A 225357-nucleotide genomic window follows, 5' to 3' on the forward strand; every position below is an offset into this window, starting at 1 on the left:
CCGGCCAGAAGCGGGACGAGTCCGGGGTGAGGACCTCGTCCGCGAGGACCAGCGTCTCCCCCGCGAAGCCGAACTCGAACTTGGTGTCCGCCAGGATGACGCCCCGCTCCCGCGCGATGTCACGGGCCCGGCCGTACACGTCGAGCGTCGTCCGGCGCAGCAGCGCCGCCTTCTCGGCGCCGACCTGGCGGGCGACCTCCTCGTACGAGACGTTCTCGTCGTGGTCGCCGACCGCCGCCTTGGTCGCCGGGGTGAAGATCGGGGCGGGCAGCTCGGAGCCGTCCGACAGGCCCTCGGGCAGCGCCAGACCGCAGACCGTGCGGGACTGCTCGTACTCGACGAGGCCGGAACCGGTCAGGTAGCCGCGGGCGACGCACTCGACCGGGACCATCTCCAGCGACGTGCAGATCAGCGTGCGGCCCTCCCAGTCGGCGGGGGCGCCGGCCGGGAGCTCGGTGGAGAGGACGTGGTTCGGGACCAGGTCGGCGAGCAGGTCGAACCACCACAGGGAGAGCTTGGTGAGGACCCGGCCCTTGTCGGGGATCTCGGTGGGCAGCACCCAGTCGTACGCGGACATGCGGTCGCTCGCCACCATCACGAGCCGGCCCGCCTCGTCGCGGTACAGGTCGCGGACCTTGCCCGTGTGGAGATGGGTGAGGCCCGGGACCTGTACGGGCTCGGGCTTTTCTACGAATCCGGACACGGTTCCTCCGCGTAGGTTGATCCAGGAGCGTGTCCGATTCTCTCGCACCTCCGGCCGGAGCCGGGCGCCGGGCCCTGTGACGTGGCCCTCCGGGGCCCGGGGCGGGTGCCGGGCGGGCTCCGGACGGGGCTGCGGGCGGGCCGCCGGCCGGGGCTTGGGGCAGGGCTGCGGCCGGGGCTTGGGCGCCGTCAGGGGCTTGGGCGCCGTCAGTCGCGCTTGCAGATGCGGTCGAGGAGATTCGCCGTGGCGCGCTGGACACGGGCGTCCACATGGCCCGGCCGGTCCAGCGCCGGGGACCAGGCGAAGGTGCCGGCGGCGAACACCCAGGCGCCCGACGGGGCCCGGTACAGGCTCGTCTCCTGGTGCCGCAGCGCCCCCTCGCTGTCCCGGTACGGCGAGTGGGCCAGCAAGATGCGGCCCTGGTGCTCGGGCAGCGGGGTGCGCGGGAAGTAGCGGTCCGCCTCGCCCGCGACCAGGCCCGGGATCTCGTCGCCCTCGCCCGCGCCGGTGGCCTCCCACAGCCAGTGGTCCGCGTTCCGCACCACGAGCGGGTGCGGTTCGGGGACCCGGCCCGCGTACTGGATGCCGAGGAGCTGCTGCTCCGGCCGGTCCACCTCGCGCCACAGCGCCGGGCGGCCGGGCCCGCGCCGCTTGCGGCAGGTGAGCAGCCGGTCCGGGGCGCCGGACGGCGAGGGGCCCAACTCCACCTGCCAGTACATGGTGTTGGCGGAGAGGAAGACGAGCGAGGTGCCCTGGTCGCGGGCGAGCTCGGCGGTCCGCCGCATGGGCACCGACCAGTACTCGTCGTGGCCCGGGAAGACCAGGCCCCGGTAGCGGCTCGGGTCCACCCGGCCCGCGTGCAGGTCGCGGGTCTCCGCGTACGCCAGGTCGTAGCCGTAGCGCTCGGCCCAGCGGATGAAGTCGTAGGCGTGGCCCACGTGCAGCGGCAGGCCCGCGCCCGCGTACGGGCGGTCGAAGGAGACGGTCACCGCCGCCTCCTCCTCGCCGAGCAGCCGGCCCTCCTCGTCCCAGGCGTGGTAGAGGCTGGCGCCCGTCCGGCCGTCCTCCGGATAGAGGTTGTACGCCTGCCAGGTCACGTCCGGCAGCACGAGCAGCAGGTCCGCCGGGTGGCTGTCCCTGATCGTGAACGGGATGTGCGAGCGGTAGCCGCCGACCGTCGTCAGCACGGCCACGTAGGCGCCGATCGACCAGTACGTGGGGACCTGGAGCCGCCAGGACTGCCACCAGTGGTGGCAGGAGACCGTCCGGTCCGCCGTCAGCGGGGCGGGCTGGACGATCCCGGACACCCGGGGGCTCGTCTTGATCTTGGCGGCGCCGTCACCGCCGTAGTGACCGATCCGGTAGATGTCGACCGAGAACTGCTGCGGCGGGTCCACGGTGATGTGGAAATCGATCGCCTCGCCGGGCGCGACCGCGCCGCTGGAGACGAAGCCCTTGATCTGCCCGTGCACGTCGTCCGCGGTCCGGGGCCCGCCGAGCCCGCCCCGGGCCAGGGTCTCGTCGGCGTACCAGGGCACGATGTGACCGGTGTCGTCGAAATAGTTGTCGGAACCGCGCAGCCAGGGCAGCGGGCCCTGGCCGAAAGGATCCGAGACGGCATGGGCGAGCGCGCCCGATTCCCACCGCCTGATCTGCTCCGCCCCCATGCTGCGCCCCTCCCTCGACTCCCCCGGCCGGCTGGTCAGTGCCGCTGGATTCTGCCTCTGTCAGTGCCGGTCTCCAGCACATCACATAACGCACGCACTCCGTCACCGTTCGTCGTGAATTGACGAGAGTGGAAGCCGGGACTCCGGTGTGGTTCCACGGGCAAAGGGGCCGGTGGGGGCGGGTGAGCGGGCAGGGGCGAGGGGCGCTGGGAGGGGGTGGGGAGCGCCGCTTGGCAGGGGTGGGGAGCGGCGCTGGGCAGGGGTGGGTGAGCCGCCGCGGGTGGGGGTGGTGAGCGGGGGTGGGCAGGGGTGCGTGAGCCGCCGCGGGCAGGGGTGTGTGAGGCGGTCGTGGGGGCCCGTGTCAGAGGAGCCGGACGGGCTTCTCCGGGCGTACGCCGGTCCTGGCGAGCCACGCGCGGAGCGGCTCCGGGTCGCCGTCCTCGACGAGGGCGAGGACCGCGCCGTTGAGATCCGTGCTGCGCTTCCCGGCCACCAGCAGCGCGGGCCCGTCGAGCCAGTCGAGCCCGGGGGCCGCCTCCGTCGTGTCCACCGCCGCGCAGCAGACCATGGCCGCCACGTGGTCGGCGAGCAGGTCCCGCCCGGTGCGGGGCGGCTGGAGCGGGAACAGCGGCAGCGCGCCGTCGGGCCCCTCGGTCTCGGGCACGACGGGCCGCAGCCCCTCCTCCCGCGCCGCCTGGGCGGTGAGCGCGGCGGCGAGCACGTCGGCGGCGGGATTCGCGACCGTGTCCGGGACGTCGGCGTCCGGGGCGTCGACGGTCGGGACCTCGGCGTCCGGGAGCTCCACGGTCGGGAGGGCCTCGGCGTCCGGGAGTTCGGCGCCCGCCGTGTCGGCGTCCTCCGTGTCGGCGTCCGGAAGCTCCTCGTACGGGGCCGGGGCCGGGCGGGGGCGGGACGGGGTCGTGAGGTGGGCCATCACGCGGGACAGGGTCGGGCCGTCCGGGGCGTCGGCCGCCTCGGGGTCGGCGGGCGCGGGGCGGTGCGGCGCGGCGCCGTCGCCGAGGCGGTCGAGGACCTGGTGGAGGCGGGCCGCGTCGGCGCGCCACTTGCGGTCGACGACCTCCTCCGGATACTCGCTCCACTCCACCGGTGCCCAGTCCGGGCCGGGCTCGGCCGGGCCGCCGTGGAAGAGGCGGGCGGCGAGCAGCGAGGTGGCCGCGTCCACGGTGCCCGGCTGGTCCAGGAGGTCGCAGGCGGGGCGCTCGCCGAGCCGGGAGGCGAAGCCCTCGGCCAGCCGGTCGCGGCGGGAGAGCTCGGTGAGGGCGGAGACCACACCCGCGTCCAGGCGCGCGGGCCAGCGGCCCATCCGCCAGGCGGGCAGCGCGACGCGGGTCAGCAGCCGGTCCCAGCCCGCGTACGCCAGGCCGACCTGCTCCTGGGCGACGATCCGTACCCCGTAGTCCACGGCCTGCGCGCGCTCCGAGCCGGCCGCGGCGACCCCGCGCTCCATCTCGGCGGCGTGGGTGCGGCAGCCGATCAGCATGATCCTGGCGATCCGGCCGACACCGCGCGCGCCCAGCCGGCGGACCGGGTCGAGCCCGGGGCGCCGGGGCACGGCGACCGCCGCGTCCAGCCCGCGTACGAAACGGCGGGCGGCGGCTATGTCGGGGTGGGCGGCCGGTCCCGTACCGGCGACGACGGGGGCGAGGACCGCGCGGAGCTCGGCGACGCGCATCCACCAGAGGAAGGGCGAGCCGATGACGAGGACGGGCGACTCGCCCGCGCGGTGCCGTCCGTGCGCCCGGTGGGAGCGGTCCTCCAGCCAGCTGTCGCAGTCCGGGGTCAGGGCTATCGCGGAGGGCGCGGGAACCCCGAGGCGGTCGGCGAGCTCGCGGACCATCCGGTAGAGGTCGGGGGCGGAGGTCTCGGCGAGCTCCACCGTCGGCGTCAGGGCCGGGCGGGCCCGGGCGACGACGAGGGCGACGGCCGCCGCGACGAGGAGCACGACGACGGCGAGGACGCTGACCACCCAGCGGGCGGTGTCCCAGCCGGGGCCCGTGAAGTGGCCCGTGGCGCCGCCCGCGTGGAGGACGACGGCGACGGCCGCGGGAAGGACCGCGACCCCCAGTGCCCTGCCGCGGACGCGGAGCACGGCCAGGGCGCGGACCCGCGCGGCGCGCGCGCCGAGCTCGTCGCCCAGCTCCGAACCGGATTCGGACACGCCGTCCATCACCCCCTCCTGCCCTCGTCGGGACTACCCGTGGCGGTGTTGCTCACTCCCCCACTGTGGCACCCGTCACTGACATCGCAATGCCGGTGGGCCAAGTGCCGGAACACCGCCGGAACGCCTTCGCCGCACCCTAGTTGGGGCGTCGGCGGGCGTCATCCAGACGGGCGAACCGTCACTCGATGGAATGGCTTTGGCTAAAGGTGATGGCGTCGGTACGGCCGTGCTGTTCCGCGCTGTCTTCGCGCGGGGAACGGCACGGCCGTGCCGGATTCCCTCCGGTGCGGCCCGGTTCGGCCGCGTTCCGGTCCGGTCCGCTCAGGCGCCGGCGGCCTTGAGCGCGATGTCCGTACGGTGCTGGGAACCGTCAAGGCGGATGCGGCCGACTGCCGCGTACGCCCGCTCGCGGGCCTGCGCCAGGTCCGTACCGGTGGCGGTCACCGAGAGGACGCGTCCGCCGGCGCTGACGACGGCCTCGCCGTCCCGCCGGGTGCCCGCGTGCAGCACGTACGCCTCGGGGGCGTCCGTCGCCGCGACCTCGGCCAGGCCCTCGATCGGGTCGCCGGTGCGCGGAGTGTCGGGGTAGTTGTGCGAGGCGACGACCACGGTCACGGCGGCGTCGTCGCGCCAGGTCAGCGGCGGCTGGTCGTCCAGGGTGCCGTTGGCGGCGTTCAGCAGGACACCGGCGAGCGGGGTGCGGAGGCGGGCCAGGACGACCTGCGTCTCCGGGTCGCCGAAGCGCGCGTTGAACTCGATCACCCGCACACCGCGGCCGGTGATCGCCAGGCCCGCGTACAGCAGCCCGGAGAAGGGGGTGCCGCGGCGGCGCAGCTCGTCGACGGTCGGCTGGAGGACGGTCGCCAGGACCTCGTCGACCAGCTGCGGGTCGGCCCAGGGCAGCGGCGAGTAGGCGCCCATGCCGCCGGTGTTCGGGCCCTCGTCGCCGTCGAGCGCGCGCTTGAAGTCCTGCGCGGGCTGGAGCGGGAGGACGGTGGTGCCGTCGGTGATGGCGAAGAGGGAGACCTCGGGGCCGTCCAGGAACTCCTCGATGACGACCCGGTCGCAGGCCAGCGCGTGCGCGCGGGCCGTGGCCAGGTCGTCGGTGACCACGACGCCCTTGCCGGCGGCGAGGCCGTCGTCCTTGACGACGTACGGAGCGCCGAAGGCGTCCAGCGCCTCGTCGATCTCCTCGGGGGTGGTGCACACGTAGCTGCGGGCGGTCGGCACGCCGGCGCCGGCCATGACGTCCTTGGCGAACGCCTTGGAGCCCTCCAGCTCCGCGGCCTCCCGGGACGGGCCGAAGGCGGGGATGCCGGCGGCGCGCACGGCGTCGGCGACACCCGCGACGAGCGGGGCCTCCGGGCCGACGACGACCAGTTCGGCGCCGAGCTCGGTGGCCAGGCGGGCGACGGCGTCGCCGTCGAGCTGGTCGACGGCGTGCAGCTCGGCGACCTCGGCGATTCCGGCGTTGCCGGGCGCGCAGTGCAGAGCGGTGACGTCGGGATCGAGGGAGAGGGAGCGGCACAGGGCGTGTTCGCGGGCGCCGCCGCCGATGACGAGGACCTTCACGCCTGCCAGGGTAGCCCGCGGCGCGCGATGGCCTTTGTGCGGGCCACCGAGCGAGACGCCGCTACTCGTTGGTGTATTCCTCCAGGACGGTGGCGCCGAGCTCGCGCACGATCAGGTCGTGGCCGGAGAGCGCGGAGTCGACGAGGTCCGGGTCGTCCTCCTCCGGCACGTCGTCCTCGGGCGCGACGGGCGGCGGGGCCTGCGGGGCGGGCGCCTGCTGCCGCGGGGCCTGGGCGGGGGCGGGAGCCGCCGCGGGGGCGGGAGCCGGGGCCGGGGCCGGGGAGTACTGGACGGGCGGCGCGGCCTGGACGGGAGCGGGCGCGGGCGCCGCGGGGGCGCCGCCGAAGCCGCCGGACGGTGCCCCGCCGGAGAAGCCGCCGCCGCCGGTGGGCGGCTGGGCGCCGCCGCCGGAGGGGTCGATGATCGCCTCGATGCGCCAGTTCACGTTGAACTGCTCGGCGAGGGCGGCCTTCAGGACGTCTTCGCTGCCGCTGCTCGCGAAGTTGTCGCGGGCGCCCGCGTTGAGGAAGCCGAGCTGGAGGGTGGTGCCGTCGAAGCCCGCGACCTGGGCGTTCTGCGAGAGCAGGATCCAGGTGAAGCGGCGGCGGTTCTTGACCGCCTCCAGGATCTGCGGCCACATGTTCCGCACCTGGCCCGCGCCCGCGGCCATGCCGCCGCCGGAGGCGGGCTGGGCCTGGGCCGGGGTCTGCGCCGGGGGCTGGGCCTGCGGCGGGGCGGGGGCCTGCGCGGGCGCGGCGGCACCGGGCCAGGCGCCGGGCGCGCCGCTGCCGGGCCTGGCGGCCCCGGGCCAGGCCCCGGGCTGCGGCGCGGGCGCGGCGGGGGCGGCCGGCTGCTGGAAAGCGGCCGGGGCGGGCTCGGCCGCCGGGACCGGCGCGGCGGGCGGCGCGGCCTGTACGGGAGCGGGGGCGGGGGCGGCCTGCACGGGCGCGGGGGCGGGGGCTGCCTGCACGGGCGCGGGCGCGGCGGGCATGGCGGGGCCCGGCGGCAGGTGCGCCTCGGCCTTCGGCGCGTACCCCATCTGCGGGGCGGGCGAGCTGGTGGTGAAGACGGGCGCGGCGGCGGCGGCGCCGCGCTCCAGCCGGTCGAGCCGGGCCTGCAGGGAGCGCTCGTCGTCGAAGGCGGCGGGCAGCAGCACGCGCGCGCAGATGAGCTCCAGCTGGAGCCGGGGCGAGGTGGCGCCGCGCATCTCGGTGAGACCAGCGTTGACCAGGTCGGCGGCGCGGCTGAGCTCGGCGGAGCCGAAGACGGACGCCTGGGCCTGCATCCGCTCGATGACGTCGACGGGGGCGTCGACGAGGCCCTTCTCCGCGGCGTCCGGGACGGCCGCGAGGATCACCAGGTCGCGCAGGCGCTCCAGGAGGTCGGCGACGAAGCGGCGCGGGTCGTTGCCGCCCTCGATGACCCGGTCGACGACCTCGAAGGCGGCGGCGCCGTCGGCGGCCGCGAACGCCTCCACGACGGAGTCGAGCAGCGAGCCGTCCGTGTAGCCGAGCAGGGACGTCGCCATCGCGTACGTCACACCCGCCTCGGTCGCGCCGGCGAGGAGCTGGTCCATCACCGACATCGAGTCACGCACCGAACCGGCGCCGGCCCGCACGACCAGCGGCAGCACGCCGTCCTCGACGGGGATGCCCTCGCGCCCGCAGACGTCGCCCAGGTACTCGCGCAGGGTGCCGGGCGGCACGAGCCGGAAGGGGTAGTGGTGGGTGCGCGACCGGATGGTGCCGATGACCTTCTCGGGCTCGGTGGTCGCGAAGATGAACTTGAGGTGCTCCGGCGGCTCCTCGACCACCTTCAACAGGGCGTTGAAGCCCGCCGAGGTGACCATGTGCGCCTCGTCGATGATGTAGATCTTGTACCGGCTGGAGGCGGGCCCGAAGAACGCCTTCTCCCGCAGGTCACGGGCGTCGTCCACGCCACCGTGGGAGGCCGCGTCGATCTCGATGACGTCGATCGAGCCCGGCCCGTTGCGCGCGAGGTCGCGGCAGGACTGGCACTCCCCGCACGGGGTGGGGGTGGGGCCCTGCTCGCAGTTCAGACAGCGGGCCAGGATCCGCGCGCTGGTCGTCTTGCCGCATCCGCGGGGGCCGCTGAACAGGTACGCGTGATTGACCCGGTTGTTCCGCAGCGCCTGCTGCAGCGGGTCGGTGACATGCTCCTGCCCGATGACCTCGGCGAAGGACTCGGGGCGGTAGCGGCGGTACAGCGCGAGAGACGACACGTATACGAGGTTATAGGCGCCCACCGACAACCCGGGCATGACGACGGCCTGGGAACGCAAGCGCCCCCCACGCACCCGCCAGAGCCGACCTACCCTTGCTGCCTTCCGGCCCTGGGGGAGTTCAGTCAGATAGCGCCACGTGAGGGGCTCCGCCCAGAGTACCCGATCCGGGCCCCTCCCCCGACCCCTCCCCCACCACCCCGTCGACCTGCCCTCTTCCCTCCCTCTTCGCCGACCCCCCGCCTCGCATCGTGTGCACGAGCACCCCCTCCGGTCATGTAATGTTCTTCCCGGAGGATTCGCCTAGTGGCCTAGGGCGCACGCTTGGAAAGCGTGTTGGGGGCAACCCCTCACGAGTTCGAATCTCGTATCCTCCGCCAGCACCCGACAGGGTGTCCGAAGGTCCCGACCGCTCAGCGGCCGGGACCTTCGTCGTTGTGGCGCCATGCCGCGCCGCGCCACAGGCGCCGGGCAGTGGGCCAGGGTCTTCGTTCCGAGGTGCAGCATGACGTTCTTCCGGTGCCGGGTGTGCCGGCGGGTGCTCAGTGCGGGGGTCGTCGAGCGGGTGCTGCCCGAGGCCGACTCCGATGACGGGTGGCATCGGCCCGAGGCCGCTCCCTCCGGTGCCGACGGGCACACGGACGCGCCCGTCGTGCGGATGCCCCCGGGCACCTTCGCCGTCGATCCGGAGCCGTCCGGGCCGCCGTACGTCCTCGACGAGGGGTCCGGGCTCCTCGTCGAGTCCGGGCCGCGCGGCACGCTCGTGCTCCACCCGGACGACGGGCTCGGCATGGACCCGCACCCCGACCCCGCCCTGCGCCGCGGCTACTGCTGCGGGATGGACGGCGAGTGGGGGCCCAACCTGGTGTGCGGCTGCGGCGCGGTCGTCGCCACCCGCTACTCCGACTGCTACCAGGTCCAGGAGCTGCGGCTGCTGCCCGACGCCGTCGAGCGCGCGCCCGCGCGGGCGGTCAGCTCACCCTCGTACTGATGGTCACCGTGTTGTTCGCCGGGCGCGGGTCCGGGGTGGTGCTCGTGACCTCCGCCGAGTTCCTGATCTCCGCCGGGTAGGTCAGCAGCGCCCGCACCGCGATCGCGACCGTCACGTCGCCGCCCCTGGGCAGCGTCCCGAAGGAACACGTCACCGTGTCCGTCGTCCCCGGCGCCGGGTCGTCGCAGACCCCCGCCGACGGCGTGGCGCTCAGGAACCGGCCGCTCGCCGGCAGCCGGTCCGTCAGCACCACGTCCGCCGCCGCCGTCGGACCGTTGTTGTGCACCCGGACCGTGTACGTCAGGGTCCCCCCGTCCGCCACCGGCTCCGGGCTCGCCGACAGCGCCGCGCTCAGGTCGGCGCTCGGCCGGTGCACCGCCACCGTGTGCGCCGCGCCCGCCGCGATCGACGTCACGCCCTCCAGCAGCCGCGCGCACGGCGCCTTCTGGCCCGGCGCGCACACCCGTACCGGCGTCAGCGCGTCCCCGCCCGACGTACCGTCCCCGAGCTGCCCCGCCGCCCCCGAGCCCCAGGCCCGGACCGTGCCGTCCGCGCGCAGCGCCACGCTGTGGTGGCCGGTGACGCCCGCCGCGACCGCCGTCACCCCGCTCAGGTACGTCTCGCAGCCGCCCGGCCCGCAGACCTGGACCGGCACCTTCCGCGACGTGGTCGTCCCGTCGCCGAGCTGCCCCGCCCCGTTGCCGCCCCAGGCCACCGCCGAACCGTCCGTACGGGCCGCCAGGGCGTGGAAGGCGCCCGCCGCCACCGACCCGACCCCCGTCAGGAACGCCGTGCACGGCGCCGTCTGCCCCACCGCGCACACCTGGACCGGGCTGGTCGCCCGCACCCCCGTACCGTCGCCGAGCGCGTCGCCCGATCCCCAGCTGTGGACGGTGCCGTCGCCGTGCACCGCCAAGCCGAAGGACTCCCCCGCCGCCGCGCCCACCACGTCCGACAGGCCGAGCACCTGCACCGGCGTCGTCCGGGTCGTCCGGGTGCCGTCCCCGAGCTGCCCGCCGCCGTTGGAACCCCAGCCGGCCAGCGTGCCGTCCGAACGCGTCGCCAGCGTGTGCCGGTGGCCGGGCGCGAGGCTCGTGACGTTGCTGAGGAAGGAGGCGCAGGGGCTTGTCGTGTACAGGGCGCAGACCCGTACCGGCGTCGTCCGGTCCGTGTCCGTACCGTCGCCCAGCCGGCCGCCCGCGTTGCTCCCCCACGTCACGACCGTCCCGTCGGCGAGCAGCGCCGAGCTGAACAGGTCGCCCGCCGCGACGGACACCGCGCCCGTCAGATACGCCCCGCACGGCGCGCCCTCGCCGCCTGCACCGCCTGCACCGCCTGCACCGACCGCGCAGACCCGGACCGGCGCGGACCGGTCCGTCCTCGTGCCGTCGCCGAGCTGCCCGGAGGCGTTCTTCCCCCACGCGACGACCGAGCCGTCCGCCAGCAGCGCCACGCTGTGCCCGTCACCGGCCGCGACCTTCACCGCCGTGTCGAGCGGCGCGGTGCACGGAGCCGGGCCGCACACCCGCCCCGGCACGGCGCTCTGCGCGACCGTCGTGCCGTCGCCCAGCTCGCCGGAGGCGTTGGAGCCCCAGGTGACTACGGTGCCGGGGGTGCCGGGGCGGATGTCTCTGTTGTCGCCGGTGCCTGTGCCGGTGCCGATGCCGGTGCCGGTGCTTGTGTCGCCGTCGGCTTGGGCGAGGGGCGCGGTCAGGGTGGGGATGAGGAGGGCGGTGGCCAAGGCCAGGGCCCTGGCCACCGATCTGAGCGGGGCGGCGGGCATACGCGCTCCTTTAAGGGGGTGCCTTGGCGACATCCTCACCATGGGGCGCTTTCCGGGCGCCCGTGCGGGAGCGACACTTCTCCTTCACCCGATCAGAGCGGTCCCCCCTGCCTGCCGGCCCCGGCTCAGTCGAAGTCGTCGCCCGCGAGGAGCAGGGCCAGTTCCTGGAGGATCTGTTCCGTGCCGGGCTCGACGTCCGCCGCCTCGTGGGCGTCGGCCAGGGCGTCGAAGGCCAGGATGAAGCCGTTCACCAGTGCGCTCAGCGGTTCCGAGAGCTGGCTGAGGACGGCGAGCCCCGCCTCCTCGGCGGTCGCGCCCTCCGGTACGGAGAACTCACTGGGGATGACCTCTCCGAGCAGGTCCGAGACCAGGCTCTCGTCCACTCCCCCGCGGAGCGCCGTCAGGGCGCCGATGGCCTTGAGTTTGATCTCGTTCTCCCTCACGTGCCGAGCCTAGGAGCCGTGGGGCGCGGCGAAACGGCGCGACACGGTTGTCAGTGGTGCCCTGGATGATGAGAGGGCAGAGGGCAGAGGGCAGTCGGCATCGGGAAACGGGGGATCGCTCGTCATGGCCGAGGTACTTCTCTTCCATCACGCCCGGGGACTCACGCCCGGCGTGCTCGGCTTCGCCGAGGAGCTGCGCCGCGCGGGGCACGTCGTGCACGTGCCGGACCTCTACGAGGGGCGGACGTTCGACAGCCTGGAGGCCGGTGCCGGGTACGCGGAGGAGGTCGGGTTCGGGACGATCGTCGAGCGGGGCGTCCGGGCGGCGGACCCGCTGCCCGAGCGGCTCGTCTACGCCGGCTTCTCCCTCGGTGTCCTCCCGGCCCAGAAGCTGGCGCAGACCCGCGCGGGGGCGGCGGGGGCCCTGCTGTTCGAGGCGTGCGTGCCGGTGGAGGAGTTCGGCGACGGCTGGCCTGCGGGGGTGCCGGTCCAGGTGCACGGGATGGACGCCGACCCGTTCTTCGCGGGCGAGGGGGACGTGGAGGCGGCTCGTGCGTTGGTGGCGGGGGTTGGGGGTTGGGGCGGGAGTGGGGGTGGTGAGCTGTTCCTCTACCCCGGGGACCGGCATCTCTTCGCGGATCCTGGGCTCGCGGGGTACGACGAGGGGGCGGCGGGGTTGCTGATGGGGCGGGTGCGGGATTTTTTGAACGGACTCTGAGGGGGCGGTTGTTGACGGTCCGTCCGGCGTCGATTCACCGGATAGTAGGAAGGAAACGATCCACCATTTCACTACCGTGAGCAACAGACTCAATACTCAGAGACACCTGATTCCTTTGGTGTTCAGAGTGGAGGCGTTGTGCGGAAGTGGGTGTCGGTGGCGGTGGCCGCCGGGCTGTTCGTGGGCGGGATGGGGGCCGCGGTGGCGGACTCGTGGCGTGACCTCAACCTGGAGACCACGGGCGCGAAGTTCGACGGCCAGTACGGGTGGGAACCCAAGGACAAGAACCACGGCGCGTTCCGCTTCCGGGGGATGCTGCGCGACGACAAGGCCGGTGACGGCCACAACGTCTACATCCAGGCCAAGGTGCAGGGCTACGGCTGGAGCCGGTTCAACGGCGTGCAGCGCAAGGACGTGTACGTGGACCAGCAGGTCTTCGACGGCGCGGCCCGGTACGCGACCGATGCCGAGATCCGGGTCTGCCGCGACCGCGGTTCCCTGCGTCCCGACAACTGCTCTCCCACGCGGTCGTTCATTCGATGAGCGTCGTTCTCCGCGCCGAGGGCGTGGATCTCTTCTACGGGTCCCACCAGGCCGTCAGCAGCGCTGACTTCACGCTGCGGCGCGGAGAAGTCGCCGCCGTCATGGGCAGCAGCGGATCCGGCAAGTCCTCGCTGCTCTACTGCCTGGCCGGTGTGCTCGCCCCCGCCCGTGGGCGGGTCGTCTTCGACGGGGTCGATCTCGCGGGCCTCGACGACGACGAGCTGAGCACCCTGCGCCGCGAACGGTTCGGGTTCGTCTTCCAGTACGGCGAGCTCCTGCCCGAGCTGACCGTCGAGGAGAACGCGGCACTCCCGCTGCGCCTCGCCGGTCAGCGCAAGGCGCCCGCCCACGCGGCGGCGGGCGAGGTGCTGGGGCGGCTCGGCATGACCGAGCTGCTCCAGCGCCGGACCTCCCAGCTGTCCGGCGGCCAGAGCCAGCGCGTCGCCGTCGCGCGGGCCCTGGTGCACCGGCCGGCCGTGGTCTTCGCCGACGAGCCGACCGGGGCGCTCGACAGCGCCAACGCCGCGGCCGTACTCGATGAGTTCCTGCGGCTCGCCCGTGGCCAGGACACGGCGGTCGTCATCGTCACGCACGACCAGAGCGTGGCCGCTCAGGCCGACGTCCGGTACACGATGTCCGACGGAGTCCTGAAGTGAACGGCTTCCTGTTCGGGCTGAGGCTGCTGTGGCGCGGCGGGCGCCGGGGGCGGGCGCGTTTCCTGCTGATGACGGGCGGATGCGCGCTGGGGGTGGCCTGTCTGGCCGCCGTTCTCACCATTCCGGCGATCATCGGCGCGCACGATGCCCGCTCCGGCGCCCGGAACCCCCGGCACGTCGTGCCCGAGGCGCGGCCGCAGCCCGCCTCCAACGTCTCCTACGCGGAACGGGAGGACGCGTACGGGGCGGAGCCGCTGTACCGGATGTTCGTGGCCCGCACCGGGCCCGGCCGGACGCCGCTGCCACCGGGCCTGAGCCGCCTCCCCGCGCCGGGCGAGGCGTTCGTCTCGCCCCGGCTCCGGGAGGTCCTGGACAGCCACCCCGGTGTCTCCGGCCTGGTCCCGGGCAGAGTGGCCGGCGTCATCGGACCCGCCGGGCTGGCGGGACCCGACGACCTCTACGCGTACATCGGCCGCACGAAGGAGCAGCTCCCGCCGGACGCCTCCCGGCTCGCGTCCTTCGGCTCCTCGTTCTCCCCCCACCCCGTCGTGGACGAGTCGACGCTCGACATCCTGCGCTTCACCCTGGCCTGCATCGTCCTGCTCCCCCTCGCCGTCTTCCTCTCCGTCTGCGCCCGGCTCTCCGCCGAGTCGCGGGCCCGCAGGCTGGCCGCGCTGCGACTGGTCGGCCTGAGCGTGAAGGGCACCCTGCGGGTCAACGCGGGGGAGACGGTGGCCGCCGCGTTCCTCGGAGCGGCCGTCGGCGTCGTCGGCTATCTCGGCTTCAACGAGGTCATGGCGCGGATCGGCCTGCCCGGCCTGCACTGGTATCCGGCCGACGGGCGCCCGGACGCCACAACGCTCACCGTCTGCCTCGTGCTTTGCCCGGCGCTCGCCTGGTTCGTCGGCAGACGCTCCGCCCGGGAGGCGGCGCTGACGCCGCTGAACGTCCGCAGGACCGCGCAGCGGAAACCGCCGAAGAAATACGGGACGCTGCTGCTGGTGCCGGGGCTCGGTGTCATCGGGGGCTACTGCGTCCTCAGCGTCCTCGGCCGGGACCCGTCCGGGGGCAGCGCCAGCGCCGTGCTCGTGCCAGGGGCCGTGCTCCTCACCGGCGCGGGGCTGGTGTTCGGGCTGGCGCCCGTCACCGCGTGGCTGGCCCGCGGCCTGGCCGGACGCGTGCGGTCGCTGCCGCTCACCCTCGCGATGCGCAGGGCCGAGGTCGAGCCGGGCAGCGCGCTCCGCGTCGTCACCGGGCTCGTCCTCCTCGTGTACGCGACCTCGCTGACCCAGGGCGTGCTCGTCGAGCTGGACCAGGTGAGCCGCCGTACCGCACCCGTCCAGGAGTACCGGATCGACACCGACGGGCTCGACGCGCGCCAACACGACGCGCTGGTAAGGGTGGAGGGCGTGCGGGCGAGCGTCGTGGAGTCCCGCTCGTGGACGCCGGACACGGGGGAGTACGCGCCCGCCGTCGAGGCGGTGGTGGGGACCTGCGCCCAGGTCGCCGCGTTCATCAAGTGGTCCGGGGGGTGCGTCGACGGCAGGGTGCTCCGCGTCCACCCGACCGACGTGCCCGCGGACTTCGACGCCCCGGCCGGGTTGCGGGCCCCGTTCGACCTGAAGGACGGCCGACGGGTCACCTTGACCGTGCCGCGGGAGCGGTTCTCTGTGGACGTGTACCAGCCCTCCGTGATCAGCTCGGGAACGCTCCTGATCCCGCCGTCCGCGCTCCCGGCCCGAGAGCTGGCCTCCGACACCACCTCGCTCTACCTCGTCACCGCCTCCGACCCCGCCACCGTCCGGGCCACCCTCGACGCCATCGGGGCCATCGCGCCGACCGCCGCCGTCGAGCCCGTCGGGATCGTCGTCGGCTCGCTGCACCAGCTGACCGTCATCCGCAGCCTCCTCGCCGCCGGCATGGTGCTCGGGCTGGTCGTCGGGGTCGCCGCGTTCGTCGTGTCGGTCGCCGACCGGGCGATGGAGCGCCGCGGGCAGGTCGCCGCGCTCGCCCTGCTGGGTGCGCGGGGCGGGACGCTGCGGCTGGCGCAGTGCGCGCAGGTCGTGCTGCCGCTCGGGGTCGGGCTCGGGGCGGCCGTCGTGACCGGGTGGCTGGCCGAGTCCAGCTATCTGATCACCGGCGGCGGGGCCGTGCACTGGGACTGGGCCGGGCTGCCGTTGCTGGTCCTCGCCGCGCTGGGGGTGCTCGTCGTCGGCGGGCTCGCCTCGATGCCGGTCGTGCGGCGGCACGTCGATCCGGAGCACATCCGGCGGGACTGACGGCCGACTCTTTCCGGGGGCCGGGCTCCCGGAAAGAGTCGGTGGGAAATCCGGTCCCGTCCCGCCGATGAGTTTTCCCGTCCGCCCCGGTCTTTCTCGTCGTACAGCGGTTCGCGTCAGGCGGGTCGCCCCCTGGAGAGAAGAGGTCGTCCCATGTCCGCCAGCCCCGCCGTCAAGGGTCCCGCCAGCTACTTCCCCACCATCGAGAAGAAGTACGGGCGTCCCGTCTCCGAGTGGTTCGGCGTCATCGAAGGGGCGCCCTTCGCCAAGCACATGGAGCTCGTACGCTGGCTCAAGGACGAGCACGGGCTCGGGCACGGGCACGCCAACGCCCTCGTCGCGTACGTCCTCGCCCGGGGCGAGTAGGACCGTGTGGGTCGCCATCCGACTCGACGTCCCCGGACCGTACCGCCGTCACCGACGGCCTGCCCTGAGAGAGCCGTATGAGTCGTGTGAGTCCTCCCGAGTGGCGCGAGCGTCTTCTCGTACGCGAGGACTCCGTGCGGCTCTCCTGCCGTGACTGGGGCCGGCCCGCGGCGTCGCCCTCCGGGCGGCCGGTTCTCCTGTTGCACGGGCTCGCCGGGCAGTCCGGCGAATGGGACGCGCTCGCCCGGCTCCTGCGGGCCGACGGGCATCACGTCGTCGCCCTCGACCAGCGCGGCCACGGCGCCAGCGAACGGCGGCCCGCCGACACCTCCCGCGCCGCGTACGTCGCCGACGTCCTCGCCGTACTCGACGATCCCGGCCTCGGCCTCGGGCCCGGTCCCGTCCTCATCGGGCAGTCCTACGGCGGGCACGCCGCCCTCCTCACCGCCGCCGCCCACCCCTCCCGGCTCGCCGCGGCCGTCCTCGTCGAGGCCGGGCCCCTCGGGACCGAGCCGGGCGTCGTCGACGAGATCGGGGGCTGGCTCCGGGCCTGGCCCGTGCCCTTCCCCTCCCGCGCCGCCGCCGCCTCCCATCTCGGCGGCGGTCCCGTGGGCGAGGGCTGGGCCGGCGGTCTCGAAGAGCGGGACGGCGGCTGGTGGCCCCGGTTCGACCCCGAGGTCATGGTCGCCTCGCTCGCCGAGAACGCCGGGCGCGACTGGTGGCCGGAGTGGGAGGCCGTCCGCGTCCCCCTCCTCGCCGTCCTCGGGCAGCACGGGATCATCCCGCCCGCCGACTACGAAGCGATGGCGGCCCGGCTGCCCGGGCCCGGGCTCCGCGGCGTCTCCCTCCCCGGCACCGGCCACGACCTGCACCTGGAGCGGCCCGAGGTGCTCCACCGCCTCGTCGCCGGGTTCCTCGCCGAGCTCGGGTGACGAGGCCCCCCGGCCCGGCTGCCCCGTCCCCGCTGCCCCCGCGCCTCACCCGGGCCATCCTGGTGACATGAGCAGAGGCGACAACGCGCGGCCCGGCAGGCTCGTCGGGGGCGGTGAGCGCCGGGCGCGGCTCGGGTTGCGGCATCGGCTGGCCCGGGACGCGCGGGCGGCGGCGGCCGAGGAGGTCGCGGACGCGCTGGTGGCGCTGCACGCGACGGACCCGGCGACGGTCTTCCTGGCGGCGGGCGCCCGGCTCGCGGACGGCCGGGACCCGGTGGCCGAGGTGGAGCGGGCGCTGTACGAGGAGCGGACGCTGACCCGGATGCACGGGATGCGGCACACCGTCTTCGTGGTGCCGTCCCCGCTCGCCGCCGCCGTCCACTCCTCCACCTCCGAGGCGGCGGCGGTCCGCGAACGGGCCGCTCTGGTCAAGCAGTTGGCGGCGGGCAGCGACTTCGACGCGGCCTGGCTGGCCGGGACCGAGCGGCTGGTGCTGGCGGAGCTGGCGCGGCGGGGCGAGGCGACGGGTGCCGAACTCGGTGACGCCGTACCGAGGTTGAGGGCCTCGTACGTGTACGGCGTCGGCACCGCGCAGGAGGGGCCGCAGCCGGTGTCCTCGCGGGTGCTGCGGGTCCTGGGCATGGAGGGCCGGATCGTGCGGGGCCGCCCGCAGGGGTCCTGGACGTCGAGCCGCTTCCGCTGGGCGCCCGCCCCGCCGCACGCCGAGGTCCCGGCCGCCGAGGCCCGTGCCGCGCTGGTGCGGCGCTGGCTGGCCGCGTACGGGCCGGCGACGGAGGCGGACCTGAAGTGGTGGACGGGGTGGAAGGTCACCGACGTGCGCCACGCGCTCGCCGCCGTCGGCGCGGAGCCGGTCGCCCTCGACGACGGGACCGTCGGGCACCTGCCGCCCGACGACCTCGATCCCGTACCGGAGGGTGCCGCCGGTCCCTGGGCGGCGCTGCTGCCCGCGCTCGACCCGACGCCGATGGGCTGGCAGTCCCGCGACTGGTACCTGGACCCGGCGCACCGGCCCGCCCTCTTCGACCGCAGCGGCAACATCGGGCCGACCGTCTGGTGGGACGGCCGGATCGTCGGCGGCTGGGCGCAGCGCCCGGACGGGACCGTGGCGCACCGGCTGCTCGCCGACGTGGGCGCCGAGGCGGTCCGCGCGATCGGGGCGGAGGCGGCGCGGCTCGCGGAGTGGGTGGGCGAGGTCCGGATCACGCCCCGGTTCCGCACCCCGCTGGAGCGGGAGCTTGCGGAGGGCGGCGCGCCGGGCTGAGCGGGCGGGGCGCCGAGGCGCCGTACAGGTGAGCTCCGGCGCGGTGTCGAGAATCCCCGCCCGGCTCCGACGTCTCCTGTGGAAGGGCCCGTCAGGGGCCGCTCGAAGACCTCAGTACGAGGAGGACGCCATGAAGTACCTGGTGATGGTGCAGGGCGCGCAGGCCGACTACGACGCCATGAAGGGGAAGCCGTCCGCGCACAGCCCGGCGTGGAGCGAGCGGGACCTGTCGGCGATGTTCGCGTACATGACCGCCGTCAGCGACGACCTGGCCGAGTCCGGCGAGCTCGTGGACGCGCAGGGGCTGGTCGAGCCGGCCAGGACCCGGTTCGTGACCGCGGACGCCGAGGGGCGGCCGGTCGTCACCGACGGCCCGTACGGGGAGACGAAGGAGGTGCTCGCCGGGTACTGGGTGCTGGACTGCGCGAGCCTGGAGCGGGTGACGGAGATCGCGGCCCGGGTGACGCGGTGTCCCGCGCCGGCCGGGGCGCCGGTCTTCCCGGTGGTGATCCGGCAGATCGACGAGGGCGGCGCCGAGGTCCGCGGCGAGGCCGGTGGCGGGGGTACGGCTTGACGCCGGTGCCGGACGCCGGCGGCCGGGCGGTCGAGGACCTGCTGCGCCTGCACGCGCCGCAGGTCCTCGGCGCGCTCGTGCGCCGGTACGGGCACTTCGCCGCCGCCGAGGACGCCGTGCAGGAGGCGCTGCTCGCCGCCGCCCGGCAGTGGCCCGCGGAGGGGGTGCCGGGCAATCCGCGCGGCTGGCTGATCCGGGTGGCGGCCCGGCGCCTCACGGACGCGCTGCGGGCGGAGGAGGCGCGGGCGCGGCGGGAGGCGGCGGCCCGGCGGCTGGAGCCGCGCGAGCCGCGCGCGGCGCCCGCCGCCGACGACACCCTCACCCTCCTCTTCCTGTGCTGCGACCCGGCGCTCGCCCCGCCCGCCCAGATCGCGCTGACCCTGCGGGCGGTCGGCGGGCTGACCACGGCGGAGATCGCCCGCGCCCACCTCGTACCGGAGGCGACGATCGCCCAGCGGATCAGCCGGGCGAAGGCGCGGCTGCGGGCGAACGGCGCCGACCGGCCCTTCCGGCCGCCCGCCCCGCTCGACCGGGACGCGCGCCTGGCCTCGGTGCTCCAGGTGCTGTACCTGATCTTCAACGAGGGCTACACCGCCACCTCGGGCCCCGCCCTGCACCGCGCCGACCTGGCCCGGGAGGCGATCCGGCTGACCCGGGCGGTCCGCGCGCTGCTGCCCCGGGAGGGCGCGGTGACGGGGCTGCTGGCGCTGATGCTGCTCACCGAGGCGCGTGGTGCGGCGCGCACCGGCCCGGACGGCGAGCTGGTGCCGCTGGACGAGCAGGACCGCGGGCGCTGGGACCGGGCGGCGATCGCGGAGGGCACCGCCCTGGTCGCGGAGGCGCTGGCCGAGGGCCCGCCCGGGCCGTACCAGCTCCAGGCCGCGATCGCCGCCCTCCATGACGAGGCGGACCGCCCGGAGGCCACCGACTGGCCGCAGATCCTGGCCCTCTACGAGGTCCTGGTGACCAGGACACGGGATCCGATGGCGGAGCTCGGCCGGGTGGTCGCCCTCGCGATGGCCGAGGGCCCGGAGGCGGGGCTGGCCGCCCTGGCCGCCCTGGAACAGCGCCTGGAGCCGCGCCTGGCCGGGTCCCACCGGCTCCCCGCCGTCCGCGCCCACCTCCTCGAACGCACCGGCGCCCGCCGGGCCGCCGCCGACTCCTACCGCGCGGCGGCCGGGCGGACCCTCAGCCTGCCGGAGCGCCGCTATCTGCTGGCCCGCGCGGACCGTCTCGACCCGTGAGCGCCCGAGGCAATAAATCGGCGGATGCCATCCTTGGTCTTCGACAGGGCCCCGAGGCGGGGAGAAACGTACCCCCTGGGATCTCCCCCGAGATGTCCCCCCGGGGGATCCATGGAGGAGTGGTTGTGGAACTCGATCTCGCGGGCGCCGAGCTCAAGGCCGTGCTGAACCGGCTGCGCCGGGCCCAGGGGCAGATCTCCGGGGTGATCCGGATGATCGAGGAGGGACGCGACTGCGAGGAGGTCGTGACCCAGCTCGCCGCCGCCTCCCGGGCGCTGGACCGGGCCGGGTTCGCGATCATCGCGACCGGGCTCCAGCAGTGCCTGACCGACATCGACGACGGGCGCAAGACGGACGAGGACCGGGACCAGATGCGCGCCCGCCTGGAGAAGCTCTTCCTCTCCCTGGCCTGAGCCGCCGGCCGGGGCCCCGGCCCCCGCCCCCGTCGCCGCGCGGCTACGCGTCCGCGAGGCCCTTCAGGCGCTTGGCGATCTTCGCGAGGCGCTCGCCCTGGTGGCGGGCCGCCGCCAGGACGTTCTCCTCCGGGGCGCCGTTGCTGCCCGCGTGCGAGGTGCCGTAGGGGTTGCCGCCCGCCGCGTACACGGACGGGTCCGTGAAGCCGGGGGAGACGATGACCGAGCCCCAGTGGTGGAAGGTGTTGTAGAGCGCGAGCAGCGTCGACTCGTTGCCGCCGTGGGTGTTGTACGCGCTGGTGAAGGCGGTCGCCGGCTTGTCGGCCAGGATGCCCTGCTGCCAGAGGCCGCCCGCCGTGTCGATGTACTGCTTGAGCTGGGCCGCGACGTTGCCGAAGCGGGTCGGCGAGCCGAGCGCGTACGCGTCCGCCCACTCCAGGTCCGCCAGCGTCGCCACCTCCACGTCGGCGGTCGCCTCGACGTGGGCGCGCCAGGCCGGGTTCGCGTCGATGGCCGTGTCGGGGGCCAGTTCGGGGACCCGGCGCAGCCGGACCTCGGCGCCCGCCTTCTCCGCGCCCTCGGCGACCGCCTGGGCGAGCTGGTGCACGTTTCCGGTGGACGAGTAGTAGATGACGGCGACCTTGGCGGACATGGCGGGCTCCCTCGGATCGAGACAGGCGGGTGAGGCGTAGGCGGTGAGCGGTGAGCAGTAAGTGGTGAGCGGTGAGCGGCGGATCAGCCGTAAGCGGATCGCTTTCCGCTTCGATGCCCCGAGGCTAAGCGGACAGCTATCCGATTCGCAAGAGGGGCGTTATGCTCATGGCCTGGAACGGACCGAGGGGGAAACGCGCCACCAGGGAGGCAGCCGCAGATGAGCACGAGGAATCCGCAGGCCGGAGACGAGTCGGCGCCGCTGCTCACCCTGCTGCCGATCGCGGGGGGCCCGCCGCCCGAGCGCGCCGACGCCGCCCGCAACCGGCGCAAGATCCTCGACGCCGCCGCCCGGATCGTCGCCGAGCAGGGCCCCGAGGCCGTCACCATGAACCAGGTCGCGCACGCCAGCTGTATCGGCGTCGGGACCGTCTACCGCCGCTTCGGCGACGTCGCCCAACTGCTCCTGGCGCTGCTCGACGACCGCGAGCGGCAGTTCCAGGAGGCGTATCTGAGCGGCCCGCCCCCGCTCGGTCCCGGCGCCCCCGCCGGCGAGCGGCTCGACGCCTTCCTCGACGCGCTCGTCGACCGCTCCGTCGAGCAGCGCGAGATCCTGTTCGCCGCGCAGACCGCCGGGCCCGTGGCCCGCTACGGCAACGGCGCCTACCTCGCGATGCACCTGCACCTGACCCTGCTGCTCGGCGAGGCCCGCCCAGGCGCCGACGGCCCGCTCCTCGCGCACCTGCTCCTCGCGCCCTTCTCGCCGAGCCTGGTCCACCACCTGTCGGTGGACCGGGGTGTCCCGGCCGCCGAGCTCAAGGCCGGGATGCGGGAGTTGATCCGGCTGCGCGGCGACGAAGGACGCTGAGCCCGGGTCCGCCGCCCGGACGGCGGTGGACCGGCGGGCCGCCCGGCGCGCACGATCATCGCCATGACCACGCATCCCATGGCCACGCGTCCCATGACCCCGTACGCCAAGACCACGTATCTGCTCCTGCACGGCTATGAGAACCACCGCCCGCCCGGCCACTGGCACCACTGGCTCGCGGGCGCCCTGCGCGAGCGCGGCCACGAGGTGCGCTACCCGCAGCTCCCCGAGCCCGACGCGCCCGTGCTCGGGGACTGGCTGGACACCCTGGAGGAGCACGGACGGCGGCCCGCCGAGGGCGAGTTCGTGGTCGTCGCGCACAGCCTGGGCGTGCTGCTGTGGCTGCGCGCCGCGGCGGCCGGGCGGGTGCCGGACGCGGACCGGGTGCTGCTCGTCGCGCCGCCCTCCCCCGCCGTCACCGCCTCCGTCCCCGAGATCGCCGGCTTCGCGGACGGGCTCGACCTCGCCTCCGTACCGCTGAAGGCGCCCGCCCGGCTGGTCTGGGCCGCCGCCGACCCGTACTGCCCCGAGGGCGCCGCCCACCACTACGCGGGCCCGCTCGGGCTCGACACGGACGAGGTGCCGGGCGGCGCCCACCTCACCCCCGACTCGGGGTACGGGGCCTGGCCCTCGGTCCTGGAGTGGTGCGAGAACCCTGCCACGCGGGTGGGCGCCAACCGATAACCCCTGTCCGCGCGGTGGGGCCCGGCCCTATCGTCGGGCGGATGCGCCCCCACCACGACACCGCCCCGCACACCGAGGGCCTGCTCGACGTCGGCGACGGCAACCACGTCTACTGGTCCGTCGCCGGCAACCCCGAGGGCAAGCCCGCGCTCGTCGTGCACGGCGGGCCGGGCTCCGGGTCCTCGCCCGGGGCCCGCCGGGTCTTCGACCCCGAGCGCTACCGGATCGTCCAGTTCGACCAGCGCGGCTGCGGGCGCTCCACCCCGCACGCGAGCGACCCGGCCGCCGACCTGTCCGTGAACACCACCGCCCACCTGGTCGCCGACATGGAACGGCTCCGGAGCCACCTCGGCGTCGACCGCTGGCTGCTCCACGGCGGCTCCTGGGGCTCCACCCTGATCCTGGCGTACGCGCTGGCCCACCCCGAGCGGGTCACCGAGATCGTCCTCGCCGCCGTCACCACCACCCGCCGCTCCGAGACCGCCTGGCTCTACGGGGGCGTCGGCCGCTTCTTCCCCGAGGCCCACGAGCGCTTCCTGGCGGGCGCCGGGCCGGGCGGGGCCGGGGACCCGGTCCGGGCGTACGCGGCGCTGATGGACGACCCGGACCCCACTGTGCGGGAGCGGGCGGCGGCCGACTGGTGCGCCTGGGAGGACGCCGTCCTGTCGATGGAGGGCCAGGGCACCCCGTACACCGACCGGGTCGACCGGACCCGGCTCGCCTTCGTACGGATCTGCGCGCACTACTTCGCGCACGGCGCCTTCCTGGAGGAGGGCGTCCTGATCCGGGAGGCGCACCGGCTGGCCGGCATCCCCGGCGTCCTGGTGCACGGCCGGCTCGACATGGCCGGGCCGCTCACCACCGCCTGGGAGCTGGCCCGCGCCTGGCCGGACGCGGAACTGCGGGTGGTGGAGGGGGCCGGGCACCTGGGCGGCGCCGAGACCCGCGCGCACGTGGTCGCCGCCCTCGAACGCTTCGCAAAGGGGTGAACCACCGCGCGGGCGGGGCGGGCGGGCGCGATGATCCGGACATGAGCCCCGAGATCCACCTCGCCCAGCAGCCCGAGGCCGACGAGCTGCTCGGCCGCTCCCCGCTCGCCGCGCTGGTCGGGATGCTGCTCGACCAGCAGGTGCCGATGGAGTGGGCGTTCTCGGGCCCGTACACGATCGCGACCCGGATGGGCCGCGACGACCTGGACGCGCACGAGATCGCCGCCCAGGACCCGGAGGCGTTCGCCGCGCTGCTCTCCACGAAGCCCGCCGTGCACCGCTACCCGGGCTCGATGGCCCAGCGGATCCAGCAGCTGTGCCGCTTCCTCGTCGACACGTACGGGGGCGACGCCGAGGCCGTCTGGCGGGACGCGGCGACCGGGGCGGAGCTGCTCGCGCGGCTGGAGGCGCTGCCGGGCTTCGGCGAGCAGAAGGCCCGGATCTTCCTGGCGCTGCTCGGCAAGCGGTACGGGGTGCGGCCCAAGGGCTGGCGGGAGGCGGCGGGCCCGTACGGCGAGGCGCACTGCTACCGCTCGGCCGCCGACATCACGGGGCCGGAGTCGCTGGCGAAGGTGCGGGCCCACAAGCAGGAGATGAAGGCCGCCGCCAAGGCCGCCAAGGCGGCCGGAACGGCCCCGGCCCGGGGGACCGCCCAGGCGTCCGAGTCGGCCACCGGCGCTCCGCCTGCCGGGACGGTGCCGTCCGGTAAACGGACGCGGGCCGCCGCGAAACCCCGCGAAACGGACGGGAATTGATAACTCCGCATGTCAATCCTGTTCAACCTGACATGAATTGCGCCAGATCTGTTCACAGAATCCACCACACAAAGCTAACTTCCCTTCCACCTCGTACGAATCGGGAAGGACTTCTGTGAACGCAACCCAGCGCAGAGCCGCCGCCGTTCTGGCCGCCGCCGCACTCGCCACCCCGCTGGTGATCGCCGCCCCCGCAACCGCAACCCCCGACCCCGGGGCCTCGGCCGCCCGCGACGCCGCCAAGCTGGCGAAGAAGCTGGTCCGCGAGACGTCCGCGAAGGACGCCTACAAGCACCTCCAGAAGTTCCAGGCGATAGCCGACTCGGCCGGCGGCCACCGCGCGGCCGGCAGCCTCGGCCACGACGCCTCCGCCGCGTACGTGTACACGCAGCTCAAGAAGGCCGGCTACGCCGTCACCTACCAGAAGTTCGACTTCCAGTACACGGAGACCCTCGCCGAGAAGGCCAAGGTCCTCTCCCCCACCGCCCGTGACCTCGACATCAAGGCGATGACCTACACCAAGTCGACCCCGGTCGGCGGCGTGCAGGCCGAGCTCGCCGCCGTCCCGGTCGACGCGGACGGCACCACCGGCTGCGAGCCGGGCGACTTCGCCGCCGGCGCCTTCACCGGCAAGATCGCGCTCATCAAGCGCGGCGGCTGCACCTTCGCCGTCAAGCAGCAGAACGCGGGCGCGGCCGGCGCCGTCGGCGCGATCATCTACAACAACACCGAAGGCGCCCTCTCCGGCACCCTCGGCGGTCCCGGCCTCCCGGGCACCCCGGTCGGTGGCCTCTCCCAGGCCGAGGGCGAGGCGCTCGCCGCCGACCTCGCCAAGGGCCCGGTCAAGCTCTCCTTCGAGATCCGCCAGCTCCAGGAGAAGCGTTCCACCAACAACGTCATCGCGGAGACCGTCGGCGGCAACGCCGCCAACACCGTGGTGCTCGGCTCGCACCTCGACTCCGTCACCGCCGGCCCCGGCATCAACGACAACGGCTCCGGCTCCGCCGGTCTCCTCCAGACCGCCCTGGAGCTCGCCAAGTCGAAGGACAAGGTCCGCAACAAGGTCCGCTTCGCCTGGTGGTCCGCCGAGGAGAACGGCCTGCTCGGCTCCGAGCACTACGTCGCGAACCTGAGCGAGCTCGGCAAGAAGGAGATCAAGCTCTACCTGAACTTCGACATGATCGCCTCGCCGAACTACGGGCTCTTCGTCTACGACGGCGACGACTCCGACGCGACGGGCGCGGGCGCCGGCCCCGAGGGCTCCGCCCAGCTGGAGCGCGACATCAACGACTTCCTCGACGGGCGCGGCATCCCGCACGAGGGCACCGACTTCACCGGGCGCTCCGACTACGGCCCGTTCGTCGACGCGGGCATCGCCTCCGGCGGCACCTTCACCGGCGCCGAGGGTGTCAAGACCGCCGGTCAGGCCGCGAAGTTCGGCGGTCAGGCGGGGGTGGCCTACGACGTGAACTACCACGCCAAGGGCGACAACCTGTCGAACATCAACATGACGGCCTTCGACATCAACATCGACGTCATCGCCAACGCCGTGGGCACCTACGCCCACGACATCAGCTCGCTGAAGCGCCCCGTCGTCTCCGTCCCGACCACCGGCGACGCCGGCAGCGGCGGCGGTCTGCACGCCGACCACGACGAGGTCACCTCGTAAGCCTCACCGCTTGCGGCGCGCGGTCCCGAACAGCGACCGGGAGATCTCCCGGCCCAGCTGGGTCCCGATCGACCGCGCGAGGGACTTGAACATCCCACTGCCGACGACCTGTTCGGTGAGCGAGGGCTCCTCCTTCTGCCGGGGAGCCCTCGCCGTCTCCTTCGCGGCGGCCTTCTCCTCGGCCGCCCGCAGCGCCGCCTCCTCCGCCGCCCGCTGCTCGGCCGTCAGCTTCTCGTACGCCGACTCGCGGTCCACCGGCTCCGCGTACCGCCCGTACAGCGGCGAGGACCTCACCGCCGCGTCCAGGTCCGCCGCCGGGACCGGTCCCATCAGCGACCGCGGCGCCCGCAGCCGGGTCGCCGCCACCGGGGTCGGGGCGCCCTTCTCGCTCAGCACCGTGATCACCGCCTCGCCCGTGCCGAGCCCGGTCAGCACCTCCTCCAGGTCGTACGGCGAGTTCGGGAAGGTCCGCACGGTCGCCTTCAGCGCCTTGGCGTCGTCCGGGGTGAACGCCCGCAGCGCGTGCTGGACCCGGTTGCCGAGCTGCGCCAGCACGTCCGCCGGGACGTCCTTCGGGGTCTGCGTCACGAAGAACACCCCGACGCCCTTGGACCGGATCAGCCGCACCGTCTGCGTGATCGACTCCAGGAACGCCTTCGAGGCCCCGTTGAACAGCAGGTGCGCCTCGTCGAAGAAGAAGACCAGCTTCGGCTTCTCGACGTCGCCGACCTCCGGCAGGTCCCCGTACAGATCCGCGAGCAGCCACATCAGGAAGGTCGAGAACAGCTGCGGCTTGTCCTGCACGGCCGCCAGCTCCAGTACGGAGACGATCCCGCGCCCGTCCGGCGCCGTGCGCAGGAACTCGCTCGTGTCGAACTCCGGCTCCCCGAAGAAGCCGCCCGCGCCCTGCTGCTCGAAGGCCGTGATCGCCCGCAGGATCACCCCGGCGGTCACCGTCGAGAGCCCGCCGATCCCCTTCAGCTCCGCCTTGCCCGGGTCGGAGACGAGGAAGGCCACCACCGCCCGCAGGTCCTTCAGGTCGTAGAGCTCCAGGCCCTTCGCGTCGGCGTAGTGGAAGATCAGGCCGAGCGACTGCTCCTGCGTCTGGTTCAGCTGGAGCACCTTCGACAGCAGCACCGGGCCGAAGCTGGTCACGGTCGCGCGCACCGGGATGCCGGGGCCGGTGCCGCCGAGCCCGTAGAACTCGCAGGGGAAACCGGCCGGCGTCCACTCCTGCCCCACCTGCGCCGCCCGCTCCCGGACCTTCTCGCCGTCCGCGCCCGGCGCCGAGATCCCCGAGACGTCGCCCTTGATGTCGGCGAGGAAGACCGGCACCCCGTTCGCCGAGAGCTGCTCCGCGATCAGCTGGAGCGTCTTCGTCTTGCCGGTGCCGGTCGCGCCCGCGACCAGCCCGTGCCGGTTGAGCACGGTCAGCGGGATGCGGATCGGCGCGTCCGGGTGACAGGCGCCGTCCCAGAGCAGGGCCCCCAGATCGAGTGCCGCGCCGTCGAAGGCGTACCCGGCGGCGATCGGCGCCCAGGGCTGCTCGCTCACGCTCATGACGGACCCCTGTCCCGATTGCATGCTGTTTCACCCGGTTTCGCCCCAGCATCGCACCGCGCCCGCGTGGCTGCGCTGGTAGCCGCTCGCCCGGTAGGCTTTCCGTGTGATCTTCAAGCGCATCGGTAACGGAAAGCCGTATCCCGACCACGGCCGGGAAAGCACCCGGCAGTGGGCGGACGTCGCCCCGCGCCCGGTCCGCCTCGATCAGCTGGTGACGACCAAGGGCCAGCTGGACCTGGAGACCCTGCTCGCCGAGGACTCGACCTTCTACGGCGACCTCTTCGCGCACGTCGTGAAGTGGCGGGGCGACCTCTACCTGGAGGACGGACTGCACCGCGCGGTCCGCGCCGCGCTCCAGCAGCGCCAGGTGCTGCACGCCCGCGTGCTGGAGATGGACTGACCCTCCGGGCCGCCCCCGGTCCCTCCCGGCTGATCCTTTCGGGGCCTCTTCGCCCCCATCCGGACGCGATCACATGATCATCCAGTAGGCATCCCCCGGAGCCCGCATTACGCTGCGCTCATGAGCATGCTCACTCCCCCTGGAATGGGCGGGAAGTACCGCATCACGGGCGATGTCTACCCACGGATGCGCCGCCCCCACCGCCGGCGCAGGATCGTCCTCGGAGCCGCGGCCGGAGCGCTCGTGCTCGGCGCGGCGGGATGGGGGACGCTCCAGCTGATCGACGTCTTCACCGGCGGCGACGGCAGGACCACCACCGCCGCCGGGAAGCAGGCCGACTGCAAGCCCGCACCCCAGGTCACCGTGCCGCCCCCGGCCGCCGCCCTGCCCAAGCCCGGCCAGATCACGGTCAACGTCTACAACGCGACCCCGCGCGCGGGGCTCGCCAAGACGACCGCGGACGAGCTGAAGAAGCGCGGCTTCGCCATCGGCAAGGTGGGCAACGCCCCCGCCGCGTACGACAAGAAGGTCCCCGGCGCCGGAATGCTGCTCGGCGCGCCCGGGGCGGCCAAGGGCGGCTTCTCCGTGCTCGGCACCCAGCTCAAGGGCGCCACGACAAAGGTCGACGCCCGCACCACGGCGGACATCGACCTCATCATCGGCACTGCTTTCAAGACCCTGGACCCGAAGGCGGCGGCGGACGCCGCCCTCGTGGCCCTCGCCAAGCCCAAGCCCGCCGCCGCGCGCTGCTAGCGCGGGCGGGACGGGACGGGACGGACCCGGCGGCGGGACCGCCAGGCTCTAGCCTGCGGTCCCGTACATCCGGTCGCCCGCGTCGCCCAGACCCGGCACGATGTAGCCGTGCTCGTTGAGCCGCTCGTCGACCGAGGCCGTCACCACGGTCACCGGCGTGCCCGCCAGCTCGCGCTCCATGACGGCGACGCCCTCCGGCGCGGCCAGCAGCACGACCGCGGTCACGTCGTCCGCGCCGCGCTTGATCAGCTCCTGGATCGCCGCCACCAGCGTGCCGCCGGTCGCGAGCATCGGGTCCAGGACGTACACCTGGCGGCCGGACAGGTCCTCCGGCATCCGCGTGGCGTACGTGGACGCCTCCAGCGTCTCCTCGTTCCGGATCATGCCGAGGAAGCCCACCTCGGCCGTCGGCAGCAGCCGCACCATGCCGTCGAGCATCCCGAGGCCGGCCCGCAGGATCGGCACCACCAGCGGACGCGGGTACGAGAGCTTCACACCGGTCGTCGGCGTGACGGGGGTCTCGATGTCGACCTGCTCGGTCCGCACGTCCCTGGTCGCCTCGTAGGCGAGCAGGGTGACCAGCTCGTCGGCGAGCCGGCGGAAGGTCGGGGAGTCCGTGCGCTTGTCGCGCAGCGTGGTGAGCTTGTGGGCGACCAGCGGGTGATCGACGACGTGGAGACGCATGCCTCCACAGTAGCCGGGACTGGCGTCGAACCACGCCGCCGAGGGAAGGTGGGGACACAGGTACCGGACCTAAGTCCTGGGTGGTGACCCATGCCCGACCTGGAAGGAAAGCCCGGCGGACCGGCTCCCGACGAGGAGGCCCGACCGGAGACCGACGCGGAGCGCCGCAGACGCCGCGCGCAGTTCCTGCGCGAGCTGCACGAGGCCAAGGCGCTGCGCGACCGCGTCCAGCCCCGGCGCGCCCGCGCCGCGCGGATGCGTCAGGCCATGCGTATGCGCACATTCCGCTGGTGACGCGTGCGCCCCTCTTTGCGCCGGGGTCGCACGCCCGCCCGATCGATGTGTCGTTCAGACTGATGCACGACGCAAGAGCCGAAGACCTCTCCTGCGGCGTCCGTTTCTGCCACGATGCCGATTGGGCGGGGCATTCAGGGCGCGCCGCCGGATCGTCACACCTCTGATCAGTGGGAGAGTCAGGTGTACTTCGCCGCACTGCTCGCGCGCACCGAAGACGGGTGGGAAGCGAGCGATACAGAGCTCGACAGTGTGGAGACCCTGTCGGACATCGCCGATCTGGCCCGGGAGGCCGCGGCGGACGACAGCGAGACCGTGATCGTGTTCATCGAGCAGGAGGACGCGTGGTTCGGCGTCGTCCGCGTCGACGGCGAGGACGACCCGCGGGTCTTCGTCTCGAACGCGGCCGCGGCGGCCCGGTCCTCCTACGGGGAGATCCTCACCTCGGAGATCCTCGGCGACGACCCGCGCGACGCTGACACCGATGTGGACGCGCTGGACCTGGACGGCACGGAGGACGGCGAACCCCTCGTCGCCTCGGCCGCCGAGGACGGCGAGGACGACGGGGACGCCGCCGTGCCCGCGGCCCCCGTCGGCGACCGGCAGATCCTGGCCGACCTGGGGCTCTCCGAGCGGGAGCTGCTCGCCCTCGACGGGGACGCCCTGTCCACGATCGCGGACGTCCTCGGCGCCGGGGAAGTCCTGGAGGCCGTGCGCTAGTGCCCCTGGCGACGACGGAAGGCCCCGGCGCGGGCGCCGATCCCGTACGGGACCCCTGGCGGGACCCGATGCGGCTGGCCCTCGCCGAGGCGGACAGGGCCGCGCTGGCCGGTGACGTACCGGTCGGCGCGGTCGTGCTCTCCCCGGACGGCACGGTCCTGGCGCTCGGTCACAACGAGCGCGAGGCGACCGGCGACCCGACGGCCCACGCGGAGGTCCTCGCGCTGCGGCGGGCGGCCCGGGAGACCGGCGAGTGGCGGCTGACCGGCTGCACGCTCGTGGTGACCCTGGAGCCGTGCGTGATGTGCGCGGGCGCACTCGTCCAGTCGCGGGTCGAACGGGTGGTCTTCGGCGCCTTCGACGAGAAGGCGGGCGCGACGGGCTCGCTGTGGGACCTGGTGCGGGACCGGCGGCTCAACCACCGCCCCGAGGTGATCCACGGGGTGCTGGAGGAGGAGTGCTCCCGGCAGCTCACCGCGTTCTTCCGCGACCGCTGAGCCCTCGCCGAGCGCCCCGCCGAGCCCCCGCCGTCCCCCTGCCGACCCCCGAGTGGCACCCCTTCCCACCTGCGCGGACTTATGGATTTCAGTCCAGGGCTCCTTTGGGCTAAGCTCTCTCTCGGTAGCGTGTCCGAGCGGCCGAAGGAGCTCGCCTCGAAAGCGAGTGTGGGGAAACTCACCGAGGGTTCAAATCCCTCCGCTACCGCCAGGAAACCTCCCCGGACTTCGGTCCGGGGAGGTTTTTGCTTGCCCGCCCGGCCCGCCGCCGCATCCGGCTTGATGTCATGCACCTGACAATCACATACGAGCTGATGAGGGATTAGGACGGGGGGAGCGGCATCGGGGGGACAAGCCGCTCCCCCCGATGAGAACCGGTCCTGCAAGTCCTGCGCCGCAGTCAGGGGGGAAGCTCGCGGCGCGGACCCCGCAGTGAGGGCCGGTTCCTCCGCCCTTCGGATTCCTGCCAGATCCGCCGGGCTTGAGACCAATACTGCTCCTCCGCCACCCTTCCGGACGGCGGCAAAAGGCCCCGATCGCAGGGCCCTTGGTCCATAAAGGACCCGTGAGGAGGGCCTGGGCTAGACTCGGCGACCGCGCGGGCGGCGGAGGCCAGGGAAGCCAGGGGAGGGCGGAGCGAATGGCGCAGGCGAAGAAGATCGCACTGTACGTGGTCATGGCCTTCGTGCTGTACACGATCATCACGTCCCCGGCCCGGGCGGCGGACCTCGTCCAGGTAGGGTTCGAGGGCATATCGAGCGCAGCGCAGGGCATCGGCCAGTTCATGACCGAGCTCGTCAACTAGTCCCGGGAGTGCCGTCGTGATCCGCCATCTGGTCCTCTTCAAGCTCAACGACGGCGTGCGACGGGACGAGCCGCGCGTGGTGGCCGGTGTCGAGGCGTTCCGCGCGCTCGGCTCGCAGATCCCGGAGCTGCGCTTCTGGGAGTGCGAGTGGAACATCTCCGACCGCCCGATCGCGTACGACTTCGCGATCAACTCGGCGGTCGAGGACGCGGACGCGCTCAAGGTCTACCTGGAGCACCCCGCGCACCAGGCCGGCGTGGCCCAGTGGCGCGAGTTCGCGACCTGGGTGATCGCCGACTACCCCTTCGAGGGCTGAGCCGCACCACCGCTCCGACCCCTTCTCCTACGGGCCCCCCGCCGAGCTTCGGCGGGGGGCCCGAGGTTTTACCCGCCCAACTTGCCCTCAACACGTGGTTATACGGTGCTTGCACACAGTGGACATGTCTTGTGATGCTATGACCGCTTTTGACGGATTGAGTCGATCGAAGTTGACATGAAGGGGTGGCGTGAACGTGCCGGCCAGTACAGCGCCTCAAGTCCCGCCCCAGAACGAGGCCGGGGCAGCCCCGGAGCCCCCGCGCCCCCGCCCCCAGAGCACCCGGGGCGCCGACACCCGCGCCCTGACCCAGGTGCTGTTCGGGCAGCTCAAGAACCTGGAACCGGGCAGCACCGAGCACCACCGGGTGCGCGGCGCCCTCATCGAGGCCAACCTGCCGCTGGTGCGCTACGCCGCCGCCCGCTTCCGCTCCCGCAACGAGCCGATGGAGGACGTCGTCCAGGTCGGCACCATCGGCCTGATCAACGCGATCGACCGCTTCGACCCCGACCGGGGCGTGCAGTTCCCGACCTTCGCGATGCCGACCGTCGTCGGCGAGATCAAGCGCTACTTCCGCGACAACGTGCGCACGGTCCACGTCCCCCGCCGCCTCCACGAGCTGTGGGTGCAGGTCAACGGGGCCACGGAGGACCTCACCACGGCCCACGGGCGCTCCCCCACCACCGCCGAGATCGCCGAGCGGCTGAAGATCGGCGAGGACGAGGTGCTGGCCTGCATCGAGGCCGGCCGCTCGTACCACGCGACCTCCCTGGAGGCCGCCCAGGAGGGCGACGGGCTCCCCGGGCTGCTCGACCGGCTCGGCTACGAGGACCCGGCGCTGGCCGGGGTGGAACACCGCGACCTCGTACGGCACCTGCTCGTCCAGCTCCCCGAGCGCGAGCAGCGGATCCTGATGCTGCGCTACTACAGCAACCTGACCCAGTCCCAGATCAGCCAGGAGCTCGGGGTCTCGCAGATGCACGTGTCAAGGCTCCTCGCCCGGAGCTTCGCCCGGTTGAGATCCGCAAACAGGATCGAAGCGTAGCTGGGACGGGTAGACCGTTTCAGAGCAGTTTTTCAGCGGCCCAAATGCCGCACACCCCTTGTTTCCTGCGGATATTCACCCTGTACTTGTCGACAAGTCACTACAGCGTGTTGCCGACATGTGACATTCTGCAGAAACCGAGTTTGCCGCGGCCCCGCCTCCGGTATTCAGGTGGAGGCTGCGTTCCTCAGATGGTCGTGGCCGACACGACCGTCCGCGACCTCAAGGGGGTGGCATGTCCGCAGAACAGGGCAGCTCGAAGGTGCTCACGCTCACGCCCATGCCCGCGTCCGTGCCGACGCCCGCCGCCGCTCCGACGGCCGGCCCGGTGTCCACCGCCACGGCGACGGCCGTGCCCGTCCAGACGACGGCGCAGGCCGCCGCGGACGCGGCGCCCGCCGGGACCGACGAGCCCCTCCTCCCCCCGCCGGCCGTGACGCCGGGGGCGCTCGACACCCGCACCCTCTCGCGCTCCCTCTTCCTGCGCCTGCGCGCCTTGGACGACGAGGGCGTCGCCGCGGACAGCCCGGAGCGGACCTACGTCCGCGACACCCTCATCGAGCTCAACCTCCCCCTCGTGCGCTACGCGGCGGCCCGCTTCCGCTCGCGCAACGAGCCGATGGAGGACATCGTCCAGGTCGGCACCATCGGCCTGATCAAGGCGATCGACCGCTTCGACTGCGAACGCGGCGTGGAGTTCCCGACCTTCGCGATGCCGACCGTCGTCGGCGAGATCAAGCGCTTCTTCCGCGACACCTCCTGGTCCGTCCGCGTCCCGCGCCGTCTCCAGGAACTCCGCCTCGCCCTCACCAAGGCCAGCGACGAGCTCGCGCAGAAGCTCGACCGCTCCCCCACCGTGCCCGAACTGGCCGCAGTGCTCGGGGTGTCGGAGGAGGACGTCGTCGACGGCCTCGCCGTGGGCAACGCGTACACCGCCTCCTCGCTCGACTCCCCGTCGCCCGAGGACGACGGCGGCGAGGGCTCCCTGGCGGACCGCCTCGGCTACGAGGACACCGCCCTGGAAGGTGTCGAGTACCGCGAGTCGCTGAAGCCGCTGCTCGCCAAACTCCCGCCCCGCGAGCGGCAGATCATCATGCTCCGCTTCTTCGCGAACATGACCCAGTCGCAGATCGGCGAGGAGGTCGGCATCTCCCAGATGCACGTCTCCCGGCTGCTCACCCGCACCCTGGCCCAGCTCCGCGAGGGCCTGATCGCCGACTGACGCTTCATTTCTGACGGCTCGTCAGCCACACTGCTGTCCATGGTCAGCGCGTGGCGAAGGAAGCGGCCGGGACTCGTGGTGCTCGCGCTCTGCCTCGGCGGAGCGCTCACCGCCTGCGGATCGGGCACGGACGACGAGGGGTACGCGGCGGTCGGCGCCGGCTCCTCCCCCAAGGGCGCGGTCCCGCCCAGCGGCACGGTCACCCTGGTCCCCCTGGACCCCGGCTCCCCGTCCGGCACGTCCGGAACCTCCCCCGGAACCTCCGCCGCCGCGCCGGGCACGACGACGGCGCCGCCGCCGCGGACCCGCACTCCGGGCGGATCGGGCACAGGCACAAGCGGCACGAGCGGCACGGGTGGCACCAACGGCACCGGCGGCACGACGGGCACACCGTCCACGACCGCCCCCGCGGCCACGCCGAAGCCCACACCCCCCGTGAACCCCCCGGGCACCACACCTCCACCCAGTACGACTCCCCCCGGTACGACTCCCCCGCCCGCCCCCGCCGCGCTCACCCTCTCCGCGCCCACGCTCGCGGACACGGACCGCCGCTGGTGCGAGAGCGTGACCGTCACCATCCGCAACACCGGTGGCACGGCGACCCGTTCGGGCACGGTGGCGTTCGCGACGCACATCATCGGCGCGCTCGGCGTGGACTGGGCCACGGTCCGCTCCAGCCAGCCGCTGCCCGCGCCGATCGGCCCCGGAGCGGCCCGTACCCAGACCTACACGGTGTGCGTGGAGTCCTGGCGGGTGCCGCTGGGGATGCGGGTCGACACGAGGAGCGTCACGGCCTCATGGCGGTGAGCAGCGCCCCGGCGAACTCCTCCGGGTGCTCCACACACCCGAGGTGCCCGCCGGGGAAGGCGGCCGTGGCCGCGCCCGTCAGCTCCGCGATCCGGCGCGCGGGCCCGACCAGCGCCTCCTGACCGTCCGACACCCGCCCGACGCCCAGGACCAGCTTCCCGGCGGCGGCGCGCAGCCCGTCGAGGTCGGGGGCCGAGGAGGAGAAGGGGCACAGGACGTGCTCCAGGAAGACGGGCATGTTGGCGGCCATGCGGGAGGCCATGGGGCGTACGGAGGCGGGCAGTTCGCGGTGCCCGCCCGCGCCCTCGGGCCGCCGCCCGTCGGGTGTCTCGGCGAACCGGGCCATGGCCGCGCCGAGCCCGCGCGTACGGTGCAGGGCGCGCACCTCGGCGAAGTGGGCGCGGTACGGGCCGGGGTCGGCGAGCAGTTCCACCAGGGGCGGCTCGTGGGCGACGACGCGGCGCAGCCGGCCCGGGTGGGCGGCGAGCAGGGCGAGGGCGACGATCGCGCCGGAGCTGCTGCCGAAGACGTACGCGGTGTCGCCCTCCGGAACGACCGCGTCGAGGACGGCGCGGGCGTCCTCGGCCCACTCCTCGACCCGCTGGTCGGCGGGCGGCCCGTCGAGCGGGCTGCGGGAGAGGCCGCGCTGGTCGTAGGAGACGACGGTGTGCCCGGCGGCGGCCAGCGGGTCCGCCATCCCCTCGTAGAGCCCGGCGTCACCGGCCCCGCCGGGTATGAGGAGCAGGACGGGGCCGCTGCCGCGGGTCTCGTAGCGGAGGGTGGCGCCGGGGACGCGCAGGACGTGGGCGGCGGGGTTCATGACCAGTTCTCCAGGAGGCGGTGGAGGGCGTCGAGGGAGCGCGCCCAGGAGTCGTCGACGGGCCGGGCGGCGTGGAAGCCGCCGCTCAGCTCGATGTGGATGTAGCCGTGGAAGGCGGCGCGCAGCAGGCGCCCGGCGTCGGTGAGTTCGGGTTCGGCGAGCCCGTAGCCGCGGAGCATCCCCTGGGTGAGCTCGACGCTGCGCAGCACGACGGCGGGGTCGGTGATCTCCTCGGGCTCGATGCGCTGCTGGGTGGCGGCGTAGCGGCCGGGGTGGGCGAGGGCGTAGCCGCGGTACGCGTCGGCGAAGGCGACGAGGGCGTCCTTGCCGGAGCGCCCGGCGACGGCGGCGCCGATGGCCTCGTTCATCTCGGCGGAGGCGTGGAGGGCGAGGCGGACGCGGAGTTCGCGGAGGTTCCTGATGTGCGAGTAGAGGCTCGCGTCCTTGACGCCGAAGCGGCGGGCGAGGGCGGAGACGGTGACCTTGTCGAGGCCGTCCGAGTCGGCGAGCTCGGCCGCGGCCTGGACGAGACGGTCGACGGTGACGCCGGCGCGGACCATGCGCGGGCTCCTTCCTAGGGGATCTAGGCTAGAACCTAGCACCCCTAGGTTGGGCGGAGCCGGGGATTTCTCAGGCGCCGGTGTTCCCGCTGGAGCAGTTCCGCTGGTAGTTGCCCGGCGCCTCGCCGAGGAACGGCATGTCCACCAGCCCTTCCAGGCAGTCGCCGACGGTGGCGTGGCCGCTGCCGCCGCCGAAGTCACGGTGGTCGTCGTCGGCGTGGGCGGGCGCCGCGAGGGAGGCGGCGGCGAGGGCGAGGAGGAGGGCCGTGACGGCCCGCTTCTTGATGTTCACGGCCGGGCCAACGACCCACGCGACCGGCCCGTCACTCGGAATGACCCACCTGGAGGTGCCGCCGCAGCAGGACGTTCGCGTCGCTCTCGGCACTCCGGTCGTACCGGGCCCGCGCCTCCGACCGGCAGCGCGCGAGGTCGCCGCACTCGTCGCAGTCCGGGACGGGTACGGGCGGGCGGCTCAGCCCGTACGCGCCGCTCCCCCGCGCGTTGGCGGCGCGCACCCCGGCGCTCAGCCGCTCCTCCGGCGTCGCCGGCCGCACCCGCTCCGGATCCGCCTCCCACTCGCGCCCGCCCCCGAGGGGCCGCAGCATGGCGTACGGCCCGGCCTGCCCCCGGTACTCCCCGACCTTCCGCGCCGCCGGGTCGTACAGGTACGCGCCGCACTCCTCGTGCCCTGCCATCACACGCTCCTCACGCCTCACACTCACCCGATCGGGCGACTACTCTCCGTGCGTCAAGCGTTGCTCAATGGGAGAGGCGGCCACAACGCCTGCGGCGTGCCAAGGAGCGCTGTCACGAGGGGGTTCACTGTGACGAGAAAGCAGCTCGCGGGGCCGGAGCCCGCCGCCACGACGGCGGAGGTCTTCGGCGAACTCCTGCGCCACTACCGGGAGTCAGCGGGCCTGACCCAGGCGGCCCTGGCGGCCCTGGTCCACTGCGACCGCTCCCAGGTGGCGAGGGTGGAGGCGGCGAAGCGGGTCCCGACGGACGCGTTCGCGAGGGCGTGCGACGAGGTGCTGGGTACGGGCGGGGTGTTGCTTCGCCTGTGGGGCCGGATCGACTGGTACCCAGAGGTTCAGCATCCGGACTGGTTCGAGCGGCGGGCCGAGATGGACGCGGAGGCAGTAGCGCTGCGGGAGTACCAGGTGCAGGTGGTCCCAGGTCTGCTCCAGGCTCCGGACTACGCCTATGCCCTGCTCTCCCAGATCGCCGAACCGGACGAGGCCGAGCGAAGGGTCCGGGCTCGCCTGAGCCGCCAGCAACGCTTCCTGGCAGCGGGCGGCCCTCTGTACATCGCCGTCCTCGACGAGAGTTGCGTACGGAATGTGGTGGGTGACGCCGCCGTGATGCGTGACCAGTGCGCACACCTGCTGGAAGTGGGCCGCAGACCGAACATCGTGATTCAGGTAGCCCCGGCCAACCGGTCCGAGCTAGTCCCCCCGAGCACTTCGATGTCGCTGATCCGGTTGCCGAAAGGCAAGGAGTGGATCTACTCGGAGTCGCTGGGACAGGGCCATTTCATCGATGATCCAGCCGTCTTCGCCCGGCATAGCCAGACCTATGATGTGCTCCGGGCGGACACTCTGTCAGCGACGGAATCCGCCGCTCTGATCAGTGAGGCGATGGAAGGGTACGAGCACCATGCAGAGGCACGAACTCGACGCGTCGACCTGGATCAAGAGCAGCTACAGCGGGAACGACGGCGGCAACTGCCTCGAAGTCGCCCCCGGATTCCCCGGCCTCGTCCCCGTGCGTGACAGCAAGGCCCCCGAGGGCCCTGCTGTCGTCTTCGGGCGGGGTGTGTGGGACTCGTTCGTGCGGAGTCTCTGACGGGTCACGCCGCCAGGGCCAGGACGGCCACCGCCGGGGCCATGTAGACGAGCGGGAAGGCCACGTGCCCGTACGCCTTGGCGCGGAGGACCGTGATCACCGCGCCCAGGAAGTAGAGGACCAGGCCGATCGCGGCGGCGATCCCTATCCAGGGGATCGCGTAGCCGACGAGCAGGCCCACCGCGCCGGCGGCCTTGGCGGCGCCCAGCCAGTTCCACCAGGCGCGGGGGACGCCGTACTCGGCGAGCGGCTCGACGGTGAACTTCGCCCTGAGGAAGATCGAGGCGCCCGAGAACCCGGCCATGAAGGCGGCGACGGCGGTGACGACGATGGCGGTGGTGGACATCGGGTGCTCCTCGGAGGGGCTGAGGCGGGCGCTTCTCGCTCGCTCTGTCCCTCTGACACCGCCGCCGACGTAGGTGTGACGAGCGCGCCGAACTTTTTTCGACCCGCTGGGCACTCTTCGGTGGGGGAGCGATACAAACTCGCGGATCGCGGGCCGAATTGGGGCGGGACGAGGCTCGTGTGACGAGGGAGGCGGTCGGCTCGGCTCGGCGTCACGAAACGTCGTCGAGGCGGCCGGAACGTCGTCCATGCCGTCTCGGGCCGGTCGGCTTCCACAGCCCCTCGCGGACCAGGCGACGCTGGCGGGCGGCCTCCGCCTTCGCCGTCACGTAGTACGTCAGGCCGAGGAAGGCCCCGAAGGTCAGGCCGACTTGGACGTCCACGCCCTGCGTCCCCGGGGCCGCGGCGACCAGCGCCAGGAACGCCAGCCCGATCCCCGCCGCCGGGACCAAGGGGTGCCGGGCGACGAAACGCTGGACGCTCGTGGGCGGCCGATTGCCGCCCAGGAACCGGTCGAGGGCCCAGAAACCCCGGACCAGGGATCGGCTTGTCTTCGACATGGCCCGAGCCTAGTCAGCGACCCTCGTTCCCCCATGCCTCCCCCCACCGCCGGAGAGCGACCAGCGGGGCGGGAAGCCCGGCCACCCACCGTCCGGCACCCGCCGAGCCCGCCCCGCCGCCCCATTCCACTCCCGCGCATCGGAACGTGCCGGGCGGACGCCCGCCTGACCCGGCCACGAACCCAGCCCCACCCCACCGGCCCGCGCGCCGCCCGCCCACGCCCGCCGATGCCCGGCCCCCCGCGTGGCCGCGCCCCCGGCCGCCCTCCGAGTGGAACAGGGCCCCCGGAGGTGCCGGGTCAAGGGTGGCCGGAGGCCATCGCGCAGCGACGCGACCGGAGGGAGCGCCCTTGAGGCGGCGCCGGAGGGGGCCCACACTCGGAAAGAGGGCGGCCGCACCAGGGGCCCGCCTGGGCGGTCACTCCTGGGGCCTGTCCTTACCGGGCCCGGGCCTCGGCCCGTCCCTCCTCGGACCGTCGCCCCTGGGGCCCGTCCTTCCTCGGCCCGTCACCCCTGGAGCCCGTCCCTCCCCGGCCTCGGCCCGTACGTGTTGAGGAAGACAACCGGCCCCGCGCCCTCGAAGCGGCCCGACTCCTCCAGGGACAGCAGCGCCGCCAGCGCCTTCGCCGTGTAGACCGGCTCCAGTTCCAGCCCCGTGCCCGAACTAGCGGGGCCCGTGGTGCCCGTACCCGCCCCCGCCCCCGCCCAGCGCAGCGCCCGCGCTCCCGGCTCGGTCGGGTGGCCGTAGCCCGCGCCCAGCCACCCGTACTCCGTCACGATGTCCCGTGGCCCGAGCCGTACCGCCGGCAGCGCCGCCCCGCGCCCCCGCAGCAGGCGCTCCGCCCGCCCCGCCAGCGCCGTGAGCCGGGGCGCGTCCAGCCGCAGCGTGTCGTTCACGACGACCGCCAGCACCCGGGTGCGCAGCCCGGCCAGCCGCAGTCCCAGGGCGAGTCCGGCGGCCGTGCCGCCCGAGCCGACCGCCGTCACGATCCAGCCGGGTTCGGGCAGCGTCCCGTCCGCCACCTGCCCGGCCAGCTCCAGCGCGCACTCGACGTACCCGAGCGTCCCCAGCGGCGACGAGCCGCCCGCCGGAAGCACGTACGGCGGGCGGCGGCCCCGGGTGTGCCGGGCCAGCAGCCACGGCAGCGCGAGCAGCAGGCGGTTCTTGGTGCCCGGGAAGTGCAGGGTGGCGCCGGAGGCGCGGAGCCGGTCGAGCTGGGCCTCCACGTGCGCGTCGCGGGGCTGGTCGACGAGCGCCAGGGCCACGTCGACGCCCTGCTCGCGGGCGTAGAGCGCGGCGGCCAGGCCCCAGTTGGTGCCCAGGCCGCCGACGCTGAGGAGGGTGCGCGGGCCGCTGCCCCGCCGAGCCTCCGGCAGCAGCCATTCCAGTTTGCGGACCTTGTTGCCGCCCCAGCCGCCGTTCCCGTAACCGCTCTCGTCCTTCACCCAGAGCGGGACGCGCGGCCCGGGGCCGGTGCCGGGGCCGGTCAGCCGGCGTACGGGGGTCGGGCCGGTGCCCAGCGGCAGGTACGGCAGGGTGCCGGCGAGCGCGGGCCAGTGCCGGTGGAGCAGGGGGCTGCGATCCATGCGGGTCACCGTAGGGGCGCGCGCGGCCCTACGGGAGGGGGCGGGAACGGATCCGGAGGAGCGGACCGAAAACGAACCCAGAGCAGCCCCCGGAGCGGATAAAGAGGGCACATAAAGAAGGCGGTCGCGGCGGAAGTCCCCTCAGGGCTCCCGTCGCGACCGCCCTCTTCCGGGTCGGGTCGTGCGCGCGGTCCGGTCAGCCCAGGGCCAGCCAGGCGACGCCCGCCAGGACGGCGATCGCCACGATGACGCCGACGATCACGCCGACGCGCGGGCCGGAGGAGTGGGTGGTCGCGGACTGGTACTGCTGCTGCTGTCCGCCCTGCTGGGGGGTGGTGGTGCCCTCGTCGACGAAGGCGCGGAACATCTGGGTGCTGCCGGCGGGGTCGTAGGAGCCCTCGGGGCCCTGGCCGCCCTGGCCGTACGGTGCTTGGGGGTTGTGTGCCATGGCTCGGACCCTAGCGAAAGGGGGCTTCCCGGCCCAAGCCCCGCCCTCCTCCAAGGCCGCTCCCGGGCTTCTCCGGGACCGCTCCCGGACCGATCCCGGACCGACCCCACGCCGCTCCGGGGGCCGACCCGAGACCGCCCCCGGACCGACCCCACACCGCCCCCGGACCACTCCCACCCCAGGAACCCCACCCCAGCCCCGCCCCAGCCCCCGCTTTGCCGATTCTTTAGCGCGCTTTGACCGATTTAGTTTGCCTGGAGCAACCATCGATCTCTATGGTTGCCCTAAGCAACAAGATGTCAGGGGAGCTCGATGGAGACGACGCTCAGCCGGTACGAGGAGCTCGCCAGGGCGGTGAGCGCCATCGGTGCCGTCAAGCGCGGCGTGGCCCGGGTACTGCCCGCCCACTGCCAGGGCGGCGCGGCAGCCGTGCTCGCCCTCGTCAAGCACCACGGCGACATGCGGATGAGCCGGCTGGCCGAACTCATGGCCGTCGACATGTCCGTGTGCAGCCGGCACGTGGCACACACCGTGGAACACGGCTGGATCGAGCGCCTGCCCGACCCGGACGACAAGCGCTCCAGGATCCTGCACCTCACCCCCGAGGGCTACGCGATGCTCGGCGAGCTCGACCGCCGGGTCGCCGACGCCTTCGCCCGACACCTCGCCGACTGGTCCGACGACGACGTCGTACTGCTCACCACGATGCTCGGCCGGCTGCGCGACTCCTTCGGGGACTGCCGGGCCCAGCACGCCTGACCGGCACCCGCACCACCCGCACCACCCGCCGCCCCACCGGCACCGCCGCACACCGACTTCTCGCGTACGGGCGCCACCCGCCGCACCGCCGTGCGCGCGGCGCGGCCCCGCGCACCCCGCGTGACCCGCGCACCCCTCGTACACCCACGTACTCGAAAAGGAACCTCATGGCTACCACCGCACCTGCCACGGGTGTACGGGAAGGCCGGACCGACACCTCCGGTGCCCCGATGACGCACCGGCAGATCATGGAGGCGCTCTCCGGGCTGCTGCTCGGCATGTTCGTCGCCATCCTGTCCTCGACGATCGTCTCGAACGCCCTCCCCCAGATCATCACCGACCTCGGCGGCGGCCAGTCCGCCTACACCTGGGTCGTCACCGCCGCGCTCCTGTCGATGACGGCGACCACCCCGCTCTGGGGCAAGCTGGCCGACCTCTTCTCCAAGAAGCTGCTGGTCCAGATAGCCCTGATCATCTACGTCACGGGCTCGGTCGTCGCCGGACTCTCGCAGAACACCGGGATGCTGATCGCCTGCCGCGTGGTCCAGGGCATCGGCGTCGGCGGTCTGACCGCCCTCTCCCAGATCATCCTCGCCGCCATGATCGCCCCGCGTGAGCGCGGCCGGTACAGCGGCTACCTCGGCGCGACCTTCGCCGTCGCCACCGTCGGCGGCCCGCTGCTCGGCGGCGTCATCACCGACACCGACTGGCTCGGCTGGCGCTGGTGCTTCTACGTCGGCGTGCCCTTCGCGCTCATCGCGCTGCTCGTGCTGCAGAAGACCCTGAAGCTCCCCGTGGTCAAGCGCGAGGTCAAGGTCGACTGGGCGGGCGCCTTCTTCATCAGCGCCGCCGTCTCGCTGCTGCTGATCTGGGTCACCTTCGCGGGCGACAAGTACGACTGGATGTCCTGGCAGTCCGCCGCCATGGTCGGCGGCTCGGTCCTGCTCGGCGCGGTGTTCCTGTTCGTCGAGTCCCGCGCATCCGAGCCGATCATCCCGCTGCGCCTCTTCCGCAACCGCACGATCACGCTCGCTTCGCTGGCCTCGCTCTTCGTCGGTGTCGCGATGTTCGCCGGCACGGTCTTCTTCAGCCAGTACTTCCAGCTGGCCCGCAACGAGTCGCCGACGATGTCCGGCGTCCTCACCATCCCGATGATCGGCGGCCTGTTCGTCTCGTCGACCGTCTCCGGCATGGTCATCACCAAGACCGGCCGTTGGAAGGCGTGGCTGGTCAGCGGCGGCGCCCTCGCGGCCGGCGGCCTCGGTCTGCTCGGCACCATCCGGTACGACACGGAGTACTGGCACATCGCGATCTTCATGGCGGTCCTCGGCCTCGGCCTCGGCATGATGATGCAGAACCTGGTCCTCTGCACGCAGAACCAGGTCGCCCCCTCCGACCTCGGCGCCGCCTCCTCCGTCGTCACCTTCTTCCGCTCCCTGGGCGGTGCGATCGGTGTCTCGGCGCTCGGCGCGGTCATGGCCCACCGGGTCACCGACTACGTCAAGGACGGTCTCGCCGAGCTCGGCCCGAAGGCCGCGGCGGCCATGGGCCAGGGCGGCGGCGGCATCCCCGACATGGACAAGCTGCCCGCCCCGATCCGTACGGTCATGGAGAGCGCGTACGGCCACGGCGTCGGCGACGTCTTCCTCTACTCGGCGCCCTTCGCCTTCCTGGCGTTCATCGTGACGCTGTTCATCAAGGAGGTCGCGCTGAAGAGCAACACCGTGAAGGCGGAGACCGCCACGGCGGACAGCACGACCGACAGCACCACGGCGACCGCCACGGCGGACGCCAAGTAAAAAGCTCCCGGGCGCGCTTCGAGCGGAGGCGCGACCGGGTCCGGTACGGAGCGGCGGGCAGGGGACGGCCCGCCGCTCCGTCATATCCGGCTACGGCGCACCGGCGGCCTGGTCCTAGCCCTAAGTCCTAGCCCTCGCCGTCACCCCAGTCCTAGCCATCGCCCTCGGCCTCGCCCCGGGCGACCATCACCTCGATGCCCGCGATCAGCACGTCCAGCGCGTAGTCGAAGTCCCGGTCCCACAGCGACTCCGGCGAGCGGCTGACCCGCTCCTCGATGGTGGGCCGCATGAGCTCCAGGTCTTCGGCGAACCTCGGGTCCGCCACGAAGGCGTCCACCGCCTCCTGGTAGTACTCCTGCTGCGACATGCCGGTCTCGACGGCCCGCCGCTCGAAGTGGCCCTCGACCGTGCCGAATCCGTACACGAACTGGAAGACCGCCGAGGTCGCCCCCGGCTGGCCCTGCGCGGGCAGCCCGGTCGAGCGGATCACCTGGTAGATGCCCTTGGCGACGGCCACGGCCTGCGGGCCGACGTTGAGGTACGTGCCCGAGATGGACGAGACCCACGGGTGGGCCACCAGCATCCGGCGGTAGTCGTGCGCCATCAGCCGCAGCCGGTCCTGCCAGCTCGTGGCCTCCTCGACGGCGTCCAGGTCGATGCCCCCGTGGGCGGCGTCGAGCGCGAACTCGATGATGTCGTCCTTGGTGTCCACGTACCAGTACAGGGACATCGCGGTGACGTTGAGCTCGGTCGCCAGCCTGCGCATCGACAGCTTGGCGAGGCCCTCCTCGTCGAGCATCCGGATCGCGGTGGTCACGATCCGCTCCCGGTCGAGCCCCGCCGGGCCGCCGCCGCTGCGGGCGGCCCGGTTCTCCAGCCAGACGCTGGAACGCGCCGGGTTCTTGGCCCTGTCAGCCGCCTTGACCATCGCGTCCTCCGTCCGATCAGCCTTCCGCGCCCATGCTATGCAGCGACTTCCAGCTTCTCGGACCCCTGCTCGCCCCGCCGGCCCCGCTCCGCCCGTTCGGCCCGCCGGAGCAGGGCCGCGGCGACCAGGCCGCCGGCGAAGACGGCGATCGCGCCGACGAGCTGGCTGGTCTGGAGCCCGGAGGCGAAGGCGGCGGAGATCTGCCGCCGCTCGGCCTCGCCGCCCGCCGCGGCCAGGGCGGCGGGGAGCGAGGTCGCGGTGACGGCGACCAGCGCGGCGAAGCGGGCGTTGAGCACGGCGCCGAGGACGGCGACACCCAGCCCGTTGCCGAACTCGGCGAGCGTGCCGTTGATCCCGGCGCCCACACCCGCCTTCTCCGGCGGGATCGCGCTCATCAGCGCGTTGGCCATCGCCGGGGAGGAGCCGGCGATGCCGGCGCCCATCAGGACCAGGCCGAGGAGCATCCCCCAGTAGCTGCCGTCGGTGCCGCCGCCGAGCAGGGAGATCGAGGTGAGGCCGGCGGCGACCAGGGTCATGCCGAGGGTGACGGTGAGCGGGGTGCCCAGCTTCATGACGATCTTCGGGCCTATGCCGGTCAGGTTGAGGCCGACGATCGTCAGGGCGAGCGGCGCCATCCGCAGGCCCGCTTCGAGGGGCTCGTAGCCGAGGACGAACTGCAGGTGCTGGGTGAGCAGGAAGAGCGAGCCGCCCATGCCGAAGACGACCAGGATCGAGCCGCCGACGGCGCCGACGAACTTCTGGTTGCGGAAGAAGTGCATGTCCAGCATCGGATACGGGGTGTGCAGCTCCCACAGCGCGAACGCGCCGAGGCCGAGCAGGCCGACGGCCGCCGGGACCAGCACCTGGCCGGAGGTCCAGCCGTGCTCGGGGCCGCTGATGATCGCGTACACGACGGCGGTCATGCCGATGGTGGAGAGCAGCGCGCCGAGCAGGTCGGGGCGGTCGCCCTGCGGGTTCTTCGACTCGGGGACCAGCTTGAGGACGGCGACGAGGGCGAGGACGGCGACCGGGATGTTGATCAGGAAGATCATTCCCCACCAGAAGTGGTTCAGGATCACCCCGCCGATCAGCGGCCCGCCGGCGAAGCCGAGCGAGGCGACGGTCGACCAGAGCGCGATGGCCTTGACCCGCTCCGAGTCGTCGAAGATCTGCATGACGACGGCGAGCGTCGTGGTCATCAGGAGCGCGCCGCCGACGCCCATGCCCGCGCGGGCGGCGATCAGCTGCGCGGTGGAGTCGGCGAGGCCCGCCGCGAGCGAGCCGAGGCCGAAGAGCACGAGGCCGGCCGCGAGCAGCTTCTTGCGGCCGTAGCGGTCGGCGGCGTTGCCCGCGGAGAGCAGCAGGCCGGACTGGACCAGCGAATAGGCGTTGATCATCCACTGGATGTCGCTCGTGGTGGCGTGCAGTTCGGAGGTCAGCGAGGGGATGGCGACGCTGAGGACGGTGTTGTCGAGCAGCACGGTGAGCTGGGCGAGGCAGATGACGCCGAGGATCAGCCAGCGCTGTGGGTGGCCGCCCCCGGTGGCCCCGGTGGCCCCGGTGGTGGCCTTGGCGTTCGGCGCCGTCATGGCAGCACTCCTATACGGTGTACAAGACTAGGTCTCGTACACCGTATAGGAACCCTCTTACGCTGTATAGGGATTATTTCTTCGGGGCCGTCAGGTCGTAGAAGGTCGCGCCGTCCACGGTCGTCTTCTCGAAGGTGGACTCGACCCACGAGGTGATCCCACCGCTGCCGCCGCCGCCCGGCCCGCCGCCCATGCCGCCGCCGGAGGAGATGAAGTAGTGGATCCTCCCCTCGGCCACGTACCGCTTGAACTGCGCGAGCGTCGGCGACGGGTCGCTGCCGTTGAAGCCGCCGATCGCCATCACCGGCTTCTCCGTGGCGAGCTGGTAGCTGGCCGCGTTCTGCGCGCCGACGGCGGCGGCGACCCAGGTGTACGCGTCGGCGTCGGCGAGCAGCGCCTTCTTGGCCCCGGCGCCGACGTTCGCCCCGTTGAGGAGCCCGCCGGCGCCGCCGGGACGGACGTTCTCACCCGGGACGCCGGGCGCCTGGCCGCCGCCGGGAGCCTGACCGCCGCCACCCGGAGCCTGACCGCCACCGCCGCCCCCCGGACCCCCGCCCGGGAACTGCCCGCCCCCCGGACCCCCACCCGGGAACCGCCCCATGCCCTGACCGCCCGGGAACTGCCCGCCCGGCCCCTCCCCGCCGCCGCCGAACAGCATCCGCCCGCCGCCGCCCCGGCCGCCGCGCATCCCGCCCGGCCCGGCCATGCCCGCCGGACCCGCCGTCACGATCGAGCCCTGGTGCCCCTCCGCCAGCGTCGCCATCGTGTACGCGAACGGCCCCGCGAGCCCGGCCGCCAGGCCCAGCCCCGCCGCCGCCAGGCCGATCCGGCGGTCCACCCGCGTCAGCCGCACCGCCACCAGCAGCCCGAGCGCCGCCGCGCAGCCCGCGACCAGCACCGCCCAGCGCAGCCACGGCAGCCAGTCCGGGGTGCGCCCCAGCAGCACCCACGCCCACACCGCCGACACCGCGACCGAGGCGGCGAGCCCCGCCGAGGCGAGGAACCGGGTCCGCTCCTCCCACAGCACCGCCGCGCCCATGCCGACCACGGCGGCGAGATACGGGGCCATCGCCACCGTGTAGTACTCGTGGAAGATGCCCGCCATGAAGCTGAAGACGCCCATCGTCATCAGCAGCGAACCGCCCCACACCAGGAACGCCGCCCGCGCCGTGTCCGTGCGCGGCGCCCGCCAGGTCACCACGAGCCCGGCGACCAGCAGCAGCAGCGCCGCCGGCAGCAGCCACGAGATCTGGCCGCCGACCTGGTCGTTGAACATGCGCCCGAGGCCCGTCTCGCCCCAGCCGCCGCCACCGCCGCCGCGCCCGCCCATCCGTCCGGGCAGCTCCAGACTGGCCGGGAGCTCCATGCCGCCCATGCCGCCCGCCCCACCGCGCGCGCCGCCGCCGACGCTGCCGACCTCGTCGCCGTTGAGCCGGCCCAGGCCGTTGTAGCCGAAGGTCAGCTCCAGGAAGCTGTTGTTCTGCGAGCCGCCCACGTACGGGCGCGAGGACGCCGGCCACAGCTCGACCAGGGCCACCCACCAGCCCGCCGACACCAGCATCGCCAGCCCGCCGAGGCCCAGCCGCCCGAACCGGCGCCCGATCCCGCCCGGCGCGCACACCACGTACACCAGCGCCAGCACCGGCAGGATCAGGAACGCCTGAAGGGTCTTGGCGAGGAACGCGAAGCCCAGCGCCACCCCCGCCCACACCAGCCAGCGCGCCGCGCCCTTGTCGAGCTCCAGCGCGCGCAGCACGCAGTACACGGCGACGGTCATCAGGAGCGCGAGCAGCGCGTCCGGGTTGTTGAAGCGGAACATCAGCGCGGCGACCGGGGTCAGCGCGAGGACCGCGCCCGCGAGCAGCCCCGCGCCCGCCGTGAAGCGCCGCCGGACAGCCGCGTACAGCACGCCGACCGTGGCCACGCCCATCAGCACCTCGGGCAGCAGGATCTGCCAGGAGCCGAGGCCGAAGAGGCGCACGGACAGGGCCATCGGCCACAGCGCGGCCGGGGGCTTGTCGACGGTGATCGCGTTGGCCGCGTCGAGCGAGCCGAAGAAGAACGCCTTCCAGCTCTCGCCGCCCGCCTGCACGGCCGCCGAGTAGAAGGAGTTGGCGTAGCCGCTCGACGTCAGGTTCCACAGGTAGAGGGCCGTGGTGACGAGCAGCAGGCCGAGGAACGCGGGCCGCACCCAGGGGGCGTCCTCGGGACGGCCGCGCCACAGGCGCCGGGTGAGCGGACGCGGATTCGGGAAGTTCATCAAGAGGTCCTTGAGGTCCTGGGGGCCTGGGTGCGCTCCGGGAAGACCCAGAGCCGGAAGAGGAGGAAGCGCACGACGGTCGCGGCGAGGTTGGCGACGATCAGCACGGCGAGTTCGGTCGAGTGCGCCGGGTCGCCCGTCGCCGCGCCGAGCGCGGCCAGCGAGCCGCTGGTCAGGGCGAGGCCGATGGCGAAGACGACGAGCCCCTGCGCCTGGTGGCGGGCGGCCCGGTCCCGGCCCCGTACGCCGAAGGTGAGCCGCCGGTTGGCGGCCGTGTTGGCGACGGCGGAGACGAGCAGGGCGCCGGCGTTGGCGAGCTGCGGGCCGACACCCAGCCGGAAGAGCGAGTAGAGCGCCAGGTAGAAGAGCGTGGACAGCGCCCCGACCACGCAGAAGCCGACGAGCTGGCGGGCCAGACCGCCCGGCACGCCGGACAGTTCGCGGTCGCGCGGGTCGTCGCCGAAGGGCCGGGCCAGCCGGTCCAGCGGCAGCGAGCCGGTCGCGAGCGCCCGCCCCACCCGCCACACGCCCCGCAGGTCCTCGGCGGCGGTCCGCACGAGGTGGACGGTCGAGTCGGGGTCGTCGACCCAGTCGACCGGCACCTCGTGGATCCGCAGCCCGGCCCGCTCGGCCAGCACCAGCATCTCCGTGTCGAAGAACCAGCCGGTGTCCTCCACCATCGGCAGCAGCCGCTCGGCGACCTCGCGCCGGATCGCCTTGAAGCCGCACTGGGCGTCGGAGAAGCGGGCGGCGAGCGAGCCGCGCAGGATCAGGTTGTACGCGCGGGAGACGAACTCCCGCTTCGGCCCGCGCACCACCCGCGAGGAGCGGGCGAGCCGCGAGCCGATCGCCAGGTCGGAGTGGCCGGAGATGAGCGGGGCGACCAGCGGCAGCAGCGCGTTCAGGTCGGTGGACAGGTCCACGTCCATGTACGCGAGGACCGGCGCCTCGGACGCCGACCAGACGGTCCGCAGCGCGCGCCCGCGCCCCTTCTCCTCCAGCCGTACGGAACGGACGCCGGGCAGCCGCTCGGCCAGCGAACGCGCCACGTCCGGGGTGGAGTCGGTGGAGGCGTTGTCGGCGACGGTGATGCGGAAGTCGTACGGGAAGGTGCGGGAGAGGTGCTCGTGGAGCCGCAGGACGCAGGGCTCCAGGTCCTTCTCCTCGTCGAACACGGGGATCACCACGTCGAGGACGGGCCGGCCGGCCGCGCCGACGGGGAGGTGCTCCCGGGCGGGAAGGGTTTCGGCGGTCGGTGACATCTGCATGTCCCCGACCCTCGCCAGGGCCGCTGTCACGACGGTGTGCCGAAGCTGTGGCGGGGCTGTGAGTCGGGGAGCGTCCCCCCGGCTCGTGGCCCGGGGGAGCATCCCCCCGGCTCGTGGCCCGCCTCCCCCTCAGAGCTGCTTCGGCAGCCGCACCGCGAACACCGTCCGCCCCGGGGCGCTTTCGACGCCCACCGTGCCGCCGTGGGCGAGGACGACCGCCCGGACGATGGCGAGGCCGAGCCCGGTGCTGCCCGCGTGCCGGGAGCGGGAGGCGTCGCCGCGCGCGAAGCGCTCGAAGACGGACGGCACCAGCTCCGGCGCGATGCCCGGCCCGTCGTCCTCGACCTCGACGTCGACGTGCGCGGGGCCCACCCGCAGCCGCGCCGTGACGGTGGTGCCGGGCGGGGTGTGCGTACGGGCGTTGCCGAGGAGGTTGACCAGCACCTGCTGGAGCCGGGCGCCGTCGGCGGGGATCTTCACCGGCGCGTCCCCGTCGGGGAGTTCGAGCCGCCAGTGGTGTCCGGGCCCGGCCGCGCGGGCGTCGGAGACGGCGTCCACGACGAGCAGCGCGAGATCGGTGCTCTCGTACGAGAGCGGGCGTCCGGCGTCCAGCCGCGCGAGCAGCAGCAGGTCCTCCACCAGGCCCGTCATCCGGGTCGCCTCGGACTCGATGCGCCCGAGCGCGTGCCGGGTGTCGGGCCCGCACTCCTCGCGCCCGCGCCGGGTCAGCTCCGCGTAGCCCCGGATCGAGGCCAGCGGGGTGCGCAGCTCGTGGCTGGCGTCGGCGACGAACTGCCGGACCCGCGTCTCGCTGCGCTGGCGCGCGTCGAGCGCCGAGTGCACGTGGTCGAGCATCCGGTTGATCGCCGCGCCGACCTGCCCGACCTCGGTCCGCGGGTCGGCCTGCGCCTCCGGCACCCGGTGGTCCAGGGCCACCTCGCCGCTGTGCAGCGGCAGCCGGGAGACCTGGGCCGCGGTCGCGGCGACCCGGCGCAGGGGCCGCAGGGCGACCCGGACGAGCACGGTCCCGGCGAGCGAGGCGGCGACGAGCCCGGCGCCGGCCACGCTCAGCTCGACGACGATCAGCGTGGACAGGGCGTCCTGGACCTCGGCGAGCGGGATGCCGACGACGTAGTCGCCGTTCTTCCCGGAGGCGTACCGCGCCCGGTAGTCGCCGAGCCCGCCGGGCAGGGAGACCGTGTGCGGGGCGCCGTCGCGGGGGACGGCGGCGAGCGCGGCGGACTGCTCCGCGGTCAGCGCCGCCAGGTCGTACCGCTGCCCGTACACCCCCTCCTCGGGCGGTACGGACACGTCGCCGGTGGTCAGTTCGCCGTTCACCACCCGTGCGCCGACCGTCCCGAGGGGCGCGCCGGGACCGATGATGAACGGCGCCTGGAAGCCGCCGCCCGGTGTCGGCCCGGGATCGGTGTGGGAGGGCCCGGCGGCTCGTTTGGCGACCTCCGACAGGCGGGTGTCGGCCTGGTCGAAGAGGTAGGACCGGAAGGCGATCGTCGTCACCGAGCCGATGACCGCGCAGACGACGGCGATCAGCGCGACGGCGGACAGCACCAGCCGGGTCCGCAGCGACCAGGGCGCCCGGGAGCCCCGTGACCCCCGGGACCCCCGGCGCGGGCGGCGGATGCGCACGGCGGACTACTCCCCGGGCTTGATCAGATAGCCGGCCCCCCGCCGGGTGTGGATCATCGGGCTGCGCCCCGCGTCCAGCTTGCGCCGCAGGTAGGAGATGTAGAGCTCGACGACGTTGGCCTGCCCGCCGAAGTCGTACGACCACACGCGGTCCAGGATCTGCGCCTTGCTGAGCACCCGGCGCGGGTTGCGCATGAGGTAGCGCAGCAGCTCGAACTCGGTCGCGGTGAGGTGGACGGACTCGCCGCCCCGGGTGACCTCGTGGCTGTCCTCGTCGAGGGTGAGGTCGCCGACGGTGAGCAGCGACTCGGCGCGCGCCTGCGCGGCCCCGGAGCGCCGGATCAGGCCGCGCAGGCGGGCGACGACCTCCTCCAGGCTGAACGGCTTGGTGACGTAGTCGTCGCCGCCCGCGGTGAGCCCGGCGATCCGGTCCTCGACCGCGTCCTTCGCGGTGAGGAAGAGCACCGGCACCTCGGGCAGCTCGCGGCGCAGCCGCCCGAGGACGGAGAGCCCGTCCATGTCGGGCAGCATCATGTCGAGCACGACGACGTCGGGCCGGAAGTCCCGCGCGATCCGCAGCGCGCCGGCCCCGTCACCGGCGCTGTGCACCTGCCAGCCCTCGTAGCGCAGGGCCATCGAGAGCAGCTCGGCGAGCGATGCCTCGTCGTCGACGACGAGGACGCGGACGGCGGTGCCGTCGGCCCGGAGGAGGTCGGTTCGCGAGCGAGGAGTGGTCGCAGTCATGGGGACACGCTGTCCGCCGCTGCTGAAACCGTCCTTTCGCTTCCCTGTGAATCTCCTGAGAATGCCCGGCGACGGCGTCCGGGGACCTACGGGGGCCTCCGAGGGCAGCGCCCGGCGACGAGCCCTGGGACCTACGGGGCGAGGCCCCCCGGCAGCCCGAAGAGCCGGGCGCCGTTGCCGTGGCAGACGGCCCGCAGCCAGTCGTCGCCGAGCCCGAGCCGTTCGAGGGCGTGGAGCTGGTGGACGTACGGGTAGGGGATGTTCGGGAAGTCGGTACCGAGCAGGATCCGGTCGCCGAGGCCGGCGAGCCGCTTGAGCTCGCCCGGGGGGAAGGGCGCGAGGCGCTCGCTGAAGTCGGTGAAGGCCATGGTGGTGTCGAGGTGGACGCCCTCGTACCGCTCGGCGAGGCCGAGGAAGTCGGCGTACTCGGGCATCCCCATGTGGGCGACGACGAGCCGCAGCCGCGGGTACCGGGCGAGCAGCCGCCCGATCGGACCGGGCCCGGTGAACGCGCCGGGCGCGGGCCCGGAGCCGCAGTGGACGACGACGGGCGTCCCGGCGTCCTCGACGATTCCCCACACTTCGTCGAGCAGCGGGTCGTTCGGGTCGTATCCGCCCACCTGGACGTGCGCCTTGAGGACCCGGGCCCCGCCCTCCAGGGCGGCCCGTACGTAGCCGGGGGCGCCGGGCTCGGGGAAGAGGGTGGCGGTGTGCAGGCAGTCGGGGGTGCGGCGGGCGAAGTCGGCGGCCCAGTCGTTGAGCCAGGAGGCCATGCCGGGCTTGTGCGGGTAGAGCATCGAGGTGAAGGCGAGCACCCCGAAGCCGCGCAGCAGCGCGATCCGGCGGTCCTCCTCCTCGCGGTAGGTGATGGGCCAGGCGACGCCGGTGAGGGGCCCGGCGGAGTCGAAGTAGGCCCACACCTTGTCGAGGACGTTGCGGGGCATGAAGTGGGTGTGGACGTCGACGAGCCCCGGCAGCCCGAGCCGCCCGGCCCACCCCCGCACCTCCCGAGCCTCGCCCGCGTCAGCCGCATCCCCCATCTCAGCCGCGCTCGCGGTCAAAGCCGTACGCCCTCTCCACCTTGCCGATGTGCACGCGGTAGCTGTCGTACCACTCCTCGCGCCCGCGCCGCTTGGCCTCCAGGTGCTCCGGATGGTGCTGCCAGGCGGCGAGCCCGTCCAGGTCGCGGAAGTAGGCGACGGTGATGCCGATGCCGCCGGGGGTGCGGGCGGACTCGTAGCCGAGGAAGCCGGGCATGTCCTGGACCAGGGCGTGCAGGGCGGTGGCGGTCTCGGGATAGCCCTCGGGGGAGTCGGGGCGGATCGCGGTGAAGACAGCGGTGTAGTAGGGCGGTTCGAGGCCGCCCACGAGTTCCTGGGTCATGTGATCACCCTGGTCCGGGGGTGTCGCGGCTGTCCACGGCCGGACCCCAAAGGGATCCAAGACTTTACGGTCGCCCCGCCGGCCCCGCTCAGAACAGCTGCTCCTGCCCGTCGCCGAACACGAGCGGCACCGAGACGCGCGCGCCGGCCGGGGCGCTCTCGATCCCCCGGCCGGTCAGCAGCCGGGTGTCGAGGGCGAGGTGCCGCCCGTCCGCGTCGAGGAGGTGCAGATCGGGCCCGGCGGCGGCGAGCAGCCGCCCGGCGACGACCCCGCCGGGGACGAGTTCGGCGACGCCCGCGTCGAGCGGCGGCAGCCCGTCGAGCCGGAAGACGTCCGCGTGGTCGTGGACCTCGGGGGCGAGCGGCTCCAGCGTGTCGGCCCAGGCGCCGACGCCGACGGCCCGCCCGTGCAGCTCCTCGACCGCGCGCGCCCGCTCGGGGGCGGGCGGCAGGGCGGTCCGGACGGCCCGCTTGCGCGCGTACGGGATGCGGTCGGGCACGGCGAGCGCGTGCCGCAGCACCTCCTCGGTCCGGCGCGCGGCCATCAGCGGCCCCCGCCCGAGCCAGCTGAAGGCGACCGCGCCCTGTTCGAGCAGCCGCGCGTCCCCGCGCTCCTCGCGGGTGATGCCGACCTTGACCATGCCGGGCCCGAACCAGGCGAGGTAGACGCGGTACGTGCGGGGGTCGTCGAGCAGGGTGTCGGCGGCGACGGAGTGCGCCCGGTCGAGCCGCGCGCACTCGGCGCACCGCCCGCCGGTGCTCCGCCCGCCGACCGGGGCACCGACCGGACACGCGTTGCCCCGGGCCCCGGAACACCGGCGCTCCCCCACGGCCCGGAACCCGATGGCCCGCCCGTACCCGAGCGCGCTGACCCGCCCCCCGTCCCACCGCAGCCCGGGCACCCCGCCCCGCCAGGTGACCCCGGCACTCCGCCACACCATGCCCCCAGTCTGCCGGGCCCCACTGACAGCGCGGGAACCCCACGTACTCAAGGCATCAGATAAAGCAACCCCCCATCACCCCCATCACCACCGTCACCCCCGCTCCCCCCACCCCCTCCCGCGTGCCGCATGCACCCCCGCTCGACGAGCATCCGCACGCAGTCGCGGACCCGGTCGGAGGGGAGCCCGGTGAGCCGGGCGAGCTCCTCCAGCCGGTAGCGGACCCCGCCGCGGACGAGCTCGGGGGCGAGGCAGGCGGCGACGGCGTGGAGGTCGTCGCCGAGGACGACGTTCCGCTCGCGCCAGGAGGCGAGGAGGTCCTGCGGGGTGAGGGCGGGGCCGGCCCGCTGGACGGGCACGGCGAGCACGTCGCCGGCCTCGGCGAGCCGGGTGAGGTGCCGGTCGTCGAGCTCCTCGGCCTCCAGCCGGACGACCTCGTCGCGCACGGCCGACGGCACGACGTACGCATCGGGCACGGGAGAGGGTTCGAGCCCGTAACCGCCGTGCCGCTGCACTGCACAGACGACCTCGGCGATCCAGGCGGTGAAGGGGGCGGCCCGGCCCCCGGTGGAGGCGGCGACGAGCTGGACGAGCCCTTCGAGGCTGACCATCCGTTCGCCGAGGGTGGCCTGCATGGCCTTGCCGACGTGGTTGCGGAGGGCCTTGCGCACATCCCCGTGCCCGAGCGCCCCGGCCACGTCCCCGGCGGGGAACCAGTGCGTCCCGTCCGCCAGGGTGAGCCGGCGCAGCCGGACCCCGGTGGCGGCAAAAACGAAGTCGTCGATGTCAATGGCGTTGACGTGGGCGTTCATCGGACATCACCTCCACCTGCAAGCTAGGCCGAGGGCATATTCAACTGACATGGAAATCAGCCCGGTTCACCCAAAGGTGTGGGAATCACCGGATTCCTCCCCCACCGGACCCCGCCCGCCCCCACCCCGCACAACGCAACGCAAGAGGCCCGGACTCTCGTCCGGGCCTCTTGTCTCTGTGCACTCGGCAGGATTCGAACCTGCAACCTTCTGATCCGTAGTCAGATGCTCTATCCGTTAAGCTACGAGTGCTTGTTTTGTTTTCCGTCTTCGCTCCCTGGCCTTTCGGGCCTCGTTCGCGGCGACAGGAAGAACATTACATGACTGCCGCCGTCATGTGAAATCCATATGCCTCACCCCTTGTGACCTGCGAAAACGTCCGAGCCCTCGGGGGTGGCGGGCGAGGGGGACGTGGGGGCGCAGGGGGGTTCGCGGGGGTGAAAGAGACCGGGGTCACATGCGGGCCGGCGGGGTGGGAATGCGAGAAGCCCCGGCCTGTGGGGCCGGGGCTTCTCTGGGGCGGAGGCGGAGGGATTTGAACCCTCGATGGGCTTTAAGACCCAAACCGCATTAGCAGTGCGGCGCCATAGACCGGACTAGGCGACGCCTCCTCGCATCTCCCGCGCGTACGCGAGTGGTGCGTGCAGATGATGACACAGACGAGCACCGCGCCACCAATCGCTTGTCACCGTACTAGGCCCCGGGGGCCCAGGGCAAAGCGCTCGCGCCCTCGTGCCCCCCGCCCGGCGCATCCCGGTTGCGCAACGGAGCGGAGTGCCGAGCGTTAGAGGAGGGGACCCGCTCCGCCTTCCGCCCCGTCCTGGAGACCGCATGCTGCGCCGCCTCGCCCTCATGACCCTCGCCCCGCTCGCCTTCGCCGGCACCGCCTCGGCCACCGGGATCGGGCCGCTCCCCCCGCTGCCGCTCCTCTCCTCGCCCGACGTCCTCACCGTCGTCGTCGAGAAGTCCGGCCACGCCGAGGCCGACGGGACCTTCCGGCTGGAGTGCGGCGGCACCCCCGGCGGGAGCCACCCCGCCGCCGAGAACGCCTGCAAGCGGCTCGAACAGTTCGCCGTCGCCGGCAGCGACCCCTTCGCGCCCGTCCCCGCCGGCCAGTCCTGCACCCAGCAGTACGGCGGCCCCGCCACCGCCCACGTCACCGGCGACTGGCAGGGCCGCAGGATCGACGCCCGCTTCTCCCGCGCCAACGGGTGCGAGATCTCCCGCTGGGAGAACCTCCGGCCCGTCCTCCCCCGGGTCTGAACAGCCCTGGGAGCGCCCCCGGGACGTCCGTCGCGACGTCCGCCGGGGGCCGTCCCGGGGACCGGAGGAGCCGCCTCCCTTAGACTCCCTCCGTGACAGGCCGCGACCCGAGGGGCAAGATGGGCCCGGCCGACAGGCGATAGGCACAGGCAACAGGCACGTGCAGTGGGTCAGGGAGGAACCGTCGTCGTGAGCAGCAGGCCATCCCGAGGCGCTGCTCGCCTCGCAGCCATACTCGACGCCCTCCCGGACGGCCTCGTGCTCGTCAACTGCAACGGCACGGTCGTCAACGCCAACACGATCGCGCTCGGCATGTTCGAGACCCCCGGCACCGCCCTCGTCGGGCGCGGGCTGCTCGACCTGCTCCCCGAGTTCGACTCGCGCCTCATCCCCGGCTCCATGCGCCTGCCCGAGGCCGCCGACGAGCGGGGCCGCACCAAGCCCACCCGGATGGTCGCCCGCCGCACCGACGGCGGCGAGTTCCCCGTCGAGGTCACCAGCGCCAGCCTGGAGGACGGCCGCGAGGCGTACGACTCGTACAGCGGCTACACCGGCGACGAGCTGCTCATGCTCGTCGTGCGCGACCTCACCGGGACCCTCGACACCGAGGCGGAGCTGGCCCGTTCGCAGCGCCAGACCGAGATGATCCTGCGGGCCGCGGCCGAGGGTGTCGTGGGCACCGACACCGACGGGCGGGTCGTCCTCGTCAACCCGGCCGCCGCGCAGATCCTCGGCTTCCGCGCCACCGACCTCGGCGGCAAGGAGCTGCACACCCTCGTGCTGCACTCCCGCCCCGACGGCGAACCCTTCCCGTACGCCGACTCGCCGCTCGCCGACACCCTCAAGTCCGGCCGCAAGCACCGCGTCCGGGGCCAGGTGCTGTGGGCGAAGAACGGCGACAAGGTGCCCGTCGACCTGACCACCGCGCCGGTACGGGACGGGGACCAGCTCGTCGGCGCCGTCATGACCTTCACCGACCGCAGGCCGTACGAGCAGCTCGTCGAGAAGTACGAGGGCGAGGCCGCCGACCGCGCCGAGCGGCACCTCGCCGAGCTGGAGCGGCAGCGCGAGCGGCACACCGCGCTCGCCGCCCGGCACGCGCAGCTCACCGCCGTCCTCGCCGACTCCCTGCGCGGGCCGCTGGAGGAGCTGCGCGCCGAGCTCGGCGCCCTCGCCGCCGACGACGCCGGGCAGTTGTGGCCCGAGGCCAACCAGGTGCTGCACCATCTGGCCGCCGGCTACACCCGGATGACCACCCTCGTCGACAACGTCCTCGGCTACCAGCGGCTCGACGAGGGCGCCGAGCCGCTCGCCAAGGAGCCCGTGCCGCTCGACGGGGTCGTCACCTCGGGCATCGACCACGCCGTCGAGCTGATCGGGCCGGGGCGCGCCCAGTTCGCCGTGCACGCGCCGCCGATCGAGGCGGAGGTCGACGCGGGACGGCTCGTCACCGCGCTCGCGCACCTGGTCGCCGACGTGGCCGGGGTCGACGCGACCGGCAAGAACAAGGCCGCGCAGACGAGCGGCTACGCCGACTCCACGATCGTCGTCGCCGCCGCCCAGCGCGGTGACGTCGTCCGTATCGAGGTCCGCGGCCCGTACGCGGGCGGCGACCCGGTCCACCAGCCGGTGGTGCGCGGGATCGTCGAGGCCCACGGCGGCGTCGTCCAGACCCACGAGGTGCCGGGGACGACCGGCGGCGCGTACGTCGTCGAGCTTCCCCTCGGGTCGGGGCGCGGTGCCATCGCCGCCGACGCCAACGCCAATGCCGACGCGGACTCCGACGCGGGCCCCGACGCCGACTCCGGGCGGCGAGGGCGTGAGCTGCCCGCCCTGCCCGCGCTTCCCGCGCCGGTCGCCGAGGAGGTCCCCGGACCCGACGGCACCCACGGCAGCGGGCGGCGGCGGGCCCGCCGGGCGTCCACCGACGCGTTCCTGGAGAGCCCGCTGGCGCCCGAGGACGGCCCCGCGCCCGAGCCGACCGGCCGCCGCCGCGGGCGTACGGGCGACACGCCCGCCGCCGGCACCCCCGCGGGCGCGCCGGGCGAGCTGATCCCCGCTCAGAACGCCGGGCCCGCCGAGTCCGGCGGCACCGGGCGGCGCCGCGGCCGGCCCGCCGAGGGCGCCGTCGTGACCGCCGCCGAGGGCGCGCAGGCCCGTCCCGCGCTCGGCGCGGCCGTGCCGCCGCAGGGCGTCCCGGCCGACGCCCCGGCGCCCCAGCAGCACAGCGCCCTGGCGCTGCCCGCCGTCGCCTCCGACGAGGAGGCCCGGCCGACCGGGCGCAGGCGGCGGGCGCTCGCCGCCGCGCAGGAGCGCGCCGCCGCGCAGGAGGCCGGGCCGCGCACGCCGTTCGCGCTGCCGCCCGCCCCCGCCGACACGGACCGCGCCGCCGACGGGCTCCTGGAGGCCGCGCCCGTACCCGCCCTGGAGCAGGCGCGGGAGCCGGAGCCCGGCGAGCGCCACGAGGCCGTACGGGCGCTGCCCGGCGACGAGCACACCCCGCCGCAGGCGCACCCGCTGCCCGGGCGGCGGCGCGGGCCGCAGGAGACCACCAGCGGGACCGGTACGGGCTCCGTGCCGCTGCCGCCGGAGATCCCGGCGGGCCGGGACTCGACGCACGGGCGCGCCTTCAGCGTCCGCACGCTCGGGCAGGGCGTGCCCTTCGCCCAGCCGCCGGTGCGGGAGGAGCAGGAGCGGGACGCGTCTCCGGCACCCGTCCCGGTGCCGTCCGGGATGCCCGTCCCCGCGTCCGGCCCCGCCCCCGCCCCCGCCCCCGTACCGTCCGTGGTCCCCGCGCAGGCGCAGGCGCCCGTCCCGGCGGGTGCCGCGGCCTCCGGGCGGCGGCGGAAGCTGGGGAACCCGGGCGAGGAGAGCCGTCCCGGCGCGGCCGAGCAGGCCGCCCGGCCGCACCCGCTGCCTCCGGGCGCGCCCGCCGTCCCGCCCGTACCGGCGCCGGTCCCGGCCGCGAAGCTCGCCCCGATCCCGGCGCCCGCCGCCGCTCCCGAGGGGCGCGCGTACGCCATAGGGGCGCCCGCCGAGGGTTCGGCCGAGGGGCCGGAGCCGCTGGACGGGCCCGGCGGCGCGGTCGAGGTGTCGAACCAGCCGCAGCCCCGGCCCGTCGACGACGAACTGCCCCCGGAGCCGCTGGACAACCCGCGCCGGCTGCTGGTCTGGCCCGCGCCCGACGTCTCCACCCAGCAGGCGCTGAGCGACCGGGGCTACCGGCCGGTGATCGTGCACTCCCGCGAGGAGGTGGACGCGCAGATCGCCGCCTTCCCGGCCGCGCTCTTCGTGGACCCGCTGACCGGGCCGATCACCCGGACGGCGCTCCAGTCGCTGCGCCAGGCGGCGGTCGCCGCCGAGGTGCCCGTCCTGCTGGCGGCGGGGCTGGGGCAGGCGACCCGGGAGGCGGCGTACGGCGCCGATCCGGCGGTCCTGCTCAAGGCGCTGGCGCCGCGGGACAGCGAGCAGCACCCGTCCCGCGTGCTCCTCATCGAGGAGCAGGACGACATCGCGCGGGCGCTGGCGGCGACGCTGGAGCGGCGCGGGATGCAGGTGGCGCGGGCGGCGACCGACACCGAGGCGGTCACGCTGGCGACCCAGATGCGCCCGAACCTGGTGGTGATGGACCTGATGCAGGTGCGTCGCCGCCGGGCCGGGATCATCGACTGGCTGCGGGCGAACGGGCAGTTGAACCGGACTCCGCTGGTCGTCTACACCTCGGCCGGTCTCGAAGGGGCCGAGCTGTCGACGCTCTCCTCGGGCGAGACGGTGCTGTTCCTCGCGGAGCGGTCGACCAGCGACGAGGTGCAGGCCCGGATCGTGGACCTGCTCGCGAAGATCGGCACCAACTAGGGCCTGTCTGACAATTCGCGTCGGATCAGGCCGGGTCGTCCGGTGCGTGCGATCGGCGTGCGGCCGGGGCGCCCTCGTAGCGGGGCTACTTGGGCGTTTCGGCCGTGCGGCGAGCGCGCGGGCCGGGCGGGCCGGACCCGACGGGAATTGTCAGACAGGCCCCAGGCGCGGTGCGCGCCCGGTCGGTGCCGACCGGGCGCGACCGGGGCGGTCAGAGCTGGGTGACGTCCAGCTCGCCGTCCGCGTACTGCTTGCGGATCACCTTCTTGTCGAACTTCCCGACGCTCGTCTTCGGGACGCCGGGCACGATCGCCCAGCGCTCGGGGAGCTGCCACTTCGCGATGCCGGCCTCGTCGGCGAGGAAGGCGCGCAGCTCCTCGTAGTCCGCGCTCTCGCCCTCCTTGAGGACGACGGTCGCCAGGGGCCGCTCGCCCCACTTCTCGTCCGGGACGGCGACGACGGCGGCCTCGGCGACGGCCGGGTGGGCCATCAGGGCGTTCTCCAGCTCGACGGAGGAGATCCACTCGCCGCCGGACTTGATGACGTCCTTGGCGCGGTCGGTGAGGGTGAGGAAGCCGTCGGCGCTGATGACGCCGACGTCGCCGGTCTTGAGCCAGCCGTCGGCGCTGAACTTGTCCTCGGGGCGCAGCTCCTCGCCCCCGGCGCCGCCGTAGTAGGAGCCCGCGATCCAGTTGCCGCGGACCTCCAGCTCGCCCGCGGAGGCGCCGTCCCAGGGCAGGACCTCGCCGGCGGGGCCGATCAGGCGGGCCTCGACGCCGGTGGGGAAGCGGCCCTGGGTGACGCGGTACGGCCACTCCTCCTCGGGGGTGAGGCCGGCCGGCGGGTGGGCCATGGTGCCGAGCGGGGAGGTCTCGGTCATGCCCCAGGCGTGGCAGAGCCGGACGCCGAGGCGGTCGTACGCCTCCATGAGGGCGGGCGGACAGGCGGAGCCGCCGATGGTGACCTGGGCCATCGAGGTCAGGTCGCGGGGGCGGGCGGTGACCTCGGCGAGCAGGCCCTGCCAGATGGTGGGGACGGCGGCGGCGTGGGTCGGCTTCTCGGACTCGATCATGTCGGCGAGCGGGGCCGGCTGGAGGAAACGATCCGGCATGAGCATGTTGATGCCGGTCATGAAGGTGGCGTGCGGCAGCCCCCAGGCCAGCACGTGGAACTGCGGCACCACGACCAGGGTGGTGTCCTTGTCGGTGAGGCCCATCGACTCGGCCATGTTGACCTGCATGGAGTGCAGGTAGATCGAGCGGTGGGAGTAGACGACGCCCTTGGGGTCGCCGGTGGTGCCGGAGGTGTAGCACATGGCCGCCGCCGCCCGCTCGTCCAGCTCGGGCCAGGCGTACGTGGTGGGGCGGCCGGCGATCAGCTCCTCGTACGCGTGCACGCGGGGCGCCGCGCCGTCGAGGAGGGAGAGGTCGCCGGGGCCGGCGACGACGACGTGCTCGACGGTCGGCAGGTGGGGCAGGAGCGGCGCGAGGAGCGGGAGGAGGGAGCCATTGACGAGGACCACGCGGTCGGCGGCGTGGTTGACGATCCAGGCCAGCTGCTCGGGGGGCAGGCGCAGGTTGAGGGTGTGGATGACGGCCCCCATGGCGGGGATCGCGAAGTACGCCTCGACGTGCTCGGCGTTGTTCCACATCAGGGTCGCCACGCGCTCGTCGCCGGTGACGCCGAGTTCGTCGCGCAGGGCGTTGGCCAGCTGCGCGGCCCGCGCGCCGGCCTCGGCGAAGGTCCGGCGCTGCGGCTCGGCCCCCGTCCACGTGGTGATGGTGGACTTCCCGTGAATGGTCATCCCGTGGTTCAGGATGCGGGTCACGGTCAGCGGTACGTCCTGCATGGTGCTGAGCACGGGCGTCCTCCCGAGGGCGCTACGCGGCAGTAAGGATGTGCCGATTCTGCGCACGTACCACGTGGTATGTCACTACCCGGGAGCCAGTCGGCCCGACGAATTCGCCAGCGATCACTGGCGTGACCGAGGGTGACCACCGCCGTCGGCGGCGATCGGCGGCGGACGTCAGCGTACGGGCGACAGCTCCGGGTCCTCGCGGAGCTTGCCGAGCGCCCGCGAGACCGCGCTCTTGACCGTGCCGACGGAGACCCCGAGCACCTCGGCGGTCTGCGCCTCGCTCAGGTCCTCGTAGTACCGCAGGACGACCATCGCCCGCTGCCGGTCGGGGAGCTTCATCACCGCGCGCCACATGGCGTCGTGCAGCACCTGCCGCTCGGCCGGGTCCGGTTCCGGCAGCCCGGCGGGCTCCGGCAGCTCGTCGCAGGCGAACTCGTCGACCTTGCGCTTGCGCCACTGGGACGTACGGGTGTTCAGCAGCGCGCGGCGGACGTAGCCGTCCAGGGCGCGGTGGTCCTCTATCCGCTCCCAGGCGACGTAGGTCTTGGCGAGCGCCGTCTGGAGCAGGTCCTCGGCGTCGCACGGATTGGCCGTCAGCGAGCGCGCGGTGCGCAGCAGGACGGGCCCGCGGGCCCGCACGTAGGAGGTGAACGACGGGTACGTCGCGGAGGTCGGGCGCGCCGCGAGCGACGGGTGGGTCGCGTACTGCGAGGCGCCGGCACAGACGGGGCCAGAAGGTGGCGGAGTCATGGCTCCACGCTATGAGCGCCCCACCGCCCCCGGGATCGGCCCCAGGTCCCGAACCGCACTCCCCCTCAGGTTGTAGGGGTAGGGCCCGCCGGACCTCCTTCAGGTGGAGCACCCGTACGACCGGCTCAGGGTCGGCCCGGGGACGCCCGGGGGCGGGGACCCGCGCCGTCAGGGGCCGTCAGGGGCCGTCAGGGGCGCACCCGGGCCACCGGGGCGTCCACCGCGCTCCGGTCGATCAGCAGCCGCCGGCCCCCGTACGACTCCGCGACGTTCCCCGCGTACTGGTGGATCCGGCCGCGCGGCTGCCACGCCGCCGGGGCCAGCACCGGCTCCGCGTCCAGCGAGGGCGCGCCCCGCCAGCGCGCGAACCACACCGCCGAGGGCAGGTCCCGCGTGCCCGCCCGCCGCTCCCGCTCCAGGTGCCGCACACCCGTCTCGGCGCTGCTGTAGAAGCCGGGCAGGTAGCCGAGCCGCCGCACCTCCCGGCTCCATCCCCGGACGAACCGCACGGTCGTGGCGGCGCAGCGGGCGTCGCCGAGCCGGTACGCCTCCATGTCCAGGTAGAGCGGGGTGGCCGGCTCGAAGCCGAGGGCCCGCGCCGCCCGGACCGCGTCGCGCGCCTCCTCGGTGCCCTGGGTCCAGGGGGTGCGGCCGATCGCGTAGCGGCGCTTGGCCTCCGCGAGCACGCAGGGCGCCTGCGAGCCGACGAACAGCGGGAGCAGCCGCCAGCCCAGCGCGTGCACGGAGGCCACCCAGCCGGCGCTGAGCTGCCGCTGCTCCGGGCAGCCGCGCCCGCGGCCCCCGAAGTAGACCCCGACGGCCCCGTAGGGGGAGTCGCGCCAGGCCCGCATGACGTCGACGGACGGGGCCTCACAGGTGTCGAAGGCGCGGCCGGTGAAGTAGCGGGGGGAGGGGGCGGCGGCGGGGGCGGCGGCCGGGGCTCCCGGGGCGGGGGCCGTCGCGTGGGCGGGGGCGGCGAGGAGGGCGGTGGCGAGGGCCGCGAGGACCGCGAGGACCGACACGACGCACGCGCCCCGGGGGCGGGGGCTACGGGTCCGGGGCGGGTGCCCGGGTGGAGGCACCGCCTCCGGGGCTGACGGGGCCTCCGGGGCCTTCGGGACCGGTGGGGCTGACGGGGCGTTCGCTGCGGCGTCCATGGCGTCCATGGCGCGAGTGAAGGCCGCCGCGCCCCGCGCGGCCACCGCTGGGGCCCCGGCCTCAGCCGTCCGTGCCCAGGATCAACCCGGACGTGGGAACCCCGGTGCCCGCCGTCACCAGGGTCCGGGCCGCGCCGGGCACCTGGTTCACGGAGGTCCCGCGGAGCTGCCGGACGGCCTCGGCGATGCCGTTCATGCCGTGCAGGTACGCCTCGCCGAGCTGCCCGCCGTGGGTGTTCAGCGGCAGCGCGTCCGCCGCGACGAAGTCCGCCGCCTCGCCCGGCCCGCAGAAGCCGAACTCCTCCAGCTGCATCAGCACGAAGGGGGTGAAGTGGTCGTAGAGGATGCCCACGTCGATGTCGTCGGGCGCCAGCCCCGAGCTCCGCCACAGCTGCCGGGCGACCACGCCCATCTCCGGCAGCCCGGTCAGGCCGTCCCGGTAGAAGCTGGTCATGGCCTCCTGGTTGCGTCCGGCGCCCTGGGCCGCGGCCAGCACCACGGCGGGCGGGCGGGCGAGGTCGCGGGCGCGCTCGGCCGTGGTGACGACGAGGGCCTGGCCGCCGTCGGTCTCCTGGCAGCAGTCGAGCAGCCGCAGCGGCTCGGCGATCCAGCGGGAGGCCGCGTGGTCCTCCAGGGTGATCGGCTTGCCGTAGAAGTAGGCGGCGGGGTTGCGGGCCGCGTGCCGCCGGTCGGTGACGGCGACGTGGCCGAAGACCTCGGGCGTCAGCCCGTACGCGTACAGATAGCGCTGGGCGGCCATCGCCACCCAGGAGGCGGGGGTGAGCAGCCCGTAGGGGAGCTGCCAGCCGAGGGCCGCGCCCTCGGCGGAGGGCTCCCGCCGCTGCACCCCGGAGCCGAAGCGGCGGCCGGAGCGCTCGTTGAAGGCGCGGTAGCAGACGACGACCTCGGCGACGCCGGTGGCGACGGCGAGGGCGGCCTGCTGGACGGTGGCGCAGGCGGCGCCGCCGCCGTAGTGGACGCGGGAGAAGAAGGACAGTTCGCCGATGCCGGCCGCCTGGGCGACGGTGATCTCGGGGTTGGTGTCCATGGTGAAGGTGACCATGCCGTCGACGTCGGCGGGGGCGAGCCCGGCGTCGTCGAGGGCCGCGTGCACGGCCTCGACGGCGAGGGTGAGTTCGCTGCGGCCCGAGTCCTTGGAGAACTCGGTGGCCCCGATCCCGGCGATGGCGGCCCGGCCGCCGAGGGAGTCGCGGTGGCGGACGCTCATCGGTCCCGCTCCTCTCCGCGCGCCTCAGACCGGGCGCCGGGCAGCCGTACGGTCACGGTGCCGGTGACGTGGTGGCCGAGGCGGTTGGCGCCCACGACCCGGACGACGGCGGTGTCCCCGGCGACCTCGGTGACCGTGCCGGTGAGGGTCATGGTGTCCCCGGGGTAGTTGGGCGCGCCGAGCCGGATGGCGACCTTGCGGAGCTCGGCGCCGGGGCCGAGGCGGTCGGTGATGTAGCGGCCGACCAGGCCGTTGGTGGTCAGGATGTTCATGAAGATGTCCGGGGAGCCCTTCGCGCGGGCGAGTTCGGCGTCGTGGTGCACGTCCTGGTAGTCGCGAGAGGCGACGGCCCCGGCGACGATCAGGGTGCGGGTGACGGGGACGACGAGCGGGGCGAGCTCGTCGCCGGGGCGTACGGGCGCGCTCACGCGTCGGCTCCCTTCGCGAGCAGGTCGCCGAGTTCGGCGAGGAGTTCGGTGCCGCAGCCGAGGTACGCGTCGAGCTGGCGGCCCCAGAGGAAGTGCCGGTGCACGGGGTGGTCGAGGTCGGCGCCGAGCCCGCCGTGCAGGTGCTGGCCCGCGTGCACGACCCGCTTGCCCGCCTCGGCGGCCCACCAGGCGGCGGTGAGGGCGTGCTCGGCGGCGGGCAGCCCCTCGTCGTGGCGCCAGGCTGCCTCGTAGGCGGTGACCCGGATGGACTCGGTGTCCATGTAGGCGTCGGCGGCGCGGAGCTGGACCGCCTGGTGGGTGGAGAGCGGGCGGCCGAACTGCTCGCGCTCCGAGGTGTGGGCGACCGCGCGGGCCAGCGAACCGGCGCAGACACCGGCCTGGAGCCCGGCGAAGGCGATCCGGGCGGCGGCGAGGACGTCGGCGTACGGGCCGGGGGCGGCGGGGGTCCCCGTCGGCGCGCCGAGGCGTTCGGCGGGGGCGCCGTCGAGGCGGAGGCGGCCCGCGGACCAGGGGGCGGTGAGCTCGACGGCTTCGGCGGGGTGCCCGGCGTCCGCCGTCCGCACCAGCCACAGCGTCCGGTCCGCGTCCGGTACGAGGACGTGGGTGGCGTCCCGCAGCCAGGGGACCCGGTCCAGGGTGCCGGTCAGCCGCCCCTCGCCGTCCGCCCGTACGGCCCCGGCCCCGGCGGGCGCGGGGAACGCCCCGGTCACCACCGTCGTACCGGCGCGCAGGCCGGGCAGCAGCCGGGCGCGCTGTGCGTCGGTGCCGTGCCGGGAGACGGCATGCAGTCCATAGACGCAGCTCGCGGTGAAGGGGACCTGGGCGGTCGTGCGGCCCTGCTCCTCGGCGAGCAGGACCAGGCCGAGCAGTCCGGTCTCCTCGACGGCCTCGGGGAGGCCGGCGGCGCACAGGGCCTTCCACAGCTCGGCGTCCGTGCCGGTGCCCGCGGCGGCGAGCCGGTCGGGGGTGGCGAGGTCGCCGAAGATCCGCGCGGCGAGGTCCCGCGCGGCCTGCTGCTCCTCGGTGGGTGTGAAGTCCATGTCAGTCCTCGCCTCCCGCGCGGAAGACGGGGAGTTCGAGCTCCTCGTCCACCGCCAGGAACTCCAGCCGGACCGGCATCCCGATCCGCACCTTGTCGTAGGGGACCCCGACGACGTTGCTGATCATCCGTACGCCCTCGGCGAGTTCGACGAGCCCGACCGCGTACGGGGGGTCGAAGGCCGGGAAGGGCGGGTGGTGCATGACGACGTACGAGTAGACGGTGCCCTCGCCGCTCGCCTCGACGGTGTCCCACTCCCGGGAGCCGCAGGTGTTGCAGCCGGGCAGCCAGGGGAAGCGGAGGGTCGCGCAGGCGGCGCAGCGCTGGATGAGCAGCCGGTGCTCGGCGACACCCGCCCAGAAGCCGGCGTTGTCGCGGTTGACGACGGGGCGGGGGCGGCGGGGCCGCTCGGCGGGCTGCTGGGGCTGCTGGGGCTGCTGGGGCTTCTCGGGGCGGGCGGCGGGGGTGTACTTCAGGATGCGGAAGCGATGGGTGCCGGCGAGTTCGCCGCCGGCTTTGACATCCATCCGGGTCGTGACGAAGTGGCCGGTGCCGAGCTTGGTGGTCTTGCGGGGCGAGACGGACTCGATGACGGCGTCGAAGGTGATCGCGTCGCCGGGGCGCAGCGGGCGCAGGTACTCCTGCTCGCAGTCGGTGGCGACGACGGAGGTGTAGCCGGCCTCGTCGAGGAGCCCGGAGAGCTCGTCGTAGGCGCCGGAACGGTCCGTGTGGCCGGAGAGCCCGCCCATCGTCCAGGCTTGGAGCATGGTGGGCGGGGCGACCGCGTCGGGCCCCCGGTAGGCGGGGTCCGTGTCGCCCATGGCCTCGCACCAGTGCCGGATCATGGGCGCGTTGACGGGGTCCTTGCCGGAGCCTCCGACGGCGGCGGGGAGCCCTTCGTACGCCTGGAGCCGGAGGAAGAAGGGGTCGCGGAGGGGGTCGGGCCGCGACTCGCGCCCGGGGGCGCCCGCTCCGGAGGGCCGGTCGCCGTCGCTCATCGCCGCCCCCTCGTCTTCATGCCGAGCCGCATGGTGGCGACGATCTCGCGCTGCACCTCGCTCACGCCTCCCCCGAAGGTGTTGATCTGGGCGGCCCGGTTCATCCGCTCCAGTTCGCCGCCGTCGAACGCGCCGGGCGAGCCGGCCCGGACGAGGGCGGCGCCGCCGGTGATCTCCTGGCACATCCGGTAGACCTCGACGGCCGACTCGGTGCCGGCGAACTTCACGCCGCTGGCGTCCCCGGGGGCCAGCCGGCCCGCTCCGACCTCGCCGACGAGCCGCCAGTTGAGGAGCCGGGTCGCGGCGAGCCGGGCGTGGGCCTCGGCGGCGCGGATGCGGACCCAGGGCGCGTCGAGGCGGCGGGCGCCGGTGACGGGGTCGGGGGTGCGGGCGTGGTCGAGGGCCGCCGCGAAGAAGTCCTCGGCCTGCATCCCGATGGCGGCGAGGGCGACCCGCTCGTGGTTGAGCTGGTTGGTGATGAGGCCCCAGCCGCCGTGCTCGGGGCCGACGAGGTGGCCGGCCGGGACGCGGATGGAGTCGTAGTAGGTGGCGGTGGTGGTGAGGCCGCCGACGGTCTCGATGGGGGTCCAGGAGAAGCCGGGGGCGTCGGTGGGGACGAGGACGATGGAGATGCCCCGGTGCCGGGGGGTGGCGGGGTCGGGGTCGGTGCGGCAGGCGAGCCAGATCCAGTCGGCGTTCTGGGCGTTGGAGGTGAAGACCTTCTGCCCGTCGATCAGCCAGGAGTCGCCGTCGCGGACGGCCCGGGTGCGGAGCGAGGCGAGGTCGGTGCCGGCCTCGGGCTCGCTGTAGCCGATGGCGAAGACGGTCTCGCCGCGCAGGATGCGGGGGAGGAAGTACGCCTTCTGCTCGTCGGTGCCGTACTTCATGAGGGTCGGACCGACGGTGTTGAGGGTGACCATGGAGACGGGGGCGCCGGCGCGGTACGCCTCGTCGAAGAAGACGAACTGCTCGTCGGCGCCGCGGCCCTGGCCGCCGTACTCCTCGGGCCAGCCGAGTCCCAGCATGCCGTCGTCGCCGATGCGGCGGAGCAGCCGCCGCTGGGCGGCGGAGTCGGCGGGGGGCGGGGGGCCGTCGGGCATCACGTCGCGGAAGTACGCGCGGAGCTCGGCGCGCAGCCGCAGTTGCCGTTCGGTCGGGGCGAGGTGCACGGCGACGCCTCTCGTCGGGACAGGACTGTCACGTAAGATTTCTGACTGTCCGTCAGATTCGGTCGCCCTGTCAAGGCACCGAGGCCCGGGAACGCCGGACGGCCCGCACGCCGGTGCCGAAGCACCGCCGTACGGGCCGCCGTTGAAGCCGTCGTTCACCCCGAGGCCGTTCCCCCCGTCGGGCCGGCTACCACCACGGATGGAAGTTGACCACCGTGTTCACGTTGGACTGGTCGATGTGGGTGAAGGCCGAGCCGTTCACACTCGCGGTGTTGTTCTGGTTGGAGGCACCGGAACCGGTCGCCACCTGCTGCGTTGTGGTCGAGTTGCCGTGGTTGTTGCCGCCCACGCCACTGCCGATGATGGTGGCGACGCTGGTGTTCGATCCGTTGTCCGCGAATCCTCCGTTGTCGGCCTGGGCCACGCCGGTGAAGAGGGCGGCGGCCAGGGGCAGGGCGGCGACAGCGGCGATGACGCGGGCGGTACGGATGCTTGCCATGTCTGTTCCTCCGGGAACTGAAGCTCTCTGAATGCTGCGAAGAATGGTGCGAACTGCTGCTCATACCAAGGCGGTTGGCCGTCCGCCTCGGTCGTTTCCTGCTCGACGTCGCGAGATCAGAGTTGCCCACCGAATCCCCGTCGAACCACCCCCTAGCGCCTGATTCCCTCTCAAGCGTGAGGACAAGCCGATAAACCCCCGCGCCCCCACCAAAGCCCCAGCCCACCCCGAGAACGCCCCTACCCCCCGAGAACACCCCACCTCCCCCAAGGGAGGAAGCGTTTCAGCACCTTTCCGGCCAAACCGTTCTTCGGCCCGAAAGAGCTGCCGGACGAGCCGCCCCTGCGCGCCGGAGCACGTCCTGCACGACGGCGAGCGCCTGACCGAGCACGTCTACGGACAGCCGCGCACTCCGACGGAGACGGCACGACCGGCCGAGGCGGCGGGCCTCACGGGGACGGTCGCTCCCCGGGGCGGCCCTTACACGCGCAAGGGGCGCTTCTCCAGGAGAAGCGCCCCTTGGGGACGGCGCGTACGCCGATCCGCCGCGGTGGGTGTGGGATTTGAACCCACGGTGACTCGCGCCACGACGGTTTTCAAGAGAGTGCTGCGGGAAGCGTCTCTGTTGTGCCTGACCTGCTCGTTCCCCGCCCTCGGGACCCTTCATCGCCGACGGCGGTCCACACCTGGTCCACTGACTGGCCCCGGCGGTGGACCTGCGGCTCAGCGACAGGCGGCCAGGTTCACCGCAGTCTCTTTGACGAGGTCGCGAACGAGAAGAAGCGCATCGTCGCACATAGAGCGGACCTCGTCCTGCGTACGAACCTTCCTGCGAGGTGCGGCATCCGCCTTGGTGACGTTGTCCATATCCAGTCGATGCGCCACATCATTCCTCGCCGTAAAGAAGACATCCAGCGAGGTGAAGCGCCCCTTTGGGATCTGTTGGTTCGTGATCCCGAGCGGGGATGCGGCACGAGTCCGAAGATCACTGCTGCCCTGGAAGCTGGCCTTCGTCTTGCTCTTTACATAGAGGCTGAGCAGTTCCGGGCGCGGATCCTGTGACTTCAGTGCTGCGAGGAAGCAGTCTTCCACCTTCGGCGCTCTCGCCTGCTCCTCGACGAACGTCTCGTACTTGTCCCGCGGCGTACCCAGTCGAGTGATCAACACAGGGACCGCGTGCTCAATGAGGGCCTGCACTGAGGCGTCGACACCAGCCGAGGTGAACACGATGGCGGCACGCAGCAGATCCTGCGCATCAGAGTGGAGGCGCCCCCTAGTCTCCGCATTGTTCTGACGCGACCGCTCACGTCGGACTAGGTGCAGTGTGTCGAACAAGCCCGAAACACTGCTATGCGTGCTGCGCAGCCTCCACCAAGCAGGGACGACCTCGGGACATTTGTAGGGACGGTTTCCCAGCGGCCTGAGCTTCAGCTTCGTTATGTTCCCCGGCTTCTCTGGCGCCTGCGCCAACGCCCTCTCGGCGTCCTCGATACTGATGACCGCTTGCGGCTCCATTGCCACCCCCTGACGGATCCGTCTTGGCGAGCAATATCATCTCGCACGCCTTGGGCCCTGCGACCAGTTGTTCCTGACTGACAATCGAGGCTCCCCTCAACGACTGAGATTCTCGTCAGCATGACGTGAATCCTGGCTGAACCTAGCCTTAGTTGGCCCTAGTTAGCCCCTGCTCTGCGATGCTGGAGGCCGATCGAGAGGGGCTGCATCGATGCAGTGGAAGATCCACGGGGAACGTCCGATCTACGAGAACAAGTGGGTGAACCTGTGGCTCACCGACGTGGAGACGCCGGACGGGCACCGCTGGGAACACCACGTCGTCAAGCTCCGCCACCTGGCCGTCGCCGCCGTCATCAACGACCGCCAAGAGGTCCTGATGATGTGGCGCCACCGCTTCATCACGGACGCATGGGCCTGGGAACTGCCCATGGGCCTGGTCGAAGCCGACGAGACCCCCGGCGAGGCTGCCGCCCGTGAAGTCCTCGAAGAGACCGGCTGGCGTCCGGGCCCGATGAAGCCGCTGATCTACGCCGAACCGGCGAACGGCATCACCGACTCCCAGCACCACCTGTTCCGCGCCGATGGCGCCACGTACGACGGTCCGCCGACCGAGAAGAACGAATCGGACCGGATCGAGTGGATCCCGCTGGCGAACATCCGGGGCATGATCGACCGCCGCGAGATCGTCAGCAGCGGCGCGCTCGTCGGCCTGCTCTACGTGCTGATGGACGAAGGCATCCGCTGACCCGGCGGGGGAAGCACCGCTCGCAGCCGGGCCTCGAAGGCAACCGCGGCCGGCACCTCGCGATAGGGCGCCAGCTGCTCGTAGAACTCGCGAAGGTGCCCGGTCACCCGCTCGGAGGAGACTGCTGCGGCGGGCACCAGCGCTTCGATCGCCGTGTGGCACGCCTGGTCGAGCTTGCCCCGCTGGAGCTGCGTACGGGCCAGCCAGAACGCGTGGAACGCCCGGCCTCGCTGGTTCGACGGGTCTTCCCGTGTCAGTGCGTCCGCGATGAGCGGTTCGGCGATCGCCACTTCCCCGAGACGGCCGTGGGCGATGCCTGTGTCCACGATGAGCTTCGGCTCGTCGAAGTAGCTCACCCATGCCGGATCCGGATCGTAGGGCTGGATCCGTTCGAACTGCCCGTGGGCCTCGGCGATCGCGGCGTGCGTGGACTTCCGGTCCCCCAAGGTGGCGTGGGCGAACGCTTCCCGCATCGCGAGCATGGCCCGCACCCTTGCTGTCGTGCCAGTCTCGGTGCGGGCCTGGTCCTGCGCTGCGGATACCAGGGCCAAAGCGTCGGCGGGCTTGTCCTGGTAGGTCGCTTGCAGGCTCATGCAGGCCAGCACGTTGGCCATGAACGGGCGGTCGTCGATCTCCTTGGCCAGTTGCAGGGCTTCCGAGAAGTACGCACGGGCCTGCTGGTACTGGCGGGCGTCAAAGTACGTCCATCCGGTCAGACGCGCCAGCTCCGCCGCGATGCCGTACAGGCCGTTCTGTATCGGCGTCGGCCGGCGGTCCTTCAACAGCCCCTCGACATAGCGGAGCTGGCCCACGACTGCCGGACGAAGGGTCTCGCCGCCGTGCTCGTCGTCGCGACGCCAGTAGTCCTCGATCGAGGAACGCAAAGCTCGGAGCGTGGATGGGCTCGGATTGGTTCCGGCGGCCAGGGCCAGGATGCTGTCCACCTCTACGCCGGGTAACCCGGTGAGAAGCTTCGGCCCAGCCGACACGTCGACGGCCTCGGGTTGATCCCGCTGCGCGACGACGAGGGCGGCCGGTGTCTCCCACGCGCGTCGGGCCAGACCGAGCATGTGGCCGGGGACCCGTAGCCCGTCCGCGATCCGCTCGATCACGTCCATGTGCAGGAGCTGCCTCCGGCCTGCGATCACCTCGCCCACTCGACTCGGTGTCAGCTCGCACTGCCGGGCGATCATGGACGGGTAGATGCCTGCCCTGACCTTGACCAGCCGAAAGATCCTCGTGAAGTCGCGTACCCGGCAGGCGTCGATCATCTCGGGATCGGTGAGCAGGCTGGGCGGGAGTTCCTTCGTGCGTCCTGACTCGGGCATCGGTCACGCTCCGGAGGAGGCTACGGATCGCTTCAAGGTCTCAACCGAACGTGATGTTACCCAAGTTGGGTAATCCGCTGGGCCTTTCTGGCCCTGCGCTCTGATCGCGATCCTTCTGCACATGGCGAAGCGACCGAGGACGACCGCCTTGAGTGATTCGGCGGGTACTCCTGACACAGAGCGAAAGGCCCTCGGGGATCTCCCTGACCTGGGCATCGAACCCCGCGTCCTGATGAGCATGCGGGTATCGCGGGACTCGGGCCGGACGTGGTCGCCGAGCACGCAGGTCTCGGAGGGGGATCCGTTCGACATCCTCTCCGACCCCGGCCGCTATCCCCCGTGCGCGTGCCCCCGCTGCGGCGGTCCGTCTTCCTCGGCCCGCGCCCTTCGGCCGGCGGCCATCACGCGAGGGGCGGCGTAGTGGCCGTTCTTTGGGTGCCTCTATTACGCGGCCACCCGTCCCGGCGAAGCCGTGGGGCTCCGCGAGTCGGACTTCACTCTGCCCGAGGAAGGCTGGGGCCAAGTCGTCCTGTCATCCAGCTCCCCGCGCGTGGGCTCCGGCTGGACCGACTCGGGGGAGTCCTTCGACTCCCGCGGCCTGAAGAAGCGTGCCCGAAAGGCCACCCGCGAGGTACCGATCCCGCCCGTCCTGGTCCGTCTGATCCGCGACCACATCGCGGAGTTCGGCACGGCAGAGGACGGCCGACTCTTCCGCGCGGCCCGTGGCGGCGGCCTCCTGAGCAAGGAATATGGCACCTCCTGGAAGGCTGCTCGACGGGCCGTCCTCACCCCGCGAGAGGCCAAGACCCCGTTGGCCGAAGTCCCATACGGCCTTCGCGCTGCGTGCGTTTCCCTCTGGCTGGAGTCTGGAGTCTCGCCTGCTGAGGTCGCGCGCCGCGCCGGCCACAGCATCGCGGTGCTGTTCCGCTTCTATGCCAAGGCCATCCACCGCATGCAGGCGCACGCAAACCAACAAATCGAACGAGCATTGAACGCCGGTACGGGGTGTAAAGGGGTCACCTCAGCGTCCACAACGTAGACAGAGCGACGCCGAGTACCTGCAGCTCAGGGGACGGAACGATCTACGCAGCTGACAAACGTCCACAGTTCTCGTAGGATTCAGCCATGCCCGACTACCCCGTTCAGCGCCCAGGACTCTTCGCCCCCTCCGACGTACCCGAAGCGGCGGGGGAACAGGTCGTCCCGAGCAGGATCAAGACCACATCGCCGTTCCATCAGCCTCGTGACCTCACCGAGGAGCAACGCGAAAAATTCAGAAAGATGTCGAGAGATTCTCGCGAGGCAAGGCGATCGGCACTAGCTGGAGAAGGACCAGCTCCGCTTCACGAGATTAACATTCCGAATCTTCGCCCACTTGACCTCATGCCACAGCGTGACGGTGGCGGCAAAACAGCTCTTTCACTCTTCAGCGGTGGGGGCGGCTTGGACCTTGGGGTAGAGCGCGCCGGCTTCACTCACACCGCATCGTTTGAGCTGATGCCGGAGGCTGGGGACACTCTTCGCAAGGCTCGCGATCAGTGGGCTGTATTCAGCGGTAGCGAGGGCGATGTTCGCGAAGTCGACTTCAAGCAATGGCGCGGACAAGTAGACCTTCTTCACGGAGGTCCTCCTTGCCAACCGTTCTCCAATGCCGGACGCCAGCAGGGCCACTTGGACGAACGGGACATGTGGCCTCAGTTCGTGCGCGCCGTGAAGGAAATTAAGCCGGCCGCGTTCGTAGGAGAGAACGTTCCAGCTCTCGCTAGCCCGAAGTTCACCCAGTACGTCGACGAGCAAATCATGGCCCCTTTGGCCGGAAGTTACCACGTACAGAGGGTAATCCTCCAAGCCAGCGACTTTGGCGTTCCCCAGGTACGGCGCCGCGTTTTCTTCGTCGGCTTCCGAAACAAGAAAATTGCTAGCCGCTGGAGTCCGCCAGAGCCTACGCATCAGTGGGGTGATGAATCCATCACGGGCGGAGCCCCCTGCATGGGCCTTCGTGAAGCCCTGGGCCTTCCAGATATCGGAATCGACGACCTGTCACCAACAATCAGAAGCAGTCTGACCGGTCCGCGACACACAACTTCCATCCTGAACAGCGTGGCGGCACAGCGCAGGTTCGAAAGCCTCCAGATTTGGCCCAACGGCGTTGCAGCGGACCGCGCTTCAGCCCGAGCCTTCGTAGCCAAGAACGGGCATTTCCGCCTATCAGTACCCGACGTCGCCCTAATTCAAGGATTTCCGGAAGATTGGCCTTTTGTGGGCGCTACATACATGGCCCTAGGCCAGATCGGAAATGCGGTCCCGCCGCCCCTAGCCTACGCTGTTGCATCCTCCGTCATGGACGCCTTGCCCAGATAATCGGCCACCAATTTGCGCAAGTGGATAGCCGGCTCTTCCTTAATCATAGGAAGTTTTTCAATATAAGTCATCGGGATGTGCGGGTTATTCAGCGTTGCCCCCCTCGACATGACATACAGGCATCGCTCCCGCATTATTTCCACCATGCGATCCAGGGAGTACCGGATATCTTTTCCAGAGGTGAGGTCGGCCTGCTCTTCGTATTTCGCAGCCGTCCACTGATTCTTCATCACCCATCTGGCCTCCTGCTTCGTGTAGTACTCCTTTTCACCCAGCAGGTCGATGACTGAAGATTCGGAGATCCCTTTCATCGCATGCTGGGCAAGCGACACGTCAGGGCGAACATACTCTTCCTTGCTTGAAATCCAAGCAACCATGGCATCCGGAGAGGCGTAGTAACTGTGCTGCAACTTCTCTCCGCGAGCGTCATAGACACCAAAAAGCCAATGGATATTCTTCCATTTTGCAAAATGCCCTGGCCCCAAGTCCCGCACCGTTGAAACGCCTTTTCGCGTAGCAGATTTAAGCTCGAAATCAACGGTCTGGCCAGCGATAGTGAGAGAGGCGTCGATGTCTGCCCGCTTCCTTCCTTCCGGCACCTCCAGATTGAAACGATCGACCATCTGAATCTCGCGCTTGTCATCCTGCACACTCATGATCGGCATCATGGCATGGGAACGCCGGTGCGGGGGAGGGTTATGGACACTCCCCTACCACGGCACACGTTGCTGTTGCGTCGTGACCTGCGGTCTCCGACCCTGCTGCGGCGGGAATCTGGTCCACGCCTGGTCCACACAGCATGATCCAAAGCGGTACACGGGCGGGTCAGTGTGAGACAGGCCCCCACGACGAAGGGGTGCCCCTGGTCGGGACACCCCTTCTGGTCAGCAAGCTCGCTGAGCTGGCGGTGGGTGTGGGATTTGAACCCACGGTGACATCGCTGCCACGACGGTTTTCAAGACCGTTCCCTTAGGCCGCTCGGGCAACCCACCTTCGCCGCCGCTCACCAGGAGCGGAGCGGCTACAGCCTACCGGCTCGGCCGGGGGTGGCGGGGAGGGAAGCCCGAGGGGTGGGACGGGGTGGGTCAGCTGTCGCCCGTGCGTTCGCCGAGGGTGACCGTGGCCGTGGCGGTCTTGCCGCCGCGCTCGTAGGTGATCTTCACCGTGTCGCCCGGCTTGTGCGTCCAGATCTCGCTGATCAGGGTCGGGCCGCTGTCGATCGGGTGGTCGTCCAGGGCCGTGATCACGTCGCCCGGCTTCAGGCCCGCCTTGGCCGCCGGGCCGTTCGGCGTCACCGACGCGGTGCCGCCGGCGCCCTGCTCCGCGATGGTCGCGCCCTCGCCCTTGTCCTGCATGTTCACCGTCGCGCCGATCACCGGGTAGACCGGCTTGCCCGTCTTGATCAGCTGCTCGGCGACATTCTTGGCCTGGTTCACCGGGATGGCGAAGCCCAGGCCGATCGAGCCCGCCTGCGACTGGCCGTAGCCGCTGCCGGCCGACTGGATCGCCGAGTTGATGCCGATCACCGCGCCGCTCGCGTCGAGCAGCGGGCCGCCCGAGTTGCCCGGGTTGATCGACGCGTCCGTCTGCAGCGCGCTCATGTACGAGTTCTTGCCGCCCGAACCGTCGCCCGAGGCCACCGGGCGGTTCTTGGCGCTGATGATGCCCGTGGTCACCGTGTTCGACAGGCCGAAGGGCGCGCCGATCGCGATCGTCGAGTCGCCGACCGCCACCCGGTCCGAGTCGCCCAGCGGCAGCGGCGTCAGGTTCGACGGCGCGTTCTTCAGCTTGATCACGGCCACGTCGTAGCCCTGGGCCCGGCCCACGACCTCCGCGTCGTACGTCTTGCCGTTCGAGAACGTCACGGACAGCGTGCCGCCGTCCGCCGCCGACGCCACCACGTGGTTGTTCGTGACGATGTGGCCCTGCTTGTCGTAGACGAAGCCCGTGCCCGTGCCGCCCTCGCCCTCCGCGCCGCCCGACTTCGCCTGGATCGTGACCACGCTCGGCAGCGCCTTCGCCGCCACCGCCGCCACCGTGCCCGGGTCGCGCTTGAAGGACGCCGGGGCGTCGCCCGAGGACACCGTGGTCGAGCCGGACGAGCCGTCGTCGCGCGACGCCGCCCAGTAGCCGATGCCGCCGCCCACGCCGCCCGCCACCAGCGCCGCGACCAGCACGGCCGCCACCAGGCCGCCGCCCCCGCGCTTGCGCGGCGCCTCCGGGACCGGCGGCACCGGCGCGCCCCACACCGGGGTCACCGGCGGGGCGGGGGGCCAGCCTCCGTTGTCCGCCGGGACGGGGGCGGGAGCGGGCGCGGGGGTGTGCGCGTACGCCGGGGTGGGCGGCGGGGGAGGGGTCGCGTGCTGCTCCTGCGGCGCGGGGGGCGCGGGGGGCTGGACCGGCTGCTGAGCCTGCTGCGGCGCGGGGGGCGCGGGCTGCTGGACCGGCTGCTGCTGCGCGGGCTGCTGGAGGGTCTGCTGGACCTCCGGCTCGGGCTGCCGCACCGGCTCAGGCGTCGGCTCGGGCTCGGGCGTCCCCTCGGCGGCGGCAGGCGTCGGAGGGGCCGCGGGCGGGGCCGGAGGCGCGGGAGGCGTGGGAGGGGTGGACGGGGCACTCCGGTCCGCCGGAACCGCCGTGCCCTCGTTCTCGGTGCTCACAGCTCTCTCCTCGTTCACTGCACGGGTTGGGTGGGGGAAGCCTGGTCCATGGTGCTGCGCTCAGCTTTTCCCACCGGACGTCAGGCCACTGTAAGCCGGAGCTGTGTGTCCGTACCCCATCCTTTATATAGGGGCATATAAGACACAGCCTTACCATGTCGCGGTGACCCACGCACCGCAGCAACCGAACCGCCTCCCCGTCCAGGTGGTCGCCCACCGCGGGGCCTCCGAGGACGCCCCGGAACACACCCTCGCCGCCTATGTGAAGGCCATCGAGGACGGCGCCGACGCCCTGGAGTGCGACGTGCGGCTGACCGCCGACGGGCACCTCGTCTGTGTCCACGACCGGCGCGTCAACCGCACCTCCAACGGCCGCGGCGCCGTCTCCGCCCTGGAGCTCGCCGACCTCGCCGCCCTCGACTTCGGCACCTGGAAGGGGCGCGAGGAGGCCGGCGAGAGCCCCGACCGGGCCGACCCCGGGGCCACCTCCGTCCTCACCCTGGAGCGGCTCCTGGAGCTCGTCGCCGACGCCGGGCGGCGGGTCGAGCTCGCCATCGAGACCAAGCACCCCACCCGCTGGGCCGGGCAGGTCGAGGAGAAGCTGCTCCAGCTCCTCGGCCGCTTCGGGCTCGCCGCCCCCGCCGCGCCCGAGGACTCCCCGGTCCGCGTCATGAGCTTCTCGCCCCGCTCCCTGCACCGGATCGCCGCCGCGGCGCCGACCCTGCCGACCGTCTCGCTCTCCCAGTTCGTCACCCCGCGGCTGCGCGACGGGCGGCTGCCCGCGGGCGCCCGGATCGCCGGGCCCTCGATGCGGATCGTCCGGCACCACCCCGCCGTGATCCTGCGGCTCCAGAAGGCCGGCCACCAGGTGCACGTCTGGACGGTCGACGAGCCCGAGGACGTCGAGCTGTGCGTGCGGCTCGGCGTCGACGCGATCATCACCAACCGCCCGAAGCGCGTGCTGGCCCAGCTGGACCGTCTTTAAGCCCCCTTAGTCACGTGTGCCCCCTCTTTCACAGGGGTACGAGGTGTGCCCCGGCGCGTTCGGGACGTACGCGATCGTCACGAGTGCCTCACCCGACCCTTACTGGCCGGTTTCCGGTCCAGGCCATTGGGGCATTCACACCGTGGCGTGGGGCAAAGGAGGTCTCGGGGGTGGCGTTGGTGGTGGCACAGGAGGTGCCCACGTCGTCGAGCATGGCCGTACCCCATGGCCCTGCGGGCGTGGGTGAGGCGCGACACCGGATGCGGGAGCAGTTGTACCGCAGCGGAATGTCCGAAACGGTCGTCGACGACGCGGTACTGATCCTTTCCGAACTGCTGAGCAACGCGTGTCGCCACGGCAGGCCGCTCGGTCACGCGGACGTGGGCGACGGCGACGTGCGGGCGGCCTGGAGCATCGACAGAGCGGGCGGCCTGCGGGTCGAGGTGACGGACGGAGGCGGTCCGACCCGCCCCGTGCCCGCCACGCCCTCGGTCACCGCGCGCGGCGGCCGCGGGCTGAACATCATCAGCGCGCTGGCGCAGGACTGGGGCGTACGGGACAGCGCGACCGGCGAGGTCACGGTCTGGGTGCTCGTCACCGAGGGCCATCGCCGCGAGGACTTCGCGGCACGGGTCGGCGGCGGCTCCGGGCTCGACTTCCTGGACGCGTACGACGAGTTGGAGTGAGCCCGCCCGCACGGCCACGAGCCCCGCGGCGCGGAGCCGCCCCGGGGCCGCGGCCGGTGGCCCGGGCCCTGTCGTCGGTGCCCCGCACGGCGGCTTCCCGCCATGCGGGAGCCCGGGCGGCTAGGCTCGCGCCCTAGACAGCACCGCCGCGATCGGGAGATAGCCACACCATGGCCAAGAAGCGCCCCCAGACGAAGCCCGGCAAGTCCGGCCAGGCACAGGTCACCAGCGGGGAGATCCCGGTCGTCGGCGCGCGCGAGCCGTGCCCCTGCGGCTCGGGCCGCCGCTACAAGGCGTGCCACGGGCGCGCCGCCTCGCACGCCGTGACCGAGCTGGTCCAGCGCCCCTTCGAGGGGCTGCCCGGCGAGTGCGACTGGGTCGCGCTGCGCGAGCTCGTGCCCGCCGCCACCGTGCCGCTCACCCTCAAGGACGGGCTGCCCGAGGGCGTCCCGTCGGTGACGCTGGCGACCGTGCTCCCGATGGCCTGGCCGGCGCTGCGCCGCGACGACGGCTCCGTGCTGCTCGCGCTGCAGAACGACTCGTCCTCCGGGGACCTCGCCCGCGACCTCGCCGACACCCTCCAGCGCGCCCTCGTCGCCGAGCCCGGCACGCCGGTCGCCGCGCGGCGCGTGGAGCCGGAGGGCCCGCGGCTGCAGGACCTGCTCGACCCGAGCGGCGATTTCGCGCCGGACGTGCACACCGGTTTCGAATTCTGGATTCCCGAGTCCTCGGACAATTCCAGCCCCGAGGTCAGCGCCTCCCTGGAGCGCGCCAACGCCGCCGCCATCCCCACCGTGAAGCTGACCGGTGTGGACGCCGCCTACTGGTGCGAGACCCCGGACAAGAACCACCTGCGCTGGGTCATGCCGTACCCGGAGGAGAAGCTGCTCGACGCGCTGGCCCGGCTCCAGGCCGCCGGCGTCTCCTCGCTCGGCCCGGACACCCGGCTCGTCGGCTCCTTCCGCGCGCACGGTCTGATGGTCCCCGTCTGGGACCTGCCGACCGGCATGACCGCGGAGGACTGCGAGAAGCCGGCGGCGGAGTTCGCCGAGCGGCTGGCCGGGGCGCTCGCCTCGGACGCCCCGCTCAGCGGCGAGGAGCGGCGGGCGCGCGGCGGCCTCACCAACCGTCAGGTCACGCTCAGCTGATACCCCAGGTGGTATCCGTGACGGGCAGACCGACCAGTCGGTGACTTCCGCCACAACACCTCGTGCGGGGGCCTGAATCCCTGTCCGAATAACCGAGATCGAATTTGCGAACGGCAGATCTCTTGTTACCGTTCTGGAAGCCCGGTCGCTGGTGCATCCCCCGTCGCCAGCGATCGGGCCTTTCCATGCCCGCGGTGCCCGCGCGGACGGTTCAACTTCCGTCCCCTCCGGCCGCGTTGCTCCCCGATCGCAGCAGCAGCGGAGTGTTGTCGCCCTCCCCCGCGCCCGCGAATTCGGTCACCGCCGTATACGCCCCGGGCCCGCCCGCCACCGGCTCCCGCGGGGTCTCGCACATCCCTGGTTCGTCCTGCGCGGCGACCGCGCAGCGCACCTGCACGGTGCGGCCTCCGGGCGCCATCAGGGTGAGTACGGCGTCGAGTTCCTGCCCGGTGGCGTTGCGGTAGTACGTGCGCCCCCGGATGTCCCGGCCCTCCGTCACCACGCAGGTCTGCGCCTCGACCCCGTCGGGGGAGGCCAGTTCGGGTCCGCAGCGGGTGGCGGAGGGGAGGGCTGCGTTCCGCTCCGGGGCCGGGTGCGCGGCCCGTGCCGCCCCCGTGCCCGTACCCAGACCGAGATCCGACAGCAGGCCCCGCGACTTCCCGTCGCCGGAGCCGGAGCCGGGATCCCCAGGTGCTCCGGGTGTGCCCGCCGAGGTCCCCGTCGGGGTCCACGCGGGGCCCGCCGTCGCCGCGATCGGCACCAGGACGGCGATCGCCACCGCGCTCCCGAGCCCGATCGCGCGGAGCCTCGCCGGACTCGTCTGCCCCATGCCGCAGCCACCTGTTCCCTCGGAGCGGCCCTTCGGCCTTCGGGGCGAAGATAGCGGCGGCCGGCGGCCGGGAGACGGGGTCCGCGCGCGTTTCCCCTGGATACGGGGGTGCGTCACACCCGTTCGGGTGAACGGCCGCGCCCGCCCCGCGCTCCGGCGGCGGCCCGCTCAGTACGCGAGTCTGCTGCCGCCGCCCGGGGTGCTCGTGCTCGCCTCGACCAGGGCGTCGACGACCGCCTCCACGTCCGGCAGCCAGGGCCGCGCCGAGCCCTCCAGCGGTGCCCGCTCCCAGCGGACCTGGCCGGAGCCGATCACCGACGGCGGCAGCGGCAGATAGCCGCCCTCGCCGTGGAAGCGCAGCGAGGCGGGCACGCTGTCCTTCGTGTAGAGCAGCTCGCCGAGCCGCTCCAGGCTGTACGGGGCGACCAGGATCGCCCAGCGGGTGGGGGTGGCCACGACCGGGCCGAGCCGCATCCCCAGCGCGTCCAGCGCGGCGAGCGCGCGGGCGCCCGCGACGGCCGGCAGGCTCACCGCGCAGGGTGCCCGGCCGCCGGTCGCGAGCAGCACCGGCGCGTCCGGCCGGGCGCTCCACCACCAGCGGATCATGCGGGCGTCGGTGGTCGCCGCCAGCAGCCCGGGGTCGAAGGGGTGCGCCCCGGGCACCACGCACCGCGGGTCGGGGCAGGCGCAGGCGGCCGAGGCGGGGGCCGCCGGGGCGGCGCGCCGGGCGCGCGCTCCCGCGTCTCCCTTGGCTCCCTTGGCTCCCTTCGCCTTGGGCGCCACCACCGCCCGCAGTCCCGCGCCGGGCAGGACGGGCCAGTCCCATACGGTGGCGCACCGCAGGGCCGCTTCGAGCGGGGCGACGGCCGTCCCGCGCTCCGTGCGCCGCTTGCGCCGGAACCGGAGCCCGCGTCGCCATCCGAGGATCTCGCGCATGAGCGCTCGTTCCTTTCCCTTGAACGCCGAATCCACATCACACATCACACCACGTGCGTGACTCCACGTGTCGAGCTCTTCACTGTGCGTATCACCCTGTGTGCGCCGCGCGGGTCGCCGTGCGGATCACTGTGCGTCTCAGCCTGCGTCTCAGCGTGCGTGTCAGCGTGCTGCCAGCCATGCGTCTCAGCGCGTACGAGCTGTATCCAGGCGCGGCAGTCGCTGCCGGCCGGTCCTGGCGGTGGAGTTTCCCCGCCACTCGGTTGGAGGGTGCGGCCTTCGGTGATGAGGACGCCCGGGTTCCGCGTCCGTCTCCAGGGGCGTGTCCAACTGCCCCTGCCCGTCACCGATTACGTACCCGTCCCGCTCTGAATGACGCGCTTTGAAACGACGCCAGTCGACCGCAAATGGTGCACACCGGGGGCAATTTTCAGCCAACTTCCCCTGATCTTCAACCCTCTCGTCGCCTCGCACGGACACCACAAGTCCCAAGGTGACAATGCTGGACATCGCTCTACAAGTGCGTGTAGATGTGGATCCACGGGTAGCGGCGCACCATGACTTGGCGACCTGGGGGTTTGCGATGCTCTTGCATGAAATGCGCAGGTCTGAAAGCCCCGTGCCATGAGTACGCCGCGTGCGCCGAAAGTGGCCGGAATCGATTCCGCTGCGTCCCTTCCGCCGCACACTGCGGCCGTTCCTCCGCTCGGCCCGGCGGCCCCGCCGCCCGGCCCCGCCGAAGGCCCCCTCCAGGACCGCCTGGCCGGCTGGGTCTCGGACCTCACCCTCCTCCATGAACTCACCGAGTCCCTGATCAGGACCGGTTCGCTCGACGAGGCCCTGCGCGAGCTGCTGCGCGCCGGAGCCGCCCTAGTGGGCGCCCGGCGCGGCATGGCCGTCCTCGAACCCGCCGACGGCCTCGGCCCCACCGCCACCATCGGCCTCGGGCTCGCCCACGCCGAGCTCGGCACCATCGAGACCGTGCCCCGCAGCGCCACCTCGTACGGGCGCATCCTCGACGGACTCGATCCGCTCCCCGAGGGTGTGCTGCCCCGCCCCGTCGCCGTCCCCGACCTGCGCGGCGCGGACGGGCTCGACCCGCGCCACCGCGAGGTCGCCGCCCGCCTCGGCTACGCCGCCAGCTACGCGCTGCCGCTCGCCACCGAGCGGGCGGGCCGGCTCGGCGCCGTCGTCTGGCTCTACGACGAGCCCGCGGAGCCCGTCGAGCGCCAGCGGCACCTCGTCCAGCTCTACGGCAGGTTCGCCACCGAGCACCTCGCCCGGCTCCTGGAGGTCGAGCGGGCCCGCGGCCGGGTGGCCACCATCGCGGAGGAGCTGCTGCCCAGCCGCCTCCCCCGGGTCCCCGGCGTGCGGCTCGCCGCCCGCCACCGCACCGGGCCCCGCGGCGGCGGCGACTGGTACGACGCGCTGCCGCTGCCCGAGGGCGCCCTCGGGCTGGCCGTCGGCTCCGTCACCGGCAGCGGGCCGAGCGCCCTGGCCGCCATGGGCCGGCTGCGCGCCTCGCTGCGCGCGTACGCCGTGATGGAGGGCGAGGACCCGGTCGCCGTCCTCTCCGACCTGGAGCTGCTGCTGCGGCTCACCGAGCCCGCGCGCCTGGCGACCGCGCTCTTCGCCTACTGCGAGCCGGCCGCCCGCCGGATCGTGCTCGCCGGGGCGGGGCACACCCCGCCGCTGGTCCTCGGCGAGCGGCGCACCGAGTACGTCGAGACCTCGCTGTCCGCCCCGCTCGGGATGCTGGCCTGCTGGGAGGCGCCGAGCGTGGAGCTCTCCCCGCAGCCCGGAGAAACGGTGCTGCTGTACACCGACGGGCTGCTCCGGCGCACCGGCGACCCCATGGACCGGGCCTTCGCGCGCCTGCACGCCGCCGCCGCGGGCGTACCCAAGGCGGACCTGGCCGATCCGGGCGCGGTCGCCGACCACGTCCTGCGCGCCATGCTGCCCGAGGGGCTCGAGGGGCTCGACGGGCCGGCCGGGCCGGACGACGGCGAGGACGTCGTCCTGCTGGCCGCGCGCTTCGAGTGAGGGGCGGCGCCGCGCGAGGCCGCCACGGGCGGCGCCGGCCGCCGGGAGTGAGCACCGCCACCTGCCCGACCCGTCGGTAATGGGTCTTCCGGCTCTGGGCCCCCTTCCGCACGACCGTACGATGGGAATGGTTCAGTGTCGTACCAAGAGGAGGCAGACCCGTGGCCGATGAGCTCACTCCGGGCACCCCGGAGACCCCGGAGGAGTCCGAAGAGCAGGCGATCAAGCAGCGGAAGAACGGCCTGTACCCGGGCGTCTCCGACGAGCTCGCCGAGAACATGCGGTCCGGCTGGGCCGACACCGAGCTGCACGACCTGACGCCGATCGCGCAGGCCCCGCACACCGCCGACCGCCGCGCCGCGCTGTCCGCCCGCTTCCCGGGCGAGCGCCTGGTGATCCCGGCCGGCAACCTGAAGACCCGGTCCAACGACACCGAGTACTCCTTCCGCGCCTCGACCGAGTACGCGTACCTCACCGGCGACCAGACCCACGACGGCGTCCTGGTCCTGGAGCCGGCCGGCGACGGCCACGAGGCGACCGTCTACCTGCTGCCCCGCTCCGACCGCGAGAACGGCGAGTTCTGGCTGGACGGCATGGGCGAGCTGTGGGTCGGCCGCCGCCACTCCCTCGCCGAGGCCGAGCGGGTGCTCGGGATCCCGGCGAAGGACGTGCGCGAGCTGGCCGCCGCGCTCAAGGAGGCCACCGGCCCGGTCCGCGCCGTGCGCGGCCACGACGCGGGCATCGAGGCGGCCCTGACCGACAAGGTCACCGCCGAGCGCGACGAGGAGCTGCGCGTCTACCTCTCCGAGGCCCGCCTCGTGAAGGACGCCTTCGAGGTCGCCGAGCTCCAGAAGGCGTGCGACTCCACCGCCCGCGGCTTCGAGGACGTCGTCAAGGTCCTCGACAAGGCGCAGGCCACCAGCGAGCGCTACATCGAGGGCACGTTCTTCCTGCGCGCCCGGGTCGAGGGCAACGACGTCGGCTACGGCTCGATCTGCGCCTCCGGCGCGCACGCCTGCACCCTGCACTGGGTCCGCAACGACGGCCCGGTCCGCTCCGGCGACCTGCTGCTGCTCGACGCGGGGGTGGAGACCACCGAGCTCTACACCGCCGACGTCACCCGCACCCTGCCGGTCGACGGCCGGTACACGGAGATCCAGCGCAAGATCTACGACGCCGTGTACGAGGCACAGGAGGCGGGCATCGCCGCGGTGAAGCCGGGCGCCTCCTACCGCGACTTCCACGACGCCGCCCAGCGCGTGCTGGCCGAGAGGCTGGTCGAGTGGGGCCTCGTCGAGGGCCCGGCCGAGCGCGTCCTGGAGCTGGGCCTCCAGCGCCGCTGGACCCTGCACGGCACCGGCCACATGCTCGGCATGGACGTCCACGACTGCGCCGCCGCGCGCACCGAGGCGTACGTCGACTGCACGCTGGAGCCGGGCATGTGCCTGACGGTCGAGCCGGGGCTCTACTTCCAGGCCGACGACCTGACCGTGCCCGAGGAGTACCGCGGCATCGGCGTCCGGATCGAGGACGACATCCTCGTCACCGAGGACGGCAACCGGAACCTCTCGGCGGCGCTGCCGCGCCGGTCCGACGAGGTCGAGGCGTGGATGGCCGGCCTGAAGGGCTGACCCCGCCCCGTCCCGCACGCGCGCGAGGGCCCCGTCGACTCCGGTCGGCGGGGCCCTCGCGTACGTACATGGGGGGCGGTCCCGGTCAGGTCAGCGCGAGCGGGGCGTCCGGGCGCCACTTGATGATCTTGTCGAAGCTGACCAGCGCCCCGCCCCGGCCGGTCCGCCCGAAGTGGACGTGGTCGGCGAGCTCCTCGATCAGCCGCAGCCCGCGCCCGTGCTCCGCGTCGGGCGCCGCCGGACGGCGGCCGGGGGCCGGGGCGAAGCCGGGGCCCGAGTCCGCGACCTCGATGCGACAGGTCTCGCCGTCGAGATAGGCGGTCACCCGGTACGCCTGCGAGCCCTCGCCCGGATCGACCGCGCCGCCGTGCTCGACGGCGTTGGCGCACGCCTCGGTCAGCGCCACCGACAGCTCGTACGACACGTCCGGATCCACACCCGCGGTCTCCATCGTGCCGAGCAGCAGCCGGCGGGCGAGCGGGACGCTCGCGGCCTCGCGCCGCAGATGCAGGGACCACCAGATGCTCATGCTTCAGCCTCCTGGCTGCGGCTCGACATACTGCGGCACGACATACCGATACCTATTGCCGGACAGGGTGGTCCATAAGCCCCGAGGCGCGTCAGGAGCGCCCGTTCGGCGGATGCACTGACCGCGTGCGCCGGTGTATGTCGCCCCGAAGACGCCCAAGCGTGACCTTCCGGACCTGCCGTATGGGAGGGGAGGGGCTGGTGCGATGATGGGCCCGCCATGTCTGCCCCCGCGTTCGCGCCACGCATGCTGAGGGCCGCGGTGTTCACCGCGGTCTGTGTCGTGCTGTCCGCGCTCGGGCACTCGCTGGCCGCCTGCGCGGGGATCGCGCTGTGGTCGGTGGCCGCCGGTTTCCTCGGCGTCTTCGGCATCACCGTCCTCTTCACCGGGCGCGAGCGCTCGCTGCCCGCCATCGTCGGCGCCCTGACCGCCGGACAGCTCGGCCTGCACGCCCTGTTCGGGATCGGCCAGCGCCGGCTCACCATGGGCGCCGAGACCGACCAGGCCCTCGTCCGGCTGGCCGCCAAGCTGGTCTGCGGCCAGGGCGGCACCGCCCTGAGCCCGGCCGACGCGGCCCGGATCGTCAGCGACGCGGGGCTCGCCCCGGCCGCCGCGGGCGGCGGGCACGGCCACATGGCGGGCATGGCCGGGACCGGGGGCGCGGCGGCAGCCGAGCTGGTGCCCGGCCTGCCCATGCTGCTCGGCCACCTGCTGGCCGCGCTGGCCACCGGCTGGCTGCTGCGCCGCGGCGACCTCGCGCTCACCCGCCTGGTCCGGCTCTCCGCGCAGGGCGCCACCGAGCTCGCCACGCTGAGCCTGGTCCGCGCGCTGCGCGCCGCGCTCTCCCTCGTACGGGCCCTGCTCGCCGGGCTGCCGGCGGCGCCGGCCACCGGGCCGCGCGGACCCGTCCGCACCGCCTTCGACACCTCGCCGCCGCCGGTGGCCGAGGCGCTCCAGCACACCGTGATCAGGCGCGGCCCCCCGGCCGCCCCCTGCGTCCTCGCAGCCTGACGCGGACCGCTCGGAGGGAGCGGATCCGCGGTCGCCCGCGCGCGGGCGGCCCCCGGACGACCCCGCCCGGCCGCAACGGCGGCCAGGCGACGCGCCGTCGGCACGCCGTGCCGCGCCGCGCCGCGCGTCCGGTTCCGACTTCACCTTCGAGCTGGAGTGTCTTCTGCCATGAGCGTTTCCCGTACCCACCTCTCCCGTGCCGTCCTCGCGGGCGGCGCCGCCGTCGCCGGCGTCCTGCTGCTGGCCCCCGCCGCCTCCGCGCACGTCGGCGTGCAGCCGCTGGGCGAGGCCGCCAAGGGCGGCTACGCGACCGTCAACGTGAAGGTGCCGAACGAGCGCGACAACGCCTCCACCGTGAAGGTCGAGCTCAACTTCCCGACCGACCACCCGCTGGCCTCCGTGATGCCGCAGCCGATCCCCGGCTGGAAGGTCGAGGTCACCAAGTCCAAGCTGGCCAAGCCGCTGGAGCTGCACGGCAAGCAGATCAACGAGGCCGTCTCCAAGGTCACCTGGACCGCCGACGGCTCCAAGATCGGCCCCGGCCAGTTCCAGCAGTTCCCGCTCTCCCTCGGCCAGCTGCCCGAGGACACCGACCAGCTCGTCCTCAAGGCGATCCAGACCTACGACAACAATGAGGTCGTGCGCTGGATCGAGGAGCCCAAGGACGGCGCGCCGGAGCCCGAGAGCCCGGCCCCGGTGCTGAAGCTGTCCGCGGCGAGCGACGACCACCACGGTGGCGCCGCCGCCACGTCCGGCGACAAGTCCTCCGACAAGGCCGGTGACAAGGCCGGTCACGACGAGAAGGCCGGCGGCCACGAGGAGGCCGCCGGGTCCACCGACTCCGCGGCCCGCGTCCTCGGCGTGGTCGGCATCCTCGTGGGGCTCGCCGGCATCGCCTTCGGTGTCCTCGCCGGACGCCGCCGCTCGGCCTGACGGCCGTTCCCTCAACCCGGAAGAAACACCATGTCCGACAGCAAGAATGCCGCTCAGCAGACCGGTGCCGACGACACGCGGAACGGCGGCCGTCCCGGCCGCCGCGCCCCGCTGATCGCCGCCGCCGTGGCGATCGTCGCGGCGCTCGGGATCACGGCCGCGGTCGGCCTCGGCGACGGCGACAAGAAGCCCGGCACCACGAGCGGGCCGGTCGCCGAGGTCTCCGGCGGCAGCGACAACGACAAGGCCGCCACCGTCCTGGACCGGCCGTTCACCAAGCCCGACCTCGTCCTCACCGACACCAAGGGCCAGCCGTACGACCTGCGCGAGGCCACCAAGGGCAAGCCGACGCTCATCTACTTCGGCTACACCCACTGCCCCGACGTCTGCCCGCTGACGATGAGCAACATCGCCATCGCCCGCAAGCAGCTCCCCAAGGCGGACCAGGACAAGCTCCAGGTCGTCTTCGTCACCACCGACCCGGACCGGGACACCCCGGCCGAGCTCGGCAAGTGGCTGCCCGCCGCCGGCGACCCGTCCTTCGTCGGCCTCACCGGCGACTTCAAGGCCATCCAGGCGGGCGCCCGCTCCATCGGCATCGGCATCGACCCGGCGAAGAAGGAGGGCGACACCGTGGTCTCCATGCACGGCGCCCAGGTCATCGCCTTCTCGCCGACCACCGACCAGGGGTACGTCCTGTACGGCGAGAGCACCAGCGCCGAGGACTACGCCAAGGACCTGCCGAAGCTCATCAAGGGGGAGAACCCGTGAACCGCCGCACCACCGTCCTGTCCGCCTCCGTCGCGCTGGCCGCCGCGCTCGCGCTGACGGGCTGTTCGGGCGGGTCCTCCGACGCGCCCGAGCTCAAGGTGAGCGGCGCCTACATGCCGCAGCCGGTGATGGACATGGCAGGCGGCTTCCTCACCATCACCAACGGCGGCGACGTCGCCGACAAGCTCACCTCCGTCACCAGCACCCTCTCGGACGACGTCACGATGCACGAGACGAAGAACCAGAAGATGCAGGAGGTGAAGACCTTCGACATCCCGGCGAACGGCGAGCTCAAGCTCGAACGCGGTGGCAACCACCTGATGTTCATGGAGCTGAAGAAGCAGCCGAAGCAGGGCGACAAGGTCAGCATCGAGCTCCACTTCGAGAAGTCCGGCCCCCTCAAGGTCGAGCTTCCCGTCGAGGCGCCGAACCACAACCCGAAGCAGCACTGAGCCAGTCGAGGGAGAACCGGACGATGACCCCCACCGCCCCGCGCCTCGGGCCCGCCGCCATCCGGCTGCTGCTCGTCGTGGCCGCGCTCCTGGGCACGCTGCTCGCCACGGCGAGCCCCGCGTCCGCGCACGCGGCCCTGACGGGCAGCGACCCGCAGGACGGGGCGGTGGTCGCCACCGCCCCCAAGAACGTCGACCTCACCTTCTCCGAGCAGGTCGCCATGGGCGCCGACTCGATCCGGGTCCTCGACCCCGCAGGGAAGCGGGTGGACACCGGCGAGATCCGCGACCTGTGCAGCGGCTCGATCGTGCGCTACGGCGTCGAGCTGCTGCCCGGGCTGCCCGACGGCACCTACACCGTGGCCTGGCAGACCGTCTCCGCCGACAGCCACCCCGTCTCCGGGGCCTTCACCTTCTCGGTCGGGGCCCCCTCCCAGACCTCCGTCGCCCTGCCCGAACAGAGCGCGGGCGGCGGGATCGTCGGCGCGCTCTACGGGATCGCGCGCTACCTCGCGTACGCCGGTTTCGTCGTGCTCGTCGGCGGCGGCGCCTTCGTGCTGGCCTGCTGGCCGCGCGGCGCGGGTGTCCGGCCGGTGCAGAAGCTCGTGGTGCGCGGCTGGCTCACGCTGACCGGCGCCACCCTGGCGATGCTGCTGCTCCGCTCCCCGTACACCGGCTCGGGCAGGCTCGCCGACGTCTTCGACCTGGCCGGGCTCCAGTCCGTGCTGTCCACGAAGACCGGCGCCGCGCTCTCCTCGCGGCTGCTGCTGCTCGGCGCGGCGGCGCTGTTCGTGGCCGTGCTGTTCGGCGCGTACGCCCGGCGCACCGACGAGAAGGAGCACAAGGACCTCACCTTCGGCCTCGCGCTCGGCGGCACCGTCGTCGCGGCGGGCATCGCCGGCACCTGGGCGCTCGCCGAGCACGCCTCGACCGGGCTCCAGCCGGGCATCGCGATGCCGGTGGACATCCTGCACCTGCTCGCGGTGGCCGGCTGGCTCGGCGGGCTCACCGCCCTGCTGGTCGCGCTCTACCGGGACCCCTCGGTCGAGCGGACGGCGGTCGAGCGCTACTCGAAGCTCGCGTTCGGCTCGGTCCTCGTCCTCGTCGCCACCGGGATCTACCAGTCCTGGCGGCAGGTCGGCAGCTGGTCGGGGCTGACGGACACCCGGTACGGGCAGCTCCTGCTGGTGAAGATCGGGCTGGTCGCCGTCCTCGTGGGCATCGCCTGGGTGTCCCGGCGCTGGGTGCGGCGGCTCGCCGACGCGGAGGCGCCGGGGGGCCGGGGGCCGGACGCGGACACGGACACGGAGCCGGACGCGGATGCGGATCTGGAGGAGGAGCCCGAGTCTCACGGCGAGGGCGACGACGCCCCCGACGCCGCTCGCTCCGCGCAGCTCGCCCGGCAGCGGGCCGCCGTGGCCACCGCGCGCCGCAAGCGGGAGCGGGACGCCGACCCCGAGCGGGCCGGGCTGCGCCGCTCGGTGCTGACCGAGGCCGCCGTCGCGGTGGTCCTGCTCGCCGTCACCACCGTGCTGACCTCGACCGAGCCCGCGCGTACGGAGGAGGAGGCGGGCCGGCTCAAGGCCGCGTCCGGCTCCGCCGCCGTGCCCAACCGCCCGATCGACGTCCGGCTGCCCTTCGACACCGGCGGCGTGGACGGCAAGGGCACCGTGCAGCTGACCCTCTCCCCCGGGCGCACCGGGGCCAACGCGCTGCACATCTTCGTGCTGCGGCCCAACGGGCGCCCGCTGGACGTGCCCGAGGTGAAGGTCGCCTTCACCCTCACGGAGAAGCAGATCGGCCCGCTGCCGGTACTGCCGGACCGCATCCAGACCGGGCACTGGACCGCCTCCAGCGTCCAGCTCCCGATGGCCGGCGAGTGGAAGATGCAGGTCACCGTGCGCACCTCCGAGATCGACCAGACCACCATCGACAAGAACGTGAAGATCGGCTGAGCCTCGTGGACGACCCCGTGAACGACGACCACCACCTCGACATCTCGCGGCGGAAGCTGCTCGGCACCGTCGGTGCGGCGGGCGCGACCGGGCTCGTGATCGGCGCCGCCGGCGGGATCGGCCTCGCGGCGGCGGACGGGGGCGGCTCGGGCGCCGCCGACGCGACCGCGCTCGCCTCGGTCGGCGCGACCGAGGCGATGTTTCACGGGAAACATCAAGCGGGGATCACCACTCCGCTTCAGTCCCGGGGCCACCTGGTCGCCTTCGACCTCGCCCCGGGCGCGGGCCGCAAGGAGGCCGCCGCGCTGCTGCGCCGCTGGTCGGCGACGGCGAAGGCGCTGATGGCGGGCGAGCCCTCGGCCGCCGACACCGGGATCGCGCTCGACGCCGGGCCCTCCTCGCTGACCGTGACCTTCGGCTTCGGGCGTGCCTTCTTCGACCGCACCGGGCTCGTCGCGCGCCGCCCGGAGCAGCTCGACCCGCTGCCCGCGTTCTCCTCCGACGCGCTCGACCCGAAGCGTTCGGAGGGCGATCTGTGGGTGCAGATCGGCGCGGACGACGCGCTCGTCGCCTTCCACGCGCTGCGCGCGCTGCAGAAGGACGCCGACGGGGCGGCGCGGGTGCGCTGGCAGATGAACGGCTTCAACCGCTCGGCCGGGGCCACGGCCCGGCCGATGACCGCCCGGAACCTGATGGGCCAGGTGGACGGCACGAACAACCCGAAGCCGGCCGACCCGGACTTCGACCGGCGGATCTTCGTCGAGCGGGGCGGCCCGGGCGGCTCCGGCGCGCAGGAGTGGATGGCGGGCGGCTCGTACGCGGTGGTGCGGCGGATCCGGATGCTGCTGGACGACTGGGAGAAGCTGCCGCTGGAGCGGCAGGAGAAGGTGATCGGCCGGCGCAAGTCCGACGGGGCGCCGCTGACCGGCGGGACCGAGACCACCCCGCTGGACCTGGACAAGCGGGGTCCGGACGGGAAGACGGTCATCCCGGACAACGCCCATGCCCGGATCTCCGCCCCCGAACAGAACGGCGGCGCGGCGATGCTGCGGCGCCCCTTCTCCTTCCACGACGGGATCGCCGCGGACGGCACCCCGGACGCGGGGCTGCTCTTCGTCTGCTGGCAGGCCGATCCGCTGCGGGGTTTCGTGCCGGTGCAGCGGAAGCTGGACCGGGGCGACGCCCTGTCGCCGTTCCTGCGGCACGAGGCGAGCGGCCTGTTCGCGGTGCCGGGCGGGGCGGCGGAGGGCGAGTACGTGGGCCAGCGGCTGCTGGAGTCGTAGGGCCCGTCCAGCGGCGCGCCGCGGGTGACCGGCTGCCATTAGGGTGACCGTATGTCAGCCACCCGGTATACGTATCTCGGTCCCGAAGGCACGTTCACGGAGGCCGCGCTGCGGACCCTGCCCGAGGCAGCGACGCGGGAGCTGGTCCCGATGGTCTCGGTCCCGGCGGCGCTGGACGCCGTGCGCAACGGCGAGGCCGCGGCGGCGCTCGTGCCGATCGAGAACTCGGTCGAGGGCGGGGTGACCGCGACCCTGGACGAGCTGGCTTCGGGCGAGCCGCTGATGATCTACCGCGAGGTGCTGCTGCCGATCGCCTTCGCCCTGCTCGTACGGCCGGGGACGAAGCTGTCGGAGATCAAGACCGTCACGGGGCACCCGGTGGCCCAGCCGCAGGTGCGGAACTGGCTGCGGGCGCATCTGCCGGAGGCCGTGTGGGAGTCGGCCGCGTCCAACGCGGACGGGGCGCGGCTGGTCCAGGAGGGGCGCTTCGACGCGGCCTTCGCGGGCGAGTTCGCGGCGTCGACCTACGGCCTGGAGCCGCTGGTCACCGAGATCCACGACGCGGAGAACGCGGAGACGCGCTTCGTGCTGGTGGGCCGCCCGGCCAGGCCCGCGGCGCCGACCGGCGCGGACAAGACCTCGGTGGTGCTGTGGCTGGGTGAGGACCACCCGGGCGCGCTGCTGGAACTCCTTCAGGAATTCGCGGTGCGCGGGGTCAATCTGATGCTGATCCAGTCGCGTCCCACGGGCGCGGGGATCGGCAACTACTGCTTCGCGGTGGACGCCGAGGGCCATATCTCGGACCGGCGGGTCGGGGAGGCGCTGATGGGGCTGAAGCGGATCTGCCCGAAGGTGCGCTTCCTCGGCTCGTACCCGAGGGCGGGGGTCGCGGTCGAGGACGTGCGCGCGCTGCGGCGCGGGACCTCGGACGCGGAGTTCACGGACGCCTCGGACTGGCTGGCGCGGGCCCAGGACGGCCGCGCGTAGCGGTCCGGGCCGCCGCAGAGCGGGTTTCCCACAAAGTTATCCACAGGCGGCCGTCTCGACCTGGGGACAAGTCGACAAGGCCGTCCACGGGCGCCCACGACATCTCCGCCACGTCGATAAATCGTCGTCACCCCCGCTCCGGGGGCCCACTCTCCAGAGCGAGGTATTCCCACTCGAAAGAGTGGGAAAATGTCGTCGATCATCGTGGTCCACAGATCTTCCACACAGCCTGTGGATAACCCTTCGAGGTGTCGCATTCCTGTGGAGAACTCCGGGCGAACCGCGAATGGGAAAAGCATCGAAAAATAAAGCAATTCGGGCAAAGCGACACGCATGTCCTTATCGAGTGGGGCCGCACGATCGCGCACCGGTAGCCTGGTGGGGTGATTGACCTTCGCCTGCTCCGTGAGGACCCCGACCGTGTTCGCGCCTCCCAGCGCGCCCGTGGAGAGGACGTCGAGCTCGTCGACGCCCTGCTCTCCGCCGATGAGCGGCGCAGGTCGTCCGGCGTCCGCTTCGACGAGCTCCGATCCGAGCAGAAGGCGCTCGGCAAGCTGATCCCCAAGGCCACCCCCGAGGAGCGCGCCGCGCTCCTCCAGAAGGCCGAGCAGCTCAAGACCGACGTCAAGGCCGCCGAGGCCGAGCAGAACGAGGCCGACGAGACGGCCCGCGCGCTCCTCCTGAAGCTCGGCAACATCGTCCACCCCGACGTCCCCGTGGGCGGCGAGGAGGACTTCGTCGTCCTGGAGACGCACGGCACCATCCGCGACTTCGCCGCCGAGGGCTTCGAGCCCAAGGACCACCTGGAGCTCGGCGAGGCGCTCGGCGCCATCGACGTCGAGCGCGGCGCGAAGGTCTCCGGCTCGCGCTTCTACTACCTGACCGGCGTCGGCGCGCTCCTGGAGCTCGCCCTGGTCAACGCGGCGATCGCGCAGGCCACCGAGGCCGGCTTCATCCCGATGCTCACCCCCGCGCTGGTCCGCCCGCGCGCCATGGAGGGCACCGGCTTCCTCGGCCAGGCCGCGGAGAACGTGTACCACCTGGAGAAGGACGACTACTACCTGGTCGGCACCTCCGAGGTCCCGCTCGCCGCGTACCACATGGACGAGATCATCGAGGCCGACAAGCTGCCGCTGCGCTACGCCGGCTTCTCGCCGTGCTTCCGCCGCGAGGCCGGCACCTACGGCAAGGACACCCGCGGCATCTTCCGCGTCCACCAGTTCGACAAGGTCGAGATGTTCTCGTACGTCGCCCCGGAGGACGCCGAGGCCGAGCACCAGCGGCTGCTCGACTGGGAGAAGCAGTGGCTGACCTCCCTGGAGCTGCCCTTCCAGGTGATCGACGTCGCCACCGGCGACCTGGGCTCCTCCGCCTCCCGCAAGTTCGACTGCGAGGCGTGGATCCCGACCCAGGGCAAGTACCGCGAGCTGACCTCCGCCTCCAACTGCGACGGCTTCCAGGCCCGCCGCCTGTCCGTCCGGATGCGCGACGAGCAGGGCGGCAAGAAGACGGTGCAGCCGCTGGCCACCCTGAACGGCACGCTGTGCGCCGTACCGCGCACCATCGTGGCGATCCTGGAGAACCACCAGCTGCCCGACGGTTCGGTGCGCGTGCCCGAGGTGCTGCGCCCGTACCTCGGCGGCCGTGAGGTCCTGGAGCCGATCTCCAAGTGAGCACCTTCCCCTACCGCCTGGTGGCCACGGACCTCGACGGCACGCTGCTGCGCGCCGACGAGTCCGTGTCGGACCGCACGCGCGAGGCGCTCGTCGCCGCCACGGAGGCGGGCGCCGCGCACATCGTCGTGACCGGCCGGGCGGTGCCCTGGACCCGGCACATCCTCGACGACCTCGGCTACGAGGGCATCGCGGTGTGCGGCCAGGGCGCGCAGGTCTACCACGCGGGCGAGCACCGGCTGCTGACCTCGCTGACTCTGGACCGGCAGCTCGCGGGCCTCGCCCTGTCCAAGATCGAGGCCGAGGTGGGCCCGCTGGCGCTCGCCGCGAGCCGCGACGGGCTGGACGGCGAGGTGCTGGTCGGGCCGGGCTACGGCGTCCAGGAGGGCCCGCTGCCCTACCTGCCGTACGAGGACCCGGCGGAGCTGTGGGCGGCGCCGCTGACCAAGCTCTACCTCCAGCACCCGACGCTCGGCGACGACGAGCTGACCCGGATCGCGCGCGAGACGGTCGGCGGGCTCGTCGACGTCGTCATGGCGGGCCCCGGGATCGTGGAGGTCCTGCCGCTCGGCCTGAGCAAGGCGACCGGGCTCTCCCTGGCCGCCCGCCGGCTGGGCGTGAAGGCGGCGGAGACGATCGCCTTCGGCGACATGCCCAACGACATCCCGATGTTCGGCTGGGCCGCGCACGGCGTCGCCATGGGCAACGCCCACGAGGAGCTGCGGGCGGTGGCCGACGAGGTGACCGCCACCAACGAGGAGGACGGCATCGCCGTCGTCCTGGAGCGCCTGCTGAGCGCCTAGACGCCGGTACGGGAAGCGGGGCGGCCCGCGCGGTTCGCCCCCGCGCGCTCGAAGCGGCCGCCCCCTTCCCGTATCCCTAGGGCCTGTCTGACGATTCGCGTCGGATCAGGCCGGGTCGTCCGGTGCGTGCGCTCGGCGTGCGGCCGGGGCGCCCTCGTAGCGGAGCTACTTGGGCGTTTCGGCCGTGCGGCGAGCGTGCGTGCCGGACGGGCCGGACCCGACGGGAATCGTCAGACAGGCCCTAGTGTGGTCCGGGCGCCCCCGCGTGGACCACCGGTTTATCCGGTACGTGCCGGGTCAGCGGCCAGAACGCGAGCCCGATGAGCAGCGAGATCGCGTGCCCCAGGTCGACGTAGGTGCGGTCGGTGACCAGCGGGACGGCGAAGAAGGCCACCGCCCCCGCCAGATAGAACCAGCGCCAGGGCCGGGGCAGCCGGTAGGTCAGGATGCCGACCGAGGCGGCGAGGCCGTAGCTCACCCCGATGTCGACGACGTGCGCCATGCTGCGCGGCACGTCGTGGTCCTGGATCGCCTGGAGGACGACCTTCTGGCTGATCAGGGTCGCGGCGATGTGCGCCGTCGCGACGACGACCAGCCATCTCGCCGTGCCCAGCCAGCGCTCGACGGGCGCGTGGAAGATCTCGAAGAGGACCGCGTAGAGCAGCAGGCTCGCCGGGTTCTCGATCCAGAACGCGCTGCCGATCAGCGCCCGCACCGGGTGGCGGGAGAGCTCGTGCAGATTGCTGCTGTTGCGGTGCAGCAGATAGTGCTCCAGGCCGTCCGGGGACAGCGCGATGAGCAGGCTGGTGGCCGCGATGACGGCCAGCCAGACATGCGTACCGGGTGACGAGCGCACCCACGACCTGATCGGTCGGGACGGCTCGCCACCCGGGGCGTGGTGAGAGGTTTCGCGTGGCACGTGTCGTGCCTATCACCCCGAGCTGGGTGATACCCGTGAGAAACCTGGGAAATCGATCGCCGGAAACCGTCCGTCAGAAATTGATCATGTGGCCGGAGATGCCGTGGATCGCTTCCTTCACGGCCTCGCCCAGCGTCGGGTGGGCGTGCACGTTGCGCGCCACCTCGTGGACCGTGAGGTCCCACTGCTGCGCCAGGGTGAGCTCGGGCAGCAGCTCGGTGACGTCCGGGCCGATCAGGTGGGCGCCGACGATCTCGCCGTACTTCGCGTCGGCGACGATCTTGACGAAGCCGGTCGGGTCGCCGAGGCCGTGCGCCTTGCCGTTCGCCATGAAGGGGAACTTCGAGACCTTGACGTCGTAGCCCTTCTCACGGGCCTGCGCCTCGGTGTAGCCGAAGCTGGCGATCTGCGGCTGGCAGTAGGTCGCGCGCGGGATCATCGCGTAGTCGAGCTCCATCGTCTCGGCGTCCGCGATCGTCTCGGCGGCGATGACGCCCATGGCCTCGGCGGTGTGCGCGAGCATCAGCTTCGCGGTGACGTCGCCGATGGCGTAGATGTGCGGCACGGAGGTGCGGCAGCGGCCGTCGACGTCGACGGCGCCGCGCTCGGTGAGGGCGACCCCGGTGTTCTCCAGGCCGTAGCCGGCGACGTTCGGGGCGAAGCCGATGGCCTGGAGGACCTTGTCGGCCTCCAGCACCTTGCTCGCGCCGTCCTTGCCGGTGACCGTGACGCGGACCTGCGGGCCGGACTCGTCGATGGCCTCGACGCGGGTGGAGGTGAGGACGTCGATGCCCAGCTTGCGGTACTGCTTGGCGAGCTCCTTGGACACCTCCTCGTCCTCCAGCGGGGCCATCCGGTCGAGGAACTCGACGATGGTGACCTTGGTGCCGTAGCTGTTCAGCACGTACGCGAACTCGATGCCGATGGCGCCGGCGCCGGCGATGACGATCGACTGCGGGGCGTCCTCGGCGAGGATCTGCTGCTCGTACGAGACGACGCGGTCGCTCAGGGCCGTGCCGGGCAGCAGACGCGGGCTGGCGCCGGTGGCGAGGATGCAGTGGTCGAAGGTGATCGTCTGCGCGGTGCCGTCGGCCTTGTTCACCTGGAGGGTGTTCGCGTCGAGGAAGGTGCCCCGGCCGTCGAACTCGGTGATGCCGTTCTTCTTCATCAGGAAGTGGACGCCCTTGACCCGGCCGTCCGCCACCACGCGGCTGCGGTTGAACGCCTCGCGGTAGTCGAAGGAGACCGTGCCGTCGACCTTGATGCCGAAGGTCTTGGCCTCGTGGGTGAAGATGTGGGCGAGCTCGGCGTTGCGCAGCAGCGCCTTGGTGGGGATGCAGCCGACGTTCAGGCAGACACCGCCCCAGTACTTCTCCTCGACGACCGCGACCCGCTTGCCCAGCTGGGCGGCGCGGATGGCGGCGACGTAGCCGCCGGGGCCAGCTCCGAGTACGACGACGTCGAAGCGGTCTGACATGACTGACTCCCGAGGGTGGTGAGGGTGTTCGGTCCGCGTACGAGGCCACAGTAGTCCCGCCGCCGGGCGCGGGCCGGGGCCAGCGGAAAGCACAGTTGTAGGATGACTGGGCAACCGGGCCAATGAAGAGCTGTGAGGACGTGGTGACACTGTGATGGCGCTGAGGGCGGCGGGACGGGTCTCGCTGGTGGACTCCGTGGTGGAGCAGCTGCGCACGCAGCTCAGCGAGGGCGAGTGGGCCGTCGGCGACCGCATCCCCACCGAGCACGAGCTCGCCGAACTCCTCGGCGTCGGCCGCAACACCGTCCGCGAGGCCGTCCGCGTCCTGGTCCACGCCGGGCTCCTGGAGTCCCGGCAGGGCAACGGCACCTTCGTCAGGTCCACCGCCGACCCCGCCGCCGTGCTGCGCGGCGTGCGGCACGCGGGCGCCCTGGACATCCTGGAGCTGCGCGTCGCCCTGGAGGCCGAGGCCGCGCGCCTGGCGGCGGTGCGCCGGGACACCCACGACCTGCTGCGGCTGCGGGCGGCCCTGACCGGGCTGCGCGAGGGCGGCGACCGGGACGCCGCCGCCGACGTCGCCTTCCACCGGGCGGTCGTCGAGGCCACCCACAACACGGCCTTCGGCGAGGTCTACCGCTTCTTCTCCGCCCAGGTGCACGAGTCCCTGGTCGAGGCGCTCGGCGACCACGCCATGCCGCCGGTCGACATCGACGCCCACGAGACGCTGGTCGCGGCGATCGAGGCGGCCGACCCGGACGCGGCGGAGGCCCAGGCGCGGGAGCTGCTGCGGGTGCCGATGGAGACCGTCGCCGCGCTGACGGGGGGCGGGCGATGAGCCGGGAGACCTCCGAGGCGCCGGTGACGCACGCCCCGCCGCCGCTCGTCGACGCGGAGGCCGACGTCCGGCCCTCCGCGGCGGGCGCCGCCGCCCGGCGGGCCCTGCTCCGCCACCCGGCGCTGCTCCTGGTCGGCATCGTGCTGGCCTCGGTCAACATGCGGGCCGCGCTGGCCAGCGTCTCGCCGCTGGTCGGCGAGATATCCGAGACGTACGGACTGTCGTCGACCGCGTCCTCGCTGGTGACCTCGGTCCCGGTGCTCTTCCTTGGCGTCGGCGCGCTGGTCGCGCCCTGGCTCGGGCGGCGCTTCGGCACGGAGCGGGTGCTGTGCGCGGCGCTGCTGCTGCTCGCCGCCGGAATCCTGGCGCGGGTGCTGCCCTCGGCGGGCGCGCTGTACGCCGGCGGCGTCCTGGTGGGCACCGCCATCTCGTTCCTGAACGTCCTGATGCCCGGCCTCATCAAGCGCGACTTCCCGGACCGGGCCGCCTCGATGACCTCCGTCTACACCGGCTCGATGATCGCGGGCGCCACCGTCGTGGCGGCCTGCTCGGTGCCGCTGGAGCGGGCCCTCGGCGGCTGGCAGGCGTCGCTCGGCTTCTGGTCGCTGCTCGCGGCGGTGGCGGCGCTGGCCTGGCTGCCGCAGGTGCTGATCGCCCGGGGCCGCACCGGGCACGAGGTGCGGGCCGCGCGCCCCGGCACCGCGCCCGCCCGGTCGGTGTGGCGCTCGCCGCTGGCCTGGCAGGTCACCCTGTTCATGGGGCTGCAGTCGCTGTGGTCGTACGTCCTGATCGCCTGGATGCCGACGATCTTCACGGACCACGGGATGAGCCGCTCGACGGCGGGCGTGGTCTTCGCCTTCAACAACCTGATCCAGGTGGCCGGCGCCTTCGCCGTGCCGCTGCTCGCGGGCCGGATGCGCAGCCAGCGCCCGCTGGTCGTGCTGGTGACGACGATGGTCGCGGCGGGCTACACCGGGCTGATGCTCGCCCCGGTGCAGGGCGCCTGGCTCTGGTCGGGGGTCCTCGGCGTGGGCCAGGGCGGCGCGGTGGGCCTCGCGCTCACCCTGATCGTGCTGCGCTCGGGCGACGCGGTGACGGCGGCGCGGCTGTCCGGCATGGCGCAGACCGTCGGCTATCTGCTGGCCGCGGCGGGCCCGCTGGCGGCGGGCGCCCTGCACCAGGCGACGGGCTCCTGGACCCCGCCGATCCTCGCCGTCCTCGGCGTCTGCGCGGCGGCCCTCACGACGGGCCTGCTGGCCGCCCGCGACCGCACGGTCTGACGCGGGCGGCACCGCCGGCGCCCCGCGCGGGGCCCCGGCGACGGCGGCCTACTCCTCGCCCGCCAGCGTCATGCTTCGCAGCTTGTGCCCGGCGAACCAGGTCGCCGCGACCGTCACCGCGGTCAGCAGCACCACCGCGGTCGGCAGGGCCACCTCGGAGCTGATCAGGCCGTCGCCGGTGACCTTCTCCGCGAGGGCCAGCGCCCACTGCTGGACGCTGAGGGTCTTGGCGCCCGCGATGAGGGAGCCGAACAGGGCCTCCCAGACCAGGGCGTAGACCAGGCCGATGACGACCGCGTGCCGGCTGACCGTGCCCAGCAGCAGGAACAGCGCGCTGTACGCGATCGAGGAGACCAGCGCCGCCACCGTGTAGGCGACGGCGACCTGCTGCCCGTTGCCGTTGAGGATGAAGCCGGCGATCAGCGTGGGCACGGCGGAGAAGACCATCGTCACGGCGATGGCGACGATCAGCTTGGTGAAGACGATGGTGGACCGCTTCACCGGCTTCGACAGCAGATAGACGATCGAGCCGTCGTCGATCTCCGGGCCGATCGCGCCCGTGCCGGCGATCACGCCGATCAGGGGCACCATCGTCGCCAGCGCGAATCCGCCGAGGACGTCGGCCGCGACCTGGTCGTCGGCGCCGTTGAACAGGCGGACCGCCGCGGCGATCAGGAGCAGCAGGGCCGGCAGTCCGAACAGGATCAGGGCCCGTCGGCGGCCGAGGAGGGCCCGGTAGGTGAGCCGGGCGACTGTGGGGTTGTACATCGGTCGGGCTCCTTTCAGGCCGCTACGAGATACGAGAAGACCGATTCCAGGGATTCGTCCGAGGGCGAGACCGTGAGCAGCCGGATGCCCCGCTCCTTGGCCACCCTCGGCAGCAGTTCGGTGAACCGCCCGAAGTCGACGGCCTGGACGCGCAGTCCGCCCTCGGCCGAGTGGTCGACCTCGATGCCGGCCGTCGACGGGTCGGCGATCAGCGCCGCCGCCAGGGCCCGGTCGTCGCTGGAGCGGACGAGATAGCGGTGCGGCCGGTCCGTCATGAGGCGGCGGATGCGCCGGAAGTCGCCGGAGGCGGCGTGCCGGCCGGCCACGATCACCTCGATGTGCGAGGCGAGCTGCTCGACCTCCTCCAGGATGTGCGAGGAGAACAGGACCGTGCGGCCCTCGGCGCCCATGCGCCGCAGCAGGTCCATCAACTGCATCCGCTGGCGCGGGTCCATGCCGTTGAAGGGCTCGTCGAGCAGCAGCACGGACGGCTCGTGGACGAGGGCCGAGGCCATCTTCACGCGCTGTCTCATGCCCTTGCTGTACGTGGAGATCTTGCGGTCCTGCGCGTACTCCATCTCGACGGTGGCGAGGGCGCGCCGGGCCTCCTCGTCGCCGAGGCCCTGGAGCTCGGCGTTGGCGACGACGAACTCGCGGCCGGTGAGGAAGTCGTACATCGCCTCGCGCTCGGGGACGACGCCGATCTTGCGGTAGACCGACTCGTTGCGCCAGATCGCCTCGCCGTCGAGGGTGACGGTGCCGGTGGAGGGGGGCAGGAAGCCGCCCATCATGTTGATCAGGGTGGACTTCCCGGCGCCGTTGGGACCGAGCAGGCCGGTGACCCCGGGGCCGACGGTCATGGTGACGTCGTTGACCGCCACGACGTTGCCGAACCAGCGCGAGGCGTGGTCGATGGTGAGCGTGGTCACAGTCCGACCTTTCGGTAGCGGCGCATCAGCACGCCGTACGAACCGGCGATGAGCGCGAGGACGACCAGCAGGTAGACCACGCCGACCGCCGTGCCGGGCGCCGCTGCCTCCCCGCCGGGGGCGGCGGTGGGCGCGCCGAGGAAGGCGTCCTGCACGCCGCCGATGAGGGTGAGCGGCGAGAAGAGGCCGATCCACTTGACCGCGCCGACGTTGTCGGTGCCGTAGGCGATGCCCTGGAGGGTGCTGACCGCCCCGTAGGAGATCACCAGGGCGGCGATGACGGCGGCGACGCCGAAGCCGCGGCGCGGGGTGAGGGCCGCCATGACGAGGCCGATGCCGCCGAAGAGCAGCGAGAGCAGCGCCACGGAGACGAGGCCCTGGCCGAGCATCTTGGTCTGCTCGACGAAGTCCATCTTGGCGAGCAGCGAGCCGATCCACAGGATCAGCAGCGGGGAGGCGGTCAGCACGAACATCGCGGAGGCCATCGCCCCGTACTTGGCGAGCACGTAGTCCACGCGCTCGATCGGGCGGGCGAAGTAGAGCGGGACGGTGCGGAAGCGCAGGTCCCGGGAGACCGACTGCGGGGCCTGGGAGGCCACGAAGATGGCGATGACCATCTGGAGGAAGATCGCGTACTGGGTGTACTCGATCGCCAGCTTCGAGGACTTGGTGACGACCGCGACGGCGACGATGATCAGCGCGGGCACGCACATCACCGCGAAGAGCAGCATCGGCAGCACCTTGGACTTGGCGCTGCGGCCCAGTCCGTAGGCGCCGCGCAGCGACTGGGAGAACAGCGCCCGGCGGGCGGCGGGGCGGCCCAGGCGCGGTCCGTCGTAGCCGCGGTAGCCGATGTTGTGGATCTGCGTGTTCGCCGTGCTGTCAGTGGCCTGGGAACTCATCGCGTCGGCACCTCCTCCTGCTGCTGCGGCTTGAAGACCTCGGCGATGTGGTGGCGGCGCTGCTCCATGCGGACCAGGCCGAGGCCGAGGCCGGCGACGGTGTCGCGGACCAGGTCGTACGTCTCCTCGCCGGCGGCCTCCAGGAGCAGGATGTGCCCGGCGCCCGGCAGGCCGTCCTCCACGCCGTCCCGCAGGGTCACCCCGGCGGCGGCCAGGGCCGCGCGGAGGGCCTCCGTGCCGTCGGGGTGGGTGTCGGAGTCGGTGACCTCGACCGCGAGGGTCGTGGTCGTGCGGGTGAAGTCGCTGGTGGAGCTGGAGCGGAGCAGCCGGCCGCCGTCGATGACGACGACGTGGTCGCAGGTGCGCTCCAGCTCGCCGAGGAGGTGGGAGGTGACCAGGACCGAGATGCCGAAGTCCGTCCAGACCCGGCGGATCAGGCCGAGCATGTCGTCGCGGCCGACCGGGTCGAGGCCGTTGGTCGGCTCGTCGAGGAGGACCAGCTTCGGGTCGTGGACGAGGGCCTGGGCCAGCTTCACGCGCTGCTTCATGCCCGTCGAGTAGCCGCCCATGGGGCGGTAGCGCTCCTCGTAGAGGCCGACGTGGCGCAGGGTGTCGGCGGTGCGCTCGCGGGCGGCGGTGGCGGGCAGGCCGGACATCCGGGCCATGTGCACGACGAACTCGGTCGCCGAGACGTCCGGCGGCAGGCAGTCGTGCTCCGGCATGTAGCCGACGCGCTCGCGGATCTGGGCGCCGGAGGTGGTGACGTCGAGTCCGAGGACTTCGGCGCGGCCCTCCGTGGCCGGGGACAGACCAAGAAGAATCTTGATCATCGTCGACTTGCCGGCTCCGTTGGCACCCACAAGTCCGGTCACACCGGGCCCGATGTCCAGGGAGAGCCGGTCGAGAGCGGTCACCCGGGGGAACCGCTTGCTGAGGCTTTCGGTCGCGATCACAGTCACACAGACGACGGTAGTGGTGTGCGCCACAGCGGTCGTCAGACCAACGGCTCGATCCCTCTCCGACTCCAGACGTACAAGCCCGTAGGGGAGTCGAGACCAAAGTCGTTCCGCGGCGACTCCGGCAGCGGCTCCGGCGTGGTTCCGGCGTGGTTCCGGCCACGGTTCTCCACAGGCTGCGCCGGACCCCTTGACTCAGCCGCCGAGCATTGTCACATTCATCGATGTCAAGTTACGTACGCGTAGCGTCGCCGGGCGCTCACACGGGACGGGCGGGTGGCATGGCCTCAGCAGGCACGGCAGGGACGCGCGAACTCAGCGCGGAGCTGCGCGGATTCAGAGAGGTGCAGCGCCTCGCGTACGAGTGCGCGGAGGCGGTCGCGGCGCAGCTCAAGCCGGGCGTGACGGAGCGCGACGCGGCCCGGATGCAGCGCGAGTGGCTGTACGAGCGGGGGGTGCGGGACTGGTTCCACCGCCCGTTCGCCTGGTTCGGCGACCGCACGGCCTTCGTGGACTTCAAGGTCCCGCTCCAGTTCTTCCCGACGAACCGGCGGCTGGAGGCCGGGATGCCGTTCATCCTGGACATGGCCCCGGTCCACAAGGGCTTCACGGCGGACATCGGCTACTCCGGCTGCCTGGGCCTCGACCCGCTGCACGACAAGCTCCTCGCGGATCTCAAGGAGCACCGCGAGCTGATCCTGCGCGAGGTGCGCGAGCGCCGGACGCTGCGCGCGATCTACGAGGACGTGGACCGCCTGATGGTCCGCCAGGGCTATGCGAACCGGCACCGGGCCTATCCCTTCGGCGTGATCGCCCACAAGATCGACCGGGTGCGGGAGCGACGCTGGTCGCCGACCGTGTTCGGCTTCGGCACCCAGGCGCTCAAGGGCCTGGCGAGCGACGCCCTGCACGGCCACCGGGACGGCTGGTCGCCGCTCTGGTCGCCGTACCGCTTCTCCGACCACCCGCCCCAGCCGGGCCTCTGGGCGGTCGAGCCGCACCTCGGCTTCCGGGGCACGGGCGCGAAGTTCGAGGAGATCCTGGTCGTCACCGACTCCCGGGACCCGGAGCAGAGCGCGTTCTGGCTGGACGACGACCTGCCGCACGTGCGGCGCTGGAGCGAGGAAGAGGTGGCGGTGTGACGACCGACGGGGCGCGGGAGCGCTGGGTCCGCACGGGCGGGATCGAGCTGTGCGTGGCCGAGCTGGGCGACGAGTCCCGGCCGACCGTGCTGCTGGTGCACGGCTATCCGGACTCCAAGGAGGTCTGGTCGGAGGTCGCGGTCCGGCTCGCCGAGCGCTTCCACGTGGTGCTGTACGACGTCCGGGGCCACGGCCGCTCGACGGCTCCGGCCCCGCTGCGCGGCGGGTTCACGCTGGAGAAGCTGACGGACGACTTCCTGGCCGTCGCCGACGCGGTCAGCCCGGACCGCCCGGTCCATCTGGTCGGGCACGACTGGGGCTCGGTGCAGTCCTGGGAGTTCGCGACCGTCCCGCGCACCGAGGGCCGGATCGCCTCCTTCACCTCGATGTCCGGGCCGTCGCTCGACCACTTCGGGCACTGGATCAAGAGCCGGATGACCCGGCCCACCCCGCGCCGGGTCGGCCAGCTCCTCGGCCAAGGCGCCAAGTCCTGGTACGTGTACATGCTGCACACCCCGGTGCTCCCGGAGCTCGCCTGGCGGGGCCCGCTCGGCAAGCGCTGGCCGCGCCTCCTGGAGCGGCTGGAGCGCGTCCCGGCCGGCGACTACCCGACGGCGTCCCTGCCCGTCGACGCGGCGCACGGCGCCTGGCTCTACCGGGACAACGTGCGGTCGCGGCTCGCCCGGCCGCGCGCCGACGCCTACGCGCACGCGCCGGTGCAGCTGATCACCCCGACCGGCGACGCCTTCCTCTCCGAGCGGCTCTACGACGACCTGGCCGACTGGGTGCCCGACCTCACCCGGCGCACCCTCCCGGCCAAGCACTGGGTGCCGCGCACCCGCCCCGACCAGCTGGCCTCCTGGATCTCCGAGTTCGTCGAGGCGAACGAGGAGCCGGCGACCAGGGCGCCGAAGCCCGCGCTCCGCGCCGGGGTGCGCCCGGAGCACGCGGAGCGCTTCGGCGGGCAGCTCGTCCTGGTGACCGGCGCCGCCAGCGGCATCGGCCGGGCCACCGCCTTCGCCTTCGCGGAGGCCGGCGCCCGGGTCGTGGCGGTGGACCGGGACGCCGAAGGGGCCGCCCGTACGGCCGAGATGGCGCGGCTGATCGGCGCGCCCGCGGCCTGGGGCGAGACCGCCGACGTCTCCGACGAGGCCGCGATGGAGAAGCTGGCCGCGAAGGTCGCGAGCGAATACGGCGTGCTCGACGTGCTGGTGAACAACGCGGGCATCGGGCTGACCGGCTCCTTCTTCGAGACGACGAGCGAGGAGTGGAAGCGGGTCCTCGACGTCAACCTGTGGGGCGTCATCCACGGCTGCCGGCTGTTCGGCGCGCAGATGGCGGAGCGCGGCCAGGGCGGCCACATCGTCAACACGGCCTCGGCGGCGGCCTTCCAGCCCTCCCGCGCGCTGCCCGCGTACAGCACGTCGAAGGCGGCGGTGCTGATGCTCAGCGAGTGCCTGCGGGCCGAGCTCGCGGACCAGGGCATCGGCGTCTCGGCGATCTGCCCCGGCATCGTCAACACCAACATCACGTCCACGGCCCGGTTCGCCGGCGTCACGGACGAGGCCGAGGAGAAGCGGCGGCAGCGGAAGGTCTCCCGGCTCTACGGGCTGCGCAACTACCCGCCGGAGAAGGTCGCGGACGCGGTCCTGGACGCGGTGCTGCGGGACCGGGCCGTGGTCCCGGTGACACCTGAGGCGCGCGGCGCGCACCTGGCCTCGCGGTTCTCCCCGGGCCTGCTGCGGGCGCTGGCCCGCTGGCAGCCGCCGGCGTAGCGGGAGGCGTCGGGGCGAGGCGGTCGTACCATCCCTCGCAGACAGAGGAGAGCGGTCGGTGGGAGTGGTCGTGTCGGAGCATGCGTCGGAGCGGTCGGCTCATCCGGAGTACCGGATCGAGGATCTGGCCCATCACAGCGGGGCCACGGTCCGGACCATCCGCGCCTACCAGGACCGGGGCCTGCTGCCCCGCCCCGAGCGGCGCGGCCGGTCCAACGTGTACGGGGACACGCATCTGGCGCGGCTGCGGCAGATCGCCGACCTGCTGGACCGCGGCTACACCCTGGCCTCCATCAAGGAGCTCCTGGAGGCGTGGGACGCCGGCCGCGGTCTCGGCGGGGTGCTCGGCCTGGTCGCCGAGGTCGACGGCCCCTGGACGGACGAGGAGGCCGACCGGATCTCGCGCGACGAGCTCGACGCGCGCTTCGGCGGCCGGCCCGACGAGGAGGCGGTCCGGGAGGCGATCGAGCTCGGCGTCCTGGAGCGCATCCCGGGCCGCGAGGCCGAGGAGTACCTGGTCCCGAGCCCTCAAGAGCTCGCGGTGGCGGTCGAGTTGTACGCGGCGGGTGTCCCGCTCGCCGCGATCACCGGGCATCTGCGGGAGCTTCGGGGCCAGGTCGAGCACATAGCTTCCCGTTTCCTGGAGTTCACGACGGAGCACGTCTTCGCGCGCTATCTGGAGCACCGCCCTCCGACGGACGCGGACGCGGCGGAGGCGGCCACCCTGGTGCGGCGGCTGCGCCCGCTCGCCCAGCAGACCGTGGACGCCGAACTGGCGCGGGCGATGCGCCTGTTCGCGACCCGTCACCTCCAGCAGCACCTCGTCGCGGACCTCCCGCTGCCGAGGGGCGAGGAGCCGCGCGCGGTGGCGCTCCCGCCGGAGACGATCCAGGCCGTGCAGCGGCTCGTTGGCCCGCCGCACGTGTCCGCTTTCATCGCCGCGGCGACCGAACGAGAGGTACAGAAGCGCACATTGGACACTCTTACCTCAAATGCCGCAAACGACAGTCAAATCACCCAATCCACCTGAGGATAAAGATGTGTTGTCCACAGAATCACCAAGTAGCCTGTGGATAAACCCACTTGGCTGTGGATCAAACCTGGGGCTTCAATGAATTCATGAACGACGAGAAACGCACCGTGAAGGTGTCGAAATATCTCGCGAAGCACCTTCGTCACCAGCCGGAACGCATCGGCCTCGTCCTCGATCCGCACGGCTGGACCGAGATCGGCGCCCTGCTGGCCGCGGCCGCCGCGCACGGCTTCCCGATCACCCGTGCCGAGCTCGACCACGTGGTCGCCGTCAACGACAAGAAGCGCTTCGCCGTCGAGGGCGGCCGCATCCGCGCCAGCCAGGGCCACACCGTCGCGGTGGACCTGGACCTGCCGGCCGCCGAACCGCCCGCGTACCTCTTCCACGGTACGGTCGGCTCCGCGCTGCCCGCCATCCGGACCGAGGGCCTGCGCCCCATGGCCCGCCACCACGTACACCTCTCGCGGGACCGCGAGACGGCCACCCGGGTCGGAGCCCGCCGCGGCCGGCCGGTGGTGCTGAGCGTCGACGCCGGGGCGATGCACCGGGCCGGACACGTCTTCCACGTCAGCGCCAACGGCGTCTGGCTCACCGACGCCGTACCGCCGGAATTCCTGCGCTTCCCGGGCTGAGGCAGGGCCGAAGCATGGCTGACGCGGGGCAGGGCTGGGGCATGATCGTTGTCATGGAACACCCGCAACTGCCCACCACCGAGTCGGCCGTCGCCGCGATCCGCGAGATCGCCCGGGAGTCCGGCCTGGAGATGACGGTCACCGACGACATCGGCGCCGACCAGACCTCCCGGCGCAGCTCCGCCGGCCTCTTCACCGTCCTCGACCCGGACGGCTCGCTCCCCCACGAGGCGTTCGTCGAGCTCGCCGGCTCCCCCTCGGTCACCGTCCGGCTGTACGCCGACGGGGACGCCCGGATCACCGTCGAGGGCATCGGCTTCGACGACGTCCCCCGGGACGCGGTCCCCGCCTTCCTGCGCTCCGTGTACGGCGGTCTCGCCCATGTGAAGGGCCGTTTCTTCCCGCCCGGCTGGCGGCTGGTCGTCCCGCTCCCCGGCGACGAGACCTACAAGGAGCTCATCCACATGAGCGGGCTCACCCCGTGGCTGTCGGGCCGGGTGCGCTGACCCGGCCCCGCCCACGGCCTCTCAGCGCAGCTGGCCGAGCGCCTCGGTGGCGATCTTCTCGAAGACCGACTCGTCGGCCGCGAACACCGAGTCCGCGATCGGCATGTGCACCACCAGCTCGGTGAAGCCCAACGCGAAGTGGGTCCCCGCGAAGTCCACGAAGGCGTCGAAGGAGTCCAGCGGACGGTCCGGGGTGAAGCCCGTGAGCAGCACCTTCTCCATCGGCCCGGCCTCCCGGCCGATCTCCGCGCAGGCCCTGCCCAGCTTCGCGATCTGCCCGCGCAGCGCCTCCACGGACTGCTCCGGGGTGCCGTCCTCGAACAGCTTCGGATCGCCCGTCGTCACCCACGCCTGCCCGTGCCGCGCGGCCAGCTTCAGCCCGCGCGGGCCGGTCGCCGCCACCGCGAACGGCAGCCGCGGACGCTGCACGCAGCCGGGGATGTTCCGCGCCTCCTCCGCCGAGTAGAACGTGCCCCGCGCGGACACCGCGTCCTCGGTGAGCAGCCGGTCCAGCAGCGGTACGAACTCGGCGAAACGGTCCGCCCGCTCCTTCGGCGTCCACGCCTCCTGCCCGAGCGCCGTGGCGTCGAAGCCGTTGCCGCCCGCGCCGATGCCCAGCGTGACCCGGCCGCCCGAGATGTCGTCGAGCGAGATCAGCTCCTTGGCCAGCGTCACCGGGTGCCGGAAGTTCGGCGAGGTGACGAGCGTACCCAGGCGCAGCCGCTCGGTGGCCCCCGCGGCGGCGGTCAGCGTCGGCAGGGCCCCGAACCAGGGGCCGTCCCGGAAGGTCCGCCAGGACAGGTGGTCATAGGTGTACGCGGTGTGGAAGCCGAGCTGCTCAGCGCGCAGCCACTGGTCACGGCCTCCCTCGTGCCAACGACGGGTCGGAAGGATCACGGTACTCAGACGCATGCCACCGACCCTACGGGAAGCCGCGACGCCAGGCCCGGGCCCGGCGGATCCAGCGCGGCAGGCCGGCCCGGCCCCGGCAGCACCGACCTGCGCGGCAGCCGCCCGGAAGAACCGCTCAGCGCGGCAGCCGCCCGGAAGAGCCGCTCAGCGCGGCAGGCCGGCCCGGCCCCGGCAGCACCTCCCGGCGCGGCAACCCGCCCGGCAGGTCCGCTCAGCGCGGCAGCCAGCCCAGCAGGGCCGCCGCCGTGAACACCGCGCCCGACGCCAGCCAGACCGTGCGCCGGGTCAGCGGTCCGCGGCCCTCCGGGGGCTGGGGGTGCGGCACCGGGGCCAGCAGCGCGTCCGCGAAGGCGCGGGCGGTCGCCGGCCGGTCCGCCGGCTCCACCGACATCGCGGCCCGCAGCAGCAGGGCGACGCTCGGCGGGAGCTCCGCCTCGGCCGGGAGCGCCGGCAGCGTCGAGGCGGCGGCGGACGGCTGCTCGGTCATCAGGGCGGTGGCCCGCCCGCCCGCGCCGAACGGCTTCTTCCCGGTCAGCAGCTCGTACGCCACGACGGCCAGCGCGTACACATCGGCGCGCCCGTCGAACCCGGCCGTCTGGAACGCCTGTTCCGGCGCCATGTACGCGGGCGTGCCCGTGGTCACCGTCAGCCCGGACGCGTCGGCCAGCTGCTTCGCGCTGCCCAGGTCCGCCACCAGCACCTCGGCGGCCCCGGCACCGGTGGCGAGCAGCAGGTTGGACGGCTTGACGTCGCGGTGCACCACGCCGGCCTCGTGCAGGACCTGGACCGCGTAGCCCGCCTCGGCGGCCAGCCGCAGCGCCTCCTGCGGATCGCACCGCCCGACCCGGTCCGCCAGGGTGCCGCCGCGTACGTAGTCCATGACGAAGAAGGGCCGGTCCTCCTGCACCCCGACGTCGTGCACGCGGACCACCCGCGGGCTGGCGATCCGGCGCAGCAGCCGCGCCTCCGCCAGGAACCGCTCGCGCACATCGGCGTTGGCCGCCCAGTTGTCGGCCAGCACCTTCACCGCGACCTCGGTGTCGAGCTCCGGATCGTAGGCTTTCCAGACCGTCGCGAAGGAGCCGGCTCCGAGCCGCTCGAGAAGGAGGTAACGGCCGAGGTTGCGCATGTGGCAGCATTCTGCCGGAGTCGGCGGGAGTGGGGAACTCCCGTTCGGCGGAGGGGTGCCGGACGGCACGGAACGGGGGGATCCGGGTGTTCGAGGAAGGCGAGCTGGAACGGCTCGTGGCGGCTGCCCAGGCGGGGGACCCGGGGGCGATGGAGTACCTGCTGGCCAAGTTGCGGCCGCTGGTGCTGCGCCGCTGCTCGCGGTTCCTGCCCCACCACGCCGACGCGGAGGAGGCCGCGCAGGACGCGCTGCTGTCGATCAGCACGCATCTGCGCGAGTACGGCGGCCACGGCTCCTTCCTGGGCTGGGTGACGGTGATCGCCTCGAACGCCGCCCGGGCCACGTACCGTTCGATGTGCCGGCGCTCCGAGGACAGCCACGCCGACCTGCCCGAATCCGTCGACCCCCGCACCACCAGCGTCATCGCCGGCAGCCGGCTCGACCTGATGGAGGCGCTGGGGGCCCTGGAGCGCCAGCACCCCGCCCTGGTGGAGTCCTTCGTGCTCCGCGACCTGGGCGACCTGACCTACGTCCAGGTGGCCGAGCAGCTCGACGCCCCGCTGGGCACGGTCAAGGACCGGATCCACCAGGCCCGCCGCTTCATGCGCGAGCGCCTGGTCGGCGGTCTGTGACCGGCGGTCCGGCGACGGGCGGTCCGGTTTCCGACGGTCCCGTTTCCGGCGGCCCTGTTTCCGGCGGCCCCGCGAAGGGCGGCTCCGCGAAGGGCAGTCCCGCGACCGGCGGCTCCGCGACCGACGGCCCCGCGAAGGGCGGTTCCACGAAGGGCGCCAAGGCCACCGTCCGCCCCCGCTCCGCCGTCGCCGCCCTGGTGGCGGCCGCCGCGCTCGGGCTGGTGACCGGCAGATACGTCCTGCCCGCGCCCCCCGGATCCGACGCGCACCCGGCGGCGCACGCGACCGCCCCGACACCCGCGCCCTCCGGCTCGGCCTCGGGCCCCGGCTCGGTCTCGGGCCCCGGCTCGGTCTCGGCCTCCCCGAGCGGCGTGAAGGGCGCGACCGGCCCGATGACGAAGGCGAACCTGCTGGGACCCGAAGCCTTCGGCCCGCCCGAGGTCACCGGCCGGATCCGCGTCACCGACCGGTTCGGCGACGGGCACTACGCCAACGCGGCGTGCACCGGTGAGAAGACCCTGGAGGAGACCCTGGGCGGGCCCGGCGCCCACTTCCGGGGGCTGACGACCGGCACCCGCACCGGCCCGGAGGACCCCACGCTGGCCATGGACATCGCCGACCAGGTCGCCCGCCAGGTCGCCGCCGAGGCCAAGAGCCCCTCCCTGGCGGAGAACTTCGCCGAGCGTCTGCTGCTGGAGCAGGTGCCCTGCCAGGAGGACGTGCCGGGGCACTGGGTCTACGGGAGGACCATGACCGTGCGGCTCGCCCCGGACGTCACCGCGCGCTGGATGGGCTCCTACCAGGGCTCCCTCAACACCACCGGGAAGGCGCCCGAGGGCAAGGAGCCCTGCGGCGGCATCGCCGTGCTCCGCAGCGGCACCCACTACGGAGTGCTGGAGGTCCACGCCTGCCTGGGGACGGCCGCGATGGACCGGGTCGTCAGGACCGCTCTGTCACAGCTGTGAAACAGCGGCCGGACGCTCCAACTTTCCTCCCGTCGGCGGCATCTCCCCCGGTTGTACGAGGACGCAGCAGGCGTCCCGACCACCAGGGGGACCACATGAACGAGAACCAGACCGCCCAGCGCACCTCCGTCCGCCGCAACCGCGTCGCCGCCGCGGCCTGCTTCGCCGCCGCGCTGCTCACCGCCACCGTCGTCGGCACCCAGTCGGCCACCGCCGACGGCGCCGCCCAGCGCGCCGGGGCCGCCGCCCGCCCGGCCGTGGTCGCCGCGCCCGCGCTCGGCTCCGCCGCCCTCCTCCAGAGCGAGGACCTCGTCCGGCAGGGCCTGAAGCCGGTCGCCGCGACCGTCGAGCTGGCCGGCCGCCAGGGGCTGTCCGCGTGCTCCGGCGAGACGACGATGCGCGACCTGACCAAGGGCAAGGCCGGCGCGTACGCGTCCGTGAACTGGACCCTCGCCAAGGACGCCATGCTGACCGAGTCGGCCGCGAGCGCCGCCACCAAGACCGCGGCCACCGCCTGGGAGAAGCAGCTCGTCGCGCTCGTCCAGGACTGCCAGGACGAGCCCGCGGGCCACTGGTACTACGGCCCGGCGCACACCCTGACCGGCACCGGCGGCACCGCCCGCTGGTACACGTCCTACAACGGCGACGGCGCCGTCAGCGGCGGGGTCGCGGTGCTGCGCAGCGGCACCAAGGTCGCCGTCGTCGAGCTCACCGGCCGGCCCGGCCCGGCCTCCTTCCAGAACACCGCCGCCGCAGCGCTGAAGCGCCTCTCCTCCTGACCCGCTCTCCCGCGCCCACGCCCACGCTCCGCCCGTACCGCCGGGCGGAGCGTGGGCCGTCACACCCCGGCCCCGGTCCGTCACACTCAGATGTGCACCCCCTCGCACGCCCGTGCACTTTCTGCGGAACAATGTATCGGTGACCTCACCCCACCTCGCGCGCCCCGAAGCCCCGGCCACGGCCCCCCGGCTGATCGCCACCGACCTCGACGGCACCCTGCTGCGGGACGACAAATCCGTCTCGGAGCGCACGGTCGCCTCCCTCGCCGCCGCCGAGCGGGCCGGCATCGAGGTCTTCTTCGTCACCGGCCGGCCCGCCCGCTGGATGGACGTCGTCAGCGAGCACGTCCACGGCCACGGCCTCGCGATCTGCGCCAACGGCGCCGCCGTCGTCGACCTGCACGCGGGCGGCACCTTCCTGGAGGTCAGGCCGCTGGAGCGGCCCGTCGCCCTGGACGTCGTCCGGACGCTGCGGGAAGCCGCGCCCGGCACCACCTTCGCCGTCGAGCTCACCACCGGCATCCACTACGAGCCCGACTACCCGCCGTTCTTCCTCGACCCGGGCGCCACCGTGGCCACCGCCGAGAAGCTGCTGTTCGAGGAGGCCCCCGGGGCCGCCGCGCCCGTGCTGAAGCTGCTCGCCCAGCACCCGGAGCTCGACCCCGACGCCTTCCTCGCCACCGCCCGCGAGGCCGCGGGCGAGCTGGCCTCGATCACCCGCTCCAGCCCGACCGCCCTCATCGAGATCAGCGGCCTCGGCGTCTCCAAGGCGTCCACCCTCGCCCGCTGCTGCGCCGAACGGGGCATCACCCCGCAGGAGGTCGTGGCCTTCGGCGACATGCCCAACGACATCGAGATGCTCAGCTGGGCCGGCCGCTCCTACGCGATGGGCAACGCCCACCCGGACGTCGTCGCCGCCGCCTCCGGCCGCACCGCGGACAACAACGAGGACGGCGTGGCCGTGATCATCGAACAGCTCGTCACCGAGGCCACCCGGAGCCGACGGGACCAGTAGGACCGCCCGGACCCGCAGGACCGACAGGACCCGCAGGACCGACAGGACCCGCAGGACCGACAGGACCCGCAGGACCGACAGGACCGGCAGGACCGGCAGGACCGACAGGACCAGCAGGGCTGACCGGCCCGGCCCCGCCCTAGAGCGGCGCCTCCCACACCACCGTGGTGCCGCCGCCCGCCTCCCCGAGGCCCGGGCCGCACCAGCTCGCCCCACCGAGCGACTCGGCCCGCCGGGCGAGGTTGCGCAGCCCGCTGCGCCGCCCGCCCTCGGGAATGCCGACGCCGTCGTCCGCGACGGACAGCCGCACTCCCTGGGTGCCGTCCGGAAGGGTCACGGTGGCGTCCACGACCACCTCGATCCGGGTCGCCCCCGAGTGCCGGAAGGCGTTCGACAGGGCCTCGCGCAGGGCGGCGATGAGGTTCTTGCCGGTGAGCTCGCCGACCGTGGCGTCGATCGCGCCGAGGAAGCGGTGGGCGGGCTTGAAGCCCAGCGGCACGGCCGCCATGTTGATCTCCCGCAGCACCCGGGTGCGCAGCCCCGAGGGCGCCTCCGCCGGGCCCTGCTGGAGCGCGAAGATCGCGGTACGGATCTCCTGGATGGTGACGTCCAGCTCGTCCACCGCCTTGCCGACGCCCTCCTGCACGGCCGGCACGATCGACCTGCGCTGCGCGCTCTCCAGCATCATCCCGGTGGCGAAGAGCCGCTGGATCACCAGGTCGTGCAGGTCGCGGGCGATCCGGTCGCGGTCCTCGTAGACCGCCAGCCGCTCCCGGTCCCGCTGCGCCTCGGCCATCATCAGGGCCAGCGCCGCCTGCGAGGCGAACTGCGAGGCCAGGGTCCGCTCGGTCTCCGTGAACTGCCGGCCGCCCCGGGCCCGCGGGGTGGCGAGCGCGCCGAGCACCCGGCCGCCGCTCTGCAGCGGCAGCATCATCGCGGGCCCGTACTGGGCGGAGAGCTCGTTGAGCATCCGGGGGTCCGTGGAGGCGTCGGCGATGAACACCGCCTCGCCCTCCAGCAGGCTCTCCACCACCGCGCTCTCGGGCGGGATCACCACCCCGAGCGACTTCGAGGGGCGCGGCGAGGAGACCGCGACGATCTCCAGACCGCCGTCCTCGGCGGGCAGCAGCACGATCCCGGCGGCCGAGTCGGCGAGCCGGCGGGCCTGCTCGGCGACCACGCTCAGCGCGTCGTCGGCGTCGCCGCCGGAGAGCAGCGCCGTGGTGACGGCGACCGAGCCGTCGATCCAGCGCTCGCGCTGCCGGGCCGCCTCGTACAGGCGCGCGTTGCCGATGGCGATGCCCGCCTCGGTGGCGAGCACCCGGACCATGTGGACGTCGTAGTCGTTGAACTCGCCGCCGCCGTGCTTCTCCGCGAGGTAGAGGTTGCCGAAGATCTCGCCCTGGACCCGGATCGGGACGCCGAGGAAGGTCTTCATCGGCGGGTGTCCGGGCGGGAAGCCTGCCGCGCGCGGATCGGTCGACAGATCGGCGAGCCGGATCGTCTGCGGGTCCCGGATGAGCGCGCCGAGCAGCCCGGCGTGCCCGTCGGGGCGGTGCCCGATCCGGCGGGCCACGTCGTTCCCGACGCCGAAGGTGACGAAGTCGGAGAGCCCCTCGCCCTCGTCGTCGACGACGCCGATCGCGGCGTAGCGGGCGTCGGCGAGCTCGGCGGCGGTCTCGCAGATCCGGTCGAGCGTGGAGTGCAGTTCGAGGCCGGTGCCGACCGAGCGCATGGCCTCCAGGAGCTGGGGCACGCGGGCGGTCAGCTCCGTGGAGAGGCCGTGCAGGCTGCGCGTGGCCTGGGTCGCGGCTTCGAGCGGGTCCGGGGCGTCGGGCACGGCAGCGGTCATGAGATGAGCCTAGTTAGTCCTATTTGACAAGAAAAGTCGGGGTGGGGCCGGAGCCCGCCATGACGGGGTGCCCGGAGCCCAGCAGCAGATCGGTCTCCCGCTCCTGCTCCAGCATCCGCCGCAGCGGCCCGTCGACCGCCGCCAGCTCCTCGAACGCCCCGCGCTGCACGGTCCGGCCCCGGTCCAGGACCAGGACCTCGTCGACCGCGTCGAGACCGTGCAGGCGGTGGGTGATCAGCACCGTCGTGCGGCCCTCGGTGGCCCGCAGCAGGTCGTCGGTGAGGGCGTCGGCGGTGGCCAGGTCCAGGTGCTCGGCGGGCTCGTCGAGCACCAGGACGGGGAAGTCCGCGAGGAGCGCCCGGGCCAGCGCGAGCCGCTGCCGCTGCCCGCCGGAGAGCCGCGAGCCGTGCTCGCCCACCAGAGTGTCGAGCCCGTCCGGGAGCCCGTCCACCCACTCCAGCAGCCGGGCCCGGCCGAGCGCGGCGCGCAGCTCCGCGTCGGACGCGCCGGTCCTGGCCAGCCGCAGGTTCTCCCGGATGGTGCTGTCGAAGAGGTGGGCGTCCTGCGCGCACAGCCCGACGAAGCGCCGGACCGCGTCGCCGTCCAGCTCCGCCGCCTCGGAGCCGCCGAGCCGGTACGTGCCCGATTCGGCGTCCAGGAAGCGCAGCAGCACCTGGGCGAGCGTGGTCTTGCCGGAGCCGGAGGCGCCGACGACGGCGACCCGCCGCCCGGCCCGCAGGGTGAGCCCGAAACCGTCCAGCGCGGGCCGCCCCTGCCCGGCGTGCCGGGCGGTGAGCCCGGCGAGCTCCAGCGGGAACGGCGTGGCCGGCGGCGCGGCGGGCCGCTCCGGCTCGTGTACGGGCACGGGGGCGTCGAGCACGTCGAGCACCCGCTCGGCGCTGCGGCGCACCCGCTGGCGGTACTGGACGGCCAGCGGCAGCCCGTTGACCGCCTCGAAGGCGGCGAGCGGGGTGAGCACGAGGACCGCGAGCGCGACCCCGTCCAGCCGCCCGTCCCGGACCGCCTGGACACCCACGAGGGCGGCTCCGGCGACGGTGAGGCCGCAGATCAGGGCCGAGAGCCCGGCGCTCAGCGCGGTGGCGGCGGACTGCCGGGAGGCGATGCCGGTGAGCGTCCGGTCGGCCGCCGCGGCCCGCTCCACGCGGTCCTTGAGGGCGCCGGAGACGGTGAGCTCGGCGCAGCCGCGCAGCAGGTCCACGACGGCGGTGGTGAGCGTGCCGCGCGCGGGCGCGAGCCGGGATTCGGCCCGGCGGGCGAGGGCGCCGCCGATCAGCGGGACGCCCACGCCGGCGAGCAGCAGGCCCACGGCGAGCACGGCGCCGCCCTCGGGCAGCAGCCAGGCGGTGAAGCCGACCGACCCGGCGCCGACGACCACGGCGGCGCCCGCGGGCAGCAGCCAGCGCAGCCAGTAGTCCTGGAGGGCGTCGACGTCCTGGACCAGCCGGGCGAGCAGGTCGCCGCGGCGGGTGCGGCGCAGCCCGGCGGGGGCGATCCGCTCCAGCCGCCGGTAGACGGAGACCCGCAGGTCCGCGAGCATCCGCAGCACGGCGTCGTGCGAGACGAGCCGCTCGGCGTAGCGGAAGACGGCCCGGCCGATGCCGAAGGCGCGGGTCGCGGTGACGGCGACCATCAGGTAGAGCACGGGGGGCTGTTCGGAGGCCCGGGAGATGAGCCAGCCGGAGACGGCCATGAGCCCGACGGCGGAGCCCAGCGCCAGGCTGCCGAGCAGCAGCGCGAGCGCCATCCGGCCCTTGAGCTCCCCGGCCATGTCCCGCACCCGGCGCAGCACCGGGCGGGCGGAGGAGCCGGAGCGGTCGGCGGCGGACACCGGCTCCGGGTCCGTGAGCTCTCCGGCGTCCGTACCCGGGCCGGACGGCAGCGGCTCGCCCAGGTCGTCGGTGAGCCGGGCGGCGCCGCCCTTGGCCTCCCCGGTCTCCCCGGCACCCACGGCGCCTTCGCCGCCTTCGGCGCCCTCGACCCGCACCACCCGGTCCGCGACCGCGAGCAGCGCCGGGCGGTGCACGACGAGCAGCACGGTGCGGCCCGCGGTGAGCCGGCGGACGGCGTCCACGACGGCCGCCTCGGTCTCGCCGTCCAGCGCCGCGGTGGGCTCGTCGAGGAGCAGCACCGGCCGGTCGGCCAGGAAGGCGCGGGCGAGCGCGAGCCGCTGGCGCTGTCCGGCGGAGAGTCCGGCGCCGTCCTCGCCCAGCGGGGTCCCGGCGCCCTCGGGCAGCTCGGCGACGAACTCCTCGGCGCCCGCGTCCCGCAGGGCCCGGTGGACCTGTGCGTCGGTGGCCTCCGGCCGGGCCAGCCGGACGTTCTCGGCGATCGTCCCGGCGAAGAGGTAGGGGCGCTGCGGCACCCAGGCGATCCGGGACCGCCACTCCTCCAGGTCCAGCGAGGCCAGTTCGGCCCCGCCGACCCGGACCGAGCCGCCGGGCTCCGGCCGCGCGAAGCCGAGCACCACGTCGAGCAGGGTCGACTTCCCGGCGCCGCTCGGCCCCACCAGGGCCACCGTCTCGCCGGGCTCCACGGTCAGCGTGGCCGCGTCGAGCGAGGGCTCCGCGCGGCCCGGGTGGCGGACCGTCACCCGGTCGAGCTCCAGCCGTACGGAGGCGGGCACCGGGCCCGTACCGGCGTCGGGGACCGGGTTCTCCAGGACCTCGAAGATCTCCTCGGCGGCGGCGAGCCCCTCGGCGGCGGCGTGGTACTGCGCCCCCACCTGGCGCAGCGGCAGATACGCCTCGGGCGCCAGCACCAGGATGACCAGGCCGGTGTAGAGGTCGAAGCCGCCGTGGACCAGGCGCATGCCGATCGTGACGGCGACCAGGGCGACCGAGAGGGTCGCGAGCAGTTCGAGGGCGAAGGAGGAGATGAAGGCGATGCGGAGGGTCCGCATGGTCGCCCGCCGGTAGTCGGCGGTGATCGAGCGGATGTTCTCGGCCTGGGCCTTGGCCCGGCCGAAGACCTTGAGCGTGGGAAGTCCGGCGACGACGTCGAGGAAGTGTCCCGAGAGCCGGGAGAGCAGCTTCCACTGACGGTCCATCCGGGCCTGGGTGTACCAGCCGATCAGGATCATGAAGATCGGGATGAGCGGCAGCGTCCCCACGATGATCGCCGCCGAGACCCAGTCCTCGGTGACGATGCGGGCGAGCACCGCCACCGGGACGACCACCGCGAGCCCCAACTGCGGCAGATAGCGGGCGAAGTAGTCGTCGAGCGCGTCCACGCCCCGCGTGGCGAGCGCGGCCAGCGAACCGGCCTTCTGCCCGCTCAGCCACCCCGGCCCGAGCGCGGCCGCCCGCTGGAGCAGCCGGCCGCGCAGCTCGGACTTGACCGCCGCGCTCGCCCGGTGGGCGGCGAGCTCGGTCAGCCAGGCGACGAGCGCCCGCCCCGCCGCCACCACGGCGAGCAGCAGCAGGGGCGTGGTGAGCCCGGAAACCGACAGGCCCTTCTGGAAGGCCCCCACCACGACCTCGGCGATGAGCATCGCCTGGGCGATGACCAGTCCCGCCCCGGCGAGGCCGAGCGCGACGACCGCCGCGAGGAAGACCCGGGTGGCGCGGGCGTGCCGGAGCAGCCGCGGATCGATCGGTTTCACGTGAAACATGCTCCCCTGAGGAGGCCGGTGCGGGTCCGGCGCGGGAATTGTCGGACAGGCCCTAGTGGGCCTGGGCGATGTTCTGCGTGCCGATCCGCTTCCGGAACACCCAGTAGGTCCAGCCCTGGTAGAGCAGCACCACGGGGGTCGCGATGGCGGCGCACCAGGTCATGATCTTGAGCGTGTACGGGCTCGACGACGCGTTGGTCACCGTGAGGCTCCACGCCGGGTCCAGCGAGGACGGCATCACGTTCGGGAAGAGCGTCAGGAAGAGCATCGCCACCGCGGCGGCGATCGTGATGCCCGAGAGCGCGAACGACCAGCCCTCCCGCCCGATCTTGATCGCCCCGATCGCCCCGACCAGGCACACCGCCGCGATCACCATGGCGAGCAGGCTCCAGCCGTCGCCCTTGTCCACCTGGGTCCAGATGAGGAAGGCCAGCGCGAGCACCGCGGTGACCAGCCCCAGCTTGAGCGCGAGCGCCCGGGCCCTGGTGCGGATGTCGCCGAGCGTCTTGAGCGCGGCGAACACGGCACCGTGGAAGGTGAACAGGCTGAGCGTGACCAGCCCGCCGAGCAGGGCGTACGGGTTGAGCAGGTCCCAGAAGTTGCCGACGTACTCCATCTCGCGGTCGATCTTCACCCCGCGCACGATGTTGCCGAAGGCCACGCCCCACAGGAACGCGGGGATGAGGGAGGTCCAGAAGATGGCCTGCTCCCAGTTGCGCTGCCAGTTCTCCTCGGGCCGCTTCGCCCGGTACTCGAAGGCGACGCCGCGGACGATCAGGCAGAGCAGGATGATCAGCAGCGGCAGGTAGAAGCCGGAGAACAGCGTCGCGTACCACTCGGGGAAGGCGGCGAAGGTCGCGCCGCCGGCCGTGAGCAGCCACACCTCGTTGCCGTCCCAGACCGGCCCGATGGTGTTGATGAGGACCCGCTTCTCGGTGCGGTCCCGCGCCAGGAGCTTGGTCAGGACACCGATCCCGAAGTCGAAGCCTTCCAGGAAGAAGTAGCCGATCCAGAGGACGGCGATGAGTACGAACCAGACGTCGTGGAGTTCCATGCCTCGATCTCCTGAGCCTCAGTACGAGAAGGCCATGGGCCGGTCGGGGTCGCGGTCCCCGCCGATCTTGGTGGGCGGGTTGAGGTCGTCCTCGGTGAGCTCGGGCGGGCCGGCCTTGATGTACTTGGCCAGCAGCTTCACCTCGATCACGGCGAGGATGGCGTACAGGAGGGTGAAGAGGATCATCGAGGTGAGCACCTCGCCCTGGGAGACCCCGGGGGAGACGGCGTCACGGGTGCGCAGCACGCCGTAGACGACCCACGGCTGGCGGCCCATCTCGGTGAAGATCCAGCCCCAGGAGTTGGCGATCAGCGGGAAGCCCAGGGTCCACAGCGCCAGCAGCCAGTACCACTTGGTGAACTTCGGGTTCAGCGCCTTGTTCTTGAAGAGCACGAGATGCGGCACCTCGTCCTCACCGGTCCTCAGGCCGGGGGCGAGCAGGAACTTCCTCCTGGTCAGCCAGAGCCCGAGCAGGCCGATCGCGAACGAGGACATGCCGAAGCCGATCATCCAGCGGAAGCCCCAGTAGGCCACCGGGATGTTGGGCCGGTAGTCGCCGGGCCCGTACTTCTCCTGCTCGGCCTTGTTGACGTCGTTGATGCCGGGGACGTACGAGTTGAAGTCGTCGTTGGCGAGGAAGGACAGTATCCCGGGGATCTCGATGGCCACGGTGTTGTGGCCCTTCTCGACGTCCCCGTAGGCGAAGATCGAGAAGGGTGCCCCCTCCTCGCCGTCCCACAGCGCCTCGGCCGCCGCCATCTTCATCGGCTGCTGCTTGAACATGACCTTGCCGAGGAAGTCGCCGCTGATCGCGGTGAGCAGACCGGCGATGACCACGGTCACCAGGCCGAGCCGCAGCGAGGTCCGCATCACGGCGACGTGGCGCTTGCGGGCCAGGTGGTACGCGGCGATGCCGACCATGAAGGCGCCGCCGGTGAGGAAGGCCGCCGTCAGGGTGTGGAAGACCTGCGTGACGGTGGTGTTCTGGCTGAGCACCGCCCAGAAGTCGGTGAGCTCGGCCCGGCCCCGCTCGGCGTTGATCCGGTAGCCGACCGGGTGCTGCATCCAGGAGTTGGCCGCGAGGATGAAGTACGCGGACAGGATCGTGCCGATCGACACCATCCAGATGCAGGCGAGGTGGATCTTCTTGGGGAGCTTGTCCCAGCCGAAGATCCACAGGCCGATGAAGGTGGACTCGAAGAAGAACGCGATCAGCGCCTCGAAGGCCAGCGGCGCGCCGAAGATGTCGCCGACGAAGCGGGAGTAGTCCGACCAGTTCATGCCGAACTGGAACTCCTGCACGATGCCGGTGACGACACCCATCGCGATGTTGATCAGGAAGAGCTTGCCCCAGAACTTCGTCGCCTTGAGGTACTTCTCGTTCTCGGTGCGCACCCAGGCGGTCTGGAGACCGGCGGTGAGGGCGGCGAGGGAGATCGTCAGCGGGACGAAGAGAAAGTGATAGACGGTGGTGATGCCGAACTGCCAACGCGCCAGAGTCTCTGGCGCCAAAGCTAGGTCCACGTCGTCTTCTCCTTACATCGCCGTGGTCACTACGGCAGTTTGCCCCTTTAATCCCACCAATTCCGGGATGAACAGGGACACGCTTGTGAACGCGTTCACATTCACAAGCATTATGGCTCATACGAAATCCGTACTTTCGACCGGGGTACCCCTACCCGAGGTCACCCCGGAGGGCACCCTTCCCAAGCCATTCAACATATTGTTGAATCCGGCCCATGACCCTTCGGATACGCCTCTCGTGGCCCGCCGGCCACACCACCGCCACCATCGACGAAACCCCCACGAGCAAGGCGCTCGCGGGGGCTCTCCCGATCGTCTCCACCGCCCGGACCTGGGGCGAGGAGGTCTACTTCGACACTCCGGTCTCCGTGCCCGTCGAGTCCGACGCCCGACAGGTGGTCCCGGCCGGCACGGTGGCCTTCTGGACCGAGGGCGACGCGCTCGCCCTCCCCTACGGCCCGACCCCCATCTCGCTGGACGACCAGCCGCGGCTGGCCAGCCCGTGCAACGTCCTGGGCGCGCTGGACGGGGACCCCCGGATCCTGGCCACCGTCCGGGACGGCGACCCGATCCGGGTCGAACTCATCGGCTAGGACCCGGCGCCCCGGGCCGCCGGACGGCGCTACAGCCGCCCGCGGAACCCCTCCGCCGTCTTCAGGAACAGGTCGTTCGCCTCGGTCTCGCCGATCGTGACGCGGACGCCCTCCCCCGCGAACGGACGCACCACCACGCCGTGCCGCTCGCACTCCGCCGCGAAGTCCACGGTCCGCTCGCCGAGCCGCAGCCAGACGAAGTTCGCCTGGGTGTCCGGCACGGTCCAGCCCTGGGCCACGAGCCCCGCGTGGACCCGCTCGCGCTCGGCCACCAGCGAGCCGACCCGCCCGAGCAGCTCGTCCTCCGCCCGCAGCGAGGCCACCGCCGCGTCCTGCGCGAGCTGGCTCACGCCGAACGGCACCGCCGTCTTGCGCAGCGCCGCGGCCACCGGCTCGTGGGCGATGGCGAAGCCGACCCGCAGCCCGGCGAGCCCGTACGCCTTCGAGAAGGTGCGGAGCACCGCCACGTTCGGCCGATCGCGGTAGAGCTCCACGCCGTCCGGGACCTCCACGTCCCGGACGAACTCCTTGTACGCCTCGTCGAGCACCACGAGGACGTCGGAGGGCACCCGGTCCAGGAAGCGCTCCAGCTCGGCGCGGCGGACCGCGGTGCCCGTGGGGTTGTTGGGGTTGCAGACGAAGATCAGCCGGGTCCGCTCGGTGATCGCCTCCGCCATCGCGTCGAGGTCGTGCACGTCCCCGTCGGTCAGCGGCACCCGGACCGAGGTCGCCCCGCTGATCTGCGTGATGATCGGGTACGCCTCAAAGGAGCGCCAGGCGTACATGACCTCGTCGCCGGGGCCCGCCGTCGACTGGATCAGCGACTGGGCGACGCCGACCGAGCCCGTGCCCGTGGCGATGTGCGAGACGGGGACGCCGAAACGGTCCGCCAGCTCGTTCACCAGCCCCGTGCAGGCCATGTCCGGGTAGCGGTTGAAGCTCGCGGCGGCGGCCACCGCGCTCTCCATGACCCCGGGCAGCGGCGGATAGGGGTTCTCGTTCGAGGAGAGCTTGAAGGCGACCGGGCCGTCCGCCGCGGCCGGCTTGCCCGGCTTGTAGGTGGGGATGCCGTCCAGCTCGGCGCGCAGCTTCGGGCTGCCGGTGCTCGTCCCGCTGGTCTCGCTCACAGTGTGGCCTCCTCGACCGTCCGTACCGCCAATACTCCTCACCTTATGAGGATTCGGCTCCGCTGCGAATGGCCTGTGGACAACGGAGCGACAACAGGGGGAGCGCGCCCAGGGGTGGCGCGCGCCGGTGGCGAGCGCCGTGGCGCGCGTCCCCCGTAGAGGTGAGTTGAGACCTCTTCGAGACCTCGCACCCTCGCCAGGCTCACGGGGGCAGAGGCCGATAGGTCACATGGTTTTTGCCCTAACACCCTTTATTTTCCAGGCCGTTAGGACCAAATGATCATGCAGAAACGTGCCTGTCAATGGGTGCATATGCGACCGGCCCAACCCACCCCCCTCGCCCTACTATCGGCTCGCCATGACAGCAGCAGGGAAGCACCAGGTGAGCCGGGCACAGACCCGGGGAAGCCGGCAGGGCCGAGCGGGCATCCGGGACGTGGCCGCCGCCGCCGGGGTCTCCATCACGACTGTCTCCGACGCGCTCAACGGCAAGGGCCGGCTCCCGGACGCCACCCGCCGCCACGTCCGCGAGGTCGCAGACCGGCTGGGCTATCGCCCGTCCGCAGCGGCCCGCACGCTCCGTACCGGCAAGTCGGGACTCATCGGCCTGACCGTGACCACGTACGGGGATGAACCTTTCACCTTCACCGAATTCGCGTACTTCGCGGAGATGGCCAGAGCCGCCACCTCGGCCGCACTCGCCCGGGGCTACGCCCTGGTCATCCTCCCCGCCACCTCCCGTCACGACGTCTGGTCGAACGTCGCCCTCGACGGAACCGTCGTCATCGACCCCTCCGACCACGACCCCGTCGTCACCGAACTCGTCCGCCAAGGGCTCCCCGTCGTCTCCGACGGACGCCCGGCCGGCACCCTGCCGGTCACCGCCTGGGTCGACAACGACCACGAGGCGGCCGTCCTCGACCTGCTCGACCACCTCGCCGCCGCCGGCGCCCGCAGGATCGGCCTGCTCACCGGCACCACCACCGACACGTACACCCGCCTGTCCACCACCGCCTACCTCAACTGGTGCGAGCGGGTCGGCCAGGACCCCGTCTACGAGGCATATCCGGCGCACGATCCGTGCGCGGGCGCCGTCGCGGCCGACCGGCTGCTCGCCCGCCCGGACCGCCCCGACGCCGTGTACGGCCTGTTCGACCCCAACGGCACCGACCTGCTGGCAGCCGCCCGCCGGTACGGCCTGCGGGTGCCGGAGGACCTGCTGCTCGTCTGCTGCAGCGAGTCCACCGTCTACGCCACCACCGAGCCGCCCATCACGACGCTCTCGCTCAAGCCGCGCCGGATCGGCACCGCCGTCGTGCAGCTCCTCATCGACGCCATCGAGGGGATCGACACCGACGGACCGGTCGAGCAGGTGATACCGACGGAGCTGATCGTCCGCACCTCCTCGCAACGGCGCTCGCCGCGGACGACGGTCAGCCCGCCGAGGTCTCCCTCGAAGGACTGACAGCCCCAGGGGCCGCCCGGCGGCCTCATCGGGGTCTCTTCAGAGCCGCTTCGGGACGAAACCCCGGAGCGGCCCGGCCCCATCCCTGGCCTAGACCTTCCCAATTCGGGCGAAACAACCGGTGAACCCGGAGTGGACCCGGATTCACCACCCCTGGTGCGTCACACAGGAGGACGCTCATTCCTATGATGGGCGGACGACACCGCGGACCACCCCGACCAGGCCGGTCCGCGATGTGCAGGGCATCGCGACGGTGGTGGAGGGGTCGATGACACAGGGGGCCGGGCAGGAACCCGTGGTGCGCACGGCGACGTTGCGTGACTTCCGTGTACCTCCGTACGCCCGGGTGCCGGTCCAGGGACACGCACCCGAGCCCCCGTACGAGGCGTACGGCGAGCCGGGCTCGTCCATCGTCGAGGTCGCCACCGGTCACCCCGGCAACGCGTACCCCGACGACGAGCCGCCCGAGGGCTACACGCCCACCGAGCGCGACCTGCCGGTCATCAACCGCGGCGACACGGTCCAGGTGCGCGTCGACCCGGTCCCGCAGCCCGCGGCCGGCGGCGCCGAGGGCCCCGGACCGCTCTTCGTCGTCGGCGACGTCCACGGCTATCTCGACGAGCTCCTCGCGGCGCTGCGCGCCCAGGGCCTCATCGACGAGAACGGCGTCTGGGCCGCGGGCAACGCGCGCCTGTGGTTCCTCGGCGACTTCACCGACCGGGGCCCCGACGGCATCGGGGTCATCGACCTCGTGATGCGCCTCTCCGCCGAGGCCGCCGCCGCCGGCGGCTACTGCAAGGCCCTCATGGGCAACCACGAGCTGCTGCTCATCGGCGCCAAGCGCTTCGGCGACACCCCCGTGAGCTCGGGCGCCGGCACCGCCACCTTCCAGGCCGCCTGGCTGCTCAACGGCGGCCAGAAGCACGACATGGACCGGCTCCAGGACGTCCACCTCCAGTGGATGTCCCGGCTCGACGCCGTGGTGGCGGAGGACGGCCACCTCCTGCTGCACTCGGACACCACCGCGTATCTGGAGTACGGCAGCACGATCGAGGACGTCAACGACACGGTCCACGAGATCCTCAACCGGAACGACGCGGACGAGGTCTGGGACCTCTTCCGGAAGTTCACCAAGCGCTTCGCCTTCCGTGACGAGGCGGCCGGCCCGATGGCCGTCCAGGAGCTGCTCGGCACCTACGGCGGCGGCCGGATCGTGCACGGCCACAGCCCGATCCCGTACCTCCTCGGCCAGGTCGGCACGGAGGACGGCGAGGAGGGCGAACGCCCGCCCGTGGAAGGGCCGCACGTCTACGCGGACGGTCTCGCGATCGCGATGGACGGCGGAGTGACCATGGCCGGAAAACTGCTGGTCGTGCAACTCCCGCTGCCCGCCTGACGCATAACCCTCCGCATCCGGGGAAGTCGATTTCCCGAAACACCCTGTCACCGCGTGCCGTAACCGCAATACCATCGGCTCATCCGTAGCAGGCTCTCCTCCGTTTCCGCCCAACCGGTCGCTTCACCAGGGCCGTTACGGCCCTACGGAGCATCGGGGGATGCACATGAACGTGGCTCCGCACCTGCTGACCGAGGACCGCGCCGAGTTCGAGCGCCTCCTCGACGAGGCACTGCGCACCGCGCACGACCAGCCGGAAACCGCGCCGCGGGAGGACCGGTTCACGAACGCGCAGCTGCGCGAGATGGCGCTGAACGCGACAGCGCTGATCACCGCCGCCGCGGCGGTCGAGTACGACCGTTTCCTCAAGGTCCGCGAGCAGCTCAGAGCGGCCAGAGCAGCCGGCGTCAGCGGTACGGGCGAGGCGCTCAGCGAGGAGGGCGGCGCGGGCTTCGTCGCGATCGTCACCGTCCTCCTGCCGATCCTCGCCGGCACCGCGGGCGTGCTCCTGCTGCTGGTCGGCGCCGTCCTGAAGATGCTCGACCCGCCGCCCGCCTTCGCCGACACCCTGCTGACCGCGGGCCTGATATTCGGCGCCGTCGCCGCGGCCGGACTGCTCTGCGCGGCGGCCGGACTGCTGGTGACCGCCCTGCGCAACGGCGCCACGGAGGTCCCGGCCGAGAGCGAGGACCCCGAACTCGCCCGCGCGCGAGAGGCATGGGGCCGCGCCCTGACGGACCGCGGCATCCTGCCCTTCCTCGACGAGGCCCGCGCGGCGTACACCCCCCGCGAGCCCTCCGGACCCCGCCCGCCGACGGGCCGCATCCCCAAGGTCGGCTACACCGGCCCGGACTTCACCAGCCCCTCCGAAGACACCCCGTCCCCCCGCCCGAGCTTCTCCAGCCCGGACTTCACCAGCCCGGACTTCGGCGGCCCGGAGCACCTCCCGGAGTAGGCCGGAGGCTGAGGGAGGCGGCGACGGAAGCGGAAGCAAATGCGTCGATTTCCGCACTGACCACCTACGATGCACCCGTTCCTCCGGAAGTTACGGATCGTCGTGCGTCGAAAGAAGCCCATGCGCCTGTCCAGCGCCCTCAGGAAGGCCGCCGTGGGCGCGGCCGCGATATCCCTCCTCACCGCGTGCGTGGGAGGCGGGGCGCCGGGCGCCGGGGCGGCGGGCGAGAAGCCGGGCGGGGCGGCGGAGAGCGGCGCCGGGCCCTCCGAACGGCCCGCCGCCTGGACGGACCTGCCGGTGCGGGCCGGCACCCGGGACGCCGTCCACAAGGACACCGACCAGCGCGTGTACCAGGTGCGGATCACCGTCGAGAGCCTGGTCCGCGGCTCGGCGGAGGACATGCGGGGCGCACAGGTGGACGAGGAGCTGAAGGGCACGGTGCCCCACTACGTGGGCTACCAGGTGACCAACACCAGCCGCAAGCAGATCCCCGCCTCGTACATGGTGGGCAGCGGCTTCGCGCTGAACGCCACCGACTGGACGCGCGGGGAGGAGATCCGCATCAGCGGCGGCCGGCCCGGCGGGGGCGACCTGCCCTGCTCGGACACCGCGCCGAAGACGCTCCCGCCCGGCGCCTCGTTCCGCTCCTGCGCGGCCTTCACGCTGCCCGCCGGTGTCGGCGTGCTGTCGGTGACGCACCACACCGACGGCACCTTCGCGACGGGCGGCCCGATCGCGAGCTGGCCCGTCGAGGGCGGGGTGCGGGCCGCGTCCGCCGGGCTCGCGGGGCCGGGCGAGACCCTCCTCGTCCGGTGGCGCGACATCGACCGCGGCGTCCTCGAACTGCCGGCCACCCCGGTCTCCGTACGCCGGGGCGACCCCGCCGACCTCGCGGGCCTGGACCTCGGCCTCGACCCGCACGAGCGGCGCGGCGTCCCGTACTACGTGCTGATCAGGTACACCAACCCCGGCCCGGGGAAGCTCTATCCCTCCCAGGCCGGCGATGTCCGGCTGCTCACCGAGGGCGGCCGGCAGATCGCGGGGAAGACCCCGTTCCTCTTCCGCGGGAAGATCCCCGGCTGTCCCTCCGACTGGGTCGCCCGGCTGGTCCCGGCGGGCGGCGATGTGACGCAGTGCAGCATCCACATGCTGCCGGACGACGGCGACAAGCCGCTCGCCGTCGGCTTCGCGGAGGCGGACCGGACAGGTCTGGTGACCTGGCGGGCCCCCCTCCGCTGAGCCCTGCGGGGCAGCCCGCCTACCGGCCGCCGGTCTCCGCCAGCGGCAGGTAGACGCGGTTGCCGGCCGCCGCGAACTCGGCCGACTTCTCGGCCATGCCCGCCTGGATCTCGTCCGCCTTCAGGTCGCCGCCGTGCTCGCGGCGGATGTCCTGGGAGATCTTCATCGAGCAGAACTTCGGCCCGCACATCGAGCAGAAGTGGGCCGTCTTCGCGGGCTCCGCCGGCAGCGTCTCGTCGTGGAACTCACGGGCCGTGACCGGGTCCATCGCCAGGTTGAACTGGTCCTCCCAGCGGAACTCGAAGCGCGCGTCCGACAGCGCGTCGTCCCACTCCTGCGCGCCCGGGTGGCCCTTGGCCAGGTCCGCCGCGTGGGCCGCGATCTTGTAGGTGATGACGCCGGTCTTCACGTCGTCCTTGTTGGGCAGGCCCAGGTGCTCCTTGGGCGTCACGTAGCAGAGCATCGCGGTGCCCCACCAGGCGATCATCGCGGCGCCGATGCCCGAGGTGATGTGGTCGTACGCCGGGGCGACGTCCGTGGTCAGCGGGCCGAGCGTGTAGAACGGCGCCTCCTCGCAGATCTCCTGCTGGAGGTCGATGTTCTCCTTGATCTTGTGCATCGGGACGTGCCCCGGGCCCTCGATCATGGTCTGGACGTTGTGCCGCTTGGCGATGGTGTTGAGCTCGCCCAGCGTCTTCAGCTCCGCGAACTGCGCCGCGTCGTTGGCGTCCGCGATGGAGCCCGGACGCAGGCCGTCGCCCAGCGAGTAGGTGACGTCGTACGCCGCGAGGATCTCGCAGAGCTCCTCGAAGTTCGTGTAGAGGAAGTTCTCCCGGTGGTGCGCGAGACACCAGGCGGCCATGATCGAGCCGCCGCGCGAGACGATGCCGGTCTTGCGGCGGGCGGTCAGCGGCACGTACGGCAGCAGCACGCCGGCGTGCACCGTCATGTAGTCGACGCCCTGTTCGGCCTGCTCGATGACCGTGTCCTTGTAGATCTCCCAGGTCAGCTCCTCGGCCTTGCCGTCCACCTTCTCCAGGGCCTGGTAGAGCGGCACGGTGCCGATCGGCACGGGGGAGTTGCGCAGCACCCACTCGCGGGTGGTGTGGATGTTGCGGCCGGTGGAGAGGTCCATGACCGTGTCGGCGCCCCACTTGGTCGCCCAGGTCATCTTCTCCACCTCCTCCTCGATGGAGGAGGTGACGGCGGAGTTGCCGATGTTGGCGTTGACCTTCACCAGGAACCGCTTGCCGATGATCATCGGCTCGATCTCCGGGTGGTTGACGTTCGCCGGCAGCACCGCGCGGCCCGCCGCGATCTCCTCGCGGACGACCTCGGGGGAGACGTTCTCGCGGATCGCCACGTACTCCATCTCCGGGGTGACCTCGCCCCGGCGGGCGTACGCGAGCTGCGTCACCGCCTGGCCTGACCGGCCCCGGCGGGGCAGCCGCGGCCGGCCCGGGAAGACGGCGTCGAGGTTCTTGAGCCCGCCGCCGCGCGGCGAGGTGTGCTTGATGCCGTCGTCCTCGGGGCGGACCGGGCGGCCCGCGTACTCCTCGGTGTCGCCGCGCGCGATGATCCAGTTCTCGCGCAGCGGGGCCAGTCCGCGGCGGACGTCGGTCTCGACGGCCGGGTCGGTGTACGGGCCGGACGTGTCGTACAGCGTCACGTCCTTGCCGTTGGTGAGGTGCACCTGGCGGACCGGCACCCGGAGGTCGGGGCGGGAGCCCTCGACGTATCCCTTGTGCCAGCCCGGCGTGCGCTCCTGCGGGCCGTTCTGGTCGGAGGCAGGCGTGCGTGCATCCTGAATGGTCATCAGACCGAATCTCCCTACGCCGGCATTACCCGGTAACAGGTTCGGCGGTCGGCGCAGCCTCTTCCCGTACGTACGTCCAGTACGCGCGTACGGTGATCAGCGCCCTCTCAGCCCGGTGCTCCGAGCTCCCGCGTGTGCAAAGGTGTCACCACGCTAGCGCCCTCCCTGGCGTGCTGAACAGTGGGTCTCCGCGCGTTCTTGCGATGATCGGGCGGTGACTTCCACGCAGCAGAGCCCCGATGCGCACGGCCCGGGCGGGCACGACGGCCACGAAGGGCACGGTGGTGGCCATGGCGGCCACGGCGGCGGCCACGGCTCCGACGGTGGCGGGAACGGCTCCGACGGCCACGGCTCCGGCGGCGGCCACGGGCACGCGCACACCCACAGCCACGGCCCCGCCGCGCCCGTCTCGCGTCATCTGCGCAAGGTCATCGCCGCCGTCCTGATCCCCTTCGGCGCCGCCGTCCTGATCGGCCTCGCCGTGCTCTGGCCCGGCGGCGCCCCGGCGCACGAGCGCACCGGCGTCGGCTTCGACCGGCAGACCGAGCAGGGCAAGGTCGTCTCCGTCGAGCGGGTCGACTGCAAGGACGTGAACGTCGCCCAGGTCCCGCCGACCGGCGACACCTCGACACCGGAGGGGCGCGAGGCGGTCGCCTCCCAGCAGGGCCGGTGCGAGAAGGCGACGGTCGAGGTCACCTCGGGCCCGGAGAAGGGCAGGACCTTCACCGAGGTCGTGCAGCCGGACGCGCCCCGGCAGCTCGACGCGGGGCAGGGCGTGGTCGTCGCGTACGCCCCCGACGCGCCGCGCGACCTGCAGTACTCGGTCACGGACATCAACCGCAAGGTGCCGCTCGCCGTGCTGGCCGCCATCTTCGCGCTGGTGGTCGTGGCCGTCGGCCGGATGCGCGGCGTGATGGCGCTGATCGCGCTCATCGTGAGCTTCCTGGTGCTGACCCTGTTCATCCTCCCGGCGATCCTCCAGGGGTCGAACCCGCTGGTGGTCGCCATCGTGGGAGCGAGCGCGATCATGCTCATCGCGCTCTACATGTGCCACGGGCTCTCGGCCAGGACCTCGGTGGCGGTGCTCGGCACCCTGGTCTCGCTGCTGCTGATCGGGCTGTTCGGCTCGTTCTTCATCGGCTGGGCCTCGCTCAGCGGCAACACCGACGACAACACCGGCCTGATCCACGGGCTTTATCCGGACATCGACATGTCGGGCCTGCTGCTCGCGAGCGTCATCATCGGTTCGCTCGGCGTGCTCGACGACGTGACGGTGACCCAGACCTCCGCGGTCTGGGAGCTGCACGCGGCGGACCCGAGGATGGGCCCGCGGGCGCTGTACCGGGCGGGCATCCGGATCGGCCGCGACCACATCGCGTCGGTCGTGAACACCCTGGTCCTCGCCTACGCCGGCGCCGCGCTGCCGCTGCTGCTGCTGTTCTCGATCGCCCAGAGCAGCGTGGGCACGGTGGCCAACAGCGAGCTGGTCGCGGAGGAGATCGTCCGGACCCTGATCGGCTCGATCGGCCTGGTCCTGTCGGTGCCGGTCACCACCGCCCTCGCGGCGCTGGTGGTCTCCGCCGACCGCCCGGCGGCCCCGGGGCAGCGTCCGGCCCGGGGTGGACGCCGCCGTCGGGCCAAGTGACCCCGCGGGCCGGGGCGGACGGGGGCCGGGCGCGGCCTACCGGCCGTGGTGGGCCCCTTCGGCCGCCTCAGCCGGCGTTCTCCTCCGCGAGGATCCGGCCGAGCGCCGCCTCCAGGTTGTCCTCGAAGTCGCCGAGGTCGCGCTCCTGACCGAGCGGGACCAGCTTGTCCGTACGGTCGAGGAAGGCGACGAGCGGTGGCGCGCTGGCGCGGAACAGGGCCCGGTCGCTGCCGACCTGGAGCCGGATCATCACGTCGGAGAGCCCGTCCGGGTCGGTCGGGGCGATGTGCACGTCCCCGTCCCCACTGGGCCTGTTGATCCCGTCGAGCAGCAGTTCCCGGCCGAACGCCCAGGTCACCGGCGCGTCTCCGGGAAGGTGGAAGGTCATCCGCACCGCATAGGGGTCGCGGGCCTCGTATCGCAGTTCCACCGGGATTCTGAAGGAGAGCTCCTCGGAGACGAGGAAGCTCATCAGGACCTCGGCCTGAACCGTCTCTCGCATCATGTACCCCGCAGTAGACGAAGCAGTTGTGTGAACACGCTGCTGAAAGCTGTGGTCGAAACGGCCAGGAATGATCCCCCATGGCCCTCTTGACGCAATCGTGCTGTACGCGCTAGCAGATCACAAGGAGTGATTTTTCAGATACTGATAGAGAAGACGAGCGAACTGAAGAGCCTTCCGATCTCGTTCTGTAGCTGTGCGATCGCAGGTAGCAACCGTTCTTCCTGGTGAAGCGGCACGGAAATGGCCATCGCGGCGGCTGTCGACCCCGCTGTGAGGGGGATGGCGGCACAGACAGTGCCGAGCGCATATTCCTGACGCTCCACCAGGGGTTCCATACGCCCTATACCGCCCAAACGGTCCAAAAGGGCATGGCGATTACGCACCGTATACGGCGTGATGGCTTCCACCGGGTGGCGGTCGAGGTGGTCTTGACGACTCTTCAGATCGAGTTGACTCAGCAGGCACTGCCCGATGGCGTGCGCGTGGCCGGTCTCCCGGAAGTCGGCCCACTCCTCGACGGCGGGGGCGGCGGGGGTGTCGGCGACCGAGACCAGCTCGATCTCGCCCTCGCGGTAGATCGCGAAGTACACCGGGACGCCGATGGCGTCACGCCAGCGCGCGAGAGAGTCCTCGACCTTGGTGCGACGATTCTGCAGAACTCCGCCGCCGACCAGTCGGCCGGCGGCGTCGCCGAAGACGAACACACCCTTCTCACGGCGCAGATAGCCCTCGTGCGTCAGGGTGCGGAGCAGGTGGTACGCGGTCGGCAGCGGGAGCCCGGCCTCCCGGGCGAGCTGCTTGGCGGGCGCCCCGTCCGCGTGGGAGCCCACGGCCTCCAGAAGTCTCAGCGCCCGCTGTACCGATCCGATCAGGGTAGGAGCAGCGGTCTGCGAAGCCGTGGCCAAAGGTCACCCCCAGGCGAGTGACGGACGCGTCGCATCCGCCCGCGGGGGCCGCCCCCGCGCGCCCACCGCGACCTGGGACCGTCGGGTCTACGCCTGTTGCTCCTGGGGCGGCAGAGGTTTCCACTCTAATGGCAGGCCCCTGGGGCCCGGCCGGTTTCAACCGGTGCGTTCCCCCGGCCGGGCTAACGCCCGGCCCTTGGCCCATACCAACGGGTAACGGCTGCTACCAGTCCTCGCGGGAGCCGGAGGACGAGGTGAACTTCCGTACGACGAAGATCAGGCCACCGACGAGCGCCACGAAGAGCAGCACCTTGAAGAGCAGTCCGACCACGAAGGTCAGGACGCTGGTGATCAGTCCGCCGAAGACAACGAGGGCGAGGACGGGTATGGCGACCCACTTCACCCACCACGGCATCCCCGCGAGAATCTCCTTCACCGCCATTGCGCTTACCTCATCTCCCGAGAGATCCGGTCCCGCGGGATCCGTCCGGATCCCGGGGCTGTCGGCCCTGTACCGCCGACACCCTCGATGCTAGGCGCGCCACCCAAGCGAACGGGGGCCTCACGGCCCCCGCTCTTCCCTGATCCGACCCCTAGGGGGTGCGGGCCGACGACCCCGTGGGACCCCCGGGTCAGCCCTCCGGCGGGGAGAAGACCACCATGACCCGCAGGTCCTCGGTGATGTGGTGGAAGCGGTGCGGCACCCCGGCCGGCACATAGACCACGCTGCCGCGCGCGACCGGGGTCGTCTCCTCCCCGACCGTGATCGCGGCCCGGCCGCTCACCACGAAGTACACCTCGTCCTGCCCGTGCGGCTGCTGCGGGTCGAGCTGCCCCGCGTCCAGCGCGTACAGCCCGACCGACATGTTCCGCTCCCGCAGGAACTGGAGGTACGCGCCGTCGTTGGCGGCGCGCTCCGCCTCCAGCTCGTCCAGTCGGAATGCCTTCATGGTTCCTTCGCCCCTGCCTTGGCTCGATCCTGTCTGCCACGATCTGACACATGAAGAATTTCGTAGTCAAGACGCTCGCGAACGCGGGGGCCCTGGCGGTGGCCCTCTGGGTGGTCCCTGGCATCACCCTGACCGGCACCAGCACCGCCGAGAAGGCGTGGACGCTGATCCTGGTCGCCCTGCTCTTCGGGCTGGTCAACTTCCTGGTGAAGCCGGTCGTGAAGCTGCTCACCCTCCCGCTCTTCATCCTGACGCTCGGTCTGATCACCCTGGTCGTCAACGCCCTGATGCTGCTGCTCACGTCCTGGCTGTCCGACCAGGTCGGCCTCGACTTCGAGGTGAACGGCTTCGGGACCGCGGTCCTCGGCGGCCTGATCATCTCCGTCGTCTCCTGGGCGCTGAACGTCGTCCTCCCCGACGGCGACTGAGGCCCGGCCATGACGTACCGCGTCTGCTTCGTCTGCACCGGCAACATCTGCCGCTCGCCGATGGCCGAGCACGTCTTCCGCGCGCGCGTGGCCGAGGCCGGGCTGGCCGGCGCGGTCGTCGTGGACAGCGCCGGCACCGGCGGCTGGCACGAGGGCGACCCCGCCGACCCGCGCACCGTGTCCGTCCTGGAGGAGCACGGCTACGGCTCCGCGCACGCGGCCCGGCAGTTCCGAGCCTCCTGGTTCCCGGAGCTGGACCTGGTGATCGCACTCGACGAGGGGCACCTGCGCGACCTGCGGCGGCTGGCCCCCACACCCGGGGACGCCGCGAAGATACGCCTGCTGCGCTCCTACGACCCCGCGGCGGGCTCCCGGCTCGACGTGCCGGACCCTTACTACGGGGGCCGGGAAGGCTTCGAGGAGTGCCTGGAGATGGTGGAGGCCGCGAGCGGGGGACTCCTCGCCGCGGTGCGCGACGAGGTGGGAGAGCGAACCGGATGAGCACCACGCACGACGGGCCGGGCGGGCCCGGGACGGCAGACGGGACCGGGGCGGCCGACGGGACTCGGGCGCACGGGGCCCGTGTCGGCGACGGGACGCGGGCCGTACGGGCCGGGCTGCCGGAGCCGGTGAAGTACGAGCCGACGCTGCCCGGACCGGTCTTCGCCGCCCACTTCCACCTGCCGGGCGAGCCCACCGGCCCCTACACGTACGGCCGCGACGAGAACCCCACCTGGACCCTCCTGGAACGCGCCATCGGCGAGCTGGAGGCCCCGGGGGAGACCGGGGTCGAGACCCTGGTCTTCGCCTCCGGGATGGCCGCGATCTCCGCCGTCGTGCTCTCCCAGCTGCGCTCCGGCGACGCCGTCGTCTTCCCCGACGACGCCTACCAGGCGCTCCCCCTGCTGCACGAGCAGCTGCGGGCGTACGGGATCGAGGTCCGCACCGCGCCCACCCGCGGCGACGCCCAGCTCGACGTGCTGCCCGGGGCGAAGCTGCTGTGGCTGGAGACCCCCTCCAACCCCTGGCTCGACGTCTGCGACGTGCGCCGCCTGGTGCGGGCCGCCCACGAGGCGGGGGCCCTGGTCGCGGTCGACAACACCCTGGCCACCCCGCTCGGCCAGCGGCCCCTGGAGCTCGGCGCGGACTTCTCCGTCGCCAGCGACACCAAGGGCATGACCGGGCACGGCGACATCCTGCTCGGCCACGTGAGCTGCCGGGACCCGCTCCGCGCCGCCGAGGTGCGGCGCTGGCGGAAGATCGTCGGGGCCATCCCGGGCCCGATGGAGGCATGGCTCGCCCACCGCTCGCTGGCCACCCTCCAGCTGCGGCTCGACCGGCAGTGCGGCACCGCGCTCGCGCTCGCCGAGGCCCTCACCGCCCACCCCGACGTCACCGGGCTGCGCTATCCGGGGCTCCCCGGCGACCCCTCGCACGAGGTGGCCGCCCGGCAGATGCGGCGCTTCGGCTCCGTGGTCTCCTTCGTGCTGCCGGACCGCGCCTGGGCGGACCGCTTCCTCGACGCCCTGCGGCTCGTGGACGACGCCACCAGCTTCGGCGGCGTCCGGTCCACCGCGGAGCGGCGCGGACGCTGGGGCGGGGACGCCGTGCCCGAGGGCTTCGTCCGCTTCTCGGTGGGCGCGGAGGACCCGGAGGACCTGCTCGACGACGTCCGCCGCGCGCTCGCCAGGGCCGCCAAGGAAGCCTGACGGGGGAGCGCGGCCTCGCAAGGAAGGGCGTTCCGAACCTCCCCCCTCGTGGCTCGGAACGCCCCTCTCCCCCCTCGCCTCCCCCGGCGGCGATCCCGCCTCCCGGAGGTGGAAGACCGCCTGAACCAGGCTAGTTGACTGTGCGTCAGTGTCCAATCACGCTAGCGACAGCCGCCTATCGACTTATTTATAGTTGGACGGTCCCGAGGCGCCCCAGCGGACCGCCTGAGTCGAACGGCCCCCGCGGGCCGGGAGGGGGCGGGGATGGACCTGGCCCTGCTGCGCACGTTCGTCACGGTGCACCGGGCCGGCTCGTTCACCCGCGCCGCCGCCCTCCTCGGACTCTCCCAGCCCGCCGTCACCAGCCAGATCCGCACCCTGGAGCGGCAGCTCGGCCGCCCGCTCTTCCTCCGGCAGGCGCGCGGGGTCACCCCCACCACCATCGGCGACGAGCTCGCCCAGCGCGCCGCCCCGCACCTGGACGCGCTCGTCGAGATCGCCGAGACGGGCCTGGAGGAGCAGAGCGGGCTGCGCACCCTGCACCTGGCCGGGCCGCCCGAGTTCACCTCGGCCCGGGTGCTGCCCGCCCTGACCCCGCTGATCGCCCAGGGCCTCACGCTGCGGGCCTCGTTCCCCGGCGACGCGGAGGAGACGTTCGACGGACTCGCCGCCGGCCACCACGACCTGGCCGTCGCCGCCGCGCGGCCCCGGGGCGGGCTGTTCGCGGCCACCCCGCTCTGCGACGAGGAGCACGTCCTGGTCGCCGCCCCGCGCTGGGCCGCCCGGCTGCCGCCCGGGACGCTGCTGCGCCGGGGCGCGGTCGTCCTGGAGCAGCTCCCCGTGGTCGAGGTGCACGAGTCGCTGCCGTTCGTCTCGCGGTACTGGGCCGCCGTCTTCGAGTCCAAACCGGCCGCCGCCGCGACCGTGATCGCCCCGGACCTGCGGGCCGTCCTGGAGACCACCGCGGCCGGAGCGGGGCTCGCCGTGCTGCCCCGCTATCTGTGCGAGGAGGCCCTGGGCGGCGGGCGGCTCGTGGCGCTCCTGGACCCTCCGGTGCCGCCGCTGCGCACCTACTTCCTGGTCGTCCGCACCGGGACCCTCGCGCTGCCGCAGCTGGCGCGGGCCCACGAGTGGCTGCTGCGGGCCGCTGAGGACTGGTGAGTTTCAGGACACCCGGGACGGGCCATTTTCTTCCCATGACCGAACGACCAGTGGTCAAGCGCACCGCACGCGCCATCCTGCTCGACGGGGACGACCTGATCCTCATCAAACGCACCAAACCGGGCGTGGACCCGTACTGGCTGACACCAGGTGGCGGGGTCGAGGCATCGGACCCGACCGTCGTCCAGGCCCTGCACCGCGAGGTCCACGAGGAGCTCGGCGCCAAGATCACCGATGTGGTGCCCTGTTTCGTGGACACCGTCGAGCACATCGTCGACGGCGGGGTCTCCGGCGTGAAGGTGCAGCACTTCTTCGTCTGCCGGCTGGAGTCCATGGACACCTCGCAGCGGCACGGCCCCGAGATCGAGGAGCCACTGGGCGAGTACGAGATCGTCCGGGTGCCCTTCAGCCGGGTCGGCATCGCCGCGGTGCACCTGGTGCCGCTCTCCCTGCGCCACTACCTGGACGGCAACATCGAGGGCGTCCGCGCGATGCACGCACCGGACCTGGGATAGGGCCTCTCCGACCGGCCCTACCCCTGCGCGACCAGTTCCGTCAGGAAGTCGTGGCGGATCCGGTCGGTGGGGATCCCGGCGCCCCGCAGGGCGTCCACCCCGCTGCGGACCATGCCGAGCGGCCCGGAGAGGAAGGCGTCGTACTCGGACCACGGCCCGTACTGGCGCACGGCGTCCGGGAGCCGCCCCTGCTCCTCGGTGACCGAGCGGACCGCCAGCCACGGGAAGGTCTTCTGGAGCCTCAGCATCGTGTCGATGTCGTAGAGGTCGTGGTCACTGCGGGCGCCGTAGAAGACCTCCACCCGCCGCCGGTCCCCGTGCTCCGCCACGTCCTCGACCAGCGCCTTGATCGGGGCGATCCCGGTGCCTCCGCCCAGACACAGCATCCCGTTGTCGGTGGAGTGGTCGACGGTCATCGAGCCCGCGGGCGGGCCGAGGCGCAGCACGTCGCCGGGGCGGGCCCGGTGCACCAGGGCGTTGGACACCCAGCCCGCGGGCACCGCCTTCACGTGCAGGGTGAGCAGCCCGTCCGGGCGGGGCGCCGAGGCGAAGGAGTAGTGGCGCCATATCCGCGGCCACCACGGGGTCTCCAGGCTGGTGTACTGCCCGGCCAGGAACGGATAGGGCTGGTCGGGCCGCAGCGTGATCACGGCGATGTCCGGGGTCCGCAGGTCGTGCGAGACCACCTCGGCCTGCCACCAGGCCGGCGCGTGCCGCTCGTCCTCCGCCGCCGCGTCGATCATGATCTGCGAGATCGTCGTGTACGTGCGGACCCAGGCGCCCTCGGTCTCCTCGTCCCAGATGTCGGCGTACCGGACCAGCGCGCCGATCAGTGCCTCGCCGACCGCCGGGTAATGGGCGGAGATCGTCCCGTACTTGCGGTGCCCCCGGCCGAGGTTCTGGAGGTACGCGGTGAGGACGGGCACGTCGTCCATGTGCTCGGCCGCCGTGAGCAGCGCCTTGAGCAGCCGGTCGCGCTGGGTGTCCATGGCCGCCGGGAACATCGCCCGCAGATCGGGGTGGCGGGTGAAGAGCAGCGCGTAGAAGTAGGAGGTCACCCGGTCGGCGACCGGCGCGATCTCGGCCATGGTGCGCCGCACCAGCACCGCGTCCGGCGAGGGCGCGCCCTCCGGCTCCCGCTCGGTCACGCTCTCCGCCGTCACCTCCGGGGGACTGGCGGACGCGATCTCGGAGACGTGCTCGGGCACGCTCTCCAGCACACCCCCGAGCGCGGATATTCGGGGTGGTGACGCTTCCGGGGCCGTAGCCAGAGCATCCGTCATGTCCTCGCCTCCCCGCAGCCGACCTTGGTGGTCGCCTTCCGTGTTCGCAGGATGACAGTCCGGCGCGAAGTGCGGGCAGAAAGCGGAATTTCCGGCCCCCCACGCCCCGCCGAGGGCTAGGCTGCGCTCTTTCGGACCAAGGCGTGGGCCTCGCGCAGATCGGCACCGGTGCAGCGGTGCCGGGCCAGCTCCGCGAGGTGGTGGTCCGCGTTCACGGCCACCGTCGGCCGAAGAGATACAGCCTGCGGTCGCCGTCGTGGGTCGTCATGTACGCCGAGGCTAGTACGGGCGCTTACTCCCCCGGTGCGACGCGGGAGCAGGCGTCCGAGCGGCACCGTGTTTCACGTGAAACATCTCCGACGGCCCGCCCGGCGGGCACTCCTCGTCGTCCATGTCTCCGTCTCCGTGGCCTGGCTCGGCCTCAGTCTGGGCCTGCTCACCCTCGGCATCACCGCCTACACGACCGAAGACCCCTCCCTGACCGAAGCCTCCTACCGCGCCATGAAGGTGTTCGCGGACGTGATCCTGGCCCCGGTGGCGCTGGGGACCCTGGGCAGCGGGCTCATGCTCTCGCTCGGGACACCCTGGGGGCTGGCCCGGCACCGCTGGGTCTGGACCAAGTTCTGGATCACCTTGGCCACGGCCACCGCGACGATCTTCGCCCTCCGCCCCGAGATCGCCCATGTGGCGGAGGCCGGTGTGCCCGACATCAGCCTCGTCGCGGCCCCGTCGATCTCCACCGCCGCCTATCTCTTCATGACGGCGGTCTCCGTCCTCAAGCCCTGGGGCCTGACCCGGCGCGAGCGCCGCCGCCGGGAGGCCGCGTCCGCCCGTAAAGCGGTGGACGCGCCCCCGCCGGTTCCGCGAGCCTGACCCTCATGCCCTCTTCACCCCTCCCGCTCGATCAGCTCCCCATCCGGCGCCTCACCTCGGCCGACGTCCTCGCCTGCGCAGACCTCTCCGAAGACCGGGGCTGGACGCGGGAGGAGTACAAGTGGGGGCTGCTGCTCACCGCGGGCATCGGGTACGGCATCGACGACCCGTCCGGGAAGGGGCTGGTCAGCGCCTGCGTGGTCACCTCGTACGGGCCCGGGCTCGCCGCCATCGGCATGGTCCTGGTCGCCGAGCGGTACGCCCGCCGGGGTGTCGGCCGCCGGCTGATGCGCCAGGTCCTCGCCGAGGCGGGCGACACGCCGCTCACCCTCTACGCGACGGCGAACGGAAAGCCGCTCTACGAGGAGCTGGGCTTCGCCGGCGTCGGTCTCTCGGAGATGCTCCTGGGGCGGTTCGCCCCCGCGGGGCCGGCCCCCGACCGGCCCGTCCGTCCCGCGACCGCCGAGGACCTTCCGGCGATCCTGCGCCTCGACCACGAGGTGTTCGGCGTCGACCGCACCGCCATGATCACCCGCCTGCCGGCCTTCGCCGACCATCTGCGCGTCGCCGAGGAGGACGGCGAGATCACCGGCTTCGGCGCGCTCTGGCCCAACATGGACACCCATGTCATCGGCCCCCTGATCGCCCGCGACACCGCCACGGCCCAGGCCCTGGTCGCCTCGCTGGCAGCCGCCTCGGACCGCCCGCTCCGCACCGACGTCGACAGCCGCCACGAGGAGCTGACGACCTGGCTGAAGGCGAACGGCCTGGAGCAGATCGCCACGACGAGCATCATGATCCGCTCCCTGCCCGGGCTGCCGGGCGACTGGCGCCGCCGCTTCGCCCCGCTCACCGTCGCGGCGGGCTGACCCGGCCGGACACCGCGGGTCCGCCCGGCCGGGACCACCCGTCATTTACTTGCACACGCGGATTTTTGCGCTCCATCGATTACCCTGGTAGACGGCCGCTCCGGACCGGGAGCCCGAGGAAGCGAGGAGAGAGCATGACCGCGACGGACCCCGCACTGACGGCCCTCTCCCAGGGCTGGTGCGCCCTCTCCCTGCTGCACGGCAGGATCGAGGCGCACATCGAGAAGGCCCTGGAGACCGGGCACGGCCTGAGCGTGCGCGAGTACTCGCTCCTCGACGTCCTCAGCCGCCAGCACGACGGCCCCGGCGGGCACCTCCAGATGAAGCAGGTCGCCGACGCCGTCGTCCTGAGCCAGAGCGCCACCACCCGGCTCGTCACCCGCCTCGAAGACCGCGGGCTGCTCACCCGGTATCTGTGCGCCACCGACCGGCGCGGCATCTACACCGACGTCACCGAGGCGGGCCAGAAGCTCCTCGCCGAGGCCCGCCCCACCAACGACCGCGCCCTGCGCGAGGCCCTGGACGCGGCGGCCGAGAACCCGGAGCTGACCCCGCTGGTCCGCGTCGTGCAGGGCCTCGGCGTCTCCGCCTGAGGACCGGGCGGAACGGACCGGGCGCGACGGGGCGGGCGGGACGTAGCCTGCCCCCATGAGTGATCTTGAGATGCGCCCCGCGCGCGAGGAGGACCTCCCCGCCATCGTGGCGATGCTGGCCGACGACCCCCTGGGCGCCCAGCGCGAGTCGCCCGACGACCTCGCCCCGTACACCGCCGCCTTCGCCCGGCTCGACCGGGACCCGAACCAGCACGTGGTCGTCGCCGTACGCGCGGGCCGGGTCGTCGGCACCCTCCAGCTCACTGTCATCCCCGGGCTCTCCCGCCGGGGCACCACCCGCTCGATCATCGAGGGCGTCCGCGTCCACACCGAGGAGCGCGGCAGCGGTCTCGGCACCCGGCTCATCGAGTGGGCCGTCGAGACCTCCCGCACCGAGGGCTGCCGGCTGGTGCAGCTGACCTCCGACGTCAGCCGCACCGACGCCCACCGCTTCTACGAGCGGCTCGGCTTCGAGCCCTCGCACCTCGGCTTCAAGCTGAGCCTCTGAAGACGAGCGGGCTGTTTCACGTGAAACAGCCCGCTCGTCTCACAGCCCGCGCCAGCCGGCCTCCTCCACCCCGCCCGGGACGGCGTCGCCCGGCTCGTACGGCTCCCGGGTGAAGACGAAGGAGGCGAGGTCGAGATGGCTCACCGAACCGTCCTCTCGCCGCACCACCCGCAGCGTCTCCCCCGCGTAGTACCCGTCGAGGCCGATCCAGCCGCCCTCCGGGAGCGCGCGGAAGCTCGCCCGCCGCCCCGCGCCGCGCAGCGGCTCCAGGATCACCCCGCGCTCGGGGCCGACCCGCAGCCCGTAGGCGTACGTGCCCCAGTACCAGGAGCCGGTGAGCGCCAGGAGCTCCTGGTCCACCTCGGCCGCGGGAAGGGGGCGCCAGGGCTCCGGGAGGCGCGGTTCGGCCTCGGCCACGATCGTGATGAGTTCGGCCGTCACCAGGCCGACCAGGGGCCCTGAGGTGGCATTGGCGAGCGTCACCGCGGCCAGCCCGTCCTCGACGCTCACCCAGAGGCAGGCCACGAAGCCCGGCAGCGAGCCCGTGTGCCCGATGAACGTCCGCCCGTCCCGGCGCACCACCTGGAGACCGAGCCCGTAGGCCGCCTCCGCCTCACCGGGCGCCGGGGGCGCGGCGGGCACCCGCATCTCCTCCACCGAGGACCGTGCGAGCACGCGCTCGTCGCCCTCGGCGAGGAAGGCGGCGAAACGGCAGAGGTCTCCGACGGTCGACCACAGCTGACCGGCCGGCGCCATGAGCCCGAGGTCCTGCGAGGGCTCGGGGAGCATCACATCGGCCCACGGGTGCACCGCGAAGCCGCCGGCGTGCGGGGCGACCGGCTGGGCCGTCGTACGGCGCAGCCCCAGCGGCTCCAGGATCTCGGCGCGCAGGGCCTCCTCCCAGGACACCCCGCGCAGGGCCTCGACCAGCGAACCCAGCAGGGTGTAGCCGGGGTTGGAGTAGTGGTGCAGACGCCCCGCGGGATGCGGCTGCGGGCGCTCCCCCAGCACGTCGGCGAGCGTGGGCCGCACCGTACCCGGCGTCCGCTCCCACCACGGGGCGGGCGTCTCGGCACCCAGCCCGGCGCTGTGACCGAGGAGCTGAGCGATCGTCACCTCACCGACACCGGTGTCCTGCAGGTGCTTCTCCAGCGGGTCCTCCAGGGCGAGCAGCCCCTCGTCCCGCAGCCGCAACACCAGCACCGCGGTGAAGACCTTGGTGATCGAGCCGATCCTGAACTGCGTCTCGGCGTCCGGGGCATGCCCGTCGACACAACTCCGCGAGCCGAACCAGACGGTCTCCCCCTCCCGGACCACACCGGCGGCAAGGGAGGGCGCACGCCCTTCGGCCTGCGCGACGGCGACACGGTGCAGCAGGGCCCGCTCGGTGCTGGGCAACAAGGCTTCGAAAGATGAGGTCATACGCCGATCATGCCGCGCCCACCCACCGGAGGGAGGACCCCGACGTGCCGGCGCCGACCCTCCGATCAGGTCTGCGCCATGTCCACGAAGCGTGAGTAGTGGCCCTGGAAGGCCACCGTGATCGTCGCCGTCGGGCCGTTACGGTGCTTGCCGACGATGATGTCCGCCTCGCCCGCGCGCGGGGACTCCTTCTCGTAGGCGTCCTCGCGGTGGAGCAGGATGACCATGTCGGCATCCTGCTCGATGGAGCCGGACTCTCGCAGGTCGGAGACCATCGGCTTCTTGTCCGTGCGCTGTTCGGGGCCTCGGTTCAGCTGGGAAAGCGCGATCACCGGGAGCTCCAGCTCCTTGGCGAGCAGCTTCAGGTTTCGCGACATGTCCGAGACCTCCTGCTGGCGGCTCTCGGAGCGCTTGGAGCCGCCGGCCTGCATCAGCTGGAGGTAGTCGATGATGACCAGCTTGATGCCGCTGCGCTGCTTGAGGCGGCGGCACTTGGCGCGGATCTCCATCATCGAGAGGTTCGGCGAGTCGTCGATGAACAGCGGGGCCTGCGAGACGTCCGGCATCCGGCGGGCCAGGCGGGTCCAGTCCTCGTCGGTCATGGTGCCGGAGCGCATGTGGTGCAGCGCGACCCGGGCCTCCGCCGAGAGCAGGCGCATCGCGATCTCGTTGCGGCCCATTTCGAGGGAGAAGATGACGCTGGGCAGGTTGTGCTTGATGGAGGCCGCGCGGGCGAAGTCCAGCGCGAGCGTGGACTTACCCATGGCGGGACGGGCCGCGATGATGATCATCTGGCCGGGGTGCAGGCCGTTGGTGAGCGCGTCCAGGTCGGTGAAGCCGGTGGGTACACCGGTCATCTCGCCGCTGCGGGAGCCGATCGCCTCGATCTCGTCGAGCGCGCCCTCCATGATGTCGCCGAGCGGCAGGTAGTCCTCGGTGGTCCGCTGCTCGGTGACCTGGTAGATCTCGGCCTGGGCGCGGTTGACGATGTCGTCGACGTCGCCGTCGGCCGCGTATCCCATCTGCGTGATCTTGGTGCCGGCCTCCACGAGACGCCGCAGCACGGCCCGCTCGTGGACGATCTCCGCGTAGTAGGAGGCGTTGGCGGCGGTGGGCACCGACTGGACGAGGGTGTGCAGGTAGGAGACGCCGCCGGCCCGGGTGATCTCGCCGCGCTTGGTGAGCTCGGCGCCGACCGTGATGGGGTCGGCGGGCTCGCCCTTCGCGTAGAGGTCGAGGATGGCCGCGTAGACCGTCTCGTGGGCCGGCTTGTAGAAGTCGTGGCCCTTGAGGATCTCGACGACGTCGGCGATGGCGTCCTTGGACAGCAGCATGCCGCCGAGGACGGACTGCTCGGCGTCCAGATCCTGCGGGGGGACCCGCTCGAAGCCGGAGAGGCCGGAGTCCCAGGAGTCCTCGCTGCCGCGCTCGTGCTGGTCTTCCCGGCCGCGCCCCCGGCCCCGGCCCTCGCCGCGGGTCCGGGTGGGCAGCCGGTCACCTGGTCCGCCGTCGGCCCAGGGATCGTCCATGGGCTCGGGACTGCTCACCAAGCCACCTCCTCCCGTCCGCTCCGCGGACCTCGCCGTGCCACTCTTTCTTACGCCACGGCTCGGACAAACAAGAGGCTTTGACTCCGCTTCTGGCGCGTCGTGCGCCGGACCACGGTAGGCCCGCGGGCACCGTCAGCCAATCTGGTTATCCACAGGGCCTGTGGGTGAAGGCCCCGATGCTGTGGAGAACTCCCCGGATCCTGTGCACGGACCGGGGGACAGCCATGTGGACAAACTCATACCACCCCCGATCGAACCACTCTGACCTGCGGTTTTTCGATCCACCGGCTGTGGGGGAGAAAAACTTTTCCGTCCGGACCAAGATCAGAACAAACGGCGCACACCCGAAGGCCCACTCCCTCCATAAGTAAGGGTCTTAACATCATTGCATCTGTTACCTGTGGAAGATTAGATTGACCCCATGCATCAGGCTTCCGCGCCACCCAAGGCCGTTCGACGGCGCCATGACCGCGAGATCGTCTCGCTCGCCGTCCCGGCCTTCGGCGCACTCGTCGCCGAGCCCCTGTTCCTGCTCGCCGACAGCGCGATCGTCGGCCACCTCGGCACCCCCCAGCTCGCCGGCCTCGCCATCGCCTCGGCGCTGCTGTCCACCGCGGTCAGCGTGTTCGTCTTCCTCGCCTACGCCACCACGGCGGCCGTAGCCCGCCGGGTCGGCGCGGGCGACCTCCCCTCCGCGATCCGCCAGGGTGTCGACGGCATCTGGCTCGCCCTGCTCCTGGGCGCTTGTGTCGTCGCGCTCACCCTGCCCACCGCCCCCTGGCTCGTGAGCCTCTTCGGGGCCTCCGACACCGCCACCCCGTACGCGATCACCTATCTGAGGATCTCCATCCTCGGCATCCCGGCCATGCTGATCGTCCTCGCCGCCACCGGCGTCCTCCGCGGCCTCCAGGACACCAGGACCCCGCTCTACGTCGCCATCGCCGGCTTCGCGGCCAACGGCGTCCTCAACGTCGGTCTGGTCTACGGAGCCGGCCTCGGCATCGCCGGATCCGCCTGGGGCACGGTCATCGCCCAGCTCGGCATGGCCGCCGCCTACCTGGTCGTGGTCGTCCGCGGCGCCCGCCGTCACGGGGCCTCCCTCCGTCCCGACACAGCCGGCATCCGGGCCAGCGCCCAGGCGGGCGCCCCGCTCCTGGTCCGTACGCTCTCGCTGCGCGCGGTCCTGATGATCGCCACGGCCGTGGCCGCCCGGCTCGGGGACGCCGATGTCGCGGCCCACCAGATCATCCTGTCTCTGTGGAGCCTGATGGCCTTCGCCCTGGACGCCATCGCCATCGCCGGGCAGGCCATCATCGGGCGCTATCTCGGCGCCGACGACGCCCAGGGCGCCCGCGAGGTCTGCCGCCGGATGGTGCAGTGGGGCGTGGTCTCCGGGATCGTGCTCGGGCTCCTGCTGATCCTCACCCGACCGCTCTTCATCCCGCTCTTCACCAGCGACCCGGCGGTCCAGGACACCCTGCTCCCCGCCCTGCTGGTGGTGGCGCTCTCCCAGCCGATCTCCGGGGTGGTCTTCGTCCTCGACGGCGTGCTCATGGGCGCGGGAGACGGCCCCTACCTCGCCTGGGCCATGCTCCTGACCCTGGCCGTCTTCGCCCCCGTCGCCCTACTGGTCCCGGCCTTCGGAGGCGGGCTGACGGCGCTCTGGGGCGCCATGACGCTGATGATGACGGTCCGCATGGCGACCCTCTGGTTCCGCACCCGCTCCGGCCGCTGGATCGTCACCGGCGCAGCCCGCTGACGGGACGTTTCACGTGAAACCGAATGTTTCACGTGAAACGGCGAAAGGGCCGCACCCCAAGGGGTGCGGCCCTTCCTCACTGCTGAGCGCAGACTGCCGAAGGCAGCGTTACGCGGCGACGACCTCGACGCCGAGCTTCGCGACCACGTCAGCGTGCAGACGCACGGAGACCTGGTGCGCGCCCAGGGTCTTGATCGGCGAGCCGAGCTCGACGCGACGCTTGTCCACGTCCGGGCCACCAGCAGCCTTGATCGCCGAGGCGACGTCGGACTGGGTCACGGAGCCGAACAGGCGGCCGGCGTCGCCGGAGCGAACGGCCAGCTTGACCTTGACACCCTCGAGCTGGGCCTTGACCTCGTTGGCCTGCTCGATGGTCGCGATCTCGTGGATCTTGCGGGCGCGGCGGATCTGCGCCACGTCCTTCTCGCCACCCTTGGTCCAGCGGATCGCGAAACCACGCGGGACCAGGTAGTTGCGAGCGTAGCCGTCCTTGACGTCGACGACGTCGCCAGCGGCACCGAGGCCGGAGACCTCGTGGGTGAGGATGATCTTCATTTTTCGGTCACCCTTCCCTTATCGCGCGGTGGACGTGTAGGGCAGCAGCGCCATCTCACGGCTGTTCTTGACGGCCGTGGCGACGTCACGCTGGTGCTGCGTGCAGTTGCCGGTCACGCGACGGGCACGGATCTTGCCGCGGTCGGAAATGAACTTCCGCAGCATGTTCGTGTCCTTGTAGTCAACGTACGTGACCTTGTCCTTGCAGAATGCGCAGACCTTCTTCTTAGGCTTGCGCACAGGCGGCTTCGCCATGGTGTTTCTCCTGTGTGATCAAGAAGTTTGGGTACGAGCTGCTTCTTGGGGAGTGCCCTAGAAGGGGGGCTCGTCCGAGTAGCCGCCGCCGGCGTTGCCGGAGTTTCCACCCCAGCCACCGCCGCCCTGCTGCTGGCCGCCGGACGGGGCGCTGGAGGCCCAGGGGTCGTCGGAGGGAGCTCCGCCGCCCTGCTGGCCGCCGCCGGAGTTGCCACCCCAGCCGCCGCCACCGCCGTTGCCGCCGCCCTGCTGCTGCCCGCCGCCGTAACCACCCTGGCCACCGCGACCCGTGGTCTTGGTGACCTTGGCCGTGGCGTTCTTGAGGCTGGGGCCGACTTCCTCGACGTCCAGCTCGTAGACCGTGCGCTTGACACCGTCGCGGTCCTCGTAGGACCGCTGCTTCAGGCGGCCCTGAACGACGACACGCATCCCTCGCTGGAGGGACTCGGCGACGTTCTCCGCTGCCTGACGCCAGACCGAGCAGGTCAGGAACAGGCTTTCGCCGTCCTTCCACTCGTTGGTCTGACGGTCGAAGGTGCGGGGAGTGGACGCGATACGGAACTTCGCGACCGCCGCACCGGACGGGGTGAAGCGCAGCTCGGGGTCGTCGACAAGATTGCCGACGACCGTGATGACGGTCTCGCCTGCCATGGGTGAACCTCTCGGCGGGATTGCTTCTGGCTGCTTGCTGCTACTCGAACCCGGAAACCTGTGAGCTGAAAGCTCAGTGGGTCTCGGGGCGGAGGACCTTGGTCCGGAGGACCGACTCGTTCAGGTTCATCTGGCGGTCGAGCTCCTTGACGACCGCAGGCTCGGCCTGCAGGTCGATGACCGAGTAGATGCCCTCGGGCTTCTTCTTGATCTCGTAGGCGAGACGACGACGGCCCCAGGTGTCGACCTTCTCGACCTTTCCGTTGCCCTCACGGACGACGGAGAGGAAGTTCTCGATCAGCGGGGAGACAGCGCGCTCCTCGAGATCGGGGTCGAGGATGACCATCACCTCGTAGTGACGCATGTGGAACCCACCTCCTTTGGACTCAGCGGCCACGGTCGTTCCGTGGCAGGAGGGTCGTGATGCGTAAGCAACGGTATCCGCCGCCACTGACAATCACCCTCGGCGAGCGAGGGTTCCGTCGGGGTCCGGGAGGGACCTGGGCAGACACCGGTGCAGACCGTACAGAGTACCCGCACATCGCCCTGCGGTTGAAATCCGGTGGTGAGGGGACGCAATCTGTACACAACGGATGTCGGCGGCGTCACAGAGCGCCGCCTTCCGGCAGTCACGCCAGGAGGTGCCCCATGGCACAGGCAATGCGACCCGATCCCGGACGTTCCCTCTTCGCCACCGACGGCAAGTCCCACCCGCTCCAGGACACCCTGATGGGGGTGACGATCTTCCTCGGGCTGCTGTCGGTCATCACGGCCCAGTTCCACAGCCTGCACGTGCTGGCGTCCTGGACCGGCCTGATCGGCATCCTGACCGGCGTGTACGGACAGTTCATCTCCGCGACCACCCGGGAGCGCTTCGTCCTGATCGTCGGCCTCGGCGCCTCGGCCGTGGGCTTCTATCTCGGCATGTTCTACGGCGGTCTGGTCTGAAACCCGGGGAGACCAGGGAAACGCGGGAAACGCCGGCGGCACCGGAAACACCTGCCGGTCCGCCGGTCAGGGGACGCACGTCCCCTCTGGGGCGCTCCACGGCCACAGTAGGCTTCGGCGCGAGAGCCGGAGCCCCTGAACCGATGGGGACACACCTGCCGAGGAGCGCCCCGCATGAGCCTGACCCTGAGGACCATCAGCCGTGAGCAGCATCTGGCATTCATCCAGAGCCAGCCCGCGGCGAGCCACTGCCAGGTCCCGGCGTGGGCGGATGTGAAGACCGAGTGGCGCTCGGAGAACCTCGGCTGGTTCGACAAGTCCGGCGAGCTCGTCGGCGTGGGCCTGGTGCTCTACCGCCAGCTCCCGAAGATCAAGCGCTACCTGGCCTATCTGCCCGAGGGCCCGGTCATCAACTGGCACGCCCCAAACCTGGACGACTGGCTGCAGCCGATGCTCGCGCACCTGAAGCAGCAGGGCGCCTTCTCCGTGAAGATGGGCCCGCCGGTCGTCATCCGCCGCTGGGACTCGGCCGCCATCAAGTCCGGCATCCAGGACCCGGACGTCAAGCGCCTGAAGGACGTCGAGGCCACCCACATCGAGCCGCGCGCCTTCGAGGTCGCCGACCGGCTGCGGAAGATGGGCTGGCAGCAGGCCGAGGACGGCGGCGCCGGCTTCGGTGACGTACAGCCCCGCTACGTCTTCCAGGTCCCGCTCGCCAACCGCTCGCTGGACGACGTCCTCAAGGGCTTCAACCAGCTGTGGCGCCGCAACATCAAGAAGGCCGAGAAGGCCGGTGTCGAGGTCGTCCAGGGCGGCTACGAGGACCTCGCCGAGTGGCAGCGGCTCTACGAGATCACGGCCGTCCGCGACCACTTCCGGCCGCGCCCGCTCTCGTACTTCCAGCGCATGTGGACCGTCCTCAACAACGAGGACCCCAACCGGATGCGCCTGTACTTCGCCCGGCACAACGGCGTGAACCTGTCCGCCGCCACCATGCTCGTCGTCGGCGGCCACGTCTGGTACTCGTACGGCGCCTCCGACAACATCGGCCGCGAGGTCCGGCCCTCGAACGCGATGCAGTGGCGGATGCTGCGCGACGCGTACGCGATGGGCGCCACCGTCTACGACCTGCGCGGCATCTCGGACTCGCTGGACGAGACCGACCACCTCTTCGGCCTGATCCAGTTCAAGGTCGGCACCGGCGGCGAGGCCGTGGAGTACGTCGGCGAGTGGGACTTCCCGCTCAACAAGCTCCTGCACAAGGCGCTCGACATCTACATGTCCCGCCGCTGACGTGCCGCGTCGCTGACGCGGCGGCCGAGGCTTGCGTAGTCTCGTACACACGTACACCCCCACCAGAAAGGTCCCGGGCCGGCCATGGCGCTCTCCCTCTACGTCGACACCGCTCGTTGGCGGGCGCACCAGAAGTCGGTCGTCGACCAGTTCCCCGGTCTGATCCCGGTCTGCAAGGGCAACGGCTACGGCTTCGGCCACGAGCGGCTGTCCGACGAGGTCACCCGCTTCGGCGCCGACATGCTCGCGGTGGGCACCACGTACGAGGCCGCCAAGATCAAGGACTGGTTCAGCGGTGACCTGCTGGTCCTCACCCCGTTCCGGCGGGGCGAGGAGCCGGTGCCGCTGCCGGACCGGGTGATCCGCTCGGTGTCCTCCGTGGACGGCGTGCACGCCCTGGTGGGCGCGCGCGTGGTCATCGAGTGCATGAGCTCGATGAAGCGCCACGGCGTCCACGAGGAGGACCTGGGACGGCTGCACGCCGCCATCGAGGACGTACGCCTCGAAGGCTTCGCCCTGCACCTGCCCCTGGACCGCCCCGACGGCACCGACGCCGTCGAGGAGGTCATCACGTGGATGGACCGGCTGCGGAACGCCCGGCTGCCGCTGCACACCATGTTCGTCAGCCACCTGCGCGCCGACGAGCAGGCCCGGCTCCAGCAGCAGTTCCCGCAGACCCGCTTCCGGGCCCGCATCGGCACCCGGCTGTGGCTGGGCGACCACGAGGCCACCGAGTACCGCGGCGCGGTCCTCGACGTCACCCGCGTCGCCAAGGGCGACCGCTTCGGCTACCGCCAGCAGAAGGCCGCCTCCGACGGCTGGCTCGTGGTGGTCGCCGGCGGCACCTCGCACGGCGTGGGCCTGGAAGCCCCCAAGGCGATGCACGGCGTGATGCCGCGCGCCAAGGGCGTGGCCAGGGCCGGTCTCGCGACCGTCAACCGGAACCTCTCGCCCTTCGTCTGGGCCGGGAAGCAGCGCTGGTTCGCCGAGCCGCCGCACATGCAGGTGTCGATCCTGTTCGTGCCCTCCGACGCGCAGGAGCCGAAGGTCGGCGACGAGCTGGTGGCCCATCTGCGGCACACCACGACCCAGTACGACCGGATCGTCGAGCGCTGAGCCCGCGGGCCCTCAAGGGCCCCACAGGGCCCCTCAGCCCCGTACGCGTACGTGAAGAGGCCCCCGGGATCCCCCCGGGGGCCTCTCGCGCGTCCCGCCGTGCTCACTCCCGGGCGGTGCCCCCGGGGTCGGTGCCCCGGTCGGCCCGGGGGCCCTCCATCACCGGGCCCTCCACCGCCGGGGCCGCCGCGTGCCGGGGCGGGTGCGCCGCCCCGCCCCTCACGAAGACGTCCTCGGCGCCGTCCAGGACGCCGCCGGAGGGGTCGTCCGAGCCGTCCGCCCGCACCGGGTCCCGGTGCGGCGCCAGGATGTCCCGTACGACCATCACGCATAGGTACAGCGTGCCGAGCAGGTGCAGGACGATCGCGAACTGGTAGCCGTCGGTCGGCAGGCCCTGCTTGTTCCCGCTGCTCGTGTAGGCCAGGTAGAACCAGATGCCCAGGAAGTACATGACCTCGCACGCCTGCCAGACGAGGAAGTCGCGCCAGCGCGGCCGGGCGAGCGCGGCGAGCGGGATCAGCCACAGCACGTACTGCGGCGAGTAGACCTTGTTGGTGAGCACGAACGCGGCCACGATCAGGAAGGCCAGCTGCGCCAGCCGGGGCCTGCGCGGCGCGGACAGCGCCAGGATCGCGAGCCCGGCGGCGGCCAGCAGCATCAGCAGCAGCGACCAGGTGTTGGCGGTCGTCGGCTGCACCTGGCGGCCCGTGATCTGGCTGAGCAGCAGCCAGAAGGAGCCGAAGTCGACGTTCCGGTCGGCGCTGAAGACGTAGAACTGCTTCCAGCCCTCCGGCGCCAGCAGCATCACCGGCAGGTTCACCGCCAGCCACGCGCCCACCGAGCCGAGCAGCGCCGTCCCGAACGCGCGCCACTTCCCGGCCCGCCAGCAGAGCAGCAGCAGGGGGAGGAGCAGCAGTACCGGGTAGAACTTGGCGGCCGTCGCGAGCCCGAGCAGCACACCGGCGCCGAGCGGCCGGCCGCGCGACCACAGGAGCAGCGCGGCGGCCGTCAGGGCGACGGCCAGCAGGTCCCAGTTGATCGTGGCCGTCAGCGCCAGGGCGGGCGCCAGGGCGACCAGCAGGCCGTCCCAGGGGCGCCTGCGGTGCGTCCGGGCCACGCAGACGGCGAGGACGGCCGTGCAGACCATCAGCAGGCCCGCGTTGACCATCCAGTAGCCCTGCTCCTGTTCCGTCAGGCTGCCGCCGGGCGTGAGCCACGCGGCGACCTGCATGAACAGCCCGGTCAGGACCGGGTACTCCAGGAACGGTATGTCGCCGCCGATCCGGTCGAAGTACGGCACCAGACCGTCCGAGAAGCCGCGCCCGGAGAACAGGTGCGGGATGTCGGAGTAGCAGGCGTGGGTGTACTGGGAGGTCGTGCCCTGGAACCAGGCCCAGTTGTAGCAGGGCAGCTTCTGCACCATGCCGAGCGCGAACATCCCGAGGGCGACCAGCGCCACCACGGCGACCGGGGTGAGCTGTCCGGTGCCCAGCCGGGCCCGGCGGCCGATGGGTCCGCCGATCAGTTCGCTGCCCGCGGCGGCCACCTCGTCGCTGCGCGTGGGGCAGACCACCGCCGGTTCCCGCGGGGGACTCGTCTTCTGGAGGCTCGGCATGGGGGACATCCTGCCGTACGGGCCTGGGAAAACGGTGAGGGCCGCCGCGTCCGGTTCCGTACGTGGTGTACGGACCGGGCGCGGCGGCCCTCGACGTGACCGCCGGCCGCCGGGCCGGGGGCTTTCCCGGGCGGCTAGCCGCCCAGGCCGCCCCAGCTGGTGCCGCCGTTCGGCTTGCCGCCGCCGGGGCCGCCGTTGGACGCGGGGTCGGTGGACCCGGTGTCCGTCGGGGTCGGCGGCGGTGTCGTGGTGGCTCCGCCGCTGGACGCGCCGTTGTTGTCGTTGCCGTTGGACGTGCCGCCGTCGGGCTCACACGGCCAGTCCCACACGGAGCAGGTCTTGCCCGGGTCCGCCGTCTTGGTCGGCTTCGTGGTGGGCGACTGCGTCGTCGTCGCGGTGGCCGACGGGGACTCGGTCGCCGTCTCGGTCGGGGTCGGCGTCGGGCTGACGGCGCCGCCGCCGAAGACCGCCTCGGCCCCCAGGTCCTCGGGCGCCGGGAAGTCGACGGCCTCGGTGCCCGAGAGGATGTCGGTCATGTAGTCGTGCCAGATCTGCGACGGGAACGACGAACCGTGGATCTTCGGCTGGGCGCCGGTGCCGAACATGGACTCGAACTTGCGGTTCTTGATCGTCTCGTCGTCCGCGAAGCGGTACATGTCGATGGCGGTCGAGATCTGCGGGGTGTAGCCGACGAACCAGGCGGAGTTGTTGCCGTCGGTCGTACCGGTCTTGCCGGCCGAGTCGCGCCCTTCGAGCGCGGCCTTCTTGCCGGTGCCCTTCTTGACGACGTCCTTGAGCACGTCGGTGACGTTGCTGGCGACGGCCGTGGTGAACGCCTGCTTCGGCGCGGACTTCCGCTCGTAGACGACCTCGCCCTTCTGCGTCACCTTGGTGACGGAGTACGGGTCGTTCTGCTGCCCGTTGTTCGCGAAGGTCGCGTAGGCGCCGGCCATGCGGATCGCGCTCGGCGAGGAGATGCCGAGCGAGAACGAGGGCACGTCGGCCTTGATCAGCGAGGAGTCCAGGAGACCCGCGTCGACGGCCGACTGGCGGACCTTGTCGATGCCCACGTCCATGCCGAGCTGCACGTACGGCGAGTTCGCGGAGCGCTCCATCGCCTCGCGCAGGGTCATGTTCTTGTAGCTCCGGTCGTCGTCGTTGACCTGGAGCCACTCCTTGCCGTTCTCGTCGTGCCAGATCGTGCCGTCGTAGTTCCGGATCTTCAGCTTGTTCTGGCCGTTGTAGATGCTCTTGTCGGGGTCGACGATCGTGCGCGAGGAGGGACCCTGCACCTTGTTCAGCTTCTTGTCCCGCACACCGTCACGCATCGCCGCGGCCAGCACGAAGGGCTTGAAGGTCGAGCCGACCTGGGCGCCCGTCTGGTCGGCGTTGTTGGTGAAGTGCTTGGTCGCGTCGGTGCCGCCGTAGATCGCCAGGATCGCGCCGGTCTTCGCGTCCACCGAGGCGCCGCCGAACTGGACGTGGGTGTCCGTGTCCGGGCGCTTGTCGGGCTTGATGTGCTCGTCGTAGACCTTCTTGACGGCCTTCTCGAGCGCCTGCACCTTCTTCTTCTCGAAGGTGGTGTGGATCTCGAAGCCGCCGGTGGCGAGCTGCGGGGCGTCGATGCCCTTGTCGTTGTTGTTGAGGAAGTTCGCCTCGGCCGTGCGCACCAGGTAGCCGACCTGGCCACCCAGCTGGGCGCCGGGGGTGCGGGGCTTCAGCGTGGGGAAGGTCTTGTACTTCGCGCGCTCGGTGGCGGTCAGGTGCCCGTCCTTGACCATCTCGTTGAGGATCCACTTCCAGCGCTTCTCGGCTCGCGCGCGGTTGGCCTGGGCGCTGGCCTGCGGGTCGATCTCGGGGTAGCCGGCCGGGTCGTAGTAGGTCGCGCCCTTGAGCAGCGAGGCCAGGAAGGCGCACTGGCTGGGGTCGAGCTCCCGGGCGTTCTTGTTGAAGTACGTGCGGGCGGCGGCCTGGATGCCGTAGGCGCCGCGGCCGTAGTACGAGGTGTTGAGGTAGCCCGCCATGATCTCGGGCTTCTTCAGCTCGTTGCCGACGCGCATGGAGATGAAGAGTTCCTTCACCTTGCGGGTCACGGTCTGCGACTGGTCGTTGAGCCGGTTGTTCTTCACGTACTGCTGGGTGATGGTCGAGCCGCCCTGGGTCTCGCCGCCCTTGGCCATGTTCCACACGGCGCGGCCGATGCCCATCGGGTCGATGCCCGAGTCGGTCCAGAAGGTCTTGTTCTCGGCCGAGACCACCGCGTTCTGCATCGCCTTGGGGATCTGCTCGATGCCGATGATCTGCCGGTTGACCTCGCCGCCGGTCGCCGCCATCACGGTGCCGTCGGACCAGTAGAAGACGTTGTTCTGCGCGACCGCGGACTTGTCCACGTCCGGGATGCCCACCATGAAGTACGCGAGGGTGGCCGCGCCCATCAGGCCGCCGCAGAAGGCCAGGAACAGGCCCGTGGTGAGCCGCCACGAGGGCACCCAGCGCCGCCAGCCGTACTTGTCGTGGCGCGGGTAGTCGATGATCCGCTTCTTGCCGGGCGGACGACCGCCGCCGCGGCCCCGGCCGGGACCGCCGCCCTGTCCGCCGCCACCGCCGCCGCGGCGCCCGCCGCCGGGGCCCTGGGGCCCGCCGGGGCCGCCGGCCTCGGGGGCGCGCCGGCGCCCGCCCCGCTGGGCGGCCCGCCGGGCCTCGGCGCGGCCCCCGTAGGGACGCGCCTCCTCCCCATGGGCGGAAGGCGGTCCGTAGGAGTCCTCAGGGGACCCCGAACCGACGTCACGGCCTTGGGCCGACCTGCGGCCCATCGGCTGCTGGGCCGCGCGCCGGGCCGCAGCGCGACCGCCACTCGGCGGCTGCTGCTGCGGCATTTTGCGACGGTGCTCGCTCATCGAACGACTACTCCTCGGGCAGGCGCGTACGCCTGGAAGCGGCAGTTGAGTTCCGGTCCCCCCGAAATGCACACGGCGGGACCTCGGAAAAAGCCCCACCGTGCCGCAGCCGGTCACCCGCTTCACTGACGCCCCGCGGCATCGTTCGGTTCCCGGTGGTCTGCATGGCGCACAGACTACGCACGGCCAAAACCCACCTTGGGCCGGAGTTCACCCCAATTCGGACAAGTCGAACGCTATGAATTGACGATGTGACGCCGGTCACTCGCGCCCCACTTGTCGAGGCAGGGGGGCCGTTCTATCGTCGGGATGTATCGAGTCGATACATCAGTGCGGCACATCGACTCGGCATAAGAGTTTCGCGGTCCCCAGAGACGAGTAGCGAGAGCGGAGGAGGCGACGGATGAGCAGGCGCTCGGGAATCCTCGAATTCGCCGTTCTCGGCCTGCTCCGCGAGGCCCCGATGCACGGGTACGAGCTGCGCAAGCGGCTCAACACCTCCCTGGGCATCTTCCGGGCCTTCAGCTACGGGACCCTCTACCCCTGCCTCAAGACGCTGGTCGCCAACGGCTGGTTGATCGAGGAGCCGGGCAGCGCCCCCGAGGACGCGCTCGCCGCTTCACTCGCAGGACGCCGCGCCAAGATCGTCTACCGGTTGACGGCCGAAGGTAAGGAGCACTTCGAAGAGCTCCTCTCCCACACCGGCCCCGATGCCTGGGAGGACGAGCACTTCGCCGCCCGCTTCGCGTTCTTCGGCCAGACCGAGCACGACGTGCGGATGCGGGTGCTGGAAGGCCGCCGCAGCCGGCTGGAGGAGCGCCTGGAGAAGATGCGCGCCTCCCTGGCCCGGACGCGCGAGCGCCTGGACGACTACACGCTTGAGCTCCAGCGCCACGGAATGGAGTCCGTGGAGCGCGAAGTGCGCTGGCTGAACGAGCTCATCGAGAGCGAGCGGGCGGGACGGGATCAGCGATCACGTCCCGACGCCCCCGAGGGCGCCGCTCGGCACGACAACGATTCTGGAGAAACGGGCGGCCTGCCCCGGCACGGGGGCAGTACCCGGCCGGATCCGTCCGACGACACCGCAAAGTGAATCCCTGCGTCAGCAGGGCTTCCACGACACACAGGGAGCAACCGGAATGGGTTCGGTTCGCGTAGCCATCGTCGGCGTGGGCAACTGCGCCGCCTCGCTGGTGCAGGGCGTCGAGTACTACAAGGACGCCGACCCGGCGTCCAAGGTGCCCGGCCTCATGCACGTCCAGTTCGGCGACTACCACGTCGGTGACGTGGAGTTCGTGGCCGCGTTCGACGTGGACGCCAAGAAGGTCGGCCTCGACCTCTCCGACGCCATCGGCGCCAGCGAGAACAACACCATCAAGATCTGCGACGTCCCGAACAAGGGCGTCACGGTCCAGCGTGGTCACACCCTCGACGGGCTGGGCAAGTACTACCGCCTGACCATCGAGGAGTCCCCCGAGGCCCCCGTGGACGTCGTCCAGGTCCTCAAGGACCAGCAGGTCGACGTGCTCGTCTGCTACCTCCCCGTGGGCTCCGAGGCCGCCGCGAAGTTCTACGCGCAGTGCGCCATCGACGCCAAGGTCGCGTTCGTCAACGCCCTCCCGGTCTTCATCGCCGGCACCAAGGAGTGGGCGGACAAGTTCACCGAGGCCGGTGTCCCGATCGTCGGCGACGACATCAAGTCCCAGGTCGGCGCGACCATCACGCACCGCGTGATGGCCAAGCTGTTCGAGGACCGCGGTGTCCGTCTTGAGCGCACCATGCAGCTCAACGTCGGCGGCAACATGGACTTCAAGAACATGCTCGAGCGCGACCGCCTCGAGTCCAAGAAGATCTCGAAGACGCAGGCCGTCACCTCGCAGATCCCCGACCGCGAGCTGGGCGAGAAGAACGTCCACATCGGTCCCTCGGACTACGTGGCGTGGCTCGACGACCGCAAGTGGGCGTACGTCCGCCTCGAGGGCCGCGCGTTCGGCGACGTCCCGCTGAACCTCGAGTACAAGCTCGAGGTGTGGGACTCCCCGAACTCGGCCGGTGTCATCATCGACGCCGTGCGCGCCGCGAAGATCGCCAAGGACCGGGGCATCGGTGGCCCGATCCTCTCGGCGTCCTCGTACTTCATGAAGTCCCCGCCGGTCCAGTACTTCGACGACGAGGCGTTCGCCAACGTCGAGAAGTTCATCAAGGGCGAGGTCGAGCGCTGACCTGACGGTCCAGCGGCTCGCTGACGAGGGTCCCCGTGGCACTGCCCGGGGGCCCTCTTCGTATGTGAGTCTTGCTGCCATGTCCGTCGTGCGAGATCTGCGTGTCCTGCTGCGTCTGCGGAACTTCCGCCGCCTGCTCGCCGTACGCCTGCTCTCCCAGTGCGCCGACGGGGTCTACCAGGTCGCCCTGGCCACCTACGTCGTCTTCTCCCCCGAGAAGGAGACCAGCCCCGCGGCCATCGCCTCCGCCATGGCCGTGCTGCTCCTCCCGTACTCCCTCGTCGGGCCCTTCGCCGGCGTCCTGCTCGACCGCTGGCAGCGGCGCCAGGTCTTCCTCTACGGCAACCTGCTGCGGTCCGTTCTCGCCTGCGGGACCGCGCTCCTCATCCTCGCCTCCCCGCCCGAGTGGCTCTTCTACGCCTCCGCGCTCTCCGTCACGGCGGTGAACCGCTTCGTCCTGGCCGGGCTCTCGGCCGCCCTCCCCCGGGTCGTCGACGACGAGCGGCTGGTCGTCGCCAACTCGATCTCCCCGACCGCGGGGACCCTCGCCGCCACCCTGGGCGGCGGACTGGCCTTCGGCGTCCGCTTGCTCGCCGACGGCTCGGACGCGGCCGTCGTCCTCCTCGGCGCCCTCCTGTACCTCTGCTCCGCGCTCGTCTCGCTGCGGATGCCGCGCGCCCTCCTCGGGCCCGACCCGGACCGCGTCCAGCCCCGGCTGACGAGCGCGCTGCGGTCCACCGCCCGAGGGCTGGCGAGCGGGCTGCGTCATCTCTCCGAGCGGCGCCCCGCGGCCAGGGCGCTCGCCGCGGTCACCCTGATGCGCTTCTGCTACGGCGCCCTCTTCGTGACCGTGCTCATGCTCTGCCGGTACGCCTGGAGCTCCACCGAATCGGAGGGCCTGGCCGTGCTCGGCCTCGCCGTCGCCGCCTCCGGGGCCGGCTTCTTCGCGGCGGCCGTGCTCTCCCCCTGGGCCGTCGGCCGGCTGGGGCCCTTCGGCTGGATGACCCTGTGCGCGGGAGCCGCCGCCGTGCTCACCCCGGCACTCGGTCTGACCTTCGCCCGGACGCCCTTCCTGGTCGCCGCCTTCCTCCTCGGGCTGGTCACCCAGGGGGCGAAGATCGCGACGGACACGGTCGTCCAGACCTCCGTGGACGACGCCTATCGCGGGCGGGTCTTCTCCCTGTACGACGTGCTCTTCAACGTCGCCTTCGTCGGGGCGGCCGGGGTCGCGGCGCTCATGCTGCCCCCGGACGGGCGCTCCGCCCTGCTGGTGATCCTCGTGGCCCTGCTCTACGCCGGCACCGCCCTGGCGCTGGCGAGGTCCGTCCGGCGCTCCCGGCGGGCGGCATGACGAAGGGGCGATGTTTCACGTGAAACATCGCCCCTCGCCGGTGCCGTGCTTTCGCTGTTTCACGTGAAACATCGCGTGGGCAACGCGCACGTGGATCAGCGGCAAACGCTCTGCTCGCCCTGTCGGCCCTACTCGCTCGCCGACTCGACCTGCGATTCGCTCTGAGCGGCCCACCACTCCCTGAGCGCGGCCACGGCCTCGTCGTGCTCCATGGGCCCGTTCTCCAGCCGCAGCTCCAGCAGGAACTTGTACGCCTGGCCGACGGCCGGACCCGGGCGGATCCCCAGAAGCTCCTGGATCTGGTTGCCGTCGAGGTCGGGACGGATCGAGTCCAGCTCCTCCTGGTCCTGGAGCTGCGCGATGCGCTCCTCCAGCCCGTCGTAGGCGCGGGAGAGGGCGGATGCCTTGCGCTTGTTCCGCGTGGTGCAGTCGGAGCGGGTCAGCTTGTGCAGCCGGGAGAGCAGCGGGCCCGCGTCGCGGACGTACCGGCGGACGGCCGAGTCGGTCCACTCGCCGGTGCCGTAGCCGTGGAAGCGCAGGTGCAGCTCGACCAGCCGCGAGACGTCCTTGATCATCTCGTTCGAGTACTTGAGCGCCGTCATGCGCTTCTTCGTCATCTTCGCCCCGACCACCTCGTGGTGGTGGAAGGAGACGCGTCCGTCCTTCTCGAAGCGGCGGGTCCGGGGCTTGCCGATGTCGTGGAGCAGCGCGGCCAGCCGCAGCACCAGGTCGGGGCCGTCCTCCTCCAGGTCGATCGCCTGGTCCAGGACGGTCAGCGAGTGCTCGTAGACATCCTTGTGCCGGTGGTGCTCGTCGCTCTCCAGCCGCAGCCCGGGGAGCTCGGGCAGCACATAGGCGGCGAGACCGGTGTCCACGAGCAGGCCCAGGCCCTTGCGGGGATGGGCGGAGAGCAGCAGCTTGTTGAGCTCGTCCCGCACCCGCTCCGCGGAGACGATCTCCAGCCGCTCGGCCATCTCCGTCATGGCGGTGACGACCTCGGGGGCCACCTCGAAGTCCAGCTGCGCCGAGAACCTGGCGGCGCGCATCATGCGCAGCGGGTCGTCGGAGAAGGACTCCTCGGGGGTCCCGGGGGTCCGCAGCACCCGGGCGGCGAGGTCTTCCAGACCGCCGTACGGGTCGACGAACTCCTTCTCGGGGAGGGCCACGGCCATGGCGTTGACGGTGAAGTCGCGTCGGACCAGGTCCTGCTCGATGGAGTCGCCGTAGGAGACCTCGGGCTTGCGCGAGGTGCGGTCGTACGCCTCCGAGCGGTAGGTGGTGATCTCCACCTGGAACCGCTGCGCCACGTCCCCGACCCGGGCGTCCTTCTGGCAGCCGACCGTCCCGAAGGCGATCCCGACCTCCCAGACGGCGTCGGCCCACGGACGGACGATCTTCAGTACGTCCTCGGGGCGGGCGTCGGTGGTGAAGTCCAGGTCGTTGCCGAGCCGCCCGAGCAGCGCGTCGCGGACCGAGCCGCCGACCAGCGCGAGGCTGAACCCGGCTTCCTTGAAGCGACGGGCCAGATCGTCGGCGACGGGGGACACACGCAGTAGTTCACTGACCGCACGGCGTTGCACCTGGCTCAGTGCGTTCGGGGTCTCTTCATTGGCGTTCGGCACAACAGAAAAGGGTACGTGCCTCGGCTCGTACCGATGGCCCCGTTTTAGGCGGGGGACAGCGGTCGGAAACCCCGTGCCGACCCCCTTCGCCGGATCGGCTGGAGCAGTCCCCGGCACTTGCCCGCCGCGTGCCTCGTTACCATGCCTGGACACAGCAACCGGGAACCACTGACACCACAGGCACCACAGACAACGACGAGGACGGGCGACGCGTGGCCGAGGCGGCAGCTATCCAGGGGATCGGTCCCTCACCTGCCCGCCGCCGCCTGCGGCGCCTGATCACCCTCGCCGTCGCGGCCCCACTGCTGGCCGGACTCCTCCCGGGGCTCACCGCCCCGGAGGCGGAGGCCGCCGAGACCGCGCGGGCCACCGGAACCGTCGATGTGTCGGTCGACACGCTCACGCCGAGCGCCCCGGTCGAGAGCGACACGCTCACGGTGACCGGCTCGGTCACCAACAAGGGCAAGCAGGCCGTGACCGACGCCACGGTCGATCTGCGGGTGGGCCCGCGGATGACCAGCCGCAGCGAGATCGAGGACGTCTCCGAGCGCCGCGGCTACCGGGATGGCAGCGACCCCTATCCGCTGGGCGGCTCCTACAAGGTCACCATCCCCAAGTTGGGCGCCGGGCTGAGCCAGGACTTCACGCTCTCGGTGCCCGTCTCCAAGCTCGGCCTCGACGAGTCCGGCGTCTACCAGCTCGGGGTCTCCCTGACCGGCCGCACCGGCGGCCAGTCCTACGGCCGGGTTCTGGGCATCGAGCGGACCTTCCTGCCGTACCAGTCCGAGGACGCCGAGAAGAAGACGCAGCTCAGCTATCTCTGGCCGCTGATCTCCACCACCCATGTCTCCGCGGAGACCGGGCCGGACATCCAGCAGACCCCGGTCTTCGAGAACGACGACCTCGCCGCCGACCTCGCCCCCGGCGGCCGGCTGCACGAGATGGTCAGTCTCGGCGCGAACCTCCCGGTCACCTGGGTGATCGACCCCGACCTGCTGGCCAGCATCGACCTCATGACCGGGCCCTACCTGGTCAAGAACGGCAAGACCGAGGTCGCGGGCAAGCACCAGGCGATCGCCGAGAAGTGGCTGGACTCCCTGGAGAAGGCGGTCCAGGGCAAGAAGATCGTCGCGCTGCCCTTCGCCGACCCCGACCTCGCCTCCCTCGCCCACCGCGGCAAGGACGTCCCCGGCTCGCTCAGCCACCTCCAGCAGGCGACCGCGCTGGCCTCGACCACCGTCGAGACGATCCTCCACGTGAAGCCCTCCACGGACTTCTCCTGGCCCGTCGACGGCGCCGTGGACCCCTCGATCATGTCCGTCGCCACCTCCGCCGGCGCGCACAACGTGATCGCCCGCAGCGACAGCTTCCGCGACGACCTCCCGTACACGCCGGACGCGGCCCGCCCGGTCGGCGGCGGCACCACGGCCGTCGTCAGCGACGCCGCGCTCTCGACCGCCTTCGAGGGCGATCTGATCCGGGCCGAGAGCTCCACCCTCGCCGTCCAGTACTTCCTCGCCCAGTCGCTCGCGGTGACCCTGGAGCGGCCCGAGGACCAGCGGACCCTCGTCGTCGCCCCGCAGCGGATGCCGAGCATCGCGCAGGCCCAGGCCATGGCGACGGTGCTGCAGGGCGCGGCGAAGCGCTGGACCCAGCCGACGGATCTGCTGGCGGCCGCCACGGCGGTCACGTCCGACCCGGCCGCCTCCCGGGTGCCGGGCAGCGGCGCGTACCCGAAGAAGCTGCGCGCCCAGGAGCTCGACGCCGAGGCGTTCCTCGAGATGAAGCAGACCCGCGACGGGCTGGACGACTTCAAGGTCATCCTGACGGCCCCCGAGCGGGTCGTGCCGCCCTTCACCAACGCGATCAGCCGTGAGATGTCCACCTCCTGGCGGGGCGAAGGGGCCTCGGCCGCGCTCTACCGCCAGGAGGTGCAGCAGTACCTGGCGAGCCTCACCCGCGAGGTGGAGCTGATCAAGAAGTCGGACCTGGTGCTCTCCGGGCGGAGCGCCACGATCCCCGTGACGGTGCAGAACAAGCTGCTCCAGGGGGTGGACCACCTGGTGCTGCGGCTGTCCTCGGGCAACAAGACCCGTCTGAACCTCGACGGCGAGGGCGCCTCCGAGCGGCCGGTGAAGATCGAGGGCGGACACAGCCAGTCGGTGAAGTTCACCGCCTCGGCCAACGCCAACGGCCCGGTCCCGATGACGGCCCAGCTGTACACGGAGGACGGCACGCCGTACGGTCCGCCGATGCACTTCACGGTGAAGGTCTCCGAGATCACCCCCACCGTGATGCTCGTCATCGCGGGCGGTGTGCTCCTGCTGGTGCTGGCCGGCGTCCGGATGTACTCCCAGCGCAAGCGGGCCGCCGCCCGTAACGCCGAAGCGGAAGCACAGGCCGAAGCGGAGGCGGAGGCCGGGACCGACGCCGAGGCGGAAGCGGAGGCCGACGCGGGCGCGGAGGGCGCCGCCGAGGGCTCCGGGGACGCCGATCCCGGGCAGCCGAGTGACCCGACACCGGACACCGGTCCCGAAAGCGGCGACCCGTCGGGCCCGGGTGAGAAAGTGGACCGTTGAGCGATGTCGTGGCCGGTCGGCCGGGGACGATGAGGTGGGGTAACGATGAACGCGCCGTACGACGGTGACCGCGGTCAGGCCGCGGGCGGCACCGCGCCCGCCGGTGGGACGCCCGCGGCACCGGCACCCGGCCCCATGCCGGTGCCGCCGCCGCAGCATCCCGCGCCCGGCCCGTACGCACCGAACCAGCAGAACGCGTACACGCCGGACCAGCACAACCCGTACGCCCAGGATCCGTACGTCCAGGACGCCTACGCCCAGGACCCGTACCAGGGCCGGGACCTCTCCGCGCAGGACCCGGTGACCGAGGCGCTCTACGACCGCGCCGCGCACCCGCCGCCCCCGCCGGGCACCTACGCGGAGCCCCAGCCGCTCTACCAGCAGCCCGCCGCGCCCGCGCACGCCCCGGACCCGCGGGTCTGGGCGCAGACCCCGGCGCCCGAGCCCGACGGGCCCTCGCGTCACCTGCCGTACGGCGACGACGCCCGGACGGTCCAGTTCACCGGGGTCGACGACCTGGTGACCCGGGCGGGGGAGGACGCGCCGGAGCCGGACGCCTTCGCCCACCTCTACCGGGACCAGCAGACACCCGGACAGGTGCCTCCGCCCGCGACGGAGCCCGACCCCATGCCCGCGCCCGCCCCCAAGAAGTCCGGCCGCGCCTCCGGTCTGCTCAAGTCGAGCGCCGTGATGGCCGCGGGCACCCTCGTCTCCCGCCTCACCGGCTTCGTCCGCAGCCTGGTGATCACCGGCGCCCTCGGCGCCGCGCTCCTCGGTGACACCTTCACCATCGCGTACACCCTGCCGACGATGATCTACATCCTCACCGTCGGCGGCGGTCTCAACTCGGTCTTCGTGCCGCAGCTGGTCCGTTCCATGAAGAACGACGAGGACGGTGGCGAGGCGTTCGCCAACCGTCTGCTGACGCTCGTGATGGTCGCGCTCGGCGCGATCGTCGCCATCGCCGTCTTCGCGGCCCCGCTGCTGATCCGGCTGATGTCGAACACCATCGCCGACGACGCGGCGGCCAACAGCGTCGCCGTCACCTTCGCCCGCTACTGCCTGCCCACGATCTTCTTCATGGGTGTGCACGTGGTGATGGGTCAGATCCTGAACGCCCGCGGCAAGTTCGGCGCGATGATGTGGACCCCGGTCCTCAACAACATCGTCATGATCGCCACGTTCGGCCTGTTCATCTGGGTCTACGGCACCTCCGCCGAATCCCACATGGGCGTCTCGACCATCCCCGACGAGGGCATCCGGCTGCTCGGCATCGGCACCCTGCTGGGCCTCGCCGTGCAGGCCCTGGCGATGATCCCGTATCTGCGCGAGACCGGCTTCCGCTTCCGCCCCCGCTTCGACTGGAAGGGCCACGGACTCGGCAAGACGGTCAAGCTGGCGAAGTGGACCGTGCTCTTCGTGCTGGCCAACCAGGCCGGCGTCCTGGTCGTCACCCAGCTCGCCACGGCGGCCGGCGAGGAGTCCGGCAAGAACGGCGCGGGCTTCCTGGCCTACTCCAACGCCCAGCTGATCTGGGGAATGCCGCAGGCCATCATCACCGTCTCGGTCATGGCCGCGCTGCTGCCGCGCATCTCGCGCGCCGCCTCGGACAACGACCCCGGCGCCGTCCGCGACGACATCTCCCAGGGCCTGCGCAACTCGGCCGTGGCGATCGTGCCGGTCTCCTTCGCCTTCCTGGCCCTCGGCGTCCCGATGTGCACCCTGCTCTACGCCTCCAGCGGCGTCCAGGCGGCCCAGGGCATGGGCTTCATCCTGATGGCCTTCGGCCTCGGCCTGATCCCCTACTCCGTCCAGTACGTCGTGCTCCGCGGCTTCTACGCCTACGAGGACACCCGGACGCCCTTCTACAACACCGTCATCGTCGCCGCCGTCAACGCCGCCGCCTCCGCCGTCTGTTACGTCGTGCTCCCGGCCCAGTGGGCCGTGGTCGGCATGGCCGCCTCCTACGGCCTGGCCTACGCGGTCGGCGTCGGAGTCGCCTGGCGCCGGCTGCGCAACCGCCTCGGCGGCGATCTGGACGGCGCCCACGTGCTGCGCACCTACGCCCGGCTGTGCCTCGCGTCCCTCCCGGCCGCGGTCGTCTCCGGAGCCGTCGGCTTCGCCCTGCTGAAGGTGCTCGGCGAAGGGGCCCTCGGCTCGCTGGTGGCCCTGCTGGTGGGCGGAGCGGTGCTGCTCGGCGTCTTCTTCGTCGCCGCCAAGCGGATGCGGATCGCGGAGCTCAACTCCATGGTCGGCATGGTCCGCGGGCGTCTGGGACGCTGACGAACAGGCTTCGCACAACCATCGCCTGCCGACGCGTGTCGTGCATAGCGTCGGACTGTGGGCACAATTGGCATGGCTGTTGGATGTGGCGCAACGGATGGGGAGGCAGGAACGACGGTGGCGGAACGTAGCACGGCTGCCGTCGACGTGGCCGACAACAGCGGTGACGACCCGCTGACCGCCAAGGCGGACAAGGCCGCGACCGACGGGGTGGCGGAAGCGCAGAAGAAGGCGGTCACGACCGCCGAGTCCACGGAGAACAAGGCGGGCGAAGCGAAGAGCGGCGAACAGCCCTCCATCACGGCACCGGAGCTCCACAGCGGCCACAAGCTGGCGAGACGCTACCGGCTGGAGGAGTGCGTCACCCGACTGGACGGATTCAGCAGTTGGCGTGCGGTGGACGAGAAACTCCGCCGCGCCGTCGGCGTGCACATCCTCCCGGCCGACCACCCCCGAGCACGCTCCGTGCTGGCCGCGGCCCGGTCCGCGGCGCTGCTCGGCGATCCCCGGTTCGTCCAGGTCCTCGACGCCGTCGAGGAGAACGACCTGGTCTACGTCGTGCACGAGTGGCTGCCCGACTCCACCGAGCTGACCGCGCTCCTCGCGGCCGGCCCGATGGAGCCGCACGACGCCTACCAACTGGTCAGCCAGGTCTCCCAGGCCATGACCGCGGCACACCGCGAGGGCCTCTCGCACCTGCGGCTGACACCCAGCGCCGTGCTGCGCAGCTCCACCGGCCAGTACCGCATCCGCGGCCTCGCCGTGAACGCCGCCCTGCGCGGCATCAGCGCCGACCGCCCGCAGCGCACCGACACCGAGGCGATCGGCGCCCTGCTCTACGCGGCGCTCACCCAGCGCTGGCCTTACGAGAACGACGCCTACGGCCTCTCGGGGCTGCCCAAGGGCGTCGGGCTGCTCCCGCCGGACCAGGTCCGGGCGGGTGTCCACCGGGGTCTCTCCGAGATCGCCATGCGCGCCCTGGCCAACGACGGGGCCACGGCCTCGCGCCAGGAACCGCCGTGCACCACCCCGGACGAGCTCGCCAAGGCCGTGGCGGCGATGCCCCGCATCCGCCCGCCGGAGCCGGCGTTCCCGCTGCCGACCCCGCCGGAGTACCAGCGCACCACCTACCAGCAGGGCACGTACGGGCGCCCCCAGGTCCGCCCGCAGGTGACCCAGGCGGTCGTGATCCCGCCGCCGCCGCTCCAGAGCCGCACCGGCAAGGCGCTCAAGTGGGCCGTCTCGGCCCTACTGATCGCCGCCCTGGGTCTCGGCAGCTGGCAGATCGCGGACCGGCTGCTGAACGGCCAGAAGCAGCCGATACCGCCCGCGACGGCCCCCGACACCGGCGACGAGAAGCCGGCCGAGCCGAAGCCGCTGGTCGTGCGCGACGCCAAGGAGTACGCACCGGACGGGTCCCCGCAGAACGCTGCGGGCGTGGACAAGACCTACGACAGCGACACGTCGACCTACTGGCGCACCAAGAGCTTCTTCGACGGGCCCACGCTGGCCCCGTTCAAGCAGGGCGTCGGCATCGTCTACGACCTCGGCTCGGAGCAGAACGTCACGTCCGCCTCCATAGACCTGCGCTACGGAGGAAACCACACGACCGGGACGCTGTACGCGGCCGACTCGCTGAGCCCGGCAGGTTCTCCCTCGTCCATGAAGGAGATCGCGACGGCCACGACCTCGGGATCCTCGCTGAAGCTGGACGCGAAGGCGCCGGTCAAGACCCGCTACGTCCTGCTCTGGTTCACCGCGCTGCCGCAGTCGGCGGGGGACCAGTACAGCGACGCCGGATACAAGCAGGCCGTCACGAACGTCTCGTTCCTCGGCTCGGCCCCGTAACGGCCCCCGACCGGGGTGCCGCCCGCACCGGGCGGCACCCCGGTCCGCATGGGATCTCCACAAGGGCCACCTTGTCGATCACCGGCAAATTCCGCAGAATACCCACGGTGCCGCCCCTGCCATGGTGGGAGACTTGGCGTGAACAACGGATCCACGAGGGACGCTCGCTCCGACGGCGATCTCCTGGCCGCCCATGTGGCCGGCGATCCGGACGCCTTCGGCGAGCTCGTACGGCGCCACCGCGACCGGCTGTGGGCGGTGGCCCTCCGTACGCTGGGGGACCGCGAGGAAGCCGCTGACGCCGTCCAGGACGCCCTCGTATCGGCCTTCCGGGCCGCGCATACCTTCCGGGGCCAGTCGGCCGTCACGACCTGGCTGCACCGCATCACCGTGAACGCCTGCCTCGACCGGGCGCGCAAGGCGGCCTCCCGCCGGACCTCTCCGGTGGACGACACCGACCGCTTCGAGCAGATCCTGGAGCCGCACGAGTCCGCCGAGGCTCCCGCGGAGCGCCAGGATCTGCACCGCCAGCTCCTCGCCGCCCTCGGCACCCTCCCCGCGGAGCAACGTGCCGCGCTCGTCCTGGTCGACATGCAGGGCTATCCGGTCGCCGAGGCCGCTCGTATCCTCGATGTCCCCACCGGCACCGTGAAGAGCCGCTGTGCGCGAGGGCGGGCCAGACTCCTGCCGATGCTCACTCATCTGCGCGGGGACACGGTGGGTAACGAGCGCCCCGACCGGGGAAGGAACCGGACGCCGGGGGCATCCGTCCCACCGGTGTCGGGACCGAGGGACACCGGACCGAGCAATCCAGCTGCTGTGAAGGGCGGAGGTGGGCGCGCGTGACTTCCACGGCCGACACGACTCAGCACCCCGACGTCTCGGAGATCTCCGACCTCACCGAAGGGCTCCTCACCCCTTCCCGCAGTGCGGCCGTACGGGTCCATCTGGACACGTGTCCCCTGTGCGCCGATGTGCGGACCTCCCTGGAGGAGATCCGGGGCCTGCTGGGCACCCTGCCCGGCCCGCCGAGGATGCCGGCCGAGATCGCCGGGCGGATCGACGCCGCCCTGGCCGCCGAAGCCCTCCTGAACGCCACCGCTCCGGACACCGCCGCACATGTTTCACGTGAAACACCGCGCAGCCATCCGGTCGAGAGTGCCCCGGTCGCCGACCGGCCCGCAGGGCGTCCCGCCGCCGCCACCGGCCCCGGACGGCCACGTGGGCGCCGCCGCAGGATCGCCGTCCTGGGCGCTGGTGTGGGGGCCGCCGCCCTGGCGCTGAGCCTGTTCTTCATCCAGTCCGGCGCCCTCCCGTTCGGCCATGACACGACCGACACGACGGCCTCCGGCGTCTCGGCCCAGGCCGCCGGTGCCGCCCGCTTCGACGGAATGCCGGTCGAGGCCGCCGCTCAGGCCCTGCTCCAGCAGAACAGCACCTTCAAGGCTCCCAGGGACACCGGCCCAAGCTCGCTCTCCGCCCAGAACGGCGGCGACGGGCACCAGCGGTCCTTGGAGACTCCCCTGCCGGAATGCGTGAAGGTGGGCACCCAGCGCCAGGACCCGGTCCTCGCCTTCCGCCAGGGCACCTACGAGGGAACGAACGCCTATCTCCTCGTGCTGCCCGACACCGCCGACGGCAAGCGGGTGCAGGTCTACGTCCTCGATGCCTCCTGCGCCACCGGAAGCGGGAACAGCCGGGCCGATGTCCTGCTGAAGGAATCCGTTCCGCGCTGATCGGCTCCGCGCCGCGGCAGGCGGCGGTCTCGGGAATGCTTCCCCCGTAGGATCGGTTGGGTGGGGTGAGAGTGACCGATCCGACCGCCCCCCGTAGGCAGTAGGCAGTCCCCAGAGACGAGGAAGAAACCCGTGAGCGACGTCCGTAACGTGATCATCATCGGCTCCGGGCCCGCGGGATACACCGCTGCGCTCTACACGGCCCGCGCGTCGCTGAACCCGCTCGTGTTCGAAGGAGCCGTCACCGCCGGTGGCGCCCTCATGAACACGACCGACGTGGAGAACTTCCCGGGCTTCCGTGACGGCATCATGGGCCCGGACCTGATGGACAACATGCGTGCCCAGGCGGAGCGCTTCGGCGCCGAGCTCGTACCGGACGACATCGTCGCCGTGGACCTCACCGGCGAGATCAAGACCGTGACCGACACCGCCGGCACCGTGCACCGCGCCAAGGCGGTCATCGTCACCACCGGCTCCCAGCACCGCAAGCTCGGCCTGCCGAACGAGGACACTCTCTCCGGTCGCGGTGTCTCCTGGTGCGCCACCTGCGACGGCTTCTTCTTCAAGGACCAGGACATCGCCGTCGTCGGCGGCGGCGACACCGCGATCGAGGAGGCCACCTTCCTCTCGCGCTTCGCCAAGTCCGTCACCATCGTCCACCGCCGTGACTCCCTGCGCGCCTCCAAGGCGATGCAGGAGCGTGCCTTCGCCGACCCGAAGATCAAGTTCGCGTGGGACAACGAGGTCGCCGAGATCCACGGCGACCAGAAGCTCCGCGGTCTGACCCTGCGCAACACCAAGACCGGCGAGACCAGCGAGCTGCCGGTCACCGGCCTCTTCATCGCCGTGGGCCACGACCCGCGCACCGAGCTCTTCAAGGGCCAGCTGGAGCTGGACGAGGAGGGCTACCTGAAGGTGGACGCCCCGTCCACCCGCACCAACCTCACGGGCGTCTTCGGTGCGGGCGACGTCGTCGACCACACCTACCGCCAGGCGATCACCGCCGCCGGCACCGGCTGCTCGGCCGCCCTCGACGCGGAGCGCTTCCTCGCCGCCCTCGCCGACGCCGAGAAGCTCGCCGAAACCCCCGCGGTCTGATCTTTCTGCTTCATCACCCCACACCCCGCGAAATAAGGAGGTCGCCGTGGCCGGCGCCCTGAAGAACGTGACCGACGCTGACTTCGACGAGGTCGTCCTCAAGAGCGAGAAGCCCGTCCTGGTGGACTTCTGGGCCGCGTGGTGCGGGCCGTGCCGCCAGATCGCCCCGTCGCTGGAGGCCATCGCCAACGAGCACGGCGAGAAGATCCAGGTCGTCAAGCTCAACATCGACGAGAACCCGGCCACGGCCGCCAAGTACGGCGTCATGTCCATCCCGACCCTGAACGTCTACCAGGGCGGCGAGGTCGTGAAGACGATCGTCGGTGCCAAGCCGAAGGCCGCGATCGAGCGCGACCTCGACACCTTCATCAGCGAGTAAGACTCTCGCTGTTTCACGTGAAACAGCGGCGGCCCGCCCCCTTCCGAGGGGGCGGGCCGCTGTCGTTCACGGGGAGACAAGGAGACTCCGGGCCGGGTCACAGGGGCCGCAGAGCGGGCTCCTTCTGCACGGCGCCCAGCAGCCGGTCCAGGGCCAGCTCGACGTCCTCCTTCCAGGAGAGCGTCGTCCTCAGCTCCAGCCGCAGCCGCGGAAAGGCATGGTGCGGCCGTACGGTCTTGAAGCCCACCGCCAGAAGATGCTCGGCCGGGAGTACACAGGCCGGCTCCTTCCAGCGCGCGTCCCCGAATGCCTCGATCGCCTTGAAGCCCCGGCGGAGCAGATCCTTGGCCACCGTCTGCACCATCATCCGCCCGAGCCCCTGCCCCTGGTACCCCGGCATGATCCACGCCGTCATCAGTTGGGCGGCGTCGGCCGAGACCGGACTCGTGGGAAAGGCGATGGAGCGGGGCACATACGCGGGAGGCGCGTAGAGCACGAAGCCGACCGGCACCTCGTCGACATAGACCACCCGGCCGCAGGAGCCCCATTCCAGAAGCACGGCGGAGATCCACGCCTCCTTCTCCAGCTCCGGCCTGCCGGCCTTCACGGCGGCCTCACCGCTCACCGGATCGAGCTCCCAGAAGACACAGGAGCGGCACCGCTTGGGAAGGTCCGGAAGGTTGTCCAGCGTGAGCGGTACGAGCCGACGCCCCACGGCTGCTCCTCGTTTCCCTCGGCTATTGCCGTACGAATACGCCTCTCAGAATCGTAACGAGGGGGCGATCAGGGCGATACCGCGGTCAGGCAAAGGGCGGGGCGTGTTCCGGTGAATGCCGGTACACGCCCCGCCCAGTGGGAGAGAAGTGAAGGTCAGTGCTCCGAAGACTGGCCGTCCTGCTCGTCCCGCTCGCCGTTTCCGTGGTCCATCACGCGGCCCTCACCCGGGGCCAGCGTCGACAGGATCCGGTCCAGATCGTCCATCGAGGCGAACTCGACGACGATCTTGCCCTTCTTCTGCCCCAGATCGACCTTCACCCGGGTCTCGAAGCGGTCCGAGAGGCGCGTGGCCAGCTCGCTCAGCGCCGGGGAGACCCGAGCACCCGCGCGCGGGCCCTTGGGCTTGACCGGCGAGGAGGGCTCCGAGGCCATCAGCGTGACGATCTCCTCGACCGCCCGCACCGAGAGGCCCTCGGCCACGATCCGGTACGCCAGCTTGTCCTGCGTCTCCGGGTCCTCGACCGACAGCAGGGCACGAGCATGCCCGGCCGAGATGACACCGGCGGCGACCCGGCGCTGCACCGGCGGGGAGAGCCGCAGCAGACGCAGCGTGTTGGAGACCTGCGGCCGGGACCGACCGATGCGGTCCGCCAACTGGTCATGGGTGCAGTGGAAGTCCTTGAGGAGCTGGTCGTAGGCCGCGGCCTCTTCCAGCGGGTTCAGCTGCGCCCGGTGCAGGTTCTCCAGCAGGGCGTCGAGCAGAAGCTTCTCGTCCTCGGTGGCCCGCACGATCGCGGGGATCCGCTCCAGACCGGCCTCCCGGCAGGCCCGCCAGCGGCGCTCACCCATGATGAGCTCGTAGCGCTCGGTGCCCACCTGCCGCACCACGACGGGCTGGAGCAGGCCGACCTCCTTGATGGAGGTGACGAGCTCGGCCAGCGCGTCCTCGTCGAAGACCTCACGCGGCTGACGCGGGTTGGGGGTGATGGAGTCGAGCGGCAGCTCCGCGAAGTGCGCCCCGGCGGGGGACTCCGGCAGCACCGCGGGCTCGGGGACCGGCACCACGGAGTCGGGCGACTGCGGGCTCGCCGGAAGGCTCGCCAGCTTCGCCGCGGCCACCCCGCGCTCCGAGCCGAGCGCCGGAACGGCACCGGGGGAGCTCAGCCCCTGTCCCCCGGCCACGGTCACGGCCGGCACCTGTCGCTCCTGGGGAGCAGCGGGGATCAGCGCACCGAGTCCACGCCCCAACCCCCTACGTCGCTCACTCACTGGATCCCCTCCGACATTCGCTGGCTGTTCTGGTGGCCCATGGCCGACTGGCCGGTGTGGGCGTGCGTGCTGTCGTAATGGATCTCGACACCGCGCAGGGCGATCTCACGGGCCGCCTCAAGGTAGGAGAGCGCGCCGCTGGAGCCCGGGTCGTAGGTGAGCACGGTCTGGCCGTAGCTCGGGGCCTCGGAGATGCGCACGGACCGCGGGATGCTCGTCCGCAGCACCTCCTTGCCGAAGTGGGTGCGCACCTCGTCGGCGACCTGGGAGGCGAGCCTCGTCCGGCCGTCGTACATGGTCAGCAGGATCGTCGAGACGTGCAGCCCGGGGTTGAGGTGCCCCCGGACCAGATCGACGTTCCGCAGGAGCTGGCCCAGGCCCTCCAGCGCGTAGTACTCGCACTGGATGGGAATCAGCACCTCGGCCCCCGCCACCATGGCGTTGACCGTGAGCAGGCCCAGCGAGGGCGGGCAGTCGATCAGGATGTAGTCGAGCGGCTGCTCGTACGCCTGGATCGCGCGCTGGAGCCGGCTCTCCCGGGCCACCAGCGACACCAGCTCGATCTCCGCACCGGCGAGGTCGATGGTCGCGGGGGCGCAGAAGAGCCCTTCGACGTCCCGGACCGGCTGGACGACCTCGGAGAGCGGCCTGCTCTCCACGAGGACGTCGTAGATCGAGGGGACCTCGGCGTGGTGGTCGATGCCCAGCGCGGTGGAGGCATTGCCCTGCGGGTCGAGGTCGATGACCAGGACGCGGGCGCCATGCAGGGCCAGGGAGGCGGCGAGGTTGACCGTCGTGGTCGTCTTGCCGACGCCGCCCTTCTGGTTGGCTACGACCATCACACGGGTCTGCGCGGGGCGGGGAAGCCCCTCACCCGCACGACCCAGGGCTTCTACGGCCAGCTGTGCTGCACGACCGATGGGGGTGTCGTCCATCGGGGGCGGTGTTTCACGTGAAACATCCTCCCCCGCCGATTCGGTTCGGGGACCGGGGACCGGATCGGTCATCGGTCCCGCGATGTTGGCGTCGGACCGCAAGGATTCACTCTCCTCGGCTTCAGGCTCGCGATGAGCAGAGCCTGCCATGCTTTCGGGGTCGTGAACCAGCGAGGCCCGTGGTCCTGTGGAGAAATCCCTCTCTGTGGACAACCCTTTGACCCTCACGGGGGGTTTCGCCGACGGTGTGCGGTCCCAGGGCGTGGCAGCCGCGCGACCGCGGCTGATGATCCCCTGCAGCAGTGAGCGACGTTTCACGTGAAACACGATGCACGGGCCGCCGGGCCGGGACCGCTCGACACTCCGAAATCTGCGCGTATCGCAGCTTGTACGGATCAGTAGACGGGGTTCAGCGCTTGCCTCGGCGGGGACGGCTGGTCCTCGCCGCCTTGGCCCGCTTGGCCGCGAAGCGCACACCGCCCGGGCTCTCGCCGACCTCGACCCGGACCACCGTGGACTGCGGGTCGACGATGCCCTCGCCGACCTGGAGCACGGAGGTGCCCACCACGCCCAGCTTGGAGAGCGCGGCACGGGCGCCGTTGATCTCCTCCTCGGCGGTGTCGCCCTTGAGCGCCAGCATCTCTCCGTACGGGCGCAGCAGCGGCACACCCCAGCCGGCGAGCCGGTCGAGCGGCGCCACGGCGCGAGCCGTGACGACGTGCACGGGCTGGATCTTGCCCATCATCTCCTCGGCGCGCCCACGGACGACGGTCACGTGGTCCAGGCCGAGCAGCTCGACGACCTCCTGGAGGAAGTTCGTGCGGCGCAGCAGCGGCTCCAGGAGCGTGATCTTCAGGTCCGGGCGGACCAGCGCCAGCGGGATGCCGGGCAGCCCGGCGCCGGAGCCGACGTCGCAGACCGTGACACCCTCCGGGACGACCTCGGAGAGCACCGCGCAGTTCAGGATGTGGCGCTCCCACAGCCGGGGGACCTCACGGGGGCCGATCAGACCACGCTTGACCCCCGCGTCCGCGAGGAGCTCCGCGTAGCGCACGGCTTCCGGGAAGTACTCACCGAAAACCGTCCGCGCCTGCTCGGGCGCCTGGGGAAGCTCCGCTGCTTCCGTCACGGGGAACCGTCCTTCCGTACCGCACGTATGCCGTGCGAGCGCACGGGATGGCTGACTATCAGGCTGACAAAATTCGGCCCCGCCTGCAGAACAGACGGGGCCGACACTACGGGTGGGTTCAGGCAGGGAGCACGACGACGAAGCGCTGCGGCTCCTCGCCCTCGGACTCGCTGCGCAGACCGGCGGCGGCGACCGCGTCGTGCACGACCTTGCGCTCGAACGGCGTCATCGGGTCCAGCTTGACCGGCTGACCGCTGGACTTGACCTCGTCCGCGGCCTTGGCGCCGATCTGGGCGAGCTCCGAGCGCTTCTGGGCCCGGAAGCCGGCGATGTCGAGCATCAGGCGGCTGCGGTCACCGGTCTCCCGGTGCACGGCCAGCCGGGTGAGCTCCTGAAGGGCCTCCAGCACCTCGCCGTCACGGCCGACCAGCTTCTGCAGGTCACGGCTGCTGGAGTCGCTGACGATCGAGACCGAGGCGCGGTCCGCCTCGACGTCCATGTCGATGTCGCCGTCGAGATCGGCGATGTCGAGCAGGCCCTCGAGGTAGTCGGCCGCGATCTCACCCTCCTGCTCCAGGCGGGTCAGGGTGTCGCCACCCTCGGCGGCGGAGGTGGTGCCTTCCGTCACGGATGGACTCCTTCTTGCTTCGTGGAGGCTTACTTCTTGGAGGAGGGGTGCTTCGGGCGCTGCTGGCCCTTGCGCTGGCGGGAGCCACCGGAGTTGGCCCGCTGGCGCGTCGGCTTGTCGCCCGCGTCCTGCGGCTTCTTCTCCAGCGAGGGAGCGGTCGCCTTCTGGTCCGCGGTGCCGGCGCTGTCCTCGGCGGACTCCGCCGGATCAGAGGACTCCGCGGACTCGGAGGAATCAGTCGATTCCTCGGCGTCCTTCGCCCCGGGCTGCTGGCCGCCACCGGACTGGCGCTGGGCCTTGGTCTGGCGCTTGGGCTGCTGGCGCTTGGCGGTGGCGCCGCCCTCCGCCTCGGCGAGCGCGGTGTCGCTCTTGATCACGGTGCCGTCGGCCTGGGGCGCGAAGCCGGCCTTGGCCAGGCCCGTGAAGAAGCGGCGCTCGTTCTCGTTGCGGTCGCTGCCCTTGGCCACGATGGCCTTGACGATGTTCTTCCGCCGACGGCCGCGGACCTCACCGTGGTGGCTGACGCCCTTGAGCAGGCGCTGGAGGTAGGCGTCCTGGGCCTTGCTGCCCGGCGTCGGGTTCTGGTTGATCACGTACATCTGCTGGCCCATGGTCCACACATTGGTGGTCAGCCAGTAGACGAGGACACCGACGGGGAAGTTGATGCCCATGACGGCGAAGATCACCGGGAAGATGTACATGAGCATCTTCTGCTGCTGCATGTACGGGGTCTTCACCGAGAGGTCGACGTTCTTCATCATCAGCTGGCGCTGGGTGAAGAACTGCGAGGCCGACATCAGGATGATCATGATCGCGGTGACGATGCGGACATCGGTCAGCGAGGCGTCGAGGGCGGCGACCTTCTCGGCGCTGTCCGTGAACTTGGCGGCCAGCGGGGCGCCGAAGATGTGGGCCTGACGGGCGCTCTCCAGCAGCGGCTGGTCGATGACGCCGATCGTCTTGCCCGAGGCGATCGCGGAGAGCACGTGGTACAGCGCGAAGAAGAACGGAGACTGCGCCAGGATGGGAAGGCACGAGGAGAGCGGGTTGGTGCCCGTCTCCTTGTACAGCTTCATCATCTCTTCGGACTGACGCTGCTTGTCGCTCTTGTAGCGCTCCTGGATCGCCTTCATCTTCGGCTGGAGCGCCTGCATGTTCCGCGTCGACTTGATCTGCTTCACGAAGAGCGGGATCAGGCAGATACGGATCAGCACCACGAGGGACACGATGGACAGACCCCAGGCCCAGCCCGTGTCAGGGCCGAAGACCGCCCCGTACATCTTGTGGAACTGGACGATCACCCATGAGACAGGTGTGGTGATGAAGCTGAACAGACTGGCAATCGTGTCCACTAATCAGGCTCCTTGAGCATTGGGCGAGGTCTCTCCGACCGGGCTCGTCTCGGCGGAGAACCCGCCCTTGTCTCCACGTAGGGCGGCGCGCAGCATCTCGTGCCAGCGCGGTCGCTTGCGCAGGGGAACATGGTCCACGCCGCCCGGCGTCCACGGATTGCACCGCAGAATGCGCCAGGCGGTCAGGGCTGTGCCCTTGATCGCGCCATGCCGGTCGATGGCCGTGAATCCGTAGCGGGAACACGACGGGTAGTACCGGCAGACGGGGCCCAGGAGCGGGCTGATCGTCCACTGGTACAGCTTGATAAGGGCCAGCAGCGGGTACTTCATCGCGTGCCCCCTCCCAGCAGCCGCTGTAGCGCGGCGTCCAGGTCTCGGGCCAGCTGTGCATGATCGGCGTCGCCGGCTCCGGGCAACGCCCGTACCACCACCAGGCTACCGGGGGGCAGCTCGGTGAGCCGTTCACGCACGAGGTGGCGTAGACGGCGCTTCACCTGATTGCGGACGACCGCTCCGCCAACGGCTTTGCTCACGACGAAACCCGCACGCGTCGGGGGAGCGCTCTCCCCAGGCGCGTGCGGGTCCGTTTCACCGCTGCGTAGATGGACGACGAGGCACGGGCGGCCAGCCCGGCGGCCTCGGCGAACCGCGGTCGCGAAGTCCTCGCGCCGCCTCAGCCGATTCTCGGTAGGCAGCACGTCATGACCTGATTAGACAGATCAGGCGGACAGCTCAGCGCGACCCTTGGCACGGCGGTTCGCCAGGATGGCGCGGCCGGCACGGGTGCGCATACGCAGGCGGAAACCGTGGGTCTTCGCGCGACGACGGTTGTTCGGCTGGAAGGTGCGCTTGCTCACTCGGGGGCTCCAGAAGTAATTCGTTGGTGGCGGGACATCGCCTGGCTGTCACCGTGCGCCCACGAGAAGCTGAACTCGCAATACGCTCGAGTGCACCGCTTCGCGATCACATAAAGTGACCTTCGCCCATCGGTAGGCAGGCGGCAGCAGCCATCGACAACTCGACCTGGTTACGGTACGCGCGGCTACGCCATCCGGTCAAACCGGCCGGTCACCGGGGTCCATTGTGCACAGGCTGTGGACAACAACTTGAACCACGTCAGCCGCCCCGACTACCGTGGCTGGACTCCGCAATCTTTTCCGTTCTGTCCTTACCTGTCCTTCAGGACTTCGACCAACCGTCCCGAGAACCACACATTCGTGGGACCTGCGAGGAAGCGTGCCCCGTGGCTGACGTACCTGCCGATCTTGCCGCAGTGTGGCCGCGCGTCCTGGAACAGCTTCTCGGGGAGAGCCAGCAGGGCATCGAGGGCAAGGACAAGCAGTGGATCGAGCGCTGCCAGCCGCTCGCGCTGGTGGCCGACACCGCCCTGCTCGCGGTCCCGAACGAGTACGGCAAGCAGGTCCTCGAAGGACGGCTCGCCCCGCTGATCAGCGAGGCGCTCAGCAACGCCTGCGGGCGCCCGATCCGGATCGCGATCACCGTCGACGACTCGGTCGGCGAGCCGACCCCGCCCGCGCCGCCCGTCCGGCAGGCGCCGCAGCCCCCGCAGCCGCAGCGCTACGACGAGCGCCCGGCGGAGCCGTACGGCACGTACGAGAAATACGAGAAGTACGACGAGTACGGGCGCCCGCTGCCGGACGACGGTCTGCCGACCGCCCGGCCCGCCTACCCCGAGTACCAGCAGCAGCGCCCTGAGCCCGGCTCCTGGCCGCGCGCCCAGGAGGACCTGTCCTGGCAGCAGCAGCGGCTCGGCGGCTTCCAGGAGCGCGAGCCGGCCGCGGAGCAGTGGCGCGAGCCGTACCAGCCGGCCCGGCCCCAGCCGCCGCGGTCGCGGTACGACGAGCGGCCCCCGGCGTACGAGCAGCAGCGTCCCGACCGCGGCGAGCTGCCCGAGACGCAGCGTCCGGGCGGCGGCCCCGGTCCGCGTCCCGGCGGGCCCGTCCCGGGTCCGATGGGCACGGGTCCGACCGGCGGCGGCCCCGGCATGGGCGGCCCCACGGGCGGGCAGGGCGGCGGGCCCGGAGCTCCGGGCGAGCAGCACGCGCGGCTGAACCCCAAGTACCTCTTCGACACCTTCGTCATCGGTTCCTCGAACCGCTTCGCGCACGCCGCCGCGGTCGCGGTGGCCGAGGCGCCGGCGAAGGCGTACAACCCCCTCTTCATCTACGGGGAGTCGGGGCTCGGCAAGACCCATCTGCTGCACGCGATCGGGCACTACGCCCGCAGCCTCTACCCGGGCACCCGGGTGCGGTACGTGAGCTCCGAGGAGTTCACCAACGAGTTCATCAACTCGATCCGCGACGGCAAGGGCGACGCCTTCCGCAAGCGCTACCGCGACGTGGACATCCTGCTGGTCGACGACATCCAGTTCCTCGCGAGCAAGGAGTCGACGCAGGAGGAGTTCTTCCACACCTTCAACACGCTCCACAACGCGAACAAGCAGATCGTGCTCTCCTCGGACCGGCCGCCCAAGCAGCTGGTGACCCTGGAGGACCGGCTGCGCAACCGCTTCGAGTGGGGGCTGACCACCGATGTGCAGCCGCCGGAGCTGGAGACGCGGATCGCGATCCTGCGCAAGAAGGCGGTCCAGGAGCAGCTGAACGCCCCGCCGGAGGTGCTGGAGTTCATCGCCTCCCGGATCTCGCGGAACATCCGCGAGCTGGAGGGCGCGCTGATCCGGGTGACGGCCTTCGCGAGCCTGAACCGGCAGCCGGTGGACCTGGGGCTGACCGAGATCGTCCTCAAGGACCTGATCCCGGGCGGCGAGGACTCGGCGCCGGAGATCACGGCCGGCGCGATCATGGCGGCGACGGCGGACTACTTCGGGCTGACGGTGGAGGACCTGTGCGGCTCCTCGCGCAGCCGGGTGCTGGTCACGGCCCGGCAGATCGCGATGTACCTGTGCCGGGAGCTCACGGACCTCTCGCTGCCGAAGATCGGCGCGCAGTTCGGCGGGCGTGACCACACGACGGTCATGCACGCCGACCGCAAGATCCGCGCGCTGATGGCCGAGCGGCGGTCCATCTACAACCAGGTCACCGAGCTGACCAACCGCATCAAGAACGGCTGAGACGGGCCTCCGAGGGCGCCCTGGGACACCTCCCGGGGCGCCCTTCGGCGTTCCCGGGGAGGCTCCGTAAGGGACCCCGGAGTGGACCCTGGATGGACCCCGGATGGGCCCTGAGTAAGCCCTGGATGGGCCTCGGATCCGCCCCGGATCGGCCCCGGATCGGCCTCCGACGGGCTCCGGATGGGCTCCGGATGGGCACGGCCGAGCTCGGTGCACACCTGTGTACGAGGCCCCGCTGTTCGATTACTCCGTTCCGGTGGCGGGTTCTCCACAGATTGGGGGATGATCTTCCGTCCACAGGGTGGGGACTGCGAAGTTATCCGGATCGCATCCACAGGCTGACCGACTGACAGATCATCACCCCAGGTCAGGCCCCTGTGGAATTGTTGGCAAACGATCTCCACAGGCTGTGGATGAAAAATCTGTCCACAGGCTGCCCGCGCGGTTGTCCACCGGCCGTCCCCAGGGTCGGGACGGTTGCCCACAGCTTCTCCACACCGCTGTCCACTGTTCGGCAACGCAACACCCCCTCTCACCGCACCGAGTGAAAGCGGTCACACCAAGGGAGACGTTTGGGCTGTGGGGAACCTGGGGAAAGCTGGGGACAGCACTGGGGAGAACTCCCCCTGCCCTGTGAATCGGGTGTGCAGAACTTTCGCGTGTCCACAGAACGGGCCGGTTTTCCACGGGGTCCACCCACAGGCTCGGTGGACAAAAAACCGGCGCTGACCTGCGCGAACAACGTTATCCACGGTTTCCACAGCCCCTACTACTACTCCCACAGAGAGTTAGCTAGGAATCCGCTTCGAAGCGGGGGCTGTGCACAACTCGAGCCCGGAGCCTCGACGCGCTCTTGTCGCGACTTGACCCCGAGCCGCACCGAGTGTCGGTGGCGTACGTCAGACTGGTTCCCGCAGTCGACGAAGAGCCAGCAACAAGCAGGAGGCGGTTCCGGTGAAGATCCGGGTGGAGCGCGACGTACTTGCCGAGGCGGTGGCCTGGGTGGCCCGCAGCCTCCCGGCCCGTCCGCCGGCTCCCGTGCTCGCGGGCCTCCTGCTGAAGGCCGAGGACGGCGCGCTCAGCTTCTCCAGCTTCGACTACGAGGTCTCGGCCCGGGTCTCCGTCGAGGCCGAGGTCGAGGAGGACGGCACCGTCCTGGTCTCCGGCCGCCTGCTCGCCGACATCTGCCGCGCCCTCCCCAACCGTCCGGTGGAGATCTCCACAGACGGTGTACGGGCGACCGTCGTCTGCGGCTCCTCCCGCTTCACCCTCCACACCCTCCCTGTGGAGGAGTACCCGGCGCTGCCGGAGATGCCCACCGCCACCGGCACCGTCCCCGGCGAGGTCTTCGCCTCCGCCGCCGCCCAGGTGGCCATCGCCGCCGGCCGTGACGACACGCTGCCCGTGCTCACCGGTGTGCGCATCGAGATCGAGGGCGACACCGTCACCCTCGCCTCCACCGACCGCTACCGCTTCGCCGTGCGCGAGTTCCTGTGGAAGCCGGAGTCCCCGGACGCCTCCGCGGTCGCCCTGGTGCCCGCCAAGACGCTCCTGGACACCGCCAAGGCGCTCACCAGCGGCGACACGGTCACCCTGGCGCTCTCCGGCTCCGGCAAGGGCGAGGGCCTCATCGGCTTCGAGGGCGCCGGCCGCCGCACCACCACCCGGCTGCTCGAAGGCGACCTGCCGAAGTACCGGACGCTTTTCCCCACCGAGTTCAACTCGGTCGCGGTGATCGAGACCGCCCCCTTCGTCGAGGCCGTCAAGCGCGTCGCCCTGGTGGCCGAGCGCAACACCCCGGTCCGGCTCAGCTTCGAGCAGGGCGTCCTCATCCTGGAGGCCGGCTCCAGCGACGACGCACAGGCTGTGGAGCGCGTCGACGCCCAGCTGGACGGCGACGACATCTCGATCGCCTTCAACCCGACCTTCCTGCTGGACGGCCTGAGCGCGATCGACTCCCCGGTCGCCCAGCTCTCCTTCACGACCTCCACGAAGCCCGCGCTGTTGAGCGGCAGGCCCGCGCTCGACGCGGAGGCGGACGACGCCTACAAGTACCTGATCATGCCGGTACGCCTGAGCGGCTGACCCCACAGGTGTGCACCCGCGTCCGGGCGTAGGCTCGGACGCGGGTACGAACCGCACACGACGCTTAAGGAATCATCTGATGGAGCTCGGTCTCGTCGGTCTCGGCAAGATGGGCGGCAACATGCGCGAGCGCATCCGCCGCGCAGGCCACACCGTCGTCGGATACGACCGCAACCCTGACCTCGCCGACGTCCAGAGCCTCCAGGAGCTCGTGGACGCCCTTGAGGGCCCGCGGGTCGTGTGGGTCATGGTTCCGGCCGGTGCCGCCACCCAGTCCACCATCGACGAGCTCGCCGAGCTGCTCTCCCCCGGCGACATCGTCGTGGACGGCGGCAACTCCCGCTGGACCGACGACGAGAAGCACGCCGAGGAGCTCGCGGCCAAGGGCATCGGCTTCGTCGACTGCGGCGTCTCCGGCGGCGTCTGGGGCCTGGAGAACGGCTACGCGCTGATGTACGGCGGCGACGCCGAGCACGTGGCCCGCGTCCAGCCGGTCTTCGACGCGCTCAAGCCCGAGGGCGAGTTCGGCTCCGTGCACGCCGGCAAGGTCGGCGCCGGCCACTTCGCGAAGATGGTCCACAACGGCATCGAGTACGCCATGATGCAGGCGTACGCCGAGGGCTGGGAGCTCCTGGAGAAAGTCGACTCCGTCACCGACGTGCGCGAGGTCTTCCGCTCCTGGCAGGAGGGCACGGTCATCCGTTCCTGGCTGCTGGACCTCGCGGTCAACGCCCTCGACGAGGACGAGCACCTGGACAAGCTGCGCGGCTACGCCTCGGACTCCGGCGAGGGCCGGTGGACGGTCGAGGCCGCCATCGACAACGCCGTCCCGCTGCCGGCGATCACCGCCTCGCTCTTCGCGCGGTTCGCCTCCCGCCAGGACGACTCCCCGCAGATGAAGATGATCGCCGCGCTGCGCAACCAGTTCGGCGGCCACGCGGTCGAGACGAAGAAGTAATCCACAGGCTGTGCACCCCGCGGTGCACAGCCGCCGGGGGAAGAAGGTCGGCGCCCACCATGCACGTCACGCATCTCTCGCTGGCCGACTTCCGCTCGTACGCCCGGGTCGAGGTCCCGCTCGACCCGGGCGTCACCGCGTTCGTGGGGGCGAACGGGCAGGGCAAGACCAACCTCGTCGAGGCGGTCGGCTACCTCGCCACCCTCGGCAGTCACCGGGTCGCCTCCGACGCCCCCCTCGTGCGGATGGGCGCCGAGCGGGCCGTCATCCGCGCCGCCGTCACCCAGGGCGAGCGCTCCCAGCTCGTCGAGCTCGAACTCAACCCGGGCCGCGCGAACCGGGCCCGTATCAACAGGTCCTCGCAGGTCAGGCCGCGTGACGTGCTGGGGATCGTGCGGACCGTGCTGTTCGCGCCCGAGGACCTCGCGCTGATCAAGGGCGACCCCGGCGAGCGCCGGCGCTTCCTCGACGAGCTGATCACGGCGCGCGCGCCGCGCATGGCTGGTGTGCGCTCCGACTACGAGCGGGTGCTCAAGCAGCGCAACACGCTCCTCAAGTCCGCCGCCATGGCCCGGCGGCACGGCGGGCGCTCCATGGACCTGTCCACGCTCGACGTCTGGGACCAGCACCTGGCCCGCGCGGGCGCCGAGCTGCTCGCCCAGCGCCTCGACCTCATCGGGGTGCTGCGCCCGCTCGCCGACAAGGCGTACGAGCAGCTCGCGCCCGGCGGCGGCCCCGTACACCTGGAGTACAAGCCCTCCGCGCCCGGCTCCGGGCACACCCGCGAGGAGCTGTACGAGCAGCTGACCGCCGCGCTCGCCGAGGTGCGCAAGCAGGAGATCGAGCGCGGGGTCACGCTGGTCGGCCCGCACCGCGACGAGCTGCTGCTCAAGCTGGGCGACCTGCCGGCCAAGGGGTACGCGAGCCACGGCGAGTCCTGGTCGTACGCGCTGGCGCTGCGGCTCGCCTCGTACGACCTGCTGCGCGCCGAGGGCAACGAGCCGGTGCTCGTCCTCGACGACGTCTTCGCCGAGCTGGACGCGCGCCGGCGCGAACGGCTCGCGGAGCTGGTGGCGCCCGGCGAGCAGGTGCTGGTGACGGCCGCCGTGGACGACGACGTGCCGGGCGTGCTCGCGGGGACGCGGTACACGGTGTCCGGCGGGAACGTGGAGCGGGTGTGAGTCCCATGGCCGCTGCCGACGGCGAATCCCCTGCCCGGCCGGGCTCTCCCCAGCCTGTGGACGGGCCGGCCGCGCCCGAGCCCTCCGGCGTGGACCTCGCGCGGGTCGCGCTGCGCGCCGCCAAGGAGCAGGCGCGCGCGCGGGGCGCGGCGGCGCAGCAGAAGAAGCAGGCGCGGCGCGGCGGCGGGCTGCGCTCCGGCGCGCGCGCGGACGGGCGCGACCCCATGGCGCTGGGCGCCGCGATCAACCGGCTGATCACCGAGCGCGGCTGGGAGACGCCGGCCGCGGTCGGCGGGGTGATGGGCCGCTGGCCGCAGATCGTGGGCGAGGACCTGGCCAAGCACTGCGTCCCGCTGAAGTACGACGAGGACCCGGAGGTGCGGGTGCTCACGGTGCAGTGCGACTCCACGGCCTGGGCGACCCAGCTGCGGCTGCTCGCGCCCCGGCTGGTGGCGCGGCTCAACGAGGACCTCGGCCACGGCACCGTACGGATGATCAAGGTGCTGGGTCCGGGCGCCCCGCGCCGGGGCTACGGACCGCTGCGGGCGCCGGGCTCGACGGGCCCCGGCGACACCTACGGGTAGGCCGGCCGTCCCGATGCCCACAACGCGCTACGAGCCGAAGCGCTAGGTGGCCGTCAGGGGCCTCTGGAGCCCCTCCCCGGATATGGGGAGTCGTCTCGCGCCCGTCGAGGGCGGCACATGAGCATTCAGGTACCGGCAAACCCCCATGAGTGTCAGTGGTACCGGTAGACTGGAAGACAATCCCGCCACCCTGCGGAACATGTCGAACGACGCAGCCGCTCCCGTATGCCCGGAGAACGGCCTGTGCTGTGCCAGAAAGGGCGCTTCGTGGCCGATTCCGGCAACCCCAACGAGAACAACCAGTACACCGCCAGCAACATCCAGGTACTCGAGGGTCTGGATGCGGTGCGCAAGCGCCCCGGCATGTACATCGGCTCGACCGGAGAGCGCGGCCTGCACCACATGGTGCAGGAGGTCGTCGACAACTCGGTCGACGAAGCCCTGGCCGGTCACGCGGACACCATCGACGTGACGATCCTGGCCGACGGCGGTGTGCGCGTCGTGGACAACGGCCGCGGCATCCCCGTCGGCATCGTCGAGTCCGAGGGCAAGCCGGCCGTCGAGGTCGTCCTGACCGTGCTGCACGCGGGCGGCAAGTTCGGCGGCGGCGGCTACGCGGTCTCCGGCGGTCTGCACGGCGTCGGCGTCTCCGTCGTCAACGCGCTGTCCACCAAGGTCGCCGTCGAGATCAAGACGGACGGTCACCGCTGGACGCAGGAGTACAAGATGGGCGCCCCGACCGCGCCCCTCGCCCGGCACGAGGAGACCGAGGAGACCGGCACCACGGTCACCTTCTGGTCCGACCCCGAGATCTTCGAGACGGTCGAGTACTCCTTCGAGACGCTCTCGCGCCGCTTCCAGGAGATGGCCTTCCTCAACAAGGGCCTGACGATCACGCTCACCGACGAGCGCGAGTCAGCGAAGGCCACCGTGGGCGCCGACGCCCCGGACGCCGAGGCGGGCGCCGAGCCGGCCGCGCGCACCGTGAAGTACCACTACGAGGGCGGCATCGTCGACTTCGTGAAGTACCTCAACTCGCGCAAGGGCGAGCTGGTCCACCCGACCGTCATCGACATCGAGGCCGAGGACAAGGAGCGCCTGCTCTCGGTCGAGATCGCGATGCAGTGGAACTCCTCGTACTCCGAGGGCGTGTACTCCTTCGCGAACACGATCCACACCCACGAGGGCGGCACCCACGAGGAGGGCTTCCGCGCGGCGCTGACGACGCTCGTCAACAAGTACGCGCGCGAGAAGAAGCTGCTCCGCGAGAAGGACGACAACCTCACGGGCGACGACATCCGCGAGGGTCTGACCGCGATCATCTCGGTCAAGATCGGCGAGCCGCAGTTCGAGGGCCAGACGAAGACGAAGCTCGGCAACACCGAGGCGAAGACCTTCGTGCAGAAGGTCGTCTTCGAGCACCTGACGGACTGGTTCGACCGCAACCCCAACGAGGCCGCGGACATCATCCGCAAGGGCATCCAGGCCGCCACCGCGCGCGTGGCCGCGCGCAAGGCGCGCGACCTGACCCGCCGCAAGGGCCTGCTGGAGTCCGCCTCGCTGCCGGGCAAGCTGTCCGACTGCCAGTCGAACGACCCGACCAAGTGCGAGATCTTCATCGTCGAGGGCGACTCCGCCGGCGGCTCCGCCAAGTCCGGCCGCAACCCGATGTACCAGGCCATCCTGCCGATCCGCGGCAAGATCCTGAACGTCGAGAAGGCCCGCGTCGACAAGATCCTGCAGAACACCGAGGTCCAGGCGCTGATCTCCGCCTTCGGCACCGGGGTGCACGAGGACTTCGACATCGAGAAGCTCCGCTATCACAAGATCATCCTGATGGCGGACGCCGACGTCGACGGCCAGCACATCAACACCCTGCTGCTCACCTTCCTCTTCCGCTTCATGCGTCCGCTGGTCGAGGCCGGGCACGTCTACCTCTCCCGCCCGCCGCTCTACAAGATCAAGTGGGGCCGGGACGACTTCGAGTACGCCTACTCGGACCGCGAGCGCGACGCGCTGGTCGAGCTGGGCAAGCAGAACGGCAAGCGGATCCGGGAAGACTCGATCCAGCGCTTCAAGGGTCTCGGCGAGATGAACGCCGAGGAGCTGCGCGTCACCACCATGGACGTCGAGCACCGGGTCCTCGGCCAGGTCACCCTGGACGACGCCGCGCAGGCCGACGACCTGTTCTCGGTGCTGATGGGCGAGGACGTCGAGGCACGGCGCTCGTTCATCCAGCGCAACGCCAAGGACGTTCGCTTCCTCGACATCTGAGTCGGTCTCAGCTGACCGTACGAAAGGACTGACGACCAGCAATGGCCGACGAAAACACCCCGACCGGCACCACCGAAGACGAACCCGTGCTGCGGATCGAGCCCGTCGGGCTCGAGACCGAGATGCAGCGCTCGTACCTCGACTACGCGATGTCCGTCATCGTGTCCCGCGCGCTGCCCGACGTCCGGGACGGCCTCAAGCCCGTGCACCGGCGCGTGCTGTACGCGATGTACGACGGCGGCTACCGGCCCGAGAAGGGCTTCTACAAGTGCGCCCGCGTCGTCGGCGACGTCATGGGTACGTACCACCCGCACGGCGACTCCTCGATCTACGACGCGCTCGTCCGCCTCGCCCAGCCCTGGTCGATGCGGATGCCGCTGGTCGACTCGAACGGCAACTTCGGCTCCCCGGGCAACGACCCGGCCGCCGCGATGCGCTACACCGAGTGCAAGCTGATGCCGCTGGCCATGGAGATGCTCCGGGACATCGACGAGGAGACCGTCGACTTCCAGGACAACTACGACGGCCGCAACCAGGAGCCGACGGTCCTGCCGGCCCGCTTCCCGAACCTGCTGGTCAACGGCAGCGCCGGCATCGCGGTCGGCATGGCCACCAACATCCCGCCGCACAACCTGCGCGAGGTCGCGGCCGGTGCCCAGTGGGCGCTGGAGCACCCCGAGGCCAGCCACGAGGAGCTCCTCGACGCGCTGATCGAGCGGATCAAGGGCCCGGACTTCCCGACCGGCGCGCTCGTCGTCGGCCGCAAGGGCATCGAGGAGGCGTACCGCACCGGGCGCGGCTCCATCACGATGCGCGCGGTCGTCGAGGTCGAGGAGATCCAGAACCGCCAGTGCCTGGTGGTCACGGAGCTGCCGTACCAGACCAACCCGGACAACCTCGCGCAGAAGATCGCCGACCTGGTCAAGGACGGCAAGATCGGCGGCATCGCCGACGTACGCGACGAGACCTCGTCCCGGACCGGCCAGCGCCTGGTGATCGTGCTCAAGCGCGACGCCGTCGCCAAGGTCGTCCTGAACAACCTGTACAAGCACACCGACCTGCAGACCAACTTCGGCGCGAACATGCTGGCGCTGGTCGACGGGGTGCCGCGCACGCTGTCGATCGACGCGTTCATCCGCCACTGGGTGCAGCACCAGATCGAGGTCATCGTCCGCCGGACGAAGTTCCGGCTGCGCAAGGCCGAGGAGCGCGCCCACATCCTGCGCGGCCTCCTCAAGGCGCTCGACGCCATCGACGAGGTCATCGCGCTGATCCGGCGCAGCGACACCGTCGAGGTCGCGCGCACGGGCCTGATGGGCCTGCTGCAGATCGACGAGATCCAGGCCAACGCGATCCTGGAGATGCAGCTCCGCCGGCTCGCCGCCCTGGAGCGCCAGAAGATCCTCGCGGAGCACGACGAGCTCCAGGCGAAGATCAACGAGTACAACGCGATCCTGGCCTCCCCGGAGCGCCAGCGCGCGATCGTCAGCGAGGAGCTCGCCGCGCTCGTCGAGCGCTTCGGCGACGACCGCCGCTCCAAGCTGGTGCCCTTCGACGGCGACATGTCCATCGAGGACCTCATCGCCGAAGAGGACATCGTCGTCACCATCACGCGCGGCGGCTACGTCAAGCGGACGAAGACCGAGGACTACCGCTCGCAGAAGCGCGGCGGCAAGGGCGTGCGCGGCACGAAGCTGAAGCAGGACGACATCGTCGACCACTTCTTCGTCTCCACCACGCACCACTGGCTGCTCTTCTTCACCAACAAGGGCCGGGTCTACCGGGCCAAGGCGTACGAGCTGCCGGACGCCGGCCGGGACGCGCGCGGCCAGCACGTGGCCAACCTGCTGGCCTTCCAGCCGGACGAGCAGATCGCGCAGATCCTGGCGGTCCGCGACTACGAGGCCGCGCCGTACCTGGTGCTCGCCACGAAGGCCGGTCTGGTCAAGAAGACGTCCCTGAAGGACTACGACTCGCCGCGCTCGGGCGGTGTCATCGCGATCAACCTGCGTGAGCGCGAGGACGGCAGCGACGACGAGCTGATCGGCGCCGAGCTGGTCTCCTCCGAGGACGATCTGCTGCTGGTGTCGCGGAAGGCCCAGTCGATCCGCTTCACCGCGACGGACGACGCGCTTCGGCCGATGGGACGAGCGACTTCGGGTGTCAAGGGGATGAGTTTCCGCGAGGACGACGAGCTTCTCTCGATGAATGTCGTCCGGCCCGGTACGTTCGTCTTCACCGCGACCGACGGTGGCTACGCCAAGCGCACCCCGGTCGACGAGTACCGCGTCCAGGGCCGCGGCGGCCTCGGCATCAAGGCCGCCAAGATCGTGGAGGACCGCGGTTCGCTCGTGGGCGCGCTGGTGGTCGAGGAGACCGACGAGATCCTCGCCATCACGCTCTCCGGCGGTGTGATTCGCACGCGAGTCAATGAAGTCAGGGAGACCGGCCGTGACACCATGGGCGTCCAGCTGATCAACCTGGGCAAGCGCGACGCCGTCGTCGGCATCGCGCGCAACGCCGAGGCCGGCGGCGAGGACGACGACATCGACGTCGACGCCGAGGCGGCCGAGGGTGCCGATGCGGTCGAGGCGGTCGAGGGCACGGAGCCCGCGACCGGGGAGCACGAGGAGTAGAGCGTGAGTGGAGCCACGGGCGCCGGTTCGGCCGACGGCCGGTCCGCAGGATCGAGCGGTGCCCGTGGCTCCGCCACGGACTCCCAGGGTGGGGGGACTCCCGCCGAAGGTAGGGGGAATACGGTGACGGACACCCGGGGGCAGCGTCCCTCGTACGAGACGTACAACGGGCCGCTGCCCGGCGAGCGCGCGGGGGGCCAGGGCCAGCAGAGCGGCCCGTACCACCCGCCGCAGGCGTACGCGGCCCAGGGCGGCACGTCCGGCGGTCAGAACGCCGGCGCCGTGCGCAAGCCGCGCACGGGAGCCCGGACCACCCCGCGCACGCGCAAGGCGCGGCTGCGGGTGGCCAAGGCCGATCCGTGGTCGGTGATGAAGGTGAGCTTCCTGCTCTCCATCGCGCTGGGCATCTGCACGATCGTGGCGGCCGCGGTGCTGTGGATGGTCATGGACGCCATGGGCGTCTTCTCGACCGTCGGCGGCACCATCAGCGAGGCCACCGGCTCCAACGAGTCGAACGGCTTCGACCTGCAGTCGTTCCTGTCGCTGCCGCGGGTCCTGATGTTCACCTCGGTGATCGCCGTGATCGACGTCGTCCTCATGACGGCGCTGGCGACGCTGGGGGCCTTCATCTACAACCTGTCGGCCGGGTTCGTGGGCGGTGTGGAGCTGACGCTGGCCGAGGACGAGTAGTCCTCGGAGCGTGCCCGAGGGGGCCGGTCGGGAACCGATTTTGGGACTGGCCCCCACGTGCGCTAATCTTCAGGAGTCAGCGCGCGGGACACACACCGCAAAGCGCGGCGGGGCTATAGCTCAGTTGGTTAGAGCGCATCCCTGATAAGGATGAGGCCACAGGTTCAAATCCTGTTAGCCCCACAGAAGAGATCGGCCCGGACGGTTCACCCGTCCGGGCCGATTGCTTTGCCGGACGCGTTGGCGGCCCAGGTCACTGATCGGTATCGGTCGGTGTGTAGAGTGGGCGTCAGAAGTCTCCTACGTCAACGAAAGACGAGGTCGCGCGGTGAAGAAGCTGCTCCTGGTTGCACTGGCCGCCATCGGCGGGCTCCTCGTGTACCGCCAGATCCAGGCGGATCGCGCCGAGCAGGACCTGTGGACGGAGGCGACCGACTCCGTGCCCGCAGGTTCGGGTGTGTGAGACGAAGAATCGTCCGTGTGCGAGGCCCCGGCCGCTGAAAAGCGGCCGGGGCCTCGTGCTGTTCGCTGTAGTGAATAGCTGAGTTGCTGTCGCGAATCGGGCGGGGTCCGGAGCGTCCCGCCGGCGTCGCTAGGCCGCGAGCAGCGCCCAGATCCCCACGGCGAAGCAGAGCAGCGCCGCGCACAGCACCGGGACGGCCACCTTCGCGGGCGGCAGCGGGCGGCGCGCGGGGGTGTCGGGGGCATCCGGGGCCGGGCCGTGAGCCGGGGCGTACGCGGGGGCGGTCACCGGCCGCGTGGGCGGCAGGGGGTGCGGCGGGGCCAGGTGGAAGCCGGTGGTGGCCGGGGTGGCGGGTGGGTCGGCGGGGGCCGGTTCGGGTACGGCGGTGGGTCGCGGTACGGGGCCGGGCTCGCGTACGGGGCGGGGCTCGCGTACGGCGCCGGGGGCCGGCTCGTGGCTGGGCTCCGGGCCCGTCGGGCCGAAGCCGGCGGGCAGCGGGCCGAGCTGGTCGAAGACCTCGACCGGCTCGGCGGCCGCCGGCTCGGGCAGCAGCTCCACCGCCGCGCCCAGCGCCTTGCGCGCGCCCGTGGCGGTCCGGAAGCGGGCCTGGGGGTCCGGCTGGAGCAGCCCGGCCAGCACCTGCCACAGGGGCTCCGGGATGCCCTGGGGGGCGCCCGGGGTGCCGTGCGCCAGGAAGTACTCCACCAGGGCCGGGCCGTCCGGCTTGCGGCCCTGGAGCAGGTGGAGCGCGACCAGCCCGACGGCGAACAGGTCGGCGGGGAAGTCCGGTTCGGCGCCCCGGAGCTGCTCGGGCGCGAAGTAGCCGGGTGTGCCCATCACATGGTCCGTCTCGGTGAGCCGGGGCTCGCCCTTGCGCATCGAGATGCCGAAGTCGGAGAGCCGCAGATGCGGCCGTCCCGTCCCGGTCGGGTCCAGCAGGATGTTGGCCGGCTTGATGTCCCGGTGCACCACCCCCTCCGCGTGCACCGCGGCGAGACCGGCCAGCAGCTGGTCGAGCAGGACGCACACGAACCGGGGCGGCAGGGCGCCGTAGTCCCCGATCAGCCGGGCCAGCGAGCCGCCCGCGGCCAGGTCCATCGTGAAGAGGACCTGGTCGTCGTCGGCGGCCCAGCTGGCCGGGGCCAGGACGTGCGGGTGGTCGATCCGGAGCGCCTGCTCGCGGACGAAGCGCAGGAGGGTGTGGGCGTCGCTCTGCTGGAGCACCTTGGCCGCCACGTACCGGCGCCGCCGGTGGTCCCAGGCGCGCCAGACCGCCCCCACCCCGCCCCTGCCGATCGGGTCGATCAGTTCGTACCGACCGGCGAAGACCTCACCCATCGCGCCGCGCCCGCCCCCCTGCCGACGCGGCCCCCGCCGTCCGGCGTCAGTTCTGGTGCGCCTCGTAGTGCGCGACCGCGTCCGCGGTGCGCCCGGCGCCGTACACCCGGAGGAACTCTGCCAGTTCGGGGTGGGCCGGGGCGAGGGAGTCCGCCGCGTCGATGATGTCGCCGGCCGCGGAGACCGAGCGGAGCAGGGACTGGATCTCGCGGACGACCCGGCGGACCGTGGGCGCCCCCGCGCCGGTGGTGGCCTGGCCGGTGGCGGTCAGCACGGAGCCGCCCTGGGACTTCTTGATCTCGTCCATCCGGTCGGTGGCCTCGGCGGCGCTGACGCTGCCGTCGGCGACCTGGCCGGCGAGCTCCTGGAGGGCCTGGACGCGCTGCACGACCGCGGGGTTGCCGATCTTGGCCCGCTGGCCGCTCATCAGCTGGGAGAGCATGGGCGCCGACAGTCCGAGCACGGCCGCGAGCCTGGCCTGGTTCAGCCCGAGATCGTCGATCAGCCGACGGAAGAGCGCCCCCAGCGGCTCCCCGTACCAACTGCGCTGAAGCTCCCGGGCTCTGGCCGTGGCTTCCTGCTGCGCTGTATCCATCACTTCTCCCCATCCCTGCGGTTCGCCACTGCGAACCTCGATCAGCATCTTACGGAGAGTGGTCGCCGTCGGGGAGTCCCCATCTTTTTGCGGGATACGGCCTCCGACCCGGTACTCTGGTGTCGTTCCGGGGCCTTAGCTCAGTTGGTAGAGCGCTGTCTTTGCATGGCAGATGTCAGGGGTTCGACTCCCCTAGGCTCCACGCGTACACCCCTTCCAGGATGTGGAAACACAGCCCGGGAGGGGTTTTTCGTCGTTCCGGACCGGTCCCGGTCGTGCTCTGCCGACTCCCGGTCAATTTCCGGTCAATTCCCTTGTCTCGCGCGGGTGTCGGGCTCCCTAGTGGCCCACTTCGCTTCCCTTGAAGTGGACCAGAAGCCGTGGGCCACCCCGCACTATCGTCGTGTCCATGACGAAGATCACCGGGAATCCCGCCCGCACCCACCGGGTGCTGCTCCTCGCCCAGCTCAGCAACTCCGTCGGGGACGGGGCCTTCTACGTGACCTCGGCGCTCTACTTCTCCCTCGTCGTCGGGCTCTCCGCCGCCCAGATCGGCGCCGGGCTCGCCCTCGCCTGGGGCATCGGGTCGATCGCCGGGGTCCCGCTCGGCGGGCTCGCCGACCGGCGGGGGCCGCGGGGCACCTCCGTGGTGCTCGCCCTGGCCACCGCGGGAGCCGTCGCCTCCTTCCTGTTCATCCGGTCCTTCCCGCTCTTCCTGCTCGCCGCCGCCGTCTACGCCACCGCCCAGAGCGGGCTCGCCGCCTCCCGGCAGGCCCTGCTCGCCGGGCTCGTCGAGCCGGCCGCCCGGGTCGGGATGCTGGCGAAGATCCAGGCCACGCTCAACGCCGGGCTCGCCGTTGGCGCCGCGCTCGGCGGACTCGCCCTGCACGCCGGCACCCGGGACGCCTACTTCGCCGTCTTCGCCCTCGACGCGCTCGGCTTCCTCGGCTGCGCCCTGCTCCTGCGCCTCCTCCCGGCGCTCGCCGGCAGCGGGGCGGCGAGCACCGGCGGGGCACGCCTGGAGGTGCTGCGGGACCGCCCGTACGCCCTGCTCACCGTGTTGAACGCGGTGCTGCTGCTGCGGCTGCCGCTGCTCAGCCTGGCGCTGCCGCTGTGGATCACCCAGCGCACGGCGGCGCCCGGCTGGACGGTGTCGGCGCTCTTCGTCCTCAACACGGGCGCGGTGATGCTCTTCCAGGTGCGCGCCGCCCGCTCGGTGACCGGGCTGCCCGAGGCGGTCCGCGCGGTCGGGCGCTCCGGCCTGGTGATGCTCGCCTCGTGCGCGGTGTTCGCGGTGACCGCCGCCGGTTTCGGGCCCTGGCCGACGGCCGCCGTGCTGGTGCTGGGCGCCGTCCTCCAGGTGGTCGCCGAGATGCGCCACTCCGCCGGGTCGTGGCAGATCGGGCTCGGCCTCGCGCCGGCCGGCCGGGTCGGGCAGTACCAGGGCTTCTACGGCTCCGGCGTGCCGGTCGCCCGGACGCTCGGGCCGCTGCTCGTCACCACGCTGCTGATCGGCGGGGGAGCGGCCGGCTGGCTGGTCCTGGGCGGGATCTTCCTGGTCACGGGCCTGCTGACGGGGCCCGCGGTGCGCTGGGCGGAGCGTTCCCGGGCGGCGGCGGGACCGGTCGCGGGGCCCGGGGCGGCCCCGGCGCAGGGGGACGCGGTCGGCGCCCGCTGAGCCGGACGGGTGGTGTTCATCGGAAGAACTGCGCGGACGCGGCGTCGCTCCGGGGAATCCCGGTGCCCTTCCTCATCATGAGGAAGGTACGAAAAGCGCGCAATCCGAAATGAACCATCCGAGAACGCCCGTAACGTCACGAAAGTGAGGGGTCATGGCCACCGCCAAGGTCAAGCAGTTCTGGACCGCCTTCATCTCCGTCCTCTTCGCCCTGCTCGCCTCCCTCGGCCTGGCGACCCCGGCCGCCGCCGCCCCGCAGCCCGCCCTCCAGCAGGGCGAGGAGCCGGCCCTCGCCGGTGGCACCGGGACCGCCGCCGAGCGCCCCGCCGTCTCCGTACCCGCGCAGCGGAGCCATCAGTGGCGTGCGGCGCGGAGCAACGCGCTGCCGCCGACCATCAAGCAGCGCATCGGCGCCGAGGCGCACGGTTCCTCCCCGGCCGTCCGTCACCTGCGTGACGCCGCCGCCCAGTCCGGCGCCGACGCGGCCGCCCCGGCCGACGAGCTCGCCGGCGCGGCGCTGTCGGCGCCCGCGATGCCGTCGGCGCCCTCGGCTCCCTCGGTGAACGTCGCCCGCGCCACCCGGGTCGCGCAGGCCGCGTAGGGCGCGGCGGGATCCTCCGCGCGCGCCCTCGCGTCCGACCGTGCTCGGCACGGTGAACGGCCGGCGATCAGCGACGCTCCTCGTCGCGGTCCGAAGCCTCCGCGTCGGCCTCCTTGGCCGCCACCTCGGGATCGAGTGACGCACCGCCGTCGTCGACGGACGACAGCCCGGTCTCCTCGTCCACCTCGGTGGGAGCGGGCGGCTCGACCAGCCAGTCGGGATTGGCCTGCTTGTCCCACCACCTCCAGGCGCAGAACGCGCCGACCGTCAGCACGCCGAGGACCAGCACTCCCTTGGCGACGCGTCCGGCCCTGGCCCGACGCTCGTGCTGCCGCACGATCTTCTGGATGTCCCCCGGCGTCACCTGACCGCGCAGCGCGGCCCAGGCGGCAGTCGAACGCGACCCGGCCTCGTCGAGGACCGGAGCGGTCGCGGCGACCGCGTGCTCGACACGCGGCACGGTGTAGTCGGTCGCCTGACGGGCGGCCTTGCGGGTCACGGCCGCGGCGCGATGCGCGGCCTCGTCGACCCGCGGCGGCACATGCGGCGCGAGATGGCAGTCGTACTGCCTGCGCGCCTGAGCGCGAGCCTGCGACGCGGCCCTCGACACCTTCGGGCCCAGCCTGTCGCGTGCCTCCCGCCCATACAGCACGGCCTGGTCTCTGGCCGATTCCGCGTACGGCGCCACCACTTCCGCGGCGTGCAGGACGCTCTCCTTCGCCGAATCTGTCGCGGCGCGCACGCTGTCCATGCGGGTCACAGGATTCCTCCTCCTCGGTGGCGATGTCGGTTTTTCACCTTTCCATCCTTTTCGGAATCATGCCTGTCCGACCGCGCTCCGGCATGTGGGGCGGGCATCCGGGGCATGGGAGGATCGGAGCGCGGGCGCAGCCGCGCCGGTGCGAGGTGGAGGAAGGCGGATCGTGCCCCAGCAGTACGCGACTCTGAAGACCAACCAGGGCGACATCGAGATTCGGCTGCTGCCGTTCCACGCTCCGAAGACGGTCAAAAACTTCGTCGAGCTGGCCACGGGCGAGCGCGAGTGGACGCACCCGGCGACCGGCGAGGTCACCACGGCGCCGCTGTACGACGGCACGGTCTTCCACCGTGTGATCAAGGGCTTCATGATCCAGGGCGGCGACCCGCTGGGGAACGGCACGGGCGGTCCGGGCTACGAGTTCGCCGACGAGTTCCACCCGGAGCTCTTCTTCGACAAGCCCTACCTGCTGGCCATGGCCAACGCCGGTCCGGGCACCAACGGCTCGCAGTTCTTCATCACGGTCGGCGCGACGACCTGGCTGAACCGCAAGCACACGATCTTCGGCGAGGTCGTCGGCGCGGAGAGCAAGGCGGTCGTGGACGCGATCGCGACCGCCGAGACCAACGCGCGCACCGAGCGCCCGGTCGAGGACGTCGTCATCGAGAGCGTCGTCGTCGAGACCCGCTGACTCAGGCCGACAGCGGCCGGGCTCCGGCCTGCACCCGCTGACTCAGGCCGACACCGGCTGACACCGGCTGACCCGTCCCGTCGTACGGGTACGGGAACCCAGGCGCCCCGCCCGTCCGTCAGGAGGGCGGGGCGTCGTCGTCGGGCCCCGTCCGTCACCGCCCGCCCCGCCTTGTCCCCGCACCACCGACTCGTCCTCGGGAGGACGCCTCATGGACCCGCAGTCCGGTCTGCCGCGCTGCTACCGCCACCCGGACACCGAGACCGGGATCCGCTGCACGCGCTGCGAGAAGCCGATCTGCCCGCAGTGCATGGTCTCCGCGTCCGTCGGCTTCCAGTGCCCCGACTGCGTGCGCACCGGCTCCGGCACCGGTCACGCGCCCGACGCCAACCGGCCCAGGACCCTCGCGGGCGGCCGGGTGCGCTCGGACGGGCGGCTGGTCACCAAGGTCCTGATCGCGGTCAACCTGGCCCTGTTCATCCTGGTCCAGGTGCTCGGCGACCGGTTCACGGACCGGCTGGTGATGATCGGGCACGCCTACAACCCGCTGCTCGGCGAGGTCGTCGGCGTCGCGGACGGCCAGTGGTACCGGCTGCTGACCTCGGCCTTCCTGCACCAGGAGATCCCGCACTTCCTCTTCAACATGATCGGCCTGTGGGTGATCGGCGGGATCGTGGAGCCGGAGCTCGGCCGGGTCCGCTACGCGCTGGTCTGCCTGCTCTCGGGCCTCTCCGGCTCGGTGCTCGTCTATCTCGTCGACGCCCCGAACCAGCCCTCGCTCGGCGCCTCCGGCATCGTCTACGGCCTGATCGGCGCCTGGGTGGTGCTCGCCCGCCGGCGGCGCTACGACATGCGCCCGGTCTTCCTCTTCGTGGCGCTCTCGCTGCTGCTCACGTTCACCCGTCCGGGGATCTCCTGGGAGGCCCACATCGGCGGTCTGGTGGGTGGCGCGCTGCTGACGTACGCGATGGTGCACGCGCCGCGGGAGCGGCGGGAGCTGGTGCAGTACGGGGCCTGTGCCCTGGTGCTGCTGCTCGACGTGGGGATGGTGCTCTTCCGCACCGCGGCGCTCACCTGAGCGCGAGGGGCGCCTGAAGGGCTCAGAAGAGCTGGGGACGGGCCCCGGGGAAAGCTTTCCCCAGAGTTATCCACAGCGCGTGGCAGTGTGGTCACCCTGGTCTGGACATGACCGCGCCCCCCGCCTCTGAGCAGGTGTTTTCTCTCAGAGGCGGGGGGCGGGGGAATCCTCGAACGGAGTTCTCGCGGTCGTACCGGCGTCAACACCGTGGGAGTTATCCACAGATCTTCGTAAGTTATCCAGTGCTGTGCACAACGCTGTGGATAACCTCAGGGCAGAGCTTGACGCGTGGCGGGCGAGCCGCTACTTCCACTGCGTCGAGACGCCGAAGCCCGCGGCGATGAAGCCGAAGCCGACCACGATGTTCCAGTTGTTGATGGACTTGATCGGCAGCGTGCCGTCGGTGACGTAGAAGACCACGATCCACACCAGCCCGATGGCGAACATCGCCAGCATCACGGGCGCCACCCAGCTGCGATTGGTCAGCTTGATGGAGGCGGCCTGCCTGGTGGCGGGCGGCGGCGTGTAGTCGGCCTTCTTGCGGATCCGTGACTTCGGCACGAGGGACTCTCCTGTCGATGCGCTGCGTGACCGCGCAGGGAACTGTGGCTGGCGCCGGGATGTGACGCAGGAGGACCGCTGCGTCCCCCGGGCGTCCGTTAGCGTAGTGGTTCCGCGGCACCGAAGGGGATCAGGGTACGTTGAGCAATTCCGCCGACACTCCCACAGGGCCGGGCCGAACCACGAGGTGGCGCCCCGTCCGGGTGCTCACCGCTGCCGTTTTCGCCCTCGCCGGACTGATCTTCGTCACCAGCTTCAACACCGCCAAGGGCACCAATCTGCGCACCGACGCCTCCCTCCTGCGGCTCTCGGACCTGATCGAGGAGCGCAGCCACAAGAACGCCGGCCTCGACGAGACCACCGCCGCCCTGCGCCGCCAGGTCGACGCCCTCGCCGCCCGCGACGACGGCTCCACCCGGGCGCAGGACGAGCGGCTGCGCGCCCTGGAGGCGAGCGCCGGCACCGCCGAGACCTCCGGGACCGGCCTCACCGTCACCCTCGACGACGCCCCGCCGAACGCCCAGGCCGCCCCCGGCTACCCCGAGCCGCAGGCCAACGACCTGGTCATCCACCAGCAGGACCTCCAGGCCGTCGTCAACGCCCTGTGGCAGGGCGGCGCCGAGGGCATCAGGGTCATGGACCAGCGGCTCATCTCCACCAGCGCCGTCCGCTGCGTCGGCAACACCCTGATCCTCCAGGGCCGCGTCTACTCGCCGCCCTACAAGATCACCGCCGTCGGCGACCGCGGCACCCTGAGCAAGGCCCTCGCCGACTCCCCCGCCCTGCGGAACTACCAGCTGTACGTGAAGGCGTACGGCCTCGGCTGGAAAGTCGACGAGCACAAGGCGGTGACTCTTCCCGGCTACTCGGGCACAGTGGACCTCCACTACGCGAAGCCGGTGAGCTGACCGGTCCGCCGACCGGGAGGGGGGCCGGGGTGCCCGTGACGGCGGGAACGAGGGTGCGGCCCCCGGCCGGGCCGCCGCCCGGCGGACGGGCCCTGCGCCTGGCCGTACGGACCTTCAGCGAGCTGTGCGTCACCGTCGGCGCCGTGATCGTCCTCTTCGTCGTCTACGTCCTCTACTGGACCGGCGTCCAGGCGGGCAGCGCCACCGCCGGCCAGCTCGACACCCTCCAGCGCGAATGGGTCGACCGCCCGGCCGCCGCGGCGCCCCCGGGGGACACCGGCGGCGCCCCGCGCGGGGCGGCGCCCCCGAAGCCGTACACCCCGGGCAAGGGCTTCGCCGTCATGTACGTGCCCCGCCTCGGCGACGACTGGGAGTGGCCCGTCCTGGAGGGCACCTCCACCGGCGACCTCAAGAAGGGCCTCGGCCACTACGCCGGGACCGCCCGCCTCGGCTCAAGCGGCAACTTCGCCGTCGCCGGCCACCGGCGCACCTACGGCGACCCCTTCAAGGACTTCCCCCGGCTGCGCCGCGGCGACGCCGTCGTCCTCACCGACGGCACCACCTGGTACACCTACCGGATCGACCGCGCGCCCTACCGGACCGTCCCCACCGATGTCGGCGTCATCGACCCCGTGCCCCGCAAGTCCGGCTTCGACGGGCCCGGCCGCTACCTCACCCTCACCACCTGCGACCCCGAGTGGGGCAGCAGCCACCGCCTCGTCGTCTGGGCCCACCTGGACGCCACCCAGCCCGTTTCCGACGGCCGTCCACAGGCTTTGGACAGCTGACCCCCCAGCGACCCCGCGCCCCGTACTCTGGTCCCCGTAACGAACGGAAGGGGCGGCGGACGTCATGTACGGATGGATCTGGCGGCATCTGCCGGGCAACGCCTGGATCAGGGCGCTGCTCTCGGTCGTGCTCGTCCTCGCGGTCGTCTATGTCCTCTTCCAGTACGTGTTCCCCTGGGCGGAGCCGCTGCTTCCGTTCAACGATGTGACGGTGGACGGCCAGTGAGCGCGCGGATTCTCGTCGTCGACAACTACGACAGCTTCGTCTTCAACCTCGTTCAGTACCTCTACCAGCTCGGCGCCGAGTGCGAGGTGCTGCGCAACGACGAGGTGGAGCTGAGCCACGCCCAGGACGGCTTCGACGGCGTGCTGCTGTCGCCCGGTCCCGGCGCGCCCGAGCAGGCCGGCGTCTGCATCGACATGGTCCGCCACTGCGCGGCCACCGGCGTGCCGGTCTTCGGCGTGTGCCTCGGGATGCAGTCGATGGCCGTCGCCTACGGCGGGGTCGTGGACCGCGCGCCCGAGCTGCTGCACGGCAAGACCTCCCCGGTCAGCCACGAGGGCAAGGGCGTCTTCGCCGGGCTGCCCTCGCCGTTCACCGCCACCCGCTACCACTCGCTGGCCGCCGAGCCCGCCGCCCTGCCGGCCGAGCTCGAGGTCACCGCGCGCACCGAGGACGGCATCATCATGGGGCTGCGCCACCGCGAACTGCCCGTCGAGGGCGTGCAGTTCCACCCGGAGTCGGTGCTCACCGAGCACGGCCACCTGATGCTCGCCAACTGGCTGGAGCAGTGCGGCGACAAGGGGGCCGTCGCGCGGTCGGCGGGCCTCGCGCCGGTGGTGGGCAAGGCCGTCGCGTGACGAGCGGGTCGCCGTGGTTCCGGGCGACGGACGTGCCGGAGGGCGAACCGCGCCCCCAGGAGCCCGGGGACGTGCCGCCGGGCGCCGGATACCCCGCGGGGCCCCTGCCGCCCGCGTACGAGGCCGGGACGGGCGCCTACGCCCCGATACCGGGCCCGGAGGGCTACCAGGCCCCCCAGCACCCCCAGCCGCCCCAGGAGGCGTACCAGGGGGCCTACACGGGCCCGTACGCGACGCCCGCGCCGGCCGGCGGCTACGAGCAGCCCGCCCAGGCCGCCCAGGCCGCCTATGAGGCACCTGCGGCGCCTGCGGCACCCGCTACTCCCGCTACTCCCGCGCAGGCCCCGTACGAGCCGCAGCCCGCGCCCGCGCCCCGGCCCTCGTCCGGGCGGCGGGCCACCGCGCGGCCCGTGCACGACACGCCGGTCTACGGGACGCCCGTCTTCGAGGAGCCCGAGCCCGCCCCCGGCACCGCGGCCCCCGCCCCCGACGGCGGCACCCCGCCGCTCCCCGGCCCCGGCCGGGCCGAGCGCCGCCGCGCCGCCCGCCGCAAGGGCCGCGGCACCCCCGAGCCCGCCGCCGCCGCGCCGCGCGGGCCCGCCGCCCCGCTCTCCCGCGTCGAGGCCCGGCGCGCCGCCCGCGCCGCCAAGGACAGCGTCGGCGTCGTCCTCAGCCGCGCCGTCGGCGAACTCTTCATCACCTTCGGCGTCGTCATGCTGCTCTTCGTCACCTACCAGCTGTGGTGGACGAACGTCCGCGCCGGCCAGCAGACCGACAAGGCCAAGGAGCAGATCGAGAACTCCTGGTCGCAGGGCGCGGGGGGCGACGGCACGCCCGACGCCTTCGAACCCGGCCAGGGCTTCGCCATCATGTACATCCCCAAGCTGGACGTCGTCGCGCCGATCGCCGAGGGCATCAGCAAGACCAAGGTCCTCGACAAGGGCCTCGTCGGCCACTACGGCGAGGGCAAGCTGAAGACCGCGATGCCCGGCGACAAGCAGGGCAACTTCGCCGTCGCCGGCCACCGCAACACCCACGGCGAGCCGTTCCGCTACATCAACCAGCTCAAGCCCGGCGACCCGATCGTCGTCGAGACCCGCGACGCCTACTACACGTACGCGATGGCGAGCATCCTGCCCCAGACCTCCCCGTCGAACGTCTCGGTGATCGAACCCGTCCCGAAGGGCTCCGGGTTCACCGGACCGGGCCGCTACATCACCCTGACCACGTGCACACCCGAGTTCACGAGCACGTACCGCATGATCGTCTGGGGAAAGCTCGTCGACGAACGCCCGCGCAGCAAGGGGAAGCCGCCCGCGCTCGTAGGCTGATCCCCACGAGACCACCCACTTTCGACGGGACGACCCAGTGGCACGTGCGCGTAACCGGATCGCCGGGATCATCAGCGTCTTCGGCGAACTCCTCATCACCGCGGGCCTGGTCCTCGGCCTCTTCGTCGTCTACTCGCTGTGGTGGACCAACGTGATCGCCGACCGCGCCGCCGACAAGGACGGCGACCAGGTCCGCGACCACTGGGCCGACAGCGGCCCCGGCGCGCTCGACACCAAGGACGGCATCGGCTTCCTGCACGTCCCGGCCATGGCCAACGGCGAGGTCCTCGTCAAGAAGGGCACCGGCAGCGGCGTCCTCAACAACGGCGTCGCCGGCTACTACACCGACCCGATCAAGTCGGCCCTGCCGCAGGACAAGCAGGGCAACTTCACGCTCGCCGCGCACCGCGACGGACACGGCGCCAAGTTCCACAACATCCACAAACTGAAGAACGGCGACTCGATCGTCTTCGAGTCCAAGGACACCTGGTACGTCTACAAGGTCTACAAGACGCTCCCGGAGACCACGAAGTACAACGTGGACGTCCTCCAGCCCGTCCCCAAGGAGTCCGGCAAGACCCGGCCCGGCCGCTACATCACCCTCACGACCTGCACCCCGATGTACACCTCGGACTACCGCTACATCGTCTGGGGCGAACTGGAGCGCACCGAGAAGGTCGACGCGAAGCGCACCCCGCCCCCCGAACTCCGCTAGGCCCCGCCCCGCAGACGACGTAAGCCCCGGCATCCAGGATGCCGGGGCTTACTCACGTACCGCGCGGGGTCCTAGCCGAACCAGCCGCCGCCGTTGCCGTCCTTCTCCGTCTTCACGTTGACCGACTGGTTCGGCTGGCCCTGCGTGCCGGGCTGCGGGTCCTGCTCCTTGATGCGGGCGTCACCGCTCGCCGGACCGTCCACGTTCCCCAGCTGGTAGCCGAGCGCCGTCAGCGCCGCCCGCGCCTGGTCGATCGTCATGCCGACGACCTGCGGGACCGGCAGCGTCTGCTGCTGCGGGCCCTTGGAGACCTTCAGCACGACCTGCACGTCCTTGGGCTGGTCCGTGTTCCCGTTCGGGCTCTGGCTGATGACCGTGCCCGCGGGCTGGTCCGAGTCCACGTCCTGCCGCGACACGTTCGTGAAGCCCAGCACCTGGAGCTGCTGCACCGCCACGTCGTACGTACGGCTGGTGACGTCCGGAAGCTGCGACTTCTGCTTCTTCGCCACCGTGATCGTGACCTTGGAGTCCTTCTCCGCCTGCGAACCGCCCTTGGGGTTCTGGCTCAGGACCTTGCCCGGCTCCTCGTCGGACTCCTCGGTCTTCACCACGACCTGGAAGCCCTTGCCGCGCAGGGTGTCCTCGGCGCGCGCCTGCGACTGCTCGACGACGTCCGGGACCTCGATCTGCGGCGCGCCCTCCGAGACGACCACGGAGATCGTCTCGTTCAGGTTCATCTTCGCCGTCGCGTCGTAGGCCGGCGTCTGCGAGCAGATCGTGCCCTTCGGCTGGTCACAGCGCTCGGTGCCGGTCTGCGCGACCTTCACCTGCGCGTTGACCGCCAGGCCCTCCGCCTCCTTCAGCGTCTTGCCGACGAACTGCGGCACCGGCACCTGCTGGGCGCCTTCCTTCTTGTCGAAGATCGAGACACCGACGAAGATCGCGCCCACCAGCACCAGCAGCCCCGCCAGGATCAGCAGGATCGTCGAGGTGTTCGACTTCTTCTGCCGACGCCGGTCCGGACGGTCGTCATAGCCGTCGTACCCGCCGTATCCGCCGTCGGCCCCGTTCACCGGAGGCAGCATCGTCGTCTGGCCCGCCGGGTCCGCCTGGCGCAGCGCCGTCGTCGGCTGGTCCTCCGGGTAGCCGCCGTAGCCGCCCCCGTACCCGACCGCGCCCATCGCGACGCTCGCCGCGACCGGCTGCCCGTCGAGGCACGCCTCGATGTCGGCCCGCATCTCGTCCGCGGACTGGTAGCGGTAGTCGGGGTCCTTGACCAGCGCCTTCAGGACGATGGCGTCCATCTCGGGCGTGATCTCGGGATCGAACACGCTCGGCGGCTGCGGCTCCTCCCGCACGTGCTGGTACGCGACGGCGACCGGCGAGTCGCCGATGAACGGCGGCCGGACCGTCAGCAGCTCGTACAGCAGACAGCCCGTGGAGTACAGGTCGGACCGGGCGTCGACCTGCTCGCCCTTGGCCTGCTCCGGGGAGAGGTACTGGGCCGTGCCGATCACCGCGGACGTCTGGGTCATGGTCATGCCCGAGTCGCCCATGGCGCGCGCGATGCCGAAGTCCATGACCTTGACCTGACCGGTCCGGGTCAGCATCACGTTCGCCGGCTTGATGTCGCGGTGCACGATCCCGGCGCGGTGCGAGTACTCCAGCGCCTGGAGGATGCCGACGGTCATCTCCAGCGTGCGCTCGGGCAGCAGCTTGCGCCCGGAGTGAAGCAGCTCACGCAGCGTCGAGCCGTCCACGTACTCCATCACGATGTACGGGATGGAGACACCGTCGACGTAGTCCTCGCCGGTGTCGTAGACCGCGACGATCGCCGGGTGGTTGAGCGAGGCGGCGGACTGGGCCTCCCGGCGGAACCGGGCCTGGAAGGACGGATCACGGGCGAGGTCTGCCCGCAGCGTCTTCACGGCCACGGTGCGGCCGAGCCGGGTGTCGTGCGCGAGGTACACCTCGGCCATGCCACCACGGCCGAGCACCGAGCCCAGCTCGTACCGGCCGCCGAGGCGACGCGGCTCTTCCATAGCTACTCCAGCCCTCTCCGTCTGTCCCGACCGCACCCGTGTGTGGTCCGGCGGTGTGTGCTGTTCGCGCATACGCTACCGGCCGCGGGACGGCGCTTCGTCCGTCGGCCGCCACCTGATACCCGACCGGTATGCGGCCCCGGACCCCGCCACCGGCTCAGCTCTTGCTCTTCAGTACCGCCTTCATCACGGCCTTGGCGATCGGCGCGGCCAGGCCGCCACCGGAGATGTCACCGCGGTCGGTGCCCTGCGAGTCCTCGACGATCACCGCGACCGCGACCGGCGAACCCTGCGCCGTCCTCGCGTACGAGATGAACCACGCGTACGGCCGCTTGGCGTTCTTCTCGCCGTGCTGCGCCGTACCCGTCTTGCCGCCGACCTTCACGCCGTCCATGCCCACGGCGGCGTTGCCACCGGTGCCCTTCTCGACGACGTTCTCCATCATCTGCTGGATGAGCTGCGCGTTCTTCTGCGACAGCGGCCGGCTCATCTCCTCCGGCTCGGTCTTCTTGATGATGTCCAGGTTCGGCGCCGTCAGCTGGTCGACCATGTACGGCTTCATCAGCTTGCCGTCGTTGGCGATCGCCGCCGTCACCATCGCCATCTGCAGCGGCGTCGTCGCCGTGTTGAACTGGCCGATCGACGACAGCGCGTTGCCACCGCGGTCGGCGTTCTTGTCGTACACCGACGCCGCCGAACGCACCGGCGTGAACTGCTCGGCGTTGAAGCCGAACTTCTCCGCCGTCTCCAGCATCTTGTCCCGGCCCACGTCGTCGCCCAGCTTCGCGAAGACCGAGTTGCAGGAGATCCGCAGCGCCTCGTTCAGGCTCGCGTTCTCACAGCCGCCGTGCTGGTTCTTCATCGGCACCGTCGACAGCGGGATCTTCCAGCCCTCGGGGGTGTCCGTCGCCGCGTTGATGTCGGTGACCTTGCCGCTCTCCAGCGCCGCCGCGGCCGTGACGACCTTGAAGACGGAGCCGGGCGGGTAGATCTCCCGCAGCGCCCGGTTCATCTTGGGCTTGTTCTTGTCCTTCTCCAGCGCCTGCCACGCCTGGGCGTCCTTGTCGTGGTAGCCGGCGAAGGAACCCGGGTCGTACGAGGGAGTGGACGCCAGCGCCAGGATCTTGCCGGTCGACGGCTCGATCGCCACGACCGCGCCCGTCTTGTTGCCGAGCCCGTTGAACGCGGCCTTCTGCGCGGCCCCGTTCAGGGTGGTGACGACGTCGCCGCCCTTCTTCTTCTGCCCGGTGAACATCGACAGCGTCCTGTCGAAGAACAGCCGGTCGTCGTTGCCGGTGAGGATGCCGTCCTCGATCTTCTCCAGCTGGTTGGCGTCGAACGCCTGCGAGGCGTACCCCGTCACCGGCGCCCACATCGGGCCGTCGATGTACGTCCGCTTGAACGCGTAGAAGTTGTCGCCCGAGTCGACGGAGCCGGTGATCGGCTTGCCGTCGACGATGATGTTGCCCCGCTCGTTGGAGTAGCGCTCGATCTGGACCCGCTTGTTCTTCGGGTTCGCGTTGAGCTCGTCCGCGCGGACGAACTGGAGCCAGTTGTCCCGCACCAGCAGGGCGAAGATCAGCAGGCCGCAGAAGATCGCGACACGGCGCAGCGGCTTGTTCACGGACGGACCACCTGCGTCATCTCGGCGTCGGGGTTCGGGGCGGGGGAGGGCGCGGGCCGCCGCGCGGTGTCGCTGATCCGGATCAGCACACCGATCAGCGCCCAGTTGGCGATCACGGACGAACCGCCGTACGCGAGGAACGGCATCGTCATACCGGTCAGCGGGATGAGCCCCATCACACCGCCGGCGACCACGAAGACCTGCAGCGCGAACGCGCCGGACAGGCCCATCGCGAGGAGCTTGCCGAACGGGTCGCGGGCCGCCAGGGCGGTCCGCACACCCCGCTCGATGATCAGGCCGTACAGCAGCAGGAAGACCATGACGCCGGCCAGGCCCAGCTCCTCGCCGACCGTGGCGAAGATGAAGTCCGAGTTCGCGGCGAAGCCGATCAGGTCCGAATTGCCCTGGCCGAGCCCGGTGCCGAGGATGCCGCCGGAGCCGAAGGACATCAGCACCTGCGTCATCTGGTCGCAGGCGTTCGCCATGTTCGTGCCCTCGGCCGCCGTCTGCAGACAGCCGAAGGGGTCGAGCCAGGCCGCCACACGCGACTGCACGTGGCTCGCCGTCGACCCCACGACCACCGCGCCGCCCGCCGACATCAGCAGACCGATGACGATCCAGCTCGTCCGCTCCGTCGCCACGTACAGCATGATCACGAACATGCCGAAGAACAGCAGCGACGTACCCAGGTCGTTCTCGAAGACCAGGATCAGCAGGCTGACCGCCCAGATCGTCACGATCGGGCCCAGGTCACGTCCGCGCGGCAGGTACAGCCCCATGAACCGGCGGCTCGCCAGCGCCAGCGCGTCCCGCTTCACCATCAGATAGCCGGAGAAGAACACGGCCAGGACCAGCTTCGCGAACTCACCCGGCTGGATCGAGAACCCGGCGACGTTGATCCAGATCTTCGCGCCGAAGACGTCCGAACCGAGCCCCGGCACCAGCGGCAGCAGCAGCAGCACCAGTGCCGCCACCATCGAGATGTACGTGTACCGCTGCAGCACCCGGTGGTCCTTCAGCACCAGCAGCACACCCACGAACATGGCGATGCCGATCGCCGAGTACAGCATCTGCTTCGGCGCGTCCGGACTGAACGAGCCGTACGCGTTCGTCGCCCGCTGGATCAGCCGCGGCGACTGGTCGAGGCGCCAGATCAGCACCAGGCCAAGACCGTTCAGCAGCGTGCCCAGCGGCAGCAGCAGAGGGTCCGCGTACGGCGCGAACTTGCGCACCACGAGGTGCGCGACACCCGCGAGGAGGGTCAGGCCCGCCCCGTAGCCGAGCATCCCCGGCGGCACCTTGCCGTCGATCGCCAGACCGACGTTCAGATACGCGAAGACCGGGATGGCGACGGCGAACGCCAGCAGCGCCAGCTCGGTGTTCCGCCGGCTCGGCGCCTCGATGGCGCCGATCGTGGTCGTATTCGTGACAACGCTCATGGTGGTGAAAGGCCCCCTACGGGTCTGCCTACTGCTTGCCGCAGTTCGAGGCCAGCTTCTGCTCCTCCGCGGTCAGGGTCGGACCCGGGGACGGTGCGGCTGTGGTGGGCTTGGCGTTCGGCGAGGCGGTGCCGTCCGCGGGCGGCGGCGTGCTCGCCTTGTCCGCGGCGGCGGCAGCGGCCTTGCGGCGCTCGTCCGTCTTCTTGCAGGCCGACGCCTGCGCCGCGAGCTCGGTGATCTTCGTCTGCGCCTTGTCGAGGCTGCCACCGGCGATGGTGTCCTCGACCTGCTTGCGCTGGTACTCCGGCAGGTACTTGAGTTCGATCTCGGGGTGGTCCTTCTCGACCTCCGAGAGCTTCACCCACGCCAGGTCCTGGCTGATGCCCCGGTACAGCGCCACGTGCTCGTCCTTCGAGCCCACGAAGTACTGGGTCTGCGTCCAGCGCCACCCGCCGTACAGCGCCCCGCCGACCACGGCGAGCGCCAGCACCAGCAGGAACGAACGCTTCAGCCACACCCGGCCCGCGGACCGCGGCTTCACGAAGTCGTCGTCCCCGTACGCGCCGAAGGAGCCCTGCGGGGGCATCCCCCCGTACCCGTGGTCGTCACCGCTGCCGGGCGGACCGAAACCGCCGGCCGGCGGCTGCTGGTGCGGCGCCGGCCGGCCGAGCCCGGAGGCCCGCCCCGCGGGCGTGTGCATCGCACCGCCGTCGTTCAACTGCGCCTGGTTCTCGGCGACCGCGCCCACGATCACGGGGGTGTCGCTCAGATGACCGGCGAGGGTGTCGCCGCCGTCGACGTCCAGGACGTCCGCGACGATCACCGTGATGTTGTCCGGGCCGCCGCCGCGCAGCGCGAGCTGGATCAGCTCCTGCACCGTCTCCTGCGGGCCCTGGTAGCTGGCGAGGGTCTCCTCCAGCGTCTGGTGCGACACCACGCCCGACAGGCCGTCGGAGCAGACCAGATACCGGTCCCCGGCCCGCACCTCGCGGATCGAGAGGTCGGGCTCGACGTGATCGCCGCTGCCCAGCGCCCGCATCAGCAGCGAACGCTGCGGATGCGTCGTCGCCTCCTCCTCGGTGATCCGGCCCTCGTCGACGAGCCGCTGCACCCAGGTGTGGTCCTGCGTGATCTGCGTCAGCACCCCGTCGCGCAGCAGATACGCGCGCGAGTCGCCCACGTGCACCAGGCCGAGGCGCTGACCCGTCCACAGCAGGGCCGTGAGCGTCGTGCCCATGCCCTCCAGCTGCGGGTCCTCCTCGACCATCATCCGGAGCTGGTCGTTGGCGCGCTGCACCGCCGTGCCGAGCGAGGTGAGGATGTCCGAACCGGGGACGTCGTCGTCCAGCGTCACCAGCGTCGAGATCACCTCGGACGAGGCGACCTCACCGGCGGCCTGACCGCCCATGCCGTCGGCGATCGCGAGCAGCCGCGGACCCGCGTAACCGGAGTCCTCGTTCCCCTCGCGGATCATGCCCTTGTGCGAGCCCGCGGCGAACCGCAGAGACAGACTCATGCCCACCTGCCCTGTCGGTGCCGCATCGGGGTGCCGTCGCTCTCGCGCCACACTGCCCACCCTCCGGTCGGGAGCACGTGCCCGCCCCGGCCCACTGCCCGGGCTGCCACGCGCTCCCGGCGGCGGCCCTTCGTGGGGACCGTCCCGGGGCGCTCGCTCCGCTCGCGCTCAATCATGACGTAGCACTACTTCCGAAGCTCGATGACGGTCTTGCCGATCCGGATCGGCGCGCCCAGCGGAATCGGCGTCGCGGTGGTGAGACGGGTCCGGTCGAGATACGTGCCGTTCGTGGACCCGAGATCCTCGACGATCCACTGGCCGTCCCGGTCCGGGTAGATCCTGGCGTGCCGGCTGGAGGCGTAGTCGTCGTCCAGCACGATCGTCGAGTCGTGGGCCCGGCCCAGCGTGATGGTCTGGCCCTGCAGGGCGACCGTCGTGCCGGTGAGGGTGCCCTCGGAGACGACGAGTTTGGTCGGGGCGCCGCGGCGCTGCCGCCCGCCGCCACCACCGCCGCCGGTGGGCGCGGCCTGCTGGCCGCGCTGCTGCGGCGGCGCCGCCTGGCGCGCGTTCTGCTGCGGGCGCGCCTCCTGGCGGCGCGAGCCGCGCTGGGTGACCCGCGTGCCGAACAGGTCACTGCGGATGACCTGGACGGCCACGATCACGAACAGCCACAGAACGGCCAGGAAACCCAACCGCATGACCGTCAGGGTCAGCTCTGACATTGCCCCCGCTTCACCCTTCGGCTTGCCGGTAAACGATGGTGGTGCTGCCCACGACGATCCGCGAGCCGTCGCGGAGCGTAGCGCGGGTGGTGTGCTGCCCGTCCACCACGATGCCGTTGGTGGACCCGAGATCCTGGATCGTCGAGGGCGTTCCGGTCCGGATCTCGCAGTGCCGGCGGGAGACGCCGGGATCGTCGATCCTCACGTCCGCGTCGGTGCTGCGGCCGAGGACCAGAGTCGGGCGGGAAATCTGATGACGGGTGCCGTTGATCTCGATCCAGCGGCGCACCTGGCCGCCCGCCGGCGAGGCGGGCCCCGGGCCACCGGGACGGGCCCCGGCCGGAGCCGTCGGACGGTGTCCGGGCGGCGCGGGGGCACCCGGCGGCGGGGCCGCGGGCATCGGCGGGGCACCGGCCGGCGAACCGGCCTGCGGGTAGCCGTAGCCACCGCGGGCCGGCTGCTGCGGCGACGGGGGCTGCTGCGGCGACTGCTGGGACGGCTGCGACTGTGACGAACTCGACGCGAGCGTACGGCTGCGCACCCGGTACAGACCGGTGTCGAGGTCGTCGGCCTTCTCCAGATGGACCTTGATCGGGCCCATGAAGGTGTACCGCTGCTGCTTGGCGTAGTCCCGGACCAGACCGGCGAGCTCGTCGCCGAGCTGACCCGAGTAGGGGCTGAGGCGCTCGTAGTCCGGCGCGCTCAGCTCCACGATGAAGTCGTTGGGGACGACGGTCCGCTCGCGGTTCCAGATCGTCGCGTTGTTGTCGCACTCGCGCTGGAGCGCGCCGGCGATCTCGACGGGCTGGACCTCGGACTTGAAGACCTTGGCGAAGGTGCCGTTGACCAGACCTTCGAGTCGCTGCTCGAACCTCTTCAGGACTCCCATGGGGCACCTCCTCCGTCGTTGTCGTCCTGGTACTGCTTACTGATCGTATCCACGCGTCGGGAAATCGGCTGGTTCCCCTTCTCTGCCCTGTGGACGAGTGTCACCCCTCACAGACCTTCCGCAGACCCTCGGCGACCTTCTTCGCGGACCTTTCGGCGGGCCGTCCCCACGGATCGTAGAGGCGCCCTGTGGACAGTGTCCCGCACCCGGCGCCGGAGCAGGAGGGCCCCGTGCGTCACTCGTCCCTCACGACCCCCGTCCTCTCCGCCTGTCCTCTCTCCTCCCGGCTCCCTCTGTCTCCTTCCGGCTCCCTCTGTCTTCTCCCGTCTCCTCCCCTCTCCTCGTCATCCCAGTCGGGCCCGAAACAACGGATGTGAATCCGCCGCCTCCGACGTGCTAATCTTCAGATGTCGCCAGGCAGACGGGCCGAAAAGCCAAGAAGCTCGGAGACCACCCAATGCGCGGGTGGCGGAATAGGCAGACGCGCTGGATTCAGGTTCCAGTGCCCGAAAGGGCGTGGGGGTTCAACTCCCCCCTCGCGCACCAGACGGAAGCCCCGTAGGTCGAAAGACCTACGGGGCTTCTGCGTGTTGTGTACGGGGTCGGGTCGGGTCTGGTCGGGTCTCGTCGGGCGGGGGCGGGTCGGGCGGGGTTGCGGGCGGTCGGTACGGGTCCGGGGCCGGGTCCGTTACGGATTCGGGGCTCGGGTCACGCGGGCAGCGACGTTCGTCGGTGTGGGGCGCGACGAAAGAGGACGGCGGGCGGACGAGCGGGCCGCCTATCGTGCGGGCGTGGAAGCTCCTCCGAAGATCAGGACGTGGGCCGGCGCCGCCTGGCGGTGGTTCGTGGTGCCCGGCCACTGGTCGCGCCGCAGGACCGCCGGCGAAGTGATCCTCGCCCTCGTCATGGGCCTGCTGGCCGCCGGCACCCAGGACGTGCTCCAGTCCGGCGAGGGCTGGGGGCCGGCCGGAGTCGCCCTGGGCTCCGCCGCGTTGTCGCTGCTGCGCCGCAGGCTGCCCGCGACCGTGCTCGTCGTCACCTCGCTCCTCGCGCCCTTCGTGCCCGGATTCCTCGCGCTGCTGATCCTCATGGGCTGGTCCGCGGGCCGCTACATCGCGGGCGCGGGGCGGGCCCTGGCCGCGTTCACCACGGCGTACGTGCTGAACCTGGCGAGCACGCTCGTCGCGGAGTGGGACGAGCGCTTCATTCTCACGCTCTCCTTCATCACCACGCTGTACTTCCTCGCGACCACGCTCGCCCCCGGTCTCGCCCACCGCTACTGGACCCAGCGGCAGACCCTGCTGCACGCCCTGCAGCAGCGCAACGCGCAGTTGATCAGGGAGCGGGCGATGATCGCCGGGCAGGCGCGGCTGCGCGAGCGGCAGCGCATCGCGCAGGACATGCACGACAGCCTGGGCCACCAACTCGCCCTGATATCGGTGCACACGGGGGCCCTGGAGGTCGACCCGAACCTGACCGACCGTCAGCGCGAAGTCGTCGGCGTGCTGCGGAACGCGTCGGTGGACGCCATGCACGAGCTGCGCGAGGTCGTCGGCATCCTGAGGGACGGGGTGGAGGCGCCCGATGAGGGCGGGGGCGTCGCGGTGACGCGGCCCGGCGACGAGACGGGCCGTGCGGCGCGAGGCACCGCGGGCATCGAGGGGCTGGTGGCCGCGGCCCGTTCGGCCGGGACCGCGATCGAGCTGGCCCGGCACGGCGAGACCCGGCCGCTGGCGCCGGCCGTCGACCACGCCGCGTACAGGATCGTCCAGGAGGGCCTGACGAACGCGTACAAGTACGCGCCGGGGGCCGCCATCTGCGTCGAAGTGCGCTACGAGCCGGACGCGTTCGTCGTCGAGGTCCTCAACGAGCGGGCGACGGCCGAGCCGACCGGCGTCGTCAGCGGCGGACAGGGCCTCACCGGGCTGCACGAGCGGGCCCGGCTGGTCGGCGGCATCGTCCACGCGGGCCCGGCGGACGGCGGCGGCTTCCGTGTCGCGGGCGTCCTGCCCTACGGGGCGGTCGAGGCCACCCCGTACGTCGAGCCGGACCCGGTGACGGCAAGCCTCCACCTGGGCGCCGTGGCGCACGGAGGACCGCACGGGGGGCCCGGGGTGCCCCACGGAGCCCCGCCGGGCGGCGTTCCCGTCGATCCTTTCGTCGATGCGGCCGACGACTTCCGGCAGCAGTCACGAAGGCTCCGCCCGCGGGACGGTGGGCGGGCCGTGGTCGGAAAGCCCGACTGGACGGTGACCGAACGGGAGTGGGCGATGGCGATGCGCGCGGGCAGGGGCAGGAGCACGGGCGGCGGGATAGCGATCGGGTGCGGGATCGCCTTCGCCTCGCTGATACTGCTGCTGGTGGCGGGCGGCTTCGGTATCTACTTCCTGATGGGCTCGATGCGGGACGGGATGATCGGGCCGGGCGCGTACGACGCCGTCAAGGTCGGGCAGAGCGAGGAAGAGGTCCGCGAGAAGCTTCCTTCGGGTGACACCATCGCCACCACCGGCCTGCACGGCAAGGGCCCCAAGGAGCCGGAGGGTTCCTCGTGCCTGGTGCTGATGAGCTCGGAGACCGGGGAGAACATGGACAGCGAGCCCGTTTTCCGGTTCTGCTTCAAGGACGGCAAGCTGATCGAGAAGAAGTCGTACGAGGTCGTGCGCTAGACGGGACCGGCGCGGCGCCGACGCGGGAGTCGGCGGCCGAGCCGTTGGGGAGTGGCTGTGGCAGGGCGCCAGCAGATCAGGGTCGTGATCGCCGATGACGAACCCCTGATCAGGGCAGGGATCAGGATGATCCTCACCTCGGACCCGGAGATCGAGGTGGTCGCCGAGGCGGCGAACGGCCGGGAGGCGGTCGACCTGGCCCGGGCGCACGCCGCCGACGTTCTGCTGCTCGACATCCAGATGCCGGTCCTCGACGGGCTCTCCGCCCTGCCGGAGCTGCGCAGGGCGGCGCCGTCGACCCGGGTCATCGTGCTGACGACGTTCGGCGAGCGGGACAACGTCCTGCGGGCCCTGGAGCACGGCGGCGCCGGTTTCCTGCTCAAGGACACCGCGCCGGCCGAGCTCATCCGCGCCGTCCGGGCCGCCGCGGCGGGTGACGCGTATCTCTCCCCGGCCGCGACCCGGCACGTGGTCGAACAGCTGGCGTCCGGGCGGGAGGTGGCACGCGCGGAGCAGGCCCGGACCCGCCTCACGGCGCTCAGCGAACGGGAGCGCGAGGTGCTGGCCCTGCTGGGCGAGGGCCTGTCCAACGCGGACGCGGGCCGGCGGCTGCACATGAGCGAGGCGACGGTGAAGACGTACGTGAGCCGCATCCTCGCCAAACTGGGCTGCGAGAACCGCGTGCAGGCGGCCCTGCTGGCCCGGGACGCGGGCCTCTGACTCAGCCGGCGACGCGAAGCCGGAGCGGCTCGCCCCCATATGCCGACGAATGCCGCTCTGCCGGAGCGAGTCGCCTCTCTGATCTGACCGCCACACAGGCGGTGCCCGCCGTCGCGGATCGGGCGCTGATGCCCCACGCCGTCAGATGTCGAGGGCCCCTGGCGAGGCGCACGGCCCTCGTACGGGCGTGCTACCTTCCAAGGCGGACAAAATTATCAGTCCTCAGATCATACGGTGGGCTCACGTGGCGCTCCCCCTGCCGGAGTGGCCGATCGTCCTAACGCCGACCGTCAGGATGTTCAAGGGGTAGGGGCCATTTCCGCGACCACGAAGAACGCCGGCATACCCAGACAACGGGGCCGGCGTGGAGTGTCGATCCCGTCCGGCCGTTGGTCGCGCGAGACGCCCTGGGAAATGCCGTTCGGCGGCACGCGTGTGGACTCACTCACCGGACTGCGGTGGTTCGCCGCATTCGGCGTATTCCTGTTCCACGCCCGCGGCTATCTCAAAGAGTCGACGATCGCTCACGAGATCACCGCCATAGGCTACGAAGGCGTCCCCTTCTTCTTCATTCTGTCCGGATTCGTGATGGCCTGGGTGGCTCGCCCCTCGGATACGGCCATCAATTACTACTGGCGTCGTTTCGCCCGCATCTGGCCGCTGCTCGCCGTCACGACGGCCGGGACCGTGGCGCTGATGGCATGGTGGTGGCACGATCCCGTGTCCAAGACGGACATCGTCTGGACGCTGGCCCTCGCCCAGGCATGGTCCACCGAGCACTTCATGACGATGAACATCGTCACGTGGACGCTGTCCGTCGAAGCGTTCTTCTATCTCGCGTTTCCGCTGGTTCTCCGGCTGCTGCTGCGCCGCTCATCCGCCCTGCTGGCCGTGATCGCGGCGCTGTGCGTGGTGGCCACGGCCGGCACCCGAATCGCCACCGTGTGGGTCGACAAGACCGACGAGACGGAACGTCTTTTCGTCGCCTCTCCGTTGGCGCTGATCCCGATGTTCATTCTCGGCGTCTGCGCGGGCCTTCTCGTCCGGCGGGGCTGGCGTCCGCCGTTCGGCACCGGTGTGGCATCCGCTTTCACCGTCGGCGTGGTCCTGCTGTGCTGGCTTTGGATACGGAACCCGGATGCCGTGCCCGGCTACAAGGGAACGTTCGGTTTCTTCGACGCCGTCCTCATGCCGGCCTTCACCCTCCTCATAGTCACCGCCGCGTTGCGCGACGTCCGCGGCGAACGCTCGATTCTGCGCTCCCGGGTGCTTGTGAAACTCGGGGAATGGTCTTTCGCGTATTACCTGTGTCACGTCGTGGTCCTCAAGGTCGTCGCCCACCTCGGATACGGCCCTGTCACGGGTCTGGGCAGGAATCTCCTTCACATGGCCGTGGCGGCGGTGGCGGCTCTGGTGGTCGCGGCGCTGTTGCACGAATGTGTGGAGAAGCCGGCCGAGCGGCGCCTCAGGAAGCTGCTTCCGGCCCGCAGGTCACGCGTGGCCTGAGCGCGCCCGGACACGGGACGGCTCGACGCTCCTGAGGCGGGTGGGCGACGCTGACTTGACGTACTCAAGCACGCGTTGGTTCCTACCCGTTCGCACGGTGTTCGCCCGCCGCGTTGTAGCGGAGGAGGTAGGCGGCGAAGCGGGAGAGGTCTTCGGCCGACCAGTCCTTGAGGCGCTCGTCGTAGGCCGCCTGGCGGCTGGCCTGGGTGGAGGCGAGGAGGCGGGTGCCCCGCTCGGTGGGGTGGAGCACCTGGACCCGGTGGTCGTCCGGGTCGGGCCGCCGCTCGACCAGTCCCAGCTTCTCCAGGGTGCCGACCTGGCGGCTGACCGTCGACTTGTCCAGCAGGTAGTGGGTGGCGAGGTCCGTGGCCCGGCAGCCCTGCTGGTCGTCGATGTGGGCGAGGAGCGTGTACGAGACCAGCGGCAGCTCCGGATGGAGCCGGGCCGCCGCGGCCCGCGCCCGGCGGGCGAAGGCGGTCAGTTCCCGCTCGATGGTGTCGAGGGAGGTGTCCCGCGCGCCGTCGCTCATGGTGTGTTCCTTGTCGCCGCGGACCCCCGTGGCCCGGCCCGTCCTTCAGTTGTATAGTACAACGGTTATTTAGTTGTAAAAGCCAACCATGGAGGTTCCGGTGTCCGCAGGACCGACCACCAAGGGGGCGTTGCGCCACGTCCTCGGGCATCTGCTCACCCCCCTGCTGATGTGCCTCGGCATGGGCCTCGCCTACCTGGGCGCCTTCCACGCCCCCGCACCCCATGACCTCCGTGTCGACATCGTCGGCTCCGGACCGCGCGCCCAGGTCCTCGCCCAGACCCTCCACGACAAGGGCGCCGGCGCCCTCGACGTCCGCACCGTCCCCGACCGCGCCACCGCCACCGCCCACCTCCGCGACCGGTCCAGCTTCGGCGCCTACCTCCCCGGCGACGGACACCCCGGCTCCCCGACCGCCGGCCCCGAACTCCTCGTCGCCTCCGCCTCCTCCGACACCAGCGCCATGGCCGTCGAGAAGGTCTTCACCAAGGTCGCCGCCGCCCAGGGCGCACCCCTGAAGGTCACCGACGTCGTACCCGTCTCCTCCGGCGACCCCACCGGACAGGGCGTCTTCTTCCTGCTCGTCGCCCTCAGCATCGGCTCGTACGCCTCCGTCGCCGTCATCGGCGGCGCCGGAGCCGTCCTGCCCATGCGGATCCGGGCCCTGCTCGCCGCCGCGACCTCCCTCGTCGTCAGCCTCATCGGCGCGCTCTTCGCCGGTCCGCTCTTCCACCTCGTCGACCAGGGGCTCGCCGGAGTGTGGGCGCTGGGCTGGCTGTACTGCGCGGGCATCCTCCTGATCGGCATCGGCCTGCACACGTACCTCAAGCGCTGGACCACGCTCGGCGTGATGGTCCTGTTCGTGATGCTCAACTTCACCAGCTCCGGCGGCATCTACCGCCCCGAGCTCCAGCCCGGTCTCTTCGGCGCCCTGCACTCGTTCTGGAACGGTGCCGGCTTCGTCGAGGGCGTCCGCGGCCACGTCTACCTCGACGGCCAGGGCCTCGGCCGCGACATCCTCGTCCTCGCCCTCTGGTTCCTCGCCGGCGTCCTCCTCACGGCTCTCGCCGCCCGGACCGAGGCGCGGCGCGCGATGTCGGCGGGTGCCGGTCGGGCTCTCGGCGGGCGGGAGCGCGCGCCGGAGCCGGAGCGGGAAATGGAGGAAGAAGCGGAGGAGGTCGTAGCGGTCTGAACGGGTCTGAACGGGCCGTGGCCGGGGCGGGACGGGGGCGGGACCGGGGGCGGGCGCGGCTGGAACGTTGCAGTGGTGGCGTCCGGTCGTGAGACCGAAGAGTTGTCCACAGGGTGTTATCCACAGGGGAAGACGGGCTGGTGACCCCGGCTGTACCGTCGTGCCAGTCAACGAAGTTGATGTTGGCAACAGACAGGTGAGAGTCGGGGGAGGCCGTCCTATGGACGAGATCAGGACAGCGGTTCCGGGGCAGCGCGCGCACACGACGACGCACGGCGCGGGGCGCATCCCGCACGTGCCCGGATTCGCCCGACGCCCCGAAGCCGGGACCGACCGAGCCGCCTCCGACGCCGCCGCCACCTCCGCCAAGGAGCGCGGCAAGGAGCTGCGGACCGGCGTCCCCCGGGCCTCGCACAGCACGCTCGTCCTCGCCGCCGGACGCCCCGACGCCGTCGCCGCCGTCGAGGAGTCCAGCCGAGGGCGGGTCGCGGCGCTCGCGCCGATACGGGTGGGCAGGATGGCTGCCAGCCCCTTCGCCTTCCTGCGCGGCTCCGCCGGGCTCATGGCCCACGACCTCGTCGGCTCCCCCGTCACCGGCATAGCCGCCCAGCTCTGCGGGGACGCCCACGCCGCCAACTTCGGGCTCTACGGGGACGCCCGAGGGCGCCTCGTCATCGACCTCAACGACTTCGACGAGACCGTCGTGGGCCCCTGGGAATGGGATCTCAAGCGGCTCGCCACCTCTCTCGTGCTCGCCGGACGAGAGGTCGGCGCCGACGAGGAGATGTGCCGGTCCGCCGCCTTCGACACCGTCGGCGCCTACCGCCGCACCATGCGGCTGCTGGCCCGGCTCCCCGCGCTCGACGCCTGGAACGCCATAGCGGACGAAGAGCTCGTCTCCCACACCGACGCCCGCGACCTCATAGGCACCCTGGAACGGGTCTCGGCGAAGGCCCGCAACAACACCAGCGCCCGGTTCGCCGCCCGCTCCACAGAGGCCGTCCCCGACGAGGAGGGCGGCGGCAGACGCTTCGTCGACGCGCCGCCCGTGCTGCGCCGGGTCCCGGACCGGGAAGCGGCGGCGGTGGCCGCGGCCCTCGGCGAGTACGTGGAGACCGTCTCCGAGGACCGGCTGCCGCTCCTCGCGCGGTACGCGGTCCATGACGTGGCCTTCCGCGTGGTCGGCACCGGCAGCGTCGGCACCCGGTCCTACGTGGTGTTGCTCCTCGACCACCGGGGCGAGCCGCTGGTCCTCCAGGTCAAGGAGGCCCGCCCCTCGGCGCTGCTGCCGTACCTTCCGGCGGCCGGCTTCACCGTCCCGGAGGAGGCCCACGAAGGCCGGCGGGTGGTGCTGGGGCAGAAGCGGATGCAGGTCGTGAGCGACATCCTGCTCGGCTGGACGACCGTGGAGGGGCGGCCGTACCAGGTGCGCCAGTTCCGCAACCGCAAGGGCAGCGTGGACCCGGGCGCGCTGACCGCCGAGCAGGTCGACGACTACGGGCGCATGACCGGCGCCCTGCTCGCCCGGGCCCACGCCCACAGCGCGGACCCGCGGCTGATCGCCGGCTACTGCGGCAAGAACGAAGAGCTCGACGAGGCCGTCGCGGCCTTCGCCGTCGCCTACGCGGACCGCACCACCGCGGACCACGAGGACCTGCTGTCGGCGATCCGCACCGGTCGCATAGCGGCGGAGCTGGGGGTCTGACGTCCTGCCCTTGGTGGGGGGCGGGGGGGGGATGGCGTGAGGCTGGTGGGTGTGTGGATGGGTGGGGTGGGGCGGGGGCTGAAAGGGCGGGGTGGGGGGAGGGGGAGGGAGGGGGAGCCCCCCCTCCCGGAAGGACCGTAGGCTTGGTGGGACGAGCCGGAACGAGGACGTGGACGGGCGTGGACGTGAGCGTGGACCAGGGCGTGGGTGGCGGGTCCGAGGGTGAGCGGCCTGAGGCTCGGTTGGAGCGGGCTGTTCGGGTGGCCGAGCAGGCGTTGATCGAGTTCGAGATCGCCGTCGAGACCTTCCGCGTGGAGGTGGAGAACTTCTCCCGGCTGCACCATCAGCGGCTCGGTCCGATGTACGCGCGGCTCGACGAGCTGGACGCGCGGATCGCGGAGGCACGGGCGGCGCGGAGCGGTGATCCGGAGGATCTGCGGCTGGCGCGGGAGGCGCGGGCCGCGGTCATGCCGATGCCGGGTGTCGAGGAGCTGTTCCACGACTGGGTGGACTCCGACGGGCTCTCGGCGGAGGCCGCGGCGATGCTGACGGACCGGCCGGTGCAGCCGCCGAAGCGGGTGCGGCCGTCCGACGAGGTGCGCAGGCTGTACCGGGAGCTGGCGCGGCAGGCGCACCCGGACCTGGCCCGGGAGGAGGGCGAGCGGCGGCGGCGCGAGGAGTTCATCACGCGGGTGAACGCCGCCTACGCCCGCGGGGACGAGGCGCTGCTGCGCGAGCTGTCCGAGGAGTGGGCGGCGGGGCCGGTGGCGGAGCAGCGGCTCAGCGAGAGCGAGGAGCTGTACGCGCGGCTGGAGTGGCTGGCGGACCGCAAGGAGATGCTGTCGTCGGCCGCCCGGGAGCTGGAGGACAGCGCGATCGGGGCGATGCTGCGGATGGCCCCGGACGATCCGGAACGGCTGCTGGAGGAGATCGCCGAGCAGCTGCTGGCGCAGGTGTCGGAGCGTGAGGCGGAGCTCGCCGTGCTGGCGGGGCCGGTGCAGTAGGTTTCGATGGTTCGGCGTCCGCTTCCGTCGGGTGCCCTCGCTGTGTGAGAAGGAAGGTCTGTTCCATGAATTTCGCCCCGCTGCCGTCGGTGGACGCCGCCTCCGTGCCGGCCGATGCCCTGGTGCTGGACGTCCGTGAGGACGACGAGTGGGCGGCCGGTCATGTCGAAGGTGCGCTGCACGTGCCGATGAGCGGTTTCGTGGCGCGCTTCGGTGAGGTGACGGAGGCCGTGGCCGAGGGGCGGCGGGCGTTCGTGATGTGCCGGGTGGGTGGCCGTTCGGCGCAGGTCACGCAGTATCTGGTGCAGCAGGGCATCGACGCGGTGAACGTGGACGGCGGGATGCTGGCCTGGGAGGGTGCGGGGCGCCCGATGGTCGCGGACGGCGGGAGCCCCGCGTACGTGCTGTAGGTCAGGCGAGGGGGTGGGCGGCGATGAGGTCGCCCAGTTCCTCTTCGTGGGCCGCCGCGGGGCCGAGGGCGAGTTCGAGGTGTTTGGCCCAGGCGTGGAAGCGGTGCAGGGGGTAGTCGGTGTCGGCGCCGAAGCCGCCGTGGAGGTGCTGGGCGGTCTGGACGACGCGGCGTACGCCTTCCGAGGCCCAGATCTTGGCGACGGCGATGTCCCCTCCGGCGGGGAGCGGTCCGCCGGCGTCGGTGGTGAGGCGCCAGGCGGCCTGCCAGAGGGTGGCCTCCATGGCGCGCAGGTCGATGTAGCGGTCGGCGGCCTGGACGGCGACGGCCTGGAAGGTGGCCACGGGGTGGCCGAACTGTTCCCTCTTGCCGGTGTACTGGCTGGTCATGGTGAGGACCTGTTCGCCGAGGCCGAGGGCGAGGGCGCAGGTTCCGGTGGCGAGGTGGTCGCGGAGGTGTTCCCAGGCGCCTTCGGTGTCGATGACGTCGGCGGGGCCGAGGCGGACGGCGTTCAGGTGGAGGTCGGCGAGGAGTTCGCCGTGGGTGCCGTACTGGTCGGTGAGGCCGAGGCCCTGGTGGGTGCGGGGGATCAGGGCGAGGACGGTGCGGCCGTCGGGGGTGTGCGCGGGGACGGCGATGCGGTCCGCGTGGTGGGCCCAGGGGACGTTGCCGGTGCGGCCGTCGAGGGTCCAGCCGGTGGCGTCGTGGTGTGCGGTGACGGCGAGGGGGGCCGGGTCGTGGCCGGTGTCGCCGTGGGCGGCGGCGGTGAGGACGAGTGCGCCGCGGGTGACCTGGGGGAGCAGTGCGGCGGCGGTGTCGGCGGGGGCGTACCGCTGGATGGTGAGGGCGACCGCGGTGGTTTCGAGCAGGGGGACGCGGGCGAGGACGCGGGCTGATTCGCGGAGGACCAGGCAGAGGGCGATGGCGTCGAGTCCGGCGCCGCCGTGTGCGGGGTCGAGGAGGAGGCCGAGGAGGTCGGCGGTGGCGAGGCGGGCCCAGAGGGGCCGGTCGTGGCTGTCGGCGACCGCGCCGGGGGTGAGGGCGGGGCTGGGTACGGAGTCGGGTGCGACGTCGGAGAAGACGGCGCGGGCCGCCTCGACGGCCGCGTGATGTTCTTCGGTGAAGGTGAAGTCCACTGCCCTGTCCCTTCCAGCCCTGTTCTATCTGACGGATCGTCAAGATAGAACAGGTTCTACTGGAAGGGAATGGGGGCGCCCGGTCCGCTCGGTCTGCTCCGTCCGCTCGGCCTGGTCTGCCGGTCAGCGGTCGAAGTCGAGTTCCACCTCCGGGGTCGACGGGTGGGACTGGCAGGCCAGTACGTATCCGGCCTCTGTCTCCTCGGGCTCCAGGGCGAAGTTGCGGTCCATGCGGACCTCGCCGGAGACGAGGAAGGCGCGGCAGGTGCCGCACACGCCGCCCTTGCAGGCGTACGGGGCGTCCGCCCGGGCGCGCAGCACGGTCTCCAGGAGCGTCTCGCCCCGCTGGACGGGCCAGTCGCCGGAGCGGCCGTGCAGGGTGGCGGTCAGCCGGGCGTGCGCGGGGGTGTCCGCCGGGGCGGGCGGGGCGGGGGCGGTGCCGTCGTCGACGTGGAAGATCTCCTGGTGGACGCGGGTGCGGTCGACGCCGAGGTCGCGCAGGGCCCGTTCGGCGTTCTGGATCAGGCCGTAGGGGCCGCAGAGGAACCAGCCGTCGATGCCGGTGACGGGGAGCAGCGCGGGCAGCAGGGCGGTGAGCCGCTCCTGGTCGAGCCTGCCGGAGGGGAGTCCGGACTGCTGTTCCTCGCGGGAGAGCACGGTGACGAGCTGGAAGCGGTCGGGGTAGCGGTCCTTGAGGTCGGCGACCTCGTCGAGGAACATCGTGGAGGCGGCGGTGCGGTCGCTGCGCACCAGGCAGAACGTGGCCTTGGGCTGCCGGGCGAGCAGGGTGGCGGCCATGGACAGGACCGGGGTGATGCCGCTGCCGCCGACGACGGCGGCGAAGTGTCCGGGGCGCGGGGCGAGGACGAAG

At 72.0% G+C, this 225357-nt stretch carries 208 protein-coding genes, 8 tRNA genes, 1 other RNA gene, 1 pseudogene and 1 riboswitch (1 of these 219 cut by a window edge); of the genes and pseudogenes, 120 read left to right on the forward strand and 98 right to left on the reverse strand.

Annotated features, from left to right (window positions below; genetic code table 11):
- The 6 genes from AB0C99_RS00530 to ffs form a co-directional block, all read right to left on the reverse strand.
- Window positions 1-703 carry the 5' portion of a phosphoribosylaminoimidazolesuccinocarboxamide synthase gene (locus AB0C99_RS00530; RefSeq protein WP_362467714.1) on the reverse strand. 194 nt of this gene lie to the left of the window's left edge, so the window shows 703 of its 897 coding nt (coding positions 1-703); the start codon lies at window positions 701-703; its stop codon lies off the left edge, out of view.
- 206 nt (window positions 704-909) lie between these two features.
- On the reverse strand, window positions 910-2370 hold the full coding sequence (locus tag AB0C99_RS00535) for a N,N-dimethylformamidase beta subunit family domain-containing protein (protein ID WP_362467716.1): 1461 nt from the start codon (window positions 2368-2370) through the stop codon (window positions 910-912).
- Between the two features lie 361 nt (window positions 2371-2731).
- Entirely contained in the window at window positions 2732-4558 is a 1827-nt protein-coding gene (locus AB0C99_RS00540) for a hypothetical protein (RefSeq protein WP_362467718.1), read from the reverse strand.
- A gap of 315 nt (window positions 4559-4873) precedes the next feature.
- Complete coding sequence (gene purD / locus AB0C99_RS00545) at window positions 4874-6124, reverse strand: phosphoribosylamine--glycine ligase (RefSeq protein WP_362467720.1); 1251 nt, start codon at window positions 6122-6124, stop codon at window positions 4874-4876.
- Between the two features lie 61 nt (window positions 6125-6185).
- Window positions 6186-8366 carry a DNA polymerase III subunit gamma and tau gene (locus tag AB0C99_RS00550; protein WP_362467722.1) on the reverse strand — a complete coding sequence of 727 codons (2181 nt, stop codon included), beginning with the start codon at window positions 8364-8366 and terminating at the stop codon, window positions 6186-6188.
- A 53-nt stretch (window positions 8367-8419) separates the two neighbouring features.
- An RNA gene (gene ffs, locus AB0C99_RS00555) (signal recognition particle sRNA small type) lies at window positions 8420-8518 on the reverse strand.
- A gap of 140 nt (window positions 8519-8658) precedes the next feature.
- Here ffs and AB0C99_RS00560 point away from each other — a divergent pair.
- Window positions 8659-8746, forward strand: a tRNA-Ser gene (locus AB0C99_RS00560).
- Window positions 8747-8871: 125 nt separating this feature from the next.
- Entirely contained in the window at window positions 8872-9357 is a 486-nt protein-coding gene (locus tag AB0C99_RS00565; RefSeq protein WP_362467724.1) for a hypothetical protein, read from the forward strand.
- Here the strand turns inward: AB0C99_RS00565 and AB0C99_RS00570 are convergent.
- Window positions 9338-11140, reverse strand: a complete 1803-nt coding sequence (locus AB0C99_RS00570) for a hypothetical protein (RefSeq protein WP_362467726.1) — start codon at window positions 11138-11140, stop codon at window positions 9338-9340. The genes AB0C99_RS00565 and AB0C99_RS00570 overlap by 20 nt on opposite strands.
- A gap of 125 nt (window positions 11141-11265) precedes the next feature.
- Window positions 11266-11583 carry a hypothetical protein gene (locus AB0C99_RS00575; RefSeq protein WP_362467728.1) on the reverse strand — a complete coding sequence of 106 codons (318 nt, stop codon included), beginning with the start codon at window positions 11581-11583 and terminating at the stop codon, window positions 11266-11268.
- Window positions 11584-11707: 124 nt separating this feature from the next.
- Here AB0C99_RS00575 and AB0C99_RS00580 point away from each other — a divergent pair, with 124 nt between their 5' ends.
- The 10 genes from AB0C99_RS00580 to AB0C99_RS00625 all read left to right on the forward strand — a co-directional run bounded on the left by AB0C99_RS00580 (window position 11708) and on the right by AB0C99_RS00625 (window position 20590).
- A complete protein-coding gene (locus tag AB0C99_RS00580) occupies window positions 11708-12301 on the forward strand; it encodes a dienelactone hydrolase family protein (protein WP_362467730.1) in 594 nt (197 codons plus the stop codon).
- A 138-nt stretch (window positions 12302-12439) separates the two neighbouring features.
- A complete protein-coding gene (locus tag AB0C99_RS00585) occupies window positions 12440-12844 on the forward strand; it encodes a hypothetical protein (RefSeq protein WP_362467732.1) in 405 nt (134 codons plus the stop codon).
- On the forward strand, window positions 12841-13500 hold the full coding sequence (locus AB0C99_RS00590) for an ABC transporter ATP-binding protein (protein WP_362467734.1): 660 nt from the start codon (window positions 12841-12843) through the stop codon (window positions 13498-13500). The genes AB0C99_RS00585 and AB0C99_RS00590 overlap by 4 nt, the downstream gene beginning before the upstream one ends.
- Entirely contained in the window at window positions 13497-15779 is a 2283-nt protein-coding gene (locus AB0C99_RS00595) for an FtsX-like permease family protein (protein WP_362467736.1), read from the forward strand. Before AB0C99_RS00590 ends, AB0C99_RS00595 begins: the two co-directional genes overlap by 4 nt.
- A gap of 153 nt (window positions 15780-15932) precedes the next feature.
- Window positions 15933-16145 (forward strand): DUF4287 domain-containing protein, encoded by a 213-nt coding sequence (locus AB0C99_RS00600; protein ID WP_362467738.1) that lies wholly within the window; start codon window positions 15933-15935, stop codon window positions 16143-16145.
- Window positions 16146-16231: 86 nt separating this feature from the next.
- Window positions 16232-17077: an alpha/beta hydrolase gene (locus tag AB0C99_RS00605; protein ID WP_362467740.1), complete on the forward strand. Its 846-nt coding sequence runs from the start codon at window positions 16232-16234 to the stop codon at window positions 17075-17077.
- Window positions 17078-17144: 67 nt separating this feature from the next.
- Window positions 17145-18359, forward strand: a complete 1215-nt coding sequence (locus AB0C99_RS00610) for a winged helix DNA-binding domain-containing protein (protein ID WP_362467742.1) — start codon at window positions 17145-17147, stop codon at window positions 18357-18359.
- A gap of 130 nt (window positions 18360-18489) precedes the next feature.
- Window positions 18490-18933: a YciI family protein gene (locus AB0C99_RS00615; protein WP_362467744.1), complete on the forward strand. Its 444-nt coding sequence runs from the start codon at window positions 18490-18492 to the stop codon at window positions 18931-18933.
- A 5-nt stretch (window positions 18934-18938) separates the two neighbouring features.
- Entirely contained in the window at window positions 18939-20177 is a 1239-nt protein-coding gene (locus tag AB0C99_RS00620; protein WP_362468096.1) for a sigma-70 family RNA polymerase sigma factor, read from the forward strand.
- A gap of 125 nt (window positions 20178-20302) precedes the next feature.
- Window positions 20303-20590 carry a metal-sensitive transcriptional regulator gene (locus AB0C99_RS00625; RefSeq protein ID WP_362467746.1) on the forward strand — a complete coding sequence of 96 codons (288 nt, stop codon included), beginning with the start codon at window positions 20303-20305 and terminating at the stop codon, window positions 20588-20590.
- A gap of 43 nt (window positions 20591-20633) precedes the next feature.
- Here the strand turns inward: AB0C99_RS00625 and wrbA are convergent, their stop codons facing one another.
- A complete protein-coding gene (wrbA, locus tag AB0C99_RS00630; RefSeq protein ID WP_362467748.1) occupies window positions 20634-21242 on the reverse strand; it encodes an NAD(P)H:quinone oxidoreductase in 609 nt (202 codons plus the stop codon).
- Between the two features lie 219 nt (window positions 21243-21461).
- Between wrbA and AB0C99_RS00635 the strand changes: the two genes are divergently transcribed.
- The 5 genes from AB0C99_RS00635 to AB0C99_RS00655 all read left to right on the forward strand — a co-directional run bounded on the left by AB0C99_RS00635 (window position 21462) and on the right by AB0C99_RS00655 (window position 26206).
- Window positions 21462-22109 carry a helix-turn-helix domain-containing protein gene (locus AB0C99_RS00635; RefSeq protein WP_362467750.1) on the forward strand — a complete coding sequence of 216 codons (648 nt, stop codon included), beginning with the start codon at window positions 21462-21464 and terminating at the stop codon, window positions 22107-22109.
- Between the two features lie 63 nt (window positions 22110-22172).
- On the forward strand, window positions 22173-22793 hold the full coding sequence (locus AB0C99_RS00640) for an alpha/beta hydrolase (RefSeq protein WP_362467752.1): 621 nt from the start codon (window positions 22173-22175) through the stop codon (window positions 22791-22793).
- 41 nt (window positions 22794-22834) lie between these two features.
- Window positions 22835-23782 (forward strand): prolyl aminopeptidase, encoded by a 948-nt coding sequence (gene pip, locus AB0C99_RS00645; RefSeq protein WP_362467754.1) that lies wholly within the window; start codon window positions 22835-22837, stop codon window positions 23780-23782.
- Window positions 23783-23823: 41 nt separating this feature from the next.
- Window positions 23824-24537, forward strand: a complete 714-nt coding sequence (locus AB0C99_RS00650; RefSeq protein ID WP_362467756.1) for an HhH-GPD-type base excision DNA repair protein — start codon at window positions 23824-23826, stop codon at window positions 24535-24537.
- A 115-nt stretch (window positions 24538-24652) separates the two neighbouring features.
- The gene (locus tag AB0C99_RS00655) at window positions 24653-26206 is read left to right on the forward strand and encodes a M28 family metallopeptidase (RefSeq protein WP_362467758.1); all 1554 of its coding nucleotides are present in this window, start codon (window positions 24653-24655) and stop codon (window positions 26204-26206) included.
- A gap of 3 nt (window positions 26207-26209) precedes the next feature.
- Here AB0C99_RS00655 and AB0C99_RS00660 read toward each other — a convergent pair whose 3' ends face one another.
- Window positions 26210-27766, reverse strand: coding sequence for a helicase HerA-like domain-containing protein (locus AB0C99_RS00660; RefSeq protein ID WP_362467760.1), 1557 nt, complete (start codon window positions 27764-27766; stop codon window positions 26210-26212).
- Window positions 27767-27872: 106 nt separating this feature from the next.
- On the opposite strand from AB0C99_RS00660, the gene AB0C99_RS00665 reads away from it, so the two are divergent.
- Together AB0C99_RS00665 and AB0C99_RS00670 are read left to right on the forward strand one after the other, a co-directional pair.
- Window positions 27873-28169, forward strand: coding sequence for a type II toxin-antitoxin system VapB family antitoxin (locus tag AB0C99_RS00665; RefSeq protein WP_017240525.1), 297 nt, complete (start codon window positions 27873-27875; stop codon window positions 28167-28169).
- Window positions 28170-28289: 120 nt separating this feature from the next.
- Complete coding sequence (locus AB0C99_RS00670) at window positions 28290-28922, forward strand: LytR C-terminal domain-containing protein (RefSeq protein ID WP_362467762.1); 633 nt, start codon at window positions 28290-28292, stop codon at window positions 28920-28922.
- A 48-nt stretch (window positions 28923-28970) separates the two neighbouring features.
- Here AB0C99_RS00670 and upp read toward each other — a convergent pair whose 3' ends face one another.
- On the reverse strand, window positions 28971-29606 hold the full coding sequence (upp, locus tag AB0C99_RS00675; RefSeq protein WP_362467764.1) for a uracil phosphoribosyltransferase: 636 nt from the start codon (window positions 29604-29606) through the stop codon (window positions 28971-28973).
- Between the two features lie 90 nt (window positions 29607-29696).
- Between upp and AB0C99_RS00680 the strand changes: the two genes are divergently transcribed.
- The 9 genes from AB0C99_RS00680 (at window position 29697) to AB0C99_RS00720 (ending at window position 35312) form a co-directional block, all read left to right on the forward strand.
- Entirely contained in the window at window positions 29697-29900 is a 204-nt protein-coding gene (locus AB0C99_RS00680; RefSeq protein ID WP_362467766.1) for a hypothetical protein, read from the forward strand.
- 183 nt (window positions 29901-30083) lie between these two features.
- Complete coding sequence (locus AB0C99_RS00685) at window positions 30084-30620, forward strand: hypothetical protein (RefSeq protein WP_362467767.1); 537 nt, start codon at window positions 30084-30086, stop codon at window positions 30618-30620.
- Between the two features lie 68 nt (window positions 30621-30688).
- Window positions 30689-31117 carry a tRNA adenosine(34) deaminase TadA gene (tadA, locus tag AB0C99_RS00690; protein ID WP_362468098.1) on the forward strand — a complete coding sequence of 143 codons (429 nt, stop codon included), beginning with the start codon at window positions 30689-30691 and terminating at the stop codon, window positions 31115-31117.
- 123 nt (window positions 31118-31240) lie between these two features.
- Window positions 31241-31328: transfer RNA gene (locus tag AB0C99_RS00695), tRNA-Ser, on the forward strand.
- A 429-nt stretch (window positions 31329-31757) separates the two neighbouring features.
- Window positions 31758-31922: a hypothetical protein gene (locus AB0C99_RS00700; RefSeq protein WP_351657918.1), complete on the forward strand. Its 165-nt coding sequence runs from the start codon at window positions 31758-31760 to the stop codon at window positions 31920-31922.
- A gap of 16 nt (window positions 31923-31938) precedes the next feature.
- Window positions 31939-32238: a Dabb family protein gene (locus tag AB0C99_RS00705; protein ID WP_362467769.1), complete on the forward strand. Its 300-nt coding sequence runs from the start codon at window positions 31939-31941 to the stop codon at window positions 32236-32238.
- 196 nt (window positions 32239-32434) lie between these two features.
- Window positions 32435-33283, forward strand: coding sequence for an RNA polymerase sigma factor SigF (locus AB0C99_RS00710; RefSeq protein WP_362467771.1), 849 nt, complete (start codon window positions 32435-32437; stop codon window positions 33281-33283).
- Window positions 33284-33518: 235 nt separating this feature from the next.
- A complete protein-coding gene (locus tag AB0C99_RS00715) occupies window positions 33519-34505 on the forward strand; it encodes an RNA polymerase sigma factor SigF (RefSeq protein ID WP_362467773.1) in 987 nt (328 codons plus the stop codon).
- 39 nt (window positions 34506-34544) lie between these two features.
- Complete coding sequence (locus AB0C99_RS00720) at window positions 34545-35312, forward strand: hypothetical protein (RefSeq protein WP_362467775.1); 768 nt, start codon at window positions 34545-34547, stop codon at window positions 35310-35312.
- Here AB0C99_RS00720 and AB0C99_RS00725 read toward each other — a convergent pair.
- The 4 genes from AB0C99_RS00725 to AB0C99_RS00740 all read right to left on the reverse strand — a co-directional run bounded on the left by AB0C99_RS00725 (window position 35293) and on the right by AB0C99_RS00740 (window position 37387).
- The gene (locus AB0C99_RS00725; protein WP_362467777.1) at window positions 35293-36132 is read right to left on the reverse strand and encodes an alpha/beta hydrolase; all 840 of its coding nucleotides are present in this window, start codon (window positions 36130-36132) and stop codon (window positions 35293-35295) included. The genes AB0C99_RS00720 and AB0C99_RS00725 overlap by 20 nt on opposite strands.
- On the reverse strand, window positions 36129-36692 hold the full coding sequence (locus AB0C99_RS00730) for a WHG domain-containing protein (protein ID WP_362467779.1): 564 nt from the start codon (window positions 36690-36692) through the stop codon (window positions 36129-36131). Before AB0C99_RS00730 ends, AB0C99_RS00725 begins: the two co-directional genes overlap by 4 nt.
- A gap of 70 nt (window positions 36693-36762) precedes the next feature.
- Window positions 36763-36984, reverse strand: a complete 222-nt coding sequence (locus AB0C99_RS00735; protein WP_362467781.1) for a hypothetical protein — start codon at window positions 36982-36984, stop codon at window positions 36763-36765.
- A 31-nt stretch (window positions 36985-37015) separates the two neighbouring features.
- A complete protein-coding gene (locus tag AB0C99_RS00740; protein ID WP_362467783.1) occupies window positions 37016-37387 on the reverse strand; it encodes a hypothetical protein in 372 nt (123 codons plus the stop codon).
- Between the two features lie 129 nt (window positions 37388-37516).
- Between AB0C99_RS00740 and AB0C99_RS00745 the strand changes: the two genes are divergently transcribed.
- Both AB0C99_RS00745 and AB0C99_RS00750 read left to right on the forward strand, forming a co-directional pair.
- The gene (locus tag AB0C99_RS00745; protein WP_362467784.1) at window positions 37517-38464 is read left to right on the forward strand and encodes a helix-turn-helix transcriptional regulator; all 948 of its coding nucleotides are present in this window, start codon (window positions 37517-37519) and stop codon (window positions 38462-38464) included.
- A pseudogene (locus tag AB0C99_RS00750) lies at window positions 38436-38537 on the forward strand (DUF397 domain-containing protein); the annotation flags it as partial. The gene AB0C99_RS00745 and the pseudogene AB0C99_RS00750, both read left to right, overlap by 29 nt.
- 4 nt (window positions 38538-38541) lie before the next feature.
- Here the strand turns inward: AB0C99_RS00750 and AB0C99_RS00755 are convergent.
- From AB0C99_RS00755 to AB0C99_RS00770, 4 genes are all read right to left on the reverse strand, one after another.
- Window positions 38542-38883, reverse strand: coding sequence for a DoxX family protein (locus tag AB0C99_RS00755; RefSeq protein ID WP_362467786.1), 342 nt, complete (start codon window positions 38881-38883; stop codon window positions 38542-38544).
- Between the two features lie 211 nt (window positions 38884-39094).
- Entirely contained in the window at window positions 39095-39442 is a 348-nt protein-coding gene (locus tag AB0C99_RS00760) for a hypothetical protein (protein WP_362467788.1), read from the reverse strand.
- Window positions 39443-39949: 507 nt separating this feature from the next.
- The gene (locus AB0C99_RS00765) at window positions 39950-41029 is read right to left on the reverse strand and encodes a pyridoxal-phosphate dependent enzyme (RefSeq protein ID WP_362467790.1); all 1080 of its coding nucleotides are present in this window, start codon (window positions 41027-41029) and stop codon (window positions 39950-39952) included.
- A gap of 196 nt (window positions 41030-41225) precedes the next feature.
- Complete coding sequence (locus AB0C99_RS00770) at window positions 41226-41477, reverse strand: hypothetical protein (protein WP_362467792.1); 252 nt, start codon at window positions 41475-41477, stop codon at window positions 41226-41228.
- 312 nt (window positions 41478-41789) lie between these two features.
- Here AB0C99_RS00770 and AB0C99_RS00775 point away from each other — a divergent pair, with 312 nt between their 5' ends.
- Both AB0C99_RS00775 and AB0C99_RS00780 read left to right on the forward strand, forming a co-directional pair.
- Window positions 41790-42236: a MarR family transcriptional regulator gene (locus AB0C99_RS00775; RefSeq protein WP_362467794.1), complete on the forward strand. Its 447-nt coding sequence runs from the start codon at window positions 41790-41792 to the stop codon at window positions 42234-42236.
- 167 nt (window positions 42237-42403) lie between these two features.
- Complete coding sequence (locus AB0C99_RS00780) at window positions 42404-44035, forward strand: MDR family MFS transporter (protein ID WP_362467796.1); 1632 nt, start codon at window positions 42404-42406, stop codon at window positions 44033-44035.
- A gap of 151 nt (window positions 44036-44186) precedes the next feature.
- Here the strand turns inward: AB0C99_RS00780 and AB0C99_RS00785 are convergent, their stop codons facing one another.
- The 12 genes from AB0C99_RS00785 to AB0C99_RS00840 form a co-directional block, all read right to left on the reverse strand.
- Window positions 44187-44963: a TetR/AcrR family transcriptional regulator C-terminal domain-containing protein gene (locus tag AB0C99_RS00785; protein ID WP_362467798.1), complete on the reverse strand. Its 777-nt coding sequence runs from the start codon at window positions 44961-44963 to the stop codon at window positions 44187-44189.
- A 35-nt stretch (window positions 44964-44998) separates the two neighbouring features.
- The gene (locus AB0C99_RS00790) at window positions 44999-46552 is read right to left on the reverse strand and encodes an MFS transporter (protein WP_362467800.1); all 1554 of its coding nucleotides are present in this window, start codon (window positions 46550-46552) and stop codon (window positions 44999-45001) included.
- 73 nt (window positions 46553-46625) lie between these two features.
- On the reverse strand, window positions 46626-48812 hold the full coding sequence (locus tag AB0C99_RS00795) for a glycosyltransferase family 39 protein (protein ID WP_362467802.1): 2187 nt from the start codon (window positions 48810-48812) through the stop codon (window positions 46626-46628).
- Window positions 48812-50080, reverse strand: a complete 1269-nt coding sequence (locus AB0C99_RS00800) for a bifunctional glycosyltransferase family 2/GtrA family protein (RefSeq protein WP_362467804.1) — start codon at window positions 50078-50080, stop codon at window positions 48812-48814. Before AB0C99_RS00800 ends, AB0C99_RS00795 begins: the two co-directional genes overlap by 1 nt.
- Window positions 50081-50209: 129 nt before the next feature.
- Complete coding sequence (locus tag AB0C99_RS00805) at window positions 50210-51727, reverse strand: HAMP domain-containing sensor histidine kinase (protein ID WP_362467806.1); 1518 nt, start codon at window positions 51725-51727, stop codon at window positions 50210-50212.
- Between the two features lie 6 nt (window positions 51728-51733).
- Window positions 51734-52471 carry a response regulator transcription factor gene (locus tag AB0C99_RS00810; RefSeq protein ID WP_362467808.1) on the reverse strand — a complete coding sequence of 246 codons (738 nt, stop codon included), beginning with the start codon at window positions 52469-52471 and terminating at the stop codon, window positions 51734-51736.
- Window positions 52472-52602: 131 nt separating this feature from the next.
- The gene (locus AB0C99_RS00815; protein WP_362467810.1) at window positions 52603-53511 is read right to left on the reverse strand and encodes an amidohydrolase family protein; all 909 of its coding nucleotides are present in this window, start codon (window positions 53509-53511) and stop codon (window positions 52603-52605) included.
- Between the two features lies 1 nt (window position 53512).
- The gene (locus AB0C99_RS00820; RefSeq protein WP_362467812.1) at window positions 53513-53854 is read right to left on the reverse strand and encodes an antibiotic biosynthesis monooxygenase; all 342 of its coding nucleotides are present in this window, start codon (window positions 53852-53854) and stop codon (window positions 53513-53515) included.
- An 88-nt stretch (window positions 53855-53942) separates the two neighbouring features.
- Window positions 53943-54794 (reverse strand): DUF2797 domain-containing protein, encoded by an 852-nt coding sequence (locus AB0C99_RS00825; protein ID WP_362467814.1) that lies wholly within the window; start codon window positions 54792-54794, stop codon window positions 53943-53945.
- Window positions 54795-54841: 47 nt separating this feature from the next.
- Window positions 54842-55606 carry a BRO family protein gene (locus AB0C99_RS00830; protein ID WP_362467816.1) on the reverse strand — a complete coding sequence of 255 codons (765 nt, stop codon included), beginning with the start codon at window positions 55604-55606 and terminating at the stop codon, window positions 54842-54844.
- A 179-nt stretch (window positions 55607-55785) separates the two neighbouring features.
- Window positions 55786-55858: transfer RNA gene (locus AB0C99_RS00835), tRNA-Arg, on the reverse strand.
- 268 nt (window positions 55859-56126) lie between these two features.
- A tRNA-Ser gene (locus tag AB0C99_RS00840) sits at window positions 56127-56217 on the reverse strand.
- 220 nt (window positions 56218-56437) lie between these two features.
- Here AB0C99_RS00840 and AB0C99_RS00845 point away from each other — a divergent pair.
- Window positions 56438-56869, forward strand: a complete 432-nt coding sequence (locus AB0C99_RS00845; protein ID WP_362467818.1) for an SSI family serine proteinase inhibitor — start codon at window positions 56438-56440, stop codon at window positions 56867-56869.
- A gap of 189 nt (window positions 56870-57058) precedes the next feature.
- Window positions 57059-60724: a PAS domain-containing protein gene (locus tag AB0C99_RS00850; RefSeq protein ID WP_362467820.1), complete on the forward strand. Its 3666-nt coding sequence runs from the start codon at window positions 57059-57061 to the stop codon at window positions 60722-60724.
- Between the two features lie 211 nt (window positions 60725-60935).
- On the opposite strand, the gene AB0C99_RS00855 is transcribed toward AB0C99_RS00850, so the two are convergent.
- The 10 genes from AB0C99_RS00855 to AB0C99_RS00900 form a co-directional block, all read right to left on the reverse strand.
- Window positions 60936-62585: a long-chain fatty acid--CoA ligase gene (locus AB0C99_RS00855; protein ID WP_362467822.1), complete on the reverse strand. Its 1650-nt coding sequence runs from the start codon at window positions 62583-62585 to the stop codon at window positions 60936-60938.
- A gap of 165 nt (window positions 62586-62750) precedes the next feature.
- Window positions 62751-63332 (reverse strand): SigE family RNA polymerase sigma factor, encoded by a 582-nt coding sequence (locus AB0C99_RS00860; RefSeq protein WP_362467824.1) that lies wholly within the window; start codon window positions 63330-63332, stop codon window positions 62751-62753.
- A gap of 188 nt (window positions 63333-63520) precedes the next feature.
- Complete coding sequence (locus tag AB0C99_RS00865; RefSeq protein WP_362467825.1) at window positions 63521-64354, reverse strand: DUF1906 domain-containing protein; 834 nt, start codon at window positions 64352-64354, stop codon at window positions 63521-63523.
- A gap of 196 nt (window positions 64355-64550) precedes the next feature.
- Window positions 64551-65717 carry a lipid-transfer protein gene (locus AB0C99_RS00870; RefSeq protein WP_362467827.1) on the reverse strand — a complete coding sequence of 389 codons (1167 nt, stop codon included), beginning with the start codon at window positions 65715-65717 and terminating at the stop codon, window positions 64551-64553.
- Window positions 65714-66145, reverse strand: coding sequence for a MaoC family dehydratase (locus tag AB0C99_RS00875; protein ID WP_362467829.1), 432 nt, complete (start codon window positions 66143-66145; stop codon window positions 65714-65716). The genes AB0C99_RS00870 and AB0C99_RS00875 overlap by 4 nt, the downstream gene beginning before the upstream one ends.
- Window positions 66142-67206, reverse strand: coding sequence for an acyl-CoA dehydrogenase family protein (locus AB0C99_RS00880; protein WP_362467831.1), 1065 nt, complete (start codon window positions 67204-67206; stop codon window positions 66142-66144). Before AB0C99_RS00880 ends, AB0C99_RS00875 begins: the two co-directional genes overlap by 4 nt.
- 1 nt (window position 67207) lies before the next feature.
- Window positions 67208-68203, reverse strand: coding sequence for a bifunctional MaoC family dehydratase N-terminal/OB-fold nucleic acid binding domain-containing protein (locus AB0C99_RS00885; protein ID WP_362467833.1), 996 nt, complete (start codon window positions 68201-68203; stop codon window positions 67208-67210).
- On the reverse strand, window positions 68200-69372 hold the full coding sequence (locus AB0C99_RS00890) for an acyl-CoA dehydrogenase family protein (RefSeq protein WP_362467835.1): 1173 nt from the start codon (window positions 69370-69372) through the stop codon (window positions 68200-68202). Before AB0C99_RS00890 ends, AB0C99_RS00885 begins: the two co-directional genes overlap by 4 nt.
- 187 nt (window positions 69373-69559) lie before the next feature.
- Complete coding sequence (locus tag AB0C99_RS00895) at window positions 69560-69871, reverse strand: hypothetical protein (protein WP_362467837.1); 312 nt, start codon at window positions 69869-69871, stop codon at window positions 69560-69562.
- 723 nt (window positions 69872-70594) lie between these two features.
- Complete coding sequence (locus AB0C99_RS00900; protein ID WP_362467839.1) at window positions 70595-71386, reverse strand: hypothetical protein; 792 nt, start codon at window positions 71384-71386, stop codon at window positions 70595-70597.
- 211 nt (window positions 71387-71597) lie between these two features.
- On the opposite strand from AB0C99_RS00900, the gene AB0C99_RS00905 reads away from it, so the two are divergent.
- Entirely contained in the window at window positions 71598-72131 is a 534-nt protein-coding gene (locus AB0C99_RS00905) for an NUDIX hydrolase (RefSeq protein ID WP_362467841.1), read from the forward strand.
- On the opposite strand, the gene AB0C99_RS00910 is transcribed toward AB0C99_RS00905, so the two are convergent.
- A complete protein-coding gene (locus AB0C99_RS00910; RefSeq protein ID WP_362467843.1) occupies window positions 72101-73459 on the reverse strand; it encodes a tetratricopeptide repeat protein in 1359 nt (452 codons plus the stop codon). The two genes, AB0C99_RS00905 and AB0C99_RS00910, sit on opposite strands and share 31 nt — an antisense overlap.
- A gap of 472 nt (window positions 73460-73931) precedes the next feature.
- Between AB0C99_RS00910 and AB0C99_RS00915 the strand changes: the two genes are divergently transcribed.
- Together AB0C99_RS00915 and dcm are read left to right on the forward strand one after the other, a co-directional pair.
- Window positions 73932-74498 carry a hypothetical protein gene (locus tag AB0C99_RS00915; RefSeq protein WP_362467845.1) on the forward strand — a complete coding sequence of 189 codons (567 nt, stop codon included), beginning with the start codon at window positions 73932-73934 and terminating at the stop codon, window positions 74496-74498.
- A gap of 344 nt (window positions 74499-74842) precedes the next feature.
- On the forward strand, window positions 74843-75820 hold the full coding sequence (gene dcm, locus AB0C99_RS00920) for a DNA (cytosine-5-)-methyltransferase (RefSeq protein ID WP_362468100.1): 978 nt from the start codon (window positions 74843-74845) through the stop codon (window positions 75818-75820).
- On the opposite strand, the gene AB0C99_RS00925 is transcribed toward dcm, so the two are convergent.
- The 3 genes from AB0C99_RS00925 to AB0C99_RS00935 all read right to left on the reverse strand — a co-directional run bounded on the left by AB0C99_RS00925 (window position 75778) and on the right by AB0C99_RS00935 (window position 78477).
- Window positions 75778-76476, reverse strand: a complete 699-nt coding sequence (locus AB0C99_RS00925) for a hypothetical protein (protein WP_362467846.1) — start codon at window positions 76474-76476, stop codon at window positions 75778-75780. The genes dcm and AB0C99_RS00925 overlap by 43 nt on opposite strands.
- Before the next feature lie 246 nt (window positions 76477-76722).
- Window positions 76723-76812: transfer RNA gene (locus tag AB0C99_RS00930), tRNA-Ser, on the reverse strand.
- 93 nt (window positions 76813-76905) lie between these two features.
- On the reverse strand, window positions 76906-78477 hold the full coding sequence (locus tag AB0C99_RS00935; protein WP_362467848.1) for a trypsin-like peptidase domain-containing protein: 1572 nt from the start codon (window positions 78475-78477) through the stop codon (window positions 76906-76908).
- A 163-nt stretch (window positions 78478-78640) separates the two neighbouring features.
- Here AB0C99_RS00935 and AB0C99_RS00940 point away from each other — a divergent pair, with 163 nt between their 5' ends.
- The 3 genes from AB0C99_RS00940 (at window position 78641) to AB0C99_RS00950 (ending at window position 81296) form a co-directional block, all read left to right on the forward strand.
- On the forward strand, window positions 78641-79462 hold the full coding sequence (locus AB0C99_RS00940) for a glycerophosphodiester phosphodiesterase (protein ID WP_362467850.1): 822 nt from the start codon (window positions 78641-78643) through the stop codon (window positions 79460-79462).
- A gap of 83 nt (window positions 79463-79545) precedes the next feature.
- Entirely contained in the window at window positions 79546-80148 is a 603-nt protein-coding gene (locus tag AB0C99_RS00945) for an ATP-binding protein (protein ID WP_362467852.1), read from the forward strand.
- Window positions 80149-80318: 170 nt separating this feature from the next.
- Window positions 80319-81296: a DUF5926 family protein gene (locus AB0C99_RS00950; protein ID WP_362467854.1), complete on the forward strand. Its 978-nt coding sequence runs from the start codon at window positions 80319-80321 to the stop codon at window positions 81294-81296.
- Window positions 81297-81507: 211 nt separating this feature from the next.
- Here the strand turns inward: AB0C99_RS00950 and AB0C99_RS00955 are convergent, their stop codons facing one another.
- Together AB0C99_RS00955 and AB0C99_RS00960 are read right to left on the reverse strand one after the other, a co-directional pair.
- Window positions 81508-82125, reverse strand: coding sequence for a hypothetical protein (locus AB0C99_RS00955; RefSeq protein ID WP_362467856.1), 618 nt, complete (start codon window positions 82123-82125; stop codon window positions 81508-81510).
- A 168-nt stretch (window positions 82126-82293) separates the two neighbouring features.
- Window positions 82294-83061: a bifunctional DNA primase/polymerase gene (locus AB0C99_RS00960; RefSeq protein ID WP_362467858.1), complete on the reverse strand. Its 768-nt coding sequence runs from the start codon at window positions 83059-83061 to the stop codon at window positions 82294-82296.
- A 648-nt stretch (window positions 83062-83709) separates the two neighbouring features.
- Here AB0C99_RS00960 and AB0C99_RS00965 point away from each other — a divergent pair.
- Both AB0C99_RS00965 and AB0C99_RS00970 read left to right on the forward strand, forming a co-directional pair.
- Window positions 83710-85104 (forward strand): GAF domain-containing SpoIIE family protein phosphatase, encoded by a 1395-nt coding sequence (locus AB0C99_RS00965; RefSeq protein ID WP_362467860.1) that lies wholly within the window; start codon window positions 83710-83712, stop codon window positions 85102-85104.
- A 161-nt stretch (window positions 85105-85265) separates the two neighbouring features.
- The gene (locus AB0C99_RS00970; protein WP_362467862.1) at window positions 85266-86735 is read left to right on the forward strand and encodes an aminopeptidase P family protein; all 1470 of its coding nucleotides are present in this window, start codon (window positions 85266-85268) and stop codon (window positions 86733-86735) included.
- A gap of 85 nt (window positions 86736-86820) precedes the next feature.
- On the opposite strand, the gene AB0C99_RS00975 is transcribed toward AB0C99_RS00970, so the two are convergent.
- On the reverse strand, window positions 86821-87264 hold the full coding sequence (locus tag AB0C99_RS00975; protein ID WP_362467864.1) for an ATP-binding protein: 444 nt from the start codon (window positions 87262-87264) through the stop codon (window positions 86821-86823).
- A 219-nt stretch (window positions 87265-87483) separates the two neighbouring features.
- Here AB0C99_RS00975 and AB0C99_RS00980 point away from each other — a divergent pair, with 219 nt between their 5' ends.
- The 9 genes from AB0C99_RS00980 (at window position 87484) to AB0C99_RS01020 (ending at window position 97132) form a co-directional block, all read left to right on the forward strand.
- Window positions 87484-88275, forward strand: coding sequence for a hypothetical protein (locus AB0C99_RS00980; RefSeq protein WP_362467865.1), 792 nt, complete (start codon window positions 87484-87486; stop codon window positions 88273-88275).
- A gap of 168 nt (window positions 88276-88443) precedes the next feature.
- Complete coding sequence (locus tag AB0C99_RS00985) at window positions 88444-89208, forward strand: YcnI family protein (RefSeq protein ID WP_362467867.1); 765 nt, start codon at window positions 88444-88446, stop codon at window positions 89206-89208.
- 30 nt (window positions 89209-89238) lie between these two features.
- Window positions 89239-89979: an SCO family protein gene (locus AB0C99_RS00990; protein WP_362467869.1), complete on the forward strand. Its 741-nt coding sequence runs from the start codon at window positions 89239-89241 to the stop codon at window positions 89977-89979.
- Window positions 89976-90431 carry a copper chaperone PCu(A)C gene (locus AB0C99_RS00995; protein WP_362467871.1) on the forward strand — a complete coding sequence of 152 codons (456 nt, stop codon included), beginning with the start codon at window positions 89976-89978 and terminating at the stop codon, window positions 90429-90431. Before AB0C99_RS00990 ends, AB0C99_RS00995 begins: the two co-directional genes overlap by 4 nt.
- 23 nt (window positions 90432-90454) lie before the next feature.
- Window positions 90455-92386, forward strand: coding sequence for a copper resistance protein CopC (locus tag AB0C99_RS01000; RefSeq protein ID WP_362467873.1), 1932 nt, complete (start codon window positions 90455-90457; stop codon window positions 92384-92386).
- 17 nt (window positions 92387-92403) lie between these two features.
- Complete coding sequence (gene efeB, locus AB0C99_RS01005) at window positions 92404-93669, forward strand: iron uptake transporter deferrochelatase/peroxidase subunit (RefSeq protein ID WP_362468101.1); 1266 nt, start codon at window positions 92404-92406, stop codon at window positions 93667-93669.
- A 51-nt stretch (window positions 93670-93720) separates the two neighbouring features.
- Window positions 93721-94656 (forward strand): prephenate dehydratase, encoded by a 936-nt coding sequence (gene pheA / locus AB0C99_RS01010; RefSeq protein ID WP_362467875.1) that lies wholly within the window; start codon window positions 93721-93723, stop codon window positions 94654-94656.
- A 383-nt stretch (window positions 94657-95039) separates the two neighbouring features.
- Window positions 95040-96329: a serine--tRNA ligase gene (gene serS / locus AB0C99_RS01015; protein WP_362467877.1), complete on the forward strand. Its 1290-nt coding sequence runs from the start codon at window positions 95040-95042 to the stop codon at window positions 96327-96329.
- Entirely contained in the window at window positions 96326-97132 is an 807-nt protein-coding gene (locus tag AB0C99_RS01020) for an HAD family hydrolase (RefSeq protein ID WP_362467879.1), read from the forward strand. Before serS ends, AB0C99_RS01020 begins: the two co-directional genes overlap by 4 nt.
- Before the next feature lie 241 nt (window positions 97133-97373).
- Here the strand turns inward: AB0C99_RS01020 and AB0C99_RS01025 are convergent, their stop codons facing one another.
- Window positions 97374-98051, reverse strand: coding sequence for a rhomboid-like protein (locus AB0C99_RS01025; protein WP_362467881.1), 678 nt, complete (start codon window positions 98049-98051; stop codon window positions 97374-97376).
- A gap of 73 nt (window positions 98052-98124) precedes the next feature.
- Window positions 98125-99528 carry a dihydrolipoyl dehydrogenase gene (gene lpdA, locus AB0C99_RS01030; RefSeq protein ID WP_362467883.1) on the reverse strand — a complete coding sequence of 468 codons (1404 nt, stop codon included), beginning with the start codon at window positions 99526-99528 and terminating at the stop codon, window positions 98125-98127.
- 154 nt (window positions 99529-99682) lie between these two features.
- On the opposite strand from lpdA, the gene AB0C99_RS01035 reads away from it, so the two are divergent.
- Complete coding sequence (locus tag AB0C99_RS01035) at window positions 99683-100363, forward strand: GntR family transcriptional regulator (RefSeq protein WP_362467885.1); 681 nt, start codon at window positions 99683-99685, stop codon at window positions 100361-100363.
- On the forward strand, window positions 100360-101643 hold the full coding sequence (locus AB0C99_RS01040) for an MFS transporter (RefSeq protein WP_362467887.1): 1284 nt from the start codon (window positions 100360-100362) through the stop codon (window positions 101641-101643). Before AB0C99_RS01035 ends, AB0C99_RS01040 begins: the two co-directional genes overlap by 4 nt.
- 48 nt (window positions 101644-101691) lie before the next feature.
- Here the strand turns inward: AB0C99_RS01040 and AB0C99_RS01045 are convergent, their stop codons facing one another.
- Genes AB0C99_RS01045 through AB0C99_RS01060 form a run of 4 tightly spaced genes read right to left on the reverse strand, consistent with a single transcriptional unit; the run spans window position 101692 to window position 105195 of the window.
- Entirely contained in the window at window positions 101692-102411 is a 720-nt protein-coding gene (locus tag AB0C99_RS01045; RefSeq protein ID WP_362467889.1) for an ABC transporter permease, read from the reverse strand.
- A 14-nt stretch (window positions 102412-102425) separates the two neighbouring features.
- Entirely contained in the window at window positions 102426-103340 is a 915-nt protein-coding gene (locus AB0C99_RS01050) for an ABC transporter ATP-binding protein (RefSeq protein WP_362467891.1), read from the reverse strand.
- Entirely contained in the window at window positions 103337-104242 is a 906-nt protein-coding gene (locus AB0C99_RS01055) for an ABC transporter permease (protein ID WP_362467893.1), read from the reverse strand. The genes AB0C99_RS01050 and AB0C99_RS01055 overlap by 4 nt, the downstream gene beginning before the upstream one ends.
- Complete coding sequence (locus AB0C99_RS01060; RefSeq protein WP_362468103.1) at window positions 104239-105195, reverse strand: ABC transporter ATP-binding protein; 957 nt, start codon at window positions 105193-105195, stop codon at window positions 104239-104241. The genes AB0C99_RS01055 and AB0C99_RS01060 overlap by 4 nt, the downstream gene beginning before the upstream one ends.
- 284 nt (window positions 105196-105479) lie before the next feature.
- Here AB0C99_RS01060 and AB0C99_RS01065 point away from each other — a divergent pair, with 284 nt between their 5' ends.
- The 5 genes from AB0C99_RS01065 to AB0C99_RS01085 all read left to right on the forward strand — a co-directional run bounded on the left by AB0C99_RS01065 (window position 105480) and on the right by AB0C99_RS01085 (window position 110286).
- Window positions 105480-106340, forward strand: coding sequence for a M24 family metallopeptidase (locus AB0C99_RS01065; protein WP_362467894.1), 861 nt, complete (start codon window positions 105480-105482; stop codon window positions 106338-106340).
- The gene (locus AB0C99_RS01070; protein ID WP_362467896.1) at window positions 106337-108115 is read left to right on the forward strand and encodes an SDR family oxidoreductase; all 1779 of its coding nucleotides are present in this window, start codon (window positions 106337-106339) and stop codon (window positions 108113-108115) included. Before AB0C99_RS01065 ends, AB0C99_RS01070 begins: the two co-directional genes overlap by 4 nt.
- Before the next feature lie 70 nt (window positions 108116-108185).
- The gene (locus AB0C99_RS01075) at window positions 108186-109145 is read left to right on the forward strand and encodes a MerR family transcriptional regulator (protein WP_362467898.1); all 960 of its coding nucleotides are present in this window, start codon (window positions 108186-108188) and stop codon (window positions 109143-109145) included.
- A gap of 89 nt (window positions 109146-109234) precedes the next feature.
- Complete coding sequence (locus AB0C99_RS01080) at window positions 109235-109780, forward strand: RNA 2'-phosphotransferase (RefSeq protein ID WP_362467900.1); 546 nt, start codon at window positions 109235-109237, stop codon at window positions 109778-109780.
- Window positions 109781-109833: 53 nt separating this feature from the next.
- Window positions 109834-110286, forward strand: coding sequence for a hypothetical protein (locus tag AB0C99_RS01085; RefSeq protein WP_362467902.1), 453 nt, complete (start codon window positions 109834-109836; stop codon window positions 110284-110286).
- Between the two features lie 21 nt (window positions 110287-110307).
- Here AB0C99_RS01085 and AB0C99_RS01090 read toward each other — a convergent pair whose 3' ends face one another.
- Window positions 110308-111198, reverse strand: a complete 891-nt coding sequence (locus AB0C99_RS01090; protein ID WP_362467904.1) for an LLM class flavin-dependent oxidoreductase — start codon at window positions 111196-111198, stop codon at window positions 110308-110310.
- Window positions 111199-111409: 211 nt separating this feature from the next.
- A complete protein-coding gene (locus AB0C99_RS01095) occupies window positions 111410-112327 on the reverse strand; it encodes a serine/threonine-protein kinase (RefSeq protein WP_362467906.1) in 918 nt (305 codons plus the stop codon).
- 86 nt (window positions 112328-112413) lie between these two features.
- Here AB0C99_RS01095 and AB0C99_RS01100 point away from each other — a divergent pair, with 86 nt between their 5' ends.
- The 4 genes from AB0C99_RS01100 to AB0C99_RS01115 all read left to right on the forward strand — a co-directional run bounded on the left by AB0C99_RS01100 (window position 112414) and on the right by AB0C99_RS01115 (window position 115718).
- The gene (locus AB0C99_RS01100; RefSeq protein WP_362467908.1) at window positions 112414-112959 is read left to right on the forward strand and encodes a sigma-70 family RNA polymerase sigma factor; all 546 of its coding nucleotides are present in this window, start codon (window positions 112414-112416) and stop codon (window positions 112957-112959) included.
- Window positions 112956-113924 carry a hypothetical protein gene (locus tag AB0C99_RS01105; protein ID WP_362467910.1) on the forward strand — a complete coding sequence of 323 codons (969 nt, stop codon included), beginning with the start codon at window positions 112956-112958 and terminating at the stop codon, window positions 113922-113924. The genes AB0C99_RS01100 and AB0C99_RS01105 overlap by 4 nt, the downstream gene beginning before the upstream one ends.
- Before the next feature lie 95 nt (window positions 113925-114019).
- On the forward strand, window positions 114020-114703 hold the full coding sequence (locus tag AB0C99_RS01110; protein ID WP_362467912.1) for a hypothetical protein: 684 nt from the start codon (window positions 114020-114022) through the stop codon (window positions 114701-114703).
- A 139-nt stretch (window positions 114704-114842) separates the two neighbouring features.
- Window positions 114843-115718 carry a Cof-type HAD-IIB family hydrolase gene (locus AB0C99_RS01115; protein ID WP_362467914.1) on the forward strand — a complete coding sequence of 292 codons (876 nt, stop codon included), beginning with the start codon at window positions 114843-114845 and terminating at the stop codon, window positions 115716-115718.
- A 139-nt stretch (window positions 115719-115857) separates the two neighbouring features.
- Here AB0C99_RS01115 and AB0C99_RS01120 read toward each other — a convergent pair whose 3' ends face one another.
- The 4 genes from AB0C99_RS01120 to AB0C99_RS01135 form a co-directional block, all read right to left on the reverse strand.
- A complete protein-coding gene (locus AB0C99_RS01120; RefSeq protein ID WP_362467916.1) occupies window positions 115858-117570 on the reverse strand; it encodes a GAF domain-containing protein in 1713 nt (570 codons plus the stop codon).
- A gap of 19 nt (window positions 117571-117589) precedes the next feature.
- Window positions 117590-121192, reverse strand: coding sequence for a thiol reductant ABC exporter subunit CydD (cydD, locus tag AB0C99_RS01125; protein WP_362467918.1), 3603 nt, complete (start codon window positions 121190-121192; stop codon window positions 117590-117592).
- Window positions 121193-121253: 61 nt separating this feature from the next.
- Window positions 121254-122255 carry a cytochrome d ubiquinol oxidase subunit II gene (cydB, locus tag AB0C99_RS01130; RefSeq protein WP_362467920.1) on the reverse strand — a complete coding sequence of 334 codons (1002 nt, stop codon included), beginning with the start codon at window positions 122253-122255 and terminating at the stop codon, window positions 121254-121256.
- Between the two features lie 18 nt (window positions 122256-122273).
- Window positions 122274-123779: a cytochrome ubiquinol oxidase subunit I gene (locus AB0C99_RS01135; protein WP_362467922.1), complete on the reverse strand. Its 1506-nt coding sequence runs from the start codon at window positions 123777-123779 to the stop codon at window positions 122274-122276.
- Window positions 123780-123994: 215 nt separating this feature from the next.
- Here AB0C99_RS01135 and AB0C99_RS01140 point away from each other — a divergent pair, with 215 nt between their 5' ends.
- On the forward strand, window positions 123995-124372 hold the full coding sequence (locus AB0C99_RS01140; RefSeq protein ID WP_362467924.1) for a cyclophilin-like fold protein: 378 nt from the start codon (window positions 123995-123997) through the stop codon (window positions 124370-124372).
- Window positions 124373-124401: 29 nt separating this feature from the next.
- Here the strand turns inward: AB0C99_RS01140 and hisC are convergent, their stop codons facing one another.
- A complete protein-coding gene (gene hisC / locus AB0C99_RS01145; protein WP_362467926.1) occupies window positions 124402-125499 on the reverse strand; it encodes a histidinol-phosphate transaminase in 1098 nt (365 codons plus the stop codon).
- Between the two features lie 358 nt (window positions 125500-125857).
- On the opposite strand from hisC, the gene AB0C99_RS01150 reads away from it, so the two are divergent.
- From AB0C99_RS01150 to AB0C99_RS01165, 4 genes are all read left to right on the forward strand, one after another.
- Window positions 125858-126964, forward strand: coding sequence for a LacI family DNA-binding transcriptional regulator (locus AB0C99_RS01150; RefSeq protein WP_362467928.1), 1107 nt, complete (start codon window positions 125858-125860; stop codon window positions 126962-126964).
- A 268-nt stretch (window positions 126965-127232) separates the two neighbouring features.
- A complete protein-coding gene (locus AB0C99_RS01155) occupies window positions 127233-128360 on the forward strand; it encodes a metallophosphoesterase (protein WP_362467930.1) in 1128 nt (375 codons plus the stop codon).
- 160 nt (window positions 128361-128520) lie between these two features.
- Window positions 128521-129315 (forward strand): hypothetical protein, encoded by a 795-nt coding sequence (locus AB0C99_RS01160; RefSeq protein WP_362467932.1) that lies wholly within the window; start codon window positions 128521-128523, stop codon window positions 129313-129315.
- Between the two features lie 120 nt (window positions 129316-129435).
- Window positions 129436-130554, forward strand: a complete 1119-nt coding sequence (locus AB0C99_RS01165) for a hypothetical protein (RefSeq protein WP_362467934.1) — start codon at window positions 129436-129438, stop codon at window positions 130552-130554.
- A 19-nt stretch (window positions 130555-130573) separates the two neighbouring features.
- On the opposite strand, the gene thiC is transcribed toward AB0C99_RS01165, so the two are convergent.
- Window positions 130574-132370, reverse strand: a complete 1797-nt coding sequence (thiC, locus tag AB0C99_RS01170) for a phosphomethylpyrimidine synthase ThiC (protein WP_362467936.1) — start codon at window positions 132368-132370, stop codon at window positions 130574-130576.
- Window positions 132365-132512, reverse strand: a riboswitch (TPP riboswitch). It overlaps the preceding gene by 6 nt.
- 72 nt (window positions 132513-132584) lie before the next feature.
- Here thiC and AB0C99_RS01175 point away from each other — a divergent pair.
- A complete protein-coding gene (locus AB0C99_RS01175; protein ID WP_362467938.1) occupies window positions 132585-134015 on the forward strand; it encodes a YibE/F family protein in 1431 nt (476 codons plus the stop codon).
- Between the two features lie 67 nt (window positions 134016-134082).
- Here the strand turns inward: AB0C99_RS01175 and AB0C99_RS01180 are convergent, their stop codons facing one another.
- The 4 genes from AB0C99_RS01180 to AB0C99_RS01195 form a co-directional block, all read right to left on the reverse strand.
- A complete protein-coding gene (locus AB0C99_RS01180; RefSeq protein ID WP_362468105.1) occupies window positions 134083-134517 on the reverse strand; it encodes an SsgA family sporulation/cell division regulator in 435 nt (144 codons plus the stop codon).
- Window positions 134518-134654: 137 nt separating this feature from the next.
- Window positions 134655-135425: a helix-turn-helix domain-containing protein gene (locus tag AB0C99_RS01185; RefSeq protein WP_362467940.1), complete on the reverse strand. Its 771-nt coding sequence runs from the start codon at window positions 135423-135425 to the stop codon at window positions 134655-134657.
- Between the two features lie 223 nt (window positions 135426-135648).
- Entirely contained in the window at window positions 135649-135867 is a 219-nt protein-coding gene (locus AB0C99_RS01190; RefSeq protein ID WP_205628193.1) for a DUF5326 family protein, read from the reverse strand.
- Between the two features lie 190 nt (window positions 135868-136057).
- Window positions 136058-136375, reverse strand: a complete 318-nt coding sequence (locus tag AB0C99_RS01195) for a cupin domain-containing protein (RefSeq protein WP_362467942.1) — start codon at window positions 136373-136375, stop codon at window positions 136058-136060.
- Between the two features lie 50 nt (window positions 136376-136425).
- Between AB0C99_RS01195 and AB0C99_RS01200 the strand changes: the two genes are divergently transcribed.
- The 5 genes from AB0C99_RS01200 (at window position 136426) to AB0C99_RS01220 (ending at window position 140188) form a co-directional block, all read left to right on the forward strand.
- The gene (locus AB0C99_RS01200) at window positions 136426-136803 is read left to right on the forward strand and encodes a phage holin family protein (RefSeq protein ID WP_362467944.1); all 378 of its coding nucleotides are present in this window, start codon (window positions 136426-136428) and stop codon (window positions 136801-136803) included.
- 9 nt (window positions 136804-136812) lie between these two features.
- Window positions 136813-137304, forward strand: coding sequence for a low molecular weight protein-tyrosine-phosphatase (locus AB0C99_RS01205; RefSeq protein ID WP_362467946.1), 492 nt, complete (start codon window positions 136813-136815; stop codon window positions 137302-137304).
- A complete protein-coding gene (locus AB0C99_RS01210) occupies window positions 137301-138512 on the forward strand; it encodes a cystathionine gamma-lyase (RefSeq protein WP_362467948.1) in 1212 nt (403 codons plus the stop codon). The genes AB0C99_RS01205 and AB0C99_RS01210 overlap by 4 nt, the downstream gene beginning before the upstream one ends.
- A 264-nt stretch (window positions 138513-138776) precedes the next feature.
- Window positions 138777-139673, forward strand: coding sequence for a LysR family transcriptional regulator (locus AB0C99_RS01215; RefSeq protein ID WP_362467950.1), 897 nt, complete (start codon window positions 138777-138779; stop codon window positions 139671-139673).
- A gap of 35 nt (window positions 139674-139708) precedes the next feature.
- Window positions 139709-140188, forward strand: a complete 480-nt coding sequence (locus AB0C99_RS01220; protein ID WP_362467952.1) for an NUDIX hydrolase — start codon at window positions 139709-139711, stop codon at window positions 140186-140188.
- Between the two features lie 17 nt (window positions 140189-140205).
- Here the strand turns inward: AB0C99_RS01220 and AB0C99_RS01225 are convergent, their stop codons facing one another.
- Window positions 140206-141471: a globin domain-containing protein gene (locus AB0C99_RS01225; RefSeq protein ID WP_362467954.1), complete on the reverse strand. Its 1266-nt coding sequence runs from the start codon at window positions 141469-141471 to the stop codon at window positions 140206-140208.
- Window positions 141472-141816: 345 nt separating this feature from the next.
- Between AB0C99_RS01225 and AB0C99_RS01230 the strand changes: the two genes are divergently transcribed.
- The 4 genes from AB0C99_RS01230 (at window position 141817) to AB0C99_RS01245 (ending at window position 144314) form a co-directional block, all read left to right on the forward strand.
- Window positions 141817-142344, forward strand: a complete 528-nt coding sequence (locus tag AB0C99_RS01230) for a DUF2269 domain-containing protein (protein WP_362467955.1) — start codon at window positions 141817-141819, stop codon at window positions 142342-142344.
- 5 nt (window positions 142345-142349) lie between these two features.
- Complete coding sequence (locus tag AB0C99_RS01235; RefSeq protein WP_362467957.1) at window positions 142350-143213, forward strand: GNAT family N-acetyltransferase; 864 nt, start codon at window positions 142350-142352, stop codon at window positions 143211-143213.
- Window positions 143214-143347: 134 nt separating this feature from the next.
- Window positions 143348-143806: a MarR family transcriptional regulator gene (locus AB0C99_RS01240; RefSeq protein ID WP_362467959.1), complete on the forward strand. Its 459-nt coding sequence runs from the start codon at window positions 143348-143350 to the stop codon at window positions 143804-143806.
- Between the two features lie 55 nt (window positions 143807-143861).
- Window positions 143862-144314 (forward strand): GNAT family N-acetyltransferase, encoded by a 453-nt coding sequence (locus tag AB0C99_RS01245; protein ID WP_362467961.1) that lies wholly within the window; start codon window positions 143862-143864, stop codon window positions 144312-144314.
- Between the two features lie 39 nt (window positions 144315-144353).
- On the opposite strand, the gene AB0C99_RS01250 is transcribed toward AB0C99_RS01245, so the two are convergent.
- On the reverse strand, window positions 144354-145736 hold the full coding sequence (locus AB0C99_RS01250; protein ID WP_362467962.1) for a serine hydrolase domain-containing protein: 1383 nt from the start codon (window positions 145734-145736) through the stop codon (window positions 144354-144356).
- A gap of 65 nt (window positions 145737-145801) precedes the next feature.
- Window positions 145802-147265 carry a replicative DNA helicase gene (dnaB, locus tag AB0C99_RS01255; RefSeq protein ID WP_362468107.1) on the reverse strand — a complete coding sequence of 488 codons (1464 nt, stop codon included), beginning with the start codon at window positions 147263-147265 and terminating at the stop codon, window positions 145802-145804.
- Between the two features lie 442 nt (window positions 147266-147707).
- On the opposite strand from dnaB, the gene AB0C99_RS01260 reads away from it, so the two are divergent.
- The gene (locus AB0C99_RS01260; RefSeq protein WP_362467964.1) at window positions 147708-149045 is read left to right on the forward strand and encodes an MATE family efflux transporter; all 1338 of its coding nucleotides are present in this window, start codon (window positions 147708-147710) and stop codon (window positions 149043-149045) included.
- Between the two features lie 108 nt (window positions 149046-149153).
- On the opposite strand, the gene rplI is transcribed toward AB0C99_RS01260, so the two are convergent.
- The 4 genes from rplI to rpsF all read right to left on the reverse strand — a co-directional run bounded on the left by rplI (window position 149154) and on the right by rpsF (window position 150870).
- The gene (rplI, locus tag AB0C99_RS01265) at window positions 149154-149600 is read right to left on the reverse strand and encodes a 50S ribosomal protein L9 (protein WP_046908663.1); all 447 of its coding nucleotides are present in this window, start codon (window positions 149598-149600) and stop codon (window positions 149154-149156) included.
- Window positions 149601-149618: 18 nt separating this feature from the next.
- On the reverse strand, window positions 149619-149855 hold the full coding sequence (gene rpsR, locus AB0C99_RS01270; RefSeq protein ID WP_003949403.1) for a 30S ribosomal protein S18: 237 nt from the start codon (window positions 149853-149855) through the stop codon (window positions 149619-149621).
- A 57-nt stretch (window positions 149856-149912) separates the two neighbouring features.
- Window positions 149913-150506, reverse strand: coding sequence for a single-stranded DNA-binding protein (locus AB0C99_RS01275; RefSeq protein ID WP_362467966.1), 594 nt, complete (start codon window positions 150504-150506; stop codon window positions 149913-149915).
- A gap of 73 nt (window positions 150507-150579) precedes the next feature.
- Window positions 150580-150870 (reverse strand): 30S ribosomal protein S6, encoded by a 291-nt coding sequence (rpsF, locus tag AB0C99_RS01280; RefSeq protein WP_004950685.1) that lies wholly within the window; start codon window positions 150868-150870, stop codon window positions 150580-150582.
- A 284-nt stretch (window positions 150871-151154) separates the two neighbouring features.
- On the opposite strand from rpsF, the gene AB0C99_RS01285 reads away from it, so the two are divergent.
- The 3 genes from AB0C99_RS01285 (at window position 151155) to AB0C99_RS01295 (ending at window position 153863) form a co-directional block, all read left to right on the forward strand.
- Complete coding sequence (locus tag AB0C99_RS01285) at window positions 151155-151454, forward strand: hypothetical protein (protein WP_362467968.1); 300 nt, start codon at window positions 151155-151157, stop codon at window positions 151452-151454.
- Window positions 151455-151628: 174 nt separating this feature from the next.
- Window positions 151629-152747: a peptidoglycan bridge formation glycyltransferase FemA/FemB family protein gene (locus AB0C99_RS01290; RefSeq protein WP_362467969.1), complete on the forward strand. Its 1119-nt coding sequence runs from the start codon at window positions 151629-151631 to the stop codon at window positions 152745-152747.
- An 84-nt stretch (window positions 152748-152831) separates the two neighbouring features.
- Window positions 152832-153863: an alanine racemase gene (locus tag AB0C99_RS01295; protein WP_362467971.1), complete on the forward strand. Its 1032-nt coding sequence runs from the start codon at window positions 152832-152834 to the stop codon at window positions 153861-153863.
- A gap of 103 nt (window positions 153864-153966) precedes the next feature.
- On the opposite strand, the gene AB0C99_RS01300 is transcribed toward AB0C99_RS01295, so the two are convergent.
- Window positions 153967-155478 (reverse strand): glycosyltransferase 87 family protein, encoded by a 1512-nt coding sequence (locus AB0C99_RS01300; protein WP_362467973.1) that lies wholly within the window; start codon window positions 155476-155478, stop codon window positions 153967-153969.
- A gap of 134 nt (window positions 155479-155612) precedes the next feature.
- Window positions 155613-158375, reverse strand: a complete 2763-nt coding sequence (locus AB0C99_RS01305; protein ID WP_362467975.1) for a transglycosylase domain-containing protein — start codon at window positions 158373-158375, stop codon at window positions 155613-155615.
- 403 nt (window positions 158376-158778) lie between these two features.
- On the opposite strand from AB0C99_RS01305, the gene AB0C99_RS01310 reads away from it, so the two are divergent.
- The 3 genes from AB0C99_RS01310 (at window position 158779) to AB0C99_RS01320 (ending at window position 161948) form a co-directional block, all read left to right on the forward strand.
- Window positions 158779-159468, forward strand: coding sequence for a PadR family transcriptional regulator (locus tag AB0C99_RS01310; RefSeq protein ID WP_362467977.1), 690 nt, complete (start codon window positions 158779-158781; stop codon window positions 159466-159468).
- A 46-nt stretch (window positions 159469-159514) separates the two neighbouring features.
- Window positions 159515-160597: an inositol-3-phosphate synthase gene (locus AB0C99_RS01315; protein WP_362467979.1), complete on the forward strand. Its 1083-nt coding sequence runs from the start codon at window positions 159515-159517 to the stop codon at window positions 160595-160597.
- A 79-nt stretch (window positions 160598-160676) separates the two neighbouring features.
- Window positions 160677-161948, forward strand: a complete 1272-nt coding sequence (locus tag AB0C99_RS01320; RefSeq protein ID WP_362467981.1) for an MFS transporter — start codon at window positions 160677-160679, stop codon at window positions 161946-161948.
- A 128-nt stretch (window positions 161949-162076) separates the two neighbouring features.
- Here the strand turns inward: AB0C99_RS01320 and AB0C99_RS01325 are convergent, their stop codons facing one another.
- Window positions 162077-163570 carry a CCA tRNA nucleotidyltransferase gene (locus AB0C99_RS01325; RefSeq protein ID WP_362467983.1) on the reverse strand — a complete coding sequence of 498 codons (1494 nt, stop codon included), beginning with the start codon at window positions 163568-163570 and terminating at the stop codon, window positions 162077-162079.
- Window positions 163571-163782: 212 nt separating this feature from the next.
- Between AB0C99_RS01325 and AB0C99_RS01330 the strand changes: the two genes are divergently transcribed.
- The 7 genes from AB0C99_RS01330 to trxA all read left to right on the forward strand — a co-directional run bounded on the left by AB0C99_RS01330 (window position 163783) and on the right by trxA (window position 173493).
- On the forward strand, window positions 163783-166149 hold the full coding sequence (locus AB0C99_RS01330; RefSeq protein WP_362467985.1) for a DUF6049 family protein: 2367 nt from the start codon (window positions 163783-163785) through the stop codon (window positions 166147-166149).
- Window positions 166150-166194: 45 nt separating this feature from the next.
- Window positions 166195-168432: a murein biosynthesis integral membrane protein MurJ gene (murJ, locus tag AB0C99_RS01335; RefSeq protein ID WP_362467987.1), complete on the forward strand. Its 2238-nt coding sequence runs from the start codon at window positions 166195-166197 to the stop codon at window positions 168430-168432.
- 117 nt (window positions 168433-168549) lie between these two features.
- Window positions 168550-170280 carry a protein kinase family protein gene (locus tag AB0C99_RS01340; protein ID WP_362467989.1) on the forward strand — a complete coding sequence of 577 codons (1731 nt, stop codon included), beginning with the start codon at window positions 168550-168552 and terminating at the stop codon, window positions 170278-170280.
- Between the two features lie 138 nt (window positions 170281-170418).
- Entirely contained in the window at window positions 170419-171126 is a 708-nt protein-coding gene (sigM, locus tag AB0C99_RS01345) for an RNA polymerase sigma factor SigM (protein ID WP_362467991.1), read from the forward strand.
- On the forward strand, window positions 171123-172016 hold the full coding sequence (locus tag AB0C99_RS01350; protein WP_362467993.1) for a hypothetical protein: 894 nt from the start codon (window positions 171123-171125) through the stop codon (window positions 172014-172016). The genes sigM and AB0C99_RS01350 overlap by 4 nt, the downstream gene beginning before the upstream one ends.
- A 132-nt stretch (window positions 172017-172148) precedes the next feature.
- Complete coding sequence (gene trxB / locus AB0C99_RS01355) at window positions 172149-173114, forward strand: thioredoxin-disulfide reductase (RefSeq protein WP_362467995.1); 966 nt, start codon at window positions 172149-172151, stop codon at window positions 173112-173114.
- Window positions 173115-173160: 46 nt separating this feature from the next.
- Entirely contained in the window at window positions 173161-173493 is a 333-nt protein-coding gene (gene trxA, locus AB0C99_RS01360) for a thioredoxin (protein ID WP_362467997.1), read from the forward strand.
- 97 nt (window positions 173494-173590) lie between these two features.
- Here the strand turns inward: trxA and AB0C99_RS01365 are convergent, their stop codons facing one another.
- The 9 genes from AB0C99_RS01365 to rpmH form a co-directional block, all read right to left on the reverse strand.
- Window positions 173591-174208: a GNAT family N-acetyltransferase gene (locus AB0C99_RS01365; protein WP_362467999.1), complete on the reverse strand. Its 618-nt coding sequence runs from the start codon at window positions 174206-174208 to the stop codon at window positions 173591-173593.
- A gap of 155 nt (window positions 174209-174363) precedes the next feature.
- Complete coding sequence (locus AB0C99_RS01370) at window positions 174364-175479, reverse strand: ParB/RepB/Spo0J family partition protein (RefSeq protein ID WP_362468001.1); 1116 nt, start codon at window positions 175477-175479, stop codon at window positions 174364-174366.
- Entirely contained in the window at window positions 175476-176564 is a 1089-nt protein-coding gene (locus AB0C99_RS01375) for a ParA family protein (protein ID WP_362468003.1), read from the reverse strand. The genes AB0C99_RS01370 and AB0C99_RS01375 overlap by 4 nt, the downstream gene beginning before the upstream one ends.
- A gap of 259 nt (window positions 176565-176823) precedes the next feature.
- Window positions 176824-177543, reverse strand: a complete 720-nt coding sequence (rsmG, locus tag AB0C99_RS01380; RefSeq protein WP_362468005.1) for a 16S rRNA (guanine(527)-N(7))-methyltransferase RsmG — start codon at window positions 177541-177543, stop codon at window positions 176824-176826.
- Window positions 177544-177661: 118 nt separating this feature from the next.
- The gene (locus tag AB0C99_RS01385; protein ID WP_362468007.1) at window positions 177662-178171 is read right to left on the reverse strand and encodes a R3H domain-containing nucleic acid-binding protein; all 510 of its coding nucleotides are present in this window, start codon (window positions 178169-178171) and stop codon (window positions 177662-177664) included.
- Between the two features lie 29 nt (window positions 178172-178200).
- The gene (gene yidC, locus AB0C99_RS01390) at window positions 178201-179523 is read right to left on the reverse strand and encodes a membrane protein insertase YidC (RefSeq protein ID WP_362468009.1); all 1323 of its coding nucleotides are present in this window, start codon (window positions 179521-179523) and stop codon (window positions 178201-178203) included.
- Between the two features lie 3 nt (window positions 179524-179526).
- A complete protein-coding gene (gene yidD / locus AB0C99_RS01395) occupies window positions 179527-179853 on the reverse strand; it encodes a membrane protein insertion efficiency factor YidD (RefSeq protein ID WP_362468011.1) in 327 nt (108 codons plus the stop codon).
- Complete coding sequence (gene rnpA / locus AB0C99_RS01400; RefSeq protein ID WP_362468012.1) at window positions 179850-180221, reverse strand: ribonuclease P protein component; 372 nt, start codon at window positions 180219-180221, stop codon at window positions 179850-179852. The genes yidD and rnpA overlap by 4 nt, the downstream gene beginning before the upstream one ends.
- 21 nt (window positions 180222-180242) lie before the next feature.
- Entirely contained in the window at window positions 180243-180380 is a 138-nt protein-coding gene (gene rpmH, locus AB0C99_RS01405; RefSeq protein ID WP_046908686.1) for a 50S ribosomal protein L34, read from the reverse strand.
- 386 nt (window positions 180381-180766) lie between these two features.
- Between rpmH and dnaA the strand changes: the two genes are divergently transcribed.
- The 10 genes from dnaA to AB0C99_RS01455 all read left to right on the forward strand — a co-directional run bounded on the left by dnaA (window position 180767) and on the right by AB0C99_RS01455 (window position 193485).
- On the forward strand, window positions 180767-182614 hold the full coding sequence (gene dnaA / locus AB0C99_RS01410) for a chromosomal replication initiator protein DnaA (protein WP_362468014.1): 1848 nt from the start codon (window positions 180767-180769) through the stop codon (window positions 182612-182614).
- 954 nt (window positions 182615-183568) lie between these two features.
- Entirely contained in the window at window positions 183569-184699 is a 1131-nt protein-coding gene (gene dnaN, locus AB0C99_RS01415; RefSeq protein ID WP_362468016.1) for a DNA polymerase III subunit beta, read from the forward strand.
- Window positions 184700-184778: 79 nt separating this feature from the next.
- Window positions 184779-185657, forward strand: coding sequence for a phosphogluconate dehydrogenase (NAD(+)-dependent, decarboxylating) (gnd, locus tag AB0C99_RS01420; RefSeq protein ID WP_362468018.1), 879 nt, complete (start codon window positions 184779-184781; stop codon window positions 185655-185657).
- 59 nt (window positions 185658-185716) lie between these two features.
- Complete coding sequence (gene recF / locus AB0C99_RS01425; protein ID WP_362468020.1) at window positions 185717-186838, forward strand: DNA replication/repair protein RecF; 1122 nt, start codon at window positions 185717-185719, stop codon at window positions 186836-186838.
- A 5-nt stretch (window positions 186839-186843) separates the two neighbouring features.
- The gene (locus AB0C99_RS01430; RefSeq protein WP_362468022.1) at window positions 186844-187422 is read left to right on the forward strand and encodes a DciA family protein; all 579 of its coding nucleotides are present in this window, start codon (window positions 186844-186846) and stop codon (window positions 187420-187422) included.
- A 243-nt stretch (window positions 187423-187665) separates the two neighbouring features.
- Window positions 187666-189696 carry a DNA topoisomerase (ATP-hydrolyzing) subunit B gene (gene gyrB, locus AB0C99_RS01435; RefSeq protein ID WP_362468024.1) on the forward strand — a complete coding sequence of 677 codons (2031 nt, stop codon included), beginning with the start codon at window positions 187666-187668 and terminating at the stop codon, window positions 189694-189696.
- Between the two features lie 41 nt (window positions 189697-189737).
- Window positions 189738-192332, forward strand: coding sequence for a DNA gyrase subunit A (gyrA, locus tag AB0C99_RS01440; RefSeq protein ID WP_362468026.1), 2595 nt, complete (start codon window positions 189738-189740; stop codon window positions 192330-192332).
- A 123-nt stretch (window positions 192333-192455) separates the two neighbouring features.
- A complete protein-coding gene (locus AB0C99_RS01445) occupies window positions 192456-193022 on the forward strand; it encodes a DUF3566 domain-containing protein (protein WP_362468028.1) in 567 nt (188 codons plus the stop codon).
- A 109-nt stretch (window positions 193023-193131) separates the two neighbouring features.
- A tRNA-Ile gene (locus AB0C99_RS01450) sits at window positions 193132-193205 on the forward strand.
- 145 nt (window positions 193206-193350) lie between these two features.
- On the forward strand, window positions 193351-193485 hold the full coding sequence (locus tag AB0C99_RS01455; RefSeq protein WP_003958712.1) for a DLW-39 family protein: 135 nt from the start codon (window positions 193351-193353) through the stop codon (window positions 193483-193485).
- A 129-nt stretch (window positions 193486-193614) separates the two neighbouring features.
- Here AB0C99_RS01455 and AB0C99_RS01460 read toward each other — a convergent pair whose 3' ends face one another.
- Both AB0C99_RS01460 and AB0C99_RS01465 read right to left on the reverse strand, forming a co-directional pair.
- Window positions 193615-194823, reverse strand: a complete 1209-nt coding sequence (locus AB0C99_RS01460) for a serine/threonine-protein kinase (protein WP_362468030.1) — start codon at window positions 194821-194823, stop codon at window positions 193615-193617.
- Between the two features lie 46 nt (window positions 194824-194869).
- Window positions 194870-195418 carry a DNA-binding protein gene (locus tag AB0C99_RS01465; RefSeq protein WP_362468032.1) on the reverse strand — a complete coding sequence of 183 codons (549 nt, stop codon included), beginning with the start codon at window positions 195416-195418 and terminating at the stop codon, window positions 194870-194872.
- A gap of 129 nt (window positions 195419-195547) precedes the next feature.
- Between AB0C99_RS01465 and AB0C99_RS01470 the strand changes: the two genes are divergently transcribed.
- The 3 genes from AB0C99_RS01470 to AB0C99_RS01480 all read left to right on the forward strand — a co-directional run bounded on the left by AB0C99_RS01470 (window position 195548) and on the right by AB0C99_RS01480 (window position 197697).
- Window positions 195548-195620, forward strand: a tRNA-Ala gene (locus AB0C99_RS01470).
- 207 nt (window positions 195621-195827) lie between these two features.
- Window positions 195828-197096, forward strand: a complete 1269-nt coding sequence (locus AB0C99_RS01475; protein ID WP_362468033.1) for an MFS transporter — start codon at window positions 195828-195830, stop codon at window positions 197094-197096.
- Between the two features lie 154 nt (window positions 197097-197250).
- The gene (locus AB0C99_RS01480; RefSeq protein WP_362468035.1) at window positions 197251-197697 is read left to right on the forward strand and encodes a DUF6344 domain-containing protein; all 447 of its coding nucleotides are present in this window, start codon (window positions 197251-197253) and stop codon (window positions 197695-197697) included.
- Between the two features lie 67 nt (window positions 197698-197764).
- Here the strand turns inward: AB0C99_RS01480 and AB0C99_RS01485 are convergent, their stop codons facing one another.
- The gene (locus AB0C99_RS01485; RefSeq protein ID WP_362468037.1) at window positions 197765-198457 is read right to left on the reverse strand and encodes a DUF5324 family protein; all 693 of its coding nucleotides are present in this window, start codon (window positions 198455-198457) and stop codon (window positions 197765-197767) included.
- 160 nt (window positions 198458-198617) lie between these two features.
- Here AB0C99_RS01485 and AB0C99_RS01490 point away from each other — a divergent pair, with 160 nt between their 5' ends.
- Window positions 198618-199145, forward strand: a complete 528-nt coding sequence (locus AB0C99_RS01490) for a peptidylprolyl isomerase (RefSeq protein WP_362468109.1) — start codon at window positions 198618-198620, stop codon at window positions 199143-199145.
- A gap of 211 nt (window positions 199146-199356) precedes the next feature.
- Window positions 199357-200223: a rhomboid family intramembrane serine protease gene (locus AB0C99_RS01495; protein WP_362468039.1), complete on the forward strand. Its 867-nt coding sequence runs from the start codon at window positions 199357-199359 to the stop codon at window positions 200221-200223.
- A gap of 303 nt (window positions 200224-200526) precedes the next feature.
- On the opposite strand, the gene crgA is transcribed toward AB0C99_RS01495, so the two are convergent.
- Window positions 200527-200784, reverse strand: a complete 258-nt coding sequence (gene crgA, locus AB0C99_RS01500) for a cell division protein CrgA (protein WP_362468041.1) — start codon at window positions 200782-200784, stop codon at window positions 200527-200529.
- A gap of 140 nt (window positions 200785-200924) precedes the next feature.
- On the opposite strand from crgA, the gene AB0C99_RS01505 reads away from it, so the two are divergent.
- The 6 genes from AB0C99_RS01505 to AB0C99_RS01530 all read left to right on the forward strand — a co-directional run bounded on the left by AB0C99_RS01505 (window position 200925) and on the right by AB0C99_RS01530 (window position 205387).
- On the forward strand, window positions 200925-201692 hold the full coding sequence (locus AB0C99_RS01505; RefSeq protein WP_362468043.1) for a DUF881 domain-containing protein: 768 nt from the start codon (window positions 200925-200927) through the stop codon (window positions 201690-201692).
- A gap of 92 nt (window positions 201693-201784) precedes the next feature.
- Window positions 201785-202480, forward strand: coding sequence for a class E sortase (locus AB0C99_RS01510; RefSeq protein ID WP_362468111.1), 696 nt, complete (start codon window positions 201785-201787; stop codon window positions 202478-202480).
- Window positions 202481-202544: 64 nt separating this feature from the next.
- The gene (locus AB0C99_RS01515; RefSeq protein WP_362468045.1) at window positions 202545-202706 is read left to right on the forward strand and encodes a hypothetical protein; all 162 of its coding nucleotides are present in this window, start codon (window positions 202545-202547) and stop codon (window positions 202704-202706) included.
- Entirely contained in the window at window positions 202703-203341 is a 639-nt protein-coding gene (locus tag AB0C99_RS01520) for an aminodeoxychorismate/anthranilate synthase component II (protein WP_362468047.1), read from the forward strand. Before AB0C99_RS01515 ends, AB0C99_RS01520 begins: the two co-directional genes overlap by 4 nt.
- Window positions 203338-204672, forward strand: a complete 1335-nt coding sequence (locus tag AB0C99_RS01525) for a class E sortase (RefSeq protein ID WP_362468049.1) — start codon at window positions 203338-203340, stop codon at window positions 204670-204672. The genes AB0C99_RS01520 and AB0C99_RS01525 overlap by 4 nt, the downstream gene beginning before the upstream one ends.
- Window positions 204673-204709: 37 nt before the next feature.
- On the forward strand, window positions 204710-205387 hold the full coding sequence (locus AB0C99_RS01530) for a class E sortase (RefSeq protein WP_362468051.1): 678 nt from the start codon (window positions 204710-204712) through the stop codon (window positions 205385-205387).
- Window positions 205388-205458: 71 nt separating this feature from the next.
- Here AB0C99_RS01530 and pknB read toward each other — a convergent pair whose 3' ends face one another.
- The 6 genes from pknB to AB0C99_RS01560 form a co-directional block, all read right to left on the reverse strand.
- Entirely contained in the window at window positions 205459-207429 is a 1971-nt protein-coding gene (pknB, locus tag AB0C99_RS01535) for a Stk1 family PASTA domain-containing Ser/Thr kinase (RefSeq protein ID WP_362468053.1), read from the reverse strand.
- Between the two features lie 157 nt (window positions 207430-207586).
- On the reverse strand, window positions 207587-209053 hold the full coding sequence (locus AB0C99_RS01540) for a penicillin-binding transpeptidase domain-containing protein (RefSeq protein ID WP_362468055.1): 1467 nt from the start codon (window positions 209051-209053) through the stop codon (window positions 207587-207589).
- Window positions 209050-210492 carry an FtsW/RodA/SpoVE family cell cycle protein gene (locus tag AB0C99_RS01545; RefSeq protein WP_362468057.1) on the reverse strand — a complete coding sequence of 481 codons (1443 nt, stop codon included), beginning with the start codon at window positions 210490-210492 and terminating at the stop codon, window positions 209050-209052. Before AB0C99_RS01545 ends, AB0C99_RS01540 begins: the two co-directional genes overlap by 4 nt.
- 28 nt (window positions 210493-210520) lie before the next feature.
- Window positions 210521-212008, reverse strand: coding sequence for a Stp1/IreP family PP2C-type Ser/Thr phosphatase (locus tag AB0C99_RS01550; protein WP_362468059.1), 1488 nt, complete (start codon window positions 212006-212008; stop codon window positions 210521-210523).
- Window positions 212009-212193: 185 nt separating this feature from the next.
- Entirely contained in the window at window positions 212194-212730 is a 537-nt protein-coding gene (locus tag AB0C99_RS01555; protein ID WP_362468061.1) for an FHA domain-containing protein, read from the reverse strand.
- A gap of 10 nt (window positions 212731-212740) precedes the next feature.
- Entirely contained in the window at window positions 212741-213619 is an 879-nt protein-coding gene (locus tag AB0C99_RS01560) for a DUF3662 and FHA domain-containing protein (protein ID WP_362468063.1), read from the reverse strand.
- Between the two features lie 459 nt (window positions 213620-214078).
- Between AB0C99_RS01560 and AB0C99_RS01565 the strand changes: the two genes are divergently transcribed.
- The 4 genes from AB0C99_RS01565 (at window position 214079) to AB0C99_RS01580 (ending at window position 218511) form a co-directional block, all read left to right on the forward strand.
- Window positions 214079-214165 (forward strand) — tRNA-Leu (locus AB0C99_RS01565).
- A gap of 359 nt (window positions 214166-214524) precedes the next feature.
- Window positions 214525-216285 carry a histidine kinase gene (locus tag AB0C99_RS01570; protein ID WP_362468113.1) on the forward strand — a complete coding sequence of 587 codons (1761 nt, stop codon included), beginning with the start codon at window positions 214525-214527 and terminating at the stop codon, window positions 216283-216285.
- A 57-nt stretch (window positions 216286-216342) separates the two neighbouring features.
- Window positions 216343-217005, forward strand: a complete 663-nt coding sequence (locus tag AB0C99_RS01575; RefSeq protein ID WP_362468065.1) for a response regulator transcription factor — start codon at window positions 216343-216345, stop codon at window positions 217003-217005.
- A 369-nt stretch (window positions 217006-217374) separates the two neighbouring features.
- Entirely contained in the window at window positions 217375-218511 is a 1137-nt protein-coding gene (locus AB0C99_RS01580) for an acyltransferase (protein WP_362468067.1), read from the forward strand.
- Between the two features lie 82 nt (window positions 218512-218593).
- Here AB0C99_RS01580 and AB0C99_RS01585 read toward each other — a convergent pair whose 3' ends face one another.
- Window positions 218594-219040 (reverse strand): MarR family transcriptional regulator, encoded by a 447-nt coding sequence (locus AB0C99_RS01585; protein WP_362468068.1) that lies wholly within the window; start codon window positions 219038-219040, stop codon window positions 218594-218596.
- An 88-nt stretch (window positions 219041-219128) separates the two neighbouring features.
- Between AB0C99_RS01585 and AB0C99_RS01590 the strand changes: the two genes are divergently transcribed.
- The 4 genes from AB0C99_RS01590 (at window position 219129) to AB0C99_RS01605 (ending at window position 223351) form a co-directional block, all read left to right on the forward strand.
- Complete coding sequence (locus AB0C99_RS01590; RefSeq protein WP_362468070.1) at window positions 219129-220232, forward strand: hypothetical protein; 1104 nt, start codon at window positions 219129-219131, stop codon at window positions 220230-220232.
- Between the two features lie 220 nt (window positions 220233-220452).
- A complete protein-coding gene (locus AB0C99_RS01595; RefSeq protein ID WP_362468072.1) occupies window positions 220453-221937 on the forward strand; it encodes a DUF2252 domain-containing protein in 1485 nt (494 codons plus the stop codon).
- Between the two features lie 179 nt (window positions 221938-222116).
- Window positions 222117-222941: a hypothetical protein gene (locus AB0C99_RS01600; protein ID WP_362468074.1), complete on the forward strand. Its 825-nt coding sequence runs from the start codon at window positions 222117-222119 to the stop codon at window positions 222939-222941.
- 65 nt (window positions 222942-223006) lie between these two features.
- Window positions 223007-223351: a rhodanese-like domain-containing protein gene (locus AB0C99_RS01605; protein WP_362468076.1), complete on the forward strand. Its 345-nt coding sequence runs from the start codon at window positions 223007-223009 to the stop codon at window positions 223349-223351.
- A gap of 1 nt (window position 223352) precedes the next feature.
- Here the strand turns inward: AB0C99_RS01605 and AB0C99_RS01610 are convergent, their stop codons facing one another.
- Window positions 223353-224486 (reverse strand): acyl-CoA dehydrogenase family protein, encoded by a 1134-nt coding sequence (locus tag AB0C99_RS01610; RefSeq protein ID WP_362468078.1) that lies wholly within the window; start codon window positions 224484-224486, stop codon window positions 223353-223355.
- Between the two features lie 123 nt (window positions 224487-224609).
- A partial coding sequence (locus AB0C99_RS01615; protein ID WP_362468080.1) for a 2Fe-2S iron-sulfur cluster-binding protein occupies window positions 224610-225357 on the reverse strand: 748 nt, incomplete at its 5' end.

Source organism: Streptomyces sp. NPDC048659 (genome assembly GCF_040650575.1).
In the GTDB taxonomy this organism is placed as follows: domain Bacteria; phylum Actinomycetota; class Actinomycetes; order Streptomycetales; family Streptomycetaceae; genus Streptomyces.

Bases quoted from the DNA above. Each gene is read 5' to 3' on its own strand.
- AB0C99_RS00720 (WP_362467775.1), top strand. From the start codon at position 34,545: ATGGTCAGCGCGTGGCGAAGGAAGCGGCCGGGACTCGTGGTGCTCGCG.
- pheA (WP_362467875.1), top strand. From the start codon at position 93,721: ATGTCAGCCACCCGGTATACGTATCTCGGTCCCGAAGGCACGTTCACG.
- AB0C99_RS00540 (WP_362467718.1), bottom strand. From the start codon at position 4,558: ATGGACGGCGTGTCCGAATCCGGTTCGGAGCTGGGCGACGAGCTCGGC.
- AB0C99_RS01180 (WP_362468105.1), bottom strand. From the start codon at position 134,517: ATGCGAGAGACGGTTCAGGCCGAGGTCCTGATGAGCTTCCTCGTCTCC.
- AB0C99_RS00905 (WP_362467841.1), top strand. From the start codon at position 71,598: ATGCAGTGGAAGATCCACGGGGAACGTCCGATCTACGAGAACAAGTGG.
- AB0C99_RS01305 (WP_362467975.1), bottom strand. From the start codon at position 158,375: ATGAGCGAGCACCGTCGCAAAATGCCGCAGCAGCAGCCGCCGAGTGGC.
- AB0C99_RS01110 (WP_362467912.1), top strand. From the start codon at position 114,020: ATGAACGAGAACCAGACCGCCCAGCGCACCTCCGTCCGCCGCAACCGC.
- AB0C99_RS01040 (WP_362467887.1), top strand. From the start codon at position 100,360: ATGAGCCGGGAGACCTCCGAGGCGCCGGTGACGCACGCCCCGCCGCCG.
- AB0C99_RS00880 (WP_362467831.1), bottom strand. From the start codon at position 67,206: ATGGACTTCACACCCACCGAGGAGCAGCAGGCCGCGCGGGACCTCGCC.
- AB0C99_RS01240 (WP_362467959.1), top strand. From the start codon at position 143,348: ATGACCGCGACGGACCCCGCACTGACGGCCCTCTCCCAGGGCTGGTGC.
- AB0C99_RS00950 (WP_362467854.1), top strand. From the start codon at position 80,319: ATGGCCAAGAAGCGCCCCCAGACGAAGCCCGGCAAGTCCGGCCAGGCA.
- AB0C99_RS00660 (WP_362467760.1), bottom strand. From the start codon at position 27,766: ATGAGCGTGAGCGAGCAGCCCTGGGCGCCGATCGCCGCCGGGTACGCC.
- AB0C99_RS01585 (WP_362468068.1), bottom strand. From the start codon at position 219,040: ATGAGCGACGGCGCGCGGGACACCTCCCTCGACACCATCGAGCGGGAA.
- AB0C99_RS01205 (WP_362467946.1), top strand. From the start codon at position 136,813: ATGACGTACCGCGTCTGCTTCGTCTGCACCGGCAACATCTGCCGCTCG.
- AB0C99_RS01065 (WP_362467894.1), top strand. From the start codon at position 105,480: ATGGCCTCAGCAGGCACGGCAGGGACGCGCGAACTCAGCGCGGAGCTG.
- AB0C99_RS01245 (WP_362467961.1), top strand. From the start codon at position 143,862: ATGAGTGATCTTGAGATGCGCCCCGCGCGCGAGGAGGACCTCCCCGCC.
- AB0C99_RS01515 (WP_362468045.1), top strand. From the start codon at position 202,545: ATGTACGGATGGATCTGGCGGCATCTGCCGGGCAACGCCTGGATCAGG.
- AB0C99_RS01475 (WP_362468033.1), top strand. From the start codon at position 195,828: ATGACGAAGATCACCGGGAATCCCGCCCGCACCCACCGGGTGCTGCTC.
- AB0C99_RS00755 (WP_362467786.1), bottom strand. From the start codon at position 38,883: ATGTCCACCACCGCCATCGTCGTCACCGCCGTCGCCGCCTTCATGGCC.
- rpsF (WP_004950685.1), bottom strand. From the start codon at position 150,870: ATGCGTCACTACGAGGTGATGGTCATCCTCGACCCCGATCTCGAGGAG.
- gnd (WP_362468018.1), top strand. From the start codon at position 184,779: ATGGAGCTCGGTCTCGTCGGTCTCGGCAAGATGGGCGGCAACATGCGC.
- AB0C99_RS00955 (WP_362467856.1), bottom strand. From the start codon at position 82,125: ATGGGGCAGACGAGTCCGGCGAGGCTCCGCGCGATCGGGCTCGGGAGC.
- yidD (WP_362468011.1), bottom strand. From the start codon at position 179,853: ATGAAGTACCCGCTGCTGGCCCTTATCAAGCTGTACCAGTGGACGATC.
- AB0C99_RS01195 (WP_362467942.1), bottom strand. From the start codon at position 136,375: ATGAAGGCATTCCGACTGGACGAGCTGGAGGCGGAGCGCGCCGCCAAC.
- AB0C99_RS01215 (WP_362467950.1), top strand. From the start codon at position 138,777: ATGGACCTGGCCCTGCTGCGCACGTTCGTCACGGTGCACCGGGCCGGC.
- AB0C99_RS01200 (WP_362467944.1), top strand. From the start codon at position 136,426: ATGAAGAATTTCGTAGTCAAGACGCTCGCGAACGCGGGGGCCCTGGCG.
- AB0C99_RS00860 (WP_362467824.1), bottom strand. From the start codon at position 63,332: ATGACTCCGCCACCTTCTGGCCCCGTCTGTGCCGGCGCCTCGCAGTAC.
- AB0C99_RS00925 (WP_362467846.1), bottom strand. From the start codon at position 76,476: ATGAGTGTGCAGGATGACAAGCGCGAGATTCAGATGGTCGATCGTTTC.
- AB0C99_RS00790 (WP_362467800.1), bottom strand. From the start codon at position 46,552: ATGACGGCGCCGAACGCCAAGGCCACCACCGGGGCCACCGGGGCCACC.
- AB0C99_RS01480 (WP_362468035.1), top strand. From the start codon at position 197,251: ATGGCCACCGCCAAGGTCAAGCAGTTCTGGACCGCCTTCATCTCCGTC.
- AB0C99_RS00795 (WP_362467802.1), bottom strand. From the start codon at position 48,812: ATGAACTTCCCGAATCCGCGTCCGCTCACCCGGCGCCTGTGGCGCGGC.
- AB0C99_RS01210 (WP_362467948.1), top strand. From the start codon at position 137,301: ATGAGCACCACGCACGACGGGCCGGGCGGGCCCGGGACGGCAGACGGG.
- AB0C99_RS00730 (WP_362467779.1), bottom strand. From the start codon at position 36,692: ATGGTCCGCGCCGGCGTCACCGTCGACCGTCTCGTCCAGGCCGCGGCC.
- AB0C99_RS00985 (WP_362467867.1), top strand. From the start codon at position 88,444: ATGAGCGTTTCCCGTACCCACCTCTCCCGTGCCGTCCTCGCGGGCGGC.
- AB0C99_RS01225 (WP_362467954.1), bottom strand. From the start codon at position 141,471: ATGACGGATGCTCTGGCTACGGCCCCGGAAGCGTCACCACCCCGAATA.
- AB0C99_RS01570 (WP_362468113.1), top strand. From the start codon at position 214,525: ATGGGCCTGCTGGCCGCCGGCACCCAGGACGTGCTCCAGTCCGGCGAG.
- AB0C99_RS01160 (WP_362467932.1), top strand. From the start codon at position 128,521: ATGCACATGAACGTGGCTCCGCACCTGCTGACCGAGGACCGCGCCGAG.
- AB0C99_RS00895 (WP_362467837.1), bottom strand. From the start codon at position 69,871: ATGGCAAGCATCCGTACCGCCCGCGTCATCGCCGCTGTCGCCGCCCTG.
- AB0C99_RS01120 (WP_362467916.1), bottom strand. From the start codon at position 117,570: ATGACCGCTGCCGTGCCCGACGCCCCGGACCCGCTCGAAGCCGCGACC.
- AB0C99_RS00670 (WP_362467762.1), top strand. From the start codon at position 28,290: ATGAGCATGCTCACTCCCCCTGGAATGGGCGGGAAGTACCGCATCACG.
- wrbA (WP_362467748.1), bottom strand. From the start codon at position 21,242: ATGTCCGCCAAGGTCGCCGTCATCTACTACTCGTCCACCGGAAACGTG.
- AB0C99_RS01140 (WP_362467924.1), top strand. From the start codon at position 123,995: ATGACCCTTCGGATACGCCTCTCGTGGCCCGCCGGCCACACCACCGCC.
- AB0C99_RS00990 (WP_362467869.1), top strand. From the start codon at position 89,239: ATGTCCGACAGCAAGAATGCCGCTCAGCAGACCGGTGCCGACGACACG.
- AB0C99_RS00960 (WP_362467858.1), bottom strand. From the start codon at position 83,061: ATGCGCGAGATCCTCGGATGGCGACGCGGGCTCCGGTTCCGGCGCAAG.
- AB0C99_RS01090 (WP_362467904.1), bottom strand. From the start codon at position 111,198: ATGCGTCTGAGTACCGTGATCCTTCCGACCCGTCGTTGGCACGAGGGA.
- recF (WP_362468020.1), top strand. From the start codon at position 185,717: ATGCACGTCACGCATCTCTCGCTGGCCGACTTCCGCTCGTACGCCCGG.
- AB0C99_RS01320 (WP_362467981.1), top strand. From the start codon at position 160,677: ATGTCCGTCGTGCGAGATCTGCGTGTCCTGCTGCGTCTGCGGAACTTC.
- AB0C99_RS00975 (WP_362467864.1), bottom strand. From the start codon at position 87,264: ATGAGCATCTGGTGGTCCCTGCATCTGCGGCGCGAGGCCGCGAGCGTC.
- AB0C99_RS00870 (WP_362467827.1), bottom strand. From the start codon at position 65,717: ATGAGCGTCCGCCACCGCGACTCCCTCGGCGGCCGGGCCGCCATCGCC.
- AB0C99_RS01190 (WP_205628193.1), bottom strand. From the start codon at position 135,867: ATGGCGGTGAAGGAGATTCTCGCGGGGATGCCGTGGTGGGTGAAGTGG.
- AB0C99_RS00640 (WP_362467752.1), top strand. From the start codon at position 22,173: ATGACCACGCATCCCATGGCCACGCGTCCCATGACCCCGTACGCCAAG.
- upp (WP_362467764.1), bottom strand. From the start codon at position 29,606: ATGCGTCTCCACGTCGTCGATCACCCGCTGGTCGCCCACAAGCTCACC.
- AB0C99_RS00780 (WP_362467796.1), top strand. From the start codon at position 42,404: ATGGCTACCACCGCACCTGCCACGGGTGTACGGGAAGGCCGGACCGAC.
- AB0C99_RS01465 (WP_362468032.1), bottom strand. From the start codon at position 195,418: ATGGATACAGCGCAGCAGGAAGCCACGGCCAGAGCCCGGGAGCTTCAG.
- AB0C99_RS01545 (WP_362468057.1), bottom strand. From the start codon at position 210,492: ATGAGCGTTGTCACGAATACGACCACGATCGGCGCCATCGAGGCGCCG.
- AB0C99_RS01035 (WP_362467885.1), top strand. From the start codon at position 99,683: ATGGCGCTGAGGGCGGCGGGACGGGTCTCGCTGGTGGACTCCGTGGTG.
- AB0C99_RS00910 (WP_362467843.1), bottom strand. From the start codon at position 73,459: ATGCCCGAGTCAGGACGCACGAAGGAACTCCCGCCCAGCCTGCTCACC.
- AB0C99_RS00820 (WP_362467812.1), bottom strand. From the start codon at position 53,854: ATGACCCAGGAACTCGTGGGCGGCCTCGAACCGCCCTACTACACCGCT.
- AB0C99_RS01460 (WP_362468030.1), bottom strand. From the start codon at position 194,823: ATGGGTGAGGTCTTCGCCGGTCGGTACGAACTGATCGACCCGATCGGC.
- AB0C99_RS01375 (WP_362468003.1), bottom strand. From the start codon at position 176,564: ATGGCAGGCTCTGCTCATCGCGAGCCTGAAGCCGAGGAGAGTGAATCC.
- AB0C99_RS00900 (WP_362467839.1), bottom strand. From the start codon at position 71,386: ATGGAGCCGCAAGCGGTCATCAGTATCGAGGACGCCGAGAGGGCGTTG.
- AB0C99_RS00590 (WP_362467734.1), top strand. From the start codon at position 12,841: ATGAGCGTCGTTCTCCGCGCCGAGGGCGTGGATCTCTTCTACGGGTCC.
- AB0C99_RS01560 (WP_362468063.1), bottom strand. From the start codon at position 213,619: ATGGGAGTCCTGAAGAGGTTCGAGCAGCGACTCGAAGGTCTGGTCAAC.
- murJ (WP_362467987.1), top strand. From the start codon at position 166,195: ATGAACGCGCCGTACGACGGTGACCGCGGTCAGGCCGCGGGCGGCACC.
- AB0C99_RS00700 (WP_351657918.1), top strand. From the start codon at position 31,758: ATGGCGCAGGCGAAGAAGATCGCACTGTACGTGGTCATGGCCTTCGTG.
- dcm (WP_362468100.1), top strand. From the start codon at position 74,843: ATGCCACAGCGTGACGGTGGCGGCAAAACAGCTCTTTCACTCTTCAGC.
- AB0C99_RS01605 (WP_362468076.1), top strand. From the start codon at position 223,007: ATGAATTTCGCCCCGCTGCCGTCGGTGGACGCCGCCTCCGTGCCGGCC.
- AB0C99_RS00740 (WP_362467783.1), bottom strand. From the start codon at position 37,387: ATGGCAGGGCACGAGGAGTGCGGCGCGTACCTGTACGACCCGGCGGCG.
- AB0C99_RS01285 (WP_362467968.1), top strand. From the start codon at position 151,155: ATGGCACAGGCAATGCGACCCGATCCCGGACGTTCCCTCTTCGCCACC.
- AB0C99_RS00715 (WP_362467773.1), top strand. From the start codon at position 33,519: ATGTCCGCAGAACAGGGCAGCTCGAAGGTGCTCACGCTCACGCCCATG.
- AB0C99_RS00610 (WP_362467742.1), top strand. From the start codon at position 17,145: ATGAGCAGAGGCGACAACGCGCGGCCCGGCAGGCTCGTCGGGGGCGGT.
- AB0C99_RS01430 (WP_362468022.1), top strand. From the start codon at position 186,844: ATGGCCGCTGCCGACGGCGAATCCCCTGCCCGGCCGGGCTCTCCCCAG.
- AB0C99_RS01260 (WP_362467964.1), top strand. From the start codon at position 147,708: ATGCATCAGGCTTCCGCGCCACCCAAGGCCGTTCGACGGCGCCATGAC.
- AB0C99_RS01150 (WP_362467928.1), top strand. From the start codon at position 125,858: ATGACAGCAGCAGGGAAGCACCAGGTGAGCCGGGCACAGACCCGGGGA.
- AB0C99_RS01295 (WP_362467971.1), top strand. From the start codon at position 152,832: ATGGCGCTCTCCCTCTACGTCGACACCGCTCGTTGGCGGGCGCACCAG.
- AB0C99_RS01095 (WP_362467906.1), bottom strand. From the start codon at position 112,327: ATGCGCAACCTCGGCCGTTACCTCCTTCTCGAGCGGCTCGGAGCCGGC.
- thiC (WP_362467936.1), bottom strand. From the start codon at position 132,370: ATGACCATTCAGGATGCACGCACGCCTGCCTCCGACCAGAACGGCCCG.
- dnaB (WP_362468107.1), bottom strand. From the start codon at position 147,265: ATGGACGATCCCTGGGCCGACGGCGGACCAGGTGACCGGCTGCCCACC.
- AB0C99_RS01250 (WP_362467962.1), bottom strand. From the start codon at position 145,736: ATGACCTCATCTTTCGAAGCCTTGTTGCCCAGCACCGAGCGGGCCCTG.
- AB0C99_RS01080 (WP_362467900.1), top strand. From the start codon at position 109,235: ATGAACGACGAGAAACGCACCGTGAAGGTGTCGAAATATCTCGCGAAG.
- AB0C99_RS00815 (WP_362467810.1), bottom strand. From the start codon at position 53,511: ATGGGGGATGCGGCTGACGCGGGCGAGGCTCGGGAGGTGCGGGGGTGG.
- rpsR (WP_003949403.1), bottom strand. From the start codon at position 149,855: ATGGCGAAGCCGCCTGTGCGCAAGCCTAAGAAGAAGGTCTGCGCATTC.
- AB0C99_RS01555 (WP_362468061.1), bottom strand. From the start codon at position 212,730: ATGTCAGAGCTGACCCTGACGGTCATGCGGTTGGGTTTCCTGGCCGTT.
- AB0C99_RS00845 (WP_362467818.1), top strand. From the start codon at position 56,438: ATGCTGCGCCGCCTCGCCCTCATGACCCTCGCCCCGCTCGCCTTCGCC.
- AB0C99_RS01590 (WP_362468070.1), top strand. From the start codon at position 219,129: ATGGAGGTTCCGGTGTCCGCAGGACCGACCACCAAGGGGGCGTTGCGC.
- AB0C99_RS00980 (WP_362467865.1), top strand. From the start codon at position 87,484: ATGTCTGCCCCCGCGTTCGCGCCACGCATGCTGAGGGCCGCGGTGTTC.
- AB0C99_RS00535 (WP_362467716.1), bottom strand. From the start codon at position 2,370: ATGGGGGCGGAGCAGATCAGGCGGTGGGAATCGGGCGCGCTCGCCCAT.
- tadA (WP_362468098.1), top strand. From the start codon at position 30,689: ATGCGGCTGGCCCTCGCCGAGGCGGACAGGGCCGCGCTGGCCGGTGAC.
- AB0C99_RS00830 (WP_362467816.1), bottom strand. From the start codon at position 55,606: ATGAACGCCCACGTCAACGCCATTGACATCGACGACTTCGTTTTTGCC.
- AB0C99_RS00580 (WP_362467730.1), top strand. From the start codon at position 11,708: ATGGCCGAGGTACTTCTCTTCCATCACGCCCGGGGACTCACGCCCGGC.
- AB0C99_RS00615 (WP_362467744.1), top strand. From the start codon at position 18,490: ATGAAGTACCTGGTGATGGTGCAGGGCGCGCAGGCCGACTACGACGCC.
- AB0C99_RS01290 (WP_362467969.1), top strand. From the start codon at position 151,629: ATGAGCCTGACCCTGAGGACCATCAGCCGTGAGCAGCATCTGGCATTC.
- AB0C99_RS00570 (WP_362467726.1), bottom strand. From the start codon at position 11,140: ATGCCCGCCGCCCCGCTCAGATCGGTGGCCAGGGCCCTGGCCTTGGCC.
- AB0C99_RS00680 (WP_362467766.1), top strand. From the start codon at position 29,697: ATGCCCGACCTGGAAGGAAAGCCCGGCGGACCGGCTCCCGACGAGGAG.
- AB0C99_RS00635 (WP_362467750.1), top strand. From the start codon at position 21,462: ATGAGCACGAGGAATCCGCAGGCCGGAGACGAGTCGGCGCCGCTGCTC.
- AB0C99_RS00725 (WP_362467777.1), bottom strand. From the start codon at position 36,132: ATGAACCCCGCCGCCCACGTCCTGCGCGTCCCCGGCGCCACCCTCCGC.
- AB0C99_RS00800 (WP_362467804.1), bottom strand. From the start codon at position 50,080: ATGCAGATGTCACCGACCGCCGAAACCCTTCCCGCCCGGGAGCACCTC.
- AB0C99_RS01495 (WP_362468039.1), top strand. From the start codon at position 199,357: ATGGACCCGCAGTCCGGTCTGCCGCGCTGCTACCGCCACCCGGACACC.
- AB0C99_RS01310 (WP_362467977.1), top strand. From the start codon at position 158,779: ATGAGCAGGCGCTCGGGAATCCTCGAATTCGCCGTTCTCGGCCTGCTC.
- AB0C99_RS00810 (WP_362467808.1), bottom strand. From the start codon at position 52,471: ATGACTGCGACCACTCCTCGCTCGCGAACCGACCTCCTCCGGGCCGAC.
- AB0C99_RS01155 (WP_362467930.1), top strand. From the start codon at position 127,233: ATGACACAGGGGGCCGGGCAGGAACCCGTGGTGCGCACGGCGACGTTG.
- AB0C99_RS01235 (WP_362467957.1), top strand. From the start codon at position 142,350: ATGCCCTCTTCACCCCTCCCGCTCGATCAGCTCCCCATCCGGCGCCTC.
- AB0C99_RS01220 (WP_362467952.1), top strand. From the start codon at position 139,709: ATGACCGAACGACCAGTGGTCAAGCGCACCGCACGCGCCATCCTGCTC.
- cydB (WP_362467920.1), bottom strand. From the start codon at position 122,255: ATGGAACTCCACGACGTCTGGTTCGTACTCATCGCCGTCCTCTGGATC.
- AB0C99_RS00785 (WP_362467798.1), bottom strand. From the start codon at position 44,963: ATGGTCAAGGCGGCTGACAGGGCCAAGAACCCGGCGCGTTCCAGCGTC.
- rplI (WP_046908663.1), bottom strand. From the start codon at position 149,600: ATGAAGATCATCCTCACCCACGAGGTCTCCGGCCTCGGTGCCGCTGGC.
- AB0C99_RS00650 (WP_362467756.1), top strand. From the start codon at position 23,824: ATGAGCCCCGAGATCCACCTCGCCCAGCAGCCCGAGGCCGACGAGCTG.
- AB0C99_RS00885 (WP_362467833.1), bottom strand. From the start codon at position 68,203: ATGAGCGACGGCGACCGGCCCTCCGGAGCGGGCGCCCCCGGGCGCGAG.
- AB0C99_RS01595 (WP_362468072.1), top strand. From the start codon at position 220,453: ATGGACGAGATCAGGACAGCGGTTCCGGGGCAGCGCGCGCACACGACG.
- AB0C99_RS01085 (WP_362467902.1), top strand. From the start codon at position 109,834: ATGGAACACCCGCAACTGCCCACCACCGAGTCGGCCGTCGCCGCGATC.
- AB0C99_RS01165 (WP_362467934.1), top strand. From the start codon at position 129,436: ATGCGCCTGTCCAGCGCCCTCAGGAAGGCCGCCGTGGGCGCGGCCGCG.
- AB0C99_RS01045 (WP_362467889.1), bottom strand. From the start codon at position 102,411: ATGTACAACCCCACAGTCGCCCGGCTCACCTACCGGGCCCTCCTCGGC.
- AB0C99_RS00760 (WP_362467788.1), bottom strand. From the start codon at position 39,442: ATGTCGAAGACAAGCCGATCCCTGGTCCGGGGTTTCTGGGCCCTCGAC.
- pknB (WP_362468053.1), bottom strand. From the start codon at position 207,429: ATGGAAGAGCCGCGTCGCCTCGGCGGCCGGTACGAGCTGGGCTCGGTG.
- AB0C99_RS01055 (WP_362467893.1), bottom strand. From the start codon at position 104,242: ATGAGTTCCCAGGCCACTGACAGCACGGCGAACACGCAGATCCACAAC.
- pip (WP_362467754.1), top strand. From the start codon at position 22,835: ATGCGCCCCCACCACGACACCGCCCCGCACACCGAGGGCCTGCTCGAC.
- AB0C99_RS01550 (WP_362468059.1), bottom strand. From the start codon at position 212,008: ATGAGTCTGTCTCTGCGGTTCGCCGCGGGCTCGCACAAGGGCATGATC.
- AB0C99_RS01315 (WP_362467979.1), top strand. From the start codon at position 159,515: ATGGGTTCGGTTCGCGTAGCCATCGTCGGCGTGGGCAACTGCGCCGCC.
- AB0C99_RS01275 (WP_362467966.1), bottom strand. From the start codon at position 150,506: ATGGCAGGCGAGACCGTCATCACGGTCGTCGGCAATCTTGTCGACGAC.
- AB0C99_RS01000 (WP_362467873.1), top strand. From the start codon at position 90,455: ATGACCCCCACCGCCCCGCGCCTCGGGCCCGCCGCCATCCGGCTGCTG.
- AB0C99_RS00775 (WP_362467794.1), top strand. From the start codon at position 41,790: ATGGAGACGACGCTCAGCCGGTACGAGGAGCTCGCCAGGGCGGTGAGC.
- AB0C99_RS01300 (WP_362467973.1), bottom strand. From the start codon at position 155,478: ATGCCGAGCCTCCAGAAGACGAGTCCCCCGCGGGAACCGGCGGTGGTC.
- gyrA (WP_362468026.1), top strand. From the start codon at position 189,738: ATGGCCGACGAAAACACCCCGACCGGCACCACCGAAGACGAACCCGTG.
- AB0C99_RS00600 (WP_362467738.1), top strand. From the start codon at position 15,933: ATGTCCGCCAGCCCCGCCGTCAAGGGTCCCGCCAGCTACTTCCCCACC.
- AB0C99_RS00825 (WP_362467814.1), bottom strand. From the start codon at position 54,794: ATGGTGTGGCGGAGTGCCGGGGTCACCTGGCGGGGCGGGGTGCCCGGG.
- AB0C99_RS00565 (WP_362467724.1), top strand. From the start codon at position 8,872: ATGACGTTCTTCCGGTGCCGGGTGTGCCGGCGGGTGCTCAGTGCGGGG.
- lpdA (WP_362467883.1), bottom strand. From the start codon at position 99,528: ATGTCAGACCGCTTCGACGTCGTCGTACTCGGAGCTGGCCCCGGCGGC.
- AB0C99_RS00770 (WP_362467792.1), bottom strand. From the start codon at position 41,477: ATGGCACACAACCCCCAAGCACCGTACGGCCAGGGCGGCCAGGGCCCC.
- AB0C99_RS00765 (WP_362467790.1), bottom strand. From the start codon at position 41,029: ATGGATCGCAGCCCCCTGCTCCACCGGCACTGGCCCGCGCTCGCCGGC.